Origin of the sequence: Microbacterium lushaniae (genome assembly GCF_008727775.1) — a bacterium.
GTDB lineage: Bacteria > Actinomycetota > Actinomycetes > Actinomycetales > Microbacteriaceae > Microbacterium > Microbacterium lushaniae.
In genome coordinates this window covers 2489685-2716431 of record NZ_CP044232.1, presented here as the reverse complement: position 1 = coordinate 2716431, position 226747 = coordinate 2489685, and the positions used below count along the sequence as shown (strand labels likewise).

The window sequence follows — 226747 nt, the reverse complement described above, 5'->3', positions numbered from 1 at the left end:
ATCCACCGCCTGCGCGCGTACGCGGGTGCCTACCTCGCCCAGCTCGGCGGAGTCGACGTCATCGCCTTCACCGCGGGCGTGGGGGAGCACACCCCGGAGGTGCGCGCGGAGTCGCTCGCGACGTTCGGATTCGCCGGGATCGAGATCGACCCGGCGCGCAACACCGCACCCGAGCGGGGGACGCGGATCATCTCCACGGACGACTCGGCGGTGACGGTGCTCGTCGTGCCCACGAACGAGGAGCTCGAGATCGCGCGGCAGACGCTGCAGGTCGTCGGCGGCTGAGCATCCCGTGCCGGTGTCCTATGAGCTGCGCAAGCCTTCGCATCGTCACCGCATCGGCTGACTACGCTGATGCGGTGACCGACGGAAACCCCGACCGCCTGCCCGATCTCACCGCCTACGACGCCGTCCTGTTCGATCTGGACGGCGTGCTCACCCCAACCGCGGAGGTGCACATGCACGCGTGGCGGACGATGTTCGAGGAACTGTTCGCGCAGTGGGACATCCAGCCGCCCTACACCGACCGCGACTACTTCGAATACCTCGACGGCAAGAAGCGCTACGACGGTGTGGCCAGCCTCCTGCGCAGTCGCGACGTCGAGGTGCCGTGGGGAGACCCTGCCGACCCGCCCACCGCCGACACCGTCTGCGGCATCGGCAACCGGAAGAACCTGGTGTTCGCCGCCGTGCTGCGCTCGGAAGGCATCGCCGCGTACCCGGGCTCGATGCGCCTGGTCGACAAGCTCCAGGCCGCGGGCGTGCCGATCGCCGTGGTGTCCAGCTCCAAGAACGCCCAGGAGGTGCTCGAGGCCGCGGGCATCCGCGACCGGTTCGACGTCGTCATGGACGGTGTGGTCGCCGAGCGCGATCACCTCCGCTCCAAGCCCGCTCCCGACGTGTTCGTCGAGGCGGCGCGGATGCTGGGGGTCGATCCGGCGCGCTCGGTGGCGGTCGAAGACGCCCTCAGTGGCGTGCAGTCGGCCGCTGCCGGCGGCTTCGCGGTCGTGGTCGGGGTGGACCGCGGCGTCGGCGGCGAGGATCTGGCCCGAGCCGGCGCCACGGTCGTCGTCGATGACCTCGCCGCCTTCGTAGACTGACCATCCGAAGCATCCCGAACTTCGCCAGGAAGGCAGCCCATGATCGATCGCGGTCGATTCCCCGTCGACGAGTGGCGGCTCATCGAGACCGAGGGCTCACTCGACGACGCCGGCGTGACCGAGACGCTCTTCTCGGTCGGGAACGGCTACCTGGGGCTGCGCGGCAACTACCCCGAGGGGCGGTTCGCACAGGAGCAGGGGACCTTCATCAACGGCTTCCACGAGATCTTCCCGATCCGCCACGCCGAGCAGGCGTACGGGTTCGCCGAGGTGGGGCAGACGATCATCAACGCACCGGACGCCAAGGTGATGCGCGTCTACGTCGACGATGAGCCGCTGTCCTTCGACGTGGCCGACGTCCGCGAGTACGAGCGCGTGCTCGACATGCGCGAGGGAGTGCTCCGCCGCCGCCTGCTGTGGGTGACCCCCTCGGGCAAGCACGTCGAGATCGAGGACGAGCGCCTGGTGTCCTTCGAGGAGAAGCACCTCGCCGTGATGCGGCTGACGGTGACCGTCCTCGACGATGACGCGGCGGTGACGATCAGCTCGCAGCTGATCAATCGCCAGGACGGCGAGGGGATCTACGGGGGCTCGCCGATGGGCGCGCGCAAGAGCCGGGCGGGATTCGACCCGCGCAAGACGGAGAAGCTGCAGGAACGGGTCCTGCAGCCGCAGGACTACTGGCAGGACGGGGAGCGCTCCGCGCTGAGCTACCGCGTGTCGGAGTCGGGCATGACGCTCGCCGTGATCGCCGACCATCTCGTCGACACCGCGAACGAGTACTCGGCACGCCGCCTCATCGAACCCGACATCGCCAAGAACGTCTTCCGCGTGCAGGCGAAGGCGGGCGTCCCGACCACCCTGACGAAGATCGTCAGCTACCACACCTCCCGCGGCGTTCCCGCGGGCGAGCTCATCGACCGGTGCCGCCGCGGCCTCGACCGCGCGGAGGCACTGGGCGTGGACGAGCTGTTCGCACGCCAGCGCGCGTGGCTGGACGGATTCTGGGAGCGCTCCGACGTTCGCATCGAGGGTCACCCCGACCTGCAGCAGGCGACCCGCTGGTGCCTCTTCCAGCTCGCGCAGGCCGCAGCCCGCGCCGACGGGCAGGGCGTTCCCGCCAAGGGCGTGACCGGCTCGGGGTATTCCGGTCACTACTTCTGGGACACCGAGATCTACGTCCTGCCGTTCCTGGCGTACACGACGCCGCTGTGGGCGCGCAACGCGCTGCGGATGCGGTACCTGATGCTGCCGGCCGCCCGCAAGCGCGCGCACCAGCTCAACGAGGCCGGCGCCCTGTTCCCGTGGCGCACGATCAACGGCGAGGAGGCGTCGGCCTACTATGCCGCCGGCACGGCGCAGTACCACATCAACGCCGACGTCAGCTATGCCGTGGCCAAGTACGTGCGCGCCACCGGCGACGTCGATTTCCTCGATTCCGAGGGCGTCGACATCGCCGTGGACACCGCACGGCTGTGGGCGACCCTAGGATTCTGGCGTTCGAGCGACGGGGTGATCGACGGGGAGAACGAGACCTTCCACATCCACGGTGTCACCGGCCCCGACGAGTACACCACGGTGGTCAACGACAACCTGTTCACCAACGTCATGGCCCGCTTCAACCTCCGATTCGCCGCGCAGACCGTGCGCGAGATGGAGGAGGCCGATCACGACGCCTACCTGCGCATGGTCGACCGGATGAACCTCGACCCCTCGGAGCCGGAGATGTGGGAGCGGGCCGCCGAGGCGATGCACATCCCCTACAGCGAAGCCCTCGGCATCCACCCGCAGGATGCGGTGTTCCTCGAGCGCGAGATCTGGGACCTCGAGCACACGCCGGCCGATCAGCGTCCGCTGCTGCTGCACTTCCACCCGTTGGTGATCTACCGGTACCAGGTGCTCAAGCAGGCCGACGTCGTGCTGGCGCTGTTCCTGCAGGGCGACAACTTCACCGCCGACGAGAAGCTCGCCGACTTCGAGTACTACGACCCGCTGACCACGGGGGATTCGACGCTGTCGGCCGTCGTGCAGTCGATTCTGGCGGCGGAGGTGGGCTACCAGAACCTCGCCCTGGAGTACTTCCGCGACGCGCTGTTCGTCGACCTCGGCGACCTGCATCACAACGCCGCCGACGGCGTGCACGTCGCCTCCGCGGGCGGGGTGTGGACGGCACTGGTGGCCGGCTTCGGGGGCATGCGCGACCACTTCGGCGAACTCACCTTCGACCCGCGGCTGCCGGCCGAATGGCCGTCGCTCTCCTACGTCCTGCACTGGCACGGCACGCGTCTGGATGTGACCCTGACGCGCGATCTGCTCACGATCGAGGCGGGTGAGGGCGACCCGGTGCAGTTCGCGGTGCGCGGGGTCGGATACACCGTCCACGGCGGCAGCCGTGCGGAGGTGCCGCTGCGCGGGCAGGGCCCGGTCATCCCTGGGAAGCCTTCGCTGCGTCAGTTCGCCGATGCCCGCAGGGAGGACGGGACTCTGCTGTCGGCCTCCGTGCCCACGGTCACGACCTCCATCCCGGTGATCGAAGACCAGGAGGCCCAGGCAGGCGCGACGTTCAGCGCCGTCGACGACTGAGCTGCAGCGGCGTCACTCGCCTCGGATCGCCGCGAGGGCGCTCTCGGCGAGTGCGTGATCGGTGACGAGGCTGGTCATCAGGCCGGCCTTGGCGATGGCCCGGATCGCCTGCGCCTTCTCGGCGCCCCCGGCGACGGCCATGACGCGCGGGACGGCGTGCAGCTCTTCGTGCGAGATCGACACCGTGCGCCGCTGGAACTCCGGATCGACGAGGGAGCCGTCCTCGCGGACGAGGATGCCGGCGACGTCGGCGACGCACCCGAGCGCGGTGGCGTGGGCGACGTCGTCGGGTGCCAGCACCTCGCGCACCTGCGTGACGGGCGGGTTCCAGCTGCCCACGGAGACCACAGCGGTGGTGACCTGGGGGAACAGGCGCAGGGCCTGCTGGATGTCGGGGTGCTGTTTCAGGCTGTCGGCGGTCTCGGCATCCTTGACGAACAGGGGCGAGAAGATCGGATACACCGCGCCACCCGCGCGCTGGGATGCCTCCCGGACGAGTTCGACGGGCGAAGCCCCCATCTCGCCGCTGACGAACCCGGTCAGCTGCACCACGGTGACCCGCGGCAGGGACGTCAGCTGCGAGGTCGTCGCGGTGAGGGAGCGGCCCCACGTCAGCCCCAGCACCTCGTCATCCGAGAGCGTCGTGCTGAGCACCTCCGCCGCCGCGGCGCCCAGCTGCTGCCGCACGTTGTCGCGCGTGCCGTGCGAACGCACGACATGGCACTCCTGCAGGCCCAGGGCGATCCGCAGTTCCTCGCTGAGCAGGGGGTCGGGCAGGCCGTGGTCGTGCACGGCGATGGTGACCACCCCCTCCTCGCGCGCGCGCGTGAGGAGGCGGGCGACCTTGAACCGCGAGATGCCGAGGCGCTCGGCGATGTCGACCCGGGGGAGGTCTTCGAGGTAGTAGAGCCGCGCGACCATGCCGAGAAGCGCGCGATCGGCGACGGCACTCTCGCCGATGCTCGTTTGAGCGCGCAAGGGGCGCTGTTCTTGCATATGTGACCTCGGTGGGTATGATCGCTGAAGACCGCTGCTCAACTTTCAACCAGCACTGCTCATATGAGCATGGATGGATGGGCACGTCAAGCCCCGTACCAAAGGAGGACCGCCCGTGAGCGACGACGACGTCACCCTCTCCTCCTCCACCCCCCGGGTGCCCCGCCCCCGCCTGAGCGCCCCCGGCGCTCCGCGCGAGCGCTCGCCGGCATCGGCCGCCCTCGTGCTGCGCACATGATCGCGCGGCCGCGCCCGGCCCCCGACGCCCCTACGACAGTCCCCAATGAAATCGGAGCGAACATGACCGAGATCCCCCGAACCATGAACGCCAGCGTCCTCACCGAGGTCCAGTCCATCACGATCGAGCAGCGTCCCGTTCCCGAGGTCGCACCCGACGAGGTCCTCGTCCAGGTCGCCGCCGTCGGCGTGTGCGGTTCGGACGTGCACTACTACGAGCACGGCCGGATCGGCGATTTCGTCGTGGATGCGCCGATCATCCTCGGGCACGAGCTGAGCGGGCGCATCGTCGCGGTCGGCGCCGACGTCGACCCGGCTCGGGTCGGCCGACGCGTGGCGGTCGAGCCCCAGCGGCCCTGCCGCGTGTGCGACTTCTGCAAGTCCGGCGCCTACAACCTGTGCCCCAAGATGGAGTTCTTCGCCACGCCCCCCATCGACGGCGCCTTCTGCGAGTACGTGACCATCCAGGCCGACTTCGCCTTCGACATCCCCGACTCGATCAGCGACAACGCCGCAGCGCTCATGGAGCCGCTGTCGGTCGGCATCGCCGCCGCTCAGAAGGGCGGCGTCAAGGTCGGCGACCGCGTCCTCGTCGCCGGTGGCGGACCGATCGGGATCATCGCCGCGCAGGTGGCGCGCGCCTTCGGGGCGAGCGAGGTCATCGTCTCCGACATCAACCCCGCGCGTCGCGAGCTCGCGCTGCGCTACGGAGTGACGCGGGTCGTGGACCCCACCGCCGAGTCGCTGGACGGCCTGAACGCCCACGTGTTCATCGACGCCTCCGGTGCGGCGCCGGCGATCCGGGCCGGAATCCGCGCCACGCGCCCCGGGGGCACCGTCGTCCTCGTCGGCAGCGCGGATGAGATCCCGTTCTCGGTGCCCGATGTCGCGATGCGCGAGATCAACGTCACGGGCATCTTCCGCTACACCGGCACGTGGCCGATCGCCCGCACGCTCGTCGAGTCCGGTCAGGTCGACCTGGACTCGCTCGTGACCCACGTCTTCGGCCTCGAGCAGGTCGAGGAGGCCCTCACCGGAGACGGCGCGCTGGACAGCCTCAAGCGCATCGTGCGCCCCGGTGTGGCGCAGGTGGCGGACCCGGTGGCTGCGGCGCGGGGTGAGGCATGAGCGACACGCTGCTCTCGGTCCGGGGTGTCTCCAAGTCGTTCCCCGGCGTCAAAGCTCTCGATGACGTCTCCTTCGAGGTGCGTCCGGGCACCGTCCACGCGCTGTGCGGGGAGAACGGTGCCGGCAAGTCGACCCTGATGAAGATCATCAACGGCATCTACCAGCCCGACACCGGCGAGATCCGCGTGCGCGGCGAAGCGGTGCGTATCCGCAACCCCATCGAGGCGCGCGCGCAGGGCATCGCGATGATCGCACAGGAGCTCAACTACGTCCCGGAGATGACGATCGCGGAGAGCTTCTTCCTCGGACGCCTGCCGATGAAGTTCGGCAAGATCGACTGGCGGCACATCCGCCGCGAGGCCCGTCGCATCCTGAAGGAGGAAGGCCTCGACTTCTCCATCAACCGGCGACTGAGCACGCTCACGGTGTCGGAGATCCAGACGCTGGAGATCGTGCGGGCCGTCTACCACAGCGCCGACGTGCTGATCATGGACGAGCCGACATCGGCGATCGCCCACAAAGAGGTCGAGTCGCTCTTCGCCAAGATCCGCGCGCTGCGCGCCGAAGGCAAATCGATCATCTACATCTCGCACAAGATGGACGAGGTCTTCGAGCTGGCCGACGACATCAGCGTGCTGCGGGACGGCGCCGTCGTCAGCTCTCAGCGCGCCGACGCCATCACCTCGGCGCAGGTCATCGCGCAGATGGTCGGCCGCGACCTGGACCACCAGTCCTACCCGAAGGAGCGCATCGAGATCGGTTCCACGGTCTTCCGCGCCTCCGGCCTGTCCAGCCGTCACCTGTTCGAGAACATCGACCTGGAGATCAAGGCCGGGGAGATCGTGGGCCTCGCCGGCCTCATCGGCGCCGGACGCAGCGAAGTGGTCAGGGCCGTCTTCGGACTGGACTCGCTGGATGCCGGGACGATCGAGATCGACGGCAAGCAGGCCGACATGTCCACCCCGCGCAAGGCGATCGCCAACGGCGTCGCGATGCTGTCGGAGGACCGGCGCCTGGTCGGCATCATCCCGAAGCTGAGCATCAAGAAGAACGCCACGCTCGCGAGCCTGCGCAAGGTGATCTACGGCGGCTTCGCCCACCCGCGCAAGGAGGACAAGCTCGTCGAGGAGTACTTCTCCAAGATGAACGTCAAGGCGCCCAGCACCGAGACACGCATCGAGTCCCTCAGCGGTGGCAATCAGCAGAAGGTGCTGCTCGCGCGGTGGCTCATCGCCGACCCCAAGGTGCTGCTGCTGGACGAACCGACCCGCGGCATCGACGTGGGTGCGAAGTACGAGATCTACAAGATCATGACCGAGCTCGCCCGGCAGGGGCGCGGCATCCTCATGATCTCCTCCGAACTGCCTGAGCTGATCGGGATGTGCGACCGGATCTACGTCATGTCGGGCGGGCGCCTGACGGCGGAGCTGGAGCCCCCGCAGTTCTCGCAGGAGACGATTCTGAAATTCGCCATGAACGAAATCGAGGTGGCCTGACGTGCTGGAAAAGCTGAAAACCCTGGAACTCAGCCGCTACTCCATATTCATCATCCTCGTGGTGGTGCTGGTAGCGGCGAGCATGCTGAGCCCGAACTTCCTCAGCACGGACAACGTGTTCAACGTGCTGCGTCAGGTCGCGGTCATCACGATCCTCGCCTACGGCGCGATGACCCTGATCATCGGCGGCATGATCGACCTGTCCGCAGGAGCGGTCATGGCCTTCGCAGGCGTGACGTCGGTGATCGTCTACAAGTCCACCGGCAATCTCCTGTTCGGTGTGCTCGCGGGCATCGCCATCGGCATGATCTGCAACCTCATCAACGCGTTCCTCGTGGCCACGCTGCGCACGCCGGCATTCATCGTGACCCTCGGCATGATGCTGATGGCCCGTGGCGCGGTGCTGGAACTGACGCAGGGCCAGAACGTCCTGCAGCTGGGGGATTTCATCCTCATCGGCCAGGGGAACCTCGGCTGGCTGCCGATCCCCGTGCTGATCCTCATCGTCGTCACGATCGTCATCTGGTACCTCATGAACCAGACCCGCTACGGCCGCTCGGTGTACGCCGTCGGCGGTAACGAGGAGGCCGCGCGGGCGGCGGGCATCGCGGTGGAGAAGGTGAAGTACCAGGCGTTCCTGGTCAACGGCGCGCTCGTGGGCATCGCCGGTGTCATCTTCATGTCGCGCGTGAACGCGGGGCTTCCCAACGCCGGAATCGGCTACGAGCTCCAGGCGATCACCGCTCCCATCATCGGTGGCACGAGCTTCTCCGGTGGTGTCGGCACCGTCTTCGGCACCCTGGCCGGAGCCCTCATCGTCGGCGTGCTGGGCAACATCATGAACCTCATCGGGATCGGCTCCTACGTGCAGCAGATCGTGATGGGCCTCATCATCGTCGTCGCCGTCGCGTACGACGTCTTCAGCAAGCGGGGCAAGGCCCGCACGACGATCCTCAAGTCCGACGCGAAGGGCGAGACCCTGCCCACCGCGCGGGAAGGAACAGTTCCAGCTGGAGGTGGGACAGCCGGATCCTGACTCGCCTCACCCGTCACCTCATGAACCCGAACACATAAGGAGAGCACAATGACGACTCTTACCCGCAAGATCATGGCGCTGGGAGCGGCCGCGGCCGTGGCCCTGAGCCTCGGCGGCTGCGCCGTGACCACCGGCAACCCCGCCTCCGACGGCGACACCGAGCGCGAGAAGAAGGACGAGTACCGCGTCGCGTACATCGCCCGCGCGCAGGCCGACTCGTTCGCCGCATGGCTGGCCAACGAGATGAAGGCCGCAGCCGAGGACTACGACGACATCACCCTCGAGGTGTTCGACGGCCAGGCCGACGACGAGGTCGAGAACCGGATGATCGAGAACGCGATCGCCAACAAGTTCGACGCCATCATCGTCCAGCCCAACAACGGCGACGCGCAGAGCCCGTACATCCAGCAGGCCATCGACGCCGGCATCGTGACCATCACGACCAACCCGCGCGTGGAGGGTCTCAACGGTGGCGACTCCGTCGACGCGAACCCCTACGACCAGGGCGCCGTCGTCGCGCAGCTGGCGCTGGAGCAGGTGCCCGAGAACGCGAAGGTCGTCGTCCTCACCGGCCCGGCCGGCAACTTCCACAGCACCGCGCGTCGCGACGCGTGGCAGAAGGAGTTCTTCGACCAGCGCCCCGACGTGACGATCGTCGCCGAGGACACCGCGAACTGGAACAAGGATGAAGCGCTGACCCTCATGGAGGACTGGTCGCTGGCCAACTCCGAGATCGACGCCATCATCTCGATGAACGACAACATGGCCGCCGGTGCGTTGGAAGCGCTCAAGGGCAAGTCGAACTTCGAGGGCATCCTCGCCTACGGCGTGGACGGGACCCCCGAGGCGACCCTGCTGATCCAGGAGGGTCTGCTGACCGCCTCGACGCTGCAGAACGCGCGCGAGCTGGCCGAACTCAACATCAAGTCGGTGCACGAGCTGCTCACCGGCGAGAAGGATGAGATCAACGTCGACATCGGCAACCCGCTGATCACGTCCGACAACGTGCAGGAGTACATCGACCTCTACCTCGAGGCCGGCCTCCTCTGATCCACCTACCCGAGCGGGGGAGCGGCGTAAGCCGTCCCCCGCTCGGTGCTTTCTCCCCACCCCCGTCGAAAGGAATGACGTGTCCGTCATCGACAAGTTCTCCCTCCAGGGCCGCACCGCCCTGGTCACCGGCGCCACGCGCGGCCTCGGCCATGCGTTCGCCACGGCTCTGGCCGAAGCCGGCGCCGACGTCGTCGTCCACGGGCGCGATCAGGCTGCCGCCGAAACCGTCCGCGACGAGATCGAGGCGCTCGGGCGCAAGGCCTACGTCGTGCTCGGCGACTTGACCGAGGCCGGCGGCGCCCAGCAGGTCGTCGACGAGTCCATCGCGGCGGCGGGCGCCATCGACGTCCTCGTGAACAACGCGGGTGCCTGCATCCACCGCCCCGCACTCGAGGTGACCGACGACGAGTGGTCGTACGTCATGGACACCAACGTCACGGCCCTGTGGCGCATGTCGCAGGCCGTGGGGCGACACATGGTGGAGCGCCGCTCGGGCTCGATCGTCAACGTCGGGTCGATCTCGGGCATGATCGTCAACCGGCCGCAGATGCAGCCGGCCTACAACGCCTCCAAGGCCGCCGTGCACCAGCTCACCAAGTCGCTCGCGGCGGAGTGGGCGCCCCTGGGCGTGCGCGTGAACGCTCTGGCCCCCGGCTACATCAAGACCGACATGTCGCCCGTGGACGAGCCTCAGTTCCGCCGCATGTGGATCGAGGATGCCCCGCAGCAGCGGTATGCGACCCCCGACGAGCTCGGCCCCGCGATGGTGTTCCTCGCCTCCGACGCGGCGAGCTTCATGTCGGGCACCGTGCTGGTCGTGGACGGCGGATACACGCTGTTCTGATCCGCCTCGCCCTCCGTCACAGGAGACCCGCCGGCTGTCCCCGCTTCGCGCGGGGGCAGCCGGTTCGTCGTCTGCGGAGAAGGCGGGCGGGATGTCAGCGGCACACCGTAGGCTGGAGGCGTGACGACCGCTCTGTACCGCCGCTACCGCCCCGAGGCGTTCGGCGAGATGATCGGGCAGTCCCAGGTGACCGATCCGCTCATGACGGCGCTGCGCAGCGACCGCGTCGGGCACGCGTATCTGTTCTCCGGGCCGCGCGGATGCGGCAAGACCACATCCGCCCGCATCCTGGCCCGCTGCCTCAACTGCGCCGCCGGGCCCACCGACACCCCCTGCGGCACGTGCGACAGCTGCGTCGAGCTCGGCCGAGGCGGCGGTGGCTCGCTCGATGTGGTCGAGATCGACGCGGCCAGCCACAACGGCGTCGACGACGCCCGCGACCTCCGCGAACGCGCGATCTTCGCACCGGCCCGCGACCGCTTCAAGATCTTCATCCTCGACGAGGCGCACATGGTCACGCAGCAGGGGTTCAACGCCCTGCTCAAGCTCGTCGAGGAACCTCCCGAGCACGTCAAGTTCATCTTCGCCACGACCGAGCCCGAGAAGGTGCTCGGCACGATCCGCTCGCGCACGCACCACTATCCGTTCCGCCTCGTGCCGCCGGCCGCGATGCTCGAGTACGTGCAGGAGCTGTGCCAGACCGAGGGGGTCGCGGTGGAGCCGGGCGTGCTGCCGCTGGTCGTGCGCGCGGGCGGCGGATCGCCGCGAGACACCCTGTCGCTGCTCGACCAGCTCATCGCCGGCTCCGACCCTTCGACGGGCTCGGGGGCCGGGGAGGCGGGCGTCGTCACGGTGCGCTACGAGCGGGCCGTCGCGCTGCTGGGCTACACGCACGCCGAACTGCTGGACGAGGTCGTGGAGGCCTTCGGGCAGAGCGATCCGGCCGGCGCCTTCGCCGCGGTCGACCGCGTCGTCCAGACCGGCCAGGATCCCCGCCGTTTCGTGGACGATCTGCTCGAGCGCCTGCGCGACCTGATCGTCATCGCCGCGACCGGGCCGGGTGCATCGGCGGTGCTGCGCGGCGTTCCCGCCGAGGAGCTGGAACGGATGGGCCGCCAGGCCGCGCTCTTCGGCGCCGACCGCCTCTCGCGCACGGCCGACCTCGTCGTCGCCGCACTGGATGACATGACCGGTGCCACCTCCCCGCGTCTTCAGCTCGAACTGCTCGTCGCGCGCGTGCTCGCCCGCACCGCCGTCCCCGCCGCGCCCGCCGCCCCGCGCCGCCTGCGCCCGCCGCATCCGCGCCGCCTGCGAATGTGCACCAAGTGGGCGAGAGTGCACCGGATTCCGTGCCGGTTCGCCGAGACGATGCACTTTCGACGCCCATCAACGAGCCCGCCCCGCCGGAAGTCGAGCCCGAGCCCGAGCCCGAGTTCGCGCCGCCTGCCCCCTCCGGGCCGTTCACGGCGCAGCGGATGCGCGACGCGTGGCCCGAGGTCCTCGCGCGGCTGGAAGAGCTCAGCCGCTCGTCGTGGCTGCTCGCCTCCGGCGCCCGGGTCCTCGCGCTGGACGACGACGTGCTGACCCTGTCGTTCGCGAGCCAGAGCGACCTGGCCGCCTTCAAGAAACGCGGTGCCGGCACCGGTCCGAGCGAGGATCTCCGCCAGGCGATCCTGGGTGTCCTCGGCATCCGCGTGAAGTTCATCGCCAAGCACGACGGCGATGGGCCTGGGGGCACCGGACCCGGGGCGCCCGAGGCCACCCCGCCCGCGCCGGAGAGCGCTCCGCCCGCTCCCGACGCGCCGTCGCCGTCACCGCCGGCACCCGAGCGGCGGCCTGCCGCTGCCGCCGCGGCCCCCGTGACCGAGTGGGCCGTCGCCCCGATCCCGTCGACCCCGCCCGCCGACGCTCCGGCGCCGCCGAGCGCCCTGTCCGCCGCCGTCACCGCGCAGTTCGCCGTCGACGACGAGCCCGAGGATGCGGCACCTGCCGGACGCCCCGTGGCGACGCTCGCACGCGTGCGCGAAGGCGACGTGCTCCCCGACGGCGAAAGCGCGGCCGTCGCGTCGGACGACGCGGAAGACCTCCCCGCGCCCGAGGCGCCCCGCGACATCCCCGTGCCGCCGGTCGTGGCACCGCGGATCGCCCCCGCGCGCGGCGGCGTACAGCGCTACGGCGAGGCGGTCGTGCGGCAGGTGCTCGGGGCGACGTTCGTGCGTGAAGAGCCGCATCAGGCCCCGACGAGGTTCACCTGATGTACGACGGCATCGTGCAAGACCTCATCGACGAATTCGGCCGGCTGCCGGGCATCGGCCCGAAGTCGGCGCAGCGGATCACGTTCCACATCCTCCAGTCGCCGTCCTTCGACGTGTCGCACCTGGCCCGTCTGCTCGCCGAAGTGCGCGAGAAGGTGCGGTTCTGCGAAGTGTGCGGCAACGTGTCCGAGCAGGATCGCTGCTCGATCTGCCGCGATCCGCGCCGCAACGAGACCCTCATCTGCGTCGTCGAAGACGCCAAGGACGTCGCAGCCATCGAGCGCACGCGCGAGTTCCGCGGGCTGTACCACGTGCTGGGCGGGGCGATCAGCCCCATCGCCGGCGTCGGTCCCGACGACCTGCGCATCACCCAGCTCATGCAGCGCCTGGCCGACGGGAAGGTGCAGGAGGTCATCCTCGCCACCAACCCCAACCTCGAGGGCGAGGCGACTGCGACCTACCTCAGCCGCCTGCTGCACACCCTCGAGATCCGCGTCACCCGTCTGGCATCAGGCCTGCCCGTCGGTGGTGACCTCGAATACGCGGATGAGGTGACCCTCGGCCGCGCGTTCGAGGGCCGTCGCACCCTGTGAACGCAGCCGCGCGGTTCACCCCGCGCGGCTGGCTGCTGTTCGCCACGATGGCGGTGCTGTGGGGGATGCCCTACCTGTTCATCAAGCAGGCGGTCGATTCCTTCTCGCCACCGGCGGTCGTGTGCATCCGCACACTCGGCGCGGCCATCATCCTCCTCCCGTTCGCGCTGCGCCGCGGTGCGCTGCGCGAGGCGTGGCGCGCATGGCCGTGGGTCCTCCTCTTCGGGCTCCTCGAGATGGCGGGACCCTTCCTTCTGCTCAGTCATGCCGAACTCACGCTGTCGTCGGGGTTGACCGGCCTGCTCGTGGCGACGGTCCCGCTGTTCGCCGCCCTCATCGCGTTCGCCGGGGGCGACCGCAGCGCGCTGCGACCCGCGCGGGTGGTCGGGCTCGCCGTCGGATTCGCCGGGGTGGCGGTGATCGTGGCCGGCCCGGGCCTGGATCAGTCCGCCGGCGTCGGCGGCCTGATCGCGGCGGGGGAGGTGCTCCTCGTTGCTGTGTGCTACTCGATCGCGCCGTTCGTGGTGACCACGCGTCTGCGTCACGTACCGCCGCTGGGCACCGTCACGCTGTCGCTGCTGCTGGTGGGCGTCGGCTACCTGCCGGCGGCCCTGCTCACCCAGCGCACCGTGCCCACTCCCACCAGCGTCGCGTCGATCGTCGCGCTGACGGTGCTGTGCACCGCGGTCGCGTTGCTGGCGTTCTTCGCGCTCATCAAAGAGGTCGGTCCGGCGCGCGCGCCGCTGTTCACGTACGTCAACCCGGTGATCGCGATCGCGCTGGGTGTCCTCATCCTCGGTGAGCCGCTGACCTGGGGGTGATGGCCGGGTTCCCGCTCGTGATCCTGGGATGCTGGCTCGCCGCAACCGGCGGGACGACCCGGGTGCGCCGGCGCTCCGGTGGGCCTCCCGCTGTGGCGCCGGGCTGACCCGGCACCGCCGCATGTCGGTCCCGGTATCCGCACCTCCGTAAGATGGTGCGTCGGGCGCGCAACGCGCCGTCACTCGCCGGAGGCACGCCGGCGACGCATCCCGGGAGTTCCAACGTGGCGCTGATCGTCCAGAAATACGGCGGTTCGTCGGTCGCCGACGCCGAGAGCATCAAGCGCGTCGCCAAACGCATCGTCGACACCCGCCGAGCCGGCCATGAGGTCGTCGTGGCCGTGAGCGCCATGGGCGACACGACCGACGAGCTGCTCGAGCTGGCGGGGAAGGTGGCACCGATCCCCGCGCCGCGGGAGCTGGACATGCTGCTCTCCAGCGGAGAGCGCATCGCCATGGCCCTCCTGGCCATGGCGATCCACTCGATGGGGTTCGAAGCGCGCTCGTTCACGGGCAGCCAGGCGGGCATGATCACGGATGCCACCCACGGGGCCGCCCGCATCGTCGACGTCACTCCGGTGCGGCTGCGCGAAGCCCTCGACGACGGCGCGATCGTCATCGTCGCCGGCTTCCAGGGATTCAACCGCGACACGCGCGACATCACCACGCTCGGCCGTGGCGGATCGGACACGACCGCCGTCGCCCTCGCGGCGGCGCTGAACGCCGACGTGTGCGAGATCTACAGCGACGTCGACGGCATCTTCACCGCAGACCCGCGCGTGGTACCGCGGGCACGGAAGCTCGACCGCATCTCCAGCGAGGAGATGCTGGAGCTCGCCGCGAACGGCGCGAAGGTCCTCTACATCCGCGCCGTCGAGTATGCACGCCGCCATGGCGTGCTGATCCACGCCCGGTCCACATTCAGCTCGAGCGAGGGCACGTGGGTGCTCGACCGCTCCCGCACGTCCAGCATGATCCCCGAGGGAGTCCAGATGGAAGAGCCCATCGTCGCCGGCGTCGCCACCGACCTCAGCCAGGCGAAGATCACCGTGATCGGCGTACCCGATGTCCCCGGCAAGGCCGCGGAGATCTTCAAGATCATCGCCAAATCCGGCGCGAACGTCGACATGATCGTGCAGAACGTCTCGGCAGCGGCGACCGGCCGCACCGACATCTCCTTCACCCTGCCCAAGACGGATGCGGCGACCGCGCTGCGCGCCCTCGCCGCGGACCAGCCCGAGGTCGGATTCGAAAGCCTCGTGCACGACGACCAGATCGGCAAGCTCTCCGTCGTGGGCGCGGGCATGCGCACGCACTCGGGCGTCTCGGCGACCCTGTTCGAGGCGCTGAGCGTGGCCGGCATCAACATCGAGATGATCTCCACGTCCGAGATCCGCATCTCCGTCGTGCTCCGCGGCGATGACCTGGCCGAGGCCGCGCGCGCCGTGCACACCGCGTACGGCCTGGACGGCGACGTCGAGGCGACGGTCTACGCCGGCACCGGCCGCTGACGTCCGCCGCCATCCACGCCCGCGCCGCCTCGGTCGTTCAGAATTCAGGAGACACGCCGAGCGACGGGTGCCGGCGGGGCCCGGATGTGCCGGATCTCCTGAGTTCTGAACGCCCAGCGGCGACACCGGCGGATGCGGCGGCGAAGCCGTCCTGCCGACTGCCGCAGCCTCCGTGCCGTGCCCAGGAACGGCGGAACGCGCGCCGCGCGGCACCGATAGAATCGGGCCACCGCGACTCCGCGGCATCCACTCGCAGCACCCAGCCCCGCAGCATCGAGGTACCGTCATGACCCGCATCTCCGATTCAGGACTCTCCGTCGCCGTCGTGGGCGCCACCGGCCAGGTCGGCGGTGCGATGCTCGACATCCTCGAGGAGCGCGGATTCCCCGTCCGCGAGCTGCGCGCCTTCGCCACCGCGCGCTCGGCCGGTTCCGACGTCATCTTCCAGGGCAAGGCCGTCATCGTCGAAGACGTCGCCACCGCCGAGCTGGGCGGCATCGACATCGCGCTCTTCTCCGCCGGCGCGACCGGATCGCGCGCGCACGCCCCCCGGTTCGCGGAGGCAGGGGCGCTCGTGATCGACAACTCCAGCGCGTGGCGCATGGACCCCGACGTGCCGCTCGTGGTGAGCGAGGTCAACCCGCACGCCATCTCCGAGGCGCGCAAGGGCATCATCGCCAACCCCAACTGCACGACGATGGCGGCGATGCCCGTGCTCAAGGTGCTCGACGGCGAAGCGGGCCTGGAGCGGCTGATCGTCAGCACGTACCAGGCGGTGAGCGGATCGGGCCAGGCCGGCGTGCAGGAGCTGCTGGGCCAGGTCGAGGGCGTGCTCGCGCAGGGCGACGTCGAGCGCCTGGCACGGGACGGCTCCGCGCTGGATTTCCCGCAGCCCGAGAAGTACATCGCCCCGATCGCCTTCGACGTCATCCCGTTCGCGGGCAACCTCGTCGACGACGGCTCGAACGAGACCGATGAGGAGAAGAAGCTCCGCAACGAAAGCCGGAAGATCCTCGAGCTCCCCGAGCTGCGCGTCTCCGGCACGTGCGTGCGCGTCCCCGTTTTCACGGGTCACTCCCTCAGCATCAACGCCGAGTTCGCGCGCGAGATCACACCTGAGCACGCCCGCGCCGTGCTCTCCTCGGCCCCCGGCGTGAAGCTGGAGGAAGTACCCACGCCGCTGCAGGCCGCGGGCACCGATCCCAGCTATGTCGGCCGCATCCGCGCCGATCAGTCCGCCCCCGAGGGCAAGGGGCTCGCGCTGTTCATCAGCAACGACAACCTGCGCAAGGGCGCGGCCCTCAACGCGGTGCAGATCGCCGAGATCGTCGCGGCCCGCATGGGCGCCGGAGCCTGACACGGGGGAGCGTTCTCTCGACGTCGAGCGGTCCGGATATCTCGATGTCGAGAGAGCAGGACGTGCCCGCCTAGAATTGTCGGGTGACTGAAGACGTCGACGTGCTGCTCATCGGCGGCGGGATCATGAGCGCGACCCTCGGGACGCTGCTGAAGGATCTGCAGCCCGATTGGAAGATCGTGGTGTGCGAGCGCCTGAGCGACGTGGCCATGGAGAGCTCCAACGCGTGGAACAACGCCGGCACCGGCCACGCCGCGCTGTGCGAGCTGAACTACATGCCGCAGGGCCCAGACGGCACGCTCGACCCCGCTAAGGCGATCGCGATCAACGAGCAGTTCCAGCAGAGCCGGCAGCTGTGGTCCACGCTCGTCGAGGAGGGCGTGCTGGACGCGCCGTCCACCTTCATCAACGCCACGCCGCACATGAACTTCGTCCGCGGCGAGAAGGACGTCGAGTACCTCCGCAAGCGGTATGAGGTGCTCAAGAAGGAGCCGCTGTTCGCCGGCATCGAGTACAGCGAGGATTCGCGCGTCATCCACCAGTGGGCGCCCCTGCTCATGAAGCAGCGCCTCAAGAGCGACCAGCCCTTCGCCGCCACCCGTGTGCCCTCCGGCACCGACGTGGACTTCGGCGCGCTCACCCGTCAGCTCTTCGCTCACCTCAAGGACTCCGGCGTCGAGGTGGCGACCAACTGCGAGGTGCGCAAGCTCAAGCGCCAGAAGGATGGCGCGTGGCTGGCCACCTACCGCGGGACGGTCGGCCGCACGCCCGGCACCATCCGCGCGAAGTTCGTGTTCGTCGGTGCGGGCGGGTGGGCGCTCAAGCTCCTGCAGCGCTCGGGCATCCCCGAGATCAAGGGCTACGGCGTCTTCCCGATCGGCGGGCAGTGGCTGAAGACCTCCAACCCCGCCATCGTCGCGCAGCACCGCGCGAAGGTGTACTCGCAGGCATCGGTGGGCGCACCGCCCATGTCGGTGCCGCACCTGGACACGCGCGTCGTGGATGGCGAGACCTCACTGCTGTTCGGTCCGTTCGCGACCTTCAGCCCGAAGTTCCTCAAGAACGGCTCGGTGCTCGACATCGTGACGCAGGTGCGCGCGCACAACCTCTGGCCCATGCTGAAGGTCGCGATCGACAACCCGAGCCTCCTGCGTTACCTCGTCGGCGAGTTGCTGAAGAACCACTCCAAGAAGGTCGACAGCCTCCGCACCTTCATGCCCACCGCCAAGGACGAGGACTGGGAGCTGCTGAACGCCGGACAGCGCGCGCAGGTGATGAAGCGCGACCCCAAGAAGGGCGGCGTCCTGCAGTTCGGCACCGAGGTGGTGACGGCCGAGGATGGCTCGATCGCCGGGCTCCTCGGCGCATCCCCCGGCGCGTCCACAGCCGTGTCGATCATGCTCGGACTGCTCAAGACCTGCTTCCCCGAGCGCATGCCGGAATGGGAGGGGCGGCTCAAGGAGCTCATCCCGAGCTACGGTGAGACGCTCAACCCGCGGCCCGAGGTGGCGCGCGAGATCACCGGCGAGACCGCCCAGGTCCTGGCGCTCACGGCCTAGAGCCGCGCATGGCGAAGCTGTACTTCCGCTACGGCGCGATGAACTCCGGCAAGTCGACGGGGCTTCTGCAGGCGGCGTACAACTACGAGGAGCGCGGTCAGCAGGTGCTGCTGGCCAAGCCCGTGATCGACACCAAGGGCGCCGAGCGGATCGAGAGCCGGCTCGGTGTGTCGCGCGGGGTAGATTTCCTGATCGGGCCGCACGACGACGCCCGCGCAGCGTTCGCTGCGGCAGCCGGTGACCGCGCGATCGCGTGCCTGCTCGTGGACGAGGCGCAGTTCCTCACCCCCGGGCAGATCGACGATCTGCTGCGCGTGGCGGTGCTGGATGACATCCCCGTGATCGCATACGGGATCCGCACCGACTTCCGCACCGAAGCCTTCCCCGGTTCGCGCCGGCTCCTGGAGGTCGCGCACAGCCTGGAAGAGCTCAAGACGATCTGCCGATGCGGGCGGAAGGCGATCTTCAACGCGCGGCTCGTGGACGGCCGGTTCGTGTTCCACGGCGACCAGGTCGCCATCGACGAAGGCGCCACGACCGGAGTCGTGACGTACGAGTCGATGTGCGGGGTGTGCTATCTGCGCGAATCGGGCGGTCGCCTCGACGGGCGCTGAGCACGCCTGACCTGCTGCCCTCGGGCGGATACGCTGGCTTCATGCGAGTACTTCTGGCCGGTGGTGCCGGCTACATCGGCGCGCACACCGCCGTATCCCTGCTGGATGCCGGTCACGAGGTGGTGCTGCTGGACGACCTGTCGGGCACGAGTGCGGTCGCCGCTGACCGGGTCGCCCAGATCACCGGCAAGCCCGCGCCCCTGGTGGTGGGGGATGCTGCCGACCGCGAGGTCGTCGAGGGCGTCTTCGCCGCGCACGGCCCGATCGACGCGATCATCCATCTGGCCGCCTTCAAGGCCGTGGGGGAGTCCACGCAGATCCCACTGGAGTACTACCGCAACAACCTCGACACGACGTTCGCCCTGGCAGAGGTCGGGGTCCGCCACGGCATCCGCTCGCTCGTCTTCTCCAGCACCGGCACGGTGTACTCCGACCCCGCCGACCTCCCCTTCACGGAGGAGGCGTCCACGAGCGTGGACCTCTCCAACGCCTACAGCAAGTCCAAGCGCATGAACGAGGTCGTCCTCGCCGACCTTGCCCGCGTGAACCCCGAGCTGAACGTCACGGTGCTGCGGTACTTCAACCCCGTGGGCGCGCACCCGAGCGGGCTCATCGGCGAAGATCCGGCAGGCATCCCGAACAACCTCATGCCCTACGTCTCGCGCGTGGCCATCGGGGCGCTGGATGAGATCGGGATCTTCGGCGACGACTACGACACCCCCGACGGCACCGGTCTGCGCGACTACATCCACGTCGTCGACCTGGCCGAGGGTCACGTGGTCGCGCTGGAGCAGGCGAAGCCCGGGTACGCCGTGTACAACCTCGGCACCGGCACGCCGGTGAGCGTGCGGGAGCTCATCGCCTCGTTCGAGAAGGCCGTCGGCCGCGAACTGCCGGCCCGCGTGCTGCCGCGCAGACCGGGGGACGTGGCCGCGACGTACTGCGACCCGTCGAAGGCCGCGCGGGAGCTGGGCTGGCGCACACGGCTGTCGATCGACGACGCCTGCCGCGACTACTGGAACTGGCAGAGTCGCAATCCCGCCGGCTACGCCACTACCCGCTGACGCTCAGCTGCGCTGCGTCACCGCAGGTCGCCGCGGCGGGAGCGGGATGAGCATCGACGTGCGGCGCTGATAGTCGGCGTACGCCGGATACTTCGACGCGCTGATCGACTCCGTGAAGATCGTCGACCCGATGAACAGCACCGTGAGCAGTGCCGGTCCGAGGATCGTCCAGTTCAGCAGACCGCCCCAGACGCCCAGGCCCGCGGCGGCGGCGACCGCGCCGATCGCGTAGAACACCCACCACTGCGCCTGCTCGAAGAAGAAGTTGGGGTGCCGGCTGTAGCGGAAGAGGCCCGTGGTGACGAACCCCGGCTCCAGCGTGCCGCCCGCCCGCTTCTTCGCCTGGTGGAAGTCCCACTGCTGCTGGTCGGCGACGAACTCGCCGACGAGGAAGGCGAGGAACAGCACGCCCAGCGACGTATCCCACGCGGTCAATCGCGCCGGATGCTGCCACGCCATGAACGCGGGAAGCGAGATGAGCACGAGCAGCGCGTTCTGGTACAGCACGATGAACAGCAGATTGAACGCCTGGAACTGCGCGGGGCTCATGCGGGAGCGCAGGATCGCCCAGCGGTAATCCTCCATGCCGGTGTATCCGCCCTTGCGGGCGAAGTTGAACGTCAGACGCGCGCCCCACGCCGTCACCAGGAGCGCCATCAGGATCAGGCGCGACGCGTCGCGGCCGTCCACGATCGCGGCGACGGCGAAGATCCACACGTACGCGACCGGAACGATCGACCAGATGCGGTCGACCCAGGAGGTGTCCTTGGTGATCAGGGACAGGATCCAGCACGCCGCGCACGTGGCGGCGGCCAGCAGCAGCACGATCAGAAGCGGGTCCACGCGCTCAGGCTAGTCCGCTTGTGGGCGCCGTCCCAGGCCGGTACTGTGGTCTGACCACAGGAGGTCCCATGGCAGACCGCTCAGCCCCTCGCGCGTGGCAGGTGGTGCTCGAGCACATCGAGACCGAGCTGCGGGCGGGACGCGTGGTGCCAGGAGACCGGCTGGCACCCGAGCGCGAACTGGCGACGCAGCTGGGCGTCGGCCGATCGAGCGTGCGGGAAGCGCTCCGCGTGCTCGAGGTGCTGGGCCTGCTGCGCACCGCCACCGGTTCCGGCCCGAGCGCCGGCGCGATGATCGTGGCCGCCCCCCGCGGTGGCCTATCCGCGATCCTGCGGCTGCAGGTGGCCGCCAATGGTTTCCCCGTCGACGATGTCGTGCGCACGCGCGTCGTCCTGGAGGCCGCGGCGCTGGAGGACCTGGCCGGCGATCCGCACAGGGACACCGCATCCGCTGCCGCCGTGCTGGACGCGATGGATGCGCCGGGCCTCGCGCCGGCGGAGTTCCTCACCCTGGACGCCCGGTTCCACCTCGCCCTCGTCGAGGCCTCCGGCAACGTCGTGGCCTCGGCGATGATGGAGGGCCTCCGCACCGCGATCGAGTCGTACGTGCTCGCCGGCGCGGCGGCGATGAGCGACTGGGACGGCACCGCCGAGCGACTCCGGGCGGAGCATCGCGCGATCGTCTCGGCCATCGACGACGCCGACGGCGAGGCGGCGCGCCGCCTCATCTGCGGCCACATCACCCGGTACTACGACGAGGCGGGCCTCGCCCACCCGTTCTGAGGAGACAACCATGGTCACCCGCCAGCTGCCCAAGCCCGTCGAGATCTTCGAGCTGATGAAGTTCAAGGCGCCCGAGCTCAACGGGAAGAAGCGCCGCCTCGACGGCGCGCTCACGATCGCCGACCTCCGCCGCATCGCGCAGCGGCGCACCCCCAAGGCGGCGTTCGACTACACCGACGGCGCCGCGGAGGGCGAACTGTCGCTGGCCCGCGCCCGGCAGGCGTTCGAAGACATCGAGTTCCACCCGAGCGTGCTGCGCCCGGCCGAACACGTCGACACCTCCACCACGATCCTGGGCGGGCCCAGTGCTCTGCCGTTCGGCATCGCGCCCACCGGGTTCACGCGCCTCATGCAGACCGAGGGGGAGACGGCGGGAGCCTCGGCGGCGGCGGCCGCGGGCATCCCGTTCACCCTCTCGACCCTGGGGACGACCTCGATCGAGGGCGTGCGGCAGGCCAACCCCCACGGGCGCAACTGGTTCCAGCTGTACGTCATGCGCCAGCGCGACATCTCCTACGACCTCGTCCGCCGCGCGGGCGAGGCGGGGTTCGACACCCTCATGTTCACCGTCGACACCCCCATCGCCGGCGCGCGCCTGCGCGACAAGCGCAACGGCTTCTCCATCCCGCCGCAGCTGACCCTCGGGACGATCGTCAACGCGATCCCGCGGCCGTGGTGGTGGATCGATTTCCTCACCACGCCCAAGCTCGAATTCGCCTCGCTCACCGACACCGGCGGCACCGTCGGCGACCTGCTCAACGCCGCGATGGACCCCACCATCAGCTTCGACGACCTCGAAGTGATCCGGGGGATGTGGCCCGGGAAGATCGTGATCAAGGGCGTGCAGAACGTCGAAGACAGTGTGCGCCTGATCGACGCCGGGGTGGACGGGATCATCCTGTCCAACCACGGGGGCCGGCAGCTGGACCGCGCGCCCATCCCGTTCCACCTCCTGCCCCACGTCGTGCGCGAAGTGGGCAAGGACGCCACGGTCATGATCGACACCGGCATCATGAACGGCGCCGACATCGTCGCATCCATCGCCCTGGGCGCGAAGTTCACCCTCATCGGCCGTGCGTACCTGTACGGGCTCATGGCCGGCGGACGCGCGGGCGTGGACCGCACCATCCAGATCCTGCGCAGTGAGATCGAGCGCACGATGGCGCTGCTGGGCGTCGCCTCACTCGCCGAGCTGGAGCCGAAGCACGTCACGCAGCTCGCGCGCCTCGTCCCGCTCGGCCAGTCCGCGCCCTCCCCGGCCGAGGTCTGAGGCAACCGAGACACCACATCCCGGCTGAGGCATCACGCGGCGCGCGTTGTCTCGGGCGGAATGTGGTGTTTCGCGGGTCAGCGCGCGGGGAGCGTGGGGATGAGAGCGTCGAGGTACGCGGCGGTGTCGGGCCACCCGTGCACCGCGTGGCAGGGGACGCCCAGCGCCAGGACCGGGTAGTCGTTGCCGTCGGGATCGAGCCGGTCGCCGACGAACAGCATGTCGTCGAGGGGGATGCCGGTGACCTCGGCGAGCTGCTTCATGCCGTAGGCCTTGTCGATGCCGCGGTGGGTGATGTCCACCGACGTCGAGCCCCCCGAGCGCACCTCGAGGTCGGGGATGCGGGCGGCCACCGCTTCGCGCAGGGCGTTCTTCCTGGATCCCGTCGGGTCCCACGCCGTCTTGGCCTCCAGCGGAGCCCTCTGCCCGAGCGCGGAGAAGGTGATCTGCGAGCCGCGGTCCTCGAGGATGTCGCCCCACGTCTCCGATTCCCACAGCCCGAGGCGCCGGGCCTCCTCCTCCACCGCTGCCAGCGCGCGCGACTTCTCGTCGTCGGTGAGCGAGTGGGCGTAGACGGTCTCGATGGCTCCGCCGGTGAGCCGGTAGTACTGCGTGCCGCACGTGGGCATCAGGTGCACGCGGCTGAGCGTCTCGGCAGAGGCCGCCGGCAGGCGGTCGACGACCTGGCTGCGGAACTGAGCGAGCTGACCGCCGGAGATGATCGCGACCTCGACGCGTTCGGCCAGCGCGATGAGCAGCTCGCCGATTCGTGGATCGATCGGGCTCTTCGAGGGGGCCAGCGTGTCGTCGAGATCGAAGGCGACGAGGCGGGGCGTGGATGCGGGCACAGTGCTCCTGTCCGAGACGTCCGAGGCAAGAAGAAGGCCCCGTCAGGCGACGGGGCCTTCTTCTCGATGCTACGTGGTCGGGGTGACAGGATTTGAACCTGCGGCCTCTTCGTCCCGAACGAAGCGCGCTACCAAGCTGCGCCACACCCCGTTGCAACCCCCCGAGTCTACCCTGAAAGCGGGCATGCTCCGAACCGGCCGCATCCGTCAGCGTGCCCCGAGTCGGCGTCGCTGGGAGAGGTGCGCCAGGAGTGCGACGCCGGCCAGCAGTGCCGCCAACCCTCCGGCCCCCACCCGGGTGCCGGCGTCGTCCCACAGGCCGGTAGCGGCGAGGGCGCGCGGAGCCTCCTCCGGTGGGGGCTGCGCCGCGGGCGGGGCGGGCACGTGCACGACCTGGCTGGGTACGCCGAAGTCTTCGCTCCAGCGGTAGTCGCGCTCGAGATGACGCGCGACCTCGGGCTCCTGAGCGGATGCCGCGATCTCCCACACCGCCGTGTAGTACCCCGGGCCTGGCAGCTGCCACGGCGAGGTCACGCGATACGTGCCGCTGCCCTGCTCGGGGTCGGTCAGGAGCTCCAGTTCGCCGACCGGCACGGCGTCGGCCGGGACGTCGGGTCCGGCCGGTGCCGCTTCTGTCCGGTATACGACCGCCGTGGCGCGCAGCGGGACGAGCCCACCGTCGGCCGAGCGCGGCCAGACGCCCTCGACCGGGGTCAGGGTGACGTCGTCGACGAAGTACCCGGTCGCCGACTCCGGGGGTAGAACCTGCGTCGTGATGCCGGGGGAGAACACGACGGGACGGGGCGCGGCATCCTGTGCCGTCACCGTGTATTGCACCGATCCGCCGGGCCCCGCCGTGTGCTGCTGGCCCTCGGTCGTGAAGTACCGCACTGCGGGCGCGATCGTCGCCGACACCGCCGCGCTCGCGCGCACCGCGACCGGCGCACCGCTGTCGTCGGGCGCGACCGCGCGAATCTCATACGAGGTCCCCGGCACCGCGCGGGCGAGCTCGGCCGTGCCGGTGTCGGCGAAGACGGCGTTCTCCAGTGTCAGGACGACCGCCGTCCCCGCCGCGCCGTCCAGGCGGAGCGCGCCGCGGCGCGGATCGGCGTCGTCGGTGCTGAGGGTGAGGGCGGCATCCGCGCCCGGAACGGTGACGGCCATGCCCTCGGCGTAGTACGCCTCGGCCTTCTGCTGGATCGCGGCGGAATGCTCCGGGGCCAGGCGCGAGAAGATGTGATCGACCGCTTCGGCGAGGGAGTCGCCCTGGTAGCCCCACGAGTGCAGGGTGGTGTCGAGGTCGGCGATGGCCTTGACGGCCCACCCGACGCTCGCCGCCTGCACGGGATCGGCGGTCTGGCCGTAGGTGGTCACGAGGTGGTTGATCCCGGCCAGCTGCTTCGGGGAGAGTCCGGCGGCGTCGCCGCGAATGCCGTGGTCGGTGCTCGGGCCGGTCGGAGCCGGCAGCCCCGGCACGATGCAGTACGTGTGGATGCCGTCGATGAGCATAGACCCGTGCCATCCGTGCGCCGACAGGGGAGCCCAGGTGCCGAACCCGGAGCCTTGGGACGCGGCGGCGGCGGGTGGTGCGGTCGTCAGCACGGCACCGGCGACGGCGAGGCCGAAGACGAGGGCGAGGACGAGGCGGCGCGCCAGCGAGGCGTGGCGGGTGGGCACAGCAGGCATGGACGGCTCCCCTTCGGCGGATCGGATTCACCGATCGTGCACGCAGCGCGACGCCGAGGACGCCGTGCGGACGCCGTCTGTGGACGGCGGCCGCTGCCGCGGGCCTGGGGAGGAGAGGTGGCCGGGCTCAGCGGGCGAGGAGAGGTGGCGGGGCTCAACGCGGGAGGAGCGTGAGGAGCGTGACCTCAGGGCGGCACGCGAAGCGCACCGGCGCGTAGATCGAGTGGCCGATCCCCGCGCTGACGTTCAGCGGCACGGTGCGGCCGTCGTGCGTCCAGTCGCTCAGGCCACGGGCCTGGTCGAGCGGGATGTCGCAGTTCGCCACGAGAGCGTTCCGGCTCCCCGGGATGCGCACCTGCCCGCCGTGCGTGTGGCCGGCCAGCAGCACGTCGGCGCCGAGGTCGGTGAACTGGTCCAGAACGCGGCGGTACGGCGCGTGGGTGACGCCGAGCGACAGATCGCCCTGCTCCAGACCCGCCAGTGCGGCGGCGGTGGCGCCGAGGTCGTCCCAGTCGCGGTGGGCGTCATCCACCCCGAACGCGCGGATGCGCAGCTCGCCCACCGTGAGCGCCGCCGCGGTGTTGTCCAGGTCGCGCCAGCCGAGGTCGTCCTCGAGGTAGCGGTCGAGGGCGTCCACGTCGAGGTTCTGCACCGCGGGCTTCCTTTTGGACGGGCCGGAGAAGTACAGCAGCGGATTGCGCGGCGAGGGGGCCTGCATGTCGTTGGAGCCGTGCACGAAGACGCCGGGAATCCCGGCGAAGGGCGCGAAGGCCGCTTGGATGCCGGCGAGGCCGTCGGCATGGCCGAGGTTGTCGCCCGTGTTGACGATGAAGTCCGGCCGCAGGTCGGCCAGGCCGGCGATCCACTGCTGCTTGCGTCTCTGCCACGGAGCCATGTGGGCGTCGGAGAGATGCAGCACGCGCAGGGGCGACGCGCCGGCGGGCAGGACTCGCAGGGCGGCGTGCCGGACCGTGAACAGGTACCGCTCGATCCCGATCCCCCAGACGGCGGCGGATGCGCCGACCACCCCCACGGCACCGAGGGCCGTGAGGGTGGTCTTGGCGATGGAGCCGGGCGCCACCTAGTCGCAGTCTTCGCTGGTGTAGTCGATCGTGATCGCGGCGCTGCGCGGCACGACGCTCCCGGCGGCGGGATCGGTCCCGGTCACGCGGCCCTGGGGGCCGCCCTCCGGATCTTCGGTGCACGTGCCGAGCGTCGCTTCGGGGAACGTCTGACGAAGTGTGGCGAGCGCCTTGACCGGAGCCTGACCGGTCACATCGGGCACCGCGCCGGCCTGGCCATTGCTCGGGTTGATCGTGATCGGGGTGCCTCCCGGCGCAGACCCGGCCGGATTCTGCGCGGCGACGATGTCGGTCGGCTGGTCGCTGTCCACCGGCTCGCCGACGACGACCTCCCAGCCCGCATCCGTCAGCGTTGCTGTCGCCTGGTCGACCGTCTGGCCGACGACGTTGGGCACCTCGCGGGTGACGCGCCGCGTGAGGTTGTTATCGGGTGCGGGGAAAGGGTCACCGCCGTAGAACTGGTTCGCCACGCCCTGGACCACACGCGCGATCGGGTAGCGGATGTCCATGAGCCGGCGTCCGTTGTACCAGTTGCGCGCGATGTCGCCCTGACCCTCGACCGTTCCGGCCCAAACGGCGGTCGTGACGTTCGTGGAGGACTCGATCATCCACGACTGCAGCGACTCGTGCGTACCGGTCTTCCCGATGAGGGGGGTGCCGTCGTATGGGTTGCCTTGGGCGCCGGTGCCGCCGTTCATGACGCCGGCGAGGGCCGAAGCCGCCGTCGCGGCGACCTCCGGCGACAGCACGGGCGTGCACGAGCGGACAGGGACCAGCTCGGGGCGTTCCGTGCCGTCGCTGTCGGTCACACGGTCGATGACCTTCGGCTCGCAGTACACGCCGCCGTTCGCGACCGTCGCGTACGCGCCGGCCATCGCCAGCGGCGACACCGCGTCGCTGCCGATGACGTTGTTTCCATAGCGCATCTCGATGTCGTTGCCGTTGGCGAGGGTGACGCCCATCTTCTTGGCGACCTTCGCGATGTCGCACAGGTCGAGTTCGGCGGCCATGCCGAGGAATCCGGTGTTCAGCGACTGCCGCGTGAACTGCATCGGAGTGCCGTTGTACCCGCCCTGGTTGTTGAAGTTGCGGATGCGTGCTTTGTCCGTGTTGACGTAGTTCCCGAAGCACGAGTTGGTCATGTTCGGGACGGGACGATCGCGGCCGTTGACCACCTCGTTGACCGATCGGCCCTGCTCGAGCCAGTCGACGAGGGTGAACAGCTTGAACGTCGACCCGGCGTTGAACCCGTCGGAAGCACCGAACCTCCGATCGCCCGCGTAGACGATTGAGGTGTAGGCGGGGTCGGATGCGGCGACGTCCGCGTCTTCGGTGAATCGGGTGTTCTGCGCCATCGCCAGGACACGACCCGTCTTCGCTTCGATGCTCACGGAAGCGGAACCGAACCGCATCCCCTCCACCGACGCGGGCGCGTAGTCGTTCATGGCCTGCTGGGCGGCGTTCTGGACGTCCACGGCCAGCGTGGTGTGGATGTTGAGGCCATCCTGACGCAGCGAGCGCAACCGCTCCTCGCCCGTCTCGCCGAACGCGGGATCGTTTCGGATCACGGAGACGACGTACTGGCAGTAGTAGGGGGCGGCGGATGCGGCGCATCCCTGCGACGCGGGCGTGATCTGGGGCGTGATCGGTTCGACCGCTGCGGCGACGTACTGGTCGCGCGTGATCTTGCCGTCGTCCAGCAGGCGGCTCAGCACGTACAGCTGGCGCCCTTTCGTCGCGCTGTAGCCGTCGGCGGCGGCGAGGTACTGCTCGGGGGTGATCGTGCCCTCGTCGCGGAGCGTGTTGAGAGCCTGGATCGTGCCGGGGTTGACGTCGTCGATCGAGCCGTCGGGCGCCTTGTTGTACGCGACACCGTCGGCGTCGAAGATCGTGCCCCGGTCTCCACGGTCGATGCGGTACGTGTTCGGGTTCTGCACGATGCCCGCGAGCGTGGCGGCCTGGCCGAGGCTGAGTTCGGCGGCCGGGACGTTGAAGTAGTACCGGGCGGCGGCTTCGATGCCGTAGTTCGTGCCGCCGAAGTTCGCGATGTTCAGGTACCCGAGAAGGATGTCGTTCTTGGAATACTCCTTCTCGAGCTGGATGGCGTAGCGCATCTCCTGCAGCTTGCGCTCGTAGCCCTCGACGCCGGAGGCCGTCGTCGCTTCCGTCCAGCAGCTCTGCAGCACCTCGTCACGCGAGCGGATCTCGTTGCCGGCGTCATCGCGCTCGGCGGTCGCGTCGCGCTCGCACTTCTGGATGAGGACGTTCTTGACGTACTGCTGACTGATCGAGGATCCGCCCTGCGTCTGCCCGCCCTGCGCGTTGCTGAGGAGCGCACGGGTGGTGCCGATGAGGTCGACGCCGCCGTGCTGGTAGTAGCGCGGGTCTTCGGACGACAGGATCGCGTCGTACATGACCGGTGCGACCTCGTCGAACTCGACCGGCTGGCGGTTCTGATCGTAGAACTGCGCGAGCACCTGGTCGCCCGTCCAGATGGTCGTCGGCTGCATGAGCTTGTCGATCTTCAGGATGCTGGGCATGTTGTCGAAGATCGAGATGGCGCTGGATGCGGCTGCCCCGGTGACGGCGATGGCCGGAGTGACGGTGGCGGCCACGAGAAGACCCGCGACGGCGCTGAGACCGACGAGGCCGACGAGACCGCCGAGCACACCCGTGGCCGTCCGTTTGTGTTCAGGCATAGGCTTGATGCTAAGCCAGATACCTGGGCGAAGTCTCGACAGGCATGCGTCTCGGACGCAGCCGTGCGCCCTCTCCTACGACGACCGGAGTTGCGATGACCACGTGGGAATACCTCACGGCACCCCTCCTCATCCACAATACCGCCGCCATCCTCAACAACTGGGGCAAGCAGGGCTGGGAGCTCGTTCAGGTGGTGACCGGGCCCGAAGGCGGGCTCGTCGGCTACTTCAAACGCCCCAGCGGCGGGGGTGGCGAGAACGCCGGCCTCGGCGCCGCGGCGCAGGCCGCGCAGCAGTTCGGAGAGGGCGCGTGAGCGTCGCGGAGCGGCTCGCGGCACTCGGCCTGGAGCTGCCCCCGGTCGCGACCCCGGCGGGGGCCTACGTGCCGGCGAAGGTGCACGGCGACCTCGTCTTCACCGCGGGGCAGCTGCCGCTCGTGTCGGGCGCCCTGCCGGCCACCGGCAAGGTCGGCGACGGCCACGGCCTGGTGCCGGCATCGGACGCCTACGAGTACGCGCGACTGTGCGCGCTGAACGCGATCGCCGCGGCAGCGGATGCGGCGGGAGGCCTGGAGCGCCTCACCGGCGTGCTGAAGGTCACCGGCTTCGTTTCCTCCGTCCCCGAGTTCACCGGGCAGCCGGGCGTCATCAACGGCGCGAGCGAACTCCTCGGAGAGGTCTTCGGCGACGCCGGACGCCACGCCCGCTCGGCGGTCGGCGTGCCCGTGCTGCCGCTGGACAGCCCCGTCGAGGTCGAGGTCGTCTTCACCCTCTCCTGACGCCGCCTCCGCCCGCCCGCCCCGCGTCGCGTCGCGTCCCAGCATCCTCGCGGCCGCCTGCTGCGCACAACGGCGGGGATGGCGCCCGACGCGCGGGGCGAGCCCCCGCGTGAGCGGCGGGTCGCGGAACATCCCCGCCGTTGTGCGCGGGCGGAGGTACGTCTCTACTTCAGCTGCGCGCTGATGACGCTCATCACTGCCGTGTCGGCCAGCGTCGTGGTGTCGCCGACCTCGCGGCCCTCGGCGACATCGCGCAGCAGCCGGCGCATGATCTTGCCCGAGCGCGTCTTGGGCAGCTCGCCCACGATGTAGATGTCTCGGGGGCGCGCGATCGGCCCGATCTGCTCGCCCACCCACGTGCGCAGCGTCCCGGCGAGGCCCTCCGGTGCGTGCGCCTTGAGGAAGCTCTGCTTGATGATCACGAAGGCCACCACCGCCTGGCCGGTGGTCTCGTCGGATGCCCCGACCACGGCCGCCTCGGCGACCGCCTCGTTGGCCACCAGGGCCGATTCGATCTCGGCGGTGGACAGGCGGTGTCCCGAGATGTTCATGACGTCGTCGACGCGGCCGAGCAGCCACACGTCGCCGTCCTCGTCCAGGCGCGCCCCGTCGCCGGCGAAGTAGTAGCCCTTGTCGGCGAACTTGTCCCAGTACGTCTCCTTGTACCGTTCCGGGTCGCCCCAGATGCCGCGCAGCATGCTCGGCCACGGCCCGGTGATGACCAGCAGCCCGCCGTTGCCGTTGCCGACGTGCTCGCCGGAGTCGTCGACGACATCGATCGTGATGCCGGGGATGGGCACCTGGGCGGATCCGGGCTTGGTCTCGGTGATCCCGGGGAGGGCGGAGATCATGATGGCGCCGGTCTCGGTCTGCCACCACGTGTCCACGACGGGGGCGGACTCGCCGCCGATGATGTTGCGGTACCAGACCCACGCCTCGGGGTTGATCGGCTCGCCCACCGATCCGAGCAGGCGCAGCGACGACAGGTCGAAGCGCTGCGGCACCTCGCGCCCGATCTTCATGAAGGAGCGGATGGCGGTGGGGGCGGTGTAGAAGATCGTGACGCCGTACTTCTGGATGACCTCCCACCAGCGACCGGGATGCGGGGTGTCGGGGGTGCCCTCGTACAGCACCTGCGTCGCGCCGTTGGCCAGCGGTCCGTATGTCACGTACGTGTGCCCCGTGATCCAGCCGATGTCGGCGGTGCACCAGTACACGTCGGATTCGGGGTGCACGTCGTGCACGACGCGATTCGTGAACGCGGCCTGTGCGAGATATCCGCCCGAGGTGTGCAGGATGCCCTTCGGCTTTCCCGTCGTTCCGGAGGTGTAGAGGATGAACAGCGGGTTCTCGGCGGGGAAGGGCCGTGCCTGGTGGTCGGCGGATGCGGCGGGCACGGCCTCGTGCCACCACAGATCGCGCTCGGGGTTCCACTCCACGTCGTTGCCGCCGCGGCGGACGACCAGCACGTGCTCGACGGTCTCCTGCTCGCCGGAGCCGCGGTCGGCCAGCGCCATGTCGACGGCGGGCTTGAGCGGAGACACCTTCCCCTTGCGGTAGCCGCCGTCGGCGGTGATCACGAGCTTCGCGCCGGCGTCGTCGATGCGTGCGCGCAGGCTGTCGGCGGAGAAGCCGCCGAACACGACCGAGTGGATCGCGCCGATGCGCGCGACGGCGAGCATCGCCGCGACGGCCTCCGGGATCATCGGCAGGTAAATGGCGACGCGGTCGCCGTGGCCGACCCCGAGTCCTTCCAGCACGTTCGCGACGCGCTTGACCTCCTCGGTGAGCTCGGCGTAGGTGATCCGCCGCTCCTCGCCGGGCTCTCCCTCCCACAGCAGCGCGACCCGCTCGCCGTTGCCGGCCTCCACGTGGCGGTCGAGGCAGTTGTACGCCACGTTGAGCTCACCGTCGGCGAACCACTCGGCGAAGGGCGGGTTGCTCCAGTCGAGCACCTGCGTGAACGGCGTGTGCCAGTGCAGGAGCTCGCGTGCCTGATCGGCCCAGAAGCCCTCCCGGTCGGCGGCTGCGCGTTCGTACAGCTCGGTCGTTCCCACGGCCTCTGCCGCGAACTGCGCCGGAGGCGCGAAGCGTCGGCTTTCGGAGAGGAGGTGGTCGATCTGGCTGCTCATGCGCGCTCCTTTGCGGGAAGTGGTCGCACGGCGTTCTTCCTGCCGTCGCGACAGGGTCAATCTAGTTCGCCGCCGCGACGGCCGACTACCTCCGATAGTTGGCAGGCCGAGCACTCGGCGCGTCGGTCAGCCCCCTGCCCGGATGGCGTAAACTGGACTCGCCCGAACATCGATTCGGCATGCGTGGCGGGCGGACCCCCCTATATCGCCTGTCACGTGGCGGCATCCCGTTTCCCCCCAGATGGGATGCCGCCTTCTTGTTCTTCTCCGAAGCGGTGGCCATCGAGGGCCTCGCCGGTTCTCCCCAGCCGGGCACGAGCCGAGGTTGTCCACCGATCGCGCATCAGCGTCGCCCGCGCGTGACCCGGGTCTCTAGCGTCGGTGCATGCCCGAGGCCTTCGTCGTCGCACCGCGGCGGACGCCGGCGGAGCCGCCGGCGCTTCGCGATCCTTCCCCTGCACCCACTGCCTCCCGCGACGCCGCGCTGGCCCCGTTCGCCCGCTTCCTCGACGAGCCCGGCGTCACCGACCTCTTCGTCAACGGAGCCGACGGTCTGTTCATCGACCGCGGCGACGGCCCGCGCCGCGTCCGCGAATGGCGCGCGGCGGAGTCGGATGTGCGCGACCTGGCCGTCGCTCTCATCGGGGCCGGTGGCCGCCACATCGACGATGCGACGCCGTGCGTGGACGTGCGCCTGGCCGGCGGGGTCCGCGTGCACGCGGTCCTGCCCCCGATCGCCCACGCCGGCACGACGATCTCCGTCCGCATCCCCCGGGCGCTCGCGCCGGGGCTCGACGACCTGGTCGGCCTGGGGCTCACCGACGATGCGGGCGCGGAGCGGCTGAAGCAGCTCGTGCGGGACCGCGTCAACCTCCTCATCACGGGCGCGGCGGGCTCCGGCAAGACGACGCTGCTGGCGGCCCTGCTCTCGCACGCCCCGGCGAGCGAGCGCATCGTCACGATCGAGGACGTCGCCGAACTGCGGCTGCGGCATCCGCATCACGTCGCGCTCGAGGCCCGTCAGCCCAACCTGGAGGGGGCGGGCGGGATCGGCCTCGCGCAGCTCGTGCGCGAGGCGCTGCGCATGCGTCCGGACCGGCTCGTGGTGGGGGAGTGCCGTGGCGCAGAGGTGCGCGAGCTGCTGTCAGCCCTGAACACCGGACACGACGGCGGGGCCGGCACCCTGCACGCGAGCGGGCTGCCGGATGTGCCCGCCCGGCTCGAGGCGCTCGGCGCCCTCGCAGGACTGGATGACGCCGCCCTGGCCCGGCAGGTGGTGAGCGCGGTCGGATGCGTCGTGCATCTGACCCGGGATCACCGGGGCGACCGCCGCCTGGGTGGCGTCGGGCGCCCGGTGCTCCGACGCGGTCGCCTGCATATCGAGGAGACGCCATGGGCCTGATGCGTCGGAGGGCCGCCCACCCCGACGCGGCGGCCGCGGCCGACACCGTGCTGCGCCTGGCCGTGCTGCTGCGGGCGGGCCTGGCTCCCTCGCGCGCGTGGATCGTCCTCGATGACGGCGGCGATCCGGTCGCCGCCCGGGTGCGCACCGCCGTGGCTCGTGGCGATGACGTCTCGGACGCGCTCGCCGCCGAAGGCGGCACGTGGAAGGAGATCGCAGCGGCGTGGCGGGTGGCGACGACGGTGGGGGCACCGCTGTCGGAGAGCCTGCGCGACGTGGCGGCGGCGCTGCGTGACGGGCAGCGTACGGCCGATGACGTCCGCGTCGCGCTGGCCGAGCCCGCCTCCACCGCAAGACTCCTGGGCTGGTTGCCGCTCGTCGCCGTCCTCCTCGGGCTCGCACTCGGCTTCGACACCGCGCTCGTGCTGGCCACCACGCCGTTCGGCATCGCGTGCCTGGTCGCCGGAGTCGCGCTCATGGTGCTCGCCCATCGCTGGAACGCCGCGCTCGTGCGGCGCGCCGCTGCCGCCCCCGGCATCCCGGGGATGGCGGCCGAGCTCACCGCGATCGCGCTGGCCGGCGGATCGTCCACCGATCGCGCTCGGGAGCTCGTGCGCGAGGCCACGAGCGGGGCGGCCGACCCCGACGTCGACGAGGTGCTCGCCCTCTCGCGCGCGGCGGGGGTTCCGGCGGTGGAGCTGCTGCGCTCGTCGGCGTGGCTCGCGCGCCATCGTGCCCGCACCGACGGGCGACTCCGGGCCGCGCGTCTGTCCTCCCAGCTGCTGCTCCCGCTCGGGGTGTGCACGCTGCCGTCCTTCCTCCTTCTGGGGGTCGCGCCGATGATGCTCAGCATCCTCTCCTCCGGCGTCCTGACCCTCTGACCGTTCGTGCCCGCCACACCCATCCGCCACGAAAGGAACGCCATGTCCCTGCCTCTCCTCCCCGCCGCGTCGCCGCCCGCGCGCGACCCCGCTCCCTCGTCCGGACCCGGCGCCCCACCGCCGCTGACCCGCCGGCGGGCGCGGATGCTGTTCGCCGACGAATCCGGCGCGGCCACCGCGGAGTACGCCATCGCCACGATGGCGGCGGTGGCCTTCGCCGGACTGCTCGTGGTCATCATGAGGTCCGATGAGGTGCGCGGCATCCTCACCGATCTCGTCCGCCGTGCGCTGACGGTCGAATGAGCGCTCGCCGCCCCCGTTCGCTTCTGGGCGAGCGGGGGTCGGCCACGGCCGAATTCGCCGTCGCACTGCCCGCCGTCCTCCTCGTGGTGGTCTTCGGGGTGGCAGCGCTGGGAGCGGGGGCGCGGCAGGTGCGCCTCCAAGACGCCGCCGCCGATGCCGCTCGCCTGGTCGCGCGTGGAGAGAGCCCCGACCGCGCGACGGCCGTGGTCGCCGCCGCCGGAGGCACAGCCGACATCGAGCCGCGGGGTGAGCTGGTGTGCGTCACCGCGCGCGCCCCGTCCGGGTTGCCGGGCCTGCCGCCGGCCGCCGCGACGGCGTGCGCACTGGCCGGCGGCCTCTGATGCCCGGCACGGCGACGGCCGTGGGGCTGGTGGCGGCGGCGACGACGCTGACGGTGGCGCTGTGCGCGGTCTCCGCTGCCGCCGTCCACGGGCAGAAGGTGGCTTCGGCGGCGGATGCGGCGGCCCTGGCGGCGGCGGACGCCGCCAGCGGCGCGGTCGCAGGAGTCCCGTGCGAGCGCGCAGGGGAGGTCGCCGCCGCTGCCGGGGCAGCCGTGGTCGCGTGCGATCTGGACGGGCTCGTGGCCACGGTCACCGTGTCGGCACCGCTGGGCGTCCTGCCCGCGTCGGCCACGGCCCGCGCGGGACCTCCGGCACCCTACCTCAGAGCTGCACCCAGGAACTCGTGTGTATGGTGTGCTTCGGAGAAAGGACCCCAGTGGCACACGGAAAAAAGCTCGTCATCGTCGAGTCGCCGACGAAGATGAGGTCGATCCAGGGATACCTCGGAGACGACTATGAGGTGCTCAGCTCGGTCGGCCACATCCGCGATCTTGCGAGCAAGAAGGACATCCCTGCGGACAAGAAAGAGGCGTACGGGAAGTACTCGATCGACATCGACAACGACTTCGATCCGTACTACGTCGTCAACGACCGCAAGAGCAAGACGGTCGCCGAACTCAAGCGCGCCCTGAAGAACGCCGACGAGGTCCTGCTCGCCACCGATGGTGACCGCGAGGGCGAGGCCATCGCGTGGCACCTGCTGGAGGTGCTCAAGCCGAAGGTCCCCGTCAAGCGCATGGTCTTCCACGAGATCACCAAGGACGCCATCCGCGACGCCGTCCAGCACACGCGCGAGCTGGACACCTCGCTCGTCGACGCGCAGGAGACCCGCCGCGTGCTCGACCGCCTGTACGGCTGGGATGTCTCCCCCGTGCTGTGGCGCAAGGTCGGCTCGGGCCGCGAGGGCACGGCGCTCAGCGCCGGCCGCGTGCAGTCCGCCGCCACCCGCCTCGTCGTCGACCGCGAGCGCGAGCGCATGGCGTTCGTCTCGGCGTCGTACTGGGATGTCGAGGCATCCGCCGTCCGTGACGCCTCCGCCTTCACGACCCGCCTGGCGCGCGTCGATGGCGCGCCGCTGGCGCGGGGCACCGACTTCGATGACCGGGGCGCGCTGAAGAAGGCCGTCGTCGCCCTCGACGAGACGCAGGCGCGTGAACTCGCCGCCGCGATCGAGGCCGCGGGTGAGGCATCCGTGACCGGCATCGAAGCCAAGCCCGGCACCCGCAGCCCGAAGCCCGCGTTCACGACCTCCACGCTGCAGCAGGAGGCCGGACGCAAGCTCTCGATGAGCGCCAAGCACGCCATGAGCGTCGCGCAGCGGCTCTACGAAAAGGGCTACATCACCTATATGCGCACCGACTCGACCGCACTGTCGTCGCAGGCCGTGAAGGCTGCCCGCCAGCAGGCGGTCTCCCTGTACGGCGACCGGGCGGTGCCGCCGAACCCGCGCACCTACCGCAACAACTCCAAGAACGCCCAGGAAGCCCACGAAGCCATCCGGCCCTCCGGTGAGGTGTTCCGCACGCCCGCGTCGGTGGCCGGCGAGCTGGACCGCGACGAGCAGCGCATGTACGACCTGGTGTGGAAGCGCACCGTCGCCAGCCAGATGTCCGACGCGAAGTACGAGACGACGACCGTCACGCTGCGCGTGGACGCGGGCGAGCGGGTGGCCGAGTTCACCGCATCCGGCACCGTGTACACCTTCAAGGGGTTCCTCGAGGCCTATGAGGAGGGACGGGACGAGAAGCGCGGCGACGCCGACAAGGCGGAGGACCAGTCCCTGCCCGCTCTCGCCGTCGGCGACACCCTGCGCATGCGCGACGTCGAGCCCAAGGGCCACGCCACCTCGCCGAAGCCCCGCTACACGGAGGCGAGCCTGGTCAAGGCGCTGGAGGAGAAGGGCATCGGACGCCCCTCCACGTTCGCGAGCATCATCGACGTGATCCTCGATCGCGGGTACGTCACCAAGCGCGGTCAGGCGCTCGTGCCGAGCTGGCTGGCCTTCAGCGTCGTGCGCCTGCTCGAGGAGCACTTCGCCGACCTCGTCGACTACGACTTCACCGCCGCGTTGGAGGACGACCTCGACGCGATCGCGCGTGGCGAGCAGAAGCGCACCGAATGGCTGCGCTCGTTCTACTTCGGCTCGGACGAGCAGGTGGGTCTGCGGAACGTCGTGGACAACCTCGGCGAGATCGATGCGCGCGAACTCAACTCCACGCGCATCACCGACACGGCGACGCTGCGCTTCGGCAAGTACGGCCCGTACCTCGAGGTGACCGACCCCGCCGAACCGGATTCGCGCCGGATCGTCAACATCCCCGACGATCTCGCCCCCGACGAACTGACGCCCGAGAAGGTGCAGGAACTCATCGATGCGCCCGTCGCCGGCGACCGCGTGCTGGGGGCGAACCCGGAGAACGGCAAGTTGATCGTGGTCAAGGACGGCCGGTACGGACCGTACGTCCAGGAGGTCGAACCCGAAGACCCCGATAACGTCGACGAAGCCACCGGCGAAGTCGCCGAGGCGCCCAAGAAGAAGACCACGAAGAAGGATGCGGCGCCCAAGCCCCGTACCGCGTCGCTGTTCCGCTCGATGTCGGTCGAGACCATCGACCTCGACACGGCCTTGCGGCTGCTCACCCTGCCGCGCATCGTGGGTGCCGACCCGGAATCGGGGGAGGAGATCACCGCGCAGAACGGGCGGTTCGGTCCGTACCTGAAGAAGGGCACCGACTCGCGGTCGCTCGACAACGAGCAGCAGATCTTCGACATCACGCTCGAGGAAGCCCTGGCCAAGTACGCCGAGCCGAAGTACGGCGCGCGCCGCGCATCGAGCGCCCTCAAGGAGTTCGACAACGACCCGACCAGCGGCAAGCCCATTCGCCTCCGCGACGGACGCTTCGGTCCGTACGTGACCGACGGCGAGACCAACGCGACCATCCCCAAGGGCGAGAACGCGATGGACGTCACCTTCGAGCGTGCCGTCGAGCTGATCGCCGACAAGCGTGCGAAGGGTCCCGCGCCCAAGCGCACGGCGGCCAAGCGCGCCCCCGCGAAGAAGAAGGCGCCGGCGAAGAAGTCGTGACCCAGCCCGCAGCATCCGGTCTGTTCCTCACCTTCGAGGGGGGCGACGGGGCCGGCAAGACCACGCAGGCCCGCCTCCTCGAGCAGTGGCTGACCGAACGCGGTCGTGCCGTCGTGCGCACGCGCGAACCCGGGGGCACCGACGTGGGCGTGCTCATCCGCGACATCGTGCTGCACCACCGCGGCGACATCGCGCCGCGGGCCGAGGCGCTGCTGTACGCCGCTGACCGGTCGCACCACGTCGCGACCGTCGTCCGTCCCGCGCTCGAGCGCGGCGACGTGGTCATCCAGGACCGGTACCTCGACTCCTCGGTCGCCTACCAGGGTGCAGGGCGCGTGCTGGACGCGGGGGAGATCCGCGACCTGTCGATGTGGGCGGCGGGCGGCCTGCTGCCCGACCTCACGGTGCTGCTCGACCTCGACCCGGCGGTGGCGCGGGCGCGGCTGGACCGCGACGCCAAGCCGTTCGACCGCCTCGAGGCCGAACGCGACGACTTCCACGCCCGCGTCCGCGCCGGGTTCCTGGGCCTCGCCGCAGCCGAGCCCGACCGCTTCCTGGTGATCGACGCGGCCCTGGCGCCGGAGTCGATCGCCGCCGCGATCCGCGACCGAGTCGCCGCCCTCCTGCCCTGACCCTCGTTCCGCCGAGAGCGGGCGGGGACCGGGGGCAGCGCGAGAGCGGGGTCGGTGGGCGCGGATAGGCTGGAGCGCATGTCCGCCCTCGCCGCCCCCGTGGATGCTCCGTGGGATGCGGTGTGGGGCCAGGAAGAGGCCGTGCGGTCGCTGCGCGCCGCCGCCGAAGATCCCGCCATGCTCGCTCATGCGTGGCTGATCGTCGGCCCGCCCGGCTCGGGGCGCTCGACGCTCGCGCGCGCCTTCGCCGCCGCGCTCATCGCCGAGCCCGGTGACGACGCCGCCATGCACCAGGTGCTCGCCGGCACGCACCCCGATCTCACGGCCCTGCGCACCGAGCAGGTCGTCATCCGCATCGACGAGGCCCGGCGCCTGGTCGAACGCGCCTACTTCGCCCCGTCGCTAAGCCGTCACCGGGTGATCGTCGTCGAAGACGCCGACCGGATGACCGAGCGGACCTCCAACGTGCTGCTCAAGGCCCTGGAGGAACCCCCGGAGCACACCGTGTGGGTGCTGTGCGCACCCAGTGACGCCGACCTTCTGCCGACGATCCGCTCCCGCGTGCGCGTGCTGCGCCTGCGCGAACCCGACGTCGACGACGTCGCCGCCCTGATCGCCCAGCGCACGGGCGTGCCCCTCGACGTCGCCGAGCAGTCCGCGCGCCACGCCCAGCGTCACATCGGGATGGCGCAGCGTCTGGCCACCGACGCCGACGCGCGGGCCCGCCGTGCCGAGACCGTCGAGGCGGTCCTGCGGGTGCGGGGCATCAGCGACGCGGTGGAGGTCGCCGGCAGTGTCGTGCGCGTCGCCACCGACGATGCGAAGGCGCTCACGGCCCAGCGCGACGAGGAGGAGCGCGCCGCGCTGCTGCGCACCCTGGGCGTCGTGCCGGGTGCCGCCGTCCCGCCGGCCGTGCGCGGCCAGCTGAGCGCGCTCGAGGACGACCAGAAGCGGCGCGCCACGCGGAGCCTCCGCGACGGCATCGACCGGGTGCTCACCGACCTGCAGTCGCTGTACCGCGACGTCGTGGTGATCCAGTTCGGGCGCGACGCCGACCTCATCAACCGGGAGTACGAACAAGACCTGCGCGCGATCGCTTCCGACTGGACCCCCGAGCGCACGCTCGTCGTCCTGGACCGCATCGCCGAGACCCGCCGCAACCTCGAGCAGAACGTCGCGCCGCTGCTGGCGCTGGAGAGCATGCTCATCACGGTCGCCACCGGGACCACGCCGTGAGGCGCGCGCGGATGCTGGCGCTGGTCGCCACGCTCGCCGTCGCCGCCGTGCTCTCGGGCTGCTTCCTCGCCCCCGACCCCATGCCCTCCCGCACCCCTGACACCAGCGGCGTGTCGGCCGACCTCCTGCCGTACTACGGACAGGAGCTGGAGTGGAGTCGGTGCGAGGGCGATGCCTTCGACTGCACGACCGTGCGCGCTCCGCTGGACTGGGACGACCCGTCGGGGGGCGACCTCGAACTCGCGGTCATCCGCCAGCGCGCGACCGGCGACGAGGCGGTGGGCTCCCTCCTCACCAATCCGGGTGGACCCGGCGTCAGCGGGTACGACTACGTGCGCGACGGCGCATCCGCCCTGGCCAGCCCCGAGGTGGCCGCCGCGTACGACCTCGTGGGATTCGACCCGCGCGGGGTGGGACGCTCCACACCCGTGACGTGCCTGGACGACGCCGGCATGGATGAATTCCTCTACGGCATCCCCGACGGCCGGCGCGGCACGCCCGAGTGGGACGAGAGCCTCACGGAGTCGGCGGAGGCCTTCGCCCTCGCCTGCGAGGAGAACAGCGGCGACCTCCTGCCCTACATCTCCACCGTGAGCGCGGCGCGCGACCTCGACCTCCTGCGTGCCGTCCTGGGCGATGACTCGCTGAACTACCTCGGATACTCGTGGGGCACGGCGCTCGGCGCGCAGTACGCACAGCTGTATCCCGAGCGGGTCGGGCGCATGGTGCTGGATGGGGCGATGGACCCGTCGCTCCCTGGCTCGGCGATCGGAGCCGCACAGGCGGTCGGGTTCGAAGCGAGCCTGCGGGCGTTCTTCGACGACTGCGCCGGGCGCGAGGACTGCCCGTACGGCGGCACAGTGGACGACATGCTGGCCGATCTGGCCGCCCTGCTGGCGCGGGTGGACCGCACTCCGGTGCCGGCAGCCGACGGCCGGCGGGTGGGCGCCGACACGCTGATGACCGGCATCATCCAGACCCTGTACATCCCCGGCACGTGGCCGTGGCTGCGCGTGGCGCTGTCGGATTTGGAGGACGGGGATCCGACGACGATCCTCACGGCGGCCGATTCGTACAACCGTCGCGTCGACGGGGAGTACCTCGACAACTCCACCGAGGCGTTCACCGCGTACAACTGCATGGATTACCCGGTCGAGCCCTCCGGATCCGAGCAGGCCGCTGAAGAGCGCATCCGCGCGGGAGCGCCCACGACGGCCGACTACTGGTTCGGCGCCGACGTGTGCGCGTTCTGGCCGGCCGAGCCGACGGGCACGCGCGAGCCGGTCAGCGCGGAAGGGGCTGATCCGATCCTCGTGATCGGCACGACCGGTGACCCGGCCACCCCGTACGCCTGGGCGGAGTCGCTCGCCGGTCAGCTGGCATCCGGCATCCTGGTCACGCGGGTGGGGGAGGGGCACACGGGGTACTTGAAGGGCAACGCGTGTGTCGACGAGACCGTCGACGCGTATCTGGTGGAGGGCATCGCGCCGGAGGGGGATGTGGTCTGCCGGTGACGTCCGGCGTGTTCGCGGGGGCCTCTGCGAGCAGGTAAGATCGATGATCGTGCATCGCGCAAGCGGCGCGCGCCACCTTAGCTCAGTCGGCAGAGCGATTCACTCGTAATGAATAGGTCAAGGGTTCGATTCCCTTAGGTGGCTCCACTTCCCCCCGACCGGAGGGCACATGACGAACGCGATCGAGGCGATCGTCGAGATCCTCAGCTGGATCGGCCTCGGTCTGGGCGCACTGGTCGCCCTCCTGGCGCTGGTGGTGTATCTCGTGGACGGCACGTGGGTGCCGGTGCGCGCCTTCGTCGAGCACGAGGGCGATGAGATCGTCCTACGCTGGTTCGACGAGGAGGATGCGGTGAACTCGGCGCCCATCTCCGCGGCGCAGTGGCGCGAACTGGGCGGTCGTGACACGGCGGAGGTTTTCGCGCGGCGCGGGTCACGAAACCGGATGCGGGCGGCCCGGCATTCGGCCGCGGTGCGGGGGCTCGTGCTCCTGGCCACGGTGCTGCTGGCGGTCGGCGCGGTGTGTCTCGTCATCTCGGGAGTGATGCTGTTCGTCCGCTGAGACCCGGGCCGAATGGCGCACAGGCATTTTGCTAGATAAGCTAGCGATATGTCTGCGTCGCCTCGCACCTCTCTCCGCCCTCCCCGCTGGCTCCGTGTCTTCCTCCCCGCGGTGCTCATCCTGCTGTGGCTCGCCGGAGCGGCGATCGGTGGACCGTACTTCGGCAAGGTGGAAGAGGTCGCCACCAACGACCAGTCGTCGTTCCTGCCCGAGTCCGCCGACGCGACGCAGGTCAACGAGCGCCTCGCCGACTTCCTCGGTGAGGGGAGCATCCCCGCCGTGGTCGTCGTGGAGGGCGACGGAGAGCTGACCGAAGACCAGCTGGCCGACCTGCAGACCCTCGCCGACGACCTGGCGGCCGTCGAGGGCGTACAGGATGAGATCTCCCCGCCGATCGTGAGCGAAGACGGCGTGGCGGCGCAGGTCTTCGTGCCGATCGACAGCGAAGGCGAGGTGCGCGAGACCGTCGTCGAGCTGCGTGAGGTGGTCTCCGCCGACCTCCCTGAGGGGCTCGACGGGTGGGTGACCGGTCCGGCGGGGTTCACCGCCGACCTCGCCGAGGGCTTCCTCGGCATCGACGGACTGCTCTTGATCGTCGCCCTCGCCGCGGTCTTCGTCATCCTGGTCATCGTCTACCGGTCGCCGCTGCTGCCGATCCTCGTGCTCATGACCTCGGTGTTCGCACTGTGCGTGGCCCTGCTGCTGGTGTGGTGGCTCGCCAAGGCCGAGATCTTCGTGCTCAACGGGCAAGTGCAGGGGATCCTCTTCATCCTCGTGATCGGAGCCGCGACCGACTACGCCCTGTTGTACGTCGCCCGGTTCCGCGAAGCGGTCGCGGACGGGCAGGGGCGGTGGGATGCCGTGGTGCGCGCGTGGCGCGGCGCGTGGGAGCCGATCCTGGCCTCCGGCGGAACGGTCATCGCGGGACTGCTCTGCCTGCTGCTGTCAGACCTCGCCAGCAACCGCGCGCTCGGCCCGATCGCCTCCATCGGCATCGCCTTCGCGATGCTGTCGGCGCTGACGTTCCTGCCCGCGCTCCTGGCCGTTGTCGGCCGGGCCGCATTCTGGCCCTTCATCCCGAAGGAGCCGGCCGCACAGGTCTCCGACGATCTGTCCCAGCCCGTCCGGGGCCTCTGGGCGCGGCTGGCGCGCTTCGTCAGCCGCCACGCCCGTCCGGTGTGGATCATCAGCACCGTCGTGCTCCTCGCCGGCTGCGTCGGCGTGACCCAGCTGAAGGCCGAGGGTGTGCCGGCCAGCGACTTCGTGCTGGGGTACTCGGAGTCCCGCGACGGCCAGACCGTGCTCGCCGACCACTTCGCTGCGGGGACGGGCAGCCCGACCTACGTCCTCGTCAGCGAGGACGACGCGCCCGACGCCCTCGCGGAGCTGGAAGACGCCGACGGCGTGGACAGTGTCTCGCTCATCGTCGAGGACTCCCCCACCGGTCAGGCCCCCGTCGTGCTGGAGGATGGCGAGCTCGCGGTGACGGCCTTCGGCCCTCCGGGCACCCCCGCTCCCGAGCCGACGGTGTCCGATGGCGAGCTGCTGTTCGCCGTGACGCTGTCGGATGCGGCGGATTCGGATGCCGCCGAGCAGACCATCCGCGACCTGCGCGCCGGGTTCGACGGGGAGTTCGGTGAGGGCGTCGTGCTCGTCGGCGGAGAGACGGCGATCGACGTCGACACCAACGACACGTCGATCCGCGACCGGACCGTGATCATCCCCGTGATCCTCGTGGTCGTCCTGATCATCCTGATGCTGCTGCTGCGCTCGATCCTGGCGCCGGTGCTGCTGATCCTGAGCACCGTGCTGTCGTTCGGCACCGCCCTGGGTGTCAGTGCGCTGGTGTTCAACTACGTGTTCGGCTTCCCGGGCGCCGACCCGGCGGTTCCGCTTTACGGATTCGTCTTCCTCGTGGCGCTGGGCATCGACTACAACATCTTCCTGATGTCCCGCGTGCGGGAGGAGTCGCTGCAGCACGGAACACGCTCGGGCATCCGCCGGGGACTGGTGTCCACGGGCGGGGTGATCACCTCCGCCGGCCTGGTGCTGGCGGCCACCTTCGCCGCCCTGGGAGTCATCCCGATCCTGTTCCTGGCGCAGATCGCGTTCATCGTCGCGTTCGGCGTGCTGCTGGACACGTTCGTCGTGCGCTCGCTGCTCGTGCCGGCTCTCGGCATCGACATCGGCCGCGCTATCTGGTGGCCGTCCAAGCGCCTGTGGCGCGAGGGCCCCGAGACGCGCGAGCCGGCCGCTGTGGGCGCCTCGGCGACCCCCTCCGAGCGCAGCGTCGAAGCGGAACCCGGCTCGGCGGGAGCGAAGCCGGCCACGCGCCGCTCCCTGCGCCGTCGGTGATGCCGACTGTGAGTACGGCTGGACGGGCGCGAGCCCGTCCAGCGTCGGTACGCTTCTGACATGAGCAAGGCGCTGTTCCTCGTCGACGTCCAGAACGATTTCACCGAAGGCGGCGCTCTCGGCGTCGACGGCGGGGATGCGGTGGCCGAGCGCCTGTCGCGATTCCTGGCCGCGCACGCCGGCGACTACGACATCGTGGTGGCCTCGCGTGACTGGCACGACGGGGACAACGACAACGGCGGGCACTTCTCCGACCACCCCGACTTCGTCGACTCCTGGCCGGTGCACTGCGTCGCCGGCACGGCAGGGGCGGAGTACGACGATCTGCTGGACACCTCCGCGGTGACCCACCATGTGCGCAAGGGGCAGGGGGAGCCCGCGTACTCACTGTTCGAAGGCGTGGATTCCGACGGCCGCACCGCCGGCGAACTGCTCGACGAACACGGCATCCGCGACATCGACGTGGCCGGCATCGCGACCGACTACTGCGTGCGCGCCTCGGCCCTCGACGCGCTCGCCGCAGGACGTCACGTCCGGGTGTTCACCGACCTGGTCGCCGGCGTGCACCCCGATTCCAGTGCTGCGGCGCTCGCGGAGATCGCCGGCGCCGGCGGGGAACTGGCGGAGGCAGGCGTCTGAGCCCGTCGCCTGGTCGGGCAGCCGGTCAGGTGACCCGGCCGTCGCCGGGCCGAGACACCCGCAGCCAGCGGTAGCCGTACGCGGATACCTCCAGCTCGACCTCGCCGCGGGCTCCGAGCGGCAGGCGGTCGGCCGCCAACAGGTCGACGAGCACCGTGCCTTCCGGCTCATCCTGCAGGGCGAACGCCAGCGTGGCGGGAGTGGCGGCGAAGTTGTGGATCGCGACCATGCGGCCGACGTCGGCTCGCAGGGAGTGCACGAGGATGCCGGGAACGTCGTGCTCCAGCACCTCGAACTCGCCCCACCCCAGCTCAGGGGAGATGCGGTAGCGGCTCGTCAGGTTGCGGAAGAAGTGCAGCAGGGAATCGGGGTCCTCCAGCTGGTCGGCGACGTTGACGTGGGCCGGGGCGTATCCGTCGCCCGGCGGAGCGGCGACCAGGCGGGATGGCGGGGCGCTGGAGAACCCGCCGTTGCGGTCGGGTGACCACTGCATCGGCGTGCGCACGGCGTGGCGCTTGTCGAGTTCGGCGTTCTCGCCCATGCCGATCTCCTCGCCGTAGAACAGCACCGGGGTGCCGCGGAGGGTGAACAGCAGGCTGTACGCCATGCGGATTCGCCGCGGATCGCCGCCGAGCATCGTGGGCAGGCGCTTGGTGATCCCGCGCCCGTAGACCCGCTGGCTTTCGTCGGGCGCGAGTGCCTCGAACACCTCCTGGCGCTCGTCGTCGCTCAGCTGGTCGAGGGTGAGCTCGTCGTGGTTGCGCAGGAAGTTCGCCCACTGCGCCTCCACGGGCAGCGCCGGCCGCGACGACAGCGCCGCCGCCAGCGGCGCCGGGTCGCCGCGCACGAGCGAGAGGTAGAACGCCTGCATGCCGGCGAAGTCGAACTGCATCGTCAGCTCTTGCCCGTCGCCGGTTCCGAAGTAGGCGACCTGCTGGTCGTAGGGCAGGTTCACCTCCCCGAGCAGCACGGCCTCGCTGGAGCGTCGCTGCAGGAAGCGGCGGATGTCGCGGAGCATGTCATGCGGATCGCCCATCTCCTCGCCCTCGGGAACCTCGAGGAAGAACGGCACCGCGTCGACGCGGAAGCCCGTGATGCCCAGCTGCAGCCAGAACCCGATCGCCTTGGCGATCTCGTCGCGCACGGCGGGGTTCGCGATGTTCAAGTCGGGCTGGTGCGGGTAGAAGCTGTGCAGGTACCACTCGCCCGACTTCTCGTCCTTCTCCCACAGCCCGTCGGCCTCGCCCGGGAACACGGGGTTCTTCTCTCCCTCGGGGGGCGGGTCGGAGCGCCACACGTAGTAGTCGCGGTAGGGGGAGGACGTGCTGCGCTTGGCGGCCTGGAACCACGGGTGGCGGTCGGAGGTGTGGTTCACGACGAGGTCGACGATCACGCGCATCCCGCGGTCGCGAGCGGTGCGGATGACTTCGACCAGATCGCCGTGCGTCCCCAGTCGTGAGTCGACGCCGTAGAAGTCGCTGACGTCGTAACCGTCGTCGCGGTCGGGCGTCGGGTAGAAGGGCATGAGCCACACGCACGTCACTCCGAGCTGCGAGAGGTAGTCGATACGGGAGGCGAGCCCCTGCAGGTCGCCCACCCCGTCGCCGTCGGAATCGCGGAAGGTCTCCACATCCAGGCAGTAGATGACGGCGGACTTCCACCACAGGTCGCTCGTGTCGGTGATCCTCACAGCAGCTCCCGCACTCGCGGGAGCAGGCGCTCGCGCGCCGCCGCGAGGAACGGCGCCTGATCTTGGCCGACGTGATGGAGGTACACGCGGTCGAAGCCGATCCGCGTGACCTCGGCGATCCGCTCGGCCAGCTCGTCGAGGTCGGGGGAGATGAACAGCGCCTCCCGCAACTCGTGATCCTCCGGCTCGCCCGCCGCGGCGTCGAACTGCTCGGGCTGCTCGATGTTCCACGTCGCCGGGGGTGTCACGACGCCGTTGCTCCACTGGTCGCGCGCGATGGCGAGGGCCTCGGCATCCGTCTCGGCCCAGCTCAGATGCAGCTGCAGGATGCGCGGGCCCTTCCCGCCCGCCGAGCCGTAGGCGGAGACGACCTCGCGGAGGGCGTCGGGGGTCTGCAGGACCGTTGCGAGGCCCTCGGCCCAGGATGCCGCCCATCCGGCGGTCTCGGGGCTCACGGCGGTGGCGTACAGCGGCGGCGGTTCGGCCGGCAGCGTCCACAGGCGGGCCTCGTGGACGCGGACGAGCCCATCGTGGTCGACCTCTTCCCCGCGCAGCAGCCGGTGGATGACCGACACGCTCTCGGCGAGGCGCTCGTTTCGCTCGTGCTTGGGCGGCCACGGCTGCCCCGTGACGTGCTCGTTCATCGCCTCGCCGCTGCCGAGGGCGGCCCAGAACCGGCCGGGGAACATCTCCTCCAGCGTCGCGTACGCCTGCGCGACCACGACCGGGTGGTAGCGCTGGCCGGGGGCGTTGACGAAGCCGATGGAGAAGTCGGTGCGGGCGAGTGCTGCCCCGAGCCAGCTCAGCGCGAAGCCCGACTCGCCCTGGCGGACGCCCCACGGCGCAATGTGATCGGAGCACATCGCGCCGTCGAACCCGGCGGCTTCGGCCGCCACGACGTCGTCGAGGAGCCGGCTGGGCGGAATCTGTTCATGCGAGGCGTGGAATCCGAGGAACACCATGCCCCGAGTCTGGCGGTACGGGCGGCGGGGTGGAAACATATTGCCTCGGAGGCTTGTGTGCGATATCCGGCATATAGGGCCGGTTCTCTGTGATACTGGGGCCCATGAAGCCACCCCACCTGATCACCGCGGGGGTCATCGCCGTCGCCGCGCTTGCCCTTCCGACATCGGCGATGGCCGCCCCCGCCCCGCCGCCGGTGGAGTTCCTCACGACGGGGGAGGTGGAGCTGCACACCGCGGACGAGACCGACGAGCAGTTCGATCCGGGCACCGTGTATTGGGAGGCGCAGCTCCAGTGGAGCGACGGGACCTATCCGTATGTCGCCACATGGGAGCGTTCTGAGGGGACGTGGGCGTCGGAGGACGAGGCGAAAGCGCATTTCGCCGACGCCGGCATCGTCGACGCGATCACAGCGGGTCGTCAGTGCGAGGCATCCCGCATTCAGGAGATCGCCGCGGGAACGCCCTCATACGACGAGTTCCATGCATTATCGGGCGTCACGGGCGAGGAATGGACAATCGCCCCTGACACCTGGGAGGAGATCGAAGAGGCGTGCGCCTACGAGCACCCGGAAGAGTGGGAATGGGCGTGGGAGCATACTCCGTCGATGGGCGACGAGGAGACCGGGATCGTGACCGTACGGATCCCGATCGACGTGATGGGGCCCGGCGAGCACGAGCTGTTCGTCACGCCCTACGGGTTCTCATACGAGCCCTCCGCCGAACTCGATGAGCTCTGCCGCATACACACGTGGCCGGACGGCCACTGGGCGAGCCGGACCTGCCGGTTTGCATGGCTGGAGACGGCGACGACCACGGTGACCGTGCCCGAGCCCCCGAGCGCTGCCCCCACGGAGGCCCCGGCGGCGGACGCGCAGGAGTCGTCGGCCGCTCTGTCCGCGATGCCCGTGCTGGTGGGAGCTGCAATCGGTCTCGTGGTTGTGGCCGGCGTGGTCGTCCTCATCGTCGTCATGCGGCGCCGCACCCGGTCATAGCCGCCGAGCCGGTGCTGGTCACCGGCTCGGCGTCCCCGGCCACCCTCCGCCGGCTCACCGTGTGCTGTCGAAGGTGATCGCATCACCGACGCGGACAGCACCGCCGCCGTCGAGGGGGAGCAGCAGGATCCCGAGGGTGGGCTCCGCCTGGTCGAAGTCGGTGGTGAGGATGCGGAGGAGGCGCGCGTCGCGCTCGCCGGTGTCGGGGTTGGCCATGATGGCCGCGCAGCGTCCGATGGGCCGCTGCACCTCGAACCCCACCTCGCCGATCCGCACGTGCCCGGCCCAGTCGAGCTCCTCCCACGGGGCCGTCCCGTCGATCACGATGTTGGAGCGGAACCGGCGGTCATCGACGGGCGCGGGCACCGCCGCATCCACTGCCGCCACGGACGCCGTGCCGTGCAGCGACACCAATCCGCGGGGGCGATCCTGGAACCGCGAGATCATCCCGTCGCCGACGAGCCGGAGGGGCAGGATGCCGTCGCCGGCGAGGCGTCGCGCGTCCGGCGTTTCGGCGAGGAAGGACGTGACCGCCTCCTCGAGTTCGCGGCGCCCCGCCGCATCGAGACCCGCGTCGGCCACCACGCGTTCACCGGCCGACAGTCGCACGCGCAACTCGACGTGGTCGTACTCCAGCCGCAGGCGGGCCAGGGAGGGGAACTCCATGAGCGAGAGCCCGCGGTCCTTCGGCCAGTACTCCCGCCCGTCGCGCATCTCGGGTTCGGATGCGGCGGCGAAGCGGAAGGCGAGCACCCGGTCACCGGCGACGCGTCCGTCGGCCTGCACGATGAGCTCGTCCCGTCGCTCGGGCGTGAAGCCTTTCACCGGGTAGCGGTAGAGGGCGGTGACGGCGGGCACGCCTCATCCTTTCACCCGCCCGCAGCCGTCAGAACGCGACCTCGATCGTGGCGTTGGACTCGATCACCTCGCGGACGGAGTCGCTGGTGAACGCCTTCGTCAGCGCCGCGGTCGCCTCCGAGCCTTCGTCCTCTTCGCGGACGACCAGGTTGAGCGCGAAGGTGTCGTCGAGCTCGGTGAGGAGGCCGTCATCCTGTGGGGTGAGACCGAGGGCTGCGATGTGCGAGGGCCACTGGAAGACGAGGTCGGCTTCGTCGTAGGCGGCGTTGAGCGAGCTGATCGGCACCTGCAGGAACTCCAGGTCCTTCGGGTTGTCGGCGATGTCGGCCACGGTCGCCTCGTACGGGTCGACCGCAGCGTCCAGCGTGATGATCCCCTCGGCGTCCAGGAGCTTGAGCGCGCGTCCGGTGTTGGACGGATCGTCCGGGATCGCCACCGTGGCGCCGGCGGGGAGCTCGGCGATGTCGGTGAGCGTCTTGGAGTAGAACGCGATGACGAAGTTGTACACCGGCTGCACGCCCACGAGCGTTCCGTCGTTGCCGGCGTTGAACGATTCCATGTAGGGCACGTGCTGCGAGAAGTTCGCGTACACGTCTCCGTCGTTGAGGATCGTGTTGGCGGTGACGTAGTCGGAGACCTCGACGAGCTCGATCTCGTACCCGTCGTCGATGGCATCCGCCGCCGCCTCCACGACATCCGTCATCGGCGAGGTGACCGCCGCGACCTGGAGCGTGACCGGGGCGGTGTCATCGCCCGCCGCATCCCCTCCGCCGGAGGCGCAGCCGGCGAGGACCAGCACCGCTCCCAGCGCGGATGCGACGATGCTGACTCGAGACGATCTCATGTGTTCCTTCTTTCCTGGGTGGCTCGGTGGCGTGGCCGGGATCAGCGATGATCCAGCCGCACGGAGGTGCGATGACCGACCGCCTGGATGGCGAGGACGCACGCGATGATGATGACGATCGTGATGTACATGAGGACGTCGTTGTACTCCTGGTAGCCGTACCGCATCGCGAAGTCGCCGATCCCGCCGCCGCCGACCACGCCGAGGACGGTGGAGTAGGACAGCAGGCTGATCGCGGCGGAGGTCAGGGCGTAGACGAGGCCCGACCGCGCCTCCGGCAGCAGGACGCGGAACACCGCCCGCGGCACCGTGGCGCCCATCGCCACCGCGACGCGCGAGATGCCCGGCGGGATCTCGCGGAGGATCTGCTCGACCAGGCGCGCGTAGATGGCCACCGCCACGAAGCACAGCGGCAGGGTCGCGGCCTGCGTGCCGAAGCTCGTCCCGATCACGAAGCGGGTGAAGGGGATGAGGAAGACCACCAGCAGGAGGAAGGGGAAGGAGCGGACGATGTTGATGTACATGTTCGCCACCGACCACACCGCCCGGTTCTCCGCGATTCCGCCGCGCTGGGTGAGGAAGACGACCATCCCCAGCGGCAGCCCGATCAGTACGGCGGACAGCAGAGAGACCAGCAGCATGTAGCCGGTCTCGCCGAGGGCCTCCAGCATGTCGCCGCCGTACTCGGAGAGGAGTTCGGACACCGCGTTCACGGCATCAGCTCCCGCTTGACCTGCTCGTAGTAGGTCGGCAGGCTGCGGTAGTCGCTCTTGATGACCGGGATCAGCTCGCGCAGGCGCCCCCGCTCGAGAAGAGCCGCACGGTCGCAGATCGCCTTGACGACATCCAGGTCGTGCGTGATGACCACCACGGTGGTGCCGAGCTTGTCTCGGGCATCGGAGAGCACCCGCAGGATCTCGGCGGTGGTCGAGGCATCCAGCGACGAGGTCGGCTCATCGCACAGCAGGAGCGCGGGCCGGGAGACCAGCGCCCGGGCCAGTCCCACGCGCTGCCGCTCGCCGCCGCTGAGCTGTGCGGGGAAGTGGTCGGCGCGGTGCGACAGCCCCACGAACGCGAGGATCTCGTCGACGGCGCCGCGCTCCTCGGCGCGCGTGAGGGCCGCGCCGTCGCCTCGGTGTGCGAGCTGCAGGGGGAGGGCGACGTTGGCCCGCACCGTGCGATTGCTCAGGAGGTGGATTCCCTGGAACACGACACCGATGCCCTGCCGCAGCCGGCGCAGTCCGCGGCGGCGCAGCCGGGTGACATCCACGCCCTGCACGGTGAGGGAGCCGGACGTCGGCGTCGTCAGCCCGTTGATGAGTTCGAGGAGCGTGGTCTTGCCCGCGCCGCTCTCGCCGATGACCCCGAAGATCTCGCCCTGCCGGATGCTGAGGCTGATGCCGTCCAGCGCCGGGCGCGCATCGGAGCCTGCGTCGTGGTGCTTGGTGACGTCCTGGAACTCCACGATCGCGGTGCCGGTGGAGACCATCGCGTCGTGTTGTCCTTTCAGGTCCGGGGTGCGCCGGAGAAGTTTATGTATCGCGTCCAACTATACTTCCCCTGTGAGTGCGAGGTACCGGACGGCCGCCGTCAACCGCGATGGCGGGGACGGTGTCAGCAGTGTGATCGGTGGACTCGAGGTGGCGGTGTCGTCTCCACTGGCGCCGGACTTCGATCCCGCTGCATCCAATCCGGAGCAGCTGCTCGCGCTGGCGTGGGTCACGTGCCTGAACGCCACGGCGCAAGCGGTGGTCGCGGGGGAGCGGCGCACCGCGGTGCGCGTGGAGGTGGAGCTGCATCCGTCCCCCGCGGGCTCGGGGTACGAATTCCTTGTGGACGCCTACCTCTCGGCGGAAGGCGCGTCGATGGATGAGACCGCGGACATCCTCGCCGCCGCGCACGCGCGGTGCCCGGTGTCGAAGCTGGTGGCGGCAGCATCCACCGCCCACGTGCATCCGGAGGCGTACGGCGCGGGCTGAGCGGCGTTGGCGGCGCCTCTAGCCCTGGAGCTGACCGAGGAGCTCGTGAAGGTCGGTCAAGCCGGAGAACTCGGTGATGCGCCCCTTCGCCACGCGATACATAGCGAACTCGGCGACGTTCGCGTGCCGACGGGTCGGTGCGATGCCGCGGAAGGCTCCGAGGTGCGTGCCGCTTCCGCGGAGGTGTGCCGCCACGCGGTCGTCTTCGACGATGAGTTGGATGCGGCGCCAGCGCCAGTCGGGAAACGCGGAGAAGAGGTCGGCCATGTCATCCACCCACGCGTCAGCGCCGCCGGGAAGGTGCGCACGCCGCACCGCCGGATCCACGAAGGAGCGGATGGCCTCGAGGTCGTGCCGGTTGCAGGCATCGAGGTAGTCGCCGAACCACTCGCGCATCTGCCACGGCTCCACCGTTTCATTATCGGTGGGATTGCCGTGCGGGTCGGTGGTGGCGGGCACCTGCCCTGACTCCGAGTCGGTCTCACGACCGCGAAGAGTCCGCTGCTGGGGCGGCTCGCTGTACCGCTGCGCACGGAAGCGGGTACGGCGGAAGTCGAAGTGCGGTGGGCCCCGTGGGGCTCGAACCCACGCACGGCACTTCTCACAGTGATTCGGAACTGCGGAAAACCGCGGAAATACGCGGATATAGAGCATGTTCGGTCGGGTTCAATTTGGTTGGTTCTGGTTCAGATGTTGTCAGATTGTTGTCACGTGGACCGTCCGGAGCCGAGCACGACACCCATGACCCCTCGGCGGTGGTCCTCAACCAGGAGTGTGAGATCAGACGCATTTCCCCGCAGCCGGCGAACACGTCCTCGGTGCGGACGAGTTCGGATCCTCAACGGCAGACGAGCCTCACCGCCACCGATCGCCCAGACCGTCCCGACCGCATCGGATGGATCCGCCAGCGTGGCAGGCGCGCGATTCGGATCCTTCTACGGCTCAGTGGGGGCTGTTGTTCAACGGCAGAGGTCCAACCGGCGAGCGGTCCGACATTGGAATGACGACAGGTTCTGTCGGTGGAAGTTCGATGTCGCCTGGACGGGGCTCATACATGACGCTCTCCGATCTGAGCTGTGCTTTCCTCGACAGCCGCGCGTAGCGCTGTCTTGAGCCTCGTTAGCCGGGACCGCGCCGTGGAGGGGTTGATCCCGAGGATTGCCGCCGCCTCGTGCGATGGGAGCCCGTCCCAGTAGGTGAGGCGGATGAGTTCGGCATCTTCTTCATCGAGAGCGGCGATCGCATCTCTCAGGTCTGCGTGTTCACCGTCTGGCACTGCGGAGATGTCAAGGGAGGCTTGGGCGCGCAGCTGCTTGACGGCGTCAGAGTGACGGGCGAGAGTCCGTTGCTCGCTTCGGACGATGTTCCTCGCGACGCCGTATAGCCACATCCGTGCGTGGAGCGGATCCTTCGGCATGCGCCGACGGATACGCCAGGCGGTCAGGAGAAGTTCGCCGTACGCCTCTGCAGCATCCTCCGAGTTAGGAATGCGACGTTGGAAGTAGCCGAGCAAGGCACCTTGGTTCTCGCGGAGCACCGCTTCCATGACCACGGAGGTTTGATCGACGCTCACTGGCGGCACTGATCTCTCTGGCCATGCAAAGAGATCGGCCACGCGTCGTCCGTCGAGTAACCGCGTTCGACGAGCTCAGCCGCCAGCTGATCCCACACCAGATCGAACACTGCCTCTTGCTTCCAGTCCGCGTCACTCATCTCCTGAGCGACCAGCTTTTCCCTAAGCTCGGCTTCCTTCGCGCTGGTGTTTGCAGCGAGGGCCTCGACATCGATCGACTCGAGGATTTCTCGGGCATCACGAGCCATCGGCGAGTCTTTCGAGTACCCCGTGGCGTACTCGATTCGCATACCTTGATAACAGCGCGAACCGTTGTCCAGAGGAACCTCGAACACGTTCTCCGCCATCCAGCCCCAAGGTGTCTGGAACCCGTTTCCCGCAAGCGCGGCAGATCCACCACCAATCAAGAGAACCGATAGACCTGCTGCGGCAAGGAGCCGCTTCCCCCGTCGCGGCCGCCGAGTTTGAGCCTCGCGAAGAATTCGTTCCTGATGCGCATCCATGCCCATCGGGGTTGTCACCGGTGGTGACGACTCGCGGAGCATCTGTTCAAAGTCGATGTCGTTCATGCGGATCTCCTCAGCCCGAAACGGCTTTCACCTACTACATGACGAAACCGACTCATTCTGTCCAAACGGGCCCCCAGATCTACCTCAAGAGGTTACGGACACCCTCGCGCTGATCACAGAAGCCGTCATGAGCCGTCAAGGATCGGTTCCTTCACCGCCCGGAAACCGATCGGCTTACGTGCACGTCGAGCCGGTGTCGAGACCGGGGTGCGATCAGCCCGAGATGTGCCGCGACGTGATCTTGAACTCCGCGTTGCGACCGCCGTCGATGTCGCGCCACAAGAAGCCGAGCCCGCGGAGCCATTCGTCGAACAGGTCCGCCAACGCCTTCATGAGTGGACGCTGCGCTTCGGGTGTGAACTGCTCGGCCGGCGTCGGCGTCATTCCGAGGAGCTCCTCGAGCCGATCCCAGTACGGCGCGGCGAGTTCGTCCCAATCAGTGCCGCTCGCGCTGAGAGGTTCAGTGACCGCGCCGACTCGTCGCGCGGCGGCGACGTTAGCGAGAGCTTTCCACGCATGCTGCGCCTGCGCGAGCACCGCGTCCATCAGAGTCTCGACGTTCCGGTGGCGCTGGTTCTCGCGCACCGCCCGCTTCAGCCCCTCACGGAATGCAGGGAGCGTCTCGGCGGCTACCTCGTACTCGAAGGCCTCTCGGAAGTCCGCAGCGACGCCGAGCTCGGCCCTGTACTCGTCCAGAACGTCGTGGGCGAGGAAGAGGAAGTCGCGTCGAGCACGATCCGTGCCACTGAGGTCGACACCGGCCTCGCCTTTCTGCGTCATGCGCACATGCTGGGCCTCGGGGACAATGATTCGCCGTGCGAGCGCGACCCGTCCCTCGGTGTTGGCGGAGAACTCGTCCGCCTCCTCCCCGGGCTGCATGCTCGCTGCGGCGTCGGCGTCAACATAGAACCAGAACGGCATAAGCACATGAACTTCATCGCCCACGTTCATGGTCTTCCCGCCCAACGTGCCGGCGCCGCGCTCGTCACTGAACGCATCCCGCAGGTGCGGCTCAAGCCGCTCACGGGTGGACGCGACCATGTCACCGGTGACGACCAGCACGACCTTCGTCATGTCGACGGCCGTCAAAGCGAGGATCGCCCGGGCGAGGTTCACCTGCTGCGTGGGAATCCACGTCTCTTCATCCATTCCGAGCAGGACCGGGTTGACTGCCTCGAAGGCGTAGGCGACCAGCGGGGGCGCGACGAGCTCGGCTGACGGTTCGGTATCGGGCACGACTCGATAGTGGCAGACCACCCACGGCGCGGGAGTCGGAGACACGACGTGCGATTCTGGCAGGCCGCAGAAGGGCACCGATCTATCTATCCGCACCATCCAGGTGGCGACTCGCACGCACCTCGTGCCCGACGATGTCCTCAGCCCGCGGTTCCTTCTTCACCGCGACGCGCCGGGGGTCAGCCGCATGACCTGCGAAACCCTGCTCATGTTGCGAACGGATGGTCACGCGCTCGAACTGCAGCACCGATATCCGGTGGCGTGGTTCGAAACGTTCGTGGAGGCGGTTGTTTGGTGCCACAAGGAGATCGAGGCGCCTGACCCTCGGTACCGATTCGGGATGGGTACGGTTCCGCCGTGCCCGCTGACGAACAACGCCGGCGAATCGTGTCCTGCGCGAGGCCCCACGAATGTCTACGCTCGTCTTTGCTGCCGGTACGCTCGACGGACCTCGTGTCGAGGTTGCGTGCAGGGGGACTGATGCCGGGGGCGTTCGCTGACAGAGAGTGGCGCGTAGTCAGCCGCACGCGCAACCCGTGGGGCAGGGTTCCACTTACGGATGGTGGACGGCATCTCGAAGGTGACGCGCAGCAGTACATGCTTCGCCTCGCGGCGCAGCGGGAGCTTCCAGATACTCCTAGCCGGCGCCACCACTTCGTTCCGCGCTCCTACCTGCGCGAGTGGTCCTCGGACGGTAAACGTGTATGGATGCTCGACACTGCTGACCATGCTGTCCGCCTCGTCGGGATTGCCGACGCGTGCGTGCAAGAGAACTTTCACCGTGTCGTCGGTCCGGGCGGAGTACCGCACAACCGCGTAGAGCTCATGTTTGGCGTGGTCGATGCAGAGCTACGTCGGGTACAGCGACTCTTCAACACGCTTGACGATCCCGAAGAGCTTCGGTTCGACGATCTGCTCGGACTCGGCGTCTCGATGGCTATGCAGCGCATGCGCACGCCCCAGACGCGTCGCCTACAGCGGCAGTACAATCGATGGCTGGTCGCACAGGACCCAGAGCACTTCGCCTCCATCGACAACGATCCGGATGCTCCTCACCGAGAAGCCGGATTTCACACGCGTTCGCTGTTCGAAGCGATGTGGGGTGCCGCCGATGTCTTCATTACGCGCCAGATCGAAGTGTGGACGGATCCCGCGGGACGTTTCTGGACGTGCGATGCACCCGTTCTGGTTCCCTTCGAGCGTTCCGAGCGTCCGGACCTGCAGCTCGCGCCGTACATCCTGTGGCCCATCAGCCCCTATCGTGTTGTGGCACTTACGCACGATCTGGTCGGGGAAAAGGCTGTGATCAAGGTTGCCGACGGAAAGATGCTGGGATTGGTGCGCGACGCTGTCGAGGAAGGACGCGAACGCATGATTTTCGCCAGCGATACGCAAAGGTCTCGCCTGCCAGTTGCCAAACTTTTTCGCCGTCGAGCGCAGTCCGTCCTGACGTGCGCAGATCACACACCGGAGGGAGATCCGGTGCCGCCCCCGGGATGCTGTGTGAAGTGGGCGGTGGGGCTGCGTGCGGAGCCGGGGGTGCATCTCTGCGAACAGGGATTACACCGTGACGCCCCTCGATGCGCGAACTGGTCTGAGACGGGTTGAGTCTTCGCGAGCACACGTCGATAGCGTGGACTGGCTAACCTAACGCGCCACGGCCCACGCGAGTCCGGCCTGTTCTTTCACGGCAGCTTCATCCCGATGGACGTTGACTACGACAGCGAGATCGAAGGCGTGGTCGTGGACGGACAGCCACCAATCCGTGTTCAGCCCGCGTTCTCCGTTCGCCTAAAGCGTGGGCTGCACGATTACCGGTCGATATCCGGGCGGTGCGCGTAGACGGGGCGTCGCGGGCGGCGCTTTGGCTGCGCGCCCATCTCCAGGTCCTTCTCGAGCGCGAGGGCTCCACCATAGCGAGAGGGACCGACATCGCAATCGCTCGTTGACGCCAAAACAAATGTCCCGAGCCTTCGCGAGGTCAGCGCCTAAGGGGTCGCATATCTGACGGCACTGTCGTCATCGAAGCTCGCCGTGATGCGGCCTGCGCACCAGCAGGCTCTCGAAAGTTCAACGGCGTGTCGCCCACAAACCCGACGGTCCGCTCACGCCCCTCTGCCCGGGAGCGCGGGCGAGATCGGCGAAGTGTCGCCCGATGCCCGCGCGCCGGCAAGTCCATTCATTGCTCGCGCGGCCGGCGCCGCAGGCTAACGTAAGCGGATCTGCCAATTGATCGTGACCGACACGTGCCCCGTGCCCCCGTAGTCCTCGGTCGGCTCGATCGCAGTGACCTTGCAGAGCACGTGCCCGTGCTCGTTTCGCATCACTCCAATGGATCCGACGGCAATCTTTGGCGAGTGGTGACCGTAGTCGAGCGCGTCAGGATCGTCGATCTCGTCGAACTGCTCTGCGTACCGCGCAAGAGCCACAATTCCAGACTGCCCTCCGTATAGGTAGATCGCGCGAGCTCCGCAGTTGCTCCACTCCGTCCCCCAGGCCGGCGAGCCCTCATCCTCGTCCACAGCGATTGTGAAGCGTCCGCCGTTCTGCGTGAAGTCGAACTTCGCGCCCGCGCTCATCCCGTACCCGCGGGTAAAGAGCTTCGTGAAGTTGTGTCCGGCCTGGTGGGCGCTTTCACGGAGATCGGCTGGGAAGTCTCGCAGCGCGACACCGTGATCGCGGAGTTGCTTCCAACCGCGGCGGTATATCTGAGGGTTCGGGTCGTACTCACCGATGTGGACTTCGCCAATGCCAGCGGAGGCAATTAGCTCCGCACAAGGGACTCGCCTGGTACGAGAGTTTGCGCACGGTTCCAGCGTGGTGAAGAGCGTCGCGCCTCTCACATTGAGGCCCCGGTCCTCAGCCTTGACCAGTGCAACCTGCTCGGCATGAAGACCGTCCAATTCTCCTCTGAAGCCAGTCGCGAGGATGGTGTCACCGCGCGCGATGACCGCTCCAACTCGCGCATTACCCGGGCACTTCAACGCCTCCGCGATTGCCCGGGAGGCATGGGATCGATTGACTTCAAGAGCGGGCGAGTCGGCAAGGGATTCCACTCGCACATCATGTCAGCGGCCCGGAGGCTTCGCGGCGAGATCGCCCGCAAGCCGGTGGCCGAGCGGGCGCTCAGCGAGTGCGTCAGGATGTATTCGTGAGCGGCGGGGATCGAACCTGGAAGTCGATCTATGCAGCTGTGCTCGAACTACTGAACGATCTCGATCCCTACGGCCTTGAACCCGGGCGCGCGGACGGCGCACCGGCAGACGAGTACAGCTCTGAGGCTGGGCCGCTCGCTAGCCACCTGATCAACGACGGCCGCATCGAAGCAGCGGACGTAGACGCGATCTGGACTCGCTGGTTTGGTGAGCCTCTCAGCATCATTGATAGCGCGCGATTCGCTGCATTCGTCGTCGACCTGAACGCCTTGCTTACTACGCGCCCTTGAGACGGTCGCTATTCGAGACGTTCAGCAGGCGCGGCAACCCTGACTTCCATCGCCGCCGATACATCGGGATCCTCATCGCTGTTCAGCAGCGACACGACGTCACTTGGAAGTTCACGCTCCGCGGCGAGGTACCACCGTTGCAGCGGCGACCCCGCCCGAGCTATCCGACGCGCCAGCTCCGGATCCGGCGCCAAGCCTTCCGAAGGAGCATCGCTCCGCTCGATCGCCAGCTGCATAACCGCCGACACCATGACGTCGCCGCGACGACGAGCCGTCGTGGCGTTGAGTGAGACGACGACGCTGCCCCCTGACCACATAGTCCAGTCCGGGTCCACAGCGGAACGCTCAAGGGTGCGCGCGGCTCCAGCATCGAGCTCATCGCGTACCCGCTCTGCAGTGCCCAACACCGCCTCGTCTGAACCGTTCACGAAAATCGACACGTTCGGTGCGTGGCCGGAGGAGACAACAACCCACTCGGGATGAGCTTTGAGTCGCCACAAACCAGCCTCCGTCGAGCGAACCCAGCCCGCGGTCTCTAAACCCGCAGCCAGCGAGTCGACATTCGACAGCAGATCACGAGCGATAGCTTCACGAACGACCCCGATCACTCCGTCTGGCGCATCAGCCGCACCGGCAACATCGAGCATCTGCACTCCCAACGACGCATCCACCGTACGTCGTTGCCTCAGTGATCGGCAGGCGTCCGTCGCGCGCTGATCCTTACTGTCACCGTTTGAGGGTCCTCTTGCGTACGGCTTTCAGCGTCAAGCGGTCAGGGGCTGACCTGCTTCTGCGCCCGGCATGCTGGACTCTTCGGCGAGTGAGTCGAGTGAGAGGTCGAGCGCGGATGCGACTGCGGTGACAGTGGCGAAGGAAGGGGTGACCAAGCGGCCGGTCTCGATCTTCCGCAGTGTCTCGGGCGAGATCCTTGCCATGGACGCAACTTCGAGGATCGAGCGGCTCCCTCGCGCCTGCCGCAGAAGAGCGCCTAGGCGCCGGCCACGCTCGATATCCTCCGGGGTGTGTGGCAAGCGAACCATCATGAGGTCGAGCGTATCGGTATAGTTTGACCGGTACTTTAATACCGAACTGGTTGGAGCGCTTGATGATCGAGATCTTCCGTTCATCGGAGGTCGACCGTGCCCGGTCCGCTGGCGCAGTGGTCGCGAACATACTGCACGAATTGCGCGAGCGGTCCACTGTAGGGGTGAACCTCCTGGATATCGATGAGTGGGCGCGCAAGCTCATCGTGGCGGCTGGCGCGCAGTCCTGCTACGTCGATTACGCGCCGTCGTTCGGCAACGGGCCCTTCGGGCACTACATCTGTATGGCCGTGAACGACGCGGTTCTTCACGGGTTGCCGCATGACTACGCGCTCCGGGATGGGGACCTTGTCACCCTGGATCTCGCGGTCCTCAAGAATGGGATGGCCGCGGATGCCGCAGTCAGCTTCATCGTCGGGCCGACCAAACCCGCAAGCAGTATCCGACTCATCGAGGCCACCGAGAACGCTCTTGCGGCCGCCATCGACGCAGCTCGTCCGGGGAACCGTATCGGCGACATCTCGTACGCCATCGGCTCCGTGCTCGAGGAAGCCGGGTACTCGATCAACACGGAGTTCGGCGGACATGGGATCGGTTCCGTCATGCACGGCGACCCGCACATACCGAATACTGGACGCCCTGGCCGTGGGTACAAGCTGCGCCCCGGTCTGCTTCTCGCCCTCGAACCCTGGGTGATGGAAGACACGGACGCTCTGATCACTGACCCGGACGGATGGACCCTTCGCAGCGCTACAGGCTGTCGCACAGCGCACAGCGAGCACACCATCGCGATCACCACGGGCGCCGCCGAGATTCTCACCGCGCCGCGCTAATCGGAAGGCATGCCCGCTACAGCCCTATGCGAACGTAGGTCGGTCCTGCTACGCGCACCCGGAGCCGTCACGCGGCGGTCCCTGCGGAGGTAGTGACGTAGGGACGAAGCGATGCTCGCAAGACCCGCCCCGGTCGATGCCCGATGCGGCCGCCTCTCACGCACGGCCGAAGACAGCGCGGATTGAGTGTCGGCACAGAACGGCGGTCGCGGATAGGAACCACAACCCAGCGTGCGGGGGAATTGACGAAACAACGATGCACGCAGGCACTTCCTGTGGGTGCTACAGATCTTGCGCGTTGGCTGGCCTCGTGTGTAAACCATGTTGCATGGCCAAATCGAAGCGGCGGAGCGAGGACGGCAGGGCCAAGGCGCACGCTCGTCAGCGCGAGCGGAATGAGAGGGCTGCCGCCGAGCGGGCCGTTCTCGCTGCCCGACAGGCCGCCTCGAAACGTCTCGACGGCAGCACGACCTCAGGTCTGCAGCGACTGGGCGAACTGTCGACCAGGCTCGAACGGCTTCATTCCGAGGAGAGCGACATCCTCCGTGAACGCGATCAGCTGATCGACGACCTGCGCCTTCTCGACACGTCTTGGAACCTCATCGCTCTTCGCAGCGGCGTCAGTCGCCAAGCACTGAGCAAACGCGCCCGGTGAAGTTCCCAGGACACCGCATTGGCACGTCGAGGCGGGACCAGGGGCTGTAGCGGGCGATGCCGCACGGCCTCGACGAGCCGAGCCTCGACAATGCTCCGAGCGGCGATGACGTCAGCGACGGTTGTGCGACTCGCTCCCGTTAGACGGATACCTGCCGTGGTCGCCGTCGGTCCTCGGTCGTACACTCGGTGCATGGCGCTGGACCTCAACGAATACATCGAAGCGGGCTACGCACTGACGCCCGCCGAACGCCTTGAGGCTGCCCGCGCCTTGCAACTCAGCGTCGACCAAGACACGGATGAGCGCCAGCCCGAGATCGACGCCGCGTGGGAAGACGAGATCGATCGTCGACTGGACGAGTTCAAGCGAGGAGAAGCCGTTCTCGTCGATGGTCGCGAAGGTCTGGCTGCGATCCGGGACGAACTGGCAGCGCGCGTTCGGTGACCTACCGGTGGCGTGAGCACGAAGCTGCCCACGCGGAACTCCGCGAAGCAATCCTCTTCCTCGAGGACCAGCGCGAAGGGTGGGGTGAGCGCTTCGCCGATGCCGTCGAGGCAGCGATCAACAGCATCCTCGAATCGCCCGACAGCTGGGGGCTTCATCGTGGGCGCCCTCGCGTGCCGCCGGTGCGGTCGCGAAGCGTTGCAGGCTTCCGGTACGACATCAAATACGTCGTCATCGAGGACGAGGTGATCGTCCTGGCGTACGCGCACGAGCGACGCAAACCCAACTATTGGTCCGAGCGGCTCTGACTCATGAGCGACAGGCAGACCATCCACGGCGTGCCCATCACCGACGCGCAGATCGCGACGTGGGCGATCGAGGCTGCAGCTGGATACGACGTCGAGGAACTGAAGCGACGCATGCGCGCGCGACCGGGGCCGAACTCCTCCGCAGAGGCGGATCAATAGAGCCGGAGCCGTCGCTCCTATCCACAGGCCCGAAGCAGCCCGCCACGGTTGCCGGAGTTCGGCGCAGGATGCATCATGCGCAACACGGCGTACCGCCGCGCACCGATGCAGAGACCACGGGAGCCAGTATGGGCAGCATCCACTCCTACACGGCAGCATCCGGGAAGCGGGTCTACCGGATCAGCTATCGCAAGCCTGACGGGAGCCAGGCCACGCTGCGCGGGTTCCGCACGAAGTTCGACGCCGAGATCCGACTCGCCGAGGTCGAGATCTCGAAGAACCGCGGGACGTTCGTCGATCCGTCCGACGCCCGCATCCTCGTCGGCGACCTGGGTGAGGATTGGGTGGCATCACGTCGGGCGGATCTCAAGCCGTCGACCTTCCGTACGGTCGAATCTGCGTGGCGCATTCACGTCCGTCCCAAGTGGGGCGCCCGGGCGGTGGGCGGGATCCGCCACTCCGAGATCCAGATGTGGATCGCCGGGCTCTCGACCACCCACAGCGCAACCTCGGTGCGTCGCGTCCACGAGATCCTCTCCGGCATCCTCGAGGTGGCTGTAAGAGACCGCCGGATCTCCGCCAACCCCGCTCGCGGAGTCAAGCTCCCGCGCAAGAAGTCGAAGCCCCGCGCCTACCTCAGCCATGAACAGGTCGCCCAACTCGCCGCCGGGGCCGCTCGCCCCGAACTCATCGTCTTCCTCGCCTATACCGGTCTGCGCTGGGGTGAGGCGACCGGGCTGCGGGTGAAGCACATCGACCTCAAGCGTCGCCGCGTGAGTGTCGAGGAGAACGCGGTCGAGGTCGGTAGCTTCATCGAGATCGGCACGCCGAAGACCCATGAGAAGCGTCAGGTCCCGTACCCCGCTTTCTTCGCCGAGACCATGCAGCGCCTGGTCGCCGGCAAGGGGCGGGAGGCCCTCGTCTTCGGTGAAGGACGGATCCACGTACGCCGGCCGAAGGCGACCACGGGATGGTTCAACAGCGCGGTCTGCCGCGCGCAGGAGAAGTCGGCCGCCGCCATCGAGGCTGCTGTGGATGCGGGGGAGGAGTCGCCGCGTCCGTTCCCGCGGGTGACGCCGCACGATTTGCGTCATACGGCCGCGTCCCTCGCGATCTCGGCGGGCGCCAACGTGAAGGCCGTGCAGCGGATGCTGGGCCATGCCTCCGCCGCCATGACCCTCGATACCTACGCCGACCTGTTCGACGACGACCTCGACGCTGTCTCGGCGGCCTGGGATGAAGCAGCGGGCGCCTCAGGTGTCGTCGATCTCCTGCGAGGCGACGCTTAGAGAGTCGCGCGAGGAGATTGCTCCGGGGTCCTCGCTCGCGAAGACGGTCTTGGGTCCTGCATCGTCTCTCGAGTTAGTCGTCCGCCAACGACCCGTCGCGAAACCGTGCGCAGCGGGGGTCGGCACAGTGAGTTTCGGACCGATGTTTCGGCACGGTGCGTCGCCCCGCCGACGCAGCCAGCCGTGGCTGTTCCAGAACCCATCGTTATTGGCTGGGCGCGCGAGGGTTGCTCTGGCGATGGTTTGCTGAGACCGCAAATTAGTTGCGAGTCTGACCAATATTCACGTGACGCTTGCCACGATGAAGCCGGAACGTATTGGACGAAGTCGCGATCAGCACGGGGGTGTCCCTCTTGACTCTGTCCCCACCACATGGTTTCCACTAGCTGAGCTAGCTTCTCGCTCGGCATTACGACCTGCGGCACCGCAGAGAATGGAATCTTGTGATTCACGCTCAGTCCCTGACCAAACGCTACGGATCGAAGACCGCCGTCGACGGCATCGACTTCTTGGTCGCTCCGGGACGAGTAACCGGTTTCCTCGGCCCGAACGGGGCGGGCAAGTCGACGACGATGCGCATGATCGTCGGGCTCGATCGCCCCACCTCCGGCACGGTAACGATCAACGGGCGGCCCTACGAAGACCACCGGTCGCCGCTGCACGAGGTGGGAGTGCTCCTCGACGCGCGGGCCGTGCACCCAGGGCGCACCGCCCGCGACCATCTGCTCGCCATGGCGGCGACGCACCGCATCGGAACGAAGCGCGTCGACGAGGTCATCCGCCTCGCCGGTCTCGACTCGGTGGCGCGGAAGCGCGTACGCGGCTTCTCGCTCGGAATGGGACAGCGCCTCGGGCTCGCCACCGCACTGCTCGGCGACCCCGCCACGCTTATCCTCGACGAACCGGTCAACGGGCTCGACCCCGAGGGCGTCATTTGGGTGCGCCGACTCGCCCGCACCCTCGCCACGGAAGGGAGGACGGTCTTGCTCTCGTCGCACCTGATGAGCGAGATGGCGCAGACCGCGGAGCATCTGATCGTGCTCGGGCGCGGAAGGGTGCTCGCTGATGCACCCGTCAGCGAGATCCTCGCGAAGGCGTCGAGCGACTCCGTGCTGGTGCGTGCGAGCGATGCCGACCGTCTCGGCGCGCTGCTCGCCGCGCAGGGCGCCGGCGTCACCAGCGCCGAGACGGACCTCCTCTCGGTCACCCGGGTCGCCGCGGCGCGCATCGCGGAGATCGCGGCCGGAGCGGGCGTCATCGTCTACGAGCTCACGCCCGTGACGAGGTCTCTCGAAGAGGCGTACATGGAACTCACTCGCGATGAGGTCGAGTACACGACCCCCCAGACCCCTTCGGAGGGCACCCGATGAGCGCGACCACCACTCCGGTCTTCGCGGCCACAGGGCAGAACCTCAGCATCGGAGGGATCATCCACTCCGAGTGGATCAAGCTCCGCAGCATCCGATCGACCTGGTGGATTTACGCCGCCATCGTCGCGATCACCGTCGGTGTGGGAGCTCAGATGTCCTCCTCGACGAGTTTCGCCTGGTTCGACGGAGAGGTCGCACAGACAGGCCAGCAGTACGCCGGCGTGAATGTCATCAATCTCAGCACCGATATCAACGTTCTTATCGTGGGCGTGTTGGGCGTGCTGGTGATTGCCGGCGAATACAGCAGCGGGATGATCAGGTCCACCCTCACGGCTGTACCGCGTCGGGTTCCCGCGTTGCTTGCCAAAGCGTTGGTGTTCGCCGTCGTCACCTTCCTTATCGGTGCAATGGCGGTGGCCGTCACGATCCCGATCTCCATCCCGCTGCTCGCCGGGAACGGCATCGACATCCGCCTCGACGACCCGCACTACTGGCGTGCCATGATCGGCAGCGTCGGCTACCTCGTGATGGTCGGGCTCATGGCCTTCGCGATCGGCGCGTTCCTGCGCAACATCGCGAGCGGCATCGCCACGGCACTCGGACTCGTGTTCGTCGTACCGCTCGGGCTCGGCCTTGTGGCCGGTGGTGCCGCGTCGCAGGTCTGGTTGCACAACCTCGTAGCGCTGCTCCCGTTCAACCTGGGCCGAGCCCTCACCAGCCACCCGGGTTACGCCGAGTTCGTTGCACCGGGCTCACCGCTCAACCGAGCCGAGGGTCTCTGGGTCCTCGAACCGTGGCAGGGGGCTCTCGGCCTCGTGGTCTGGGTCGTCGTGCTGTTCAGCGTGGCGATCGTGACGCTCAAGCGTCGCGATGCGTGAGCGATTGCATGACGAGTCCGAGGATGAGGACCGTTGCTGAATCAGCGCACGTACCCGCTCTGCCGGTCATGCGCAGCCTACCTGTGCAGAACTAGAGCAGAGCCAGCCGTAGGTCCCGACCGAAAGGGCATTCCAGCTCCGTCTGCGGCGGCCCCAGGTCGATGAGCGGTCAGTCGCCAGAACCCATCAGTTTCGAGCGATTGCGGAAATCTACAACGCTGCGCCCGTCGATACCCTCGATAAATGACGACCACGACCGCCGCCTACTCGGGGCGCGCTGACGAATACACCGACCTGCTCGGCTCAAATGTCAGCAGTGCATCCGTCAGACCGGCAGATCATCGATACTTGGGCTGAGCGCGTGACCGGGGGTGTCCTCGACGCCGGGTGCGGTCCCGGACACTGGACACACTACTTGACGCAACTCGGGCTCGACGCGCGCGGCATCGACCTCGTGCCTTCCTTCATCGATCACGCCCGGTCGTCATACCCCGGCATCCCGTTCGACCTACAAAGCATCGACGCCATCGACGAAGCCGATGGGTCGCTCGGCGGCGTCCTCTCCTGGTTCTCCACGATCCATCACGAGCCCGACGCGATTGCGATACCGATCGCTGAGTTCGCGCGGGTGCTCCGTCCTGGCGGCCAACTCGTGCTCGGCTTTTTCAGCGGTCACTCCATCGAACCCTTTGATCACGCGGTCGCGCGCGCGTATCGATGGCCGACTCAGGAGTTGCAGCGAATGCTGACGGCAGAAGGATTCGACGTCCTAGAGACGCACGTGCGGGAGGCACGCGACCAGCGGACTGTGGGCGCGATCATCGGCGAACGGCGTACGTCAACGGCCTGATGGTCCGAAACTCTGACCCGAAACCGAACGTCGCTTCCCCTCGAACCCGTGGCGAGCCGATGCGTTTCACCGGGGCCGAGTTCTTTCGCGGGGCGATAGCGGCGTGGGTGTGGTTCCTGGTCCTGCACCAGTTGGCTTTGCTTCTTCCGCTGGCGTTCACGGGATGGATCGGGCTTTGGGTGACCGTCCCGTGGTCGCTCGGAGCGCTGGTCGTCGGTGCGCCGGTTGCTTACGCGATCGGGATGCTCATGCGTCGACAGAGTCGGATCATCTGGCATCTTGTGGCGTTCTCCGCCTTTGGTCTCGGCGTCGGGGCTGTCACGACCTGTCTGGCCGTGTGGTTGCAGCCTCAGTGGCTCGGCGCTACTGGGTTTATCTCGCCCAGTACGGTTCTTGTCGCGTTGTCAGCGGCGCCGGCGGTCGCGCTCGGGTGGTGGCACACCGCCCGCCGCGCGCTGGCCGTCGACCGCGGCCCGGAGCGGGGAGGGCGAATCGATGTGGACGCTGAGACGGAGGATGCGTTGATCGACAACTCCCCGCCGTGAGCCCAGCCTTGTCAGCGCTTCATCCCGGCGCCACGCCTTCTTTGTGCGCTCCGTAGTGTGGAAAGGGTGACCCGCCGCATGTCGCTCGCACGTCGCTTGCTTGGGTCGATAGCGGTATGCGCCCTTCTGGCGGTGTTCGCATCGGCTTGTTCGAGCACGGTCAGTCTGGAACCCGCTGAAGACGCCAACAACCCTGAGTGTGCCCGGGTTATCGCCCAGTTGAAGCTACAACCGAACGTCGCCGGCGAGTCGCGGAGATGGACGGACGCGCAGGCTACTGGCGCCTGGGGGTCGCCGGTATCGATCATTCTCAGGTGTGGCGTTCCTGTTCCTGGGCCTTCCGAGCTGCCCTGCTTCTATCTCGGGGGAACGGACTGGCTCGCGTTCCCCGAGGAGGACGGCCTTCAGCGAGTGGTCACGTTCGGGCGGGACCCCGCATTCGAGGTGGCGATAGCAAGAACGGGTGCTCTCGACTTCGCCACGGTCTTGGAGGAACTCGGTCAACTGATCGACACCCACCAGAACCCCGCCGTTGCTGCCTGCTCGGAACGCACAAGCATCCGCGGATAGTGGCGGAGGACGATGCTTCCCGAGTGGTGGAAAACGTTCACAACGACCCGCGGGGACGCGGAGAGATGGTTTCGGGACGGCTCTCATCCGACGTCGAGCACGGCTCCCATCGCCGCGCCCGCGAGCGGTCGAGGGGCTGAAGTCCCCGATACGTCGGCAACTTCAGACATGACGCGAGCCTTGTAGACAGTCAACTGCGCCCCATGGCCGGCGGAGAAAGCTCCGCGGGTGTTGTCAAATTGTTGTCACGCGGCCATTTTGGCTAGGTTCCCGAATCCGCGATCCCAGTCGGGACAAGGGATCGCGGCGACACAAAGACGGTGGGCCCCGTGGGGCTCGAACCCACGACCCGCGGATTAAAAGTCCGATGCTCTACCGACTGAGCTAGAGGCCCTCGACATCCAGCCTACTGGCCCCGACGCCCCCGCACGGCGGGCTACCTCCGCGGAGGCGCGGGTAGCCTGGATCGATGACTGATTCGCCCCGGGACTTCCACAAGCCGGTGCGCCGCCCCGCCGAGCTGTTCGACCGGCTCTTCGCCGCAGACGACCCCGCCGAGGTGTCGCGGGTGGCGCACAGCACCGCGCAGGCCCTGGTCTCACGGGTGCGCGACGATCCCTCGGCCGACGTGGTCGAGAGGCTGGTCTCGTTCACGGATGAGAACGGCATCGACGACATCGCCGAGCTGTGGTCGCGCTCGCCGGCCCGCACACTGCCGGGCGCCCTGTGGCGGCTGTACCTGTTGCAGCTGATGATCCACGACGATGCGCAGACCGCCGCCCTCCTGTACGAACGCGGCCGTGCCGAGATCGCGTCGGCAGACCCCGTCGTGGCGGGTGCGCCGACACCGGCCAGCCCGGAGGAGCTCGTCGCGCTCATCGACGCGATCCTGCGCGGAGTGTTCGACGGCGACTTCGCCGTCGCGCTGGACCGGGCGGCTGCGTTCTGCCGCGTGCAGGCATCGGGCGCGACGCATCTCGCCGACGACTACGAGCAGACCGAGTCCGACCGGGCGTCGGCGCTGACCACGCGCGCGCTGCGGCTCTCCACGTACGCCGGCGACCTGTCGACGTGCGCGGCGCTGTGGCGGAGCGAATCGCTGGCCTGACGCATCCGCCGCCGGCCCCCCGCCTGCCCACCCGCCTGCCCACCGCGAAACAGGGGATTCGGGGCGAGACCTGGGGCAGCGCCCTCGGTGTCGGCGTGGATACCTTGGCTCGGCGATCAGCGCCGGGCAAAAAAAGTGCCGGGCCGCAGAACGCCTCTCGGCGCGAGGCCGCTCTCGGCGGCAAAAGATGGAGCCCGGGGTTACTGCGGCCCGGCTATGAGAGTCTAACGCGTCAGCGCGAGGGATAGTCCCGCGCCGTAGGCTCAGGTCATGGCATGGCGCTACGCACTCGTGATCGACCCGGCCGCGGCGGATGATGCGCGCACCGACTTCGCCGACACCTTGACCGAGATCGATCCGGCCGCCCCCGCGCTGAGCGTCGGCGAGCTGTCGACCCAGCGCGGTGACGGCATCTTCGAGTCCATCGGCGTCGTGGACGGCCACCCGCAGGAGATGAACGCCCACCTCGAACGGCTCGCGCACTCCGCCCGACTGTGCGACCTCCCGGCCCCGCACCTCGAGCAGTGGCGGCAGGCCATCGCGCAGGTGGCGGATGCGGCGGAGCCTGGGGAGAGCGTCATCAAGCTCATCCTCAGCCGCGGCGTGGAGCACGGACCGACCCCGACCGCGTGGGTGACCCTCGCGCCGGCGCCCGACAATACGCGCGCGCGGGAGCGCGGCATCCGCGTCGTGACCCTGGACCGTGGCATGGACAGCGGTGCCCCGGCCCGCGCGCCGTGGCTCCTGCTGGGTGCGAAGACGCTGTCGTACGCGGTGAACATGGCGGCGATCCGCGAGGCCAAGCGCCGTGGCGCGGACGACGCCGTGTTCGTCACGAGCGATGGATTCGTGCTTGAGGGCCCCACATCCTCCGTGCTGCTGCGATTCGGCGATCGTTTCGTCACGCCCGAGCCCGGCTCGGGCATCCTCCACGGCACGACGCAGGTGAGCCTGTTCGACCACCTCGCTGAGCGCGGCTTCGCCACGGCCTACGAGGAGCTCCCGGTCGCGGCCTTGACCGAGGCGGATGCCGCGTGGCTGGTCTCCAGCGTGCGCCTGGCCGCTCCGATCTCGGCGATCGATGACCGCGGCCTTCCGATCGACGCCGAGTTCACCGCATCCCTCAACCGCTACCTGCTGTCTCCGCGCGACTGACCCCGCCGCTCCCGCCCCCGGTCCCGTCCTCCCGCGTGCACAACGGCGGGGAATCTGTGCGACACCCCGGCGCGCCGCACTCAGGCCCGGCGTGGCCGGGACGATCTCCGCCGTTGTGCGCGGCGTGAGGCATGCGCACGCGGATGCCGCGGGTCGCAAATGCCGCGGATCAGAGATGCCTGCCGGCTCCGACGTGGGCGAGGATGGCGCGCTCCACGAGGTCCCAGTCGTGCACCACGAGCGCGTAGTCGAACCGCAGCGTGACGTAGCCCCACATCGCCGCGTGCGCGTCACGCACCAGATCTTTGTGGCGCAGGTCGGCCCCGGCGTGGTTGACCCTCCCATCCGTCTCGAGGATGAGGCGGTCGCCGATGAGGAGATCGACCCGACCCACCCCGGGAATCCCCACCTGCGTGCGCACCGTGAGCCGGTGCTTCCGGAGCCGCCAGCGCACGAGCGACTCGAGTCCGCTGTCAGCGTCCGCCCGGGCGAGGTCGATGGCCTCGCGCGCGGCGTCGTTGGTATGGCGACGCAGCCAGGCCACGCCGCTCGCATCGATCAGCCCCATCCGGAGCGCCGATTCCAGAACGACGAAGAACTCCTCCACACCGCGACAGGTCAGCACCTGGCGGAGGATGCGGGGCACCGACGGCAGCCCGAACGCGTCGGTGCGCGCGCCGTCGTCCCAGTGCTCGATGCAGGTGCAGCCGTCGTGCTGGTAGCGGTGGCCGTCGCCGGTGAGCCACACGTGGACCGCGCTGTCGGGCTCGAGCACCCATAACCCCAGGTGCTCGGCCGCCGTCACGCACGCAGGGACGCCGCCGTGGGCGACGGATGCGCGCGCCGCACTGCACACGTACGACGTGGCCGCATAGACGCCGCGTCGGACGCGCTCGAGCACCCCGGCACGCAGCTGCGCATCCAGCTGCGTCCGGGAGAGACCCCCGTCTCGCAGCATCCGATACGAAGCGAAGGCGTCGGCAGGTTCACACACCCCTCGATGGTCCGGGCTCTGGCCCGCGGGCAGTCGGCGCCGGCTTCCATTGTGCAGAAACCGGCGGTTCTCGCCCCTGGGGAGGAGCCTCCGCGCGGCACAACCGCGGGGCTGTGCGCCGACACGCCGGGCGCGAGTCTGGTCGGACGGGGTGTCGCGGATGATTTCCGCCGTTGTGCGCGCGGCGCGGCTCGAGTGCGACGCGAAGCGGCCGCCACATCCCTTGCTCGCGACATGCGCGCTCGGTGGCGGCCCGAGCGGACGGCAGGGGCGTGCGTGGCACAACGGCGGGGCTGAGCGCGGACACGCCGGGCGCGAGCCGGGTCGGGCGGGGAGTCGCGGATGATCTCCGCCGTTGTGCGGGCGGCGGGCGGCGGGCGGCCGGGAGGGCGCGGGCGGGCGGCGGAAGGAGGCGGCGGGCGGCGCGGGCCCCGCGAAGCGCGACCCGCGCGCTCAGCCGAAGCGGCCGGAGACGTAGTCCTCCGTCGCCTGCACGGACGGGGTCGTGAAGATGGTGGCGGTGTCGTCGTACTCGATGAGCTTGCCCGGCTTGCCGGTGCCGGCGATGTTGAAGAACGCCGTCTTGTCCGACACCCGGGAGGCCTGCTGCATGTTGTGCGTGACGATGACGACCGTGTAGTCGCTCTTCAGTTCGGCGATGAGCTCCTCGATGGCGTACGTGGAGATCGGGTCCAGCGCCGAGCACGGCTCGTCCATGAGGATGACCTGCGGCGACACGGCGATGGCCCGCGCGATGCACAGACGCTGCTGCTGGCCGCCCGACAGGCTCGAGCCCGGCTTGTCGAGGCGGTCCTTGACCTCGTTCCAGAGGTTCGCCCCTCGCAGCGACTTCTCCACGAGGTCATCGGCGTCGGACTTGGAGATCCGGCGGTTGTTGAGCTTGACCCCGGCCAGCACGTTCTCGCGGATCGACATCGTGGGGAAGGGGTTGGGCCGCTGGAACACCATCCCGACCTGGCGGCGCACGAGCACGGGGTCGACGCCAGGGCCGTACAGGTCGTCGCCGTCCAGGAGCACCTCGCCCTCGACGCGGGCACCCGGGATGACTTCGTGCATGCGGTTGAGCGTGCGCAGGAACGTGGACTTGCCGCAGCCGGACGGGCCGATGAAGGCCGTGACGCTGCGCGGCTCGATCTGGAGGGTCACGCCCTCCACAGCGAGGAAGTCGCCGTAGTAGACGTTGAGGTCGTGGACGTCGATGCTCTTGGACACGGGTCTTCTTTCGGGTGTGAGCGGCCGGGTCAGCGGCCGGTCTTGGGGGCGAACACTCGCGCGATCGTGCGTGCGACGAGGTTCAGCACCATGACGATGACGATGAGGGTGAGGGCCGCCGCCCAGGCGCGGCCGATGTATGCCTCTGCGGGTATGCCCTGGTTCATGTACTGCGTGTACGTGAACACGGGCAGGGTCTGCATGCGGCCGTCGAAGAGGTCGTAGTTCACCGAGGACGTGAAACCGGCGGTGATCAGCAGCGGCGCGGTCTCGCCGATGACGCGGGAGATCGACAGCATGATGCCGGTGGTGATGCCCGCGATCGCCGTCGGCAGCACGACCTTGGCGATCGTGAGCCACTTCGGCACGCCCAGGGCGTAGGCAGCCTCGCGCAGCTCGTTGGGAACGAGGCGCAGCATCTCCTCCGTCGAACGCACGACCACCGGGATCATGAGCACGGCCAGCGCCACCGAGCCGATGATGCCCAGGCGCACCCCGGGGCCGAGGAAGAGGGCGAACAGCGCGTACGCGAACAGCCCGGCGACGATCGAGGGGATGCCGGTCATGACGTCGACGAGGAACGTGATGCCGCGGGCGAGCCGATTGTCCTGCCCGTACTCGATGAGGTAGATCGCGGTGAACAGGCCGATCGGGATGGAGATGACCGCCGCCGCGAGGGTGATCAGCACGGTTCCGACGATGGCGTGCACCGCGCCACCGCCCTCGCCCACGACGTTGCGCATCGACCACGTGAAGAACTCGCCGTTCCAGTGCGGGGCACCCTGGCTGATGACGGTGAACGCCACGGAGACCAGCGGCACCATCGCGATCACGAACGCCACCGTGACCACCCCGGTGACGAGCCGGTCGACGGCCTTCCTCGTGCCCTCGACGATGGCGGAGATCGTGAAGATCAGCGCCAGGTAGACGATGGCGCCGAGCACGGCCCATCCGCCGATGTTGAAGGCGCTTTCCGACGAGATCGCGGTCACGCCGAAGACGGCGGCGGATGCGGCGAGCGATCCGGCCAGCAGCGCCCACGGCCCCCAACGCGGCAGGTGGCCGCTGGTCAGGCGTGGGCTCGCGGTGACGGCGGCGGCGGTCGGGGGAGTCAGTGTCGCGGTCATGTCAGTTCGCCCCCGAGAATTCTTTGCGCCGGCTCACGATGTAGCGCGCGAGCGCGTTCACCCCGAACGTCACCACGAACAGGATGAGCCCGGTCGCGATGAGCACGTTGATGTTGAGGCCGTACGCCTCGGGGAAGCTGAGCGCGATGTTGGCGGCGATGGTGTTGGGGTTGTCGGGCGTGAAGAGCTTGAAGCTGATGCCTCCGGAGACCGACAGCACCATCGCCACGGCCATCGTCTCGCCCAGGGCGCGACCCAGCCCGAGCATGGCCGCCGAGACGATGCCGCTGCGGGCGAAGGGGAACACCGCCATCCGGATCATCTCCCAGCGGGTCGAGCCCAGCGCCAGGGCCGCCTCCTCGTGGAGCTTGGGTGTCTGCAGGAAGATCTCCCGGCAGATCGCGGTGATGATCGGGGTGACCATGACCGCCAGCACGACGGCGGCGGTGAAGACCGTGCGCCCCGTGCTGGAGACCGGCCCCGCGAACAGCGGGAACCAGCCGGCGTTGTCGACCAGCCACGTGTAGATGGGCTGCACGGTAGGGGCCAGTACGCCGATGCCCCACAGCCCGAACACCACGGAGGGGACGGCGGCGAGCAGATCCACGACGTATCCGAGCGCCTGCGCGAGGCGGCGCGGGGCATAGTGCGAGATGAAGAGAGCGACACCGAGCGAGAGCGGGACGGCCATGATGAGGGCCAGCGTGGCGGCCCACACCGTGCCGAACACCAGCGGGCCGACGTAGGCCCAGAAGTTGGACGGCAGGATCGACGCGTCCGCGTCGGTGGCGAACAACGCGGGCAGCGACTGGACGATGAGGAAGATGGCGACGGCGGCGAGGGTGACCAGGATCATCGAGCCGGCGAACAGCGCCGTGCCCGAGAACCAGCGATCGCCACGGCGCACGGTTCCCTTCGGGGCCCCGGTGCGGGTGACCTCGGGTGTGGTGGTCATGAAGTCGATTCTGTGGGAAGGAGTCGGGATCCGCACGAAGGCCCGGTCCGGCCGCAGCCGGGCCGGGCCCGTCGGCGGTCTACTGGATGGCGTCGATGGCGCTGCTCACCTGCTCGCGCAGGGCGTCGGAGATCGGCGCGCTGCCGGCCGCCTCAGCCGCCGCATCCTGCCCCTCCGGGCTGGCGACGTACTCGAACAGCGCCTTCACGAGCGCGGCGGTGGCGTCGTCCTGGTAGTCGGCGCAGCCGATCATGTAGCTCACCAGAACGATGGGGTACACGCCGGCAGCGGTGGTCGTGCGATCCAGGGCGATCGCGATGTCGGTGGGCGCGCGGCCCTCCTCCTCCGGGGAGGCGTCGACGACGGCGGCGGCGGCTTCGGGGGAGTAGGGGACGAACTCCTCGCCCACCTGGATCGCGACGGTGCCGAGATCTCCTGCGCGCGACGCGTCGGCATAGCCGATCGTGCCCTGTCCGCCCTCGACCGCCGAGATGACGCCCGACGTGCCCTGAGCGGCCTCGCCTCCGGACAGCGGCCAGACTCCGTCGGGCTCGCTGGTCCACACATCCGGGGCGGCCTGGAAGAGGTAATCCGTGAAGTTCTCAGTGGTCCCGGAGTCGTCGGAGCGGTGCACCGGGGTGATGGCGGCGGCCGGCAGCGTGACCCCTTCGTTCAGAGCCGCGATGGCCGGGTCGTTCCACGTCGTGATGGTGCCGGCGAACATGCCCGCCAGCGTCGGCGCGTCGAGGTTGAGTGTCTCGATGCCCTCGAGGTTGAACACGACCGCGATGGGGGAGATGTAGGTGGGCAGCTCGACGATGTCCGAACCCTCCACGCACGCGTCGAATGGGCCCGCCTCGATCTCCTCGACGGTGAACGGACGGTCGGAGCCGGCGAACTGGAATGCGCCGGCCTGGAACGACTCACGGCCGGTGCCCGAGCCGGCGGGGTCGTAGTCGATCGTGAGGTCGGGGTTGTCGCCCTGCAGGCCGGACGTCCAGGTCTGGACCGCGACCTCCTGCGACGACGCGCCGCCACCGACCAGGGTGCCCGACAGTCCGTCGTCGCCGGCAGGAGCGGTGCTCCCGCCCCCTTCGTTGACGGCGCACCCGGTGAGGGCGAGAGCCGCTGCGGCGGCGACGGCGCCCAGCCGGGCGAAACGAGTGATCTTCACTATGCGGATCCTTCGGCTTCAGAAACGAGACCCGGGCTCGGGCTCGCCTCGACGGTAGACACGCTGCCTTACCAGACTCCGCAGTGCAGGTGAACGGCAGGTGAACGGGCCACGGCCGGCGCACGCGCCGTCGCCGGGTGCGACATTGTCCTCCGGCGCCTTTTACAGTGGTGCCATGGTGAAGCGACCCCCCGCCGAGGCGCGTGCGCTCGCCGCCCTCGAGGATGTCGCGGAGGCGGTGCGCGCTGCACGCAAGACCGCCAAGCGGATCGATGACAAGCCCGCCCGCGCCCTGCGCAAGCGGGCGGCCCAGGCGGCCGCGCTGGCACAGACCGCCGGCGACGCCGTGGAGCACCCAAATCGGATGCGGCGGGCCGCCGAGAAGGCCGCCGCCGAGCTGCGCGAGGCCACGCATGACGCGCTGCGGGCGCAGGTCGCGCGGGAGCTCGCGCGCGCCGAGGGCACTCAGCAGCGCGTGCGCGCGGCGATGACGGAGTCGGGGCCTGTCGTGTCCACGGTTCCGGCTGCGCGTGACACCGGTGTCCCGCCGCTGGTGCGCCCGGAGGATGCGCGGCGGCGTCAGACGCTCGGCTCGTGAGTCTCGATCGCCACGATCCCGGAGCCGGGATGGTCGGCGGAGAGATGCGCGACCGAGAAACCCCCCGTCTCCAGTGACGATGCGCTGCCCAGGTACGATCCGGCCAGCGTGCCGGTGGCCAGCGCCAGTTCGCTGAGGATGTCGGGCAGCAGTGGACGGTGACTGCACAGCACCGCGGGACGGCGGGAGCGCACGCGCTCTCCGACGACGCGGCGGACGTCGGCGGTGCCCTCCTCCCATGCGTCCTGGCTGATCAGCGGCGTCTGCTCGATGCGGCGGTCGAGGGCCGCCGCCAGGGGGGCGACGGTCTGCACGCAGCGCTCGGCGGGACTGGAGATGATCTTGCGCACGCCGAAGGCCCGCAGCGGTCCGACGAGGGCGTCGGCCTGGCGCCGTCCCCGGCCCGTCAGGGGGCGTGCGGCGTCGGGGCCGGTCCACGAGCTTCTGGGCTTCGCCTTCCCGTGGCGCAGCGCGACGAGCGGGAAGGTGTGCGTGACGCCCTGGTCCACGAGTGCCTGGAAGCCGTCCACGATCTCCACGTCGACGGGATAGCTGAGGCGCGTGCGGGCCTTCTTCACGCTCACCCACTCGAGGGCGGCGATCTCCTTGTTCGGCACGAAGGTCGATGTGCGCACGGCGGCGTCGGTGGCCTCCGCGGCCCAGTAGTGCACGATCTTCTCCCGCGAGTTCGGCAGGCGATAGTGCGAGACGCCGATCGGCACGCCCAGGCTCACGCGGATGCCCGTTTCCTCATGCACTTCGCGCACGGCGGCTTCAGCGAGCATCTCGCCGGGGTCGACCTTCCCCTTGGGCAGCGTGATGTCGCGGTATTTGGTGCGGTGGACCAGCAGGACATGGGGCTTTCCCTCGACCAGCCGCCACACCACGCCGCCGGCGGCGTAGACGGCGGGTTCGGTCATCGCACCGCTCGGGCGCGGCGGCGCCGCTGCACCGTGGCCATCGTCTTCTCCTGCAGATCCACGAGCGCTTTGCCGCTGTCGGTGGTGCTGTGGCGGGTCCACTCGCCGTCGGGGCCGAGATGCCACGAAGTCGTGCCGGGGCTCATCGCGAGGTCGAACAGCGTCGTCAGTTCGGCGATCTGTCCCGCCGCGCTCACGCGCACGAGCGCTTCCACCCGGCGGTCGAGGTTGCGGTGCATCATGTCGGCGCTGCCGATGTAGACCTGCGGGTCGCCGCCGTTGTCGAAGGCGAAGATGCGGGAGTGCTCGAGGTAGCGGCCCAGGATCGAGCGCACCGTGATGTTCTCGCTGAGACCGGGGACCCCGGGCTTGAGCGAGCAGATCCCGCGCACCCACACCTCGACGGGAACGCCGGCCTGGCTCGCTCGGTACAGCGCGTCGATGATCTGCTCGTCGACCATCGAGTTGACCTTGATGCGGATGCCGGCGCGCTTGCCTGCGAGCGCGTGGCGCCGTTCTTTGTCGATGAGGCGGATGAGGCCTTTGCGCAGGTGGAGGGGTGCGACCAGGAGCCGCTTGAACTTCTTCTCGATCGCGTAGCCGCTCAGTTCGTTGAACAGGCGGGTGAGGTCGCGCCCCACCTCGTTGTCGACCGTGAACAGCCCGAGGTCTTCGTAGATGCGGCTGGTCTTGGGGTTGTAGTTTCCGGTGCCGACGTGGCTGTAGTGGCGCAGCACGCCGTCTTCCTCGCGGATGACCAGGGCGAGCTTGCAGTGGGTCTTCAGCCCCACCAGGCCGTACACCACGTGCACGCCGGCCTTCTCCAGCTTGCGTGCCCAGACGATGTTGGCGGCCTCGTCGAAGCGGGCCTTGACCTCGACCAGCGCGAGCACCTGCTTGCCGGATTCGGCGGCGTCGATGAGCGCCTGCACGATGGGGCTGTCGCCGGAGGTGCGATACAGCGTCTGCTTGATGGCGAGGACGTGCGGGTCTTTCGCGGCCTGCTCGAGGAAGGCCTGCACGCTCGTGGCGAAGGACTCGTACGGGTGGTGCACGAGCACGTCGGCCCTGCGGATGGCCGCGAAGACGTCGGCGCGGCGGTTGTGCTCGGGCGGCTGGAAGGCCACCGCCGTCTTGGGCACGTGCGGGGGGTACCGCAGGTCGGGTCGGTCGATGCGGGACAGGTCGAACAGGCCCCGCAGATCCAGCGGCCCGGGGAGGCGGTAGACCTCCTGCTCGGTGATGTCGAGCTCGCTCAGGAGCAGATCGAGCGTGACGTCGTCCATGTCGTCGGTGATCTCGAGCCGGATGGGCGGACCGAAACGGCGGCGCAGGAGCTCGGCCTCCAGCGCCTGGATGAGGTTCTCGGTCTCGTCCTCTTCGATCGTCACGTCTTCGTTGCGGGTGAGGCGGAACGCGTGGTGGTCGAGCACCTCCATCCCGGGGAAGAGGTCGCCCAGGTGGTTCGCGATGAGCCCCTCCAGCGGCAGGTACCGTGCGGTGCCGCGGGCGCTGGGGATCTGCACGAGCCGGGGGAGCATGGGCGGCACCTTCAGGCGTGCGAACTCCTGACGCCCAGAGCGGGCGTTGCGCACGCGGATGGCGAGGTTCAGCGACAGGCCGGAGATGTACGGGAAGGGGTGGGCCGGGTCCACGGCGAGGGGCATGAGCACAGGGAAGACCTGGGCCTGGAAGTACTCGGAGAGGCGCTCGCGCTCGGCGTCGTCGAGTTCCTCCCACGAGACGACCTCGATGCCCGATTCGGCCAGGGCCGGACGCACCTGCTCGGTCCACGCGGCCGCGTGGCGCAGCTGCAGGCGGTGCGCCTCGGCGGAGATGTCTGCGAGCACATCCAGCGGTGCGCGGCCGACGTTGGTGGGCAGGGCCAGGCCCGTGACGATGCGCCGCTGGAGACCGGCCACGCGCACCATGAAGAACTCGTCGAGGTTGCTGGCGAAGATGGCCAGGAAGTTGGCCCGCTCCAGCGTCGGCTGCGCCGGGTCTTCGGCGAGTTCCAGCACGCGGCGATTGAACGCGAGCCAGCTCAGCTCGCGATCGAGATAGCGGTTCTCGGGCAGCTGGGCGTCGACGGCTTCGACCGCCTCATCGAAGTCGTCGTCGTCCGCATCGCCCAGACCGGCGTCGAGCACATCGTGTTCGATCATCCCTTCATCATTGCAGGCGGGGGATGCTGCGGCGCGAGGCGTTTCGAACGTGCTGCTCGCGCGAGCGGGTCAGGCCGAGGGGGCCGGGGCCGGCAGCTGATCGTCCTCGTAGACGTTGAAGCGGTACCCCACGTTGCGCACCGTGCCGATGAGCTGCTCGAGATCGCCGAGCTTTGCCCGCAGGCGCCGGACATGCACGTCGACGGTGCGCGTGCCGCCGAAGTAGTCGTAGCCCCACACTTCGCTGAGGAGCTGCTCGCGGGTGAAGACGCGCGAGGGGTGCGTGGCGAAGAAGTGCAGGAGCTGGAACTCCTTGTACGTCAGATCCAGCGGCTTGCCGTGCACCTTGGCGGAGTAGGAGGACTCGTCGATCGTGATGCCGGAGGTCTGGATGCGGGTGGACACCTGCTCCTTGGACATCCGCCCGATCGCCAGGCGTACGCGGGCATCCACCTCGGCGGGTCCGGCGCCGACGAGGATGACATCATCCACGCCCCAGTCGGGGGACACCGCAGTGAGTCCGCCCTCGGTGACGACCAGCACGAGAGGCGCGTCGATGCCGGTGGTGTTGAGGATCTTGCACAGCGACTTCGCTCCCACCAGATCGGCGCGTGCATCGACGAAGATGACGTCGGCACTGGGGGCGTTGACCAGTTGTGCGGGCTCGGCCGGGATCTGGCGGACGCGATGGCTGAGCAGTTCGAGGGAGGGCAGGACAGGGCCGCCGCCATGCGCGGAACTGAGAACGAGAAGCTGTGCCAACCGGGACCTCCCCCAATGCGGCGGGCCGCATCCACCCATATCTTAGGGGCGAGACGGGACCGCTCCCGCGCCGCGGTGTGCGGATGCGCCTCTCCTGCGCGAGAATGACCAATATGACCGTTCCCGAGTTGGCGCCGCGACGCACGGTGTGGGGTGTGCTGGCGGTGTGGGTGGTGGCCGCGCTCCTGGGCATCGGCATCGGCGTCTTCGTCCCCGAGGAGTGGCGTGCCGCGTGGCTCACGATCGGGCTGGGGAGCTGCCTCGTCCTGTCTTTCGTGGTGCAGCTGTGGTACGGACGATCGCAGGAGTTCCTCGTCCGCGTCGCGGCGAGCGTGCTCGGGGCGATGGTCGTGATGGCCGTCATCAGCGCCGGCTTCGGGCTCGCCGCGATCGTTCCGGGATAGACTGCCGCCATGGATCTTGTCGCGCTCGAACTCTTCTTCGTGGGTTTGCTCGGCCTCGCGTCTCTCGCGATCGTGTTCGTGTCCGGCGTCGTCATCAAGAACCTGTACCGCGGCCAGCGCTGACGGTGGCCTCGTGTTCGAGCTGCCGACAGACCTCCCCGCCGACCTCGCACCGTTGTCGTGGCTCGTGGGCGTGTGGGAAGGCACCGGTGTGCTGGACTACGCCGCCTCTGACCGGCACTTCACGGGTGAGTTCCGCCACCGCGTGAGCTTCAGCCACGACGGTGGTGCGTACCTGAACTACTCCGGCAGCGCGTGGCTGCTCGGTGAGGGCGAGCCGACGCCGCTGGTCGCCGAGATGGGGTACTGGCGCCTGAGCCGCCCCGCCGCCGAGGGTGACGCCGGGCCCGGTCTGCTGCCCGCCCTGACGACCAGTCCCGCACGCACGGTCGACGACGTCGAGCGCCTCCGCAACGAGGCCGGCGGGTTCGACATCGAAGTCTCCCTCGTGCACGCGGACGGCATCAGCGAGCTGTACCTGGGGCAGGTGCGGGGGCCCCGCATCGACATCGCCACCGACGCGGTGGTGCGCACCGCCGGAGCCAAGGTGTACACCGCCGCGACGCGGATGTACGGCCTGGTCGATGGCCACCTGCTGTGGGCGTGGGACATCGCCGCCCTCGGGTCGGAGCTGGCCTCGCACGCGTCGGCTCGATTGGCCAGGGCCGACTGATGACCGATTACACCGCCGTCGCGGGCGCCGTGTCCGACACGAGCGGCCTCCGCCACCTCGGCAACCCGTTCGCCGAACAGCGGGCTCTGGCCTCCGGGAGCGCGCTCGCCCCCCTCGGTGACCGGCGCGTGCTCACCGTCTCGGGTGAGGACCGCCTCAGCTGGCTGGATTCGCTGTCGTCGCAGGCACTCACGCATCTTCCGCCGGCCACGCCCACCGAGCTGCTCATCCTGGATCCTCAGGGCCGGGTCGAGCACGCCGCCGCGGTCCTCGACGACGGCGCGACGACGTGGCTCCTCGTGGACGCGCCCGACGCCGAACCGCTCCTGGCCTGGTTGCAGCGCATGCGGTTCCGCCTCCGCGTGGTCGTCGCAGACCGCTCCGACCTCGCTGTCGTGGGCGGCACCGCCGCGGCGCTCGAGCGGGTTTCCGCCGTCGCCGAGACCGGCGTCCCCGTCATCTGGCGCGATCCGTGGCCGCAGGTCGCTCCCGGCGGTCACGCGTACGCGCAGCCGCTGGAGCATCCCGGTGCTGACCGCGACTGGGCGGAGGCGGTGGTGGAGCAGGCCGAGCTGGAGCGCCTGATCCAGTCTTCCGCGCCCGGCGCCCTGGCCGGGCTGGACGCCGTCGAGGCGCTGCGGATCGCGGCATGGCGCCCGCGCATCGCGGCCGACGCCGACGAACGCGTTCTGCCGCACGAGCTGGACTGGCTGCGCACGGCGGTGCACCTGTCCAAGGGCTGCTACCGCGGTCAGGAGACCGTCGCGAAGGTCCACAACCTCGGCCACCCGCCCCGGCGCGTCGTGGCGCTGCAGCTGGACGGCAGCGACAGCATCCTGCCCGAGCGCGGGGATGCGGTCAGGGCCGGTGACACCGTCATCGGTGCCATCACCTCCGCGGCGTGGCACTACGAGGAGGGGCCGATCGCGCTCGCCCTCGTCAAGCGCACTGCGCCCGTGGACGCCGACCTCGTCGTGGACACGGCGCAAGGACCCGTGTCGGCCGCCCAGCAGGTCGTGGTCCCCGCCGACGCCGGGGCGACGGCATCCGTCCCCCGCCTGCCGCGCCTGGGGCGACGCACCTCCGCCGGCTGACGCGTCCCTCTGCTCAGGCCGGAGCCACAGCATCCCACGCGACGCCGACCTCGCCCAGCCGCCAGCGCGAACGCCCCAGCAGTGGCCAGCCCGCGTCGGACAGGGCGCCGAGCGCCGTGCGCCAGCGATGCACGGGCCCGAACGGCGCCACCGCCGCGGCGCGGTTCCACTCGGTCTCCAAGCCGGTGAGGAACGCATGGATGCGTTCGCCCGGGACGTTGCGGTGGATGAGCGCCTTGGGAAGGCGCTCGGCCGCGATCGCGGGGGAGGCGAGGCCGGTCAGGCGCAGGGAGATCGTGAGGCTCCGCGGCACGGCATCCGCTCCCACCTCGGCCCACGTCGCGACGCGGCCGATCTCGTCGCACGTGCCCTCCACGAGCACGCCGCCGGGGGTCAGCCGGTCGCACATGCGGGCCCATGCGGGGGCGACGTCGCGCTCGTCGTACTGGCGGAGCACGTTCATCGCGCGGATGATCGCGGGCCGGCGTCCGGCCGGCGTCGGCACTTCGAACCCGCCCAGCGCGAAGGAGACGTGCTCACGCGCGGCGGCCGGCGCGCGGTGCAGCTGCTCGTGAGCACGGGCCACACGATCGGGATCGATCTCCAGTCCGCGCACCACGACGTCCGGCCGCGTCCGCGCGAGCCGCGCGTACAGCTCGAGCGTGGTCACCGCGCTCGCCCCGAACCCGAGGTCGATCACGAGCGGATCCTCCGCCCCCCGCAGCGCCGGGTGACGGGCGATCCACCGGTCCACGCGACGAAGCCGGTTGGTGCCGGTGGTGCCGCGCGTGATCTGACCCACCACCGACGCACGCACTCACCCCATGATGCCAGCACTGCACGGGAGGCCCCTGATGGCGGCGGAACCGGTCGGTAGGATGGCGGCATGAGCGCGCCCTACACCTTGATCCTGCTCCGCCACGGCCAGAGCGAGTGGAACAAGACCAACCAGTTCACGGGATGGGTGGACGTGCGTCTCACCGACCAGGGTAAGGCGGAGGCCGCGCGCGGCGGCGAGCTGCTCGCCGAGGCGGGGTTGCTGCCCGACATCCTGCACACCTCGGTGCTCAGCCGTGCCATCCAGACGGCGAACATCGCGCTGGATACCGCCGACCGCCTGTGGATCCCGGTCAAGCGCTCGTGGCGGCTCAACGAGCGGCACTACGGCGCGCTGCAGGGCAAGGACAAGGCGCAGACGCTCGAGGAGTTCGGCAATGAGCAGTTCATGCTGTGGCGCCGCTCGTTCGACGTGCCGCCGCCGCCCCTGCCCGCCGACGACCCCTACAGCCAGGTCGGCGACCCCCGTTACGCGGGCATCGACGGCCAGGTTCCCGACACCGAGTCGCTCAAGCTCGTGATCGAGCGCATGCTGCCCTACTGGGAAGCGGAGATCGTGCCCGATCTGCGTGAAGGCAAGACCGTGCTGGTGACCGCGCACGGCAACTCGCTCCGCGGCCTGGTGAAGCATCTCGACGGGATCAGCGACGAGGACATCGCCGCGCTGAACATTCCCACCGGCATCCCGCTGGTCTACCGGCTGGGGGCGGATCTCCTGCCGCTGGGTCCCGGCGAGTACCTGGACCCCGAAGCCGCAGCCGCCGGCGCCGCCGCCGTCGCCGCGCAGGGCAAGGGCTGAGAGCCCCGGCCGGGGATTACTCGGCGAAGGCCTCGAGCGTCTGCGGGTCGGCGCTCCAGTCGCCGGTGGCGAGGTAGACGACCTTCTTCGCGACCGACTCGGCGTGGTCGGCGAAGCGCTCGTGGTAGCGGCTGGCGAGCGTCGCGTCCACGGTCGCCATCGCCTCGCCCTTCCAGTTGTCGCCGAGGACCTTCTCGAAAACGCTGACGTGCAGCTCGTCGATGGCGTCGTCGTCGTTGCGGATCTCCTCGGCCAGGCGCAGGTCCTCCGTGCGCAGCAGCTCGGTCAGCTTGCGCGCCACGGAGACGTCGAGCTCGCCCATCCGCTTGAAGGTGCCCTTCAGGCCCTTGGGGATGGCCCGCTCAGGGAAGCGCGAGCGGGCGAGCTGGGCGATGTGCTCGGCCATGTCGCCCATCCGCTCCAGTGATGCGCTGACCCGCAGCGCCGTGACCACGATGCGCAGGTCGCGGGCAACGGGCTGCTGGCGCGCGAGGATCTCGATGGCCAGCTCGTCGAGGGCGACGGCCTTCTCGTCGATGATGCGGTCGGCCTCGATGACCTCTTCGGCCAGTGTGACGTCGCTCGTGGAGAACGCGCGCGTGGCGCCGTCGATGGCCACCGTCACCAGCTCGGCGATCTCGACCAGACGATTCTGCACGTCCTCGAGCGACTGATGGAACACTTCGCGCATCGCAGTACCCTTCCTGATTCGCGGCACGGCACGCGCGTGCTGCCACCTCGCCGATCCTTCCGGGCGAAGGTGAACGGACGGTGCCGTGCGAGTGAATAGTATCCCGCGCCGCGGTCAGGCCGCGGGGACGGCCTGACGCAACGGGTGCGCGCCCGTACGCTGGTGGCATGGATCGAACGCAGCTCGTGCTGCTGGCTCTCATCCTGGGAGTCATCGTCGGCGGCTCCGTCGTCCTCCTCATCGCCTACGCGTTCCGCGTGCGGGATCGCCAGCGCGCCGAGACGTCGTCGCACGTCCCCGACGGGGTGACGCTGGTGCTGCGGGCGATGGATGATCCGGCGTTCGTGTCTGACGCCTCCTCGACCGTGCTCGCGGCCTCCGCGCCCGTCGAGGTCTTCGGCGTCCGCGTCGGGGAGGTGATCCCCGGTGAGGAGCTGCGCCATGTGGCGCGTGCCGCGCGGGACACCGGTGCCCCGGTGGTGCGGAACCTCCGGCTGCGGCGCGGCCCGGCGCCGGCCGAGCCGCGGCTGGTGTCGGCGCGCGCGACGAGCATCTCCCCGCGCCTGACGCTCGTGGTGCTCCGCGACATCACCGAGCAGGAGCGTGTCGAGGAGATGCGCCGCGATTTCGTGGCCAACACCAGTCACGAACTGAAGACACCCGTCGGGGCGGTGAGCCTGCTGTCGGAGGCGATCGAGATGGCCGCCGACGACCCGGCGCAGGTGCGCATCTTCGCCGCCCGGCTGACGGCGGAGGCTGCCCGGTTGGCCGCCCTCACCGCGCGGATCATGAGCCTGTCGCGCCTGCAGGCCTCCGATGAGCTGCGGGAGGTGCGCGACGTGTCCGTCGACGAGGTGGTCACCAGCGCCGTGGAGTCCCACGCGCTGCAGGCCGACTCGGCCTCCGTGACGATCGTCCGCGGGGGAACGCGCGGCCTGCACGTGCGCGGCGACGCCCAGGTGCTCTCCGAGGCGGTGGGCAACCTCATCGCCAACGCCATCGCCTATTCGCCGGCCGGGTCGAGCGTGGGCGTGGGTGTGAAGGAGATCGAGGGCGTCGTGGAGATCGCCGTCACCGACCGCGGCATCGGCATCCCCGAGGCCGAGCAGCAGCGTATCTTCGAGCGCTTCTACCGCGCCGACCAGGCACGCTCGCGCAGCACCGGCGGCACGGGGCTGGGCCTGTCGATCGTCAAGCACGCCGTGCAGCGCCACGGCGGGGAGGTGCGACTGTGGTCGGCGCCCGGCCGCGGATCCACCTTCACCGTCCGCCTCCCGGCTGCGACGCCCGAGAGTGACCCGCCGCCGCCGAGCCCCGCGCGCAAGGATCGCCGCCGGAGTGTCCTCACCCGCCCCACGCCCATCGAGAGGGGTTCCGCATGAGCCGTGTGCTGATCGTCGAGGACGAGCCGGATCTGGCCGACCCCCTGGCTTACCTGCTGCGCCGCGAGGGGTACGAGGTGGAGATCGCCGGCGACGGGAGCCATGCCCTCACCGCCTTCCGCGAGCGCGGGGCCGACATCGTGCTGCTGGATCTCATGCTGCCCGGGATGCCGGGCACCGAGGTGTGCCGGCAGCTGCGCGCCACCTCGAGCGTGCCCATCATCATGCTGACGGCGAAGGATTCCGAGGTCGACATCGTCGTGGGGCTCGAACTCGGTGCCGACGACTACGTCACCAAGCCTTACTCGGCCCGTGAGCTGCTCGCGCGCATGCGGGCCGTGCTGCGCCGCTACGCCCAGAACGACGCCGCCCTGGATGACCGCATCCTCACCGGCGGGCGGGTGACCCTCGACATCGACCGCCACTCGGTCGCCGTCGACGGCACCGAGATCAACATGCCCCTCAAGGAGTTCGAGCTCCTGGAGGTGCTCATGCGCAACGCGGGACGGGTCCTGACCCGGGGGCAGCTGATCGACCGGGTGTGGGGGGCGGACTATTTCGGCGACACCAAGACGCTGGACGTGCACGTCAAGCGGATCCGCTCGCGGATCGAGTCCGATCCCAGCGACCCGCGCATGCTCGTCACCGTGCGCGGACTGGGTTACCGCTTCGAGGGCTGAGCGCTCCGGTCACACATGGCCGGCCTGTGGTCAGGGGAGGAGTTCGTTGTAGTAGTCCAGGGCGCCGTCCAGGACGGGCACCTCGTACAGCACGCCCTCCGAATCGCCCGACTGGAAGTAGACCGGAACGGTTGAGCCGGCCGGACCCTCGATGTTCTCCAGCTCCAGCGGGGGAGTGTCGTCGGAGGGGTTGCCCAGGCTCAGGGTCGAGTTGGCCGGCACGCGCACGGTCGCCTTCTCCACCGCCGCGCCTTCGCCCAGCTCGATGTTGAGCGTGTGGGCGTCGTCGGTCTCGTTGACGATCGCGGCGATCATGTTGCCCGCCTCGCCGTCGCCCTCGCTCACGATGAGGACGTTGCGGACCTTGAGCGGACCGGAGTCGGGGATGTTGACGCCATCAGCGGGTGAATACGCGATGGTCGTGGCCTGCGGGGTGATGAACGCACAGCCGGTTGCTCCGAGGAGAACGGCGACGCCCAGTGCGGCAGACGCGATGAGGCGCGGTTTCACAGTTCCTCCCGGTGGAGCAGACGAGCTTCCTCAGCATTCTATGGGGTCCGCCGCCGCGTTCCACGCCGGTCCCGTGCCGAGCGGCCCGGAGGGCGGAGAACCTTACAGCATCGCGCGCTGTGGTATCCTAGACGTTGCCGAAAGGACCTAACTGCATGCTTTTTGAGGTTGGCGAGACCGTTGTGTACCCCCATCACGGGGCGGCCACGATCATCGAAGTCAAAGACCGCATCATCCGCGGCGAGACGAAGAAGTACTTGAAGCTCAACGTCACGCAGGGTGATCTCATCATCGAGGTTCCCGCTGAGAACGTCGACCTGGTCGGCGTTCGCGACGTGATCGGCAAAGAAGGTCTCGACAAGGTCTTCGAAGTGCTGCGCGCACCGTTCACGGAAGAGCCCACGAACTGGTCGCGCCGGTACAAGGCGAACCTCGAGAAGCTCGCCTCCGGTGACGTCATCAAGGTGAGCGAGGTCGTGCGCGACCTGTGGCGCCGTGACCAGGACCGCGGCCTGTCGGCCGGTGAGAAGCGCATGCTCGCCAAGGCCCGCCAGATCCTCGTGTCCGAGCTGGCTCTCGCCGAGAAGACCGACGAGGAGCGCGCCGGCGTCGTCCTCGACGAAGTGCTCGCTTCCTGACACTGCCGCGCTAGCGTGGGGGCCGTGAGCATCACGCCGGTTCCCCGTATCGCCATCCTCGTCGTCGCCGCCGGCTCCGGAACGCGGCTGGGTGCGAACTCGCCGAAGGCGTTCGTCGGCATCGATCGTCACACCGTCCTGCGCCACGCGCTGGACGGTGTGTTCGCAGCTCCTTCGGCCCAGGTGATCGTGGTGGCTCCCGCCGGGCGTGAGGGAGACGCGCTGACCGAGGTGCTCGCGGCGTCCGGAGATCGACGCGACCTCGCATCCGTCGTCGTCGGCGGTGCGACGCGACAGGAGTCGGTCGCGGCGGGCTTGGCGGCGGTGTGGCCGGACGTGGAGTTCGTCCTCGTGCACGATGCCGCTCGCGCCCTCACGCCTCCGGACGTGTTCGTACGGGTGCTGGACGCGCTCGCCGACGGCGTGCCCGCGGTTGTCCCCGCCCTCCCCGTCGTCGACACGCTGAAGCAGGTGCAGGGCTCCGACGTCGTGGCCGCCGTGGACCGCTCCCAGCTCGCCGCGGCGCAGACCCCGCAAGGATTCGCGCGCGTCGTGATCGACAGCGCCTACGCCGTCGCCGACCGCGAATACACCGACGACGCCGCACTGGTGGCCGCGGCGGGAACATCCGTCGCGATCGTTCCCGGCGACACGCGCGCGTTCAAGATCACCACGCCCGACGACCTCGAACGCGCCCGCGCTCTGGTCGCCCCCTCCGGGCTCACCCGCGCGGCTCTGGAGCACCACGACGCGGTCCCGCGCGTGGGCATCGGCACCGACGTGCACGCGTTCTCCTCGGCGGGCACACTGTGGCTGGCGGGCCTCGAGTGGCCGGGAGAGCCCGCGCTGTCGGGACATTCCGACGGCGACGTCATCGCCCATGCGATCGTCGACGCTGTGCTCTCGGCGGCGGGTCTGGGTGACATCGGCACGCACTTCGGCACCGACCGGCCGGAGTACTCCGGTGCGCACGCCGAGGCCTTCCTCGCGCGCACGGTGGCCCTCGCGGGTGAGGCGGGGTGGCGCATCGGCAACGTGGCGGTGCAGGTCCAGGCGGCCCGTCCGCGATTCTCCGGGCGTCGTGCGGAGGCCGAAGCCGTGCTGTCGGCGGCCCTCGGCGGCGCGCCGGTCTCCGTGAGCGCCACCACGACGGACGGCCTGGGGTTCACGGGGCGCGGGGAGGGCGTCGCGGCGTTCGCGACCGCCCTGGTCGTCCCCGCCTGATCCCGGGCGGTCAGAGCGGCCGGGTGAAGAAGACCGAGAAGGGATCGGCCCGGTAATCCCCGAACGGGCCGCACGGGGTGAAGCCCTCACTCTCGTACAGGCGCCGTGCCGCGTCGAACTCGGCGGTGGAGCCGGTCTCCAGCCACAGGCCGGTCATGCCGCGCTCGCGCGCGGCGCCCATGACGTGACGCAGGAGCGCCCGCCCGAAGCCGCGGCCGAGGAACGCATCATCCACGCGCATCGACTTGACCTCACCGCTGGTGTCGTCCAGCCGGGAGAGTGCCGCGATGCCGGCGATCCGGCCCTCGACCTCCGCCGACCACAGCGTCACATCGGGATGCTGCAGACCGCCCACCTCGAGGGCGTGGACGCTGTCCGGAGGGGACGCAGCCCGCATGCCGGACAGATGCGCCGACACCAGCGCGAGGGTGCGCGGATCGCCGAGGTCGGCGATGGTGATCGCGATCATGCGCGCACCTCCTCCGGGTGGGACGCCCGGTCACGGGCCGAGCGGGCCCCCCACGCCAGCAGCACGAGGCCGGAGCCGAGCACGACCAGGCCGCCCACGGCCGCCAGTGACAGCTTCTCTCCCAGCACCGCGATGCCCAGGACCGCCGCGGTGAGCGGCTCGCCCAGCGTGAGGGTGGCCGCCGTGGCGGCGGTGAGGCGCTGCAGCCCCCACGTGAAGAGGGTGTACGCCAGCGTGATCGTGACCAGGCCCAGCCACAGGGACATCACCAGCCCGCTGCCGGTCGTCGCCCACCGCAGGTCGACGAACGGCACGCACAGCACCGCGACCAGCGCCGCGGTCGCGCCCATGCCGCCGGCGACGCTGAACGGATTCCACCCGGAGTCGAACAGGCGTCGCTGGGCGACGGCGATGATCGCGAAGGTGGCGCCGGCGGCCACCGACGCGGCGAATCCGACCGGGTCCGCTCCCGTCTGCCCGCTGCCGCCCAGCGCCAGCAGGGCGACCCCGGCCAGGGCCAGCGCGGTGGCACCCGCCCACGTGAGCGTGGGGACGCGGCGCGTGAGCGCCCACTCGAACAGCCCGGCCAGCACGGGTGCCGACCCGAGCGCGACGACGGTGCCCACGGCCACGCCGTTGCGCTCGGTACCGAGGAAGAACAGCGGCTGGTAGGCCGCGAGGCTCACTCCCGTCAGCGCCAGAAGGGCCACCGCCCGCGGCGTCACCGGCGGCGGATGCGGCGCCCGGCGCCGCGCGCGGGCGCCGACGGCCAGTCCGACTACGGCCAGTACCGTGCCCCCGACCAGCAGGCGGGCGACGCCCACCGCGAGGGGAGTGCTGTCGTCGGGGCCCAGCGCCTGCGACGTGCCGGTCGTCCCGAACAGGACCGCCGCGGCGAGGACGGCGAAGACGGCGGACATGCGTTCCTTTCTACCGCCTGCCCCCGTGTGCCGACCACGCCCAGCCGGAGTGCGGCAGGCCCGCCGGTAGGCTGGGACCGTGACGGTCCGGATCTATGACACGAAGGCGCAGGCGCTGCGCGACTTCGTTCCCGGCGACCCCGGCCACGTCACCATCTACGTCTGCGGGCCGACGGTGCAGTCCGGCCCGCACATCGGGCATGTGCGCGCAGCGCTGGCTTTCGACATCCTCCGCCGCTGGCTCGCTCACCGGTTCGGCCGGGTCACCTTCGTCCGCAACGTCACCGACATCGACGACAAGGTGCTCGCCAACGCCACCGACTCCGAGGCGTGGTGGGCGCTGGCCTACCGCATGGAGCAGGAGTTCACCCGTGCGTACACCGCCGTGGGCATCCTGCCGCCCACGTACGAGCCGCGTGCGACCGCGTCGATCCCGCAGATGCAGGAGCTCATCGCGCGCCTGATCGAGGCAGGTCACGCCTACGCCACAGGTGGCGACTCGGATGCGGCCGGCGACGTGTACTTCGACGTCCGCTCCTGGCCCGCCTACGGCGCGCTCACCCGCCAGTCTGTCGACGCGATGGAGCCGGCCGGTGACGCCGACCCGCGCGGCAAGCGCGACCCGCACGATTTCGCACTGTGGAAGGGCGCCAAACCGGGGGAGCCCGAGAGCGCCTCGTGGGAGTCGCCGTGGGGCAAGGGTCGTCCGGGCTGGCACATCGAGTGCTCCGCCATGTCGCGGCGCTACCTCGGGCCCGAGTTCGACATCCACGGCGGCGGCCTCGATCTGCGCTTCCCGCACCACGAGAACGAGCTGGCGCAGTCCGCTGCCGCCGGTGACGCGTTCGCCCGCTACTGGGTGCACAACGGCCTGGTCACTGTCGGCGGGCAGAAGATGTCCAAGTCGCTCGGCAACTTCGTCCTCGCCCAGGACGTGCTCGCCGAACACGAGCCCCTTGTCGTCCGGTACGCGTTGGCCGCGGCTCACTACCGCTCGACGCTGGATCTCACGCCGGAGTCGTACACCGAGGCTCGGGCGGCGCTCGATCGCATCACCACCTTCCGTCAGCGCGTGCTGCACGTGACGGCGGGCGACCCTGTCGCGGCGGCGCCCGCCGGCGTCCCGGAGGCGTTCGCCGCGGCGATGGACGACGACCTGGGCGTGCCGCAGGCCCTGGCCGTCGTGCACGACACCGTGCGCTCGGGCAATGTCGCCGTCGACGACGGCGACCGGGAAGGCGCGATCGCCGCGTCGCGCGCTGTGGCGGCGATGCTCGACGTCCTCGGTCTCCTCGAGGCGGACAACGCCGTCGCGTCAGCCCCGGATGCCGCGGCCGCGGCCCTGGACGGGCTGCTGCGCGCACTCATCGACCAGCGCGCGGAAGCCCGCGCGAACAAGAACTGGGCAGCAGCCGACCGCATCCGCGACGCGATCGCGGCGGCCGGTGTCGCCCTCGAAGACGGTCCCACCGGGACCCATTGGAGTCTGAACGATGGCTAAGCCAGGAAACCCGTCCGCCGGGCGCGGCAAGAAGGGCCCCACCAAGGGCACGGGCGGCAAGAACAAGCGGTCCCTCGAGGGCCGTGGGCCGACCCCGAAGGCGGAGGACCGCGCCTGGCACCCCGCCGGCAAGCGCAAGGCCGCGAGCGAGCGCTATGCCGCGGCGGGCGGATCGCGCAAGCCCGGTGGCTCCGCCGCCCGCGGCGGCAACCCCAACCGCTCGACCAAGGCGAAGAAGGACGACGACACCGAGACGGTCACCGGCCGCAACTCGGTGCTGGAGGCGCTGCGGGCAAAGATCCCCGCGACCGCGTTCTACATCGCCCAGCGCGTGGAGATGGACGACCGCGTCAAGGAGATGCTGTCGATCGCGAACCATCGCGAGATCCCCGTCCTGGAGGTCACGCGCCCCGAGCTCGACCGCATGGCCGGCTTCGACGGCGTGCACCAGGGTGTGGCGCTGAAGGTCCCGCCGTACGAGTACGCACACCCGCAGGACCTGCTCGAACAGGTCATCGACCGGGGGCAGACGCCGCTGTTCGTCGCGCTGGACGGCGTGACCGACCCGCGCAACCTCGGCGCGATCATCCGCTCCACGGCCGCGTTCGGCGGGCACGGCATCATCATCCCGCAGCGGCGCTCGGCGAGCGTGAACTCGGCGGCGTGGAAGACCAGCGCCGGCGCGGCCGCGCGCATCCCCGTCGCGATCGCCGCGAACCTCACCAGCACGCTGAAGGAGTTCAAGAAGCAGGGCGTGTTCGTCCTGGGACTCGACGGCGGCGGCGATGTGTCGCTGCCGGCACTGGAGCTGGCCGACCGGCCCGTCGTGATCGTCGTGGGCTCGGAGGGCAAGGGACTGTCGCGCCTGGTCACCGAGACGTGCGACCAGGTCGTCTCCATCCCGATCTCGGCGACCACCGAGTCGCTCAACGCCGGCATCGCCGCATCCGTCGCGCTGTACCAGGTGGCGACCCTCCGCGCCGTCCGCGAGTAGGAGCGGGTCGGGTAGGGGAATCGCCGGACGCGGTGCAGGATGGTCGGAGTGTCCGCGACGGAAGGAAGACTGTGACCCGTATCGCTGTCATCGGAGGAACCGGCTACGCCGGACGCCATATCGTGGCCGAGGCGGTGAGCCGCGGGCACACGGTCGTCTCGATCGCCCGCTCGGTGCCGTCCGAGCGCGTGGAGGGCGCGAGCTACATCGAGGGCAACATCCTGGACGTTCCCGATCTCGTCCACCAGCTCGAGGGCGTGGAGGTCGTGGTCGCGGCGGTGCCGGCGCGCGGTGACATGCTCGGCAAGGTGCGCCCCGCCCTGGAGGAGCTGTTCGCGGCGCTCCCGGAGGACGTGCGCGTGGGCGTCATCGGCGGAGCCGGCGGGAGCCTCGTGGCCCCGGGAGGCCCGCGCCTGGTCGACACCGAGGGCTTCACCGAGGACTACAAGCCCGAGGCGCTCGAGGCCATCGGCGTGCTGGAGGACCTGCAGTCGGGAACGAGTGGCCGGGACTGGTTCTACATCCACCCCGCAGGGGGCTTCGGCATGTGGGCCCCGGGGGAGCGGACCGGTTCCTATCGTGACGGCGGCGACGTGCTCGTGACGGATGCGGACGGCGAATCGTTCATCTCGGGCCCAGACCTGGCCGTCGCCGTCCTCGACGAGATCGAGTCGCCCCAGCACTCCCGCGAACGGTTCACCGTCGGGTACTGACTTCGGTCTCCGCGGTCGCGTTATACCAGGTCGCGCCAGTCGACGCCCTGCTCGTCGTCGTCGGCGACGGGCATGGCACCGGTGATGACCGGCAGCGAGACGGTGTCGGTGGGCGGTCCCATCACGGTCGCCTCGTCGCGGCGGTGGCGCAGGACGTCGTCGATGTAGGACGTGAGCACCTCGGCGAGCGGAACGGATCGCCCGCGGGTCTGCGACATATACCACCGGTGCTCGAGCACCTGATGGAACACTTCGGCCGGTTCCAGCTTGGCCCGCAGGTCGAACGGGATCGCCATCACCACCGGCTCGAACACGCGTGTGAGCCATTCGTGGGCGACCATCTCCTCGTCCGCGCCCAACCGGCTCACGCGGGCGCGGAACTCGTCCAGGTCGTTGAGCAGCCGCCGCGCCTGGTTCTCCTCGACATCGAGCCCCGTCAGCCGCAGGAGCCTCCGCTGGTGGTGCCCGGCGTCGACGACCTTGGGCTGGATCGAGACGCGCGTTCCGTCGGTCGTGGTCAGGATCGACATCTCGCCGATGTCGAAGCCGAGGGCGTTCAGGCGCTGGACGCGCTCGGTGAGCCGCCACGACTCGTCGACGGCGAAGCTCTCCTTGTCGGTGAGCGCCGCCCACAGTGAGTGGTACGACGAGACGAGCCCGTCGGCGACCTGGACGGCGTCGATGCCGCCCTCCAGGCGGCCACCGGCTTCGAGGTCCATGATCTCGCCGGCGATGTTCGTGCGCGCCACGTCCAGGTCGTGCGCGCGCTGCCCGGGCGTGAGCCCGCCTTCGTGCAGCTCACCGGTCTCGGCATCCACGAGGTAGGCGGCGAAGGCGCCCGCGTCGCGGCGGAACAGCGTGTTCGACAGCGACACGTCGCCCCAGAAGAACCCCACGTTGTGCAGCCGCACCAGCAGCACCGCGAGGGCGTCGACCAGGCGAGTGGCCGTGTGCGGGCGCAGCACCTGCGTGAACAGGGCGCGGTAGGGGAGGGAGAAGCGCAGGTGCGCCGTGACCAGCGCCGCGGGCAGCTGCTCGCCCGCGGCATCCGTCCTGCCGGCGATCACCGCGACGCGCTCGACGCACGGGGCGGCGAGGCGATGCAGGTTGCCCAGCATGTCGTATTCGCGTCGGGCCATCTCCTCCGTGGTCTCCTTGATGGCGACCACCCGGCCCGAGAGGTTGGCGAAGCGCACGAGGTGGCGCGAAATGCCCTTCGGCAGGTACACGATCGTGCTGCTCGGCCACTCCGCCAGGGGCGTCGCCCACGGGAGCGACAGCAGGCCCGGGTCGACGGAGCTCGCGGTGATGCTGAGGGCTGAGGGGGACACGGGCACTCCTGGCGGAAACGACGCGGCGCGGGCAGCCCCAAGGCTACCCGCGCCGCGGTGTGAGAGTCGTGTCAGGCGGAGACGACCGGCTTGTCGTTCAGGCGCTCGCCGGACTCGACGTCGAACGCGTGCACGTGACCGGCGCTGGCGGCCAGCGTGACGGTCTCACCCGCGTTGGGGTGGTTGCGACCGTCGACGCGAGCGACCAGGTCGGCGCGCTTGCCGTTGATCTCGGTGTGACCGTAGAGGTAGCCGTCGGCGCCGAGCTCCTCGACGAGGTCGACCATGACCGAGAGGCCCTTGCCGTCGGCGGGGCCGACCACGATGTCCTCGGGGCGGACGCCCACGGTGACCTGGCTGCCGTTGGCGCGGCCCACGGTGTCGCGGTCCAGCGGCACGACCTCGTCACCGAAGCGCACGCCGCCCTCGGCCAGGTCGGCGGAGAAGAGGTTCATCGCGGGGGAGCCGATGAATCCGGCGACGAAGACGTTGTTCGGCTTCTCGTACAGGTCGCGCGGCGTGCCGACCTGCTGCAGGATGCCGTCCTTGAGCACCGCGATGCGGTCACCCATGGTGAGTGCCTCGGTCTGGTCGTGCGTGACGTAGACCGTCGTGACGCCCAGGCGCCGCTGGAGCGACGCGATCTGGGTGCGCGTCTGCACGCGGAGCTTGGCGTCCAGGTTCGACAGCGGCTCGTCCATGAGGAACACCTGCGGCTGGCGGACGATCGCACGGCCCATCGCGACGCGCTGACGCTGACCACCCGAGAGGGCCTTCGGCTTACGGGTGAGGTACTCCTCCAGGTCGAGGAGCTTCGCGGCCTCCAGGACTCGGGCGGCGCGCTCTTCCTTGCCGACACCGGCGATCTTCAGGGCGAAGCCCATGTTCTCGGCGACGGTCATGTGCGGGTACAGCGCGTAGTTCTGGAACACCATCGCGATGTCGCGATCCTTGGGCGGCACGTCGGTGACGTCGCGGTCGCCGATGAGGATGCGGCCGGAGTTGACCTCTTCGAGGCCGGCCAGCATGCGCAGCGACGTGGACTTGCCGCAGCCGGAGGGGCCGACGAGGACCAGGAACTCGCCGTCGGCGACCTCGAGGTTCAGCTTGTCCACGGCGGGACGAGTGCCCCCGGGATACAGGCGGGTTGCATTCTCGAACGTGACAGACGCCATGTTCTCTTCTCCTTCACCGGCAGGTACGTGCCGGACGATCCGTAGTGATGGATGAGCGGGGGCTGACCCGCACGCCCGCCATCGGGCGCGATCCTCAGTATGCCACGCACGCGCTACCGTCTGGGTTTTTCCCAGACAGCCTGACTAGCATCATTCCTGGCCGCGTCACCCCCGTGCGGCCCGCCGGTAACCCGGCCCCACCATCTGTTCAAGAGGATCCATGCCGAGCGATCAGACACCGCAGGTGCCTGCCACGCGTGACCGCCGGGAGGCGGTGCGCGAGAAGGCCCAGCAGGTGCACGCCAAGCAGTCGCGCGTGCGTCTGCTGCGCGGGGTGATCCTCGGCGCCGTCGGGCTGGCCGTCATCGGCGCCGCCGCAGCCGCGGTCATCTGGGCTTTCGCCGAGATGGGGCCGCGACCGCAGGTGCAGCCGGCCAATGCGCACGGCGACGGCTTCACGGTGTCCTCGATCCCCGAGGTGACCGAGCCGCTGCAGACAGGTGTGGACGGGTCCACCCCGACCGTCGAGACGACGCCCGAGGAAGAGGCGACGCCCGAGGAAGAGGCCACTCCCACTCCCGGTGCCACCGACACCCGGGCCGTCGACATCCGCGTGTACGTGGACTACCTCTCCACCGGTGCGCGCGAGTTCCAGATGTCCAACGCCGAGCAGCTGAAGAAGTGGGTCGGTCAGGATGCGGCGACGCTGACGTACTACCCCGTGGCCATGCTGACGTCCAAGTCCAACGGCACGAAGTACTCCCTGCGTGCGGCGGGGGCCGCCGCGTGCGTGGCGACGTACTCGCCCGACACCTTCTTCACCTTCAACGACCAGATGCTGCGCAAGCAGCCTGAGATCGACTCCGACGGCATGAGCGACGAGGAGATCGCCGAGCTCGCCCAGGCCGCCGGTGCGTCAGCCCCCAAGGTCGTGCGCAACTGCATCGAAGAGGGTTCGTTCCTCTCCTGGGCACGCGCCGCCACCGACCGGGCACTGGAGAGCATCCCCGACAGCGACGGTGTCGCCCTCACCGGAACCCCCATGGTGCTGGTGAACGGCACGCCCTACGTCGGAGCGATGGACGACCCGACCGAGTTCGCGCAGTTCGTGCTCACCGTGGCCAGCGACGCGTACTACCGCACCCCTTCCCCCACGCCCTCGCCTTCCGACTCCGGGACGCCGACCCCCACGCCATAAGGCGGTCAGGCGTCCGGAGCGGCATCCGCGGGCGCACGGAGCTCCTCTTCCGGTGACTCAGACGAGGTTCTATCCTCTCGGCAGATCCCCGTCGACGAGGAGGCCGCATGCCCGCCACGCCCCTGCCGCACGGCGGCGCACTCCCCGCAGGGCCCAAGACGTGTGATGCGAGCGGCATGATCGACATCCACCGCATGTTCCGACGGGGCTTCGCGGAGGCGCCCGACCTCATCCGGGGCGTCACGGAGGGCGACACCGCGCACGCCGCCGCCGTCACGACGCAGCTTGAGACGCTGTCGCTGGGGCTGCACGCGCATCATGAGGGCGAGGACGAGCGGCTCTGGGACGCTCTCGGCGAGCGTGCGCCGTCATGCGCCGTGCACATCGAACGCATGAAGGCGCAGCACGCCGAGATGCTCGTGCAGCTCACGATCATGGATGCCGCACTGCCGGCCTGGCGGTCGTCGGCGAGCTCCGCGGATGCCGCGCCGGTGCTCGACGCGCTCGAGGGCATCAATGCCGCCATCGCCGTGCACCTGCCCGACGAAGAGACCAACATCGTGCCCGTGATGGAGTACACGATCACCAAGGCCGAGGTCGACTGGTTCTCGCAGCACGGGCGCCGCTCGATCCCGAAGGGGCAGACCTGGCCGCAGCTGGGCGAGATCCTCGCATCGCAGCCCGACGGCGGCGACCAGTGGCTGCACAAGAACATGCCCGCACCGGCGCGTTGGGCCTGGCGCTGGGTGGGCCAGCGGCGCTATCTCGCCCATCGCGCCGCACTCGAAGGACGCTGATCCGCCGCTCGCACCCACGCGTGCCGCAAGACCGTCGGGGGCTCTGCGCGGCGGACGCTCTACACTCGGTAATGGGAACCTGAAGGTGCGGGTGGCCTGCCACTCAGCTCCCGCAGCGACTCGAAGACCCGTGGAATCCCGCGGCCAGCCGGCTTGGCGCAATTGGTAGCGCACCTAACTTGTAATTAGGGGGTTGCAGGTTCAAGTCCTGTAGCCGGCACCGAATCCTCGGTAAAGCGCAGAAATCTGCCGATACCGGCTCGGCTCCCGCACTCGTAACCGTTGTCCGGACGGGGTCCACGCGGATATACCTCGGGCTCCTCCGATCGGAAGAGCCAATCCGAGGGCTTCGCTTCCGAGTAACGAGTATTTCCGCCAGGATATGGCTGCGCTCGTCGACTGCGACGGTGCAGCTCGGGGGATTCGAATGAGGCGGATAGCACGTCGACGCGTCGCGGCTTTGATCCTTGCGTCGACGTTGCTCACGGGTTGCGCAGCGCAGGACCTCGCTTTCGGTGTGTCGTCAGGTGAACTGGTGGGAAGCTGGGTGGAGGCCGACGGGCTCGGGACAGACCTCACGTTGTCCGGGGATGGGACGCTCTACGCGAGTGAGTGGCCGGCGAGTTTGCACTGTGTCTCGGACGGCGCGCGGGACCTGGCCGCCTTAGAGGACGACGAGGCACTCGCATTCGACGGGACGTGGAGACCGGGCTCGGGGTCTCTGGGGTATGTCGTCATGATGGTTTTCGACGACACCGTCTGTGCGCGAGGGGGGACGCAGGCAACTGTGTGGCGGAATGGTGATGGGGCGCTAAGCCTGCGGATTACGATTCCGGTAGGCGTGGACCCGGATGTTCTCGAGCGGGACCAAGTGCTCCTCTTACATCCAGCCGAGCTCGACTGACGCCGAAGATGCGGCAGCAAGCGCGCTCGCCGCTCGTGGAGTCCGAACGATGACGCGCGAGTCCGGTCGCGAATGGCCTCTCCTTGGTGGCATGGTCGCCGCTGCTTTTGTGACCGCTCTGATAGTCGGCGTCGGGCGGTCTCTCATCGTCGAGGCAGCGTCCACCGCTCTCGAGCCACCTTCGCAGGAAGCGCGGACTCTTCTGGGCGCCGTCGCACTCTTCACGGCGGGGGGACTCCCAGCGGCAACCGCCACGTGGATCGTTGCGAGACGCCGCGTGACCTCGCGCACGAGCAAGCTCTTCGGAATGGCAGTGGCGGGCAGCGGGTTCTCGATCCTGCCCGGGGCGCTCGTTCTTCGACTCATGATCGGGGACACCGCCGACTGGGCGTTGACCAGCCTCGCCTTGGCGGGAACGGGCGTGCTGACCTTCCTGGTGGTGCTTGTGAGCGCTCGAGCGATCCGCACCGGAGGCGTGGCACACATTGAGTAGGGGAATGGAGCACGAGGTAGGAGTACGCAGTAGGCGTCTCTGGACGGCCGCAGAATCCGACGTCAGGAGGAGACGGATGCGCCGTGCCGTGGATGAGGAGGCTGCAGACCAAGTCCTTCACCGGCAGGGGCCATTCCCGTTCGCCAGGCGATCACTCGCGGCGATCCCCGCGCGCGCCCACCCAGATCGAGATGAGCAGCCAGACGGCGAGCCCCGCCACGAGCCACAGCACGCGGTCCGTGACGAGGAACAGGACGAGGCCTGCGAGAAGACACAACGCGAGGCCGACGCCCAGTTTCCTCAGCATGGAACGAACAGTACCGCTCGAGCTGCGATGTCAAGCGCGGGTGACCGGCCAGCGGAAACGGCGGGCGACGGGGACGATGAGTGCAGCCGCAACGCGCTGATCGAGCGTGGAGGAGATCGCGGGGCTCGGCGGGAAGGCAGTCGCCGCATGTGAGAACAGGACGGTCATGGCGGTGCCGGTCATCGTCGAGGGCACGTCCAGCCCATCGAGGTCTGGCCACGTCTGGTGGATCTCCCGGGCCCATGCCCTGCAGGTGGATCGGGGAGCGGCGTGCAAGCTGGCAGAAGCGCCGTTTCGGATCGCCCATTCGCCTGACACCCGCAGCAGCCGCAGGAGACGAGTCGGTGTCCACCCGACAAGCGCGCGCTCGCGGCTCAGCGTGACGACGCGCTGTTGCTGGAAACCTTCCGCAACGACGGTGAAGACGTCTGCACTTGCGTACGAGACCCCGATGCCAGGGTGGTCGCCTCGCGGGGTCGGGTGAGGGTCCCATCGCATCGAGGTGATCGGTCCGTGCTCACGCAACTCATCCCAGGTCGACGGGTGCGCGCCGGACACCCGGTGGATCCGCCACAGCGGCTGCTGCACGTAGGTGAGGTCGCCCTCCTCCATCGTCAGGGGAGTAGGAGGGGTGCGCGGGTTCTTCGCGGTCACAGGTAGGCCAGGTCTCCGACCATCTGGACGACGGTGGCCACGGTGCCTCCCGTTGCCAGCCACTCCTGCGGTGTGCGGCCGCGCAGCTCCTCAGAAGGTGAGGTCATCACCTTCTGGATGTCTAGCGGGTGGAAGTCGCTGGGGAACGCAGCCAGAACGTCCCGGAGACCGGGCAGCACCTCTCCGTCCACGAACTGCCAGGCGGGGTAGGTGGTCTGTCCGCCGACCTGCCCGGCGCTCATCAGGCGCCCCTCGGACAACAACCGGCGCACGTGAGCCACGTCCTTGCCCATCATCTGCGCGACTGCCCTGGTCGGCAGCAGCGACTCTTTCAGGTCCCGCTTGAGGACGAGAGCGGACGCGGCTTCGTATACCGCGTTGAACCTCTCGGCCTCGGTACTGAAGACCTGGTCGGGGACGCCGGAGTCCCGCATGAATGCGAGCTCCGATGTCGTCAGTGCCGTCGTCATCGGGCCTGAGACGAGCTCCAGCATCGTGTCCACCACACCGCGGGCATACTGATGCGGCACGCCGTGCTTCTCCAGTTGCGCGCCCAGATCCTCCTCGTCGAGCGTTTGGCGTGGCTCGTCGTATGCGGTGCTCATCCTCCAAGTGTACGGACTGTTACGCCGTAACGGTACGTTCTGCAGCCGCACCGTCGCTGCCCCTGTCGTCAGCCGGTCAGTCTCCGGTAACTGGCGGCGCTCCGGCTTCGAGAGGCCGTAGCCGTCGGCGAGGATCCTGAGTCGTCTGGCGACGTCCGTGGCCGCGGACGGAGACCCCGTCCCCCGATAGTGCATGGGGACCCAGTAGCGGGCGGCCATGGCGAGATCCCACACGGGGCGGCCGGGAGCGGCCATGTCGAAGTCGATGAGTGCGACCGCACGCCCGCCACGGAACACCACGTTTCCGGGACACACGTCGTTGTGGCAGAGGATCGCCCCGCCCTCCGGGTCGGAGAGCAGATGCGGCCACCGCGCGCTCGCGTCGAACGAAACGGCCGCGCTCACCTCGTGCAAGCGCCGCAGCAGACTCCCCACCGACGCCAGCGCGGATTCCGTCATCGCGTCGTCCGTGTGCGGCGACAGCGGAATGTCGCCGGGGAGGAACGTCAGCTGCTCGCGACCGGTGCCGGTGAGGGCGAGGGGGACGGGAGCGCCGTCGAAGCCGTGTGCTCTGAGGGCGAGGAGGTGGGCGTGGAGGGCCTGCGCGGTGGAGGGCGCGGGGCGCTCGACCACCGCGCCGCGCCGGATGACGGCGCCGGCGTTCGCCATGCCGCCCGTGAGCATCTCGCGTTCGGTCGCGTCGCGTTCGGTGTCCACGGCGCTCAGGCTGCCGCCGGGCTCGTCCCTCCACCCGGCGCGGGATTCGCGAAGGTTTTTCCATCCGCCTGCATCCAAGATCGATCCCCCAGCGGAATAAGAGGGGGAAGGGCGGCCACAGGGTCGCCCCCGAGCAAGGAGAACACAGTGCGTAAGACTCTTTCCCTCGGCGTCGTCGCCGGTGCGGTGCTCGCCCTGGGCTTCGTGGCCCCCGCGTCCGCCGCCACCGGCAACGCGCAGCTGTCGGTGCTGCACGGCATCCCCGACACCCCCGTCGACGTGTACGTCAACGGCGACCTCACGCTGGACGACTTCCAGCCCGGCGACCTGGCCGGACCCCTCGAGCTTCCCGCCGGCGACTACGAGGTGGCGTTGACGGCACCGGATGCTGCCGACGCGAGCTCTCCGGTGCTCGGACCGGCCACCGTGACGCTGGCCGCCGGCGGCAACTACACCGCGGTCGCGCACCTCAGCGCCACGGGTGACCCGACCCTGACCCCCTACCAGAACGACGTCGCACCCCTCGGCGCCGGTGAGGGACGCCTGACGGTGCGTCACGACGCTGCGGCCCCCGCGGTGGATGTGCTGGCCGGAGGCGCGCCGGTGATCGAAGGCCTCACCAACCCGGGGGAGTCCACGCTGACCCTGCCGGCCGGTGTGATCTCGGCCTCCGTGGCCGCCGCGGGCACCACCGACCCGGTGATCGGCCCGGCCGACGTGGACGTGCGCGAAGGCGCCCTCACGATCGTGTACGCGTGGGGCAGCCTGGAAGACGGCAACCTCGCACTGGCCACGCAGACGATCGAAGGCCTGCACTCCAACCCCTCGGGCGTGCCCTCGGGTTCGGGTGGACAGCTCGCCGCGCGTGACGCCGGTGCCCAGTCGCTCGTCCTGGCCGGTGGTATCGCGCTGGCGGCAGTGGCCGCGTTCGCCACGACTCGCGTGGTGCGCTCCTCCCGCTCGACGCGGTGATGTCACTTCCCCTCCGGGCGATCGCGGCGGCTGGTGCCGCCGTCGCGATCGCCCTCGGCCTGGCGGCGTGCGGTGCTTCGGCACCGCCCGCCGCCGGTCCGTCCCCCACGGCGTCACCGGCCCTCCCCTCGCCGACCCCCACGGCAGTGGTTGAGGTGCCGGTGACGCCGGCCACCCCCGCCCCGGCCCGGGCGACCGCCGTACCCGTGGCGGTATCGGTACCCGCGGTCGGGGTGGAGGTGCCGGTCGTTCCGGTGGGCGTCGATGGGAACGGTGCGATGGAGCTCCCGGTCGATCCGGCGGTGGCGGGCTGGTACGAATACGGCGCCGACCCCGCGAGTCCTCAGGGACGCACCGTCATCTCCGCGCACGTGGACGCGCCGGACTATCCGATCGGCCCCTTCAGCAGGCTGCGCGACCTGGCCCCCGGCGCGACGGTGCAGGTGCGGGATGCCGCGGGACAGGCGTTCGACTACGCCGTGACCGAGGTGACCTACTACCGCAAGACCGACCTTCCCGTCGCCGAGCTGTTCGCCCGCGACGGTGCACCCGCGCTGGTCCTGATCACGTGCGGCGGCGCATTCGACGCCTCAGTGGGGCGGTACGAAGATAACGTAGTCGTCATCGCTTCCCCCACGGGGTGAGTGGACATGCTCCAGGCGCAGACGAAAGAGGCACGGGTGCCCGACGAGGACGAACTCGACGTGGCCGGTCGTTTCCAGGCGGGCGATGAGCGCGCCCTGGAAGCGATCTACCGGCGGTGGTCGCCCCTGGTGTTCACTCTCGCCCTGCGCGCGCTGGGCGACCGCGGCGACGCCGAGGACGCGACGCAGCGCACGTTCGTCTCGGCCTGGAACTCCCGCGCGTCCTTCGACCCCGAGCGCGCCCGCCTCTCCACCTGGCTGGTCGCCATCGCCAAGCACCGCATCGCCGACGTGCGCGAGGCGCGCGCGCGTGTCGCCGCCGCGCAGGAGGAGCTGCAGCGCCTCACCGATCCCGAGGCGCTCGTGGTGCCCGAGATCGACCTGGGCGACCGCCTGCTCCTCGCCGACGAGATCGAGCGCCTGGAACCGGATGCGCGCGCCGTCATCCGATTGGCGTTCTACGACGATCTGACCCACGATCAGATCGCACACCGACTTCGCCTGCCGCTGGGCACCGTGAAGAGTCATATCCGCCGAAGTCTCACCCGCCTACGACGCCGATTGGAGGTCAGTCATGTCGCACCTTGACCCGGAACGGCTGGCGCTGCTGGCGATCGGCGAAAGCGCCGCGGACGGCGAGCGGTCGCACCTCGAGGACTGCCCCGTGTGCGCAACGGAGCTCGAGGAGCTGGCGTTCGCCGTGTCGGTCGGGCGCGCCACCGTCGATGTCGGCGAGTGGGAGACGCCTCCGGAGCGGGTGTGGGAGGGAATCCTCGCCGACATCTCGCACCCCGAGCCGGACCCGCCCGCGGAGCCTTCCGCGCGTGCCGCCGCCCCCTCCGCGTCGCCGGCCGCACCCTCCCCACCACCGACAGACCCGCCGGCAGCCGGACCGTCGTCCCGCGCCGCAGGCACCGGGTCGCCCCCCGCTGCCCCGCGGGGGCGCACGCGGATGCTGTTCACCCTCGCCGCGAGCGTTGCCCTGCTGCTGGTCATCGTCGGCATCGGGGTGGCGGTGCGCCCGGCCCAGCCGGTCGAGGTGGCGGCAGCGTCGCTGGACGCGTTCCCGGCGCACCCCGGCGCCCGCGGCTCGGCGACGGTGATCGAGACGGATGACCGCGAACGGGTCGTGCGCGTGACGCTGGACGCCGACGCCGACACGGGCGACGGGGCTCGGGAGGTGTGGCTCATCACGGCCGATGCCACCGCGCTGGTCAGCCTCGGCACGCTCGAAGGCAGCGAGGGCACCTTCCCGATCCCGCCCGACATCGACATCGACGAGTACGTGCTCGTGGACGTGTCGCTGGAGCCTGCGGACGGCGATCCGCAGCACTCCGGCGACTCGATCGTCCGCGGCGAGCTGCGTGCGGCCTGACGCAGCCGCGCACCGATCGGGGAGGGCGGCGGCAGACCCGTAGCATCGTGCGGGTGAGCGAGCACGCGCGACCAGACCGACCCCGCTCGATCCCGCTCTGGGTGGCCGTGGCTGCGGCCGTGGTCGTGGGTGTGCTGACCGCCGTGCAGGCCCGCGTCAACGGATCGCTGGGCGAGGCGATCGACGACGGCTACACCGCCGCGGTGATCTCCTTCGGTTCCGGTCTGGTCGTGCTGCTCGCCGTCACGGTGGCCCTGCCTTCCGGGCGGGCCGGCCTCTCACGCCTGGTCCGCGGCATCCGCGGAGGCGTCGTGCCGCTGTGGATGCTGCTGGGCGGGCTCGCGGGGGCCCTCACCGTCGCGACCCAGGGGCTCACGGTCGCCACGATCGGCGTAGCTCTGTTCACCGTCGGCGTGGTGGCCGGGCAGACTCTCAACGGGCTGCTCCTCGACCGGATCGGGTACGGGCCCGGGGGAGTGGTGGCCGTGACCGTGCCGCGCGTGGTGGGCGGCGCGCTCGCGGTGACGGGTGTCATCGTCTGCGTCGTGGGGGTCTCCGTCGCTCCGCCGCCGTGGATGCTGGTGCTGCCGGTGCTCGCGGGGGCGGGAATCGCGTGGCAGCAGGGGACGAACGGGCGACTGGGGCAGCGCGTGGGCAGCCCCCTCACGGCCACGCTCGTGAACTTCGCCGGCGGCACGGTGGTGCTCGGCCTCGCCGCGGCGGTGCACATCTCGTCCACCGGAGCGCCGCGCACGCTGCTGGTGGATCCGTGGCTCTACCTCGGCGGCGTGATCGGGGTGATCTACATCTTCCTGTCGGCGGCGATCGTGCGCGTCACGGGCGTGCTGCTGCTCGGCCTCGGCTCCGTCGTGGGGCTCCTGGGCATGTCCGTCGCCCTCGACGCGATGTGGCCCGCGCCCTCGGGGCCCCCGCTGCCGGTCGCGCTCGCCGCCGTCGCGATCGCCCTCGCCGGTGTCGCGATCGTCGTCGTCCGACGCCGCCGGCGACCTTCGGGCGGTTAGAGCGCGGTCGAACCGTCCGTCGCGCCGTCGCCGCCACCCTTCTTCGAGCCCCGGCCGCGCTTGTCGGGCATGCGGCTCAGGTGCGCCGCCGCATCCACGCCCTTGCGCGCTCCGCCGCGTTCGGTCTCCGGCTTGCCGCCGACGTAGAGCCAGCCCAGCAGCGCCTCGTCCTTGCCCAGCCCGTGCGCCTTGGCGACCGCCTTGCTGCGGGTGTAGTGCCCCGTGCGCCAGATGACCCCCCAGCCGGCTTCGTCCAGCAGCAGACTCAGCGTGTGCGCGACACCGGCCGCAACCGCCTCCTGCTCCCAGTGCGGCACCTTGTCGCTCTTGCGGTAGCTGACCACGATCGCCAGGAGCAGCGGCGCGCGCAGCGGCTTGGTCGAGCTGCCGTCCTGGCCGAGCGCCTTGTGGATGGCGCGGCCCAGCCGCTCGCGATCCGCGCCGCGCAACTCGATGAGCCGCCACGGGCGCAGCGACGAATGGTCCGCCACCCGCCCTGCGGCCGACACCAGCGTTTCGAGCTCGGATCGCGCGGGCGCCTCGTCGGTGACACGCGACCACGACCGGCGCGCCCTGACCGCCTCGAGCGCGGGGCGCCCGCGCTCGGGCGATCCGGCGGCCGCGTCGGCGGTGGGTGAAGACGGCTCGGGGACGGTCACGCCTCGGACTCGGGGGAGAACTCCAGCGCAAGGGAGTTCATGCAGTAGCGGTCGCCGGTGGGCGTGCCGAAGCCGTCGGGGAAGACGTGGCCGAGGTGGGAGCCGCAGTTCGCGCAGCGCACTTCGGTGCGGACCATGCCGTGGCTGCGGTCTTCGATGAGCTCGACGGCCTCGGGGCGCACCGACTCGTAGAAGCTCGGCCAGCCGCAGTGCGAATCGAACTTCGTGCCGCTCTGGAACAGTTCGGCGCCGCACGCGGCGCACGTGTACAGGCCGGCGCGCTCCTCGGACAGGAGTTGGCCGCTCCACGCCGGCTCCGTGCCGGCCTGGCGCAGCACGGCGTACTGCTGGGGGTCCAGCTCAGCACGCCACTGCTCGTCGGTCTTGTCAACGGAATAGCTCATGGGGGTCTTCCTCTCCTCCTCCATTCAACCCGAACCGGCGGCACGCCCGGCCCGTGGCGACGGATAATGCCGGAGTGGGCACGCCTGAATCCGACGCCGTCATCGCCCGCTACGCCCGCTTCGCGCGCGACGAGGCGCCGGGCCGCTCGACGCTGTACGCCGAATGGGCCGCGGGGGTCGCGGCGGACCCCGCGACGGCTCGGATCCTCACCCGGATCCCGGAGACCCATCGGCAACCGCCGCTCGTCTTCGCCGTCACGCGGATGCTGGGTGCCCCCGAAGCCGGATTCCCGCGGTGGGCGGCCTGGCTGAGGGCGCACGCCGACGAGGTCGTCGCCGAGTGCGCTGCCCGCCTCATCCAGACGAACGAGCCGTTGCGCTGCGCGGCCCTCCTGCCCGCCCTGAGCCTCATCGAGGGTCCGATCGCGCTGCTGGAGCTGGGCGCCAGCGCCGGGCTGTGCCTGTACCCCGACCGCTATTCCTACCGGTACGACACCGGCGCAGACCTGCGCCGGATCGACCCGGCCACGGGTCGGGCGCCGGTGGTGCTGCGCAGCAGGCTGACGGGCGACCCTGCGCTGCGGATGCCGGATGTGGTGTGGCGGGCGGGGATCGACCTCGAACCGCTCGATGCCCGCGATCCCCGGGATCGCGCGTGGCTGACCGGTCTCGTGTGGCCGGGTGAGGAGGGGCGGCGTGAGCGCGTGGAGGCCGCCCTGGCGGTGGCGGCAGCCGATCCGCCGCTGCTGATCGCCGGCGACGCCGCCGACGCGCTCGCCGCGGTCGCCGCTCGTGCGCCGCGGGAGGCCACCCTCGTGGTCACCACCCCGGGGGTGCTCGCGCACATCCCGCGCGCCCGGCGAAGTGCCGTGATCGAGGCCGCGAGGGCCGCGGGCCGGTGGATCACGATCGATGAGCCGGGATTGCACGAGGGATGGTCGGCTGTTCCGAGCACGTGGCCGGGGGGATTCGCCCTCGCGCTGGACGGCGACATCCTGGCGGCGGTGGATCCACTCGGCGCGTCCGTGGAGTGGCTCCCGGGCGGAGGGCGTGACCGGCCTTAGCGTGAGGGAGTGCCCCTCTCCGACCGCGACCGCGCGCTGCTCGCCTTCGAAGCGGAGTGGCGCCGCCACGGTGGTGCGAAGGAGGAGGCGATCCGTGCCGAATTCGCGATGCCCCCCGCGCGGTACTACCAGCTGCTGGGCCGCCTGATCGACACCGCCGAAGCGCTCGAGCACGATCCGCTGCTCGTGCGGCGCCTGCGGCGGCTCCGCGACGAGCGCGCCGCCACCCGGGCCGCCCGCGCCGGCGTTCGCTGATCGTCCGGAACCGCCCGGTAACATCGGGGGGTGGCTCGAACGACGTATCCGCGCGACCGTTTCGACGACCTCGCCCCCAGCACGGGCCGCGTCGGCGCCCATCGTGCCGAGAACCCGCGCATGCGCGGGGGGATGGTGTTCCTGTGGGCGGCCGTGGCCACCGTCGTGCTCGTGGCGGCCGGCATCTTCGGCTCCCTCGTGATGTCGGGGCGCATCTCGCTGGCACCGGAACCCGTGCCCACCACTGAGCCGGTCCCTGTCGTCGAGCCCGTCGTCGACACCACCTTTCCCGTGCTAGTGCTCAACGCGACACCGCAGGAAGGGTTGGCCACGCAGGTTCGCGAAGACGTGATCGCCGCCGGCTGGTCGGCGGATGCGGTCACCGCGGGCGCGGCCGGAGCCACCGACTTCCCCACCACCACCGTCTACTACGCCATCGAAGACGACGAGGCGGCCGCGCTGGGCCTGGCCGAGACCATCGGCGGTGCCGAGATCGCGCTGAGCGACCAGTATCTGCCGCCGGACGACCCCGAGACCGAAGACGATGACGCGAGGCGTCAGCTCACCGTGGTGATCGGACTGGACCGGGCAGAAACCCCCGCTGCGTGAGCTGCCGGCCCCGTGTTTCCGGGCGGTAAACACTTCGATGCGGGCGTGTCAATACTCGGCCCACCGGGGCCTGTGCCCTTGTGCGCCGTGGAACGATGACGTCGTCCCACAGCATCAGGAGAAGAGCAATGGCCCAGGGCACCGTCAAATGGTTCAACGCCGAGAAGGGTTTCGGCTTCATCACTTCCGGCGACGGAGAGGACGTCTTCGTCCACTACTCCAATATCGACATGACCGGCTTCCGGGTCCTGGAGGAGGGGCAGGCGGTCGAGTTCACCGTCGGCACCGGCCAGAAGGGCCCCCAGGCCGAGGCGGTCCGCGTCCTCTGACGCCACCCGCGCACGCCTCACACGAAGGCGGCATCCCGCGGTGACTCGCACGGGCGAAGACGCCCCGAGTCACGGCGGGATGCCGCCTTCCGTGCATTCCGGCAGGGCCGGGCGACGCGACGCGCGGCACGGACCGCAGCTTGCACTCGCATGGGTCGAGTGCCAGAATGGCTTAGCACTCGTCTTTGTGGAGTGCTAACAGACTGACAGCCCCCATCCGGGAGGGACATCACACATATGGCAAAGATCATCGCTTTCGACGAGGAGGCCCGCCGTGGCCTCGAGCGCGGTCTCAACATCCTGGCCGACGCCGTCAAGGTGACCCTGGGCCCCCGCGGTCGCAACGTCGTGCTCGAGAAGAAGTGGGGCGCCCCCACGATCACGAACGACGGCGTTTCGATCGCCAAGGAGATCGAGCTCGACGACCCCTACGAGAAGATCGGCGCTGAGCTGGTCAAGGAGGTCGCCAAGAAGACCGACGACGTCGCCGGTGACGGAACCACCACCGCGACCGTTCTCGCCCAGGCGCTCGTGCGCGAAGGTCTGCGCAACGTCGCAGCCGGCGCGGACCCCATTTCGCTGAAGAAGGGCATCGAGAAGGCCGTCAAGGCCATCACCGACCAGCTCCTCGCCGGCGCCAAGGAGGTCGAGTCGAAGGAGCAGATCGCTGCCACGGCATCGATCTCCGCCGCGGACCCCGCGATCGGCGAGCTCATCGCCGAGGCGATCGACAAGGTCGGCAAGGAGGGTGTGGTCACCGTCGAGGAGTCCAACACCTTCGGCACCGAGCTCGAGCTCACCGAGGGCATGCGTTTCGACAAGGGCTACATCAACCCTTACTTCGTGACCGACCCGGAGCGTCAGGAAGCGGTCTTCGAAGACCCCTACATCCTGATCGCGAACCAGAAGATCTCGAACATCAAGGACCTGCTGCCGATCGTCGACAAGGTGATCCAGGAGGGCAAGGAGCTCCTCATCATCGCTGAGGACGTCGAGGGCGAGGCTCTCGCAACTCTCGTGCTCAACAAGATCCGCGGCATCTTCAAGTCGGTCGCCGTCAAGGCTCCCGGCTTCGGCGACCGTCGCAAGGCGCAGCTGCAGGACATCGCGATCCTCACCGGCGGCCAGGTCATCACCGAAGAGGTCGGCCTCAAGCTCGAGAACGCCACGGTCGACCTGCTCGGTCGTGCGCGCAAGGTCATCATCACCAAGGACGAGACCACCATCGTCGAAGGTGCCGGTGACACGGCTCAGATCGAGGGTCGCGTGACCCAGATCCGCCGCGAGATCGAGAACACCGACAGCGACTACGACCGCGAGAAGCTCCAGGAGCGTCTCGCCAAGCTCGCCGGCGGCGTCGCCGTCATCAAGGCGGGTGCGGCCACCGAGGTGGAGCTCAAGGAGCGCAAGCACCGCATCGAGGACGCCGTTCGCAACGCGAAGGCGGCCGTCGAGGAGGGCATCGTCCCCGGTGGTGGCGTCGCGCTCATCCAGGCCGGCAAGATCGCGTTCGCGACCCTGTCGCTGGAAGGCGACGAGGCGACCGGCGCGAACATCGTCCGCGTCGCGATCGAGGCTCCGCTGAAGCAGATCGCTCTCAACGCGGGCATGGAGCCCGGTGTCGTCGCGAACAAGGTTGCTGAGCTCGAAGCCGGATGGGGTCTCAACGCCGCCACCGGTGAGTACGGTGACCTGTTCGCACAGGGCATCATCGACCCGGCCAAGGTCACCCGCTCGGCGCTGCAGAACGCGGCGTCCATCGCCGGCCTGTTCCTCACCACCGAGGCGGTCGTCGCCGAGAAGCCCGAGAAGGCTTCGGCGGCTCCGGCCGACCCGACCGGCGGCATGGACTTCTGAGTCCGATCCGCGTCTGACGCACAGAAGGGCCCCCTCTGCGGAGGGGGCCCTTCTGCCGTTCGCGGACGCTTCGACAGGCTGAGCGGTGGTCAGCGGAAGAGGCTCGTGCTGGCCTGTTCCACCTCGGCGTACTGGCGCCCGGCGACGGTCAGCGCGCCGTCGATCTCGGCCAGCGCCGCGGCGACCTCGCGCTGCGTCGCCCGCCATCTCTCCACGACGCCGGAGAACGCCGCTGACGCAGCGCCCGTCCACGACCCCTGAAGCTGCGTGAGCTGCGACAGCAGCGCGGCGGATTCGCTCTCCAAGCGGTCGACGGTCGCGCGGATCGCGCCCGAGGCGGTGAAGACGGCATCACTGTCGACGGAGAAGACGGCCATGGGAGGCTCCTTTCGATTACGTGCCGCCACACTAGGGCGATGCCGTGCGCGGGCGAGGACGGTGCGCCGTCGTGGTGCACACGCCGACGAAAGGGCGCCCTGTGGAGGAGACTCAGCGCTGGCGGGGCAGCGGGCGGGTGTCGGCGACCTCGTCGGCGGAGGGCGGCGCGAGGGGCAGCGCGACGCGGAAGGTGGCCCCGCCGCCGGGTGTGTCGCGCACCGACACGGTGCCGTGCAGGGCCTGGACGATCGATGCGACGATCGACAGGCCCAGCCCCGAGCCGCCGGTCTCCCGCGCCCGTGAGGTGTCGGCGCGCCAGAACCGCTGGAAGATCTGATCGCGGATCTGCTCCGGGATGCCCTCGCCGTGATCGATGACCTCGATCCATCCGGTCTCGTCGTCGGCGGAGACTCCGACGCGCAGGCCGATGGGGGAGTCCTCCCGGTGAAGCGGCGCGCGTTGCCCAGCAGATTGGCCACGACCTGCCGGATGCGGTTCTCGTCCCCCAGCACGATGGGCTCGAGCGGCGCCGTGCGCACTGCCGCGGTCGCCGGGGCAGTGGGCGCCTCGGCGGTGTCATCGGCCTCGCCGGCGCGGGGGCGTCGTCGCAGGCGGGAGAGCGTCGCTCCGGCCAGGGCGATGGCGGAGGTGGCGGAGGTCGTGCGGCGACGCGGCTCGTCCGTCCCGCCGGAGCCGCCCTCCTCGAGCGGTTCGACGGGCGGGTCGACGGTGATCGACATGGTCACGCGCGGCCCTCCGTACGCCGACGTGTCCTCGACGGTCACTTCGCGCTGCGGCGACGCCGCCCGCAGGTCGAGGGCGGCGTCGCGGGCGATCGGGCGCAGATCCACCGGCTGGATCACCACGCCCCGCTGCTCGTCGAGCCGCGCCAGCGCCAGGAGGTCCTCCACGAGCACCCCCATGCGGATCGCCTCCTTCTCGATGCGCTCCATCGACTGCGCGACCTCCTCGTCGCCGCGGATGGCGCCCATGCGGTACAGCTCGGCGTAGCCCCGGACGGTCACCAGCGGCGTGCGCAGCTCATGGCTGGCGTCGCCGATGAACCGCCGCATCTGCCCGACGGTCGCGTCGCGCTGGCGGATGGCGGCATCCACCCGATCGAGCATCGTGTTGATGGCGGTCTTGAGCCGCCCGACCTCGGTGCCGGGGACCACATCCGACATCCGCTGGCTGAAGTCTCCTCCCGCGATCGCCATCGCGGTGGCCTCGACCTGACCGAGGCCACGGAAGGTCAACGTCACGAGCCAGCGCGTGAGCAGAGCGCTGGCGATGAGGATGAGGAGGGCCAGGATGCTGTAGATGCCGACGTAGGCGGCCACGACCCGCTCGGTGGGGCCGAGCGACACGGCGACCATCTGCGTGTACAGCGCGCTGACGCCGTCGACGGCCAGCACGTCGACGGCGGCATGGAACGGCGGCCCGGTGCCGCTGCTCTGCAGCTCGAAGGGCGTGAGGCCGCGCAGCTGAGTGTCCTGCAGCGTGTAGGTCGAAGGGAACTCCGGCGGGGCGGTCGTACCGTCGCCGCCCGCCGCGATGAGGAACTGGCCGGTCGGGTCGTAGATGGCCACGAAGATGTCGGTCGGGGCCGCCTCCTCGTCCTCGCTGAAGCGCAGCGTGCCGCCGGTGTTCTGAACGTCGAGCACCGAGAGCGCGGCATCCGACGACGCCAGCTGCCGCAGTGAGTCGTCCACCGAGGCTGTCAGCGTGGTGCGCAGGAACGCCATGGTGCCGAATCCGGCGGCGACCAGGCCGATGGCGAGCAGGCCCACGGTCACGCCGGTCACCTTGGCGCGCAGGCTGAGCCCGCGCCACCATCCGGTGACGGCGTCGTTGTGGTGGGACAGGAGGTCTTCTTCCGTCGGGTCGCTCAGGCGGTCTTGCCGGCCTTGAGCATGTAGCCGAAGCCGCGCTTGGTCTGGATGAGGGGCTCGGAGGAATGCGGATCGATCTTGCGGCGCAGATAGGAGATGTAGCTCTCCACGATGCCGGCGTCGCCGTTGAAGTCGTACTCCCACACGTGGTCGAGGATCTGCGCCTTGGACAGCACCCGGTTCGGGTTGAGCATGAGGTAGCGCAGCAGCTTGAACTCCGTCGGGCTGAGGTCGATCGAGACGTCCCCGACGGTGACGTCGTGGGTGTCCTGATCCATCGTGAGCTCACCGGCGCGGATCACCGACTCCTCGTCGGTCTGCATCGTGCGGCGCAGGATCGCCTGGATGCGTGCGACGATCTCGTCGAGGCTGAACGGCTTGGTGACGTAGTCGTCGCCGCCGGCGTTGAGGCCGGTGATCTTGTCCTCGGTCTCGTCCTTGGCCGTGAGGAAGAGGATCGGCGCCGTGTACCCGGCGCCGCGCAGGCGCTTGGTGACGCTGAACCCGTTCATGTCCGGCAGCATCACATCCAGCACGATGAGGTCGGGCTCCTCCTCGAGGACGGCGGAGATGGTCTGCGCGCCGTTGGAGACGGCGCGGACCTGGAATCCGGCGAATCGGAGGCTCGTGACGAGCAGATCGCGGATGTTCGGTTCGTCGTCCACGACGAGGATGCGCGGTGCGGTCATGCCCTCATTATGGTCACGGAATCGCTGCGCTGTCTGGACGTGCGTCGGAGCGGCCGCCATACGGTATCGGCGCTGAGGGGTCTACGGGGCGAGTGCGGCGTCCACGGCGCGTGCGATGACCGCCTCCACCGGGGCCTCGGGGTCGACCGTCATGCGGTGCAGCAGCAACCCCTCCGCCATGGCCATGACGAACCGTGTCTGCTGCTCGGCCGGCGGGCCGCCCAGCTGCCGCAGGATCCCGCGGATCCACGCCTCGAAAGTGGCCCGCTGGTCGAGGAGCGGACGGGAGGTCTCGACGTCCGCCTCGATGAACAGGGCGTAGCGGGCCCGCGTGCGCAACGCCTGCGGGCCGGACTGCACCTCGATCATGCGGGCCAGTCCGCGGACGAGGTCGTCGCGTGTACTGATGCTCGGAAGGCCGGCGTCGCTGCGCTCCTCCGTGGCGATCCACTCGATCACGCCGGCTAAGAGCGCCGCCCGTGTGCGGAAGTGGTTCGACGTCGAGCCGGGCGGCAGCCCCGCCGCGGCATCCACCCGTCCGTGGGTGAGGGCGCGGATGCCCTCGCCTCCGACCAGCTCCACGGCGGCGTGCAGGGCTCGACGTCGGGTGCTGCTCACCCTCCGAGCGTACAACTATTTCTGTAGTGACAGATTACTAGAGATGTAGTAGTGTGCAGCGCACGTCGGGTTCCGCCGATCGGGGAGGGACCGTCGCGAGAGGAGTCGTGTCATGGATGCATCGCGCGTCGGTGAACAGTTCGCCGAGACCGCGTACTGGACTCCGCCCCTGCCGGAGGCGCGGGGGTTCGAGCACGCCGTCATCGAGACGCCGGGGCTGCGCAGCCACGTCGCCAGCATCGGGAAGGGGCCGCCCGTCCTCCTGCTGCACGGATTCCCTCAGCACTGGTGGCAGTGGCGGGAGATCGCGCCGGCGCTCGCGCAACGCGGCTACCGGGTCATCTGTCCCGACCTGCGCGGAGCCGGGTGGACATCGGCCGAGGATCCGCGCATCCGGCACGAGGCGCGGATGCATGACCTCACCGCCCTGCTCGATGTACTCGGAGTCGATCGGGCGCACCTCATGACCCACGACCTCGGCGCGATCACCGGGATGCACCTCGCGTACTCGTACCCCGAGCGCGTCCGGAGCCTCGTGCAACTGTCGGTTCCGCCGGGGTTCCTCCGGTTCACGCCGAAGATGATGCCCGCGTTCTCGCACTATCCGCCGCTGATCCTGCGCAGCCCCACGCGGTCGCTGCGGTGGCTGTTCGCGCCGCCGTACATCACCCGCCCGATGAGCGAGACGACTCTCGACGGGTACCTTCGCGTCGAGCAGCGTCCGGAGATCGGCCGCGCCACGCGCGCGGTGATGTTCGGCATGATCACCCCGGAGATCCCTCGCCTGGTCGGGACGCACTACAAGAAGAGAAGGCTGCAGCCCCCGACGCTCGTCGCCTTCGGGCGCCACGATCACCCGTTCGCCGAGCCGATGGTGCGCCGCATGTGCCGCGACCACGCACGGCATGCCGACCGGTTCCAACTGGCGTTCATCGACGGTGCCGCGCACTTCGTCACCGACGACGCGCCGGATGCCGTCATCGCGCTGGCCCTGGATTGGTTCGAGCGGGAGGGGGCGGAAGGGTAGGGCGCGAAGCGGGGGATGGCGCGGACACCAGTGGATCGGTCCCTCACCGGGCGTGCGGTCGAGTCAGCTGCTCAGCGCCGCGTTGACCGCGGCGGCGGAGTACTCCCGCTCCACCACGAGGGTGGCCAATCCGACGATCCCGGCATGCTCACCGAGCGTGGACTGGCTCACCGTGAGGTGGCGCGTCGCGCGCGGAAGTGAGCGCGGGTACAGCGTCTCGCGGACACCCGCCAGGAGAGGGGCGGATGCCAGCATCCCGCCCAGCACGACCTCTCCCGGGTTCAGCAGCGAGACCACCGTGGCCACGACTCCGCCGATCACGCGGCCGGCCGCCCTGGTGAGGGCCGCCGCATCCGGGTCTCCCGCGGCGAGGTAGGCCCCGACGTCGGAGCCCGACTCGGCGTTCTTGCCGAGAGCGGAGAGGGCCCGTGCCACGGCCCGTCCGGAGGCGACGGCGGCGAGGCAGCCGTGCGCGCCGCACTGGCACACCTCGTCGTCGTGGCCGGCGAGCTTGACGTGACCGATGTCTCCGGCGCCCCCATCGGTGCCCTGGTAGACCTGCCCGCCGATGACGATTCCGGCGCCGATACCGGAGGAGACCTTGATGAAGCACAGCGCGCGCGAGTCGGCGTGCGCGGCGCGCTGCTCGCCGAGTGCGGCGGCGTCGGCGTCGTTGGCCACGAGCACCGGTACGCCCAGCGCATCGCGCAGGTGGTCGGGGATCGGGTACGCGTCCCAGCCGGGCATGATGGGCGGCTGACTGGGGCGCCCGGTGTCGGGGTCGACGGGTCCGGGGATGCTGATCCCGATCGCGGCGACGCGTTCCAGTGGCGTCCGGGCGCCGGCGAGGACCCGCCGGGCCGTGGCGGCGATCTCGTCGAGCGTGCGGTCGGGGCCGTCGGCGATGGCGACCTCGATGCGCTCCTCGGCGATGAGGCGCCCGGCCAGATCGGTCAGAGCGACCATGGTGTGCGTCGTGTCCACCGCGGCGGTGAGCACAGTGGCCCGCGCGGAGTTGAACTCCAGCAGGCGCGAGGGGCGGCCGGAGGCGGGGCGCTCGGTCCCGTTCTCGACGATGAGGCCCGCCTCCAGCAGCGCGTCGATGCGAGTGGACACGGTCATCCGGGACAGGCCCGTGATCTCCAGCACGTCGCCCCGCGTGATCGCGCGGCCCGTACGGATGAGCTCCAGGACTTCGCCCGGTCCCGACATGGTGATCCCCTCGTTCGCCGTCTCGATCATATGCTTGACAGCTGATCGGATAATGCCTAGCTTCTATGCATATCTCGGGAGCGCTGGCATCCCGTCCGATGGCGCGAGGAGGCGCATCATGGCTCGACGTGCGACGGCAGTGGCCTGGGCGACGGTGGGAGCGGCGGCACTCGTGCTCTCCGGCTGCACCAGTTCCGGCGATGACGGCGGCGGAGGCGGCGGGGACGGGTTGACCTTCTGGCTGCAGGAGGATCTGCCAGACCGGGTGGCTGCCACGCAGGCGATCGTCGACGCCTTCACCGACGAGACCGGCGTCGAGGTCGAACTCGTCTCGGTCGCCGAAGACCAGTTCAGCCAGTTGATCACCTCCGCCGCGGCCGCCGGCGACCTGCCGGATGTCATCGGCGGGATCTCCCTCCCGCAGGTGCGCACGCTCTCCTCGAACGAGCTCGTCGACCCCGAGGCGGTCGGAGCCGTCATCGACGAACTGGACTCCGCCACCTTCTCCGAGCGTGCGCTGGAGCTCGTCTCCGACGGCGATGACCTGCTGGCCGTTCCGAGCGAGTCCTGGACGCAGATGCTGTTCTACCGCACGGATCTGTTCGAGGCCGCGGGTCTGGATGCGCCGGACTCGTACGACGCCATCCTCGAGGCCGCGCGCACCCTGGACACCCCCGACCTGGCCGGCTTCGTGGGAGCCACCGCCCCCGGTGATGCCTTCACCGAGCAGACGTTCGAGCAGATCGGGCTCGGCAACGGGTGCGAGCTGGTTTCAGAGGACGGCGAGGTCGAGCTGGATTCCGGACCGTGCGTGGATGCCTTCGCCTTCTACGGGGAGCTGACCAGCGACTACTCCGTTCCGGGCGCGCAGGACGTCGACACCACCCGCGCCACCTACTTCGCCGGCGACGCCGCCATGTTCATCTGGTCCAGCTTCGTGCTGGACGAGCTCGCGGGACTGCGGGAGGACGCCAAGCCCTCGTGCCCGGAGTGCGCGGCCGATCCGGCGTTCCTCGCCGCCAACACGGGCGTCGTGACCTCCATCGCCGGCCCCGACTCCGACACACCGGCGCAGTTCGGCGAGATCACATCGTGGACCGTGACGGCGGGAGCCAACACCGAGGATGCCCAGTCGTTCATCCAGTACATGATGAGCGACGGCTACGAGGACTGGATCGCCATCGCTCCGGAGGGCAAGGTGCCGGTGCGCACCGGGACCCCGGAGGAGCCCACCGTGTTCTCGGACGCATGGGCGACCCTGCCCGCCGGCGTGGACACCAAGGCTCCGCTGTCCGACTTCTACACGCCGGACGTGCTCGAGGCCGTCGCCGCGGGCCCCGAAGACCTGGCGCGGTGGGGGATCACGCAGGGCCAGGGCGACCTCCTCGGTGCGCTGCAGGGGGAGCTCCCCGTCGCGACGGCCGTCAGCGAGGTCTCGCAGGGCGCCGACCCAGCTACCGCCGCCGAGCAGGCCGCGGAGGCGGTGCGGTCCATCGCGGAGTCACTCCAGTGACGCAGCTCGCCGGCGGGACGGGTCTGACCGGCCCGGCCCCCGCCTCGGGGCCGGCCGCATCGCGCGGGCCGGTGCGAGCGGGCCGGACGCGTCGGAGTCGCGAGGAGAACCGGGCGGGGCTCCTGCTGATCTCACCGACGGTCATCATCGTCGGCGTCGCGGTCATCCTTCCCATCCTGTGGGCCGTCGCCCTCGCCTTCCAGCGCGTGCGGCTCATCAACATCCGCGGTACCGGCTTCTTCGGCCAGTACACCCTCGACAACTTCGTCAACGTCCTCACCTCGCCCGGATTCCTGGGGGCGCTGTGGACGACGCTGGTGTACGCGGTGGGCGGCACGGTGCTGGCGATCGGCATCGGCCTCGTCGCCGCCCTCGCCCTGCGCAAGCCCTTCCGCGGCCGGGGGCTCATCCGTGCCGCACTCCTGCTTCCCTACGTGGCGCCCGTGGTCGCCGCCACATTCGTGTGGTCGACGCTGCTGAACCCCCAGTTCGGCCTGGTGAACTGGTTCGGCCGCACGGTGCTGGGGTGGGACGACCCGGTGGCGTTCCTGTCGCAGCGATCGCTGCCGGTGCCCTTCTTCGGCCTCCAGATCGACCTGCCGATCGCGCTGATCACCGTCATCTTCTTCGAGGCGTGGCGGTCGTTCCCCTTCGCCTTCCTCTTCCTCACCGCACGCCTGCAGGCCGTTCCGGGAGTACTGGATGAGGCAGCCCTCATCGACGGCGCCACCCCGACGCAGCGGTTCCGGCACATCCTGCTGCCACAGCTGCTCCCCACCATCGCCGTGCTGACCGTGCTGCGGTTCATCTGGACGTTCAACAACTTCGACGACATCTATCTCCTCACCGGCGGCGGCGCCGGCACGCAGGTGGTGTCGGTGCGGGTGTTCGACTACCTCACCGCCCGCGGTGACATCGGCTCCGCCGCGGCCCAGGCGCTGATCCTCGCACTCATCCTGGCGGTACTGGTGACGGTGTACCTGAAGCTGTTCGGCCGGCGGGAGGAGCAGGCATGACCACGTCGCTACTGGAGACGGCACCGCGCTCGGGCAACGCGCGTCGCGGTGTGGGCCGCGACCGGATCGAGAACGCGATCCTTCGGATCGTCCGGCCGATCGTCATCGTGCTGCTGCTGATCGTGGCGGTCTTCCCCTTCTACTACATGGTGCTGCTGAGCTTCCGGACCCTCGATTCGCTGCTGCAGGAACCGGGTGCCCTGTGGATCTCGCTCGACGAGTTCGACCTCTCCACGTACCTCGACATCCTGGCGCCGGTCTCCGCCGGCGGTCAGGGGTTCATCGAGTTCATGCGCAATTCGCTCCTGGTCGCCCTGGGGACGGTGGTGCTGTCGCTGCTGGTGGCGATCCCCGGCTCCTACGCCGTCAGCCGCCTCCGCTTCTTCGGCCACCGGCAGGTGTCGGCGCTGTTCCTGGCGGTGTACTTCTTCCCCAGCATCCTGCTCGCCGTGCCGCTGTTCGTGGTGTTCACCCAGATCGGGCTCCGCGGGTCTCTCCTCGGCCTGCTGATCGTGTACGTCTCGCAGGTCGTCGCCGTATCGATCTACACGCTGCGCAACTACTTCGCCACGATCCCCGTCTCCCTCGAGGAGGCCGCGGCGATCGACGGCTGCACGCGGCTGCAGACGATGCGGAAGATCAGCATCCCGCTGGCGATGCCGGCGATCGTCTCCAACGGGCTGTTCATCTTCATGATCGCGTGGAACGAGTTCCTTTTCGCGCTGCTGTTCCTCGTCGAACGGCGGGAGTCGTGGACGGTCTCGCTCGGGCTGTCCCAGCTGTCGGGGAGCATCGAGGTGCCCACCACCGTGCTCATGGCCGGTTCGGTCATCCTCACCCTGCCGATCGTGATCCTCTTCTTCGCCTCCGAGCGTCTCCTGGTGGGCGGCCTCACGGCGGGCGCCGAAAAGGGCTGACGGCCCCGATCGGAAGGAAGGCGCAGCTCGGTGCCCCACATCGTCCAATTCGCCGGCCCTGGGCGGGTCGAGCTCGTCGATACCGCTCCCGCGCCGCTCGTGCCCGGCGGCGCGCGCGTGGCGACGTGGTACTCGGGCATCTCCGCCGGCACCGAGCTCACCGCCTACCGCGGCACCAACCCGTACCTCACCTCGACGTGGGACCCGGTGCGGCGCATCTTCGTGCCGGGGGAGCCGAGCTTCGCGTACCCCGTGCAGGGGTGGGGGTACTCCGAGGTGGGGCAGGTCGTGGAGATCGCCGACGACGTCACCGACGTGGCCGTCGGCGATGTGGTCCACGGCATGTGGGGGCACCGCAGCGACGCCGTCGTGCCCGCCCGCGCCCTCGCGGGGCGGATGCTGCCGCCGGGCGCCGACGCGATCCTGGGCACGTTCGCCCGGGTGGGCGCGATCGCGCTGAACGCGGTGCTGGCCGCCGACGTGCGGCTGGGGGAGAGCGTCGCGATCTTCGGGCAGGGGGTGATCGGGCTGCTCGCGACGCGCCTGGCGACCGCGGCCGGCGGGCATGTCCTCGCCGTCGACACCCAACCGGCCCGCCTGGCGATGGCCGAGCGCTTCGGTGCCGCCGAGGTGGTCGACGCACGCGACCCCCGGGGCGGCGGCGCGGTCGTGCGCGAGCGCACGAACGGCGGCGCGGACAGCGCCATCGAGCTGTCCGGCTCGGACCGCGCCCTGCACGAGGCGGTGCGTTCGGTGATCGCCGAGGGCGTGGTGGCGGCATCCGGCTTCTATCAGGGCGGCGCGGAGCACCTGCGGCTGGGGGAGGAGTTCCACCACAACCGCGTCCGCCTCGTCGCGAGCCAGATCTCGGGCGTGCCGGTCGGGCTCGGCGGACGATGGAACCAGGACCGCCTCGTGCGCACCGTCATGGACCTGATCCTGTCCGGACGCGTGGATGCGGCGGCCCTCGTGACCGACGTCGTCGACGCGGCAGAGGTCGCGACGGTGTTCGCGCGCCTGGACCGGGGCGACTCGGGCATCCTGCAGGCGATCCTGCGGTTCGAGGCGGCCCCGGAGCGGACGGCATGATCCCCGACCACCGCCCGCACGTGCCCCCCGGCCCGCCCGGGGTGGGTCTCATCGGTGCGGGCGCCATCGCCCGCAGCGCGCACCTGCCCGCCTACGCCCGCTGGGGCATCCCGGTGGTGGCCATCGCGTCGCGCACCGCCTCATCGGCGCGGGCGCTGGCGGCGGAGTTCGGCGTCGCCACGGTGCACGATCGTGTCGAAGACCTGCTGGCCGACCCCGCCGTCGCCGTGGTGGACATCGCCACCGGCCCGCGCGGACGCGTCGACCTCATCGCCGCCGCCGTGGCGGCCGGAAAGCACGTGCTCGCCCAGAAGCCCCTCGTCCTGGAGCCGGACGAGGCCGACCGGCTCGAGGGGGTGCTCGCGCTGGCCTCGGCCCGCGGCATCCGGGTGGCCGGGAACATGAACGCCCGCTGGGCGCCGCCGTGGCGCGTGGCGACACTGCTGGTGCGTGCCGGCGAGATCGGGGAGATCGTCGGGGTGACGCACCTGCACGACAAGCCGCTGCCCCCGCTGGCGGGGACGCCGTTCGACGACGTGCCGCACATGCTGGTGAGCGATTACCTCGCGCACTGGATCGACATCTCGCGCTGCTGGCTGGAGGGATCGCGCGTCGTGTCGGTGTCCGCTCACGATTCGCGCGTGCCCGGCCAGCCGGCGGATGCGAGGAACCCGTGGCAGGCCGGCATCCACATCGCCGTCTCCTCCGGCGCCACCGCCGCCGTGCGGGTCGTCGGCGACGCCCGCACGCGCTCGGGCGGGTGCCCGTTCTGGATCCACGGCACAGAGGGCACCATCCGCGGCAGCGTGCTGCGCGGCAGCGACCACGTCGAACTCGAGCGCGGGGACGAGCGGGTGCGCATCGATGCCGAGGGCGAGTGGTTCACCGACGGGTTCGCCGGAGCGATGGGCGAACTGCTGACCGCGGTGGCCGAGGACCGGGAACCGGAGAACGCCGCCGCCCACGTGCTCGTGTCGGCGCGGCTGGGGATGGCCGCGTCGGCGTCGGCGGAGAACGGCGGCGTGCCCGAGCGGCCGGCCGGTCTGGAGCTGACGCGTTCGGCCGTGCCAGAGGAGACGAGCCGGTGATCGAGGTCGACGAGGTCGCCGTCGGGCCCCGTGCGCGCGTGTACGGGGAGGGGTGGCAGAGCTGGAGCCCGACCACGTGGTACGGCGCCGCCGATGAGATCCACCGCCCGGCCGAGCGCTGGCAGCACCTCATGCGGTTCCGGCCCGGTGCCGCCGTCCCCGACGACGCGGTCCAGGGCGAGGGACTGCTCGTGGTGGACCCCGGCGACGGCGCCGCCGTGCGCACGTACGGCGTGACGGATGCCTCGGCGGAGGTGCCCTCCATCCGGGCGCGATGGCGGGACGGGCGCGTGGCGGTCTCGGCCACCGGGCCGGTCGCATCATGGACGACCCCCGCGGGCGGCGCCGACGCGGGTATCGACGCCCTCCGTGCCTTCGGCGACCGCATCGGCCGGGCCGCAGGCGCGCGGGCGGCGGCAGCGGTCCCGCGCGTGTGGTGCAGCTGGTACCGGTACTTCGAGGACGTGACCGCCGCCGACGTGCGCGAGAACCTCCACGACCTGCGCGCGCACGCACTTCCCGTCGACGTCGTGCAGATCGACGACGGCTGGAGCCGGGGCACGGGGGAGTGGACGGCGGAGGACGAGAGGTTCGGGTCCGTCGCCGACGCCGCGGCCGAGATCCGCGACGCCGGGCGACGGCCCGGCCTGTGGCTGGCCCCGTTCGTCGTCGGCGCCGGGTCGGACGTGGCGCGGTGGCATCCGGAGTGGCTCACCGGCGCCGCCGGCCACAACTGGGGCGACGACCTCGTGGGGCTCGACCTCACCCACCCCGGGGTGCGCGGGTATCTCACGGACGTGTTCGCGCGCGTGCGCGAGTGGGGCATCGGGTACGTCAAGCTCGACTTCCTCTACGCCGGGGCGGTGCCGGGCACGCGGCACGACACCGAGGCGACCCCCATCACGGCCTACCGATCGGGTCTGGAACTGGTGCGCGAGGTGCTCGGCGAGGAGGCATACGTGCTGGGATGCGGTGCGCCGCTGCTGTCGAGCGTCGGCCTCGTCGACGCGATGCGCATCGCATCCGACACCTTCCACGAGGGCGGCGAAGACGGATCGCACGGGCTGCGCGGCCGGATGTCGCTCCAGGCGCGCGCGTGGCAGGACGGGCGCCTGTGGACGACCGACCCCGACTGCCTCGTGGCACGTCCCGGCTTCGCGCTGCGCGAGGAGTGGGCCGCCGTCGTCCGGGCCGCCCCGGGAGTGCGCGGCTTCTCCGACCGCATCGCGGAACTCGACGAGCGGGGCCTGCAGCTCGTGCGGGATCTGCTGGAAGGACCCGCGCATGCCTGACCTCGACCGCCTCCGCGAGCGCATCGCGCCGCTGGTCGCGACGCTGTATCCCGAGCAGGCGGCGGCGGTGCTGGACGATCTCGTCCGCCTCGCCGCGCGGTGGGCGGAGCCCCTCGCCGCGGCCGGGCCCGCGCGGTGGGACGAGGGCACGGCCTACCTCATCACCTACGGCGGCTCCTTCCACCGCGACGGCGAGGTGCCGCTGCGGACGCTCTCCGGCGTGCTCCACGCGCACGTGGGCGATGTCGTGACCGACGTGCACCTGCTGCCGATCTACCCCTGGACCTCAGACGACGGGTTCGGCGTGACCGATCACCGCCAGGTCGATCCGGCGCTGGGGACGTGGGACGACATCGCCGCGCTGCACGAGGAGTACGCCCTCGCCCTGGATTTCGTCGCCAACCACGTGTCCAGTTCCAGCCCGTGGTTCCGCGGCTGGCTCGCGCGCGATCCGCGCTACGCCGGGTACTTCCTCGAACCCGGGCCCGACTTCGACGTGTCGCACGTGGTGCGCCCGCGCACGACGCCGCTGCTGCACACCTACCCGCGCCCCGACGGCACCGTGGCGCGGGCGTGGACGACGTTCGGCGACGACCAGGTCGACGTCGATCCGCGCACGCCCGCCGTGCTGCTCGATCTCACCGACGTGCTGCTGGGGTATGTCGCGCACGGTGCGACGACGGTGCGTCTGGACGCCATCGGGTACCTGTGGAAGGAGTCGGGGACCTCGTGCCTGCACCTCCCGCAGACGCACGCCGTCATCCGCATATGGCGCGCGGTTCTGGATGCGGTCGCCCCCGGGACGCGGCTGCTCACCGAGACGAACGTGCCGCACGCCGACAACATCACGTACTTCGGCGACGGGTCGGATGAGGCGCACATGGTGTACCAGTTCGCCCTTCCGCCCCTCGTCCTGCACGCGTTCGTCACCGGGCGTGCCACCGCCCTGGCGCGGTGGGCGGACGGCATCGGGCCGGTCGGGCCGGCTGCGACGTGGTTCAACTTCCTCGCCAGTCATGACGGGATCGGGCTGCGCCCCACGGTGGGCCTCCTCTCCGACGCCGACCGCGACCTCCTCGTCGAGCGCACCCGCGCGCGGGGCGGGCGGGTGTCGATGGCGCGACGCCCCGACGGCACGGAGGGCGTGTACGAGCTCAACACCAACTTCCTCGACGCGCTCGTGGATCCCGCCGACCCCGACCCCGACGCATCCGCGGTCGTGCGTGGCCTGGCAGCCCACGCCATCCTGCTGTCGGTGGTGGGCGTGCCGGCGGTGTACTACCACTCCCTCTTCGGCTCCGGTCAGGACGAAGAGGGGATGCAGCACAGCGGCATCGCCCGCCGCATCAACCGGGAGGTCCTCGATGCCGACCGGCTCGCGGCCGAACTGGCCGGGGTCCCGCGCCGCGCGCGCATGCTCGCGGGCCTGCGGCACCTGCTGTCGGTGCGGCGCACGCAGCCGGGCTTCTCGCCGTTCGCGGATCAGAGCGTCGAGGTGCTCGATGAGCGGGCGTTCGTCGTGCGTCGCGCCGCGGGGACGCCGCACGAGATCGTGGCGGCCGTCAACGTGAGCGACGAGGTCGTGGACCTGCCCTCGCTCAGCGGCACCGACGTGCTCACGGGCGAGACGGTAGCGGCGCTGCGCCTGCCGCCGCACGGATACGCGTGGCTGGTCGCGGCGCCGGACGCCTAGCGCCGGCCGCGCGGGTCACGCCGCCGCGGTCAGCAGGTCGTCGGCATCCAGGATCGTGTACGCGTACCCCTGCTCGGCGAGGAACCGCTGCCGGTTCTGCGCGAAGTCCTGATCGACGGTGTCGCGGGAGATGAGCGTGTAGAAGCTCGCGGTGTTGCCCGACTTCTTGGGGCGCAGGAGTCGTCCCAGCCGCTGGGCCTCCTCCTGCCGCGAGCCGAACGACCCCGACACCTGGATGGCGACCGAGGCCTCGGGCAGGTCGACGGAGAAGTTGGCCACCTTCGACACGACCAGGAGCGATATCTCGCCCTCCCGGAACGCCTGGAAGAGCTCTTCGCGCTCGGGGATCGGGGTCGCGCCGGTGATCTGCGGGGCATCCAGTGCCTGCGCCAGCACCTCGATCTGGTCGAGGTACTGCCCGATCACGAGGATGCGCTCGCCGGCGTGGCGGCGCACCAGTCCGCGCACGACCTCGACCTTGGCCGGGGCGGTGGCAGCCAGGCGGTAGCGCTCCTCGTCGGCGGCGGCGGCGTACTCGAGGCGGTCGCCGGCGGGCAGGTCGACGCGCACCTCGTAGCAGACGGCGGGGGAGATGAAGCCCTGGGCCTCGATCTCCTTCCACGGCGCGTCGAACCGCTTGGGGCCGATGAGGCTGAACACGTCGCCCTCACGGCCGTCCTCGCGCACGAGCGTGGCGGTGAGCCCCAGCCGGCGGCGTGCCTGCAGGTCGGCGGTGAGCTTGAACACGGGGGCGGGGAGGAGGTGCACCTCGTCGTAGACGACGAGGCCCCAGTCCAGCGCATCCAGCAGCGCCAGGTGCGCGTACTGCCCGCCGCGCTTGGCGGTGAGGATCTGGTACGTCGCGATCGTGATCGGCTTGATCTCCTTGACCTGCCCCGAGTACTCCCCGATCTCCTCGGGGGTCAGCGACGTGCGGCGCAGCAGCTCGTCGCGCCACTGACGCGCGCTGACGGTGTTGGTCACGAGGATGAGTGTCGTGGTCTTGGTGTCGGCCATCGCGCCCGCACCCACGAGCGTCTTGCCGGCGCCGCAGGGGAGCACGACCACGCCCGAGCCGCCCTCGGAGAAGGCGTCGACGGCCTGGCGCTGGTACGGACGCAGGTGCCAGCTGGACTCGTCCAGATCGATCGGATGGGGCGTGCCCGGCGTGTAGCCGGCGAGGTCTTCGGCGGGCCATCCGATCTTCAGCAGCTCCTGCTTGATGTGGCCGCGCGCCCACGCGTCGATGACGTAGGCATCGGGGGCGGGGTGGCCGATCAGCAGCGGCGAGATGCGCTTGTTGCGCGCGACCTCGGTGAGCACGGCCGGGTCGGTCGAGCGCAGCACGAGCGCGCCCTCCTCGTCGCGCTCGATCACGAGGCGACCGTAGCGGCCGACGGTCTCGCGGATGTCCAGCGACACCGACGCGGGCACGGGGAAGCGCGACCAGCGATCGAGCGTCGTGAGCATGTCTTCGGCGTCGTGCCCGGCCGCGCGGGCGTTCCACAGCCCCAGCCGGGTGATGCGGTACGTGTGGATGTGCTCGGGGGCGCGCTCCAGCTCCGCGAACACCGCGAGCTCGTGGCGCGCGCTCTCCGCATCGGGATGCGCCACTTCCAGGAGCACCGTGCGGTCGCTCTGCACGATCAAGGGGCCGTCAACCATAACCGTCCATCCTACCGTCGCGGTGCGCCCGGGCGGTCGCGGCCGCCGTCGCCGAGAGTGCATCGACCCGGCGAATCCGCACCGAATGTGGTGCACTCTCGCCGAGGTGATGCACGTTCGCCGGTGCGGGGGCGGTCATATGACGGGGTGCACGCTCGCGATGCTGGACAGCGGCAGGGTGCGCTCCACGTCGGCGCCGCGGTCGCGTCCGCGCAGGCGCCCGCCGCCCAGGCCGGTCGCCTCCAGACGGAACGTGCGCGTGGAGCCGTCGGGGAGCCGCACGACGACGTCGACGACCGATCGTGCCCGCACGGCGGAGTCCAGTTCGCGCTCCAGCCACGCCGCGTCGGCGTCGTCCGACTCGCTGCCGGCGCGCACGCGGACCAGGAGATCCGCGTACCGCTGCAGGGCTGCGGGAGCCGGGAGCTGGGGCGCCAGGCGCGCGCGATCCAGTCGCCGCGGCATCCCGGTCTCATCGACGGCCACGACGGGATAGCGTGCGTCGGCGAGCGCCCAGAACACCGTTTCCTCGCCCACGCGGGAGACCAGGGCGCCGCCGTGGCGGATGAGTCCCAGGGCGCGCAGCGCCTGGTCGACGGCCACCGTCTCCAGCGCGCCGGGGTCGTCGCTGGTCACCCGCGTGCGCCCTGCGACGGGGTCTCGCCCGACCCGCAGCAGGCCGTGCCGGTCGGCGGTGCGGGTCAGGACGTACTCCAGCGGCTGCGGGACGCCGGTCAGCGACAGCTCGCTCAGGAACGACCTCAGCGAATCCGCCGTCTCGCCGGCGGTGATCGCGGCAGCGATCGTGTCGGCGCTGAACCGGTAGCTGGAGGCCTGCGCGTGCGACTCGCGCACGGCCATGCTGCGCAGGCGCACGTCCAGGTGCGGCGCGAGCGGACCCGGCGCGATCGCGGTCAGGTCGTTCTGCAGGTAGACGCGGTCGACCTCGGGCGGCAGGAAGGCGCCCAGCGCCGGCCCGTCGGCCGCGGCTCCGGCCGCCAGTGGCGCCGCCCACGGCGGCTCCCCGCCGGCAGGGGTCAGCAGCCCCCACGTCACGGCGCGTGCACGCCACACGCCGGCGTGGCTGGGCCAGGCCGTGTCGAACGGATAGGCGTCCACCCACAGGGCGGCGGGGATCCATCCCCCGTCGGGAGTGCGCAGCCCGCCCGGCAGAGCCTCGCGCAACCGGTCGGCGGCGGTCATCCACCGCTCCAGCGTCGGGCTGCCCACCCACGAGCGGCCGGCCGGGGTGACCAGCCATGCCTTCTCCTCCGGATGCAGCAGGCCCGTCGTGGCCGCGAAGCCCACGAGCAGATCGGCCGTGTCGCCGTCGGGGACGGCACCGGATTCGACGAGTTCGCGGCGGTCGCCCGCGCCCAGGGCGCCGTTGCCGATGCGCGTGAGCGGCTCGGTGAGCGCGCGCAGCAGGATGTCGGCGAGGGAGGCGGCGGAGGTGAACGCTCGTTCGGCAGCCGCGGCATCCTCTTCCGCCGTCGTGGAGCGGTCGGTGCGCGCAGTGCGCTCGACCGGCGCTTCGCGGTCGCGCACCGAGACGGCGACCGCCGCGTACGGTCGTCCCTCGGCGTCCACGAGGGCCGAGGCGACCAGCTCGGCCCGGTCGCCGGCGAGCACCATCGTCCCCTCCGCGACGGCGCGCGTCAGCGCCCGGGCGGGGAAATACGGCAGGGCGGTGAGCCCTCGTGCGATCGAGGTGGGCTCCAGCAGCGCGGCGGCCACGTCGTACAGATCACGCCATGGCGCGGCGGGCGGGGCGTGCCGCACGGCCAGCAGTTCCGACAGTGCCGCATCGTCCATCGCGGCCAGAGCGGTGGCCAGCGCGCGTTGGTCGGAGGTCGGCGGCACGGTCAGTGATCCCGGTTGGCGCGGGCCCTTCGCACGAAACTCATGACGAGGACCGTCATGAGCATCAGGAACGCGAGGATCGGGGCGATGTACACCGTCACGCCGATCGTCGGCCATATTCCGGTGGCGAAGTCGGAGCCTGAGGCGGAGCCGATCATGATCGCCACGAAGCACGCGATCGACAGCACAAGCAGCCCCAGCGACATGAACGCCAGGATGCGGTCGATGCGACGGACGGGAAGGTCGTCGCTGTGCGGTCGCGTGCTCATCCGCACCAGCCTAGCGGTTCGCGCCGGTGCCGTAGTCTGGAAGGTGGCGACGCACCGGTCGCGATCCACTCACGTCCGCGCCCGCGCGGACCCCCGTCTCAGCGAGGTTCTCGATGCCCACCGGCAAGGTCAGGTTCTACGACGAAGAGAAGGGCTTCGGCTTCATCACGGGCGATGACGGCCAGGACGTCTTCCTGCACGCCACTGCCCTGCCCGCCGGCACCCCCGCACCCAAGGCCGGAACGCGGCTGGAGTTCGGCGTGGCCGAGGGCAAGCGCGGCCTGCAGGCGCTGTCGGTGCGCGTCCTTCAGGCGCCTCCGAGCGTCGCCAAGCGCAGCCGCAAGCCCGCCGACGACATGGCGGTGATCGTGGAGGATCTCGTCAAGCTCCTCGACGACATCGGCACCGACCTCCGTCGCGGCCGCTACCCCAGCGGCTCGCACGGCAAGAAGGTCGCCGCCGTGCTGCGCAAGGTCGCCGATGACCTCGATGCCTGAGCCGGTGGACGAGCGTCTCCTCGGCGCATCCGACCTCGCCCGCGCCGCATTGCGGGAAGTGACCTCCGAGGCGTCGATCGGGGATCCGGTGGGCTACCTGGACGAGGGCGACGGCGTGATCTCGCTGCGCTTCGCCAACCGCTTGGCCGGGTACCCGGGCTGGTTCTGGACCGTGAGCGTCGCCCGTGTCGAAGACGCCGAGCCGACCGTGCTCGAGGTGGAGCTGCTCCCCGGCGACGACGCGCTGGTCGCGCCGGAGTGGGTGCCGTGGGCGGTGCGCCTGGCGGAGTACCAGGCCACGGCGCGCGCATCCTCGGCAGGGTCGAGCGGATCCGACCTCGAGGACGGGGACGACTCCGGCGAGCTCGACGAGGACGAGATCGACGAGGTGCTCGGTGACGATCTCGACGACGACGAGCTCGATGACGACGGGTCGCCGATCCTGCACGCGGGCGACCTGGACGGTGTCGACATCGACGAGCTGGACCCCGCCGCATCCGATGACGACGAGGACGACGAGGACGATTCGGACGAGGACGACTCCGACGACGAGGACGACTCCGACGACGACGAGGACGACGAGGACGATTCGGACGAGGACGATTCCGACGAGGATGACTCGGACGACGACGACTCGGACGACGACGAGGACGACTCCGACGACGATTCGGACGAGGACGACTCGGACGAGGACTGACTCGCGCTGCAGTTCGCCCGTCGCGCTGACGGGCGAACGGGCGTCAGAGGCGTTCGATCGTGTAGTCGATGCAGCGGATCAGCTGGCGGATGTCGTCGGGCTCGATCGAGACGAACGTGGCGACGCGCAGCTGATTGCGGCCGAGCTTGCGGTACGGCTCGGTGTCGACGATGCCGTTGGAGCGCAGGCTCGCGGCCACGGCCGCCGCATCCACGCGCTCGTCGAAGTCCACCGTCACCACGACGGGTGAACGATCGGCGGGGTCGGCGACGAACGGGGTCGCCACCGCGGACGCGTCGGCCCAGTCGTACAGCAGCTGCGACGACTCGCGCGTGCGGGCCCCGGCCCACGCCAGGCCGCCGTTGTCGAGGATCCATCCGAGCTGGTCGTCCAGGAGAAGGAGCGTCGTGAGGGCCGGGGTGTTCAGCGTCTGCTGCAGGCGGGAGTTGTCCAGCGCGTTCTTCAGGCTGAGGAACTCGGGGATGTACCGGCCGGATGCGGCGATCCGCTCGATGCGCTCGATCGCCGCGGGGGAGACCACGGCGAACCACAGGCCGCCGTCCGAGCCGAGGTTCTTCTGCGGGGCGAAGTAGTAGACGTCGGCCTCGCCGATCTCCAGGTCGATGCCGCCGGCGGCGCTCGTGCCGTCGATGACGGTGAGCGCGCCGGCGTCGCCCGTCACGCGCACGATGGGGGCCGTGACGCCGGTGGAGGTCTCATTGTGCGGCCACGCGTAGACGTCGACGCCTTCGACCGGCTCCGCGGCTGTCCGCGTGCCCGGCTCCGCCGTGCGCACGTCGGGAGCCTGCAGCCACGGGGCCTTCGCAGCCGCGGCGAACTTTCCGCCGAACTCGCCGAAGACGAGGTTCTGAGCGCGCTGCTCGATGAGTCCGAAGGCGGCGGCGTCCCAGAACGCCGTGGATCCGCCGTTTCCGGCGATGACCTCATAGCCGTCGGGAAGGCGGAACAACTCTGCCAGGCGCGCGCGCACGCTGCCGACCAGGCCCTTCACGGGCGCCTGGCGGTGCGAGGTGCCCAGCAGGGTGGCGCCCCGCGTCACCAGCGCCTCCAGTTGTGCTCCGCGGATCTTGGACGGCCCGCATCCGAAGCGTCCGTCGGCGGGCAGCAGGTCGCGAGGCAGATCCACGTGCGGCATGGCTCGATTGTAGAGCGGTCGCCGGAGCCGCCCCGTCCGCCCGGGGCCGTCGTCCCCGGCGTTGGATAGGCTGGATGCTCCACCCGAGCGCCGAGGACACCCCCATGACCGATCTCATCGACACGACGGAGATGTACCTGCGCACGATCCTCGAACTCGAGGAGGAGAACATCGTGCCGCTGCGCGCGCGGATCTCCGAGCGCCTGGGCCACTCCGGCCCGACGGTGTCGCAGACGGTGGGGCGCATGGAGCGCGACGGCCTGGTCGTCGTCTCGGATGACCGCCGGCTCGAGCTCACCGACGCCGGGCGCCAGAAGGCCGTCGATGTCATGCGCAAGCACCGCCTGGCCGAGCGGCTCCTCAGCGACGTGATCGGCCTCGACTGGGCATACGTCCATGAAGAGGCATGCCGCTGGGAGCATGTCATGAGCGAGCAGGTGGAGCGCCGTCTGGTCGAACTGCTCGGCCACCCCACCGAATCGCCGTACGGCAATCCCATCCCCGGTCTCGATCAGCTCGGCGACGTCCCCGCGAACACCTTCGAACAGGGCGTCGTCGGTCTGGTGCGCCGGCTCACCGAGGCGGGCGGGCCCATCGAGGGCACCGTGCGCCGGCTCGCCGAGCCCGCGCAGGTCGATCCCGAGCTGCTGCAGCAGCTCAAGGCGGCCGGCGTCATGCCCGGCGCGCGCGGCGACTACCGCTTCAGCGAGGGGTACGTCCTGGTGCAGATGGAGGGCAGCGACGAGGGGCTCGAACTGCCCGTCGAAGTGGCGTCCCACATCTTCCTCGTCGACGACCGGCGCTGACTCTCCACATCCGTATCCGCCGTGAGGTTTTCCACAGCGTTCGTCTGAACGTGACTTATTCGTTACCTTCCGGTAGCCTCAGTCCCGTCCACAGGTGAGAAGCCCACCGTCGGACCCCGCGCAGGCTGCCTCATCGGTTCGTCGTCTGCGGAGGGCAAAACCCGCATCGTGCCCAGACATCGAGTGCCGACGAACCAGTGCCTGACGGCGCGGAGGCGCCGGAGGAACTATTGGCTGAAGAGACCGAGCCGGTGGGTTCTGCACCCGAGCAGAACATCACCGACATGACGCGCCGAACCCGAGCGCGCACATCCCCCCAAGCGAAGACGCGCCCCATGGCGCGCACGCCGCGCGCCGTCGAGCGACCTGCCGCACCGCGGCGGGTGCGATCGGGCAAGACTCCGCTGCGCAGCGCCGCGATCCTGACGATGGTCGCCGGCCTCATCGCCACCGTCGCCCTCCCCGCCTACGCGGCATGGCAGCCGGAAGAGGAGGCCCAGACCCTCCAGCAGATGTCGGCCGACGACGCCCAGACGCTCGTGGTCGCATCCGACGTGTCGGGAATGCAGCTCGAGCGCAGCTCGTATGCCGCCACCACGGCCGAGGAGATCGAGAAGAAGAAGGCCGCCGAGGCCGCGGCCGAACGTGCACGCGCACGTGCCGCCGCGACTCCGGTGACGACTCTGTCCTCGGTCGACCTGTCGATGACCGCGCCCGGTTCGGGCGAGGTGCGCTGGCCGCTGTCGGGTTACCGGCTCGGCCGCGGGCTGGGCGACTCGGGCTACCACCAGGGCGTCGACCTGCTCGCCGGATGCGGCACGCCGTTGTTCGCCGCCGCCGGCGGCGTGGTGCGCGTGTCGCAGGAGAGCTTCGGCGGGTATGGCGTGGCGGTCACGATCGACCACGTCATCAACGGCCAGCGCGTGAGCACCCTGTACGGCCACATGACCTACGGCAGCCGTGTCGTGCAGTCGGGCCAGACGGTCGCACCCGGTCAGCTCATCGGCGTGGTCGGCTCGACCGGCAGCTCCACGGCGTGCCACCTGCACTTCGAGGTCCACGTGAACGGCTCCGTCGTCGATCCGTACGGCTGGCTGCAGGCCAACGCCAGCTGACGCTCCGCCCACTCGCGCCGCGTTCCTCCTGAATCCCGGAGGTTCGGCGACCGCGCACGCCGCGCACGCCGGTCTCCGTCGACGCCACCCACCGTCGGAGCGGGCCGGGGGCGCTGCCCGACACGCCGCAGTGCGTTTGGCTCCAGCCGATCCCGCCCTGTGCCCGGTGGGTTAGCCTGTCACCGACGCTGAGAGAAAGCGGAGGTCGCCGATGGGCAGCACACCTCGCATCCGCACCACGGATGCGCTCGGCCTGCTCGTCCTTCGGCATCATGGAATCGGATGCCGCGGCCCCGCCGTGACATCGTGGCGCTGTCTGTGAAGACAGCGCCTTTTTCATACCCTCGCACCCCTTGATCCGTCGCACGTCGAATATCCGAGAATCCGTCCCGGCCATTCGAGAGGAAGCGGAATGCGCACACTGGTGCTCAATGCGGGCTACGAGCCGCTCGCGGTCGTGTCGTTCAAGCGGGCGCTGGTGCTCGTGATGAACGAGAAGGCCACCGTCATCGAACGGGTCGAGGGAGATCCGGTGTGGGGGGCGATGGACAGCTACGACCGTCCCGCCGTCATCCTCCTCACGCGGTACGTACGCGTGCCGGGTGCGCGTCGGGTGCCGGTGACGCGCCGGGGCGTCCTGCGTCGCGACGGGCACCGATGCGCGTACTGCGGCAAGGCCGCCTCCACGATCGACCACGTCCTGCCCCGCTCGCGCGGCGGGGCGGACTCGTGGGAGAACCTCGTGGCCTGCTGTCTGCGCTGCAACAACCTCAAGGGCGATCGCACGCCGCAGGAGATGTCGTGGGAGCTGCGCGTGATCCCCGGGCCGCCGCGGGGGATGCAGTGGACGGTGCGCGGCACCGATCGCGCGGATCCGCGCTGGGAGCCCTACCTGGCCCTCGCCGCCTGAGTCTCGGCCGCCTCCCGGATGTCGGAGGCCGTTCGTATCTTCGAACCACGGGATTGAGACCCTAGAACAGATGTTCTAGCCTGTGGGAGTGAGGGCGATCGTGCGGACCGAGGCGGAGGCGCTGCGTGACGTGAGCGAGCTGCGGGCGCAGCTCGAGCGGATGCAGGGCCGTCGCCTCGACGCTCCTGTGCTGCCGACGCATCCGGCGTTCGCCGGCCTTCTCCCCGGCGGCGGACTGCGTCCGGGTTCCGCCTACGCCCTCGCGTCCTCCACCGCCCTGCTGCTGGCGCTGATGGCGCGGCCGTCGCAGGACGGCGCGTGGTGCGCGGCGGTGGGCATGCCCGATCTGGGCGCCGAAGCCGCCGAACGGTACGGGCTCGACCTCGACCGGCTCGTCTTCGTGCCCGAGCCCGGTCCGCGGTGGCTGGCGATCACCGCGACGATCGCCGAAGTGATGCCCGTGGTCGCCGTGCGCCCGCCGGCGCGGGTGACCGAGAGCGCCGTCTCGCGTCTGGCCGCCCGGCTGCGTGACCGCGGGACGGTGCTGCTCGTGCAGGGGCCGTGGCCCCAGGCGGAGGCGGCGATCGATGTCGCCGATCCGCGCTGGGAGGGACTGGGCGCCGGGCACGGGTATCTCGCCGGACGCGAATTGACCGTGTCGGTGACGAGCCGCCGGTCACCGACGGCGCGCCGGGCACGGATGCTGCTGCCCGCCGCCGACGGCACCGTGTCGCTCCTCGGCCCGGCCGCCGCCGCACGTCCCCGCCTGGAGGCGGTGCCGGAGCTGTCCGAGGTGAGGGCGGTGGGCTGAGTGCTCTCACCCGTGCGCAGTCTCGTGCTGTGGTTCCCCGACTGGCCGGTGACCGCACTCGTCCTGGACGGTGCCGAGGCCGATCCCGGCGCCGCCGTCGCGGTGTTCGAGCACAACGTCGTGGTGGCGTGCTCGGATGCGGCGCGGGCCGCCGGTGTGCGGCGCGGCCAGCGCCGACGAGACGCGCAAGCGGCCTGTCCGGGGCTGAGTGTCGTCCCGGCCGATCCGGTGCGTGATGCGCGCGCCTTCGCGCCCCTGGTCGCCCGCATCGAAGAGCTCGCCCCGGGCGTGCAGATCGTGCGCCCTGGGCTGTGCGCCCTGCGGGCACGCGGGCCTGCCCGCTACTACGGGGGAGAGGCGGAGGCGGCGCGCACCCTCGTGACCGCGCTTCGAGCAGGCGGGGTGGCGGCGGTGCGGGCGGGAATCGCCGACGGGCTGTTCACCGCCCAGCTGGCCGCCCGGGCCGCCGGCCCCGACGATCCCGTGCGGGTCGTGCCACCCGGGGATGCGGCGGAGTTCCTCGCGCCGCTGTCGGTGGCCGTGCTCGATACCTCTTCGGGGTTCACAGCGGGGTCGCCGGGACGCTCGGGCTCCCGGGAGGCCGGCCTCCCCGAGCTGCTCGCTCGACTGGGCGTGCACACTCTCGGGGCCTTCGCGGCGATGGGCGTCGACCGCGTGCGCGAGCGGTTCGGCGAGCAGGGGGTGCGGCTGCACGCGCTCGCCGGCGGGCGCGACTCGCGGCCGATCGAACCCCGTACCCCGCCGCCCGAGCTGCATCGTGAGGTGGTCTTCGAGCCGCCTCTGGAGCTGGCCGAGCAGATCGCCTTCGGCGTGCGCATCGCCGCCGACGAGTTCGTCGTCGCCCTCGCAGAGCGGCGCCTGGTGTGCACGGAGCTGCGCGTCGAACTCACCGGAGACCGGGGGGAGCGCAGCGAACGGGTGTGGCTGCATCCGGGGTCCTTCGACGCGGCCGCCGTCGTCGACCGGGTGCGATGGCAGCTCGCCGAAGACGCCCAGAGCATCCTGGGCAGCGGCGTCGCGCGCGTGCGGATCTCGCCGGAGGCCGTGGACGAGGCCTCCCACCACGTGATCGGGCTGTTCGGCTCGGGCCCGGAGGAGCGGGTGCACCACGCCCTCTCGCGCGTGCAGGCGATTCTCGGTCATCGCGGCGTGCTCACCCCGGCGATCGGCGGCGGCCGCTGGCTGGTCGAGCGGCAGGTGCTCGTGCCGTGGGGCGACCGGGCGGTGGTGGCGAAGGAACGTGCGCGCCCGTGGCCGGGAAGCCTGCCCGATCCGCTGCCGACCACCGTCTACCCCGAGCCGCGACCGGTGGAGGTCACCGACGTCGCGGGGGCGACGGTGGCCGTGGGGAGCGTGAGGTCATGAGCGCCCCGCCGGCCTTCCTCGCCGCGGGGGCTCGGCGCAGCCGCATCCGGTCGTGGGCGGGGCCGTGGCCGATCCGCGAGCGGGGATGGGATGCGGCGCGCCGTCGCCGAGCGCACCGCTTCCAGGTGGTCGACGACGACGGAACGGCGTGGCTGCTGGTGGAGGAGGGCGGCACCTGGACCGCGGAGGGGCGCTATGACTGACCCCCGCCCCCTCCCCGCGTCGCAATCCACCTTTACGGCCCACCCCGCCTCCGCGTCGCGGGGGGAGGAGATGTGGTGGCGGGAGGAGCAGACCCGCGCATTTCCTCCTCCGCTCGCGACATCTCCTCCGCTCGCAGCACCTCTGCGTCCTGCGCCGGCGGGGCCGGGCGGAGGGGGCGACTGATGGGCTTCCACAACCCGCCCGTGCCGTGGTCGGAGATCGAACGCACGCTCAGTGATCGACGTCGCCCCGGCACGGTTCCCGCCGGAGCGGACGGTGGTGACAGCCCGGCGTGGTCGCACAAGCGCGGACCGTACGTGCCCCCGGCCATCGAGCGTCCGGCCGACGCCGTGCCCTACGCGGAACTGCACGCCCACTCGTCGTACTCGTTCCTGGACGGCGCATCCTCGCCCGAAGAACTCGCCGAGGAGGCCGAGCGGCTGGGGCTGCACGCCCTGGCGGTCACCGACCACGACGGCTTCTACGGGATCGTCCGATTAGCCGAGGCCGCCGAGACGCTGCAGCTGGGCACCGTGTTCGGCGCGGAGCTGTCGCTGAACCTGCCCGGGCCGCAGAACGGCGAACCCGATCCGGTCGGCTCGCACCTGCTCGTGCTGGCCCGCGGGGAGGAGGGGTACCACCGGCTCGCGGCGGCGATCACGGCCGCACAGCTGCGCGGCGCCGAGAAGGGCCGGCCGGTGTACGACCTCGACGAGCTCGCCGAGCGCTCCGGCGGCCCCCGCGACCCGCACTGGGCGGTGCTCACCGGATGTCGCAAGGGAACCGTCCGTCGCGCGCTCGCCGAGCAAGGTCCGGATGCGGCGGCCGCCGCGCTCGACCGGCTCGTCGAGCGCTTCGGACCCGACGCGGTGCACGTCGAACTGATGGATCACGGCAATCCGCTGGACTCGCGCCACAACGACCTCCTCGCCGCGCTCGCCGCCGAGCGGAAGCTGCCGTTGCTCGCCACGAACAACGTGCACTACGCCGTCCCCGAGCGTGAACTCCTGGCAGCGGCCGTGGCCGCGGTGCGGGCGAACCGGGGCCTGGACGAACTCGACGGATGGCTGCCCGCCCACGCCGGTGCGCACCTGCGCTCGGGTGCGGAGATGGCCCGCCGGTTCGCGCGGTACCCCGGCGCGGTGGCGCGCACCGTGACCCTCGCTGACGAGCTGGCCTTCCCCCTGCGGCGCGCCAAGCCCGCGCTGCCGAAGCAGGAGGTGCCCGACGGGCACACGCCGATGTCGTGGCTGCGGCATCTCGTCTGGGAGGCGGTGCCGCGCAAGTACCCCGACCTGAAGCCGAAGGATCGCGACCGCATCGAGCGCGAGCTGGGGGTGATCGAGATGAAGGACTTCCCCGGCTACTTCCTCATCGTCTACGGCATCGTGCAGGAGGCCCGCCGCCGCGGCATCCTGTGCCAGGGTCGCGGTTCGGCAGCGAACAGCGCCGTGTGCTTCCTGCTCGACATCACCGCGGTCGACTCGATCGCCTACGACCTGCCGTTCGAGCGGTTCCTCTCGAGCCTCCGCGACGAGGAGCCCGACATCGACGTCGACTTCGACTCCGACCGCCGCGAGGAGATCATCCAGTGGGTGTACCGCCAGTACGGCCGTGACCGGGCCGCGCAGGTGGCCAACGTCATCCAGTACCGGCCGAAGAACGCCGTCCGCGACATGGCCAAGGCGCTCGGGCACTCGCCGGGGCAGCAGGACGCATGGTCGAAGCAGGTCGAGCGGTGGGGGGCGGCGCTCGACACCGGCGCCGACCACGACATCCCCGACCAGGTGCTCGCGTACGCGACCGAACTGCTGAAGGCGCCGCGGCACCTGGGGATCCACTCCGGCGGCATGGTGCTCACCGACCGCCCGGTGGGGGAGGTCGTGCCGATCGAGCACGCACGGATGGAGGATCGCACCGTCATCCAGTGGGACAAGGACGATGCCGCCTGGATGGGGCTGGTGAAGTTCGATCTGCTGGGCCTGGGGATGCTGGCGGCGCTGCAGTACTGCTTCGACCTCATCCGTGACGCCACGGGGGAGGCGTGGGAGCTCGCGACGATCCCGAAGGAGGAGAAGGCGGTCTACGACATGCTGTGCCGCGCCGATTCGATCGGGGTGTTCCAGGTCGAGTCGCGCGCGCAGATGGGGCTCCTCCCGCGCCTGCAGCCGCGCCGGTTCTACGACCTCGTGGTGCAGATCGCGCTCGTGCGCCCCGGTCCGATCCAGGGCGGGGCGGTGCATCCGTTCGTCCGCCGCAAGCTGGGCCAGGAGGAGGTGACCTACGCGCACCCGAAGCTGAAGCCCGTGCTCGAGCGCACGATGGGCGTGCCGGTGTTCCAGGAGCAGCTCATGCAGATGGCCGTCGCGGTGGGGGACTGCACCGCGGAGGATGCCGACCTCCTCCGCCGGGCGATGGGATCCAAGCGCGGCGTGGAGCGGATCGAGAAGCTCCGCGAGAAGCTGTACGCCGGAATGGCCCGCAACAACCTCACCGGCGAGGTCGCCGACGGGATCTACGCGAAGATCCAGGCGTTCGCGAACTTCGGGTTCGCCGAATCCCACTCCCTCTCGTTCGCCCTGCTGGTCTACGCCAGCTCATGGATCAAGCTGCACTATCCGGCCGCGTTCCTGGCCGGGCTCCTGCGCGCGCAGCCGATGGGGTTCTACTCGCCGGCGACGCTGAGCGCCGACGCTCGCCGGCACGGCGTCGAGGTGCGCCGCCCCGACCTGCTGCGCTCGGGGGTGCAGGCCCTCCTCGAACCGCACGCGGAATCCGAGGAGATCCCGGGAATCGGGGATGCTGCGGACGGATCCGCTCCTCGATCCGCGCGATCCCCTCGATTTCCGCCGACCGGGCGGGAGGCGTGCGCCGAGCGCGTGCAGCCGCCGGTGGGCGAATTCGACCCCTCCGAACCGGACGAGTCGGAGGCGCACCGCCGGGACGGGCGGTTCGCCGTGCGCCTCGGGCTGGCCGCCGTCACCGGGATCGGCGCGAAGGTGGCCGAGCGCATCGTGGCCGAGCGCGAAGCGTCGGGTCCGTACCGCGATCTGCGCGACCTCGTGCGCCGCACCGGGCTCACCGCCGTGCAGTTGGAGGCCCTCGCCACCGCGGGCGCCTTCGAGTGTCTCGGCGTCACCCGCCGGGAGGCGATCTGGAGCGCCGGTTCGGCCGCGCAGGATCGGGCCGAGTACCTGCCCGAATCGATGGTGTCGGTGCAGCCGCCCCTCTTCCCCGATCCCACCAGCTACGAGGTGCTCGCCGCCGACCTGTGGGCGACCGGGATCTCGCCGGGCGATCATCCGCTCGCGCATTACCGCTCCCAGCTCGACGCGCGCGGCGTGCTCACCTCGCGGGAGCTGCGCACGCACGAGAACGGCCGGCGGGTCGAGGTCGCCGGGCTCGTGACCCACCGGCAGCGACCGGCCACAGCATCCGGCATCACATTCCTCAATCTCGAGGACGAGCACGGGCTGGTCAACGTGATCTGCTCGGTCGGGGTGTGGAACCGTCATCGGCGCATCGTGCGGGAGTCGCCGGCCCTCATCGTCCGGGGGATGCTGGAGCGTTCGGTGGAGGGGGTGACGAACCTCGTCGCCGATCGTTTCGACGATCTGAGGGTGGGGGTGGCGCACTCGTCACGTGATTTCCGCTGAGTCCGGTGACCTCTAGACTCGACCCGAATACGGCACTTCGGAAGGATCGACATGACCGACGCACAGCAGTTCCCTCCGGGGTGGTACGCCGACCCTGACAACCCCTCCGTCCACCGCTGGTGGAACGGCACGGCGTGGACCGAAGCCCGTCAGCCCGCGAACCCCGCACCCGCCGCCCCGGCCAACGCGGCGCCCGCAGCCCCGGCCAGCGCCGCGCCCGCGGCCCCCGCCGCGTACCCGCCCTACCAGCAGGCGCCTGCCGCGTACTCGTCGGCACCCTCCGCCTATCCGTCCTATCCGTCGGCGGCCCCCGCTCCGGTGCGACGCGACATTCCGACCGACACGCCGTGGATCTGGCTGGTCGTCTTCGTGCCGCTGCTGAGCATCGTGCCGCTGTTCTTCCTCGATTGGAACGGCTTCCTCGAAGCCGCCGTCCTCGACCCCAACGGCTCCGCGTCGGCGGAGTGGGTGGGATCGTTCACCGGAGCGACGCTTCTGCTGACCCTCCTGGGTTACCTCGTCATCGCCGCGCAGATCGTCTTCGCCTACCTCGACTGGCGCGCGCTGCGTGCGCGCGGGATCGACAAGCCGTTCCACTGGGCGTGGATCTTCTTCACCCTGGTGATCAGCAACGGCGTGTACGTCATCGGCCGGGGCGTGGTGCTGCGCCGGCAGACCGGCAAGGGCCTGGGCCCGGTGTGGGCCTGGATCGCCGTATCGGTGGGAACGCTGATCATCGGTGTGGTGTTCGCCTCCTACCTCCTGAACCAGCTGTTCGCCCTGGCCGCCATCTACGACAGCCCGATGGCCCCGTAACGACCTGCAGCCATGACTCCGGCTCAGATCGACCCCACCGCCCCGCCCTCGTCGACGGGATGCATCGACTGCGACGCCGACGGGGGCTGGTGGGTGCATCTGCGCCGCTGTGCGGCGTGCGGGCATGTCGGATGCTGCGACGATTCGCTGTCGCGGCATGCCACCGCGCATTGGCACAGCACAGGGCACCGGTTCATCCAGAGCTTCGAGCCCGGCGAGGACTGGTGGTGGGACTACCAGGAGCAGGCCATGGTGGAGGGGCCGGCCCTGGCTGAGCCGACCAGCCGGCCGGAGTCCCAGCCCTCACCCGGGCCGGAAGGGCGGGTCCCGTCCGACTGGCGGCGGCAGCTCGCCGCCCGCGCGGCTGGTCGCTGACCCGTCAGCGAGCGCGCCAAGCCGCGCCGCATCGAAGTGGCCACCGACGCCGGCGACGCCACCATCCGCGCGCACGAGTCGGATGCACCGCATCCGATCGAGCAGTAGCGGCGATCACGCGCGGGGGCGGGCCTTCGGGCTCGCCCCTTTCGCGTGTCAGGCCCGGTGTCGCGGGGCATAGCCTGAGGGGGTGACCGGTGCCGTCGCCCTCGACGATCTCACGATCGTCTCGTGGATGCTGCTGGCGCTGGGCGCTGTGGTGGTCGGGCTGTCCAAGACCGCGCTTCCCGGGGCCGGCACGCTCGCCGTCGCGCTCTTCGCGGCCGTCCTCCCAGCCCGTGAATCGACGGCGACGCTGCTGCTGCTTCTCATCGTCGGAGACATGTTCGCGCTGTGGACGTATCGGCGGCACGCCCGCTGGCGCATGCTGGTGCGGCTCATCCCGGCCGTGCTGGCGGGGATCCTCCTCGGCGTGCTGTTCCTCGCCGTCGCCGACGACGTCGGGGTGCGGCGCGTCATCGGCGTGCTGCTCCTGCTGGTGGTGGCCGTGACGCTGTGGCGGCGGTACGCCGCCGCCCGTGGCGGCCGCGAGCCGAGCGGCGGATGGCCCGCGGCGGCGGTGTACGGCACCCTCGGGGGATTCACGACCATGGTCGCCAACGCCGCCGGACCGGTCATGTCGATGTACTTCCTTGCCGCCCGCTTCCCGGTGAAGACGTTCCTGGGCACCGCCGCGTGGTTCTTCGCCGTCGTCAACATCGGCAAGGTGCCCTTCGCCGCCGCCCTCGGGCTGTTCTCGGTCGACAGCCTGTGGATCGACCTGTGGCTGCTTCCCGCGGTGATCGTGGGTGCGCTGGCCGGCCGCGTGCTGGCAAGGCGCCTGCGTCAGGAGGTGTTCGAGCGGCTCGTCATCGTGCTCACCGTCATCGGAGCGCTCTACCTGTTGTGGTGACCGCTGTCTAGCGCGGGCCTGCGACGGGGTCAAGGGCTAGGTCTGTGCCGGCATCTTGATGAACATGGATCGATCGTGTACGCGCACCCGAGCGCACTCAATGTACGAGGGAGAGCAGATGTTCGACATCTTCGTCACGGGCGCCCGCCTGGCCACCAGTGACGACGTCGCCGAGGCGTTGTTGGAGTATTTCCGAGTGCTCGCCGACCAGGGACGCACCGAACTCGTTTCGATCCCGGCGCTGCTGGACGGTCAGCCCGCCCAGGCGTGGCTGACCCTGGGTGCCGGCACGCCACTGGTGGCCGTGCGATCCGAACCTCAGTTGCCGCTTTCACTGGAGGGCGAGGACCTCGCCGCGTGGAGCATCCGCCGTCGTGCTGCCGTGCTCGCCGGCACCACGGCCGGATTCGACTGGGACGAGCAGAACTGACGATATCCACGCGAAGAGGACTTTTCGGCCGCACTGCTGTAGGGTGGGAGAACGGCGCGCAGACGAGCACGCCGGCTGTCCGGTTGGTATGTCCAAAGACGGGCAACGCCCGACCGGGCACAGAAACCGAAGTCCGTGACGATCATTGCCGAACCGGACTGCACGAACTGAATCGACTTCTTCACATCTCTTCTTCACTTCTCTCCACCGCCGTACCCCCCGCTCTGCTGACGTGGCTCAAGGCCGATCTCGACGTGTATGTCGCGCACTCGCGCGGCGAGTACGCCGGGCACGTCACGGTCGATGACGCTGGATTCTCCGCGCACGACGCAGTCGGGGTACGTCTGGGAGTGTTCACGGGCCTCGCTGCAGCGCAGGACGCGCTCGAGACCCCCACCGGCTACGACTGTGGCCACCCTCATCTCGGGCGACGTCGCCCCATATCTCCGCGATGTGTTCGTCGCGGTCATCGGGGTCGCCGTCGCGGCCCCTCTTCAAGAAAGAGAGATCCGATGGCATTCGGAACTGTTAAGTGGTTCAACTCCGAAAAGGGCTACGGCTTCATCGCACCCGAGGACGGCTCGCCCGACGTGTTCGCGCACTACAGCGCGATCGAGGGTGGCGGCTTCCGCTCGCTCGAAGAGGCGCAGCGCGTCGAGTTCGACGTCGAGCGTGGCCCGAAGGGCCCGCAGGCCTCGAGCATTCGCCTCGTGTGATGCAAGGATGTGGCGGGCGAAAGCCCGCCGCATCCTTTTTCTATACCCTGCCCCTGCTGTGGACTAGCTGTGTATCGCGTGGTTCACACATGGGCACCAGCCGTCCCCCGTAGGGTCGGCGATAGCGGGTTGTGATCGCCTCCCGCACCGTCTCAGCAGGGACTCTGGTCTTGCTGTACACCCAAGGAGCCTCTTGACCACTGTTTCGTCCCCTGTAGCCACGTTGGGTCCGGTCCGGCAGACGTATGCCACCCGCGAGTCCTTCCCGCCTGTCGCTAAGGCCTATACCCAGGTCTCGCAGGTGGTGAAAGAAATGGGTCTGCTTCGCCGCGCCCAGTGGTTCTACGCTCTGGTCGCCGGCGCCCTCGCGGTCGCGCTGGCTGGTCTCATCACCGGCTTCATCCTGCTGGGCGACAGCTGGTTCCAGCTCCTGATCGCTGCCGGACTCGGCATCGTCTTCACGCAGATCGCGTTCCTCGCACACGAGGCCGCGCACCGCGTCATCCTCTCCTCGGGTCCGGCGAACGACCGCCTCTCCCGCATCATCGGCCCTGCCCTCGTCGGCATGAGCTACTCGTGGTGGGACTCCAAGCACAGCCGCCACCACGCCAACCCCAACCGGGTGAGCAAAGACCCCGACATCGAGATCGACACGATCTCCTTCGTCGAGGACGACGCCCGCAAGGCGCGCGGCGTGGTCCGCTTCATCACCCAGCGTCAGGGGTGGCTGTTCTTCCCGCTGCTGACCATGGAGGGCTTTAACCTCCACTTCCTCGGCATCAAGTACCTCGTCACCACGCGTGAGCCCGTCAAGGGCCGCTGGATCGAGCTCTCCCTGATCCTGCTGCGCCTGGCCGCGGTCATCGTGCCGGTCTTCATCTTCCTGCCGCTCGGCCTGGCCTTCGCCTTCATCTTCGTGCAGATGGCCGTCTTCGGTGTCTACATGGGCGCGTCCTTCGCTCCGAACCACAAGGGCATGCCGATCATCGCACCGGACGCCCGCCTCGACTTCTTCACCAAGCAGGTGCGCACCTCCCGCAACGTGCGCGGCGGCTGGTGGGCGACCACCCTCATGGGCGGCCTGAACTACCAGATCGAGCACCACCTGTTCCCGAGCATGGCCCGGCCGTACCTCTCGCGGGCCCGCGTGGTCGTGCGCGAGGCGTGCGAGAACCTGAATGTGCCGTACACCGAGACGAGCCTCATCGAGTCGTACGCCATCGTGATCCGTTACCTCAACGAGGTGGGACTGGCCGCGCGCGACCCGTTCGACTGCCCCACCCGTCACGAACTGCGCGGCGTCTGACACCGCCTTCCGATGCCCCCGTCCGCTCTGCGCGGACGGGGGCATCGTCGTTTCGGTCACGATCGGAGAAGCGCGCTGCGCCGACGACCCCTACCGTGAGACCCGAGAGATGACCGCGACCGGAAAGGATGGCTGCCATGGCCAAGACCGACACCTCCGATGGGCTGAGCGCACAGGAGCGCGAGGCGGTCAAGCAGCGCGCCAAAGAGCTGCGCGCGCAGGAGAAGGCCGGCAAGAACCGCGCCGCCGGTGAGAAGGCCGTCCTCGAGGCGATCTCCGCGCTCGAGCCTGAGGACAAGAGCCTGGCGGAGGGGCTGCACGCCGTGGTGAGCGAGGTCGCCCCCGAGCTCGTCCCGAAGACCTACTACGGCATGCCCGGATACGCCAACGACGAGGGCAAGATCGTCGTCTTCATCCAACCGGCGCGGAAGTTCGGCACGCGGTACGCCACGATCGGATTCGAGGATCGCGCGCACCTGGATGACGGCGACCTGTGGCCCGTCGGATTCGCCGTGCGCACGTGGACTCCGACGGTGCAGGCGAAGGTCACCGAGTTGGTGAGCGCCGCGGTGCGCTGACCCCTGTTCTGGTCGAGGCCAGGTCGAGATTTCTCCTGATGGTCCCCTCCAAATGCAAGGGGGGATACAAAACCCGTGCGCACTGGTCTCCTCGACGAGGCCGCCAACGCGTGCCGCACCCGATACCTACCAGGAAAGACGCAAACGTCATGAGCAATACCTCTCTCGCCGCCCGCACCCCCCGCATCTCGACCGAGACCAAAGCCGCGTTCAAGACCACGGAGTTCATCGTGTACGTGGTGATCCTCGCCGGGATGTTCATCGCGTCGCTCGTTGTGGACAACGGTGACGACGGCGAGGGGTTCGGAACCGAGCAGGTCTGGCTGTACGCCACGCTGCTCACCATCGGCTACATGATCAGCCGCGGACTGGCCAAGTCCGGCAGCCGCGAGTACTACGACCGCGAAGGCCGTGAGGCCGGCAACGGCCGCTGAGCCCAGCCGGGGCGGAGATCGCCCCAACGGATTGAACGAAGGTCCCCTGCATTCGCAGGGGACCTTCGTCGTCCCTCAGATGGGAACCACCTCCCGCGCGCCGTGAGGATGCGGACGACGCGGCGCGCAGGCGGATCAGCGTTCCGGTCCGGTGTTCTCGCCTGTAGCGCCGCGATCCGAACGGGTCGTCGCGTCCGTGGCTGCGCGATCGCGGCCGTCGCCGTCGACGAAGGGGTCGACCTTGTCGGCCTTCCGCAGTGTTTCGGCCTGCTCGTCTCGGCGTTTGGCGGCCTCAGCGGCGTGCTGGTCGATGTCGGCGGCGCGCCGCTGCGCGTCGATGTCGGCCTGGGCCGCGCGGGCCTTCGCCCGCTCGGACTCCGCCTGTGCCGCCGCGGTGTCGGCGCGGGCCTGCGCCAGCTCGGCCTCGTGCTGGCGTGCGCCGAGGTCTGCCTCTCTCGCCTCGGCGCGCAGCTTCTCAGCCTTCTCGTGCTGAGCGCGCTGGCGGCGTTCCCGCCGTCCCTTTGCGGTGACGACCAGGACCACGGCGATGATCGCGATCACGACGACGATGGCGACGATGATCCAGATGAGGGCTGTCGTGTCCACAACTCCTCCTTCTCGGTATGGCGCTGACGGAAGAGTCGGCGCGTCGAGAACCAGGGAACCCGACGGAGCACATCCGCGAGAACCGCCTTGCCGTGGGCGGTCAGGTGCGCTATCCGCCCGCGTGGCTCCTCGCGCTCACGGCGTGACGGCGGATGGGGATGAGCCGGCGGCGCGTTTGGCGGCGCGGTACGCGCGGGTGCGGGCGCGGTTCTGACACGTCAGCGAGCAGTACTGCCGGCGCCGGGCGGGCGAGTGGTCGATGTAGACGTCGACGCACGCCTCGCCCAGGCACGTTCCCAGCCGGCTGGCGTCGGGATCGCCGCGCAGGTGATCGAGGAGCGCGAGCGTGGCGGCGGCCAGCAGCGTGCGCCCAGGGCGGGAGGTGCGCCACTGCTCGCGCACGTCCCACTCCCGTGCCGCCATTGCCGGGGTCAGTCCCGCCTCGGCGATCAATGTGTTGAGTCGATCGGCGCACTCGCCGCCGGATGCTGCGGCGAAGACCGGGTGGAGGAGATTGGCCGTCTCCACCAAGGCCTTCTCCGGCGGCGCTGCGCGCTGCGCCCACAAGGCGGTGGCCTCCTCGCCGAGCGCGTCGGCAGGGGGATAGGGGGCCCCGGATTCGCCTGCTGCCGCGCGCGGTGCGTCGCCGTACTCATTCACGATGCGTGTCAGGAGTCGGAGGGGAAGTGCGTCGACCGCGGAGCCCTGGTGAGTCATCGCTTCCCCCTCTGTCACGGCTGGTCGGAGGCTAACACGTGACGAGAGCGCCACGGACGGGAGGCGTCACCGTCCGGCCGCCCCCGAGACGACATCCACGACGACGGTCACGAGCACCAGGGCGGCCAGCCCGAGGTAGACGCATCCGCTGATCACGGACAGCGCCCGCGCCTTCGTGCCCCGTCCGGCGAGGAAGCGCCCGAGCAGCCCGCCGAGCGAGGCGTACACGGTGTCGACCACGAAGCCGATGACGACGAACGACAGGCCGAGGACCAGCAGCTGCAGGGCGGGGTTGCCCGCGTCGCCGTCGACGAACTGGGGGAGGAAGGCGAGGAAGAAGATGACGATCTTGGGATTGGTGAGGTTGACCACCATCGCGCGCATGAAGTTCCGGCCGGTGGATGCGGCGGCCGGGGCGTCGGTGGCGGTGCGGGCGCGCAGCGCCCCGATCCCGAGGTGGATGAGGTATGCCGCCCCGAGCAGGCGGATGAGCACGAGCGCGGCGGGGAGGGCCGTGAGGAGGGCGCCCAGGCCCGTCACCGCCACGAGCGTGTGCACGGTCATCGACACCGCCATGCCCGATGCCGCCACCGTGCCCGCGCGTCGCCCGTCCCGCAGGGCCACCGCACCGAGGTACACGTGGTCGGGCCCGGGGACGACGGCGATGAGCAGCGTCGCGGCCAGGAACGCGAGGTACACCGCCAGCGGGATGTCCAGGATCATGCCCGCAGTATGTCACGCACTGGCGACATTCCATACGTGACAGCAAATCGGGTCCGCGGGCAGCCTGCTTGGCCCCGTGCCGATGATGAGGGCCGAGATCGTCGCCCAGCTCGCGGCGTAGGCGCGTCAGCGGTCGGGCGTGCCTGGATTATCGCGGTCGAGCAGGGCGATGATGCGGGCGCTGAGGTCGGCGAGGGCGGCCGTGCCCTCACTGCCCAGGCCGTCCAGGATGGGGTCGCGGATCTCCCGCCGCTGCCCGCGCAGGACGGTGCCCACGAGCAGTCGTCCCCTCCGCGTCAGGGTGGCCTCGAAAGCGCGCCGCCCACTCGTGACGGGGCGGCGCGTGACGAGCCCCTGGCCCTCGAGCGCGGTGATCGCGTGGCTGATGCGGCTGGGGGAGAAGCGGAGCGACTCCGCGAGGCTTTTCAGGCCGAGCGTCTGGTCGTGCGCGGCGCTCAGCAGGACGAGGATCTTGAAGTGACCGTGCGAGATGCCGCCGTCGCGCTGGGCCTGCCGTTCGAGTGCGGCGTCGAGGAGGTGCGTCGCGAGCATGAGATCGCGCCATGCATCGGAGGCGCCGGTCACGAGGTCGCCGAGGGAGTCACGGTGAGGCTGACGGCGTTGGCCCAGGGGTCTTCGAAGTGGACCCTCCCGCCGTCGTCACGCACGGGGACGCGGTAGTGCTGGAGGCGTTCGACCAGGGCGCCGGCCTCATCGGAGGACGGCAGCTCGAGGTCCACGCGACCGAGCCCCAGGGTGCGCTGCCGGCGACCCGCGCCGCGGCTGTTCCACACGTTCATCGCCATGTGATGGTGGTACCCGCCGGCGCTGACGAACACGGCCTGGTCGCCCAGCGCGAGCGTCACGTCAAACCCGAGGGTGGTCGCGTAGAAGTCGCGCGCCGTCGCCACCTCCCCGACCGACAGATGGATGTGCCCGACGCGGGCCTCTCCGATCGCCTCCCCGGCGAGTCCGCGCTCGTCCAGGTGCTCCCGCAGATAGGCGTTCGGGTCCAAGAACAGCGTGGACATCTCGACCTGCCCGTGGACCCAGCTCCACGTCGTGCGGTCGCGGTCCCAGTACAGCTCGACGCCGTTGCCCTCGGGGTCGTCGAAGTAGAAGGCCTTGCTGACCAGGTGGTCGCTGGAGCCGGTGAGCGAGCCGGGGCGCAGTCGAGCGACGGAGTAGACCGCGGCGGCCAGCGCCGCCTCGGTGGCGAAGACGATCGCCGTGTGGAACAGGCCGGCCTCGCGCGGCCCCGCGTGCCGCAGTTCGGGGGTGTGCGCGAGCACGACGACCGGCCGTCCCGCGCGCCCGAGGGTGACACGCGGGCCCGTCTGCTCCATCACCGCCAGCCCGACGCCGTCCCGGTAGTACGACGTCATCGCGTCGAGATCCGCCACGTTCAGGGTGACCGCCCCCATCGCCGTATCGGCGGCAAGGCGTGTGCTGGTGCTCATGCGATCCCCAACTGAGTTGAACGCTCAACTATTCCGCGGCGCGCGTCTCGCCTCCTCGTCCGCCGCCGTGGCGCAGGTCTCCCGGGGGCGCAGCAGGGTACGAGCCGCGGTCGCACGAGAGGGGACCTGATAAAATCTTCGGAGCCACTGCTTGTACCACGCAGTGAATGATTCCGCAAGAGTCCGCTCGTCGACCCGCCGAGGGGCGCGGAACGGATACCACCACGTCGGTGCGCCTCGCGGCACCCGCCGCGGATCCTGCCGCCGACGTCGCTCAATGGCCCCGGCCAGGATAGGAACGGTTTGACTTCTCGCGTTGCAATCATCGGAGCCGGACCCAGCGGGATGGCACAGCTTCGGGCTTTCGAGTCCGTTCGGAACACCGGCCGGGAGATGCCCGAGATCGTGTGCTTCGAGAAGCAGGCCGATTGGGGCGGGCAGTGGAACTTCACGTGGCGCACGGGCCTGGACGCGCACGGGGAGCCGGTGCACTCCAGCATGTACCGCAACCTGTGGTCCAACGGGCCGAAGGAGGCGCTCGAGTTCGCCGAGTACACCTTCGACGAGCACTTCGGCCGGCCGATCTCGTCGTATCCGCCGCGCGCGGTGCTGTGGGACTACATCAACGGCCGGGTCGAGAAGAGCGACGTCAAGCAGTACGTGCGTTTCAACACCGTGGTGCGGTGGGTCCAGTACAACGAGGACACCCAGACCTTCAGCGTGACGGTCCACGACGCGGTCGAGAACCGCACCGAGACCAGTGAGTTCGATTACGTCGTGGTCGGCAGCGGCCACTTCAGCTACCCCAACGTGCCCGAGTTCGCCGGTATCGAGACCTTCCCCGGCAGCCTGCGCCACGCCCACGACTTCCGCGGCGCGGAGGCCCTCGCCGACAAGGACGTCCTCCTGATCGGCGCGAGCTACTCCGCCGAAGACATCGGTGTGCAGGCGTACAAGATGGGCGCGCGCTCGGTCACCTTCAGCTACCGCACCAAGCCCATGGGATTCGACTGGCCCAAGGGCATGCGAGAGGTACCGCTCGTCGAGCGTTTCGAGGGATCGACCGTGCATTTCAGCGACGGCACCAGCGGCGACTTCGATGCCGTCGTGCTGTGCACGGGGTACCTGCACCACTACCCGTTCCTGCCGTCCGACCTGGCGCTGGATTCGCCCAACTGCCTCTACCCCGACGGCCTGTACCGCGGCGTGGTCTCGGAGGCCAACGAGAAGCTGTTCTACCTGGGCGCGCAGGACCAGTGGTTCACGTTCAACATGTTCGACGCGCAGGCATGGTTCGTCCGCGACGTCATCCTGGGTGACTTCGAGCTTCCCGGTCCTGAGGCTCGTCGGCAGGACATGGATGCGTGGCTCCAGCGGTTCCGCGGATTGAACGGGCCGGCCGATGAGATCAGGTTCCAGGCCGACTACATCCGCGACCTGATCGATCTGACCGACTATCCGATGTTCGACCTCGACGAGGTCGTGCGGATCTTCCTGGCCTGGAAGCACGACAAGCAGGTCAACATCCTGGGTTACCGCGACGCCGTGTACCCGTCGGTGATGACGGGGACGATGGCCTCGGTGCACCACACCCCCTGGCTGTCCGAACTGGACGACAGCCTCGAGCGCTACCTGTCCGAGCCCGAGCCGGACGACGTGGGGAACCTCGTCGATTCGGCCGGTTCTGCCGGTTCGGCGTAGCGCGATGCGGCCGGAAGGGTGGCGAGGATCTCCTGCGCCACCCTTCCCGCCGCGCGCTCGGGGAGCCAATGTCCCTCGTCCACCTCGACGAAGCGATACGGCGCCCGCACCCACTGCCGCGTGAGCTGGGCAGCGCGTCGCCCGAGCGCCTGGTCTGCGTTGCCCCACACGTACGTGGTCGGCACGTGCACGCGAGACCGTGCCGGACGCCCCCGGCGCCGGTCGGGCAGCCCCATTCCGCGGTACCAGTGCAGTGCGGCACGCAGGGCTCCCGGCTGCGCCAGGAACCGCTGGTATTCCCGGGCGATGGGAGCGGGGAGCCCCGAAGACTCCAGCAGCCGGGCCAGGCGAGGCCGCAGTACGGTCTCGGGCAGCAGCGGCAGCTGGAAGAAGGCGATGTAGAGCGATCGCAGGCCCTGTGCCGAGGAGACAAGCGAACGAAGCATCGCGCTCGGATGCGGCGTGGACAGCACGGTCATGCCGGTGAGGCGCTGCGGGGCGGCCGCCGCCATCCGCCACGCGACGAATCCGCCCCAGTCATGCCCGACCAGGTGCACGCGGTCGACGTCGAGCCGATCCAGGAGGGCGACCACGTCGCCGGTGACGTCGGCGGTCCGGTAGTCGCGTCGCCGGCGCGGGCGCGCCCGCGGCGAGTAGCCGCGCTGGTCGAACGCGATGACCCGGGCGCCACCGGCGGCCAGCAGCGGCGCCACGGCGTCCCACGTACGCCGCGATCCCGGGAAGCCGTGCAGGAGGACGACGACCGGGCCGCCGATCGGCCCCGTGTCGGACACGTCGAAGACCAGGTCGGCGTGGCGGAATGTCTGGACGCGTGAAGGGGCCATGCCCCATCCTGATCGGCGGCGGTCGGGGCGCCGGAGGGGGTTGCGCTCATCGGGCACCCGCGCCGCGTTGCGGCGGCGGGCGTGAGCGGCCGGTCAGGCCGCGGGGGGATGCGGCGGTTTCGGGGGCGCCGATCCCGGGCGCCGTGCCGCGGCCTCTGCCGCAGCGAGAATGCGGATGCCGTCGCGGATGCGGGCTTCGTCGACGTTGCCGAAGCCGATCACCAGAGCCGGGGGGAGGGGGTCGGCCTGCGTGGCCTCCGCCGAGAACCGGTACTGGCCGAGTGTGTTGACGAGCACGCCCATGGTCGCCGCGGTCGCGGCCACCTCCCGCTCGCTCGACCCGGCGGGAAGCTGCAGGACGGCGTGGCATCCCGCGGCGAGACCGGTGAGCCGGCCCGGCCCGAAGGCGCGATCGACCTCCGCAGCCAGGATGTCGCGGCGCGCCCGATAGGTCTCCCGCACTCGCCGCAGATGGCGATCGAACCGGCCCGTCTCCATCAGCAGCGCCAGCGCTTCCTGATCCAGGCCCGGCGCGCCCCGGCTGCTGAGTCGCTTCTCCTCGATGATGCCGTCGCGCAACCGTGGCGGCGCGAGCACCCAGCCGAGCCGGATCGCCGGCGCCAGGGTCTTGCTGACGGAGCCCAGCGCGATGACCCTGCGCGGGTTCAGGCCGTGCAGCGACCCGACGGGCTGCCGGTCGTATCGGAACTCGGCGTCATAGTCGTCTTCCAGGATGATTCCGTCGACCTCCTCCGCCCAGCCGAGGAGCTCTCGCCGTCGCGATGGCCCGAGCGCCACACCGGTCGGGCACTGGTGGGCCGGTGTCAGCAGCACCGCCCGTGCGCCGGTCCTGCGCAGACGGTCCACATCCAGCCCGTCGGCGTCGACGAGGACCGGCACGGCCTCCAGGCCCGCCCGCCGCGCGATCACGTCGTGGTCGCGCGGTCCGGGATCCTCCAGTGCGATCCGGTGGATGCCGTGCTGAGCCAGCGCCGCGAGAGCGAAGGTCAGTCCCTGCCGGAAGCCCGCGACGATGACGGCGTCCTCGGTGCTGGCGCTTCCCGCCCGGACGCGCCGGTGGTAGGCGGAGGCGACGTCGCGGAGGTGCCGCGAACCGGCCGGGTCGTCGTCGCCGAGTGCAGCCGTCGTCAGCGTCTGCGTCGCCTTCGAAACCGCCCAGCTCCAATCCGACAGCGGCACCGTCCGCAGGTCGGGGATGCCGTATTCGAAGTCGATCGGTCGAGGTGACCCGGCCGGGATGGCGGGCGTGGCGCGCCCGGCCGGTTCCTCGGGAGCCGGTATCGCGGCCACCCGTGTGCCCGAACCCACCGTCGCGAGCACGTAGCCCTCGGCGAGGAGCTGCTCGTAGACCTCGACGATCGTGCCGCGGGCGACTCCGAGCAGAGCCGCCAGGCGCCGAGTCGACGGCAGGCGCTCCCCGGATACGAGTCGCCGCTCACGGATGGCGGCGCGAAGCTGGTCCTGGATCTGGATGCCGATGGCCCCGGCATCGCGGTCGAGCGACACGAGCAGATCCGGACCCCCGTGCGACCAGTCCACCGTCATCGCCCCATTACATCGAATGGTCCAGTCCACGACCAGGGAAGCGGACCTTCACCCCGGACCGCCCGGGCGGCAGAGTCGATGCATGAACCTCGGCATCCTCCTCGGCCTCGCCTCCGCCGTGGCGTACGGTGCATCGGATTTCGTCGGTGGGCTGGGTTCCCGTCGGTACACCACATGGCAAGTGGTCCTGGTGGGGCAGAGCGCCGGCGCACTGGTCATGGTCGTGGCGGGGCTGATGCTGCCCGGCAGCCCGCTCGCGTCGGATTTCGCCTGGGCGGTGGTCGCCGGGCTCGGGTCGGCGTCGGGCAGCATCTTCCTGTACCGCGGGCTGGCGCGGGGGCGCATGGGCCTGGTGGCTCCCATTTCGGCGATCGGCGCCGCGGTCCTGCCCGTGCTGGCGGGTGCGGCCTTCGGAGAACGGCCGGGATGGCTCGTCTGGGTGGGGATGGCCGTGGCACTGCCGGGAATCTGGCTGGTCGCGCGCGACACCTCCACGCAGCGCTCCGCCATGCGCGGAGCGCTCGTCGACGGCACGCTCGCGGGCGTGGGCTTCGGCGTGCTCTTCATCGCGCTGGCGCAGATCTCCGACGGCGCGGGCCTCGTGCCGCTCGCCGTCAATCAGCTGACCGGTGCGATCCTCACGGTCGCGACGGCGGCCGCCCTCGGACAGGTGTGGCGCCCCGCGACCGGCGTGCTGGGCTGGGGGAGCGGCGCCGGTGTGCTGGGCGCGGCCGGCACCCTCGCGTTCTTCGCCGCCAGTGGCACGACCGGACTGGGGATCGCCGGAGTGCTCGCCTCCCTCTATCCCGCCGTCACGGTGCTGCTGGCAGCCGGCTTCCTCCGGGAGCGGGTCGCGCCCGGTCAGCGGGCGGGCATCGCCGTCTGCATCGTCGCCGTCGCCGCCATGGCGTTCGGCTGATCCGCCCCATCCGCCACGAACTGGAGACGACCGATGAATCACCCGCGGCCCGCACGCCGGCACACGCACACCCGGAGGGCGGCTCATGCTCACGCAGATCGCTGACGGCGTCTTCGTTCACGAGAGCGACTTCATCCAGAGCAACTCCGTGGTCGTCCGAGGACGCGACGGTGTGCTCGTGATCGACCCCGGTCTCACGCACGACGAGATGACGGGGCTTGCCGACGACATCCGCGGGATGAGTCAACGGGTCGTCGCGGGTTTCGCCACGCATCCGGATTGGGATCACGTTCTCTGGCACGCGGCGCTCGGCGAAGCGCCCCGTTACGGAACGGCGCTGTGCGCCGCGACCATGGCGGAACTGCTCGCGCAGCCCGACTGGCCGGAGCAGGTGGCTGTGGGCCTCCCGCCCGAGTACGCGGATGAGATCCCGCTCGACCTGTTCGGGGAGATCACCGCGCTGCCCCGGGGCGCCGTCCGCATCCCGTGGGACGGTCCGACGGTGCGGATCATCGAGCATCGCGCCCACGCCGCGGGGCATGCGGCGCTGCTGGTCGAGGAGCGCGGCATCCTCGTCGCGGGCGACATGCTCTCCGACATCCTGATGCCCTTCCTCGACGTTGATGCCGCCCAGCCGCTGGAGGATTACCTGACCGCACTGCAGCTGTTCCAGGACGTCGCGGACGACGTCCGTGCCGTCGTCCCCGGCCATGGTTCGGTCGGAACGGCAGGCCAGGTGCGGGAGCGCATCGAACAGGACCGCGCCTACGTGCAGGCTCTGCGCGACGGCGCGCTCCCCGAAGACGAGCGGGTCGGTCCGTCCGCGCCGCTGTACTGGCTCGCCGACGTGCATCGGTGGCAACTGCAGCGCCTCGCCGAGAAGCCCACGCCGCCGTCCGGGGAGCACGGCGGGCGGTGACGGGCTGCAGCGGACACTATCCCGCGGTTTCGGAGGTGGCGACGTCGAGGATCCAGGTGACGCCGAAGCCGTCGGTGAGCATGCCGAAGCCCGGGCTCCACGCCGACGCCGCGAGCGGCTCGATGATCGAGGCGTCGTCGGACAGCGCGTCCCAATAGGCCGTCACCTCATCGAGGGAGTCGCCGCGGACGGAGACGAAGAACGGCTGGTCGGTGATGGTGACCCCGTTCTCGCGGCGCGTCGTCCCGCCCGCGCCGCCGGCAGGCTGCCCGGGGATGTCGTAGGCCATGATCCGGAACCCGTCGGCGCTTCGCACCTCGCCGAACACGATGTTCTCGGCGCCCGGGGCGTCGGCGGGCATGCCGAAATCCGCGTAGGTGGCGGTCGTGAGGTGCCCGCCGAAGACCGAGTGGTAGAACTCCAGAGCCTTGCGGGCGCGGCCATGGAAATTGAGGTGGGTGGTCGTGGTGATGGTCATATCTGCTCCTCGAGCGTTGCGCCGGGGCTTTCCCGGCGGCACCCACTGTGGCAGGGGTATAGGACGGGATCGGTCCTGCACTGCACATACCCTCGAGAAATGACGACGACCACTTCACGCCTGCTGAATCTGCTGTCGCTGCTGCAGACCAGGCGCGACTGGCCGGGCGCGCTGCTGGCCGATCGGCTCGGGGTGAGCCATCGCACGGTGCGCCGCGATGTCGACCGGCTGCGGCAGATGGGATACCGCATCCACGCCGCGATGGGGCCGGACGGCGGATACCGCCTGGATGCGGGGAGCGAACTGCCGCCGCTGCTGTTCGACGACGAGCAGATCATCGCGCTCACGATCGCGCTGCAGTCGGCGACGGCCACGGGGGCCGGCATCGAGGAGGGCGCGCTGAGAGCGCTGACCACGGTGCGACAGGTGATGCCCTCGCGACTTCGCCATCGCCTGGACGCCGTCGGCTTCACGACGGTCGCGCCCCCGGGTGAGGGGCTCGGGGCTGCGGTGTCGCCGGATGTGCTGGTCGCCCTCTCCACCGCCGTTCGCGCCCGCGAGACGCTGCGATTCGATTACGCCGGTTCGAATCCGGATGCGGTCGAACACGAGTCCACGCCGCCGCGACGGGTGCAGCCGCACCACCTCGTCGCCGCCTCACGCCGGTGGTACCTCGTCGCGTGGGACCTGGATGTCGACGACTGGCGCATCTTCCGCGCCGACCGCATCACGCCGCGCACGCCCACGGGGCCCAGGTTCACCCCGCGTGAGGTCCCCGGCGGCGATGCCCAGGCCTACGTGTCGGCGCGGTTCAAGGGCTCGGCGGGGGTGAACGCCTGGCCGTGCACGGGGACGGTCGTTCTGCATCTGCCGGCCGCCCAGGTGCTCCCGTTCGCCGGCGACGGCCACGTCGAGCCGCGAGGCACCGACCGATGCCTCTACACGGCCGGCTCCTGGTCATGGGCCGCGTTGGCAGCATCCCTGGGCAGGTTCGACGCCGAGGTCGACGTGGTCGGCCCGCCGGAGCTGGGCCGTGCGTTCGCGACGCTTGCGACCCGCTACGCGGCGGCGGCCCGGTGAGCCGCGAAGGCCGCGACACGCCCGGGCCGCGCCCGACTTGCCGGGTGCGGCAGGGCCGTCGTAGGCTATTGATCGTTCGCCCCACAGGGAAGCGGAGAGGCCGAGAGCCTCACCCCCCTCAAGCGGAGAACACCCTCCCTTCTCCTGAGCTCTCGTTGAGAGCTCGTGCCCTCGGGCGTAGAATGGAGGTACCCGCTCCAGAAGCCGTCATGGAGCGCCGTTCGGTGACGTCTGATCGTCACGGAGGCGCCGATTTGACAGCTCGACGGAGTCGGGTAAGATAGAGAAGTTGCCCTGCGGGCGAGGCTGAGAGGCTGAGTAGCAGGAGCATCCGATCCTTGAGAACTCAACAGCGTGCACTTGTCAAATGCCAAAAAACCTCGCGGTCAGCTTTGCTGGCCGGTGAGATTCTTTTGAGATTAAACGGATAAATGTCAGTAATGACATCCGATCGTCAGATCAAGCTCGCTCGGGTGGACCTATTCCGGTCTGTTCGCAGCAAAATTCTTTTACGGAGAGTTTGATCCTGGCTCAGGATGAACGCTGGCGGCGTGCTTAACACATGCAAGTCGAACGGTGAAGGGGAGCTTGCTCCCTGGATCAGTGGCGAACGGGTGAGTAACACGTGAGCAACCTGCCCCGGACTCTGGGATAACAGTTGGAAACAGCTGCTAATACCGGATACGAGCTGCGACCGCATGGTCAGCAGCTGGAAAGATTTTTCGGTCTGGGATGGGCTCGCGGCCTATCAGCTAGTTGGTGAGGTAATGGCTCACCAAGGCGTCGACGGGTAGCCGGCCTGAGAGGGTGACCGGCCACACTGGGACTGAGACACGGCCCAGACTCCTACGGGAGGCAGCAGTGGGGAATATTGCACAATGGGCGGAAGCCTGATGCAGCAACGCCGCGTGAGGGATGACGGCCTTCGGGTTGTAAACCTCTTTTAGCAGGGAAGAAGCGAAAGTGACGGTACCTGCAGAAAAAGCGCCGGCTAACTACGTGCCAGCAGCCGCGGTAATACGTAGGGCGCAAGCGTTATCCGGAATTATTGGGCGTAAAGAGCTCGTAGGCGGTTTGTCGCGTCTGCTGTGAAAACCCGAGGCTCAACCTCGGGCCTGCAGTGGGTACGGGCAGACTAGAGTGCGGTAGGGGAGATTGGAATTCCTGGTGTAGCGGTGGAATGCGCAGATATCAGGAGGAACACCGATGGCGAAGGCAGATCTCTGGGCCGTAACTGACGCTGAGGAGCGAAAGGGTGGGGAGCAAACAGGCTTAGATACCCTGGTAGTCCACCCCGTAAACGTTGGGAACTAGTTGTGGGGGCCATTCCACGGTCTCCGTGACGCAGCTAACGCATTAAGTTCCCCGCCTGGGGAGTACGGCCGCAAGGCTAAAACTCAAAGGAATTGACGGGGACCCGCACAAGCGGCGGAGCATGCGGATTAATTCGATGCAACGCGAAGAACCTTACCAAGGCTTGACATATAGAGGAAACGGCTGGAAACAGTCGCCCCGCAAGGTCTCTATACAGGTGGTGCATGGTTGTCGTCAGCTCGTGTCGTGAGATGTTGGGTTAAGTCCCGCAACGAGCGCAACCCTCGTTCTATGTTGCCAGCACGTAATGGTGGGAACTCATGGGATACTGCCGGGGTCAACTCGGAGGAAGGTGGGGATGACGTCAAATCATCATGCCCCTTATGTCTTGGGCTTCACGCATGCTACAATGGCCGGTACAAAGGGCTGCAATACCGTAAGGTGGAGCGAATCCCAAAAAGCCGGTCCCAGTTCGGATTGAGGTCTGCAACTCGACCTCATGAAGTCGGAGTCGCTAGTAATCGCAGATCAGCAACGCTGCGGTGAATACGTTCCCGGGTCTTGTACACACCGCCCGTCAAGTCATGAAAGTCGGTAACACCTGAAGCCGGTGGCCCAACCCTTGTGGAGGGAGCTGTCGAAGGTGGGATCGGTAATTAGGACTAAGTCGTAACAAGGTAGCCGTACCGGAAGGTGCGGCTGGATCACCTCCTTTCTAAGGAGCATCTGGCACCCTTTGGGGTGTCCAGGCGCCAGATCGAGACGAATGTTCTCGCTGGTAGCTCATGGGTGGAACATTTGATGGGGTGCCGATCGGGTCGCCTGGTTTTGAGTACGCTGCTTGCAGCTGGAAAAGTACTGGGTGGGTTGGCCGGCACATGCACGCTGTTGGGTCCTGAGGGACCGGGTGCGGTTTTATACCGCAGCTGAACCTCTGGGCCTTTTTCTGTTGCCGTGTTTGCGGTGGCGGGGGAGGGTACCGCCCGTACTTTGAGAACTACACAGTGGACGCGAGCATCTTTGAACTGACTTCGGTCAGTTCTCATAGATGATCTTAAAGATCATTAGTCAATTTCGAGCCGGACTTTGTCCGGACCGATTCTTTGATAAAACTCATGTGATTTCAAGTCTTTAAGAGCAAACGGTGGATGCCTTGGCATCTGGAGCCGAAGAAGGACGTAGCAATCTGCGATAAGCCTCGGGGAGTGGATAAGCACACTTCGATCCGAGGATTTCCGAATGGGGAAACCCCGCTGGGCGGCGTGCCGACCCAGTGACTCCCGCCTGAATATATAGGGCGGGTAGAGGGAACGTGGGGAAGTGAAACATCTCAGTACCCACAGGAAGAGAAAGCAACCGCGATTCCGTTAGTAGTGGCGAGCGAAACCGGAACAGGCTAAACCGAGTACGTGTGATATCCGGCAGGAGTTGCGTATTCGGGGTTGTGGGACTTTTCAGACAGTTCTGCCGATCTGTCGGCGTTACAAGAAGGTATAGACGAACGGTCTTGAAAGGCCGGTCATAGAGGGTGCGAACCCCGTAGTCGAAATGCCTCTCTTGACGCGAAGAGTATCCCAAGTAGCACGGGGCCCGAGAAATCCCGTGTGAATCTGTCAGGACCACCTGATAAGCCTAAATACTCCCAGATGACCGATAGCGGACAAGTACCGTGAGGGAAAGGTGAAAAGTACCCCGGGAGGGGAGTGAAATAGTACCTGAAACCGTTTGCTTACAAACCGTTGGAGCAGCCATAGCAGCTGTGACAGCGTGCCTTTTGAAGAATGAGCCTGCGAGTTAGCGATACGTGGCGAGGTTAACCCGAGTGGGGTAGCCGTAGCGAAAGCGAGTCTGAATAGGGCGATTCAGTCGCGTGTCCTAGACCCGAAGCGAAGTGATCTATCCATGGCCAGGTTGAAGCGACGGTAAGACGTCGTGGAGGACCGAACCCACTTAGGTTGAAAACTGAGGGGATGAGCTGTGGATAGGGGTGAAAGGCCAATCAAACTTCGTGATAGCTGGTTCTCTCCGAAATGCATTTAGGTGCAGCGTTGCGTGTTTCTTGCCGGAGGTAGAGCTACTGGATGGCCGATGGGCCCCAAAAGGTTACTGACGTCAGCCAAACTCCGAATGCCGGTAAGTGAGAGCGCAGCAGTGAGACTGTGGGGGATAAGCTTCATAGTCGAGAGGGAAACAACCCAGACCACCAACTAAGGTCCCTAAGCGCGTGCTAAGTGGGAAAGGATGTGGAGTTGCTTAGACAACCAGGAGGTTGGCTTAGAAGCAGCCACCCTTGAAAGAGTGCGTAATAGCTCACTGGTCAAGTGATTCCGCGCCGACAATGTAACGGGGCTCAAGCACGCCACCGAAGTTGTGGCATTGACATTATTGGTAGGCCTTCGTGGTCCAGCCGTGTTGATGGGTAGGAGAGCGTCGTGTGGCCAGCGAAGCGGCGGTGTGAACCAGCCGTGGAGGCCACACGAGTGAGAATGCAGGCATGAGTAGCGAAAGACATGTGAGAAACATGTCCTCCGAAAGACCAAGGGTTCCAGGGTCAAGCTAATCTTCCCTGGGTAAGTCGGGACCTAAGGCGAGGCCGACAGGCGTAGTCGATGGACAACGGGTTGATATTCCCGTACCGGCGAAGAACCGCCCAAGCTAATCCAGTGGTGCTAAGAGTCCTAACCAGGAATGGATGGATCCCTTCGGGGTGAAGCCGTCTTGGCGAACGCTCGACCCCATGCTGGTGCGGTTAGCGTATTAACAGGTGTGACGCAGGAAGGTAGCCCAAGCCAGGCGATGGTTGTCCTGGTGCAAGTGCGTAGGCCGAGTGATAGGCAAATCCGTCACTCATTAAGGCTGAGACACGATGCGGATGAAAAGTGGGTGATCCTATGCTGCCAAGAAAAGCATCGACGCGAGGTTCAAGCCGCCCGTACCCCAAACCGACTCAGGTGGTCAGGTAGAGAATACCAAGGAGATCGAGAGAATCGTGGTTAAGGAACTCGGCAAAATGCCCCCGTAACTTCGGGAGAAGGGGGGCCTTCGGCGTATTAGGACTTGCTCCGAAAGCGTTTGGAGGCCGCAGAGACTAGTGGGTAGCGACTGTTTACTAAAAACACAGGTCCGTGCCAAGTCGCAAGACGATGTATACGGACTGACGCCTGCCCGGTGCTGGAAGGTTAAGAGGACCGGTTAGCCGCAAGGCGAAGCTGAGAATTTAAGCCCCAGTAAACGGCGGTGGTAACTATAACCATCCTAAGGTAGCGAAATTCCTTGTCGGGTAAGTTCCGACCTGCACGAATGGCGTAACGACTTCCCAACTGTCTCAACCGCGAACTCGGCGAAATTGCATTACGAGTAAAGATGCTCGTTACGCGCAGCAGGACGGAAAGACCCCGTGACCTTTACTACAGCTTGGTATTGGTGTTCGGTGTGGCTTGTGTAGGATAGGTGGGAGACTGTGAAGCATGGACGCCAGTTCATGTGGAGTCATTGTTGAAATACCACTCTGGTCACTCTGGATATCTAACTTAGAACCGTAATCCGGTTCAGGGACAGTGCCTGGTGGGTAGTTTAACTGGGGCGGTTGCCTCCCAAAAAGTAACGGAGGCGCCCAAAGGTTCCCTCAACCTGGTTGGCAATCAGGTGGCGAGTGTAAGTGCACAAGGGAGCTTGACTGTGAGACTGACAGGTCGAGCAGGGACGAAAGTCGGGACTAGTGATCCGGCAGTGGCTTGTGGAAGCGCTGTCGCTCAACGGATAAAAGGTACCTCGGGGATAACAGGCTGATCTTGCCCAAGAGTCCATATCGACGGCATGGTTTGGCACCTCGATGTCGGCTCGTCGCATCCTGGGGCTGGAGTAGGTCCCAAGGGTTGGGCTGTTCGCCCATTAAAGCGGTACGCGAGCTGGGTTTAGAACGTCGTGAGACAGTTCGGTCCCTATCCGCTGCGCGCGTAGGAAGTTTGAGAGGATCTGACCCTAGTACGAGAGGACCGGGTTGGACGAACCTCTGGTGTGTCAGTTGTTCCGCCAGGAGCACCGCTGATTAGCTACGTTCGGGATGGATAACCGCTGAAAGCATCTAAGCGGGAAGCCGGCCTCAAGATGAGACTTCCATGCCTTCGGGCGAGAGGCTCCCAGCCAGACTACTGGGTTGATAGGCCGGATGTGGAAGCGTGGCAACACGTGAAGCTGACCGGTACTAATAAGCCGATGACTTGATAACACACCGTTTTTGGTGCTTGCGTCCACTGAGTGGTTCCCGATGTACGGTCGGGAACAACAACACAACATAGAACTACGTTTGTGTACGACTGAAACATCAATAGTGTTTCGGCGGCCATAGCGTGAGGGAAACGCCCGGTTACATTCCGAACCCGGAAGCTAAGCCTCACAGCGCCGATGGTACTGCAGGGGGGACCCTGTGGGAGAGTAGGACACCGCCGGACTTCTTCCGAGAAATGGCCACCCAACGCGGGGTGGCCATTTCGCGTTTACAGACCTGTTTTCGCGCGCATCCGACCGGAGGCCGCGCCCTTGCAACGGGGTGCCCGCTCCGGTGAGATGGTGCGGAGGTCGCGATCCCGCAGAACGCGGGCGCCCGGCCTCGACAGGAGGCTGCGGTGAAGCTCTTGCTCACGTCGGGCGGCGTGACGAACGGCTCCATCCGTTCGGCGCTGACGGAAATGCTCGGCAGAGACGTCGCGGATTGCGATGCCCTCTTCGTCCCCACCGCTCAGTGGGGACACCCGGCGTGCTCACCCCAGTCGGTGTGGCGGTCGACGGCCGGCCGCTGGTCTTCTCCGGGCGGCCTGTGTGAGCTGGGCTGGAAGTCGGTCGGGGTCCTCGAGCTCACCGCACTGCCGAGCATCGGCCCGGATCGTTGGGTGCCCTGGGTGCGTGACGCCGACGTGCTCCTCGTCGACGGCGGCGAGGCGATCTACCTGGCGCATTGGCTGCGGGAGTCGGGGCTGGCGCAGCTCCTGCCCGATCACCCCGACACCGTGTGGGTCGGGGTGAGCGCCGGCAGCATGGTGATGACACCCCGGATCGGCGCGGAGTTCGTGGACTGGAAGCCGGGCGGCGCCGACGAGGCCCTCGGCGTGGTGGACTTCTCGATCTTCCCCCACCTCGATTACCGGGGTTGGGCCGCCAACACTCTCGCGAGTGCGCGGCGATGGGCGCTCTCGATCCCCGGACCGGCGTACGCGATCGACGACCAGACGGCGATCGCCGTCGTGGATGGGGCTGTGACCGTGGTCTCAGAGGGCCACTGGGAGGCACTGAACCCCTGACCCCGTTGGTTCCTACGCGCGCCCGTTGAGGGCGAACTGTCGGTGGGCGCTGATCCCGATCGCCACGTAGGCCAGCCCCGTGACCGTGTGCATGGCGGAGAGTACCGCCGCGGTCGGCAGGTCGTGCGCGCCCGTGGCGACCAGGGGGATGCTGACTCCCGCCACGAGGCTTCCTGCGACGATCGTGATCGTCGTCCAGCGCCGCGACCGCGGGGCGATCAGGCCGAGCACGATCGCTCCGAGGACGAGGGGGACGAGGGTCTTCCACACCACGTCGCCGATGATGACGAGGTGGTCAGGGTCGCCCCAGCGAGGGTCGACGCGGAGGGATGCTCCGGTCACCCTCCCGATCGTGAAGAGAGTCACGTTGAGCGCGACGGCGATCCCACAGCAGATGACGACTACGACGATGAAGGTCCTGGTGCCTCGGTCGCGCCGCAGCATCGTGCGTTCGCGGGGGAGTGAACCGACCATGGGATGCTCCTTCTGTCGTCCGCGGAAAGCGGGGGCTTACCACCCAGGACAGGACAGCCCGGGGGATTGTGACATCCGTCGGCCCTCGGCCCGGAGGAGAGTGTCGCCCCTACCGTCTGCCCGCCCTTGCGCGGAGATAGGCCGCGCGAACCGCCCACGAGTCCGACACGGGACCCAGATGGGCGAGCTTGTGGGGGTTGATCACCGTGCGGATGAACTGGACCCGGGCGTCGAGGACATCGAGCACCATGACGCTCAAGACTCTGCCCGCCTGGTCGCGGACGAGTGCGCCGGGCTGGCCGTTGAGTTCACGGGTCTCCACAGTGAGACCGATCTGCGAGAGTCCGGCACGCGCCGACGACAGCACGCGAGCCACGTTGTCCGCACCGACGACGGTCCTCGGCAGGCTGGGGGCGTTGCCGCCGCTGTCGGAAGCGAGCTGGACGTCGGCGGCCAGGAGCGCCCGCAACCCGTCGACATCTCCCGTCACCACCGCGGCGAAGAAGCGCTCAGCCAGCTGCTCACGTGCCCGTCGATCGGCGTCGAAGCGGGGGAGGCCGGCCTCCATATGGCGCCGCGCCCGCACCGCCACCTGCCGGCAGGCGGCTTCCGAGCGTTCGACGATGGGGGAGATCTCGCCGAAGCCGAACCCGAACACGTCGCGGAGGACGAAAACCGCGCGTTCCACAGGAGTGAGCCGCTCCAGAAGCACAAGTGCAGCCATCGATACCGATTCGGCCAGTTCTGCGGCACGCTGAGGATCCTGATACGGGTCTTCCAGCAGAGGCTCCGGAAACCACTCACCGACATACTGCTCGCGGCGGGCTCGGGCTGAGCGCAGTTCGTTGATCGCGATCCTCGTGACCACTGACGATAGGAACGCCTTCGGTGACACCGGACGCGTCGCGCTGGTCTGGTAGCGCAGCCACGTCTCCTGGACGGCATCTTCGGCCTCGCCCACGCTGCCCAGCATGCGGTAGGCGATGGAGAACAGCAGGGGCCGCAGCTCCTCGAACTCCTTCAGTCGCGACGCATCAACGGGATCCGGCATCTCGCGTGCCACCTCCCCACCGACGTCGGTACAGCTGTCACGGGGCATCCGCCCGAACCCCCTGCGCGTCGTGAAGCGCCGGCCCGGCCCGCCCTTGGTCCGAGGGTACTCACTCACCGCACTGCCGAGCATCGGCCGGGATCGCTGAGCGTGGGGTTCTCCGGAAATCTTCTCCGGCTGACCGGCGCGCGCTCCAGGCCGAGACCGCGAAGACTGTCAGGCAACTCAACTGAAGCGACCGGAACGGTAGGGCGCCTTCGGAGTGACCCATACTCCACGGCGCACTGACGGTCTGCACTGCCATGGAGGAGACGGCGACATGAGCATCACCCCGGAATCCACTTCCCACCCGACGGTCGTGCTCGTGCACGGCGCGTTCGCCGAGTCGTCGAGTTGGAGCGGGGTGATCTCATTGCTGCTGGATGACGGGTACCCCGCGATCGCGGTCGCGAACCCGCTTCGTGGCGTGGCGTTCGACTCCGACTACCTGCGGGCCACGTTGGAGGGCATCAGCGGCGACATCATCCTCGTGGGGCACTCTTACGGCGGCACGGTGATCAGCGGCGGCGGCGCGGGCAATTCACGGGTGAAGGCGCTGGTGTACATCGGGGCCTTCGCGCCGGAGGCCGGTGAGACGCCGGGAGACCTGGCCGGGAAGCTGCCTGGCTCGACGCTCGCGGAGACTCTCAGGTCAGTCGCGCTGCCCGGCGGCGGAGTCGACCTGTACATCGAGCAGGACAGATACCGTGCGCAGTTCGCGGCGGATTCGCCCGCCGAGATCGCTGCGGTGATGGCGGTCACGCAGCGCCCCATTCAGGAGTCCGCTTTCGGAGAGGCCTCGGGTGAGCCAGCCTGGAAGTCCATCCCGTCGTGGTTCCTCTTCGGCGAGCTCGACAAGAACATCCCCGCCGCCGTGCACCACTTCATGGCAGACCGTGCCGGCGCCAAGAAGACCATCGAGGTCAAGGGAGGATCGCATACCGTCGGCATCCCCGAAGCCGCCCAGGTGTTCGACCTCATCCGCGAAGCCGCGGATGCGACCACCGGCACTTAGCCGCGTCACCCCGGCAGCCACGGCCCTCGCGAACCCAGTCGAAGGAAGACATCATGAACGATTCAGCCCCCACTCCCGATGTCGCCGGCGGACAGGCAGCAGACGAGCTGCGAGGACGGCTCACGCGGACGGAGATCCAGCACGCCCCCTCATCGATCCCCGGACGAGACATCGTTCAGGTGCTCACCGAGATCCCCGTTGACGTGTCCTCCGGATGGCACCACCACCCCGGAGAGGAGGTCGGTTACATCGTCGCCGGGAAGGTGCGCATGGAACGCGAAGACGCCACGACCCAGATCCTGAACGCCGGCGACGGCTTCCTCATCCCGCCAGGAGTCCCCCATAACGCGACCGACCTCGGTCCCGACACCGGGAGGATGCTGTCGACCTACATCGTGGAGACCGGCGAGCCCGTTGCCACTTTGGAGCGGTGACGGCGGCGCGACCGGTGGGGGAGCTTTCCGCCCTCCTTGAGGACCTCTCCGTCTCCATCAGTCGCTGAGCGGCACGTACCTGCGCGGTGCGTCGCCGGATCCCGGTTCATCACAGGGATCGCCAGAGCAGGGTGGACGCGAATGGGATGACTCCGGCCTTCGTCGTCGTCACGGCACATGCCCCATTGAGGCGAGGTGTAGAAGCTCCTGCGCGACCTGCTCGGGCTGATCCTCAACCAGGAAGTGCCCGGCGTCCAGGCCGCGCCCCCGCAGATCCTTCGCCCATGGGCGCCAGAGGGCCAGCACGTCCCCGTAGAACTTGGGCAGCGCACCCTGCGCGCTCCACAGCACCAGCAGCGGGCAGCGGATCTGACGGCCGTCCGCTTTGTCGTCGTCGTCGTGCTCCCGGTCCACTCCCGCGCCGGCGCGATAGTCCTCACAGATGCCGTGAACGACGCTCGGGTCATCCAGGAGTGCGCGGTATTGCGCCATGAGCTCTTCGGGGTAGCGGCCAGGGGCGCGCCCGAGGCCGAGCGCGCGGACGTGGTGGTCGAAGAACGCGGAGGGGTTCGCGTTGATCAGATCCTCCGGGAGAGGTGCCGGCTGTGCGAGAAACGCCCAATGCCAGTACGTCAAGGCCATCTGAGCGTTGGCACGGGACCACACTTCTCCGGTCGGCACGACGTCGAATACGCCGGCGGCGGAGATCACGTCCGGGTGATCCACCGCCATCCGGTAGGCGATCCGGCCGCCACGGTCGTGCCCGGCGACCGCGAAGGCGGAAAAGCCCAGGACGTGCATCAGTTCGACCAGGTCATCCCCGATGGCTCGCTTGGAGTACGTGCCGTGATCGGCGGCGGTCTCGGGCCGGAAGGATCCACCGTAACCGGGCAGGTCGACCACGACGACCGTGTGGTCGCCCGTGAGCTGATCGACCACTGCGTGCCACATCAGATGCGTCTGCGGGTACCCGTGCAGCAGCAGGATCGGAGGGCCTTCGCCAGCAGTCAGCGTGAAGATGGGTCCGCGTGCGACCTTGATCGGTCGGGCGGTGAAGGTGTCGAACATGATGTCAGCGGTGTCGTGACGGGTTCCGTCAGGACGGGGCGGCGAGAAACCGCAGGAGTTCGCGGTTGACGTCCGCCGTGTGGGTGACGGGATTGATGTGCGGACCGCCCTCGATCTCGACGTAACGTGCCGCCGGCAGGGCTTCGTGAGCGCGGCGACCTTGCCCGTCGATCGAGAGGATGCGGTCGGCAGTGCCGTGGATGATCAATGCGGGCACGTCGAACCGTTCCAGGTCGGCGTGGAAATCCTCCAGCCAGGTCTGCGGACATGCCCAGGTCGCGTAGGGAGACGCAGCAGCGCCGGCGGACCACATCGCACGGACGGTGTCCTCGCTGACGAGCGTGCCCTGGTACTCGTCGAGGTTCAGGAAGTTGGCCATCATCCCGGTCAGCCACGCGAACCGATCTGCCAGGATCGCCTGCTGCACGCCGGACACCCCTGCCGCATCGACTCCTTTCGGATTCTCGTCGGTGAGCGTGAAGGTCGGTGTCAGGCTCTCGATGAGAACCGCGCTGGCCAGCCGTTCGGTGCCGAACCGGCCGATGTAGCGCGCCACTTCGCCGGTCCCCAGAGAAAAGCCGACGATGGTGGCCTCGCGAAGATCCAGGGTGCGCAGCACGACGTCCAGGTCGGCGCTGAGGGTGTCGAAGTCGTACCCCGTGATGGGTGCACTCGATCGACCGAAGCCACGGCGGTCATAGGCGATCACTCGGTATCCGGCATCGAGCAGCGGGTGCAGTTGTGGCTCCCACGAGCGAGCGTCGAAGGGCCACCCCGCAAGGAGGACGACCGGCCGGCCGCTGCCCTGATCTTCGTAGTACAGGTCGATCGGCGCGGAGTTCTCTTCGCCGACGGTGATGGTGCTCACAGTGTGCTCCTCGGGCTCGAAGTAGGTGACGCAGTCAGCGTGCCCCGCGGGCAGGCGCCCCCGCATCACGGTGAACCCGAGAAGATTTCCGGCAAACCCCACGGTCAGTTGCTCGCGCGGGTCGCACGATGGGACCATGGCCGTGACAGTCCTGATCGTCGATGACGACGAGCGTTTTCGCGTCTTGGCGAGGAGAATGCTCACCACCTGGGGTTATCAGCCCGAAAGTGAGGCAGGCAGTGTGACGGAAGCGTTGCGACGAGTGGCAGAGTCGCGACCCGACGTCGCGTTCGTCGATGTCGGTCTGCCCGACGGAACCGGCCTGGAACTGAGCAGGATCCTCGCAGAGGCACCATGGCGGATACGTGTGATCCTCGTCTCCTCCGACAGCGACGCGGCGACGCCGGCAGAGGCGGCCGCTGCCGGCGCCGCGGCGTTCGTCCCCAAGACCGAACTGTCCCGTGCGCTTGTCCGCTCCCTCCTCGAGCACGAATAAGGCCATGAGCATCGACATCCAGAACCAGCCGGTACGGGTGTCCGTTGGAGAGGATGATCTTCTTTTCCGGCAGGGTGTCGTTCGCGTCCTCACCGACGGTGGACTGAGCGTGGTCGCGGAGGCGGGCAACGCCGTGGAGTTCCTGGCCAGAACACTCGTCCACAGGCCAGACGTCGCGGTCGTCGACATCCGGATGCCGCCACGACGAGATGACGATGGGTTGCGGGCGGCGGTCGAGCTGCGTGACCGCGTACCGACGATGGGCGTCGTGCTCCTCACTCAGCACTGCGACCCGGAGTTCGCGATCGAGCTGATCGGCGACCGGCCTGAGGGTGTCGGCTACCTGCTGAAGGAGCGAGTCGGTGACATCCGCGATTTCGTCGAAGCTGTGACGCGCGTCGCCCGGGGTGGGAGCGCTCTGGATCCGGAGGTCGTCGCGCGCATGCTCCGGCCGCGTTCCGTCCCACAAGAGCTCGCACCGCTCACCCCTCGGGAACGGGCGGTCCTCGCCGCGATGGCGGAGGGCTTGTCCAATCAAGGAATCGCACGTGCCCTGCTCATCAGCAACGCCGCAGTGGAGAAACACGTCACCGCGGTGTTCCGCAAGCTGTCGATCACGTCCGAAGGCACCGAGCACCGACGCGTCCGCGCTGTGCTCCGATACCTGACCGCCCAACGAGCCTGAAAACCCTCTCGAATGGGCGACGTTCCAGATCGCACTGAGCCCGGCATCGACAGCGCGGAACAGAAGACGAGCCTGTTCGGGACTCGAACGGAGCGCGAAGAGATCCGGAGCCTCGTCGAGAAGGAACGCGCTCTGCGTGACGTCGCGAACCTGATCGCTCGGGCGGGTGCCGACGTCGACGTCATCGCCGTGATCGTTCGCGAGGCCTCGCGGCAGGTGCGCGGCCTACCTGTGACCCTGGCCCAGTTCGTCGGCCCCAGACAGTTGCTCGTGCTGGCCTCTCCAGACGGCCCGGCCGCTGCCGGCACGCGCATCGTCTTCGAAGCCGACACGCTTCCCGATCGCGTGATCCGCACTGGCCGGCCGTTCCGCGTCGATGACTACCGAACCCAGCCGGATGCCGAAATGGCGGCGCGCTTCGGGATCGTGGCAGGAGTTGCGGCGCCGATCGTCGTGGAGGGCCGGACGTGGGGGATGTTCTTCGTCAGCTCGGCAGCCGGGCCGCTGCCGCCGGAGACGGAGAACCTGCTCGCCGCGTTCGCGCAGCTGGTCACCGCATCCTTCGACAGCATCGAGGCACGAAGTCAGCTTCGGGCTGTGGCGGAACACGACGCGGCCATGCGCTCGATCCAGCACGACGCCGACGGTGGCGCACTCACGGACGTCGCCACGCGCCTCGTGGAGTACGCGGCCAAACTGGGCGGGATAGAGCACGCCACGTTGACCGCCATCGGCGGGGTGGAGGTAGCCGCTGCCAACCCGGTTCTGTCGATGACAGACTCGTCCATCCGTCCGACGCAGACCGTGACATTTCCTGTCACCGCGCAGCAGGAGCGCGTCGGCGCGTTCACCGTCGAGACGACCCTGCCCGCGCTGCCGAGCCAGACGACGCAGCATCTGACCGATCTGAGTGACGTCGCCGGGCGCATCATCCTCGCGATCACGAACCGGCAGCATCTGAGTGAACTCATCGACGAACACGCGTCCCTGCGCCGTATCGCTGAACTGGCAGCCCACAGGGCGCCGAGGGCGCGACCGCTGGACGACATCCTCGCCGTGATCTGCAGGGCGGCATCTGAGCAGCTGGGCGGGCAAGAGGTCACCCTCCTTCAATTCGAAAGCGCCGACACCATCGTGGCCGTCGCGACGCACGGCGGTCCTGTGCCGACCGGGGTCCGGGTCGTCCACCCTCCGGGGTCACTATCCGACCGGGTGGCACGGACGAAGAAGGCCGTTCGCGTCGACGATTTCGACGCCTTGCCGAGCGCTGAGATCGTCCGGCGGTACGGCATCCGCGCCGGGGTCGGGGTTCCGGTGTTCATCGACGACCGCCTGTGGGGAGCCTTCGTCTCGACATCCCAGATCGCACCACTACCGGCCGACACCGAACAGCGTCTGGAGGGCTTCGCCCAATTGACGTGGGCGGCCATCGCGAACGCCGAAGCCCGAGAGATCCTGCGCCGCCTCGCGGATGAACAGGCAGCCCTGCGCCATGTCGCCGAGCTCGTGGCACGCGAATCGCCGCTGCCCACGGTGTTCCGCGCGGTCGTGAAAGAGGCAGCCCGAGTGCTCGACGCCTCATCGGCGGAGGTCGTTCGCGGCCACGTCGGCGGATCCGGGGGAGCGCGCGTGGTGGCCGAGGTCAGGCTGCAGCCGGCTGCCGGGGTTCACCACGCCGAAGCGCCGATCCTCGTCAACGGCGAAAGCTGGGGGACTCTCGCGGTCGACTCGGATTCTCCGAGCCGGATCGATGGCAGGGACCGCCTGAAGCCATTCGCCGATCTGATGGCCGCGGCCATCGCCAACGCGGAGCATCGGGCGGGCCTCACCCAATCCCGCGTGCGCGTGATCGCCGCGGCAGACGAGGCTCGACGGCGACTGCAACGCGACGTTCACGACGGCGCGCAACAGCGCCTCGTGCACACCATCCTCCTCCTCAAGCTGGCGAGGGACTCCGCTGCCGCCGGGGGTGATGTCAGCGAGCTGCTCGCCGATGCGCTGGCGCACGCGGAAGAAGCGAATCGCCAACTGCGGGACATCGTTCGCGGGATCCTGCCCGCAGCACTCAGCCGCAACGGGCTCGCTGCCGGCATCGAGTCGCTGGCTGCCGAAACCCCGATCCCTGTGCATCTCACGCTGGTCATTCCCCGACTGCCGCCGGCCCTCGAAACAACCGCGTACTTCACGGTCGCCGAAGCGATAACGAACGCGGTCAAACACGCGCAGGCAACACAAGTCAGTGTGTCGTGCGCGCTGTCCGGCAATGCCGAGGAGTTGGTCCTCACCATCGAAGACGACGGAAAGGGCGGCGCCGACCCATCCCGCGGCACAGGCTTGACCGGGCTCAGAGACCGCATCGAAGCGAGTTGCGGAACGATCGAAGTGGTGAGTCCCGCGCAACGCGGCACCCGGATCGTTGCCCGCATTCCCCTGGATGCGTCGGACCGGCGATAGATGGGACCGAACCAGCGAGAGGCAGTCGGCGTCGCAGAGGAACGCACAGGATGGGAAAGAAGAGATGCCCCTGGAGGGACTCGAACACGACTGAGCATAATGCTCAATCCGACCTCAAACCGCGGGAACCGCGGAATTACGCGGATCTTTGAGGGGGTGGGCGACATCGCGCAACCCTACGAAACGTGCTGCGGCAAATGGTTTGCGGGCAGAATGCGGGCAAGAATCGTTGAAGAATCAGCGTTCTAGAGCGTCCGGGACGCGGGCCGTCTAGCGCCCAAACTCGCTCTTGCGGCAACGAGACGCAAATGAGCACATTGCTAAGCAGGGAGCGCTGTAGTGAGCTTGCGCTCTGCAATGTGCTCAAGTGAGGCATCCCTGGCCTCGCCACCGGAATGGACCCACGACGGCTCGCATCCTCCCCGGGCGACCCTGCGCCTGAGCTGCTGGTCAGTCCAAGGGGAAGGTGTGCTTGTCGAGCCACAATTCGACGTCGTGCAGAGGCGGCGGATTCGCGCCGGCGATGAGCCGGATATAGCGGTCGGCGTCCTGGGCGCCGGCGCGCAGGTCGTAGCCGTTGATGTCGTAGAAGGCCACCGTGACGAACCAGCTCAACCGCTTGTTTCCATCCAACAGTGGATGGTTGTGGTTGATCGCGCTGATCAGCACGGCCGCCTTCTGATGAATCCCTGGGTAGACTTCCTCGCCGAACACAGGCATGGGGGACGCCAGTGCGGAGAGCACGCCGTTGCGGTCCCGGTAGTGAAATCCCTCGTCCTCAACGAGTTCGTCGACGTCCTCCGGTTCGATGTACTCCGTCACTGGGACAGCCGGTCGAGCAGCTCAGCGTCGCGGTCGCGGACCCGGTCGAACGCGCGGCGTACCCGCTCGCGCCGGATCGTGCGAGCGTCCAGCTCGAGCACGGCCTTCTCGATCACGCTGTTCTTGCTCTGTCCCATCAGGGAGGCGAGCTCGGTGAGCTTCGATTCCGCCTCTGGCGAGAGGCGCACAGTCCGGGCCATGGCGGTTCCTTCCCTTGTGGTGTCACTATGATACCGCTGAGGGACGGGAGTCGGCGGGCGGCGAAGGGCTTGATTCGTAGCAGGCGCTACTTGAGCGCGAGGCGCGCGATCAGGCGAACGGCGTCCGTAGGTGGGACATTTACGTGCACATGTCACGAAAGTGAACAACCGACTGAGCATGCACCAGCGCCGCTTCGACGCCCGCAGAAGCGTTGACGAAGCGGGGAGCCTTGATGCTCAGCGGTCGATCGATGGACCGGATGGCCCCGGGCCGGCGACGGGTCCCGTCGTTCGCCCGCGACGCTGCTGTACGCGAGCCTGAACGTAGAGCTCGCGACCGGTCGCCTCGTCGACGAGCCCGGCGACGCGGGCACGATTCATCATTCGGGTTGCCGTGCTGATACTGACATTGAGCTCCTCTGAGACGAGCTTGAGCGGGCCGCCGTTGATGACCGACCCAAGTCGGTACAGCCTGACCGCCTCACGCAGGTTCTGGTCGTCAGAGCGCCCCTCGTCCGTGCGCAGGCCCGCGATGTACTCGCCGTAGGACTCGGGCTCTCCACCATCGCGGTCGATGCGAACGACGCGAGCAGCAGCCCATTGCACGATTGCCTGCACGCGGATATCGCGCAGCAGAGTCGTGGTCACCTCATCCCCGGCCCCGCTGCGGTCGACGCGCACCGACTCCGCCACCGCGCGCCGCAATGTCGGGTCGTAGACGATCCGCGCATGGACCTCGCCCGGGATCTCGGGAAGGCCCGTTACGACCGCCCCCCACGAGCGCGGAATGAAGACCCCGTTCCCCGTGTCGATGATCTCCGCGTCGACCTGTTCGATGACGAGTTCGGGCATGGTGCGAGTGTGCCAGTTCGTCAGAGCCTGAGCAAGCGATGACATGAGGCATTCAGGGGTGTACAGTGCGTGAGCAAGGGATGTCATTAGTTGCCCACCGAAGGAGAATGTCATGAGCACGTCATCCACCTCACTCGCACTGACCATGAAGGACGCGGCGAAACTCGTCGGCGTCGACTACCGCACGATCAAGCTCGGCATCGAGAGCGGGACCATCCCCACGGTCCAACTCGGCCCGCGCCGGATGATCCCCCGCGTCCCGTTGCTGCGCGCCTTCGGCGTCGACGCCTGAACAGCCGGGGGTCGCCGCGAGTAATGGAATCCGGCTGCCCGTTCAGGATCCCTATCCGTGCGCTGCGCGCTGGTGGCTCCGCGCGGGCAGTACCTGGCTGCCCATCGGAGGAGTAGCTGCGTCGACGAAGTCTTTCGAGAGGCGTGGCGTATCGTCGTGCGCGTGTCCGAAAGAGATGCTTCGCGACGGGTGATTCGCCTGTCCCGTGACTACGCGCGCGACTGACCGCTCTGGGAGAACTCGACCCCCGCCTGGGACGGCGGATACACGACCAACCCCGAGATGTGGGGGCTCTCAGACGAGCTGACACGGGACATCGCGTCATGGAACGCCTTGTGGGAGTCGCACTTCGACCCGTTCGACGGCTGGGATGACGAGAGCAATCGCGAGACGTCGCGGTTGCAAGGTCGAGCGATCGCAGCGCGCCTTGAACGGGAAGTCTCCTCGTTCGCAGACGTGCAATATGAGCCGTGGCCGCTCGGCGAATCCACGGAGTAGCGCCCGGCGAAGAGGTCATCCCAGTCCAGATGCTCCCCTCCGCGGTCGGCGTCGACCCATCCCGAAGCGCGATGCCCGCTGATGGTGCCTGGCTGTGCGCTACCGACTACTTGCGCTCGCGCTCAGGCTGAGTTGGGCTGAAGGTGCCTCGCAACCTTCGAGTCACACTCGCCCGCGTGCGCGCGTCGCGAAGCTCCATTCGTGCTCTAAGCAATCTCGCGCGAACTCGACCGACGTACCGATTTCGACGTACGTCGCGGACCCAGCTGTTGCCACGCGAGTCTGAGAAGAACAGGAAGAGCCGGTCATCGACGCGAGGGCTAGAGCTGTTGGCCCGAGGAAGCATCGGTGGTGACGCGCCGTAAAGGAGCGTGATCGAATCGCGGGCGCCTGGTCGCAGTCCGAAGTCGTTAGTGTTGTCGAGCACTCCCCTCGATTGCATCCGCGCATGCGGGTGCGACCGAATGTAGATGTCGGGAATCGTTCGATCGCTCACATTCTCGAGATGGAGGACGACTCGCCAGCCCGTCTCACGGCTTAGAGCAGATTCTGTCCAAGCGTTGAGATCGTCTGCCAGCGCTCTGCGGGCGCGGCGTCTATCCCGTGCATAGATGACCGCTGTTGCAGCGAGTGCCCCCACGGTTCCTAATGCCGCGAACCAATCCGCCCAACTCCCCGGCCCTATTTCTCGAACGAAATCGGCGACCGAGTTGATCGCTTCGGTCGCCCATTCCATCACCTTGAAACCCTAGCGGCGCCGTGCGTCATTCGTGGGAACCGATCGCTATGCGGACAATGCCCGATTGAAGGTGGGCGTGAGCTCGCACCCGTGCGGTAGCGATCAGTTAGATGATGGGTATGGCGCACACGCGCGTTCGAGCGGGAATCGCATTGACCCGGGTGACTGAGCTTGTCAGAGCTCCAGTGGCCACTCGTAGTTGTGTCGCTTCGCTACCGCTAGAAGACGCAAGAACTCTGGTCGGTCCTGCCAGTCCTCGGGCAACGGGTAGGGCGGGAGCGAAATCGAAGTGATCCTCAGGGGATCTGTCGAGTCAAGAAGGCCGAGCTGACGCACCACCAGAGCCTGGTACGCAGTCATCAAGCTCCGACTGTCGTCCTTCTGATTCTCTGCTTCGTCTGCAGCACGCCGGTAGTGCTTCATACCCGTATCGATGTCGCCTGTCGCAAGATAGGCAAGCCCTAGCGTGGCACGCAGAATAAAGCTCTCCGACGCGACAGGCTCGAGCAGGTCGATGGCATCGGCCGCCTGTCCCGCCATGGCAAGCACATAGGCGGCGTTATTGAGAACATCATGATCGAGCTTCGTGGCAGGTGGCAGCGCTCGCGCCAGCTCAGCCGCGTCATGCCAGCGTTCCTCTCCGATGCCCAGCGCAACCATGGTGGCGGCCTGTGCGCGTGGATTGTTCGGTTCCAGGTCCAGCCATCTAGATGCAAACCGGGCAGCGCCGAGGTTGTCGCCTTCGAGAGTGGCAACCTGGTACTCGAGGAATGCGACTTGGCTGTCCGCAGCGTTGCTACGCACCGTCTCGACCGCTTCGCGAAGCGCTGCGGCGTGGGTTCGCGTATTCATAACCTGCGCGAGATTCACGACGATCACAGCTTGATCGGGCCTCTCGCTATGGAGCTTGAGGAGCTGGGTCAAGGCAGCTGCTCTTGTGGTCCTGCCGCGGAGCGCCTTGATTCGGACGAGATTGCTTTGAACCTCGGCAAAGACCTCGCTTTCGTTGGCTTCATCCGCGAGCACGCTCGCCCGTTCCAAGAGCCGGATAGCAGGATCAAATTCCTTAAGCTGCAGCTTCGCGCGAGCTTGGAGAACCACCAGACGTGCGGACGGAACAACTCCCTCAGCGATGAGTGCGCGTATTTCGCGGTCAACCTGATCCGCGCCACCGGTTTGCAAGAGCAACTCAAAGAGGTGGAGCCCGATATCCTCGCGGGCGGGCGCCGCGGCCCGTGCCTGTGTCGCTGCCGTGATTGCCTTTCGCGTAGCCCCAAGATTCCAAAGGGCAATCGACAAGTTCAATGCAGTGTCGGCATCGTGCGGAACCGCGCGTAGAGCCGCGCGCAGGGGCGGAGTGGCGCGCCTAAAGTCACCCGCGAGGGCATAAAGATAACCAGCTATCGCGTCGAAGCCAGGAGAACCCTCGCCTCGCTTCACAAACCGCCAAGCATCGGGAATATTGCCGAGCGACCCTAGGGCTGCCCCAACCTCAAGACTTAGACGACCATCGAGCGGCAGTGTGTCCGCCAATCGAACAATTTCGCTTGTCTCGCCGGCGCGACAAAGGATCTGTATTGCGATTCGGGTGGCAGCAGGATCCGTGAGTGTCTGCGTCGGCGAAACACTTTCGGCTAGGACGCTCAGCGCTACTTCGAGTGCCTCGTTTCGTTCGCCAACAATCTCCAACGCCTGAGCAAGGGCCGCGCGAGTGGTCGTTGATGCGAACTCTTCTGCCTGGACCCGCGCCTTGTGCAACGTGAAAGCGATGTTCGCATCGACCAACTCCGAGATCGACTCAGTCGTTGCGCGCCTCGGCGTGCTCCCAGGGAGCGACCCAACTCGCCCACGCCCCATCCCTGGAACGGATGGGCTTGCCCCTTCAGACATGAAAGAGGTGTTCGCGCCGATTACCTCGACGACTCCGAGTGCACTCATTACGCTGACCTCCTTTGTTTCGCGGCCTGTAGTCGCTCCGTCTTTCGCTCGATCAGGAGCCGTCGGATCATGATGTCTGTTCGCCGCAGTACCCAATCAAGACCGTCCCGCGACTGGCGATCTCGGCTGTACGGCGGCTTTGCCAACCGGTCGGCTGGGACGGGTCGACACAAATGTGTTAGCACTACCGATGCGTCGGCGCGGATTGACCTAGGCATCTGTTCAACGACGAAGGCAACTGCGGTGCGGAAGTTCGCCTCGAACGCGCTAAGGTCGCTCCACCTGCCAGCCGCTTGATCCGCCATCGCGGAGGCAAGCACTGCGCGAACGTCTCCGACGGCGAGTGCTGACATCGGCTGTCCTGTTGCTAGTTCGACCAGAAGGGAGCCGACGCCATAATAGTCGGCGGCAATGAAGTCTCGAGCGGCCGATCCTCCTTGAAGCAGAAGAAACTCTGGCGGCGCAAACCTGAGGTCCCCTCGGCCGTGTAGGTAATCCTCAGGCAGTCGGGTCGGAGTGAGCGAGAAGTCCTTACCCCGTCCAAGATCAGCAAGCTTCACCGAACTAAGGTTCCGGCTGACCAGCATCAGACAGTTGTCGGCTTTTAGGTCCCGATGTGCAATGGAGCGGGCGTGCATCTGCTTTACGGCGAGAATTACGTCACGCCAGAAGCCGAGGAGCTCCACCCAGTCGAGGCGAGAGCGTGTATTCGGGTCCCGAATGAGCTCGTCGACTGAACCGGAGGCTCGAGCGAGCACGAGAAACTGAATGGGAAGAGGCACGGTGTGCACGCCATTCGAGAGATCGACGTTGCCGCTCCCTCCATCCACAACGTTGATCACACCAGTGCAGGACAGCAGCTGGCGCAGCAATACGCCCTCGTTCTCAAAGTCGATAACTGCTTCGCTGAGAGCGCCGGGCTTCAGGATCTTTATCGCGAAGATCCCTCCGGTCGTCACGTGGGTCCCTTCGAATACGTAGCCGAAGTTGCCGGATCCCAGATAGTCGCCGACGAGATACTCGCCGAGAGCTTTGCCAGTGAGAAGTTGAACCCACGGATCGACAGTCGCAGCTGGCGCGCTCAACTGCCGTACTTCTCCCGTAGACGATCCATCTCTTCCGGATGCTCTTGGAGGATGGCGACGACATCGGCAGGAGCAACACCACGTGCGAGATCAACGACCTCGGCCGGCACGCTGTAATAGGAGGAGAGACGCCTCGCGGTATCGTCTCCAACGGAGCGCTGACCGCGTTCCATCCGGGACAACTGTGAAGCCGCGATGCCCAGTTCCGCTGCCGCGGAACGGAGCGTGTGGCCCTGGCTTTGCCTCAAATTCCTCAAGAGCGAGGCAGCGCTCTCCGTCTTCCCCATGGGGCCATCGTAGATTGATTTGCCATATTTGGCAACGGTGCGAAGCTGTGCGGCTAGGGCAGACGCCGCCGGAGCATTTCACTGTAAGTGAACCGGTGGGGCGAGGCGACCCATCCGCTCATGATCGAGGCGACGCATTCGCTGGTTGCGCAGTTCGTGGGCTGGCGGTCGTTCGGTGTGCTGCACGGACTCTAGGCAGCGCGGCCGGCTCCATCGTCCGCAAGCCGGTCCTCAATGGTGCGCGGCTGCGGCGTCTCCATTGTGCGCCCGACTGTGGAGCAGCCCCCCTCGCACGCCCCGCGCGCAGATATGCCCGATTGAGCTCCGCCAACTGCAACGCTGCCGAAGCCCGCGACCGTTGATGCCGAGACCTCGTGTCTGCCGTCGTCACACCCGTCAGAGATCGAGGAAGTCGCCCAGCCAGGTACGGGCTGCTGCGAGACAGTCGTTCGACACTTCGCCGGCCACCCCCGTGAGTCTGTCGCGTGACAACGTTGGGGGTTGCTCCGTCATGACCCACGATGGCCGGTCCACCCCGCTCGGCCCCTCCACGCGAACGTGGTTCGGCCATCCGCGGTCGGTGGTTGTAATCGGCAACACAATGACGAGCGTCGTCACAGCATCCAAGTAGCCGGCGGACGCAACAATCAGCACCGGGCGGTGACCACCTTGCTCTCTGCCGCGGACAGCCTCGAGAGCCGCCCAGGCCAGGACGACCGGAGCACGCCGGCAGTCGTCACGAAGCGTCGGTCAGTTCGGTGCGCTGCCAGTCTCCGGACTCCGCGGCGTGCGACTCTGCGTCGGCGCTGCTCGACGCGTCGATGGCGGACTTCAGCAGGTGGAGACGCCATCGTCTGTCCTCGGCATCTGCGAGACGCGCGAGGTGCGCACCGAGTGTGAGCCCGTCACGGGCGGCTTGCTCCTTGAGCCGGTCGCGGAGCTCCTCGCTGACCCTGATGGTCGTGGCCATACCCGGAATATACCTCCGAGCGAGCAAGCTCTGCGTGGGCGATCACAGCGAGAGCCCGCTATGCGAAGGAGACCAGCTCGGCGTGGTCCAGGGCGCGGAAGCCCGGCGCCCCCGCTCCCGCGCAGCCCGCCGCAGCTCGGCGTGCGCAGCGCGCATCGCGTCCTGGATCGTGAGCTCGGTCGTCCCGCGCATCATCGTGGCGCCCACCTGCGCGATCGCCTCCTCGTCGGTCCGTGCGACAGTGATCGCGATGTTGTGGTGGCGGCCTCGCGTCAGCCCGACATACAGCCCGGCTGCGTCGACATCCGGTCCCACCACGGCAGCATCCGTCGTCTCGCCCTGAATGCCGTGCACCGTGGACGCGTACGCCAGTTGCAGGTGGTCGAGCGCGTAGTCACGACTCACGCCACGGATGTCGCCGCTGTCGCTCGCCGACGCGAGCGTGATGACGTCATCCCGAATGCCGCGCACCACCCACTGCGCACGGTTCTCGACTCCGGTGCGGGGGTCGTTGCGACGCGTCTGCACGGTGTCGCCGACGAGGATGCGCTGCTCGCCCATCCCTAGCGCAAGCACGGTGGTATCGAGTTCGCCGTCGTCGATGCGGCGCTGCTGAATCGCATGGTTGATCGCATCGGCCTCGCTGTTCGTGCCCGACACCAGCGCGACCCGCTTCCCGCGCGCGTGCCACTCGAAGTAGGCCGCGACCATCGCGCCGCGCGCTTCCTCCGCGCTCCGCGCCCGATGCACGTGCCCGCGCTCGAACAACTCCGCGGCAACAACGAGCGCTTCATCCCGGTCGCGCGGGTCACGCAGCCGCAGCGTGAGAGCGGCGTACTCGGGGTCGCTGAACCGGTGCACGGTGTCGAGTTCGACGGATGCTGTCGCGAAGCGCGCTGCGGATGCCATTGCTCCGGCGTGCCCGACCGGAAGCGCCTGATACGGATCACCCACCATCGCCACACCCACCTGCTGTCGGAGCGCGAGATCGACGAGCGCGGCCGCGGTCTGCAGGTCGACCATGCCGGCCTCGTCCACGACGATCCGATCGCCGCGTCGGAGCACGAACCGCGACGCCCCCTTGTAGACGAGCCCGGTATCCGGGTCCGCTTCGCCGATCGACAGCCGCGTCCATACCTGGGCTCCGGCGGCGTCGGTGTTACAGCGGTAGCCGTGGTCGGCGAGCAGCGCGTGCAGGCTCGACGCCTCGGCACCCACCTCGCGTGACGCGACCGACGCCGCCTTGCGGGTCGGCGCGACCACCAGCATCCGTCGTTGCTGTGCTCTCAGCCCCTCGTACGCAATGCGCAGCATCGTGGTCTTACCCGCGCCGGCCGGCCCGGTGATCGCGACAAGTCCGGCTGTCCCCGCGATCGCGCCCGCCGCGGCAAATTGCGAGGTGTCGAGCCGCTCGACGTCTTCCGGGGAGGCCGCGCACTGACGCAACTCGTGCGGCAAGAGTGAGCGGCCGGGGGAGGCGAGTGCGTCGAGGTAGCCAGCGAGGCGCGTCTTCAGGCGCAGGGTCTCGGTCGCCATTAGCGCCTTCACGTGGCCCGGGATCTCGGCATCCTTCACCAGTCGCACGCACTTGCGATGCGCGTAGTCGGTGATCGCGTCGATCGTCTCGGTCAGCTCATCACGGCGCGCGATCACCCCACTGCCTGCGAGAGCTCGCGTGGCGCCGGCGCGGAGGTCGAACGAACTGAACCGACCGCCGGAGCGGGTGGACCGCTCATCCGCGTCAACGACCGCGGCGTCCGCAAGAAGGTCCAGGTCCAGCGCGTCGATTGGATTCGAGACCAGCGGTACTGGTGAATGGTCGAAGACGGGCCGGGGGAGGAGCCCCGCAATCTCGTCGCGGACAGTGGTTTCCCACGACTGCTCGTTGAGGTTGGCGGGCTTGTTGGGTCGCGACATCGCCCACGCGCGACGGTCGATCTGCGTGAGGACTTGGATGCTGGGGCTCGCGCCGCCGTGCTCGGCGCTCCACTGCGCGATGAGCTTGGCGCGATTCGCCTCGATTTGCGCCGACCGACGGGAGAAGGGCCGGACCGCCGCCACCAGTTCCGCAATCTCGCCGACGTCATCGAGCGTGAATCCATGGCGGGCAAGAGCTGTGACCCACTGCGGGTCGGTGCGCGCGGCAAGATCGCCTTCGGCGTTGATCAGCGTGTGCAGCTTCATCGCGACCCTGGAGTCGACGTTGGACCACTTGCCGTCGGCGCCGAGTACTTTCACGTTCAGCCAGAGGTGGCGGTGCGCGTGCGGGTCGAGCGCGCGCGAGCGACGGTGGTCGAGCTCGACGACCTCGATGCGGGTGATCTCTTCCCGGATGAGGCCTCCATGGCCGCGACGTGCATTGAGCTCGCTTATCCAGGTGGTCAGAATCCGGTCGCGCAGGCGGTCCTGGAGCGCCTCGAACTCGGTCGCCAGTTCCGGGTGCAGCAGCGCGGCGATACTGTACGACTTGGGGTGGTTGAGTGTCGCATCGAGCAAGAGGTCGGCGTCTGGGCTGAGTCGTTGGGTTCCGCGCTCCTCTCCTGTGACCGGGTCATGGCCGGTCAGCCACACCCGGAGAGCATCCGCCGACAGCTCATCGGCTGTGATGGCGCCATCCGTCACCACGAATCGGGTGACGCTCGCGTCGACGGCGTTGCTGTACACCTCGAGTGCGTCGGATCCCGTCGAGAGGTGGAGATGCGCATCGCAGCTTCCCTTGACGGCGTAGTCGATGGCGCGGCCGATCCCACCGGATCCGGCGCCTCTCTTCCATCGCTGTAGGCCCCCACGCATGGCGCCAGAGTACGACCGCTTTTAACCGCTGGCCAGCACTTTTTGCGGTGCGCAGGCGAGTGTAGCCGGATGCTTCAGAATGGCGCCCGGATCACCGCCCCACTGAACGGTGCCTGCGTGCATCGTCTCATTCTCTCATTGGGTCGTCGTTAATCCTCCCGGCCGTAGTCTTCGCCGCTCGGCGGCCCTCCGAGCGGCGATACTCACGTTGTCGGGCATGCGCGGCATGATGTACTGACCGGGAAGATGATGGGCTCGACCGATGAGTCACACAGTTGGGGGAGCCTCTTGACCGCATTTGTCCTTCAGGAGCGCATTGTGAGGTCGCGGGATCGTGTAAGGGCGTACGGGGAGGTATTCACCCCGCGCTACATGGTCGACCGGATGCTGGACCTGGTCAGTGAAGATCTCGAGACCAGCGCAGAGTTCCTGGACAAAACGTTTCTCGAGCCGGCTGCGGGAGACGGCAACTTCCTCGTCGCGATCCTGCAGCGCAAACTTCGCGCGGTTGAACTTCGGTACCCTCGCGACGATTGGGCTGAGACGTCGCTGTTCGCGCTCGCCTCGATCTATGGCATCGAGCTTCTCGAGGACAACCACCACGCTGCGAAAACCGCCATGCTCGACAAGTTCCAGGGCTTTCACCTTGAGCACGGCATTTCGTGCTCTGAGGACACGGACCTGTATCGGGCAGCCGCGTTTCTCATCGACGTGAACATCGTGCGCGGAGACACGCTGACCGGCATGGACTGGCAAGGTGACGAGATCCAGTTCTCCTGGTGGGATCGCGTTCCTGGCGCTCAGGGTGTTGTGCAGCGGAAGCCGTTCACTCTCGCGTCGATGCGGAGCCAGGGCTTTGACTTCACCATCTACGCGAGCTACGCCGCTTGCCGTATCGAGAAGGTCTACGAGGGGAACACTGCCGGTGCATAGTACGAAGATCACGACGTTCGGCGAGATCATCCCGCTGATCTACTCGTGGACTACCCCCGACATCCCCAAGTACGCAGGCTGGGAGAAGATCGGGTACACCGAGCAGGGGAGCGCCGACGCGCGCATCGATCAGCAGGCATCACAGCTGTCGGTTGAGAAGCAGAAGCTGTGGGCGATGCGGGCGCTGTTCCTCACCGAGGAAGGTGGCCGGTTCACGGACGCAGACTTCCATCGCTACCTCCGTCAGCAGGGGATCGAACGGGAGACGACGCCGAAACGTACCGAGTGGCACAAGTTCGACGGGGCGCCCAAGACGTCCCTGGACTTCTTCAAGGAGTTCGCCAGCCAGGACTTATCCAGCCTGTCCTCGGCCGGCACGCACGAGGACTATGAGCTCCGTGAGGAACAGCAGGATGCCGTCACGCAGGCGATCGAGGCCTTCGATGCGGGCCATACGGAGGTGCTCTGGAACGCGAAACCCCGGTTCGGCAAGACGCTGACGACGTACGACCTCGTGCGCCAGCTGGATATCTCGCGGGTGCTCATCGTCACCAACCGACCTGCGATCGGCAATTCGTGGTTCGACGACTTCGCCCGCTTCATCGGCCATCAGACGGCGTTCCAGTTCGTCTCCGAATCGGAATCGATTACAGGGCAAAGAGCGATGACGCGCAAGCAGTGGCGCGACTACACGCGGGAGCCTAGAGAAGTCACTCCTCGACTCATCGAGTTCGTCTCGTTGCAGGATCTCAAGGGCTCGAAGTACTTCGGCGGTTCGCTGAACAAGCTCGAGCACATCGCCAGCACCACATGGGATCTGCTCGTCGTCGATGAGTCCCATGAAGGCGTGGACACGCGAAAGACCGAAGATGCGTTCCGCTTCATCAAGCGGGCAAGAACGCTGTATCTTTCTGGCACCCCGTTTAAGGCGCTAGCCGGGGGGCGTTTCGCGAGTGCCGAGCAAGTCTTCAACTGGACCTACGAGGACGAGCAGAGTGCGCGTGAGCGGTGGTCCGACGCCAGCAGGGAGAACCCATACGCCGCCCTGCCGAGACTCAACCTGTTCACGTACCAGATCTCCCGGATGATCAGCGATCGGCTTGCGGAAGGCGTCGCGGTCGAGGAGGACGCGGAGAACATCGATTTCGCGTTCAGCCTCAATGAGTTCTTCGCGACTAAGGACAACGGCTACTTCGAGCACGAGGACGAGGTGAAGAAGTTCCTCGACCGGCTCGCGCAGAACGAGAAGTACCCGTTCTCGACTCCGGAGCTTCGCGACGAGATCCGTCACTCGTTCTGGCTGCTCAATCGCGTGGCTTCCGCCAAGGCGTTGCAGCGGCTGCTGAAAGAACACGAGGTGTTCAAGGACTATGACGTCATCCTAGCCGCGGGGGACGGGCGCTCCTACGAGGACGAAGCCGGTGATTCAGATGCGGTGAATTCCTCGCTCGGCAAGGTGCGTGCCGCGATCGATAGAGCCGAGAAGTCCAACGGCAAGACGATCACGCTGTCTGTAGGGCAGCTGACGACGGGTGTCACCGTCCCGCAGTGGACGGCTGTGATCATGCTGTCGGACATCGCTTCGCCGGCGCGATACATTCAGGCCGCCTTCCGCGCGCAGAACCCCTGCACCTTTGAGCGAGCGGGCCATGTGTACCGGAAGCAGAACGCGTACATCTTCGACTTCGCCCCCGAGCGGACGCTGGTCATCTACGACGAATTCGCGAACGATCTGCGCGCTTCGCCGACGGGTGATCATCAGAGCCGGCAGGAGAGCATCCGCACGCTGCTGAACTTCCTCCCCGTGATCGGTGAGGACTCTGACGGCGAGATGATGAAGCTCGACGCGGCAGACGTGCTGACGTTCCCCAAGGTGTTCAAGGCGCGCGAGGTCGTGCGGCGCGGATTCCTCTCGAACCTGCTCTTCGCCAATGTCGGCGGTATCTTCCGCTATTCCGAGCACGTCGCGAAGATCTTGGAGAAGCTGCCGACGGCGGAGCAGGGCAAGCTCAAGCACGGCCAGCCGCTCGAAATGCCCGACCCTGCACCCAGCGTCGACGATGACGGTGTCGCGAAGGTCGACCTGGAGACGGTGATCAACCCCAAGGTCGCCGAGCTCGGCAAACCGGTATGGCGGATCGAGGACATCCCGGTGCTCGACGCAGACCTTCCGATCGGCACCGCCGCAGAGAGGATCGCGAAAGCGGTGTCGACGCAGCTGCGCGAGAAGCGCGAAGCACTGAAGGCCGAGTACAAGCTCACCGCCAGACAGATCGACCTCGACGAGAAGCGCACAGAGCAGGCGGTGAAGCATAAGGTCGAGCGCGCCTACGTCGAGCGAACTGTCGCACGCCACCGTCTCGATGACGAGAAGGAGGACGCCGCCGAGGAGAAGGACTTCCTCGAGCTGGAAGCGAAGCAGGAAGAGCTGGACAAGGCGTTCGAAGAGTCCATCATCTCGATCTACCGCGAGACGATGGAGTCTTTCATTCCCGAGGTCGTGGGCCGCGAGGAGCAGAAGAAGGAGCAGAAGCGCGCCAACAAGACGATGGACGATGCACGAGCGCACCTTCGCGGCTTCGCTCGCACGATCCCGATGTTCTTGATGGCCTACGGCGACCAGGAGATGCGGCTGGCGAACTTCGACAGCTACACGCCCGATCACGTCTTCGCCAAGGTCACGGGCATCACTGAAGAAGAGTTCCGTCTGCTGCGCGACGGACAGCGGGTCAAAGAGCCCGACGGCACGATCGTCGAGATCCCCGGCCTGTTCGACGAGGACGTGTTCGATCAGTCGATCCAGGAGTTCCTCGAGAAGAAGCGCATTCTGGCCGACTACTTCGACGACAGCCAGACCGAGAACATCTTCGCCTACATCCCTAAACAGAAGACCTCGCTGGTCTTCCCGCCGCAGACGGTTGTACAGCTCATGGTCGACATCATCGACGACCAGAACCCGGGGATCTTCAGCGACCCGGAGAAGACGTTCGCGGACGTCTTCTCGACAGCCGGCATCTTCCTCCTCGAACTCGTGCGACGCCTGAACACAGGGCTCGTTGCGGCGATCCCCGACGACGAAGAACGCCTGCGTCACATTCTCACCACGCAGATCTTCGAGCTAAGCAACAACGAGATACTGCACGACATCACGATTGAGGCAGTCTCCGGGGGCATCCCGGAACGACGCGAATGGCTCGTAGCGTCAGGGCACTACGACTACGGCAACCTGGCTGCGATGTCTGCCGAGGAACGACGAGCGAAGATTAACAGCATGCTGAACGGAGAGCGCTGACCATGGACAGGAAGTTCGATGTCGTCATCGGCAATCCGCCCTACCAAGACGACCTGATCGGCGACAACAGCGCCAAGGCGCCCCCGATCTATGACAGGTTCATGGATGCGGCTTTCGAGATCTCCGAACGCACGGTCCTCGTGACGCCGGCACGGTTCCTCTCCAATGCTGGGCAGACACCGAAGGCATGGAATCAGAAGATCCTGTCCGACGAGCACCTGATGGTCGCAGCGTACGAGTCGGATTCGTCGGCGATCTTCCCAGGGACATCCATCGACGGTGGAATCGTGGTGACCTATCGCGACGCGTCCCGCGTAATCGGCCCCATCGGAAGTCATTCGCACATCTCGGACACGGCCAAGTCGCTCGTCGACCAGGTCGCCTCCCACCCGACGGCATCGCTGTCGTCGACCATCACCGAGCACCCTTGTTCCTGGAATAAGCATGTGTTCGCCGACCACCCAGAGCTGCGAGGACGCATCCCGGAATCGAGCGGTCTTCGGCTGAAGACGAACACCTTCGAGCGGATGAGCGAAGTGTGCCTGACGGCGGACCCGCAAGACGGGCACGCGTACGTGCAGATTCTGGGGCTGAACAACCGCAAGCGAGAGCGTCGATGGGTACGACGCGACTATCTGGTGACCCCGGAGGTCGTCGACAAGTACAAGGTGATTCTCGCCAGCGCCGATGGTGCTGCTGCCAAGGCGGGCCGCGTCATCGGTCTACCGACGGTGGCCGCTCCAGGCACCGGCTACACACAGACTTTCATGTCTATCGGGCTGTTCGATACCGAGGCCGAGGCCGAGGCCTGTGCGGTGTACTTGAGAACCAAGTTCGCACGCGCGATGCTCCGGATCTTGAAGACGACACAGCACAACTCGGCGATCAAGTGGAAGTACGTTCCGCTGCAGGATTTCGCCGATAGCTCAGAGATCGACTGGTCCGCCACGGTGCCGGAGATCGATCAGCAGCTGTACGTCAAGTACCGCCTCGACCCCGAGCAGATCGCGTTCATCGAAAGGCAGATCAAGCCGATCGAGTGACCGTCGGCGCTGACCTACTACGGAGCGGCTAGCGCCATAAGCGTGCTTCCGATGGGCCGGTGAACCGCCTGAAATGCTCAACCTGTGCCCAGGGAATTGCACTCGAGCAGGTCGTCCCGCGCTTCGGGCATCGCCCGCTTGGGGATCCCGCCAAGCCCGGCTGACGTCGCGTGGCTGCCCTCAGATCAGCTGGCGTGGCCCGTGGTAAGGAGAGCAGTCGAACGACGAGCGACCCTCTAGGACGCAGGCGGCAGACGCCCCCCAACGACTGCGATTCGTGAAAAGCTCGCCCCAAGTTGCAAAGCACGCGCCGCGGAGACATACCCGACGACTCTTCTTCCTTCGATACAGCTGCCCTCGTAGCGCTCGGGCGCGGCGCAGTGCTCGCCGTCGAGCGGCTGCTAAGCGGAGCGCGCCAGCGCGGAGTCTGCAAGGAGTGAGCGGCGAGAACGGAGGCGCGACCGATCGCTACACTCTCGCCGTCGGAGGGAGGCGCCCCTCCAACCCAACGCCAGTTGAGGGCGTCTTACGACATCTATCCACATCTGTCATCGGCCGCGTTGACGGCGTCCGACAAGTGTCCGACACTGGCCCGATACTGACCGTCGAGCCGACACGAACGGAGGTCGAGATGGGCGGCATCACCCCGTACGAATCGGCCAAGGGCCGCCGCTATCGCGTGCGCTATCGCAAGCCCGATCGCACGGAGACGGAGAAGCGCGGCTTCACGACGATGCGCGAAGCGAAGCTGTACCTCTCCATCGTCACCGTGTCGAAGTCGAAGGGCGAGTACATCGACCCGTCATCGTCGAGGGTTCCCGTCAGCATGTTCGCCGACAGCTGGCTGCGATCCAAGCAGCCGCCGATGTCGAAGCCCTCGTACTACATGACGCTCGAGCAGGCGTGGAAGAACCACGTCGCCCCGGTCTGGGCCGACAGGGAGATCTCTTCGATCCGGCGCTCTGAAGTTCAGGATTGGGTGTCAGACCTCGCGACGCGCAAGTCGCGCACGGTCGTGATTCGCTCACTCGGAATCCTGGCCGGCATCCTCGACGTCGCCATCGACGATCGTCGTCTCGCGAGCAATCCGGCCCGTCGCGTGCGCAATCTTCCTCGGAACGGGCCGGGCAAGCGTCGCGTGTACCTCACTCACGACCAGGTGGCGACGCTGGCGGCGTGCTCGGCGTATCCGACGCTCGTCCTGACGCTGGCGTACTGCGGCTTACGATGGGGCGAGGCCACGGGCCTGCGCGTGCGCAGCGTGAACCGGCTGCGCCGACGTTTCGTCATCGAGGAGAACGCGGTGATGATCGCCTACGAGATCCATGTCGGTACGCCCAAGACGCACGAGAGGCGCTCCGTCCCGTATCCCGAGCGGCTTGCTCCGATGATCGAGCAAGCGTGCGCCGGGAAGGGTCCCGAAGGGCTGCTGTTCGGTGACGGCATCAATCACATGCGCAACTCGGGGGAGAAGGGATGGTTCGCGAACGCGGTTCGGCGTGCGCAGGAGTTCGACCCGTCGATCCCGCGGGTCACACCTCACGACCTCCGCCACACGGCAGCCTCGCTCGCGATCAGCTCTGGCGCGAACGTGAAGGCCGTGCAGCGGATGCTCGGCCACGCGTCGGCAGCGATGACGCTGGACACCTACGCCGACCTCTTCGACGACGATCTGGATGCCGTCGCGACGCGGCTGAACGACCAGATGCCGCTGGTGGCGCTGCCATCGGGCCCGCAGACCCGCTACGCCCGACCGCAGTGACCGCGAGAAAAGCGGACTGCTCAGTCTGAGCCATCGCGGAAGTCGGCGTCTCGCCCCAAGACGTCACCCGGAGTCGGGACAGCCGCACGGACAGGCGGCATCTGCTCTGGCTTGCCTGCCAGGGCCGCTCGAAGGATCCGCAACAAGAGTCAGGCGCCGAATGGCGTCCAGACGTATTGGCCTGTGCGCGTAGTCAAGATGCTGCCTTCTCCAGCGAACGAGAGACCAACTCACTTAGGGGCGTGTCAGGGTCAGCGTCGAGCACCCAGAAGTCGAGCCCAGCGATGTTATCGAATCCGAGGTGGCGAGCCGCGGCATCGAGAGAGTCGAACTCCTCGGTGCGCCCCTCACCATCGATCAGAAGCAGAGTCGCGTCGTCAGTGACGGCGGCATCAACGGGCGCGCCGTCGACCGGATCCAGATTGTCGCCCGCACGCAATACACCCGCGTCGATGAGCGCCGCGACTGTCCATTCGTCAAGCAGCGCGCTCTCGCCGACTTCGACTTCGACTTCGACTTCGACTCTCCCATCAGGGATCGGCACGCGTGCGACGGCTCCCGCCCCGATTTTGTTGAACCCGTCCCTGACGACGCCAGCGATGAGCTTCCGACGCTCCGCAAGAAACTCTTCGTAGGGCAGTTGTTCCCATCGGTCCGGGAGCGCGTGCCAGTAACGCTGCTTGTCGAGCCACTCGTGGTCGCCTTGCGCACGCTGTTTCACAAGCGCATCCCAATACTCGGCTGGTGGCCGGTCGGAGATGAAAATATTCGTATCCCAGTCAGTAGGTGCAAAGTTCGCGGCCTGGTTGACCCGCTTCAGGTCCGTGGTCCCCAGCACGGTTTCCTGGTACTTGCGAGGGAAGAGGTGATGGGCCTCCATGCCCTTGATCGCAGGCATCGCGGGATTCATCCACTGCGAGACCTTCATCCGGATCATGAACAGCTCGGCGTCCAGGATATTCAGCGCCGCGAGGTAGCACTGGTAAGACGGCGACAGCGCCTGGCTCGATGTGACCAGCGAGTCCGGGATGCGGTATGTCCAGAAGTCGGCGGTCAGCTCGGTGGCGATCACCTCGTCGAGGGCACGCACGAACCCGCCGGCGTCCTTCACGCCGACGCCAGCAAGCCGGTCGAGGTCCTTCTGCAGTTGCGTCTCGCCGCTGCCTGTGTAGCGGGAGGAGAGCTGGGACATGAACAACCAGCGAGCGATGAGCGGGCGCAGCTTGTCCAGCTTCACGTCGAACCGAGTACGGCCAAGCAAGAAGAGGATGTAGGTGGAGATCAGGTTCGTCGTCGACGTGATTCCGCGCCTATCAGTGAACCCGGCGATCTTGATCGAGTGGATGAACTCCTGCCAGTGCAGCGGGTTCGTGACGGTTGGCAGGGCCGACTTCAGCTTGTCCAATTCGGCGGACTGCTTTGCCGGGTCGACGGACCCGGTCGCGCGATCCTTCGCTTGAAGGGCCGCATATGCGTCGGTCAGCTTGGCGCGGTTCTGCCCGACGGCGACGATCGCCCGCACAAGATGGCCGGTTTGCACGCTCACGAAAGGGTTGTGCGCCGTCCAAGTTATCTTGCGCCCGGCGATGTGTGAGGCGGTTTCCGGTGACACGCGCGAGTTACGCGCGAATTCCTCTATCTCATCCCGCCCCTCGGGCCAGAAGACGCTCAGCCAGGTGAGGATGTAGTCGTAGGCTTTGAGGCTGACTCCCTCAGAGTTGATCCGAACGAAGATGTCGGCGACAGTGGCCTTCGTGACCTCTTTCTGAATGTGCACGATCTCGAACTGGTAGTTGCGGAGGTTGTCGAGCCGGATGAATACCTCCTCGATTCGCTCTTCCTCGTCATCTGTCAGTTCGACGCCACTTTCGCTGTATCGCCTCATGAACGCCTTTCGAGCCTTGAGAGGGGAGGCGTACACGGTCGCAATGTCATCGACCCACTGAGGCGATCGCTCGATTGCCCTGTTGAAGACCTCGAACTTCTCAGTGAACGGGTTGAAGCCGATCTTGATCGGGCGATCCCGGTAGTTCTCGTCCCGCACCGACTGACCCTTGATCGCTGCGTACAAGCTCGTCAACCGCTGCTGCCCGTCGACGATCTGGTGGGACGCGCCAAGCTGGGTGTTCTTGCCGATCGCGCGAGTTTCGCCCTCCGCGGGCACATCCCAGAACATCAGCTCGCCGACGGGGTAGCCGCGGTACATCGAATCGAAAAGGTCACGCACCTTCGCAGCCGGCCACACGAACGGCCGCTGCAGGTCAGGTAGCTGGATCGTGCCGTCCTCCACTCCGCCGATCAGCGAGTTCACAGTCCACTCGATGGTCTTGAAGATGTCCGTCATTGGTGCGCCTCCCTGTGCCGAGATTACCGAAGCAATCGGTGCACCGTCCTCGTCGCCCAGTCCCCGTGGCCGCACGCGTCGGCCGCGATGACGCTGGACACGTACGCCGACCTCTTCGACGACGATTTGGATGCCGTCGCGACGAGACTGAACGATCAGATGCCGCTGGTGGCGCTGCCGTCGGGGCCGCGGACCCGCTACGCCCGGCCGCAGTGAACCTCGAGAGCAGAATGCTCAGTTTTTCGACGAGGCGCAGGCCGCCCGAAAGGCTCGATTTCGATGCTCTGGGACGCCCCATGAAGGTCGTTGGAGCCGGTCGTCGCTGCACGCAGGTCCGAAAAATGCGGGCAAAAAGCGGGCAAAAAGGGAAATATAGTTAGCCTCTCGGTGAGAAAGGCCAGGTCACGAGCGAATAAAGATTGTGCCCCTGGAGGGACTCGAACCCCCAACCCTCTCCTTAGGACGGAGCTGCTCTTCCATTGAGCTACAGAGGCCGGTCGCCCCAGTCTACCGAGGCCGGGGGAGTGCTCTCGAGGAAACGACGACGCCCCCGGGGATCCCGGGGGCGTCGTCGGAAAGCCGTGGTCAGGCCTGTGAGGTGACGGCGAACTGCACGCCGCCCTCGCCGTCGGGCTGCGCGTCCAGGACGCGATCATCCAGCACCAGCGCGGCGTCGCTGTCGAGGAAGACGCGGGCGCCCTCGTTCTCGACGACCGCGTCGGCGGGCTCGGGACCCGGCACGACGGTCAGCTGGAACTGGGAGTCCGGCGTACCGGCCCCCTCGATGCGAACCCCGCCGTCGGCGACGTCGGGGAACTGCGAGGTGATGGTCTTGACGGCCGTGGTCGCCTGCTCGGTGAGCGTGAGCATGGATGCTCCTTCCGTTGCGGACTCGAAGTCAGCCACGATGCCGAGAATGCGTGCGCACCTCAAGCCGAGGAAGCCATTGCCAGGGGATTCCCAAGCTGGCCGCGTCCGTCGCGTCAGTGGGCCGCTTCGTACGCCTCGAGCACGGATGCGGGGATGCGGCCGCGCTCGGAGACCGTGTGGCCGTTCTGCTTGGCCCACGTGCGAATGGCGGTGTAATCCTGCTGCCCGGCGCGCCGCCGCGTCCGTCCGCTGCCGCCGCCGGTTCCCGATCGCGAGGCGCCCGACCGCGACGACACCGACCGAGCGGCCGCGACGTACGGCGCCAGGACATCGCGCAGCGCTGCGGCGTTCTCCTCGGTCAGGTCGATCTCATACGCGACGCCGTCGAGGGAGAACAGGACGGTCTCACCCTCCCCGACCTCCAGGACGCTGCCGTCCAGGTCGTCGACGAGCTGATGCACAATTCTGCGGGCCATGGTGACACCTTAGTGATGGAGGGGCGCGAGGGTTAGGGCAGTATCCCGATACGGCGTGCACGTGCTACGGCGGCGTGGCGCGTGGATGCATCGAGCTTGCTCATGGCCGCCGCAAGGTAGGACTTGACGGTGGTCTCCTTCAGATCGAGCTGCTGGGCGATCTCGGAGTTGGTGGCGCCCAGGGCCGCACACGCGAGGACATCCAGCTCGCGCGGCGACAGGCGCACCTCCGGGCTGCCCTCGGCCGTGCCGCGGGCACCGGTCAGTGCCGCAAGTCGCCGCTCGATCTGCTCGAGACGCACCCGCAGGCTCTCGTCCTCGATGGCGGCGGCGACGCTGCGCAGTTCGGCGTAGCTCTCGCGGACCTCCTCCTGCGCCGCCGGCGACAGGGCTCGGTCGGGGCTGCCGGTCGGCATCATCGCGATGCGGCGATCGACCTCGTCGCGCACGCGCAGCTCGGTGGCCAGGTCGCGCGCCACGCGGAAGGCAGGCTCCGCGACCACGTCGCCGACGGGCGCCTGCGTCCACGACCCGCAGTACAGGACCCCGCGCGTCGTGCCCGTCACGATGACGGGAACGGCGAACAGGGTCGAGATCCCCTCGCCGAGGATGGCGCGGTCGTAGTCATGCGTGATCGTCCGCGACGTGCGGTAGTCCAGGGCCAGACGCGGCCGCTTCTCGGCGAAGGCCCGTCCGCCCAGCCCGCGGTTCTCCTGGACGACGAGGCCTTCGATGCTGCGGGTGCGCGCGCCGTGGATGGCAGTCACATGGATGGCGCCGTCGCGTTCGAGGCCGCCGAATGCGACGGGGAAACGTGTGCGGCGGGCCAGCTCACCGATGGCGTGCGAGACCAGATCAGCCTGCTCGATCGGCACCGTTGCAGCTCCCACGAACTACCTACTTCTGGGGGTGACGGCGTCGTCGCCGCCTTCGTAGCGTCGACCCTATCACCGGGTGCCCGTGCGGCGCCCTTGTTCTACCCCACCCGGAGCGTGGTGCTCCGGGCCCATGAGGCAAGGAGGCCACATGTCGGATCCGCGTACCGATGCCGCCCCGGGCGGCATCGACTACATCGCGGTCGAGGAGTCACCGCCCTTCCGGGAGTTGAAGCGACGCCACCGCAGCTTCGTCTTCCCGCTGGCGATCGCGTTCCTCGTCTGGTACTTCGCGTACGTCCTGCTGTCCTCCTTCGCGAGGGAGTTCATGGCCGAACGCGTGTGGGGGGACGTGACCGTCGGCCTGCTGTTCGGGCTCGGGCAGTTCGTGACGACGTTCGCCATCACGATGACCTACGTGTGGTACGCCAACCGCAAGCTCGACCCGTTGACCGAAGACCTGCGCGAAGAGCTCGAGCGCGCTGAGGGAGGACAGTCGTGAATGAAGTCTTCGGTGCCGTGCACGCCGCCGTGCAGACGGCGGAGAACGATCCCATCCTGAACATCTCGATCTTCGGTGCTTTCGTCGCCGTGACGCTGTTCATCGTCATCCGGGCCAGCCGCAACAACAAGACCGCCGCCGACTACTACGCCGCCGGCCGCTCGTTCACCGGCCCGCAGAACGGGTTCGCCATCTCGGGCGACTACCTCTCCGCGGCCTCCTTCCTCGGCATCTGCGGCGCCATCGCCGTCAACGGCTACGACGGGTTCCTGTACTCCATCGGGTTCCTCGTCGCGTGGCTGGTCGCGCTGCTGCTGGTCGCCGAGCTCATGCGCAACACCGGCAAGTTCACGATGGCCGACGTGCTGTCGTTCCGGCTGAAGCAGCGCCCGGTGCGGATGGCCGCGGCCATCACGACGCTCGCCGTGTGCTTCTTCTACCTGCTGGCACAGATGGCCGGCGCGGGTGGTCTGGTCTCGCTGCTCCTGGGAATCGATGAGGCCTTGGGGCAGTCGATCGTCGTCGCGGTGGTGGGTCTGCTCATGATCGTCTACGTGCTCGTGGGCGGCATGAAGGGCACGACGTGGGTGCAGATCGTCAAGGCGTTCCTCCTCATCGGCGGCGCCCTGGTGATGACCATCTGGGTGCTCGCGATCAACGGGTTCAACCTCAACACCCTGCTGGAAAGCGCCGTGGCGGCGTCGCCGAACGGGGAGGCGATCCTCGGCCCGGGGCTGCAGTACGGCGCGAACCCGTGGGACTTCGTCTCCCTCGCCCTCGCGCTCGTCCTCGGCACGGCGGGCCTGCCGCACGTGCTGATGCGCTTCTACACCGTGCCCACCGCCAAGGAGGCCCGCCGCTCGGTCGTGTGGGCGATCTGGCTGATCGGCCTGTTCTACCTGCTGACCCTCGTCCTCGGATACGGGGCGGGCGCGCTGGTCACGCCCGAGGTCATCGCCGATGCCCCCGGCGGAGTGAACTCGGCCGCACCGCTGCTGGCCTTGGAGCTGGGCGGGCCGATCCTGCTCGGATTCATCTCCGCCGTGGCCTTCGCCACGATCCTCGCGGTGGTCGCCGGGCTCACGATCACGGCGGCGGCGTCGTTCGCGCACGACATCTACGCCAACGTCGTGAAGAAGGGCGACGTCCCCCCGGACGGCGAGGTGAAGGTGGCCCGTCGCACGGTGGTCGTCATCGGCGTGCTCGCCATCCTCGGCGGCATCGGTGTGCAGGGACAGAACGTCGCGTTCCTCGTGGCGCTCGCGTTCGCGGTGGCCGCTTCGGCGAACCTCCCGACGATCCTGTACTCGCTGTTCTGGCGCCGCTTCACCACGCGCGGCGCGGTCTGGAGCATGTACGGGGGACTGGCGGCGGCGGTCATCCTGATCGTGCTGTCGCCGGTGTTCTGGGGCACGTCCACGAGCGTCTTCAAGGACACGGGGGTCGCGATCTGGCCGTTCAACAACCCGGGCATCGTGTCGATCCCGGTCGGGTTCTTCCTCGGCTGGCTCGGCACGATCACCTCGCGCAAGGGCAGCGAGGATCCGCGCAAGGCCGCGGAGATGGAGGTGCGCTCCCTCACCGGCTTCGGAGCCGAGAAGGCGACCTCGCACTAGCCCGGTTCTGCAGCACCGAGGCCCCGGGACGCCGTCCTGGGGCCTCGGTCGGTGTCGGGCGGCCTACGCGCCCGACTCCTGCTCCTTCCGGAGGAGGTACTGCTTCACCTCGGGATGTCCGCCGTACTGCCCGGGCGAGCCGTCCGAGCGCACAACCCTGTGCACCGGGACGACGATGGAGAACGGGCTGGTGGCGCACGCCGTGCCCACCGCCCGAGCGGCCCGCGGACGCCCCGCCATGACGGCGACCTCGCCGTACGCGGCGGTCTCGCCGTACGGGATCTCGCACACCGCCTGCAGCGCGGCACGGGAGAACCCCCGCGTGAGGCTCCAGTCCAGCGGCAGGTCGAAGTTCCGGCGCGTTCCGTCGAAGTATTCGTCGAGCTGACCCGCCGCCTCGGCGCCGGCAAAAGGATCGTCCTCGGGCACGGCGCCCAGGATGCGGACGAGGTCCTCCCGCGCCGCGTGCTGATCCCCGTGGAGCACGCGCAGGGAGAGGAGCCGGTCATCGGCGACGGTGAGGAGCACGTCGCCGACGGGGGTGGCGTGCACGGCGCTGGCGTATCGGGTCATGGCTCCATCCTGACCCGGCGTGCACGCCGGACGCCGCCTCGGTCGGACGTCTGTGGAGGAACGGTCCGCGAAGGGGCCTGGGGAGGAAACCCCCAATGGCGCGGCGTGTCCGCGAATCCCGCGAAACCCGCGCGGGATGACAGCCGAAACGCCCGCCCGCGCATACTGTGGCTCGTGTGTGGCGAGGAGAAGGCAGCGCCGTGGTCGGCGAGCAGGACATGGCCGCCGCATCCGTGAACCCGGGAGACCTGGGGGTCGCGGAGCCGGGGGTCAACGTCCGCCACGTCGCCGACCCCGAACGCGACCGGTTGCGTGCCGAAGCGGCGACCCTGGGTGGCCGCTCCACACTGCTGCGCTTCGATGACGCGACCGACGCCGGCATCGACATCACGAAGGCGCATCCGGGCAGCCTGCCGCAGTTCATCACCGGTCGCTCGACGCTCCTGTCGAATCTGTTCCGGGATGAGGTGGCCCTGCGCTCGGCGCGGCTGGCCGCCGAGCGGATCACCGCCAAGAACGTCGAACTGCGCACGGCACGGGGCATCGAACCGGTGCACCTGGCCGTCGGCCTGGCCGAGTGGAAGATCGGGGGAGTGACGTGGTCGGCGCCCGTGCTCCTGCGCCCGCTCGCGATCCGTCGCCACCACGGCGATTTCGAGCTCAAGCTCCACGGCACCTTCTTCGTCAACCCGGAACTCGCGCGCGCGTTCCGCGGGCACTTCGGGATCCCGCTGGACAGCACCGCTCTCGCCGGGCTGGCGTACGACCAGGGGGTGTTCAAGCCGCAGCCGGTGATCGACCACCTGCGCGCGCTGACGCGGCACATCCCGACGTTCGTCGTGCACCCGCGCCTGGTCATCTCCTCCTTCGCCGACGTGGGCTCGGGCATGGCCCGCGACGCCGCCGACCTCGACCACCCCGTGCTCAACGCACTCGCCGGCCACCCCGACGACCGCGCACGCGTGTCGGTGCGCCGCTCCGACCCCGTGGTGACCAGCCCCGACGAGCGCACTCCCGCGTCGGACACCCTTCTGCTGGACGCCGACGCGGAACAGGAAGCGGTGCTCGCGCGCATCGCCGCCGGCCACTCCCTCGCCGTGCACACGCTGCCGGGCACCGGTGGCACCCAGACCGTCATCAACGCGGTGGGCCAGCTGGTCCAATCCGGCAAGCGCGTGCTGGTCGTGAGCGCTCGCCGCTCGACCCTCGAGGGGATCCGCCACCGCCTGTCGGGCATCGGACTGCCAGGCCTCGCCGTCTCGCCCACGCATCTGCGTCGCGACCTCATCCGCGCGATCGGGCGCAACGAGAAGGCCGAGCAGCCCAAGGTCGCCGAGATCGACGACGCGCTCGTGCGCCTGCGCACCGTGCTGCGCGACTACCGCTCGGCCGTCACGGCGGAGCATCCCTCGCTCGGCATCTCGGTGCTGGAGGCGCTGCGCGCCCTCACCAAGCTCGCGGCCCTCGCCCCCGCGCCGTCCACGAGCGCGCGGTTCGACCTGGCGACGCTGGAGCGGCTCGCCAACCGCCGCGCCGAGGCATCCGCGGCCCTGGCAGCCGCCGCGCGCCTGGGCGAATTCCGCTTCGGACCCGACGACTCGCCCTGGTACGGCGTGTCGTTCACCCGCACGGAGGACGCCCGCGCGGCGCACGCTCTGGCCGGCAAGCTGCACCGCCGCGAGGTGTCGGGACTGCTCGAGCGCGGCTACGAGCTCATCGCGCAGACGCGCATGCGCCCCTTCCACACCATCGCCGAACTCGGTGAGTACCTGCGGCTGCTGCAGGGCATCCGCGACTCGCTCGACCGGTTCAGCCCCACGGTGTTCGAGCGTCCCCTGCTGGAGCTCATCCAGGCGCACGCCCCGCGCCGGGATGCGCCGAACATGAGTGGACCGAACCGCCGCCGCCTCAAGCGTCTCTCCCGCGAGTACGTGCGCCCCGGCGTGCACGTGCCCGACATGTACGAGGCGCTCGTGCGCATCCAGCAGCAGCGCACCGAATGGCAGCGCGTGGTGGAGGCCGGCGTCACGCCGGAAGTGCCCCTCGGCCTGGCCGACGTGCACGTGGCGTGGCAGCGTGTGGACGCCGAACTCGCCGAGCTCGACGGGATCCTGGGTCGCGAAGGATCCGAGCGTCTCGCCTCGATCCCCGTGCAGCGCCTCGTGCGGATCCTCGCCGGGCTTGCCGCCGAATCGGAGTTCTTCGACAACCTCGTCGAGCGGGCGAAGCTGCGCTCGCAGCTCGCCGCGCTGGGACTCGAGCAGCTGCTCGTCGAGCTGTCGGTGCGGCACGTCCCCGAGGAGCGAGTCGGCCAGGAGCTCGAGTTCGCGTGGTGGCAGTCGGCGCTGGAGCACTTCCTGCGCACCGACCGTGCGCTGCTGGGAGCCAACACGACCGTCGTCGACCGCCTCGAGCGCGACTTCCGGCTCGTGGACGAGGCCCACGCCGCGGCATCCGGCCCACTGCTGGCCGCGCATCTCGCCCAGCAGTGGCGCATCGGCATCGTGGACCACGCCGCCGAAGCGGCCGCGCTGAAAGACGCGCTCAAACGCGGTCTCACCACGCCTCGCGAGCTGTCGGTGGCCGCGCCCACGCTGTTGAACACCCTCGCGCCGGTGTGGCTGGCCTCGCCGTACGAGGTGCCGGACATCCCCGACGAGCAGCCCTTCGACGTCGTCATCATCGCGGATGCGGCGGCCCTGTGCCTGGCCGAGGCCGTGCCCGCCATCCGCCGGTCACGCCAGATCGTCGTGTTCGGCGACCCGGTCACGCAGAAGCCCACCGCTTTCCGCGTCGGTGCCACTCTCTCCGTCGCCGACGACGAGGAGCCCGTCGCCTTCGACGATGTCTCGGTCTTCGAGCGCCTCGCCGAACTGCTCCCCGTGGCCACCCTCACCCGCAGCTACCGCGCGGGCGGCGAAGACCTCGCCGAGCTCGTCAACGACGCCTTCTACGGCGGCGAGATCGTGTCGCTGCCGTGGGCGGGGTCGTATTTGGGCCGTGGCAGCCTCAGCGTCGACTACGTCGAAGGCGGGACCGGTGCGCCCGACCCGATCACCGGTGCGGTCGAGAGCCCCGACGCCGAGGTCGCGCGCGTGGTGACCCTCGTCGTCGAGCACGCCGTCAATCGCGGCGCCGAGTCGCTCATGGTCGTCACCGCGAGTGCGCGGCACGCCGAGCGCGTGCGCGCCGCCGTCGAGTCGGCGTTTGCGGGCCGGTCGGATGTGGCCGACTTCGTCTCCCGCGACACCGCGGAGCCGTTCGCGGTGCTGACGCTGGAGGAGTCGGTGGCCGAGAGCCGCGACCGGGTGATCTTCTCGCTCGGGTTCGGCCTGACCAAGCACGGCCGGGTGCTCAGCGACTTCGGCGACCTGTCCACCCCCGACGGTGAGCGACTGCTCACGGTGGGGATGACGCGCGCACGCCGCTCGATGGTCATCGTGTCCTCCATCCGTCCGTCCGCCTTCGACGACGGCCGGCTCGAGCACGGGGCCGCCACGCTCATGAGCATCCTCGGCGGGCTCGCCGCGCGCAGGCGCGAGGCGCGACTGGAAGACCTCGCCGATCCGCTCACCCTCGCCCTGGCCCGGGAGCTCCGCCGGCTCGGGCTGGCCGTGGACGTGGACTACCGGGGCCTGCTGCCGCTGGTCGCCCAGCACGGCGGGAAGGCCGTCGTCGCCGAGAGTGATCCGGAGACGGCAGCCGACTCGCTGCGCGAGACGCTGCGCCTGCGTCCGCAGACGCTGCGGCGCCTGGGATGGCACTACGTACGCGTGCACGCGTTCGACCTGTACAGCGACCCCGCCTCCGTCGCGGCGCGCATCGCGGCGTTGCTGGGGGTGCAGCCCGACGGCCCGACCGCCGACACGGTGACCCAGCCTCTCGATGTCGTCGACTGACCGCCAGCGCATCGAACGCGTCCCCGGTGCCCGCCGGGCCAAGCTCACGCCCGCCCCGGGAACGACCGCCGAACCGGCGCCCGCCGACGAGTCGCGCGAGGACGACCCCGCCGCATCCGCCACCGACGCGCCGGGTCCCAACGACGAGCGCCTGCGCCGCGACGTCCCGCCGCACTACTGAGCGCCGTCAGGCGCGCGCTGCGGGACCGGACTTCTCCAGGAGGTCGCGGATCTGCACGAGCAGCTCCTGCTCGGTGGGCAGCTGCGGCTCGTCGTCGGGGCCCGATGCGCCCGCACGGGCCGCGGCCCGCTCCTTGACGCGGTTCATCGGATAGACGAAGACGAAGTACACGACCGCAGCGACGCCGAGGAAGTTGATGAGGGCCCCGACGATCGCGCCCCACCCGAAGAACACCTCGTTGCCGGTGAGGCCCGTCACGAAGAAGCCGACGTCACCGAGGCTGTCGGCCTGGAAGATCAGCGCGATGAGCGGATTGATGAGGTTGTCGACCAGGGCGTTGACGATCGCGGTGAACGCGGCGCCGATGACGACCGCGACGGCCAGGTCGATGACGTTCCCGCGGAGGATGAACTCCTTGAAGCCCTTGATCATGTGCTGGTCCTCGGTTTCCTTTGGGGGATCACGAGCCCGACGGCGCCGGAGCGGACGGGCTGCTCGAGGTCGATGATGCCGAAGCAGCAGGTGAGGCGCTACCGGTCCCGGTTCCCGAACCACCCGAGGACGCCGCATCCGCCCCCTTCTTGCCCGCGGTCTTCGCCTCGCCCGCGCGCGAGTCGGTGCGGTAGAAGCCCGAGCCGTTGAAGGTCACGCCGATGGAGCCGTACTCCTTGCGCAGCGTGCCGCCGCACTCCGGGCACACGCTCAGAGTCGGTTCGGCGAAGGACTGCACGGCGTCGAAACGGTGGGCGCACTGCTTGCAGGCATAGGCGTAGGTGGGCATGGAGGCTCCTCGGGTGGATCAGCGGGGCGCTGAGGCGGAAAACGTGATGGTGCGCGTCGGGGTGACGATGCCGGTGACGGGCTGATCGTGGACGTCGCGGGGGACCTCGTCGACGAACTCGGAGTCGAAGACGACCGCGTACACGGGCGGGCACTTCTCCATCGATCCGAGGGTCTTGTCGAAGTAGCCGCGGCCCCAGCCCAGGCGCATGCCGGTGCGGTCAACGGCCGCCGCGGGAATCAGCAGCAGGTCGACGTCGTTCACCGCGATCGGGCCGAGAACCTCGCCCACGGGCTCGGGCGTTCCCGTCAGGCCCGCCGTCACGTCGCCGCCGGTGACGGCCACGGCCCAGTCGAGCAGTCCGTCGGCGCGGGTGATGGGCAGCAGCACGCGGATGCCGCGCCCCACGGCCGCGTCGATGAACTCCCGCGTGCCCGGCTCGCTGGGCGTGGACAGGAAGCAGGAGACCGAGCGCGCACCCAGGCGCTCGAGGAGCTCGTCCAGCTGCCCGCGCAGGCCGTGGGCCGCCTGCTCGCGAGCCGATTCGGACTGCATCTGCCGCCGTTCGCGCAGGTCGGCGCGCAGCGCACGTTTGGCATGATCGATGCGGTCCGACATGGATCCGATTCTAGGCCGGTCAGGCGCGGCATCCGCTGTAGCCATCACGTCACACGGGGTTCACACGGCTCGGGCTAACCTGTGTTCATGTCGCATAAGCCCTTCAAGGCCGTCATCCCGGCCGCTGGACTCGGTACCCGCTTCCTTCCCGCCACCAAGGCGATGCCCAAGGAGATGCTCCCGGTCGTGGACAAGCCGGCCATCCAGTACGTCGTCGAAGAGGCGGTGGAGGCCGGCATCGAAGACGTCCTCATCATCGTCGGTCGCAACAAGAACAACATCGCCAACCACTTCGACTCGGTGCCCGAGCTCGAAGACAAGCTGCGCGCCAAGGGCGACGACGAGAAGCTGAAGAAGGTCGAGTACTCCTCCGACCTCGCCAACGTGCACATGGTGCGTCAGGGCGAGCCCAAGGGCCTGGGTCACGCCGTGCTGCGCGCGCAGGCGCACGTCGGCGACCACCCGTTCGCGGTGCTCCTGGGCGATGACCTCATCGACGAGCGCGACGAGCTGCTCACGAAGATGCTGGCCGAATACGACCTGCGTGGGGCCACCATCATCGCGCTGATGGAGGTCGACCCCGCGCAGATCCACATGTACGGCGTCGCCGCCGTGGAAGCCACGGACGAGGACGACGTCGTCAAGGTGACGCAGCTGGTCGAGAAGCCCAAGGCCGAGGACGCGCCCTCCAACCTCGCCATCATCGGCCGGTACGTCCTCGGACCGGACGTGTTCGAGATCCTCGAGCGCACCGAACCCGGCAAGGGCGGCGAGATCCAGCTGACCGACGCGCTGCAGGAACTGGCCTCCGGTGCCGGCGACGGCGGCGGCGTGTACGGGGTGATCTTCCGCGGCCGCCGGTACGACACCGGAGATAGGGTGGACTACATCAAGGCCATCGTGCAGCTCGCCGCCGACCGCGAGGACCTGGGGCCGGCCCTGCGCCCGTGGTTCAAGGAGTTCGCAGCGACGCTCTGACGTCGTTTCGAGGGGGTGGCATGGACCTGTCTGTCCCGCGTCGCCACGGGCCGGTCTCGATCCGCCTCGTGCGTGCCCGCGATGCGCGCGTACTGCAGAACGAACTGCTCTCCAATCGACCCTGGTTGAGGCAGTGGGAGGCGACCAGCCCCGACGGGCCGGTGTCGTTCGACATGCGCCTGGGCGTGCGCCGGCTCCTGCAGCAGCACCGTGACGGTGTGGGCGTGCCCTTCGTCATGGAGTACGACGGCGAGATCGCCGGCCAGCTCAACGTGTGGGGCATCTCCCGCGGCTCCCTCGCTTCGGCGACGATCGGCTACTGGGTGAGCGAGCGGTTCGCCGGGCGCGGGATCACGCCCGCGTCGGTGGCGATGGCCACCGACGTGTGCTTCGACGAACTGCGTCTTCACCGCATGGAGATCTGCATCCGTCCGGAGAACGCGGCAAGCCTGCGGGTCGTGCAGAAGCTCGGGTTCCGCTACGAGGGGATCCGGCGCCGCTACATCCACATCAACGGCGACTGGCGCGACCACTACGCGTTCGCCCTGGTACGCGAGGAAGTGCCCGAGGGGGTGCTCGCGCGCTGGGTCGAGGGTCGGGTCCCGCCGGATGCGGCGACGGTGCCGCCATCCGACCGCTTACCGGCCTGATCGGACTTTTGGCTGCGCGACACGCGCACAGCCTGGTATGCGTCGGGTCGCGCGTCGCATACCGTTAGCGGCATGGGTGGGCAGGTACTGGGAGGCGGCGTGATCGTCGCCGTCGCCGTCGTGCTCTGGCTCGTCTACCTGCTGCCCTCGTGGGCCAGTCGATACCAATACACCTCGGCCGAGCGGAACGCCGTGCGCCTGAACCAGGCCCTGCGCGTGCTCGCCGAGACCAGCGAGACGCCCCAGGAGGTGCGGCTCGAGCTGAACGCCCGGACGGCGCTCGCCCAGCAGCGGCTCGCCCGCCGCGCGCAGGCCGAGCAGGAGGAGACGGAGCTCGTCGTCGCGCGCGCCCGCCTCGAGGCCGCGAAGCACGAAAGCGCCGCCGAGCGCGAGCTCGCCCGCGCCCGCCGTGCCGAGGCGATCGAGGCCGCGCGTGCCGAGCGGGCAGCCGCCCGCAACCGCCCGGCCCTCCGGCGCGCCCGCGCTCGCCGCCGCATGCGGCTCGCCGCCACCGTCGTGGGGGTCGCGGGCCTGGCCGCCACGGGCGCCGGCGTGTGGCTCTTCCTGTCCGCCGCATCCTCGGTGCTGCTGTGGGTGGGAGGCGCGACCACGCTGCTGGCCACCGTCGCGCTGCACCGGATGTCGCGTGTGGCCGCTCGTGCCGCCGTGCGCGAGGTGCCCGTCGTCGCCGCCGAACGCGTGGCGACCCCCATGCCCGACCTCGCCGTGGGCCGCCCGCGCGCGGCCGCGTGGACGCCGCGCGAGCTGCCCCGCCCGCTCGTGTCGTCCGCCGGTTCGCGGGCTGCCGCCGTGCTGGACGAGCAGGAGGCGCGTGCCGCTCTCCGCGCCGCAGCCCGCCAGGAGGCGCTGCGCGACCTCGCGGCGCAGAACCAGCCGCCTTCGATCGACGAGGCCCGCACCGCGCGCGCCTCGGAGTTCAGCCGCATGGGGTACGTGGACGACGCCGAGATCGAAGATCACGTGCGCCGGCTGCTCGCGCGCCGCGCCGTCGGCGCCTGACCCGCGCCATCCCCGCCGGTCATCTCGTCTCGATCCCACGTTTGCGCCATAAAGGTGCGTTCGCGGCGTTTTGATGTGGCGCGGTTGCACGGAAGTGGCGCGGATGCGGTGCGGATGAGTTGGGCACGAGTCTCCGGCCGCAAGCTCATTCGCGCCGATGCGCGACCCGCGAGAACGCCAACTCAGCCGACCGCCGCGCGTCTCGATCCCGCGTTCGCGCCACAACGGTGCATCCGCTGCGTTTAGATGTGGCGCGGTTACGCCGAAGTGGCGCGGATGTGGCGCGGGTGCCGCTGACCGTCGGCCCGCCCCCGGGACCCGGGGCGCCCCCGTCCCGATCCGGCGTCCACCGCAGGACCCTCTCCGGGACCCCGGCCCGCGGTCTCCGAACTGCGGTCCCGCGTTCGCGCCCTAAACGTGCATCCGCTGCGTTCTGATGTGGCGCGGTTGCGCGGAAGTGGCGCGGAAGTGGTGCGGATGAGTCGGGCACGAGCCTCCGGCCACAACCTCATTCGCGCCGATGCGCTGCCCGCTGGGCCCGCCACTCAGCCGACCGCCCGCGACCGACCCCACGTTCGCGCCGATGCGCTGCTCGCTGGGCCCGCCACTCAGCCGACCGCCCGCGACCGATCCCACGTTCGCGCCACAACGGTGCATCCGCTGCGTTCTGATGTGGCGCGGTTGCGCCGAAGTGCCGCGAAAGTGGGGCCGCGGAGGGCGCGCGAGGGGGAGGTGGCGGCGCGGGAGCACCCCCGTGGCGTGGTAATGTAGCGGAGGTTCAGGGGCCTGTGGCGCAGTTGGTAGCGCGCTTCGTTCGCAATGAAGAGGTCAGGGGTTCGAATCCCCTCAGGTCCACCGAATGAAAGAGCGCCCGGCGATCCGCCGGGCGCTCTTTCGGTCTTCTGTCGACCGGTGAGGTCGGGTCAGAGGGCGGCGCCGATGCGGGCGGAGAACTCGACGAGGCGGTTGGAGAACGCCCACTCGTTGTCGTACCAGCCGAAGACCTTCACCTGCGAGCCGATCGCCTGCGTCAGCGGCGCATCGAAGATCGTCGAGAACGGGTTCCCGACGATGTCGGCCGACACCAGCGGCGCCTCGGAGTACTGCAGGTAGCGCTGCAGCGGTTCGGATGAGGCGGCCGCGCGGAAGGCGGCGTTGACCTCGTCCACCCCTGCGCTGGTGCGCAGGACGGCGGTGAGGTCGGTGATCGAGCCGACCGGGACGGGCACGCGCAGGGCGGCACCGGTGAGCCGGCCGTCCAGCTCGGGAATGATCTTGCCGATCGTCTTGGCCGCTCCCGACGAGGTCGGAATCGTCGACACCGCGGCCGCGCGTGCCCGGCGCAGGTCGGAGTGCGGCGCATCCTGCAGCCGCTGGTCGCCGGTGTAGGCGTGCACCGTCGTCATCAGCCCCGACTCGATGCCGAACGCGTCGTTCAGCACCTTCGCCAACGGCGCCACCGAGTTCGTCGTGCACGATCCGTTGGAGAAGACGTCGTGGGCGTCGGGATCGAGCGCGTCGTCGTTGACCCCCAGGACATACGTGGGCACGTCACCCTTCGCCGGTGCGGAGATGATCACCTTCCTGGCGCCGCCGGCGAGATGGGCGGATGCGGCGCTGCCGTCGGTGTACCGCCCGGTGGATTCGATCACGATGTCGGCGCCCACATCGCCCCAGCGGATCGCGGACGGGTCAGGCTGGGCGGACACGGTGATGCGCTTTCCTCCCAGGGTGATCGCGTCGCCGTCGACCCCGACGCCCTCGAGGTGCCCGGAGAGGGAATCCCATTCGAGCAGGCTCGCCAGCGTGCGAGCGTCGGTGAGGTCGTTGACGGCCACGACCTCCACGTCCGCGTCGCTTGCCAGGGCGGCGCGCAGATAGGTGCGTCCGATGCGCCCGAATCCGTTGATGCCGATACGTACTGTCATGATCGTCACTTCCTTCCTGTCGAGGTGGAGCTGCCAGGACGCAGGCGCCCTGCGTCACAGAGTGCGGGCGAACGGGTCCCAGTCCGCTTCGAGCGGGGGAGGGGCGGCCACGGTGGTGTGCACCCCGAGCGCGGTTCCCGTGGTGGCAGCCTCGATCGTCGTCTGCATCACGTCGACCACGTGCAGGGCCAGCCGCCCGGATGCGCGCTCGGGGCGGCCTGCTCGGATGGCGCGGGCGAGCTCGACCACGCCCATGCCGCGCCCGGCGGTGGCGCCCTCCGCCGGGACGGTGTCGGTGGCGTCCTCGCGCACGATCGTGAGGTCGCCCTCGAACATGTTCGGGTCGGGGATCGCGAGGGTCGCATCCGACGACGACAGCTCGAACAGCGTGCGGCCCTGCCGCGTGTCGAAGCTGAAGATGCTCGACGCCGTCGCGCCGCCGGCGAACTCGTACAGCGCCGAGACGTGGGTGGGCACGGTGACGGCGAAACGCTCGCCCGCGCGCGGGCCGGATCCGATGACGCGCTCCTGACGCGCCGTCGTCGCGACCGCCTGCACGCGCACGATCGGCCCGAAGAACTGTACGAGCGCGGTGAGGTAGTAGGGCCCGATGTCGAACAGCGGGCCCGCTCCCGCCTGGAACAGGAAGTCGGGGTTCGGATGCCACGACTCCGGGCCCGGCGACTGCATGAGCGTGAGCGCGCTGTGCACATCGCCCAGCTCACCGGCCCGCATGCGGCGCAGGGCCGACTGGATGCCCGCGCCCAGGAAGGTGTCGGGTGCGCTGGCCACACGCAGGCCGGCCGCTTCGCCGGCGGTGACGACCCCTGCGGCAGCGGTGCGGTCGAGGGCCAGCGGCTTCTCCGTCCACACGTGGCGCCCGGCGGCCAGCACGCGCTCGGCGACTTCGACGTGGGCGGCGGGGATCGTGAGGTTCACCACGATCTCGATCCCATCGTCGGCCAGCAGCTCGTCCACTGTCCCCGCGTTCGCGACGCCGTACTGCTGCGCCTTCGCTGCGGCGCGCGCGACGTCCAGGTCGGCGACGGCGCGCACCTCGACGTCGGGGAAGCGGGTCAGGTTGCCCAGGTACTGGTCGCTGATGACGCCCGCGCCGATCACCCCGACTCCCACGCGCCCCGTCCGGGCGGTCATCGGCCCGACTCCCCGTCGGATTCCAGCGTGCGCAGGAACCGCAGGCTCTCGGCCAGTGCCTCCATCGGCGGAATGCGCGATTCGTCCAGTTCCAGGACGCGGAGGGCGTCGGGCGCGGCGGCGAGGACCTCCCGGATCGGCACCGCGCCCTGCCCGAGCGGGGTCTGATCCGCCACATCCCCCGGCACGGGGCCGTCTTTGACGTGGATCGCGACGACGCGCTCGCCGAGCCGCTGCAGGAGCGCCACCGGGTCGACCCCGCCCACGAGCGCCCAGTACGTGTCGACTTCCAGGACCACTCGCTCGTCCAGGATGCCGGCGAAGAACTCCAGCGCCGGCATGCCGTCGATCGTGGCCGCGAGCTCGTGGTCGTGGTTGTGGTAACCCACGCGCAGCCCGCGCCCGGCGGCCTCACCGGCGGCGGTGGCCAGGCGCTCGGCGACCATGCGGATGTCGTCCGCCGTCTGCCAGCGTTCGGGTGCGATGAACGGGTCGATCACCGTGCGCACGCCGATCCGCTCGGCCGCATCGAACACGCGCGCCCGTCCGGCGGCGTCGGCGTCGACGAAGCCGGCGTGCGTCGTGGGGGCCGACAGCCCGAGGCGTTCCAGTTCGGGGGCGAGCCGGTCGATCATGTCGGGGAGGCCGAATGGCTCCACCTGCGTGAATCCCAGAGCGGCGAGGGAATCGAGCGTGCCGGGCAGATCGGAGGCGAGGGCCTCGCGAACGGTGTACAGCTGAACCGAGGGGGCGTACGTCGACATCGGAACTCCTTCGTCGTCGGATCGCGGGCGCATGCGCCGGTGCTCAGCCTGACCACACTTCCGTTGCCCGTCAAGCAGAAGTTTCGTCCGTCTGATGCAGAAGAGGGCTGTGCTTTACTCAAAACGTGACGCAGGATCCGATGAGGCGCACCCGCGCGGCCGGGCCGGGCCCGGGCGACGTGCTGGAGGTGCTGCTGGACGGCCTCCCGCGCACCCGGGCCGAGGTCGGTGCGCTCACGGGCCTGTCGCGCTCGACGGTCGCAGCACGCGTGGACGCACTCGTCGCCGCCGGTCTGGTCGTGCCCGCCGCGTCCGCCGGGTCGTCGGGCGGGCGACCCGCCACGCGCGTCGCATTCAACCCGCGAGCCCGCGTGGTGCTGGGGGTGGATCTCGGTGCCACTCACGCCACGGTGGCCGTCTGCGATCTCGCAGAGGAGATCCTCGCGGCCCGCACCGTGCCGATGGAGATCGCCCGCGGCCCGGCCGCGGTCCTCGGCGCCGTGGCCGAGATGGCGGAGACCCTTCTCGCCGGCCTGTCGTTGACGGTGCGGGATGTCGCGGCCGTGGGCGTGGGGCTTCCCGGCCCCGTCGACCACGCGCTGGGTCGCCCGCAGCATCCGCCCATCATGCCCGGGTGGCACGACGCCGACGTCCCCGCGCTGATCGCGGAGCGCATCCCGGGCGTCGTGCTGGTGGACAACGACGTCAACGTGCTCGCTCTCGGCGAGCATGCCGCGTCTTGGCCCGATGTCGACGACCTCGTCTACGTCAAGGTGTCCACCGGAGTGGGGGCGGGGATCATCGCCGGCGGGCTGCTCCAGCACGGTGCCCGCGGATCGGCGGGAGACCTCGGCCACGTCGTCGTGCCGTGGTCGCCGGGCGACGTGCGTCCCGCCGGCGAGCGCCGCGAGCTCGAGGACGTCGCCAGCGGCGCGGCGCTGGCCACGGCGCTGCGCGCGGCGGGCACCCCCGCGCACTCGGCGCGCGATGTCGTCGCCCTCGTGCTCGCGGGCGACCGTACCGCCATCGACGCCGTACGCCAGGCCGGCCGGGAACTGGGCGCGGTGCTCGCCACGGTCGTGACGCTGCTCGGCCCCTCCGTCATCGTGATCGGGGGGACCATCGCGCGCGCCGGCGAGCACCTTATCGCCGGCGTGCGGGAGGTCGTCTACGGCAGTTCCACGCCCCTCGCCTCGCGCAACCTGCAGATCGTTCCCGCGCGTGCCGATGAGAACGCCGGCGCCCGCGGGGCGGCGATCCTCGCGTCCCGCGCCGTGCTCGCCCCCGACAGCATCCATCGCCTCATCCATCCGAGCGTCCCCCCAGGAGAATCCGCATGACACCCACATCCTCTGCCTCCGCTCCGCTGCGCGTCGCCGTCGTCGGCCTCGGCTGGGCCGGCCAGCAGCACATCGCGGCGTACGCGGCGAATCCCGACGTCGATCTGGTGGCGATCGCCGGGCTCGAGGACGCACCGCGCGCCGAACTCGCCGAGAAGTTCGGCATCCCGGTGGCCGTCGCCGACTGGCAGGAGCTGTTCTCGAGCACGCCGCTGGATGCGGTGAGCGTGGCGGTGCCGACGTTCCTGCACGCCCCCATCGCGATCGCGGCGCTGCAGCGCGGCATCCATGTGCTCTCGGAGAAGCCCATCGCCCGCTCGGCGGCGGAGGCGGCGGAGATGGTCTCGGCGGCGCGGACGGCCGGCCGCGTGCTGCAGGTCGCGTTCAACCACCGTCAGCGCGGCGACGTGCGCGCGCTCGCCGCGGAGGTGGCCTCGGGCGCCCTCGGCCGCATCTACCATGTGCGCGCCTCGTGGCTGCGCCGCTCGGGCATCCCGGCGCTGGGGAGCTGGTTCACCAGCCGAGAGCTGGCCGGCGGCGGTCCGCTCGTGGACATCGGTGTGCACATGATCGACGCCGTTCTCGACCTCATGGGGGAGCCGCGGGTGCTGTCGGCGTCGGCGGTGACGCATGCCGAGTTCGGCCCGCGCGGCCTCGGCGGCCCGGATGCCGCCACCGGCGGCAAGCAGTTCACCGGTTCCGCGTTCGACGTGGAGGATTTCGCCACCGTCCTGCTGCGGCTGGAGGGCGGTGCATCCGTCGCCCTCGACACCAGCTGGGCCTCCTACCGGCCCGAGGGCGACGAGTTCGGCTTCGTCGTGTACGGCACGGAAGGCGGTGCCGAACTGCGGGTCGTCGACTACGCGCCCGCGACCGACGTCCCCCTGTACGCCGGGACGACCGAAGCGGTCGCCGATCGCGTGCTGCCGGGAGGTGTGCCGGCGGGACACCAGGGCGTCGTGGACGAGTTCGTCCGCACCATCCGGACCCCGGCGCTGTGGGCGGCCAGCGATGGGAGCATCGCGGCGCGGCGAGCCGCGATCATCGACGCGTGCTATCGCTCCGCCGCGGAGGGCCGCGAAGTCGCGGTCGAAGACGTCGAGGCGGAGGTGGCGCGATGATCCGGGTGCTCGTGTGGAACGAGGGCGAGCACGAGCGCATGGACGCGTCGGTGCAGGCGATCTACCCCGACGGCATGCACGCCGTCATCGCCGACGGGCTCCGCGAGCACCTCGGCGACGAGGTCGAGGTGCGCACGGCCACGCTGCGCGATCCCGAGCACGGCTTGTCTGAGGAGGTGCTGGCGGCGACGGACGTGCTGCTGTGGTGGGGGCACATGGCCCACGACGGGGTGGACGACGCCGTCGTCGAGCGCGTCCACCGCCACGTGCTCTCGGGCATGGGGATCCTCGTGCTCCACTCTGCGCACTTCTCGAAGATCTTCATCCGGCTCATGGGAACCACGTGCTCCCTGGCGTGGCGCAACGACGGCGAGCAGGAACTGGTCTGGACGGTCGCGCCCGGCCACCCGATCGCGGCGGGGATTGAACAGCCCTTGCGGATCGACCGGCAGGAGATGTACGGCGAATTCTTCGACGTGCCCGCACCCGACGAGCTGGTGTTCGTGTCGTCGTTCGCCGGCGGCGAGGTCTTCCGCTCCGGTATGACCTACCGGCGCGGCCGCGGACGCGTCTTCTACTTCTCTCCGGGCGACCAGGAGTACCCCGTCTACCATCACCCGCAGATCCGGCGCGTGCTCGCCAACGGCGTCCGGTGGGCGCATCCCGGCGAGTCCGCGCGCGAGCTCCCGACAGTGACGAACCCGCCGCGCACGCACGCGTGAGCCCGGACGTCACCCCACGAGCGCCGGCGCCTCCCCAGCGCACCGGCACCGGGCCTCCTGCCCCGTGACGAGCCCCAGGGGTAGCCTCGGTCGCATGAGCTCCGATACCCCGATGTCCTCCGACGCGATCATCCAGTACGCCGTGCTGGATGCGCTCCTGGCCGCGGCGTACACCACCGGACTCCCCGCCCCGCAGGCACGAGAGCTGGGTGACTTCGGCATCGGATGCTGCGACGGACTGGGTGGCGAGGTGGTCCTCCTCGACGGCGACCTCGTCGAGTGCACGGACGAGGCGCCCCCACGCGCCATGGACGACTCCGAGACGCTCCCGTTCTTCGAGGTGTGCCGCTTCCCGGAGGTGGCGCCCGTCGACGTGAGCGGAACCGACCTGGCGGCTCTCACCGCGGCGATCGAAGAGCACCTCGTCAGCCGCAATCTGTTCCACGCCGTGCGCATCGACGGCGTCTTCGCCGCTGTCCGCGTCCGCGTGCCGCGGCGCGGTAGGAGCCCGTTCCCGTCGCTGGCGGAGGCGACCCGCGACCAGGTCGAGACGGTGCTCGAAGAATGCGCCGGCACCCTCCTGGGGTTCTGGGCACCGGCCATCTACCAGGGCATCGCCGTCGCCGGCCTGCACCTGCATTTCCTCTCCGACGACCGTCTCGCCGGCGGCCACGTCCTCGAGTCGACCCTGGCCAAGGGAAGCCTCCGGGTGGCGGCCTATCGACGATTCGACCTGCGACTGCCCACGGACGACGTGTTCCTTCGCACGCCACTCAGCCACGACCAGGACCACCGCATCGTGGCAATGGAGGGCGGCGCCGCGCGCAAAGCGTGACGCGGCCCCACGCGGCGGGCCCGGTCTCGCCCGCCCGGGCCGGCCGCCCGGGCCGGCCGCCCGGGACCGTCAGCCGACGAGCGCGCTGCGGGACGCTCCGGCGCTCAGCCGTTCCGCCGCAAGGGCTTCCGCGGCGGCGAGCGGGGTGACCTCTCGCGCAGCTGCCTCGTCGAACACGCGGCGCACGGTGTCGCCGATCGCCGCGACCCGGGCCATGGTCCCGGCACGATCGCCCACGTGCTTGTCGGTCGCGTCGAGGTAGATCACCCCGCCGGCGTTGGCGACGAAGTCGGGGGCGTACAGGATGCCGCGGGCGGCGAGCCGGTCGGCACCCGAACGGTCGGCCAGCGGATTGTTCGCCGGACCGCACACCGCCCGCGCGTGCAGCGCGTCGATGACCTCGTCGGTGAGCACCCCGCCGATGCCGGCGGGGACGAACGCGTCGGCGGCGACGAGATGCTCTTCGCCGGGGGACACCCACGTCGCGCCCAGCTCTGCCGCGAGCTGACGCTTGGCCGGGTTGACGTCGGTGACGTGCAGCACCGCGCCCTCCGCCGACAGGCGCACGGCGAGGCGCCCGCCCACCTGGCCGAGCCCGGAGATCGTGATCCGCCGGCCGGCCACCTCCGGCGAACCGGTCACGCGCTCGAGAGTGGCCCGCAGTGCCTCGTAGACGCCGACGCTGGTCGGACCGGCCGGTTCGCCAGAGCCGCCGGCAGCATCCGGGAGCCCCACCACCGACGTCGTGCGCTCGCGCACGACGAGCATGTCCTCGGCCGTGGAGCCGACGTCTTCGGCGGTGCGGTACAGACCGCCGAGCGACTCCACGGCGTCGCCGAGATCGAGGAACGCCGCGCGCCGACGTTCGGCGTCGAGCACGGTTCCTTCGGGAAGACCGATGACCGCCTTGCCGCCACCGGCGTCCAGGCCCGCCGCGGCGTTCTTGAGGGTCATGGCGGCGGACAGGCGCAGCACGTCGCCCAGCGCATCGCTCCAATGCGGATACGTCCACACGCGTGCGCCGCCGAGGGCGGGTCCGAGCGCCGAGGAGTGTAAGGCGACGGCGAGGAACAGTCCGCTGCGCTCGCCGGTCCTCACCTCCACGCGCTCGTGGGTGAAATCGGGCAGGGGCAGAACGGGAGTCATCGTCGATCCTCTTCCGGCGGGCCTCGTGGGCCGTGGGCGATCGGATGCTGCGGGTGTGCGGCATCCGCATCCATTGTGCCCGGGCGTCGCCGCGAAGGGGAGGGGGCGGTGCGCGCGCGCATCGACACTCTGCGTGGGCGCGCGTGCACGGTCATCACCCCATGCGCCGGGGTGGGTGGCTTCCGATGGCGCACAGCGAGACCCCCGCCTCCCGCATCACCACGTCTGCAGGCGCTCCGGCGTGAAGACGATGGCCGTCGAGAACGTCGCGGCGATGCCCTCCAGCGGCACTCCGTAGTCGGCGATGGCCGCGGCGTACTTCTTCTCGTAGCCTTCGCCGAACTCCGCCAGCCACGAGGCGGCGTCGCGCTCGGAGATCGTGGCGGTGCCGCGCAGGATCACCACCTCGGTTCCGAACCGGCCGGTGTCCAGGTGCACCAGCACGGGCGAGCCTCGGCGCACGTGCTTCACCTTGACGGTGTCGGCCTCGCTGAAGACGACGACGCGACCGTCGTGCCATAAGAACCACACCGGCACCGCGTGCGGTCGCCCCGCAGCATCCACCGTCGTGAACCATGCGATGAGACGCTCCTGCAGGAGCTGCAGGGCTTTGGCGTGGGCGGGTTCGCGGGGGTCGATGACTCCGGACACGAGCTCCTCCTTCCGCGGGGTCCTCGGCGACTCCCGCGGCACGACGGTAGCGCGAGCCTCCGACACCGCCCGTAATCTGGACGGATGACCGTGGATCTTCCCGCCCGCAGCCGCCTGGTCGCCGAGCGCCTCCGGGAGGAGGGCATCGAGGGTGAGATCGTGGTCCTGCCGGATGCGGCGTCCACTGCCGCGCTGGCTGCGGCGGCGCTGGGAGTGGATGTCGGGGCGATCGCCAACAGCCTCGTCTTCGTCAGCGATGGCGAGCCGCTGCTGGTGATGACCAGTGGGGCGCACCGCGTCGACACCGCAGCGCTCGCCGCGCGACTGGGACGCGGATCGATCGGCCGCGCCACCCCCGAGCGGGTCAGGCAGGCGACCGGTCAGGCCATCGGCGGCGTCGCGCCCACCGGCCATCCCCAGCCCCTCACCACCATCGTCGACGAGGCGCTCGCCGCCTTCCCGCAGCTGTGGGCAGCGGGCGGCACCCCGCACACGATCTTCCCGCTGACCTTCGAGGAGCTCGTGCGCCTGACCGCGGGGACCGTGGCGAAGGTCGACTAACCGCCGGTCGGGGAGGGCACGGGGAAACGGAGGATCGCCGCGACCGGCGAGCCGTCGGTGAGCTCCTCGCGTGGGACGGCGATGACGGTTCCGCCGGTGCGCAACACATCCGCGGCGAGGTCGAGCAGGAGGAACCGTCCGTCGCCGCCGGCGTGCACGCGGCCGAACTCGTCCACGGTGCCCGAGCGCTCGGCATCCTGATCCAGCCGCAGCTCCTCGATCGCCGCGGCGGCTGCGGCCGCGGCGACCTGTGAGACGCGCGAGGTCGCGAGCCCCTGGGCCCGGAGTGAGCCGAACCGCTCCTTCCACTCCGCCACCTTGCGCTCGCGCCGGAGGCGGAGCACCTCCAGGGCGCGGTCGGCGAGCTCCTGGTCGGCGAGCGACTCCGGATGCGCCGGGATCTCGTCCTCGAGCAGCAGGGCGTGGGTGTTCTCGGCGCGGTAGGCGGGCCGGAAGTCATCGGTCACCGCGAGGATCAGGGGCGCGCCGCGGGGGATGACGGCGACCACGGCCTCATTCACGGCACGGCAGAAGCGTTCGCGCTCCGGCCGATCGCCGTCCGACCCCTGCGCGGATGCGCGGTCGGCGCGACCGTCGTTGGAGGCGTGCTCGAGCATCAGGTCGTGGTCGTCGGGGAGGTGCAACGGATGGTCGACCACGTCGGTTCCCGACGCGATCTCGGTGAGGCGGACCAGGCCCCGCGAGAGCTGCAGGACGAACGCGGATGAGGCGTCCGAGCGCGCACGCAGCAGCATCCGCAGGTCGAAGCGATCGCCGACGGACACGTCGTCGCTCACCTCGAACGGCAGCCGGTACCACTGCATCTCGTCGGCGGTGGCGAGGATGAGCATGCCGCGGGACTGGTTCGCCCACAGTTCGTCGTCCTGCAGTGCCTCGCGCAGCCGTTCCACGGTGGCGGCTCGTGCGCCGCGGGGAAGCTCGAGCACCTCGAGCCGTCGGGCGGCTTCGTCGATCGCGTCGCGCAGGGCGATCCGGGCCCGGTCGTGGTCGGCGGGCAGCGGTGAGGAGCCGATCACCAGGCTGACGCTGCCCGGAGTGCGTGCCTCGATGAGGTTCAGGAGCTGTGCGTTGTCGGGGAAGTCTCGGGCGAGCATGCCCCGAGGATAGGCGCGGGGCGGGGACCGGGCCAGACCCTTGCGACCCGCGAGGGAGCGTCCTCATACCTTGCTCCGGCGCGGCCCGGCGCGGCCCGGCCCGGCCCGACCCCGCTGCTCCCGCCGACGCGTTCAAAACTCAGGAGATATCCGCCTTCGGGTCCTGTCTACGCCCGCCGCGTCGGCGTGTCTCCTGAATTTTGAACACGACCGGGTGCGCGACTTCTCCTCCCCAGGGGCCGACCGCCACCATCTGTGCACACCGGCGCCGAATGCCCGCCGGCGGCCACCTCGGCCGACCAGGGTGGCGGCATGCCTTGGGATGGTCGACCTCACGCGTTCGCCCCCGCACCGGTCCCGTTCGCTCGCTCCCGTGCGGATCTCCTTGCCGAGGGGTGGACCGGACGTGCCATCACCGCGGCGGTCCGCCGCGACGAGCTGGTCCGATCCCGCAACGGCGTCTACCTCCTGCCCACCGACGACGCCGACCTGCGAACGGCCGCGCGCGTCGGAGGGCGCCTCACCTGCGTGTCGGAGCTGCGCCGCCGGGGTGTCTTCGTCCTCAGCGTGTCGAAGGTGCACGTCCATCTTCCCGCCAATACGGGGCGGATGCGGGCCGTGGGCACCGAGGTGTTCCGTCATTGGGACGCCCCGGTGCGGCAACCGCATCCCCGGGCCTGCGCCGCCGAGCCCTTCGACGCGGTCCTTCACGCGGTGAGGTGTCAGGAGCCGCGGGCGGCTGTCGCGACACTGGACTCCGCGCTTCGCCTGGGTGTCATCCGCGATGACGAGCTCGGCGAGCTGTTCGCCTCTCTTCCTCGCCGATACCGGGTCCTGCGACGGATGCTGGATCCCCGGGCGGGGAGCGGACCGGAGTCGTTGATGCGCCTCCTCCTCCGCCGGCTCGGATGCTCATTCGACGTTCAGGTGGAGATCCGAGGTGTCGGGCGGGTGGACTTCGTCGTCGATGGATGGCTCATCATCGAGTGCGACAGCGAGGAGCACCACTCCAGCTGGGAAGCGCGCCGCGCCGACCTCCGCCGCGATCAGGCGGCCGCCGCGCTGGGCTACTGCACCTATCGGCCGATCGCCGAGGACATCATGTGGCACGCCGACCGGGTGCTCGCGGCTCTCCGCGGCCTGCTGGCGCGCGGGCCGGTAGGCCGTCGCCGCTGAAGCCTGGGCGGTTCGCCGCATCCATTTCGGTTCAAAACTCAGGAGACACGCCGTCGGCGGGGTCGCCGAGGGCGCCGAAGTGCGCGGATCTCCTGAGTTTTGAACGGGGCCAGGTGCGGCCGGTCGGCGGAGCTGGGTGGCGCGCCGGGTGGCGCGCCGGGCGGCGCGGCATGGCAGTTCACCGGCAGCCGCCGGCAGCGGGGGATGGAGGCCGCCGGGCGGTGGGGCGCAAGGTGGTTCAAAACTCAGGAGACACGCCGTCGGCGGGGTCGCCGAGGGCGCCGAAGTGCGCGGATCTCCTGAGTTTTGAACGGCGCTGCGCGCCCGTGCCGCCCGGAGGTGGGTGCCGCCGTCGAGGCGACGGCGGCTCAGCCGACGGCCGTGAGCACCTGGAGGCACGTCACGGCCGCGGCGGCCGACCACGCCTGCGGGCGGCACGCCGCCGGGTAGGGCACGGGGACGGGCGTCTCGGATGCGGCGTCGCCGGCGTGCAGCTCGGGCACCCGGTACGCGAACCCCTCGGCGGCCGCGAGCAGCCCGTCCACGGCCTGCGCGGCTGCGTCGAGCAGCCCGGCGCGCAGCAGCCCGTGGATCGCGATCGCGGTGTCGTGCACCCAGACGCTCCCGCCGTGGTACGACAGCGGCCAGAACCCGGCCGCCTGCGTCGACATCGTGCGGATGCCGTAACCGCTGGACATCGTCGGGGCCAGCAGCAGCCCGGCCAGGTGCGCCTCCTCGTCCGGCTCGAGGATTCCCGTACCCAGGAGGTGCCCGATGTTGCTCGTGAGCGTGTCGACCGGCTTCTTGTCACGGTCCAGCGCGACGGCGGGGTAGCGGCCTTCGGGGGTCTGCACCCAGTACGCCTCCGCGAAGCGCGCCTTCAGGTCGGCGGCCCATGTGCGCAGCCCGGCCGGGTCGTCGCCGTCGTCTCCAAACGCCGCCAGCAGGTCGGCCCCGCCCCGCGCCGCCTCGTATGCGTACCCCTGCACCTCGCACAGGGCGATCGGACCGGTGGCCAGAGTGCCGTCACGCCACTGGATGGAGTCGCCGGAGTCCTTCCAGCCCTGGTTGGCCAGCCCCGTCCCCATGCGGTCGATGTAGTCGAGGAACCCGTCGCCGTCGCTGTCGCCGTGCTCCCGCATCCATGCCAGCGCGCCGCGCAGCGCCGGCATGAGCTCACGCACCTCGGCGTCGGGCATGCCGGCCCGCCACGCGTCGGCGAGGAGGCAGATCCACAGCGGCGTGGCATCAACGCTGCCGTAGTACTGCGGCGGCAGCACGACGCCCTCACCGGGCAGCTCGATCGCGGAGGACCGCAGTTCGTGCAGGATCTTCCCCTGCTCCTGCGCGGTGGCAGGGTCGTCGCGGGTGCCCTGCAGGCGGGCCAGCACTCGCAGAGTGGATGCGGCCATCCCGGCGCCCAGCGGAAGGGTCAGGCGCGCCGCCCACAGGGAATCGCGTCCGAACAGCGTGAAGAACCACGGCGCTCCCGCCGCGAAGAACTCGTCGCCGGGTGCGTCGGGCAGTGCCAGGCGCAGGGCGTCGAGGTCACCCAGGGCCACCTCGAGCCAGCGGGCCAGCCGAGGGCCACCCGCCGCCGCCGCAGCGCCCACGCCCGCACCCGCGCCGCCGCCCGCCGCCCCCACGTCGCCCGCTGCAGCACCCACGCCGGCCGCAGCGACGGCCGCGCCGCGGGCCCACGCCCCGGGTGCGGCGGCCGCCTGCACGACGAGCGTGTCGTCACGAAGCTCGATCGCCCACTCCCGCACGGCTTCCCCGCGCGGCGGGATGTCCACCGCCCAGGTGACCACGACCGCCCCACCGTCGACTGCGACGTCGGCGCCCGGTGCTGCGGCCTCGAACCATGCGCTCGCCGCCCGAGCGGTCGCGGTCGCACCGCTCACCGCGATCTCGGCGTCACGCGGGGCGTGCGCGCCGGATTTCACGTCGTACAGGAGCGCGAAGTCGGGCACGAGCCGCAGCGTGAGCGTCGTGGACACGGCGTGCGGCGCGTGCGAGCGCACGGTGAAGGTCTCGCGCACGCGCCCGGCCTCGACGCGGCGATCCCGCGTGAGGCGCACTTTCGGGTCGGGGGTGGCGTCGTCCAGGGCCCGCAGCAGGCCGTTGAAGACGATGCGGGCGGGACCGTCCGGGGCGACCGAGATCCACTCGATGCGCGAGCCCGCGCACGACAGCTCGACGTCGCGGACGTGCCGCACGTCGCCGTGATAGATCCCGTCGATCGCCGCCGCGCTGTCGCCTCCGGCGCGCGACCACACCTGCGTGGGCGCGCGCAGCGCGATGACGGCATCGGAAAGCAGGGGCTGCAGCGGATGCGGCAGGCCCTCGTTCTCGCGGGTCATTCCTTGACCGCTCCTTCGCTGGCGTTCATGATGCGGCGCTGGAAGATGAAGAACACCACGGCGACGGGGATCGTCATGATGGCCGCGGCCGCGAGCTTGATGGGGTATTGGCTGCCCTGGCTGAGCTGTCCGCTCGCGAGCGAGGCGACGCCCTTGGTGAGGGTGGTCAGCTCGGGTGACTGGGTGGAGATGACGAAGTGGCTGAGTTCGTTCCACGAGCCCTGGAACGACAGGATGACGATCGTGATGAGGGCGGGGCGTGCCATCGGCAGCACCACCGACCAGAAGATCCGGAACGTGCCGGCGCCGTCGATCCGGGCCTGCTCCTCGACGGAGGCGGGGATGGATTCGAAGAAGTTCTTCATGATGAACACGCCCGCCGCATCCACCAGCAGCGGCAGCACCATGCCCGCATAGGAGTCGTACATGCCCAGCTGGTTGATGACGAGGAACTTCGGGATGAGGAGCACCACCGTGGGCACGGCCATGACGGCCACCAGCGCCGCGAACACGATGCCGCGGCCGCGGAAGCGGAGCCGGGCCAGCGCGTAACCGGCGAGGGAGTTGAAGAAGACCCGTCCGATCGTGACCAGGACGGTCACGATCGCGGAGTTGGCGAACCACGTGGGGAAATCCGACCGCAGGAACAGCTGCTCGTAGGCCGCCCACGTGAAGGGGGAGGGGATGAGGGAGACCGGGTCGACGGCGGCGCCGTCATTGGTCTTGAACGACGTGGCGACCTGGACGAGGAACGGGTAGATGTAGACGGCGGCCAGCGCGGCGAGCACCACGTAGAGGACGATCTGCCACATCAGCGTCTTGCGGGGGAGCCGGCGCCGGCGGGCGGGGCGACCGCGGTCGCCGCCGGTCTGCTCCTGCTCGATGAGCACGTCGGCCTGGAGGCCGGTGACTGCGGCGGTCATCGTGCCGTTCCCTTCCGCGCGGCCGGGCGCACCTCGTACTGCCGGGCACGACGGCGTGAGACCGGCCGGTCGCGGAGGAGGAAGCGCTGCAGGATCGTGAAGACGACGATGATGACGAACAGCACGAACGCGATCGCTGCGCCCTGACCCCACTCCTGCGAGATGAAGGCGGAGTTGTAGCTGAGGTACGCAGGGGTGAGGGTCGTCTTGCCGGGCCCGCCCTGCGTGCCCGTGTAGATCTGGTCGAACACCTGCCAGCATCCGATCAGCCCGAGCGTCAGCACCGTGAACAGCGTCGGCTTGAGCTGGGGGAGCGTGACCCGCCAGAAGCGCTGCCATCCGTTCGCGCCGTCCACCATGGCCGCCTCGTCCACGTCGCCGGAGAGGTTCTGCAGGGCGGCGATGAACAACAGCATGAAGGTGCCCGACGTGGTGAACACGGCCATCAGGACGAACGCCGACATCGCCACCGACGGGCCGGCGAGCCAGTCCCACCACGACACTCCGAGGAAGGTGCCCTGCGTGAGCGCCTCGGGGCCCGAGGTCACCCCGAAGACGCCGAGGAGATTGTGCACGACGCCACTCGGTTCGTTGAACCAGTTCGGCCCGTTGATGCCGATCCACGACAGCACCTGGTTGATCGCGCCCGACGTGGAGAAGAGGAACAGCCACAGCACCGTGATGGCCACGGTGCTCGTGACCGAGGGGAAGTAGAACGCCGTGCGGAAGAAGCCCCGGCCCCGCAGCACCGCGCGGTTGACCAGGACCGCCAGGAACAGCGACAGCGCCGTCTGCAGGGGGACCACCAGCAGCACGTACCACGCGTTGTTGCGCAGGGCGATGCCGAAGTCGCGTTCTGCGAGCCCGCCGCCGGTGGTGATGGCGGCATAGTTCTCCCCGCCCACGAAGCCGACGTCGCCGGCGAACGGACTGCCGCGGCCGTTCCAGTCCGAGAAGCTCACCCACAGCGCCATGAGCACCGGGATGAGGAGGAAGACGCCGAGGATGATCAGCACGGGAAGCGTGAAGATCCACCCGGCGGCCGCCTCGCCGCGCCGGAGCCCGGAGGACCCGGCGCGGCGCGACGGCGTCGATACAGCGGTCATGGCATCACTCCGACCCGATCAGCGGATGCCGGTCACTCGACGATCGCTTCGAGGTTGGACTGCACCGAATCCAGGATCGTCTGCGGGTCGCCGGTGGCCAGGGACTCCAGCTGAGCGTTGAAGTCGGAGATGACGTCGGCGGCCCCGGCGATGGTCGGCGGGAACTGCGCGTACTCGGCTCCGGCGAGGAAGGCCGCCAGCTCGGGGTTCTCGTCCGTCCAGGTGCCCGCGGCCGACTCGATCGAGGGCATCGGGCCGAAGGCCTCCGAGAAGGTCAGCTGCTGGTCGGTGCCGGTGAGGTATTCGACGAGGGCGAGTGCGGACTCCTGGTCGGCGCTGTCGGCGGCCATGCCCCAGCAGTTCGTGAACTGCAGCGTGCCCTTCCCGGCGGGACCTTGGGGAAGCTCGGCCACGGTGTAGTTGACGTCGGGGTAGTCGTTGGCCAGGGTGCCCGTGATCCAGTTGCCCTCGATGACCATGGCGGCAGCGCCCGTGCCGAAGGCCTCGCCGCCCCATCCCGCGCCGATGTCGGCCGCGAATGCGAAGCTGCCGTCGTTCAGGTGTGTCTGGACGTAGCTGAGCGCCTCGACGTTCTCCGGGCTGTTCGCCGCGGCCTGCCCGTCGACGAGCAGCCCTCCGCCGGCCTGTGCCATGAAGGCACCCAGCCGCTGGTATTCCGCGCCGAACGCCAGGCCGACCTGGCCGTCGCCGGTGAGGCGCTGGGCGGCGGTGGCGAGGGAGTCCCAGTCGGTGGGGATGTCGGCGTCGGTGAGGCCGGCCTCCGCCCACAGGTCGGTGTTGATGATGAGCGCGAGGGTGGAGAAGTCCTTCGGCGCGCAGTAGAACTCGCCGTCGAGGGTGAAGTTCTCCACGAGCGAGGGGTAGAAGTCGTCCTTGTTGGCCAGCTCGTCGCCGTACGCCTGGATCGAGCCGTTCTCCGCATAACCGGCCAGCGCCTCGGGGGCGAGGTAGAACAGGTCGGGCGGCGATCCGGCCGCGAAGCCCTGCGACAGCTGCTGCGGCAGATCGTTGGCCACCTGCACCTGGGCGTCGACGCCGGAGTCCTCCGACCACGCGGCGACGGCCTCCTCCACCGCGGTGGTCTCCGCCTCGCCGGAGGAACCGATCAGGACCGTGAGCGCGCCGTCGGCCGATTCCTCCGAGCCGCCCCCGGAGTCGTCGAATCCCGAACCGCACGCGGTGAGTGCGAGGGAACCGGTCACGAGGAGCGTCCCGGCTCCGAGCCAGACGCGCGTGGTGTGCCGTGTCATGTGTCTCTCTCCTTCGATGAGCCATGGCCGCGGATTTGAACGATCAAACCCAGTGGTCCCTTACCGTACGTACGCGGCATCCGCCCTGTCAAGGCGCGCGAGGAAGCGTCCTAGGATGGCGCACAGGACACGATCGGCGGGAGGTTCGATGGTCAAGGCCCCCACGGTCGACGACGTCGCGCGTGCGGCGGGCGTGTCGCGCCAGACCGTGTCCAACGTCGTCAACGCGCCGCACATCGTCCGGCCCGAGACCCGGGAGCGGGTGGAGGGCGCGATCGCGCAGCTCGGGTATCGCCCCCATGCGGCGGCGCGGATGCTGCGCACGCGGCGCAGCTCGACCATCGGCATCCACCTCGACCCGTATGCCGGCGGCATCTCCGGCGTCGTCCTCGACCGGTTCGTGCACGCCCTCACCGAGCGGGCGGGCGACCGCGACATGCGGGTGCTGGTGTATGCCGCGCGCTCACCGGAGGAGGAGGTGGCGCGTCTGACGGATCTTCGGGAGGGCGGCGAAGTGGATGCCGTGATCGTCACGGGCACGTTCCGCGGCGATCCGCGCACCGGCTGGCTGGCCGAGCACGCCCTCCCGTTCGTCTCGTTCGGCCGTCCGTGGGGCGAGGACGACGTGGATGTGCCCGCACACCTGTGGGTCGACGTGGACGGCGCCGCGGGCACCGCCGCCGCCACGCGGCACATCCAGCGCACCGCCGGTGGGCGCGTGGCCTTCCTGGGCTGGCCGGAGGGATCGGGCACCGGCGACGATCGCGAGCGCGGCTGGCGTGCTGCCGGCGGAGGGGGGCCGCGCTGGGCCGTGCAGGAGAGCGTCGGGGGGGCGCGGTCGGCGGTGACCACCGCGCTGGCATCGGGGGAGCCGGTGGACGGGATCGTCTGCGCGAGCGACTCCCTCGCCGTGGGCGCGCATCTGGCCGCCGTGGCGGCCGGAAGGGCAGAGCTTCCCATCGTCGGATTCGACAACACCCCCGCAGCCGAAGCGCTGGGCCTCTCCAGCGTCGAACAGCTGCCGGAGAAGGTCGCCGCCGGCGCGCTGGAGCTGCTCATGGGCGCCACCGGCAGCATCGTCGTGCCGCGGCCGGCGTCCTCCGGCTCGGCGCACGTGCTCGTCGAGCCGCGTCTCGTGGTGCGCTGAACGCTGAGCGGTGCGCTGAGCTGAACTCCTTACGGTTCAAAACTCAGGAGACACGCCGACGGCGGTGGCCCCGGTGCAGCCGAAGTGCGCGGATCTCCTGAGTTTTGAACGGCGCGGCGGTGAGCCAAGGGCGCTGTGCTGACCTAGGGCGTGGTCAGCGTGAGGTCGTCGGGCGGCGTCGTGCCCACCGCATCCCAGCCGCCGCTGTCCCACGTGAACACCGCGACGGCGGAGGTCGGCATGCTCACCTCGCGCCCGGCCAGCTCGCTGACCAGTTCGCTCATGCCGGGATCGTGGGCCACGACGAGCACTTCGTCGGCGCCGCTGTCACGGGCCGCCTGCAGGAGGGCCTCCGCCCCCGCGAGGTACAGGTCGTCCAGCTCACGCACCTCGGCGTCGAAGGCCGCCGCGAAATGCTCGGCGGTCGTGCGGGCTCGCAGCGCGGTGGAGGTGAGGATCACCTCGGGGCGCACTCCGGTGCGCAGCACGCGGCGGGCGACCTCGGGCGCATCGCGCTGACCGCGCGCGTTGAGCGGGCGGTCGTGATCGTCGATCGACGCGTCGGCCCAATCCGACTTCGCGTGCCGTGCCAGGGCCAGTTGGATCATGTCGTCACCACGGACTCAGGGTAGCGCTCAGCCCAGGGCGAGCGTTGCCACGGTGAAGATGACCGTCCCGGCCAGGGCCCCCACGATCGTGCCGTTGAGCCGGATGTACTGCAGGTCGCGCCCCACCATGAGCTCGATCTTCTCGGTCGTCTCGGCGGGGTCCCACCGCTCGACGGTCTCGGTGATGATCGAGGCGATGTCGTGTCGATAGCGGTCCACGACGAACACCGCCGCGTCGGTCACCCAGCCGTCCACACGGCGCTGCAGCGCCGCATCCGTCGTCAGGCGCTCGCCGATCTCGGCGACGGCCTGCTCGGCCCGTCGTCGCAGCCCGCTGTCGGGGTCCTGCAGCGCCGTCAGCAGGCCGCTCTTGGCGGTCTGCCACGCCTCGGCGGCCAGGGAGCGCACGCGCGGGCTGTCGAACAGCGTCGCCTTGGCGTCTTCGAGCTTGCCGATCGTGGCCGGATCGTGCTGGAGGTTGTCGGCCAGCCGGGCGAGGTAGCGGTCGATCGCGGCGCGGGCGGGATGCTGCGGATCGTCGCGCACGGCATCGACGAACGAGAGCGCCTGCCGGTACACGGTGTCGTCGACGAGGCGCTGCGCGACGCCCGGCACCCACGACGGCAGGCGACGCGAGACGAGGCCCGTGAACGCGTCCTGGTTGGCTGCGAGCCACGTGGCGACGGAGTCGGCGGCGAGGTCGACGGCGCCGGTGTGCGCGCCCGAGTCCACCACGCGGTCCAGCCAGCTGCCGATCGACGGGCCCCAGTCGGGGGCGATGAGGTGCTCGCGGGCGAGGTCTTCGATCACGTCGCGCACATCGTCGTCGCTCAGCGCGTTCAGCACCGCGGTGGCGGCGGTGGCAGCCTCCGCCGACACGCGCTCTGCGTGCGCGGGCTGGGCCAGCCACGCGCCCAGCCGCGCGGCCATCGGCGTCGTCTCGAGCTTGCCGCGGACGACCGGGGCGGAGAGGAAGTTCGTCTCCACGAACTCGCCGAGGCTGCGGCCGATCTCGTCCTTGCGGCGCGGGATGATCGCGGTGTGCGGGATGGGAAGACCGAGCGGGTGGCGGAAGAGCGCCGTCACGG

The 226747-nt window shown here is 69.1% G+C and carries 218 protein-coding genes, 6 tRNA genes, 3 rRNA genes and 4 pseudogenes (2 of these 231 only partly in view); 136 read left to right on the top strand and 95 right to left on the bottom strand.

Annotated elements, in window-relative coordinates; all coding sequences use genetic code 11:
- The 3 genes from F6J85_RS13035 to F6J85_RS13025 all read left to right on the top strand — a co-directional run.
- A protein-coding gene (locus F6J85_RS13035) for an acetate/propionate family kinase (protein ID WP_150925583.1) crosses the window boundary here: on the top strand, positions 1 to 285 show its end. The gene continues 954 nt to the left of window position 1, outside the view; 285 of the gene's 1239 nt are visible here — the last part of the coding sequence; its start codon lies beyond the left edge, outside the window; the stop codon is at positions 283 to 285.
- Between the two features lie 74 nt (positions 286 to 359).
- A complete protein-coding gene (locus tag F6J85_RS13030) occupies positions 360 to 1100 on the top strand; it encodes an HAD family hydrolase (RefSeq protein WP_224793529.1) in 741 nt (246 codons plus the stop codon).
- A gap of 39 nt (positions 1101 to 1139) precedes the next feature.
- A complete protein-coding gene (locus F6J85_RS13025; protein ID WP_150925579.1) occupies positions 1140 to 3683 on the top strand; it encodes a glycoside hydrolase family 65 protein in 2544 nt (847 codons plus the stop codon).
- 12 nt (positions 3684 to 3695) lie between these two features.
- On the opposite strand, the gene F6J85_RS13020 is transcribed toward F6J85_RS13025, so the two are convergent.
- A complete protein-coding gene (locus F6J85_RS13020; protein WP_191906605.1) occupies positions 3696 to 4661 on the bottom strand; it encodes a sugar-binding transcriptional regulator in 966 nt (321 codons plus the stop codon).
- Positions 4662 to 4794: 133 nt separating this feature from the next.
- On the opposite strand from F6J85_RS13020, the gene F6J85_RS18175 reads away from it, so the two are divergent.
- From F6J85_RS18175 to galE, 14 genes and pseudogenes are all read left to right on the top strand, one after another.
- Positions 4795 to 4917, top strand: coding sequence for a hypothetical protein (locus F6J85_RS18175; RefSeq protein ID WP_275094044.1), 123 nt, complete (start codon positions 4795 to 4797; stop codon positions 4915 to 4917).
- Between the two features lie 62 nt (positions 4918 to 4979).
- Positions 4980 to 6044, top strand: coding sequence for an NAD(P)-dependent alcohol dehydrogenase (locus F6J85_RS13015; protein WP_150925575.1), 1065 nt, complete (start codon positions 4980 to 4982; stop codon positions 6042 to 6044).
- Complete coding sequence (locus tag F6J85_RS13010) at positions 6041 to 7540, top strand: sugar ABC transporter ATP-binding protein (RefSeq protein ID WP_150925573.1); 1500 nt, start codon at positions 6041 to 6043, stop codon at positions 7538 to 7540. Before F6J85_RS13015 ends, F6J85_RS13010 begins: the two co-directional genes overlap by 4 nt.
- 1 nt (position 7541) lies before the next feature.
- Entirely contained in the window at positions 7542 to 8576 is a 1035-nt protein-coding gene (locus F6J85_RS13005; RefSeq protein ID WP_191906604.1) for an ABC transporter permease, read from the top strand.
- Positions 8577 to 8624: 48 nt separating this feature from the next.
- Complete coding sequence (locus F6J85_RS13000) at positions 8625 to 9626, top strand: sugar ABC transporter substrate-binding protein (protein WP_191906603.1); 1002 nt, start codon at positions 8625 to 8627, stop codon at positions 9624 to 9626.
- Between the two features lie 79 nt (positions 9627 to 9705).
- The gene (locus F6J85_RS12995; RefSeq protein ID WP_150925570.1) at positions 9706 to 10473 is read left to right on the top strand and encodes an SDR family NAD(P)-dependent oxidoreductase; all 768 of its coding nucleotides are present in this window, start codon (positions 9706 to 9708) and stop codon (positions 10471 to 10473) included.
- A 120-nt stretch (positions 10474 to 10593) separates the two neighbouring features.
- Positions 10594 to 12728 (top strand): annotated as a pseudogene (locus tag F6J85_RS12990) (DNA polymerase III subunit gamma and tau).
- Positions 12728 to 13321, top strand: coding sequence for a recombination mediator RecR (recR, locus tag F6J85_RS12985; protein ID WP_150925568.1), 594 nt, complete (start codon positions 12728 to 12730; stop codon positions 13319 to 13321). The pseudogene F6J85_RS12990 and the gene recR overlap by 1 nt, the downstream one beginning before the upstream one ends.
- Complete coding sequence (locus tag F6J85_RS12980) at positions 13318 to 14142, top strand: DMT family transporter (RefSeq protein ID WP_238706959.1); 825 nt, start codon at positions 13318 to 13320, stop codon at positions 14140 to 14142. The genes recR and F6J85_RS12980 overlap by 4 nt, the downstream gene beginning before the upstream one ends.
- Positions 14143 to 14366: 224 nt before the next feature.
- On the top strand, positions 14367 to 15653 hold the full coding sequence (locus F6J85_RS12975; protein ID WP_150925566.1) for an aspartate kinase: 1287 nt from the start codon (positions 14367 to 14369) through the stop codon (positions 15651 to 15653).
- A gap of 286 nt (positions 15654 to 15939) precedes the next feature.
- A complete protein-coding gene (locus tag F6J85_RS12970) occupies positions 15940 to 17010 on the top strand; it encodes an aspartate-semialdehyde dehydrogenase (protein ID WP_150925563.1) in 1071 nt (356 codons plus the stop codon).
- A gap of 83 nt (positions 17011 to 17093) precedes the next feature.
- A complete protein-coding gene (locus F6J85_RS12965) occupies positions 17094 to 18569 on the top strand; it encodes a malate:quinone oxidoreductase (protein WP_150925561.1) in 1476 nt (491 codons plus the stop codon).
- Positions 18570 to 18577: 8 nt separating this feature from the next.
- The gene (locus tag F6J85_RS12960) at positions 18578 to 19183 is read left to right on the top strand and encodes a thymidine kinase (RefSeq protein ID WP_150925559.1); all 606 of its coding nucleotides are present in this window, start codon (positions 18578 to 18580) and stop codon (positions 19181 to 19183) included.
- 41 nt (positions 19184 to 19224) lie between these two features.
- Entirely contained in the window at positions 19225 to 20247 is a 1023-nt protein-coding gene (gene galE / locus F6J85_RS12955; protein ID WP_150925557.1) for a UDP-glucose 4-epimerase GalE, read from the top strand.
- 3 nt (positions 20248 to 20250) lie between these two features.
- Here galE and F6J85_RS12950 read toward each other — a convergent pair whose 3' ends face one another.
- Positions 20251 to 21090 carry a DUF1295 domain-containing protein gene (locus F6J85_RS12950; protein ID WP_150925555.1) on the bottom strand — a complete coding sequence of 280 codons (840 nt, stop codon included), beginning with the start codon at positions 21088 to 21090 and terminating at the stop codon, positions 20251 to 20253.
- 68 nt (positions 21091 to 21158) lie between these two features.
- Between F6J85_RS12950 and F6J85_RS12945 the strand changes: the two genes are divergently transcribed.
- Entirely contained in the window at positions 21159 to 21872 is a 714-nt protein-coding gene (locus F6J85_RS12945) for a FadR/GntR family transcriptional regulator (protein WP_150925553.1), read from the top strand.
- Positions 21873 to 21882: 10 nt separating this feature from the next.
- Positions 21883 to 23142 carry an alpha-hydroxy acid oxidase gene (locus tag F6J85_RS12940; protein ID WP_150917787.1) on the top strand — a complete coding sequence of 420 codons (1260 nt, stop codon included), beginning with the start codon at positions 21883 to 21885 and terminating at the stop codon, positions 23140 to 23142.
- A 77-nt stretch (positions 23143 to 23219) separates the two neighbouring features.
- On the opposite strand, the gene F6J85_RS12935 is transcribed toward F6J85_RS12940, so the two are convergent.
- From F6J85_RS12935 to F6J85_RS12915, 5 genes are all read right to left on the bottom strand, one after another.
- Complete coding sequence (locus F6J85_RS12935; RefSeq protein ID WP_150925551.1) at positions 23220 to 23990, bottom strand: HAD-IIB family hydrolase; 771 nt, start codon at positions 23988 to 23990, stop codon at positions 23220 to 23222.
- A gap of 74 nt (positions 23991 to 24064) precedes the next feature.
- Positions 24065 to 24141, bottom strand: a tRNA-Pro gene (locus F6J85_RS12930).
- Between the two features lie 56 nt (positions 24142 to 24197).
- Positions 24198 to 25676: a hypothetical protein gene (locus F6J85_RS12925; protein WP_150925548.1), complete on the bottom strand. Its 1479-nt coding sequence runs from the start codon at positions 25674 to 25676 to the stop codon at positions 24198 to 24200.
- 154 nt (positions 25677 to 25830) lie between these two features.
- Positions 25831 to 26757: a metallophosphoesterase gene (locus tag F6J85_RS12920; RefSeq protein WP_150925546.1), complete on the bottom strand. Its 927-nt coding sequence runs from the start codon at positions 26755 to 26757 to the stop codon at positions 25831 to 25833.
- Positions 26758 to 29457 (bottom strand): transglycosylase domain-containing protein, encoded by a 2700-nt coding sequence (locus F6J85_RS12915; protein ID WP_150925544.1) that lies wholly within the window; start codon positions 29455 to 29457, stop codon positions 26758 to 26760. It abuts the gene before it with no gap.
- Between the two features lie 95 nt (positions 29458 to 29552).
- On the opposite strand from F6J85_RS12915, the gene F6J85_RS12910 reads away from it, so the two are divergent.
- Entirely contained in the window at positions 29553 to 29771 is a 219-nt protein-coding gene (locus F6J85_RS12910; protein ID WP_135068254.1) for a Sp36 family protein, read from the top strand.
- Entirely contained in the window at positions 29768 to 30235 is a 468-nt protein-coding gene (locus tag F6J85_RS12905) for a RidA family protein (RefSeq protein ID WP_150917772.1), read from the top strand. Before F6J85_RS12910 ends, F6J85_RS12905 begins: the two co-directional genes overlap by 4 nt.
- A 164-nt stretch (positions 30236 to 30399) precedes the next feature.
- Here the strand turns inward: F6J85_RS12905 and acs are convergent, their stop codons facing one another.
- Positions 30400 to 32367: an acetate--CoA ligase gene (gene acs, locus F6J85_RS12900; protein ID WP_150925542.1), complete on the bottom strand. Its 1968-nt coding sequence runs from the start codon at positions 32365 to 32367 to the stop codon at positions 30400 to 30402.
- 385 nt (positions 32368 to 32752) lie between these two features.
- Between acs and F6J85_RS12895 the strand changes: the two genes are divergently transcribed.
- From F6J85_RS12895 to F6J85_RS12835, 13 genes are all read left to right on the top strand, one after another.
- Positions 32753 to 33769: a TadA family conjugal transfer-associated ATPase gene (locus F6J85_RS12895; RefSeq protein WP_150925540.1), complete on the top strand. Its 1017-nt coding sequence runs from the start codon at positions 32753 to 32755 to the stop codon at positions 33767 to 33769.
- Positions 33760 to 34650, top strand: coding sequence for a type II secretion system F family protein (locus F6J85_RS12890; protein ID WP_150925538.1), 891 nt, complete (start codon positions 33760 to 33762; stop codon positions 34648 to 34650). The genes F6J85_RS12895 and F6J85_RS12890 overlap by 10 nt, the downstream gene beginning before the upstream one ends.
- A gap of 144 nt (positions 34651 to 34794) precedes the next feature.
- Complete coding sequence (locus tag F6J85_RS18220; RefSeq protein WP_135071375.1) at positions 34795 to 34953, top strand: DUF4244 domain-containing protein; 159 nt, start codon at positions 34795 to 34797, stop codon at positions 34951 to 34953.
- Positions 34950 to 35294, top strand: a complete 345-nt coding sequence (locus tag F6J85_RS12880; RefSeq protein ID WP_150925536.1) for a TadE family type IV pilus minor pilin — start codon at positions 34950 to 34952, stop codon at positions 35292 to 35294. Before F6J85_RS18220 ends, F6J85_RS12880 begins: the two co-directional genes overlap by 4 nt.
- The gene (locus tag F6J85_RS12875) at positions 35294 to 35719 is read left to right on the top strand and encodes an Rv3654c family TadE-like protein (RefSeq protein ID WP_150925534.1); all 426 of its coding nucleotides are present in this window, start codon (positions 35294 to 35296) and stop codon (positions 35717 to 35719) included. Before F6J85_RS12880 ends, F6J85_RS12875 begins: the two co-directional genes overlap by 1 nt.
- Positions 35671 to 38379 (top strand): type I DNA topoisomerase, encoded by a 2709-nt coding sequence (gene topA, locus F6J85_RS12870; protein WP_150925532.1) that lies wholly within the window; start codon positions 35671 to 35673, stop codon positions 38377 to 38379. Before F6J85_RS12875 ends, topA begins: the two co-directional genes overlap by 49 nt.
- A complete protein-coding gene (gene tmk, locus F6J85_RS12865; RefSeq protein ID WP_150925531.1) occupies positions 38376 to 39011 on the top strand; it encodes a dTMP kinase in 636 nt (211 codons plus the stop codon). The genes topA and tmk overlap by 4 nt, the downstream gene beginning before the upstream one ends.
- Before the next feature lie 78 nt (positions 39012 to 39089).
- A complete protein-coding gene (locus tag F6J85_RS12860) occupies positions 39090 to 40247 on the top strand; it encodes a DNA polymerase III subunit delta' (RefSeq protein WP_150925529.1) in 1158 nt (385 codons plus the stop codon).
- A gap of 11 nt (positions 40248 to 40258) precedes the next feature.
- Positions 40259 to 41761 carry an alpha/beta hydrolase gene (locus F6J85_RS12855; protein WP_150925527.1) on the top strand — a complete coding sequence of 501 codons (1503 nt, stop codon included), beginning with the start codon at positions 40259 to 40261 and terminating at the stop codon, positions 41759 to 41761.
- A 71-nt stretch (positions 41762 to 41832) separates the two neighbouring features.
- A tRNA-Thr gene (locus F6J85_RS12850) sits at positions 41833 to 41908 on the top strand.
- 22 nt (positions 41909 to 41930) lie between these two features.
- Positions 41931 to 42323, top strand: a complete 393-nt coding sequence (locus tag F6J85_RS12845; protein WP_150925525.1) for a hypothetical protein — start codon at positions 41931 to 41933, stop codon at positions 42321 to 42323.
- Positions 42324 to 42371: 48 nt separating this feature from the next.
- Positions 42372 to 44678: an MMPL family transporter gene (locus F6J85_RS12840; protein WP_150925523.1), complete on the top strand. Its 2307-nt coding sequence runs from the start codon at positions 42372 to 42374 to the stop codon at positions 44676 to 44678.
- A 60-nt stretch (positions 44679 to 44738) separates the two neighbouring features.
- Positions 44739 to 45317, top strand: a complete 579-nt coding sequence (locus F6J85_RS12835; RefSeq protein ID WP_150925520.1) for an isochorismatase family protein — start codon at positions 44739 to 44741, stop codon at positions 45315 to 45317.
- 25 nt (positions 45318 to 45342) lie between these two features.
- Here the strand turns inward: F6J85_RS12835 and F6J85_RS12830 are convergent, their stop codons facing one another.
- Together F6J85_RS12830 and F6J85_RS12825 are read right to left on the bottom strand one after the other, a co-directional pair.
- Positions 45343 to 47007: an alpha-amylase family protein gene (locus F6J85_RS12830; protein ID WP_150925517.1), complete on the bottom strand. Its 1665-nt coding sequence runs from the start codon at positions 47005 to 47007 to the stop codon at positions 45343 to 45345.
- Positions 47004 to 47969 carry a TIGR03885 family FMN-dependent LLM class oxidoreductase gene (locus F6J85_RS12825; protein WP_150925515.1) on the bottom strand — a complete coding sequence of 322 codons (966 nt, stop codon included), beginning with the start codon at positions 47967 to 47969 and terminating at the stop codon, positions 47004 to 47006. Before F6J85_RS12825 ends, F6J85_RS12830 begins: the two co-directional genes overlap by 4 nt.
- A 104-nt stretch (positions 47970 to 48073) precedes the next feature.
- Between F6J85_RS12825 and F6J85_RS12820 the strand changes: the two genes are divergently transcribed.
- Complete coding sequence (locus F6J85_RS12820; protein WP_150925513.1) at positions 48074 to 48964, top strand: hypothetical protein; 891 nt, start codon at positions 48074 to 48076, stop codon at positions 48962 to 48964.
- A 54-nt stretch (positions 48965 to 49018) separates the two neighbouring features.
- On the opposite strand, the gene F6J85_RS12815 is transcribed toward F6J85_RS12820, so the two are convergent.
- Genes F6J85_RS12815 through F6J85_RS12800 form a run of 4 tightly spaced genes read right to left on the bottom strand, consistent with a single transcriptional unit; the run spans position 49019 to position 52155 of the window.
- Positions 49019 to 49822, bottom strand: a complete 804-nt coding sequence (locus tag F6J85_RS12815; protein ID WP_150925511.1) for an MOSC domain-containing protein — start codon at positions 49820 to 49822, stop codon at positions 49019 to 49021.
- Between the two features lie 28 nt (positions 49823 to 49850).
- Entirely contained in the window at positions 49851 to 50666 is an 816-nt protein-coding gene (locus tag F6J85_RS12810; protein WP_150925509.1) for a MetQ/NlpA family ABC transporter substrate-binding protein, read from the bottom strand.
- 41 nt (positions 50667 to 50707) lie between these two features.
- Positions 50708 to 51379, bottom strand: coding sequence for a methionine ABC transporter permease (locus tag F6J85_RS12805; protein WP_238706957.1), 672 nt, complete (start codon positions 51377 to 51379; stop codon positions 50708 to 50710).
- The gene (locus tag F6J85_RS12800; RefSeq protein WP_150925506.1) at positions 51376 to 52155 is read right to left on the bottom strand and encodes a methionine ABC transporter ATP-binding protein; all 780 of its coding nucleotides are present in this window, start codon (positions 52153 to 52155) and stop codon (positions 51376 to 51378) included. Before F6J85_RS12800 ends, F6J85_RS12805 begins: the two co-directional genes overlap by 4 nt.
- Positions 52156 to 52228: 73 nt before the next feature.
- Between F6J85_RS12800 and F6J85_RS12795 the strand changes: the two genes are divergently transcribed.
- Positions 52229 to 52645, top strand: a complete 417-nt coding sequence (locus F6J85_RS12795; protein ID WP_150925504.1) for an OsmC family protein — start codon at positions 52229 to 52231, stop codon at positions 52643 to 52645.
- An 18-nt stretch (positions 52646 to 52663) separates the two neighbouring features.
- Here the strand turns inward: F6J85_RS12795 and F6J85_RS12790 are convergent, their stop codons facing one another.
- From F6J85_RS12790 to F6J85_RS12775, 4 genes are all read right to left on the bottom strand, one after another.
- The gene (locus F6J85_RS12790) at positions 52664 to 53104 is read right to left on the bottom strand and encodes an ester cyclase (protein WP_238706956.1); all 441 of its coding nucleotides are present in this window, start codon (positions 53102 to 53104) and stop codon (positions 52664 to 52666) included.
- A 589-nt stretch (positions 53105 to 53693) separates the two neighbouring features.
- On the bottom strand, positions 53694 to 54191 hold the full coding sequence (locus F6J85_RS12785; RefSeq protein WP_150925502.1) for an RNA polymerase sigma factor: 498 nt from the start codon (positions 54189 to 54191) through the stop codon (positions 53694 to 53696).
- 23 nt (positions 54192 to 54214) lie between these two features.
- Positions 54215 to 54787, bottom strand: coding sequence for a hypothetical protein (locus F6J85_RS12780; protein WP_150925500.1), 573 nt, complete (start codon positions 54785 to 54787; stop codon positions 54215 to 54217).
- A gap of 213 nt (positions 54788 to 55000) precedes the next feature.
- The gene (locus F6J85_RS12775; protein WP_150925497.1) at positions 55001 to 56023 is read right to left on the bottom strand and encodes a hypothetical protein; all 1023 of its coding nucleotides are present in this window, start codon (positions 56021 to 56023) and stop codon (positions 55001 to 55003) included.
- A gap of 480 nt (positions 56024 to 56503) precedes the next feature.
- On the opposite strand from F6J85_RS12775, the gene F6J85_RS12770 reads away from it, so the two are divergent.
- The gene (locus F6J85_RS12770; protein WP_338037107.1) at positions 56504 to 57631 is read left to right on the top strand and encodes a DUF4238 domain-containing protein; all 1128 of its coding nucleotides are present in this window, start codon (positions 56504 to 56506) and stop codon (positions 57629 to 57631) included.
- Positions 57632 to 58230: 599 nt separating this feature from the next.
- On the opposite strand, the gene F6J85_RS12765 is transcribed toward F6J85_RS12770, so the two are convergent.
- Positions 58231 to 59079, bottom strand: coding sequence for a deaminase (locus F6J85_RS12765; protein ID WP_191906601.1), 849 nt, complete (start codon positions 59077 to 59079; stop codon positions 58231 to 58233).
- 95 nt (positions 59080 to 59174) lie between these two features.
- Here F6J85_RS12765 and F6J85_RS12760 point away from each other — a divergent pair, with 95 nt between their 5' ends.
- Entirely contained in the window at positions 59175 to 59468 is a 294-nt protein-coding gene (locus F6J85_RS12760) for a hypothetical protein (protein WP_150925491.1), read from the top strand.
- An 8-nt stretch (positions 59469 to 59476) separates the two neighbouring features.
- On the opposite strand, the gene F6J85_RS12755 is transcribed toward F6J85_RS12760, so the two are convergent.
- Together F6J85_RS12755 and F6J85_RS12750 are read right to left on the bottom strand one after the other, a co-directional pair.
- Entirely contained in the window at positions 59477 to 60115 is a 639-nt protein-coding gene (locus F6J85_RS12755; RefSeq protein WP_150925490.1) for a hypothetical protein, read from the bottom strand.
- Between the two features lie 117 nt (positions 60116 to 60232).
- Entirely contained in the window at positions 60233 to 60508 is a 276-nt protein-coding gene (locus F6J85_RS12750; RefSeq protein ID WP_150927428.1) for a helix-turn-helix domain-containing protein, read from the bottom strand.
- A gap of 65 nt (positions 60509 to 60573) precedes the next feature.
- Between F6J85_RS12750 and map the strand changes: the two genes are divergently transcribed.
- The 11 genes from map (at position 60574) to F6J85_RS18305 (ending at position 68412) form a co-directional block, all read left to right on the top strand.
- Positions 60574 to 61344 carry a type I methionyl aminopeptidase gene (gene map, locus F6J85_RS12745; RefSeq protein ID WP_135067376.1) on the top strand — a complete coding sequence of 257 codons (771 nt, stop codon included), beginning with the start codon at positions 60574 to 60576 and terminating at the stop codon, positions 61342 to 61344.
- 328 nt (positions 61345 to 61672) lie between these two features.
- Entirely contained in the window at positions 61673 to 61999 is a 327-nt protein-coding gene (locus F6J85_RS12740; RefSeq protein WP_150925488.1) for a hypothetical protein, read from the top strand.
- A 192-nt stretch (positions 62000 to 62191) separates the two neighbouring features.
- Complete coding sequence (locus tag F6J85_RS12735; RefSeq protein WP_191906600.1) at positions 62192 to 62443, top strand: addiction module protein; 252 nt, start codon at positions 62192 to 62194, stop codon at positions 62441 to 62443.
- Positions 62440 to 62751, top strand: a complete 312-nt coding sequence (locus F6J85_RS12730; RefSeq protein WP_150925484.1) for a type II toxin-antitoxin system RelE/ParE family toxin — start codon at positions 62440 to 62442, stop codon at positions 62749 to 62751. The genes F6J85_RS12735 and F6J85_RS12730 overlap by 4 nt, the downstream gene beginning before the upstream one ends.
- A 3-nt stretch (positions 62752 to 62754) precedes the next feature.
- Positions 62755 to 62910, top strand: a complete 156-nt coding sequence (locus F6J85_RS17725) for a hypothetical protein (protein ID WP_191906599.1) — start codon at positions 62755 to 62757, stop codon at positions 62908 to 62910.
- Between the two features lie 128 nt (positions 62911 to 63038).
- Positions 63039 to 64199 carry a tyrosine-type recombinase/integrase gene (locus F6J85_RS12725; RefSeq protein WP_150925482.1) on the top strand — a complete coding sequence of 387 codons (1161 nt, stop codon included), beginning with the start codon at positions 63039 to 63041 and terminating at the stop codon, positions 64197 to 64199.
- Between the two features lie 443 nt (positions 64200 to 64642).
- Positions 64643 to 65569, top strand: a complete 927-nt coding sequence (locus tag F6J85_RS12720; protein WP_150925480.1) for an ABC transporter ATP-binding protein — start codon at positions 64643 to 64645, stop codon at positions 65567 to 65569.
- Positions 65566 to 66447 (top strand): ABC transporter permease subunit, encoded by an 882-nt coding sequence (locus tag F6J85_RS12715; protein WP_150925478.1) that lies wholly within the window; start codon positions 65566 to 65568, stop codon positions 66445 to 66447. The genes F6J85_RS12720 and F6J85_RS12715 overlap by 4 nt, the downstream gene beginning before the upstream one ends.
- A gap of 415 nt (positions 66448 to 66862) precedes the next feature.
- Complete coding sequence (locus F6J85_RS12710; protein ID WP_238706955.1) at positions 66863 to 67297, top strand: class I SAM-dependent methyltransferase; 435 nt, start codon at positions 66863 to 66865, stop codon at positions 67295 to 67297.
- Between the two features lie 59 nt (positions 67298 to 67356).
- Complete coding sequence (locus tag F6J85_RS12705) at positions 67357 to 67842, top strand: hypothetical protein (RefSeq protein ID WP_150925476.1); 486 nt, start codon at positions 67357 to 67359, stop codon at positions 67840 to 67842.
- A 78-nt stretch (positions 67843 to 67920) separates the two neighbouring features.
- Positions 67921 to 68412 (top strand): DUF3515 family protein, encoded by a 492-nt coding sequence (locus F6J85_RS18305; RefSeq protein WP_420846147.1) that lies wholly within the window; start codon positions 67921 to 67923, stop codon positions 68410 to 68412.
- A 321-nt stretch (positions 68413 to 68733) separates the two neighbouring features.
- Here the strand turns inward: F6J85_RS18305 and F6J85_RS12695 are convergent.
- Positions 68734 to 68806, bottom strand: a tRNA-Lys gene (locus tag F6J85_RS12695).
- Between the two features lie 75 nt (positions 68807 to 68881).
- On the opposite strand from F6J85_RS12695, the gene F6J85_RS12690 reads away from it, so the two are divergent.
- Together F6J85_RS12690 and F6J85_RS12685 are read left to right on the top strand one after the other, a co-directional pair.
- Positions 68882 to 69520, top strand: a complete 639-nt coding sequence (locus F6J85_RS12690; RefSeq protein ID WP_150925472.1) for a DNA-directed RNA polymerase subunit beta — start codon at positions 68882 to 68884, stop codon at positions 69518 to 69520.
- A gap of 270 nt (positions 69521 to 69790) precedes the next feature.
- Positions 69791 to 70675 carry an aminodeoxychorismate lyase gene (locus F6J85_RS12685; protein ID WP_150925470.1) on the top strand — a complete coding sequence of 295 codons (885 nt, stop codon included), beginning with the start codon at positions 69791 to 69793 and terminating at the stop codon, positions 70673 to 70675.
- Positions 70676 to 70844: 169 nt separating this feature from the next.
- Here F6J85_RS12685 and F6J85_RS12680 read toward each other — a convergent pair whose 3' ends face one another.
- From F6J85_RS12680 to F6J85_RS12660, 5 genes are all read right to left on the bottom strand, one after another.
- A complete protein-coding gene (locus tag F6J85_RS12680) occupies positions 70845 to 71669 on the bottom strand; it encodes a type IV toxin-antitoxin system AbiEi family antitoxin domain-containing protein (RefSeq protein ID WP_238706954.1) in 825 nt (274 codons plus the stop codon).
- A 453-nt stretch (positions 71670 to 72122) separates the two neighbouring features.
- On the bottom strand, positions 72123 to 72902 hold the full coding sequence (gene pstB / locus F6J85_RS12675; protein ID WP_150917697.1) for a phosphate ABC transporter ATP-binding protein PstB: 780 nt from the start codon (positions 72900 to 72902) through the stop codon (positions 72123 to 72125).
- A gap of 29 nt (positions 72903 to 72931) precedes the next feature.
- Entirely contained in the window at positions 72932 to 74029 is a 1098-nt protein-coding gene (pstA, locus tag F6J85_RS12670; protein WP_150925468.1) for a phosphate ABC transporter permease PstA, read from the bottom strand.
- A 1-nt stretch (position 74030) separates the two neighbouring features.
- The gene (pstC, locus tag F6J85_RS12665; protein ID WP_150925466.1) at positions 74031 to 74984 is read right to left on the bottom strand and encodes a phosphate ABC transporter permease subunit PstC; all 954 of its coding nucleotides are present in this window, start codon (positions 74982 to 74984) and stop codon (positions 74031 to 74033) included.
- Between the two features lie 79 nt (positions 74985 to 75063).
- Positions 75064 to 76158, bottom strand: coding sequence for a phosphate ABC transporter substrate-binding protein PstS (locus F6J85_RS12660; protein WP_150925464.1), 1095 nt, complete (start codon positions 76156 to 76158; stop codon positions 75064 to 75066).
- 175 nt (positions 76159 to 76333) lie between these two features.
- On the opposite strand from F6J85_RS12660, the gene F6J85_RS12655 reads away from it, so the two are divergent.
- Entirely contained in the window at positions 76334 to 76756 is a 423-nt protein-coding gene (locus tag F6J85_RS12655) for a hypothetical protein (protein WP_150925462.1), read from the top strand.
- Here the strand turns inward: F6J85_RS12655 and F6J85_RS12650 are convergent.
- The 3 genes from F6J85_RS12650 to F6J85_RS12640 all read right to left on the bottom strand — a co-directional run bounded on the left by F6J85_RS12650 (position 76738) and on the right by F6J85_RS12640 (position 80603).
- Positions 76738 to 77676 (bottom strand): NUDIX hydrolase, encoded by a 939-nt coding sequence (locus tag F6J85_RS12650; protein WP_150925460.1) that lies wholly within the window; start codon positions 77674 to 77676, stop codon positions 76738 to 76740. The genes F6J85_RS12655 and F6J85_RS12650 overlap by 19 nt on opposite strands.
- On the bottom strand, positions 77673 to 79841 hold the full coding sequence (locus F6J85_RS12645; protein ID WP_150925458.1) for an RNA degradosome polyphosphate kinase: 2169 nt from the start codon (positions 79839 to 79841) through the stop codon (positions 77673 to 77675). The genes F6J85_RS12650 and F6J85_RS12645 overlap by 4 nt, the downstream gene beginning before the upstream one ends.
- 69 nt (positions 79842 to 79910) lie before the next feature.
- The gene (locus F6J85_RS12640; RefSeq protein WP_150917677.1) at positions 79911 to 80603 is read right to left on the bottom strand and encodes a winged helix-turn-helix transcriptional regulator; all 693 of its coding nucleotides are present in this window, start codon (positions 80601 to 80603) and stop codon (positions 79911 to 79913) included.
- A 113-nt stretch (positions 80604 to 80716) separates the two neighbouring features.
- Between F6J85_RS12640 and F6J85_RS12635 the strand changes: the two genes are divergently transcribed.
- The 3 genes from F6J85_RS12635 (at position 80717) to ygfZ (ending at position 82834) form a co-directional block, all read left to right on the top strand.
- The gene (locus F6J85_RS12635) at positions 80717 to 81007 is read left to right on the top strand and encodes a hypothetical protein (RefSeq protein WP_150917673.1); all 291 of its coding nucleotides are present in this window, start codon (positions 80717 to 80719) and stop codon (positions 81005 to 81007) included.
- A 133-nt stretch (positions 81008 to 81140) separates the two neighbouring features.
- The gene (locus F6J85_RS12630) at positions 81141 to 81740 is read left to right on the top strand and encodes a heme-binding beta-barrel domain-containing protein (RefSeq protein WP_150917670.1); all 600 of its coding nucleotides are present in this window, start codon (positions 81141 to 81143) and stop codon (positions 81738 to 81740) included.
- On the top strand, positions 81740 to 82834 hold the full coding sequence (gene ygfZ, locus F6J85_RS12625; protein WP_150925456.1) for a CAF17-like 4Fe-4S cluster assembly/insertion protein YgfZ: 1095 nt from the start codon (positions 81740 to 81742) through the stop codon (positions 82832 to 82834). The genes F6J85_RS12630 and ygfZ overlap by 1 nt, the downstream gene beginning before the upstream one ends.
- A 13-nt stretch (positions 82835 to 82847) precedes the next feature.
- Here ygfZ and F6J85_RS12620 read toward each other — a convergent pair whose 3' ends face one another.
- Positions 82848 to 83651, bottom strand: a complete 804-nt coding sequence (locus F6J85_RS12620; RefSeq protein ID WP_150925454.1) for a class I SAM-dependent methyltransferase — start codon at positions 83649 to 83651, stop codon at positions 82848 to 82850.
- A 69-nt stretch (positions 83652 to 83720) separates the two neighbouring features.
- On the opposite strand from F6J85_RS12620, the gene F6J85_RS12615 reads away from it, so the two are divergent.
- Positions 83721 to 84470, top strand: coding sequence for a phosphoglyceromutase (locus F6J85_RS12615; RefSeq protein ID WP_150925452.1), 750 nt, complete (start codon positions 83721 to 83723; stop codon positions 84468 to 84470).
- A gap of 16 nt (positions 84471 to 84486) precedes the next feature.
- On the opposite strand, the gene phoU is transcribed toward F6J85_RS12615, so the two are convergent.
- Positions 84487 to 85161, bottom strand: coding sequence for a phosphate signaling complex protein PhoU (gene phoU / locus F6J85_RS12610; protein WP_150925450.1), 675 nt, complete (start codon positions 85159 to 85161; stop codon positions 84487 to 84489).
- Between the two features lie 167 nt (positions 85162 to 85328).
- Between phoU and F6J85_RS12605 the strand changes: the two genes are divergently transcribed.
- Both F6J85_RS12605 and F6J85_RS12600 read left to right on the top strand, forming a co-directional pair.
- Positions 85329 to 86543 (top strand): sensor histidine kinase, encoded by a 1215-nt coding sequence (locus F6J85_RS12605; protein ID WP_150925449.1) that lies wholly within the window; start codon positions 85329 to 85331, stop codon positions 86541 to 86543.
- Positions 86540 to 87223, top strand: a complete 684-nt coding sequence (locus tag F6J85_RS12600) for a response regulator transcription factor (RefSeq protein ID WP_150925447.1) — start codon at positions 86540 to 86542, stop codon at positions 87221 to 87223. The genes F6J85_RS12605 and F6J85_RS12600 overlap by 4 nt, the downstream gene beginning before the upstream one ends.
- A gap of 30 nt (positions 87224 to 87253) precedes the next feature.
- Here the strand turns inward: F6J85_RS12600 and F6J85_RS12595 are convergent, their stop codons facing one another.
- Complete coding sequence (locus tag F6J85_RS12595) at positions 87254 to 87733, bottom strand: DNA modification methylase (protein WP_150917642.1); 480 nt, start codon at positions 87731 to 87733, stop codon at positions 87254 to 87256.
- 155 nt (positions 87734 to 87888) lie between these two features.
- Between F6J85_RS12595 and F6J85_RS12590 the strand changes: the two genes are divergently transcribed.
- Together F6J85_RS12590 and ispD are read left to right on the top strand one after the other, a co-directional pair.
- Positions 87889 to 88371 (top strand): CarD family transcriptional regulator, encoded by a 483-nt coding sequence (locus F6J85_RS12590; protein WP_135068171.1) that lies wholly within the window; start codon positions 87889 to 87891, stop codon positions 88369 to 88371.
- A 24-nt stretch (positions 88372 to 88395) separates the two neighbouring features.
- On the top strand, positions 88396 to 89595 hold the full coding sequence (ispD, locus tag F6J85_RS12585; protein WP_150925444.1) for a 2-C-methyl-D-erythritol 4-phosphate cytidylyltransferase: 1200 nt from the start codon (positions 88396 to 88398) through the stop codon (positions 89593 to 89595).
- A 10-nt stretch (positions 89596 to 89605) separates the two neighbouring features.
- Here the strand turns inward: ispD and F6J85_RS12580 are convergent, their stop codons facing one another.
- Together F6J85_RS12580 and F6J85_RS12575 are read right to left on the bottom strand one after the other, a co-directional pair.
- Positions 89606 to 90064, bottom strand: coding sequence for a GNAT family N-acetyltransferase (locus F6J85_RS12580; RefSeq protein WP_150925442.1), 459 nt, complete (start codon positions 90062 to 90064; stop codon positions 89606 to 89608).
- Positions 90061 to 90984 (bottom strand): DMT family transporter, encoded by a 924-nt coding sequence (locus F6J85_RS12575; RefSeq protein ID WP_150925440.1) that lies wholly within the window; start codon positions 90982 to 90984, stop codon positions 90061 to 90063. Before F6J85_RS12575 ends, F6J85_RS12580 begins: the two co-directional genes overlap by 4 nt.
- Positions 90985 to 91063: 79 nt before the next feature.
- Here F6J85_RS12575 and cysS point away from each other — a divergent pair, with 79 nt between their 5' ends.
- The 3 genes from cysS to F6J85_RS12560 all read left to right on the top strand — a co-directional run bounded on the left by cysS (position 91064) and on the right by F6J85_RS12560 (position 94192).
- Entirely contained in the window at positions 91064 to 92485 is a 1422-nt protein-coding gene (gene cysS, locus F6J85_RS12570) for a cysteine--tRNA ligase (protein WP_150925438.1), read from the top strand.
- Positions 92478 to 93479: a 23S rRNA (guanosine(2251)-2'-O)-methyltransferase RlmB gene (rlmB, locus tag F6J85_RS12565; RefSeq protein ID WP_150925436.1), complete on the top strand. Its 1002-nt coding sequence runs from the start codon at positions 92478 to 92480 to the stop codon at positions 93477 to 93479. The genes cysS and rlmB overlap by 8 nt, the downstream gene beginning before the upstream one ends.
- A 71-nt stretch (positions 93480 to 93550) precedes the next feature.
- Positions 93551 to 94192 (top strand): NAD(P)-dependent oxidoreductase, encoded by a 642-nt coding sequence (locus F6J85_RS12560; RefSeq protein ID WP_150925435.1) that lies wholly within the window; start codon positions 93551 to 93553, stop codon positions 94190 to 94192.
- 20 nt (positions 94193 to 94212) lie between these two features.
- Here the strand turns inward: F6J85_RS12560 and F6J85_RS12555 are convergent, their stop codons facing one another.
- Together F6J85_RS12555 and F6J85_RS12550 are read right to left on the bottom strand one after the other, a co-directional pair.
- The gene (locus F6J85_RS12555) at positions 94213 to 95523 is read right to left on the bottom strand and encodes a DUF4032 domain-containing protein (RefSeq protein ID WP_150925433.1); all 1311 of its coding nucleotides are present in this window, start codon (positions 95521 to 95523) and stop codon (positions 94213 to 94215) included.
- A 71-nt stretch (positions 95524 to 95594) separates the two neighbouring features.
- The gene (locus tag F6J85_RS12550; RefSeq protein WP_150917619.1) at positions 95595 to 96698 is read right to left on the bottom strand and encodes an ABC transporter ATP-binding protein; all 1104 of its coding nucleotides are present in this window, start codon (positions 96696 to 96698) and stop codon (positions 95595 to 95597) included.
- A 220-nt stretch (positions 96699 to 96918) separates the two neighbouring features.
- Here F6J85_RS12550 and F6J85_RS12545 point away from each other — a divergent pair, with 220 nt between their 5' ends.
- The 5 genes from F6J85_RS12545 (at position 96919) to F6J85_RS12525 (ending at position 100090) form a co-directional block, all read left to right on the top strand.
- Positions 96919 to 97896, top strand: a complete 978-nt coding sequence (locus F6J85_RS12545; RefSeq protein WP_150925432.1) for a DsbA family protein — start codon at positions 96919 to 96921, stop codon at positions 97894 to 97896.
- Positions 97897 to 98003: 107 nt separating this feature from the next.
- A complete protein-coding gene (locus F6J85_RS12540) occupies positions 98004 to 98693 on the top strand; it encodes a hemerythrin domain-containing protein (protein WP_150925431.1) in 690 nt (229 codons plus the stop codon).
- 147 nt (positions 98694 to 98840) lie between these two features.
- A tRNA-Thr gene (locus tag F6J85_RS12535) sits at positions 98841 to 98913 on the top strand.
- Between the two features lie 162 nt (positions 98914 to 99075).
- Positions 99076 to 99597, top strand: coding sequence for a hypothetical protein (locus F6J85_RS12530; RefSeq protein WP_135068144.1), 522 nt, complete (start codon positions 99076 to 99078; stop codon positions 99595 to 99597).
- A gap of 277 nt (positions 99598 to 99874) precedes the next feature.
- Positions 99875 to 100090, top strand: a complete 216-nt coding sequence (locus F6J85_RS12525) for a hypothetical protein (RefSeq protein ID WP_150925429.1) — start codon at positions 99875 to 99877, stop codon at positions 100088 to 100090.
- A gap of 151 nt (positions 100091 to 100241) precedes the next feature.
- Here the strand turns inward: F6J85_RS12525 and F6J85_RS17720 are convergent, their stop codons facing one another.
- Genes F6J85_RS17720 through F6J85_RS12515 form a run of 3 tightly spaced genes read right to left on the bottom strand, consistent with a single transcriptional unit; the run spans position 100242 to position 102373 of the window.
- Positions 100242 to 100397: a hypothetical protein gene (locus F6J85_RS17720; protein ID WP_191906598.1), complete on the bottom strand. Its 156-nt coding sequence runs from the start codon at positions 100395 to 100397 to the stop codon at positions 100242 to 100244.
- A gap of 30 nt (positions 100398 to 100427) precedes the next feature.
- Complete coding sequence (locus tag F6J85_RS12520; RefSeq protein ID WP_150925427.1) at positions 100428 to 101009, bottom strand: RES family NAD+ phosphorylase; 582 nt, start codon at positions 101007 to 101009, stop codon at positions 100428 to 100430.
- 38 nt (positions 101010 to 101047) lie between these two features.
- Positions 101048 to 102373: a phosphotransferase enzyme family protein gene (locus F6J85_RS12515; protein ID WP_238706953.1), complete on the bottom strand. Its 1326-nt coding sequence runs from the start codon at positions 102371 to 102373 to the stop codon at positions 101048 to 101050.
- A gap of 147 nt (positions 102374 to 102520) precedes the next feature.
- Between F6J85_RS12515 and F6J85_RS18020 the strand changes: the two genes are divergently transcribed.
- Genes F6J85_RS18020 through F6J85_RS12490 form a run of 5 tightly spaced genes read left to right on the top strand, consistent with a single transcriptional unit; the run spans position 102521 to position 106386 of the window.
- Positions 102521 to 103345: a DUF4397 domain-containing protein gene (locus F6J85_RS18020; protein ID WP_150922130.1), complete on the top strand. Its 825-nt coding sequence runs from the start codon at positions 102521 to 102523 to the stop codon at positions 103343 to 103345.
- Positions 103345 to 103989 (top strand): class F sortase, encoded by a 645-nt coding sequence (locus F6J85_RS12505; protein ID WP_150925425.1) that lies wholly within the window; start codon positions 103345 to 103347, stop codon positions 103987 to 103989. The genes F6J85_RS18020 and F6J85_RS12505 overlap by 1 nt, the downstream gene beginning before the upstream one ends.
- Positions 103990 to 104025: 36 nt before the next feature.
- The gene (locus F6J85_RS12500; protein WP_224793456.1) at positions 104026 to 104577 is read left to right on the top strand and encodes an RNA polymerase sigma factor; all 552 of its coding nucleotides are present in this window, start codon (positions 104026 to 104028) and stop codon (positions 104575 to 104577) included.
- The gene (locus F6J85_RS12495) at positions 104564 to 105364 is read left to right on the top strand and encodes an anti-sigma factor (protein ID WP_150919858.1); all 801 of its coding nucleotides are present in this window, start codon (positions 104564 to 104566) and stop codon (positions 105362 to 105364) included. The genes F6J85_RS12500 and F6J85_RS12495 overlap by 14 nt, the downstream gene beginning before the upstream one ends.
- 53 nt (positions 105365 to 105417) lie before the next feature.
- Positions 105418 to 106386 carry a DMT family transporter gene (locus tag F6J85_RS12490; protein WP_238706952.1) on the top strand — a complete coding sequence of 323 codons (969 nt, stop codon included), beginning with the start codon at positions 105418 to 105420 and terminating at the stop codon, positions 106384 to 106386.
- Here F6J85_RS12490 and F6J85_RS12485 read toward each other — a convergent pair.
- Complete coding sequence (locus tag F6J85_RS12485; RefSeq protein WP_150925424.1) at positions 106383 to 107045, bottom strand: nitroreductase family protein; 663 nt, start codon at positions 107043 to 107045, stop codon at positions 106383 to 106385. The two genes, F6J85_RS12490 and F6J85_RS12485, sit on opposite strands and share 4 nt — an antisense overlap.
- Complete coding sequence (msrB, locus tag F6J85_RS12480) at positions 107042 to 107449, bottom strand: peptide-methionine (R)-S-oxide reductase MsrB (RefSeq protein ID WP_150925423.1); 408 nt, start codon at positions 107447 to 107449, stop codon at positions 107042 to 107044. Before msrB ends, F6J85_RS12485 begins: the two co-directional genes overlap by 4 nt.
- A 74-nt stretch (positions 107450 to 107523) precedes the next feature.
- Here msrB and F6J85_RS12475 point away from each other — a divergent pair, with 74 nt between their 5' ends.
- From F6J85_RS12475 to groL, 5 genes are all read left to right on the top strand, one after another.
- Positions 107524 to 108513, top strand: a complete 990-nt coding sequence (locus F6J85_RS12475) for a DUF2332 domain-containing protein (protein ID WP_150925420.1) — start codon at positions 107524 to 107526, stop codon at positions 108511 to 108513.
- Between the two features lie 9 nt (positions 108514 to 108522).
- Positions 108523 to 108768 (top strand): DUF3263 domain-containing protein, encoded by a 246-nt coding sequence (locus F6J85_RS12470; RefSeq protein WP_135068122.1) that lies wholly within the window; start codon positions 108523 to 108525, stop codon positions 108766 to 108768.
- A 30-nt stretch (positions 108769 to 108798) separates the two neighbouring features.
- Positions 108799 to 109377 carry a LytR C-terminal domain-containing protein gene (locus tag F6J85_RS12465; protein ID WP_150925418.1) on the top strand — a complete coding sequence of 193 codons (579 nt, stop codon included), beginning with the start codon at positions 108799 to 108801 and terminating at the stop codon, positions 109375 to 109377.
- Between the two features lie 128 nt (positions 109378 to 109505).
- Entirely contained in the window at positions 109506 to 109706 is a 201-nt protein-coding gene (locus F6J85_RS12460; protein ID WP_150925416.1) for a cold-shock protein, read from the top strand.
- A gap of 237 nt (positions 109707 to 109943) precedes the next feature.
- Complete coding sequence (groL, locus tag F6J85_RS12455) at positions 109944 to 111563, top strand: chaperonin GroEL (RefSeq protein ID WP_150925414.1); 1620 nt, start codon at positions 109944 to 109946, stop codon at positions 111561 to 111563.
- A gap of 89 nt (positions 111564 to 111652) precedes the next feature.
- On the opposite strand, the pseudogene F6J85_RS12450 reads toward groL, so the two are convergent.
- From F6J85_RS12450 to F6J85_RS12435, 5 genes and pseudogenes are all read right to left on the bottom strand, one after another.
- Positions 111653 to 111919: pseudogene (locus F6J85_RS12450) on the bottom strand (WXG100 family type VII secretion target); the annotation flags it as partial.
- A 133-nt stretch (positions 111920 to 112052) separates the two neighbouring features.
- On the bottom strand, positions 112053 to 112316 hold the full coding sequence (locus tag F6J85_RS18300; RefSeq protein WP_420846146.1) for an ATP-binding protein: 264 nt from the start codon (positions 112314 to 112316) through the stop codon (positions 112053 to 112055).
- 560 nt (positions 112317 to 112876) lie between these two features.
- A pseudogene (locus F6J85_RS18295) lies at positions 112877 to 113158 on the bottom strand (histidine kinase dimerization/phospho-acceptor domain-containing protein); the annotation flags it as partial.
- A 671-nt stretch (positions 113159 to 113829) separates the two neighbouring features.
- On the bottom strand, positions 113830 to 114522 hold the full coding sequence (locus tag F6J85_RS12440) for a response regulator transcription factor (protein ID WP_150921975.1): 693 nt from the start codon (positions 114520 to 114522) through the stop codon (positions 113830 to 113832).
- Positions 114523 to 114603: 81 nt separating this feature from the next.
- Positions 114604 to 115140, bottom strand: coding sequence for a TetR/AcrR family transcriptional regulator (locus tag F6J85_RS12435; RefSeq protein WP_150925412.1), 537 nt, complete (start codon positions 115138 to 115140; stop codon positions 114604 to 114606).
- A gap of 112 nt (positions 115141 to 115252) precedes the next feature.
- Between F6J85_RS12435 and F6J85_RS12430 the strand changes: the two genes are divergently transcribed.
- Positions 115253 to 116167 (top strand): alpha/beta fold hydrolase, encoded by a 915-nt coding sequence (locus F6J85_RS12430; protein ID WP_150925410.1) that lies wholly within the window; start codon positions 115253 to 115255, stop codon positions 116165 to 116167.
- Positions 116168 to 116230: 63 nt separating this feature from the next.
- Here the strand turns inward: F6J85_RS12430 and F6J85_RS12425 are convergent, their stop codons facing one another.
- A complete protein-coding gene (locus F6J85_RS12425) occupies positions 116231 to 117379 on the bottom strand; it encodes an ROK family transcriptional regulator (RefSeq protein WP_150925409.1) in 1149 nt (382 codons plus the stop codon).
- A 118-nt stretch (positions 117380 to 117497) separates the two neighbouring features.
- Between F6J85_RS12425 and F6J85_RS12420 the strand changes: the two genes are divergently transcribed.
- The 7 genes from F6J85_RS12420 to F6J85_RS12390 are packed head-to-tail and all read left to right on the top strand — an operon-like array spanning position 117498 to position 125987.
- Positions 117498 to 118892 (top strand): ABC transporter substrate-binding protein, encoded by a 1395-nt coding sequence (locus F6J85_RS12420; protein ID WP_150925407.1) that lies wholly within the window; start codon positions 117498 to 117500, stop codon positions 118890 to 118892.
- Positions 118889 to 119908, top strand: coding sequence for a carbohydrate ABC transporter permease (locus F6J85_RS12415; protein WP_238706951.1), 1020 nt, complete (start codon positions 118889 to 118891; stop codon positions 119906 to 119908). The genes F6J85_RS12420 and F6J85_RS12415 overlap by 4 nt, the downstream gene beginning before the upstream one ends.
- Positions 119905 to 120825: a carbohydrate ABC transporter permease gene (locus tag F6J85_RS12410; protein WP_150925404.1), complete on the top strand. Its 921-nt coding sequence runs from the start codon at positions 119905 to 119907 to the stop codon at positions 120823 to 120825. The genes F6J85_RS12415 and F6J85_RS12410 overlap by 4 nt, the downstream gene beginning before the upstream one ends.
- Positions 120826 to 120855: 30 nt before the next feature.
- The gene (locus tag F6J85_RS12405) at positions 120856 to 121914 is read left to right on the top strand and encodes a zinc-dependent alcohol dehydrogenase (protein WP_150925402.1); all 1059 of its coding nucleotides are present in this window, start codon (positions 120856 to 120858) and stop codon (positions 121912 to 121914) included.
- Positions 121911 to 123002, top strand: coding sequence for a Gfo/Idh/MocA family protein (locus tag F6J85_RS12400; RefSeq protein ID WP_150925400.1), 1092 nt, complete (start codon positions 121911 to 121913; stop codon positions 123000 to 123002). Before F6J85_RS12405 ends, F6J85_RS12400 begins: the two co-directional genes overlap by 4 nt.
- Positions 122999 to 124294 (top strand): glycoside hydrolase family 36 protein, encoded by a 1296-nt coding sequence (locus F6J85_RS12395; protein ID WP_150925397.1) that lies wholly within the window; start codon positions 122999 to 123001, stop codon positions 124292 to 124294. Before F6J85_RS12400 ends, F6J85_RS12395 begins: the two co-directional genes overlap by 4 nt.
- Complete coding sequence (locus tag F6J85_RS12390; RefSeq protein ID WP_150925395.1) at positions 124287 to 125987, top strand: alpha-amylase family glycosyl hydrolase; 1701 nt, start codon at positions 124287 to 124289, stop codon at positions 125985 to 125987. Before F6J85_RS12395 ends, F6J85_RS12390 begins: the two co-directional genes overlap by 8 nt.
- A 15-nt stretch (positions 125988 to 126002) precedes the next feature.
- Here F6J85_RS12390 and F6J85_RS12385 read toward each other — a convergent pair whose 3' ends face one another.
- The 3 genes from F6J85_RS12385 to F6J85_RS12375 form a co-directional block, all read right to left on the bottom strand.
- The gene (locus F6J85_RS12385; RefSeq protein WP_150920862.1) at positions 126003 to 127652 is read right to left on the bottom strand and encodes a DNA repair helicase XPB; all 1650 of its coding nucleotides are present in this window, start codon (positions 127650 to 127652) and stop codon (positions 126003 to 126005) included.
- 135 nt (positions 127653 to 127787) lie between these two features.
- Entirely contained in the window at positions 127788 to 129515 is a 1728-nt protein-coding gene (locus F6J85_RS12380; protein WP_238706950.1) for a helicase-associated domain-containing protein, read from the bottom strand.
- A gap of 2 nt (positions 129516 to 129517) precedes the next feature.
- On the bottom strand, positions 129518 to 129784 hold the full coding sequence (locus tag F6J85_RS12375; RefSeq protein WP_150925392.1) for a multidrug ABC transporter ATPase: 267 nt from the start codon (positions 129782 to 129784) through the stop codon (positions 129518 to 129520).
- 113 nt (positions 129785 to 129897) lie between these two features.
- Here F6J85_RS12375 and F6J85_RS12370 point away from each other — a divergent pair, with 113 nt between their 5' ends.
- Both F6J85_RS12370 and F6J85_RS12365 read left to right on the top strand, forming a co-directional pair.
- A complete protein-coding gene (locus tag F6J85_RS12370; protein ID WP_150920859.1) occupies positions 129898 to 130281 on the top strand; it encodes a cold-shock protein in 384 nt (127 codons plus the stop codon).
- On the top strand, positions 130265 to 130978 hold the full coding sequence (locus tag F6J85_RS12365) for a DUF3027 domain-containing protein (protein ID WP_150925390.1): 714 nt from the start codon (positions 130265 to 130267) through the stop codon (positions 130976 to 130978). Before F6J85_RS12370 ends, F6J85_RS12365 begins: the two co-directional genes overlap by 17 nt.
- 43 nt (positions 130979 to 131021) lie before the next feature.
- On the opposite strand, the gene serC is transcribed toward F6J85_RS12365, so the two are convergent.
- The gene (gene serC, locus F6J85_RS12360) at positions 131022 to 132134 is read right to left on the bottom strand and encodes a phosphoserine transaminase (protein ID WP_150925388.1); all 1113 of its coding nucleotides are present in this window, start codon (positions 132132 to 132134) and stop codon (positions 131022 to 131024) included.
- A 104-nt stretch (positions 132135 to 132238) separates the two neighbouring features.
- Between serC and F6J85_RS12355 the strand changes: the two genes are divergently transcribed.
- The 10 genes and pseudogenes from F6J85_RS12355 (at position 132239) to F6J85_RS12310 (ending at position 143595) form a co-directional block, all read left to right on the top strand.
- Positions 132239 to 132940, top strand: coding sequence for an iron-dependent transcriptional repressor DtxR (locus F6J85_RS12355; RefSeq protein WP_150925386.1), 702 nt, complete (start codon positions 132239 to 132241; stop codon positions 132938 to 132940).
- Positions 132941 to 133275: 335 nt separating this feature from the next.
- Positions 133276 to 134055 carry a M23 family metallopeptidase gene (locus F6J85_RS12350; RefSeq protein ID WP_238706949.1) on the top strand — a complete coding sequence of 260 codons (780 nt, stop codon included), beginning with the start codon at positions 133276 to 133278 and terminating at the stop codon, positions 134053 to 134055.
- Positions 134056 to 134467: 412 nt separating this feature from the next.
- The gene (locus F6J85_RS12345; RefSeq protein WP_150920691.1) at positions 134468 to 134965 is read left to right on the top strand and encodes an HNH endonuclease; all 498 of its coding nucleotides are present in this window, start codon (positions 134468 to 134470) and stop codon (positions 134963 to 134965) included.
- Positions 134966 to 135053: 88 nt separating this feature from the next.
- A complete protein-coding gene (locus F6J85_RS12340) occupies positions 135054 to 135776 on the top strand; it encodes a hypothetical protein (RefSeq protein ID WP_420846083.1) in 723 nt (240 codons plus the stop codon).
- Positions 135777 to 137365: pseudogene (locus F6J85_RS12335) on the top strand (DNA polymerase Y family protein).
- Positions 137366 to 137548: 183 nt separating this feature from the next.
- Complete coding sequence (locus F6J85_RS12330; RefSeq protein ID WP_150925382.1) at positions 137549 to 141022, top strand: error-prone DNA polymerase; 3474 nt, start codon at positions 137549 to 137551, stop codon at positions 141020 to 141022.
- 51 nt (positions 141023 to 141073) lie between these two features.
- A complete protein-coding gene (locus F6J85_RS12325; protein WP_150925380.1) occupies positions 141074 to 141838 on the top strand; it encodes a DUF2510 domain-containing protein in 765 nt (254 codons plus the stop codon).
- A gap of 12 nt (positions 141839 to 141850) precedes the next feature.
- Entirely contained in the window at positions 141851 to 142213 is a 363-nt protein-coding gene (locus F6J85_RS12320) for a UBP-type zinc finger domain-containing protein (RefSeq protein WP_150920687.1), read from the top strand.
- 235 nt (positions 142214 to 142448) lie between these two features.
- Positions 142449 to 143165 carry a sulfite exporter TauE/SafE family protein gene (locus tag F6J85_RS12315; protein WP_150927417.1) on the top strand — a complete coding sequence of 239 codons (717 nt, stop codon included), beginning with the start codon at positions 142449 to 142451 and terminating at the stop codon, positions 143163 to 143165.
- Positions 143166 to 143283: 118 nt separating this feature from the next.
- Entirely contained in the window at positions 143284 to 143595 is a 312-nt protein-coding gene (locus F6J85_RS12310; protein WP_150920685.1) for a hypothetical protein, read from the top strand.
- Between the two features lie 194 nt (positions 143596 to 143789).
- On the opposite strand, the gene F6J85_RS12305 is transcribed toward F6J85_RS12310, so the two are convergent.
- Positions 143790 to 144011, bottom strand: coding sequence for a hypothetical protein (locus F6J85_RS12305; protein WP_150925377.1), 222 nt, complete (start codon positions 144009 to 144011; stop codon positions 143790 to 143792).
- A gap of 96 nt (positions 144012 to 144107) precedes the next feature.
- Between F6J85_RS12305 and F6J85_RS12300 the strand changes: the two genes are divergently transcribed.
- From F6J85_RS12300 to F6J85_RS12285, 4 genes are all read left to right on the top strand, one after another.
- Complete coding sequence (locus F6J85_RS12300) at positions 144108 to 144311, top strand: cold-shock protein (protein WP_135068062.1); 204 nt, start codon at positions 144108 to 144110, stop codon at positions 144309 to 144311.
- Between the two features lie 223 nt (positions 144312 to 144534).
- Complete coding sequence (locus tag F6J85_RS12295) at positions 144535 to 145617, top strand: fatty acid desaturase family protein (RefSeq protein ID WP_238707120.1); 1083 nt, start codon at positions 144535 to 144537, stop codon at positions 145615 to 145617.
- Positions 145618 to 145754: 137 nt separating this feature from the next.
- Positions 145755 to 146195 (top strand): iron chaperone, encoded by a 441-nt coding sequence (locus F6J85_RS12290; protein WP_191906596.1) that lies wholly within the window; start codon positions 145755 to 145757, stop codon positions 146193 to 146195.
- Between the two features lie 149 nt (positions 146196 to 146344).
- A complete protein-coding gene (locus tag F6J85_RS12285) occupies positions 146345 to 146629 on the top strand; it encodes a hypothetical protein (RefSeq protein ID WP_150920681.1) in 285 nt (94 codons plus the stop codon).
- 135 nt (positions 146630 to 146764) lie between these two features.
- Here F6J85_RS12285 and F6J85_RS12280 read toward each other — a convergent pair whose 3' ends face one another.
- The 5 genes from F6J85_RS12280 to F6J85_RS12260 form a co-directional block, all read right to left on the bottom strand.
- On the bottom strand, positions 146765 to 147235 hold the full coding sequence (locus F6J85_RS12280) for a hypothetical protein (protein WP_150925371.1): 471 nt from the start codon (positions 147233 to 147235) through the stop codon (positions 146765 to 146767).
- Positions 147236 to 147370: 135 nt separating this feature from the next.
- Entirely contained in the window at positions 147371 to 147952 is a 582-nt protein-coding gene (locus F6J85_RS12275) for a CGNR zinc finger domain-containing protein (protein WP_150925369.1), read from the bottom strand.
- 66 nt (positions 147953 to 148018) lie between these two features.
- Positions 148019 to 148675 carry a LysE family translocator gene (locus tag F6J85_RS12270; RefSeq protein WP_150925367.1) on the bottom strand — a complete coding sequence of 219 codons (657 nt, stop codon included), beginning with the start codon at positions 148673 to 148675 and terminating at the stop codon, positions 148019 to 148021.
- Positions 148676 to 148801: 126 nt separating this feature from the next.
- Positions 148802 to 149260 carry a MarR family winged helix-turn-helix transcriptional regulator gene (locus F6J85_RS12265; protein ID WP_150925365.1) on the bottom strand — a complete coding sequence of 153 codons (459 nt, stop codon included), beginning with the start codon at positions 149258 to 149260 and terminating at the stop codon, positions 148802 to 148804.
- Positions 149257 to 150135 (bottom strand): VOC family protein, encoded by an 879-nt coding sequence (locus F6J85_RS12260; protein WP_150925363.1) that lies wholly within the window; start codon positions 150133 to 150135, stop codon positions 149257 to 149259. Before F6J85_RS12260 ends, F6J85_RS12265 begins: the two co-directional genes overlap by 4 nt.
- Positions 150136 to 150480: 345 nt before the next feature.
- Between F6J85_RS12260 and F6J85_RS12255 the strand changes: the two genes are divergently transcribed.
- On the top strand, positions 150481 to 151836 hold the full coding sequence (locus tag F6J85_RS12255) for an NAD(P)-binding domain-containing protein (protein ID WP_238706948.1): 1356 nt from the start codon (positions 150481 to 150483) through the stop codon (positions 151834 to 151836).
- Here the strand turns inward: F6J85_RS12255 and F6J85_RS12250 are convergent.
- Together F6J85_RS12250 and pdxR are read right to left on the bottom strand one after the other, a co-directional pair.
- Positions 151764 to 152681 (bottom strand): alpha/beta fold hydrolase, encoded by a 918-nt coding sequence (locus tag F6J85_RS12250; protein WP_150925359.1) that lies wholly within the window; start codon positions 152679 to 152681, stop codon positions 151764 to 151766. The genes F6J85_RS12255 and F6J85_RS12250 overlap by 73 nt on opposite strands.
- Before the next feature lie 93 nt (positions 152682 to 152774).
- Positions 152775 to 154247, bottom strand: coding sequence for a MocR-like pyridoxine biosynthesis transcription factor PdxR (pdxR, locus tag F6J85_RS12245; protein WP_150925357.1), 1473 nt, complete (start codon positions 154245 to 154247; stop codon positions 152775 to 152777).
- An 82-nt stretch (positions 154248 to 154329) separates the two neighbouring features.
- On the opposite strand from pdxR, the gene F6J85_RS12240 reads away from it, so the two are divergent.
- Positions 154330 to 155166: an EamA family transporter gene (locus F6J85_RS12240; RefSeq protein WP_150925355.1), complete on the top strand. Its 837-nt coding sequence runs from the start codon at positions 154330 to 154332 to the stop codon at positions 155164 to 155166.
- 85 nt (positions 155167 to 155251) lie between these two features.
- Positions 155252 to 156085 carry an MBL fold metallo-hydrolase gene (locus F6J85_RS12235; RefSeq protein WP_150925353.1) on the top strand — a complete coding sequence of 278 codons (834 nt, stop codon included), beginning with the start codon at positions 155252 to 155254 and terminating at the stop codon, positions 156083 to 156085.
- A 16-nt stretch (positions 156086 to 156101) separates the two neighbouring features.
- Here the strand turns inward: F6J85_RS12235 and F6J85_RS12230 are convergent, their stop codons facing one another.
- Positions 156102 to 156563: a VOC family protein gene (locus tag F6J85_RS12230; RefSeq protein ID WP_150925351.1), complete on the bottom strand. Its 462-nt coding sequence runs from the start codon at positions 156561 to 156563 to the stop codon at positions 156102 to 156104.
- A 99-nt stretch (positions 156564 to 156662) separates the two neighbouring features.
- On the opposite strand from F6J85_RS12230, the gene F6J85_RS12225 reads away from it, so the two are divergent.
- The 5 genes from F6J85_RS12225 (at position 156663) to F6J85_RS12205 (ending at position 164254) form a co-directional block, all read left to right on the top strand.
- Positions 156663 to 157643 carry a helix-turn-helix transcriptional regulator gene (locus tag F6J85_RS12225; RefSeq protein ID WP_150925349.1) on the top strand — a complete coding sequence of 327 codons (981 nt, stop codon included), beginning with the start codon at positions 156663 to 156665 and terminating at the stop codon, positions 157641 to 157643.
- Between the two features lie 508 nt (positions 157644 to 158151).
- Positions 158152 to 159672 (top strand): 16S ribosomal RNA (locus tag F6J85_RS12220).
- 406 nt (positions 159673 to 160078) lie between these two features.
- Positions 160079 to 163185: ribosomal RNA gene (locus F6J85_RS12215) — 23S ribosomal RNA — on the top strand.
- Positions 163186 to 163291: 106 nt separating this feature from the next.
- Positions 163292 to 163408: ribosomal RNA gene (gene rrf / locus F6J85_RS12210) — 5S ribosomal RNA — on the top strand.
- The 16S, 23S and 5S rRNA genes sit together here, the layout of an rRNA operon.
- A 174-nt stretch (positions 163409 to 163582) precedes the next feature.
- Entirely contained in the window at positions 163583 to 164254 is a 672-nt protein-coding gene (locus F6J85_RS12205) for a Type 1 glutamine amidotransferase-like domain-containing protein (protein WP_150925347.1), read from the top strand.
- A gap of 12 nt (positions 164255 to 164266) precedes the next feature.
- Here F6J85_RS12205 and F6J85_RS12200 read toward each other — a convergent pair whose 3' ends face one another.
- Both F6J85_RS12200 and F6J85_RS12195 read right to left on the bottom strand, forming a co-directional pair.
- Positions 164267 to 164728 carry a DUF6069 family protein gene (locus tag F6J85_RS12200; RefSeq protein WP_150925345.1) on the bottom strand — a complete coding sequence of 154 codons (462 nt, stop codon included), beginning with the start codon at positions 164726 to 164728 and terminating at the stop codon, positions 164267 to 164269.
- A gap of 109 nt (positions 164729 to 164837) precedes the next feature.
- A complete protein-coding gene (locus F6J85_RS12195; protein WP_150925343.1) occupies positions 164838 to 165779 on the bottom strand; it encodes an RNA polymerase sigma-70 factor in 942 nt (313 codons plus the stop codon).
- A 319-nt stretch (positions 165780 to 166098) separates the two neighbouring features.
- Here F6J85_RS12195 and F6J85_RS12190 point away from each other — a divergent pair, with 319 nt between their 5' ends.
- Entirely contained in the window at positions 166099 to 166833 is a 735-nt protein-coding gene (locus F6J85_RS12190) for an alpha/beta fold hydrolase (RefSeq protein ID WP_150925341.1), read from the top strand.
- Positions 166834 to 166886: 53 nt separating this feature from the next.
- Positions 166887 to 167267 carry a cupin domain-containing protein gene (locus tag F6J85_RS12185; RefSeq protein WP_150925339.1) on the top strand — a complete coding sequence of 127 codons (381 nt, stop codon included), beginning with the start codon at positions 166887 to 166889 and terminating at the stop codon, positions 167265 to 167267.
- Positions 167268 to 167435: 168 nt separating this feature from the next.
- Here F6J85_RS12185 and F6J85_RS12180 read toward each other — a convergent pair whose 3' ends face one another.
- Both F6J85_RS12180 and F6J85_RS12175 read right to left on the bottom strand, forming a co-directional pair.
- Positions 167436 to 168335, bottom strand: coding sequence for an alpha/beta fold hydrolase (locus F6J85_RS12180; RefSeq protein ID WP_150925337.1), 900 nt, complete (start codon positions 168333 to 168335; stop codon positions 167436 to 167438).
- A gap of 28 nt (positions 168336 to 168363) precedes the next feature.
- Positions 168364 to 169203, bottom strand: coding sequence for an alpha/beta fold hydrolase (locus F6J85_RS12175; protein WP_150925335.1), 840 nt, complete (start codon positions 169201 to 169203; stop codon positions 168364 to 168366).
- Between the two features lie 136 nt (positions 169204 to 169339).
- Between F6J85_RS12175 and F6J85_RS12170 the strand changes: the two genes are divergently transcribed.
- From F6J85_RS12170 to F6J85_RS12160, 3 genes are read left to right on the top strand one after another with little or no spacing between them, the layout of a single operon-like run.
- Positions 169340 to 169699 (top strand): response regulator, encoded by a 360-nt coding sequence (locus tag F6J85_RS12170; protein ID WP_150925333.1) that lies wholly within the window; start codon positions 169340 to 169342, stop codon positions 169697 to 169699.
- A 4-nt stretch (positions 169700 to 169703) separates the two neighbouring features.
- Entirely contained in the window at positions 169704 to 170384 is a 681-nt protein-coding gene (locus F6J85_RS12165; protein WP_150925331.1) for a response regulator transcription factor, read from the top strand.
- 12 nt (positions 170385 to 170396) lie between these two features.
- A complete protein-coding gene (locus F6J85_RS12160; RefSeq protein ID WP_150925328.1) occupies positions 170397 to 172838 on the top strand; it encodes a GAF domain-containing protein in 2442 nt (813 codons plus the stop codon).
- 450 nt (positions 172839 to 173288) lie between these two features.
- On the opposite strand, the gene F6J85_RS12155 is transcribed toward F6J85_RS12160, so the two are convergent.
- The 3 genes from F6J85_RS12155 to F6J85_RS12145 all read right to left on the bottom strand — a co-directional run bounded on the left by F6J85_RS12155 (position 173289) and on the right by F6J85_RS12145 (position 174712).
- A complete protein-coding gene (locus F6J85_RS12155; RefSeq protein ID WP_150925327.1) occupies positions 173289 to 173660 on the bottom strand; it encodes a type II toxin-antitoxin system death-on-curing family toxin in 372 nt (123 codons plus the stop codon).
- Complete coding sequence (locus F6J85_RS12150; protein WP_135068004.1) at positions 173657 to 173860, bottom strand: hypothetical protein; 204 nt, start codon at positions 173858 to 173860, stop codon at positions 173657 to 173659. Before F6J85_RS12150 ends, F6J85_RS12155 begins: the two co-directional genes overlap by 4 nt.
- Positions 173861 to 174097: 237 nt before the next feature.
- Positions 174098 to 174712 (bottom strand): hypothetical protein, encoded by a 615-nt coding sequence (locus F6J85_RS12145; RefSeq protein ID WP_150925325.1) that lies wholly within the window; start codon positions 174710 to 174712, stop codon positions 174098 to 174100.
- Between the two features lie 112 nt (positions 174713 to 174824).
- Here F6J85_RS12145 and F6J85_RS12140 point away from each other — a divergent pair, with 112 nt between their 5' ends.
- Entirely contained in the window at positions 174825 to 175004 is a 180-nt protein-coding gene (locus F6J85_RS12140) for a helix-turn-helix domain-containing protein (protein ID WP_238706947.1), read from the top strand.
- 1411 nt (positions 175005 to 176415) lie between these two features.
- On the opposite strand, the gene F6J85_RS12135 is transcribed toward F6J85_RS12140, so the two are convergent.
- The 6 genes from F6J85_RS12135 to F6J85_RS12110 all read right to left on the bottom strand — a co-directional run bounded on the left by F6J85_RS12135 (position 176416) and on the right by F6J85_RS12110 (position 183314).
- A complete protein-coding gene (locus F6J85_RS12135) occupies positions 176416 to 178026 on the bottom strand; it encodes a tetratricopeptide repeat protein (RefSeq protein WP_150925323.1) in 1611 nt (536 codons plus the stop codon).
- A 152-nt stretch (positions 178027 to 178178) separates the two neighbouring features.
- Entirely contained in the window at positions 178179 to 179264 is a 1086-nt protein-coding gene (locus tag F6J85_RS12130; protein WP_150925321.1) for a protein kinase family protein, read from the bottom strand.
- A complete protein-coding gene (locus F6J85_RS12125; protein WP_150925319.1) occupies positions 179261 to 179551 on the bottom strand; it encodes a helix-turn-helix domain-containing protein in 291 nt (96 codons plus the stop codon). Before F6J85_RS12125 ends, F6J85_RS12130 begins: the two co-directional genes overlap by 4 nt.
- 396 nt (positions 179552 to 179947) lie before the next feature.
- Positions 179948 to 180262 carry a type II toxin-antitoxin system PemK/MazF family toxin gene (locus F6J85_RS18290; protein ID WP_150927414.1) on the bottom strand — a complete coding sequence of 105 codons (315 nt, stop codon included), beginning with the start codon at positions 180260 to 180262 and terminating at the stop codon, positions 179948 to 179950.
- A gap of 25 nt (positions 180263 to 180287) precedes the next feature.
- Positions 180288 to 180521, bottom strand: a complete 234-nt coding sequence (locus F6J85_RS12115) for a hypothetical protein (RefSeq protein WP_150925316.1) — start codon at positions 180519 to 180521, stop codon at positions 180288 to 180290.
- A 42-nt stretch (positions 180522 to 180563) separates the two neighbouring features.
- Positions 180564 to 183314, bottom strand: a complete 2751-nt coding sequence (locus F6J85_RS12110) for an AAA family ATPase (protein ID WP_150925315.1) — start codon at positions 183312 to 183314, stop codon at positions 180564 to 180566.
- Between the two features lie 384 nt (positions 183315 to 183698).
- On the opposite strand from F6J85_RS12110, the gene F6J85_RS12105 reads away from it, so the two are divergent.
- The 4 genes from F6J85_RS12105 to F6J85_RS12090 all read left to right on the top strand — a co-directional run bounded on the left by F6J85_RS12105 (position 183699) and on the right by F6J85_RS12090 (position 190344).
- Entirely contained in the window at positions 183699 to 184247 is a 549-nt protein-coding gene (locus tag F6J85_RS12105; protein WP_150925313.1) for a DNA methyltransferase, read from the top strand.
- Complete coding sequence (locus tag F6J85_RS12100; RefSeq protein ID WP_150925311.1) at positions 184240 to 187539, top strand: DEAD/DEAH box helicase; 3300 nt, start codon at positions 184240 to 184242, stop codon at positions 187537 to 187539. Before F6J85_RS12105 ends, F6J85_RS12100 begins: the two co-directional genes overlap by 8 nt.
- Before the next feature lie 2 nt (positions 187540 to 187541).
- Positions 187542 to 188582 (top strand): Eco57I restriction-modification methylase domain-containing protein, encoded by a 1041-nt coding sequence (locus F6J85_RS12095; RefSeq protein ID WP_150925309.1) that lies wholly within the window; start codon positions 187542 to 187544, stop codon positions 188580 to 188582.
- Between the two features lie 631 nt (positions 188583 to 189213).
- On the top strand, positions 189214 to 190344 hold the full coding sequence (locus F6J85_RS12090; protein ID WP_150925307.1) for a tyrosine-type recombinase/integrase: 1131 nt from the start codon (positions 189214 to 189216) through the stop codon (positions 190342 to 190344).
- Positions 190345 to 190537: 193 nt separating this feature from the next.
- Here F6J85_RS12090 and F6J85_RS12085 read toward each other — a convergent pair whose 3' ends face one another.
- Positions 190538 to 192688 carry a GmrSD restriction endonuclease domain-containing protein gene (locus F6J85_RS12085; protein WP_150925305.1) on the bottom strand — a complete coding sequence of 717 codons (2151 nt, stop codon included), beginning with the start codon at positions 192686 to 192688 and terminating at the stop codon, positions 190538 to 190540.
- Positions 192689 to 192775: 87 nt separating this feature from the next.
- On the opposite strand from F6J85_RS12085, the gene F6J85_RS12080 reads away from it, so the two are divergent.
- Complete coding sequence (locus F6J85_RS12080; protein WP_019180284.1) at positions 192776 to 192904, top strand: hypothetical protein; 129 nt, start codon at positions 192776 to 192778, stop codon at positions 192902 to 192904.
- A 206-nt stretch (positions 192905 to 193110) separates the two neighbouring features.
- Here the strand turns inward: F6J85_RS12080 and F6J85_RS12075 are convergent.
- From F6J85_RS12075 to F6J85_RS12060, 4 genes are all read right to left on the bottom strand, one after another.
- Positions 193111 to 193182 (bottom strand) — tRNA-Arg (locus F6J85_RS12075).
- Between the two features lie 91 nt (positions 193183 to 193273).
- On the bottom strand, positions 193274 to 193594 hold the full coding sequence (locus F6J85_RS12070; RefSeq protein WP_338037088.1) for an iron-sulfur cluster biosynthesis family protein: 321 nt from the start codon (positions 193592 to 193594) through the stop codon (positions 193274 to 193276).
- Positions 193595 to 193671: 77 nt separating this feature from the next.
- Positions 193672 to 194034 (bottom strand): histone-like nucleoid-structuring protein Lsr2, encoded by a 363-nt coding sequence (locus tag F6J85_RS12065; protein WP_150925303.1) that lies wholly within the window; start codon positions 194032 to 194034, stop codon positions 193672 to 193674.
- A gap of 32 nt (positions 194035 to 194066) precedes the next feature.
- The gene (locus tag F6J85_RS12060; protein ID WP_150925301.1) at positions 194067 to 194924 is read right to left on the bottom strand and encodes a helix-turn-helix transcriptional regulator; all 858 of its coding nucleotides are present in this window, start codon (positions 194922 to 194924) and stop codon (positions 194067 to 194069) included.
- Between the two features lie 136 nt (positions 194925 to 195060).
- Here F6J85_RS12060 and F6J85_RS12055 point away from each other — a divergent pair, with 136 nt between their 5' ends.
- A complete protein-coding gene (locus F6J85_RS12055) occupies positions 195061 to 195411 on the top strand; it encodes a DUF485 domain-containing protein (RefSeq protein WP_150925299.1) in 351 nt (116 codons plus the stop codon).
- Entirely contained in the window at positions 195408 to 197027 is a 1620-nt protein-coding gene (locus F6J85_RS12050; RefSeq protein ID WP_191906595.1) for a solute symporter family protein, read from the top strand. The genes F6J85_RS12055 and F6J85_RS12050 overlap by 4 nt, the downstream gene beginning before the upstream one ends.
- A 63-nt stretch (positions 197028 to 197090) precedes the next feature.
- Here F6J85_RS12050 and F6J85_RS12045 read toward each other — a convergent pair whose 3' ends face one another.
- Entirely contained in the window at positions 197091 to 197600 is a 510-nt protein-coding gene (locus F6J85_RS12045) for a methylated-DNA--[protein]-cysteine S-methyltransferase (RefSeq protein WP_150925297.1), read from the bottom strand.
- Positions 197601 to 197818: 218 nt separating this feature from the next.
- Here F6J85_RS12045 and F6J85_RS12040 point away from each other — a divergent pair, with 218 nt between their 5' ends.
- The gene (locus tag F6J85_RS12040; protein ID WP_150927410.1) at positions 197819 to 201499 is read left to right on the top strand and encodes an AAA family ATPase; all 3681 of its coding nucleotides are present in this window, start codon (positions 197819 to 197821) and stop codon (positions 201497 to 201499) included.
- Entirely contained in the window at positions 201486 to 201680 is a 195-nt protein-coding gene (locus tag F6J85_RS12035) for a hypothetical protein (protein WP_150919400.1), read from the top strand. The genes F6J85_RS12040 and F6J85_RS12035 overlap by 14 nt, the downstream gene beginning before the upstream one ends.
- A gap of 6 nt (positions 201681 to 201686) precedes the next feature.
- Here F6J85_RS12035 and mscL read toward each other — a convergent pair whose 3' ends face one another.
- The 3 genes from mscL to F6J85_RS12020 are packed head-to-tail and all read right to left on the bottom strand — an operon-like array spanning position 201687 to position 203079.
- Positions 201687 to 202112: a large conductance mechanosensitive channel protein MscL gene (gene mscL / locus F6J85_RS12030; protein WP_150919398.1), complete on the bottom strand. Its 426-nt coding sequence runs from the start codon at positions 202110 to 202112 to the stop codon at positions 201687 to 201689.
- Between the two features lie 28 nt (positions 202113 to 202140).
- Positions 202141 to 202461, bottom strand: a complete 321-nt coding sequence (locus tag F6J85_RS12025) for an FmdB family zinc ribbon protein (protein WP_150925295.1) — start codon at positions 202459 to 202461, stop codon at positions 202141 to 202143.
- An 18-nt stretch (positions 202462 to 202479) separates the two neighbouring features.
- Positions 202480 to 203079 carry a 5-formyltetrahydrofolate cyclo-ligase gene (locus F6J85_RS12020; protein WP_150925293.1) on the bottom strand — a complete coding sequence of 200 codons (600 nt, stop codon included), beginning with the start codon at positions 203077 to 203079 and terminating at the stop codon, positions 202480 to 202482.
- Between the two features lie 87 nt (positions 203080 to 203166).
- On the opposite strand from F6J85_RS12020, the gene galU reads away from it, so the two are divergent.
- From galU to F6J85_RS12000, 4 genes are all read left to right on the top strand, one after another.
- On the top strand, positions 203167 to 204057 hold the full coding sequence (gene galU, locus F6J85_RS12015) for a UTP--glucose-1-phosphate uridylyltransferase GalU (protein WP_150925291.1): 891 nt from the start codon (positions 203167 to 203169) through the stop codon (positions 204055 to 204057).
- Between the two features lie 20 nt (positions 204058 to 204077).
- Positions 204078 to 204707, top strand: a complete 630-nt coding sequence (locus F6J85_RS12010; protein WP_150925289.1) for a GNAT family N-acetyltransferase — start codon at positions 204078 to 204080, stop codon at positions 204705 to 204707.
- 72 nt (positions 204708 to 204779) lie between these two features.
- Positions 204780 to 205727, top strand: a complete 948-nt coding sequence (locus F6J85_RS12005; protein WP_150925287.1) for a large exoprotein — start codon at positions 204780 to 204782, stop codon at positions 205725 to 205727.
- Between the two features lie 782 nt (positions 205728 to 206509).
- Positions 206510 to 206582: transfer RNA gene (locus F6J85_RS12000), tRNA-Ala, on the top strand.
- Between the two features lie 68 nt (positions 206583 to 206650).
- Here F6J85_RS12000 and gap read toward each other — a convergent pair.
- Genes gap through F6J85_RS11985 form a run of 3 tightly spaced genes read right to left on the bottom strand, consistent with a single transcriptional unit; the run spans position 206651 to position 209574 of the window.
- A complete protein-coding gene (gap, locus tag F6J85_RS11995; protein WP_150925284.1) occupies positions 206651 to 207655 on the bottom strand; it encodes a type I glyceraldehyde-3-phosphate dehydrogenase in 1005 nt (334 codons plus the stop codon).
- Between the two features lie 54 nt (positions 207656 to 207709).
- Complete coding sequence (locus F6J85_RS11990) at positions 207710 to 208810, bottom strand: Gfo/Idh/MocA family protein (protein ID WP_150925282.1); 1101 nt, start codon at positions 208808 to 208810, stop codon at positions 207710 to 207712.
- Complete coding sequence (locus F6J85_RS11985) at positions 208807 to 209574, bottom strand: sugar phosphate isomerase/epimerase family protein (protein ID WP_150925280.1); 768 nt, start codon at positions 209572 to 209574, stop codon at positions 208807 to 208809. The genes F6J85_RS11990 and F6J85_RS11985 overlap by 4 nt, the downstream gene beginning before the upstream one ends.
- Positions 209575 to 209714: 140 nt before the next feature.
- On the opposite strand from F6J85_RS11985, the gene F6J85_RS11980 reads away from it, so the two are divergent.
- The 4 genes from F6J85_RS11980 to F6J85_RS11965 all read left to right on the top strand — a co-directional run bounded on the left by F6J85_RS11980 (position 209715) and on the right by F6J85_RS11965 (position 213592).
- Positions 209715 to 210914 carry an ROK family transcriptional regulator gene (locus tag F6J85_RS11980; protein ID WP_150925279.1) on the top strand — a complete coding sequence of 400 codons (1200 nt, stop codon included), beginning with the start codon at positions 209715 to 209717 and terminating at the stop codon, positions 210912 to 210914.
- Complete coding sequence (locus F6J85_RS11975; protein WP_150925277.1) at positions 210911 to 212035, top strand: Gfo/Idh/MocA family protein; 1125 nt, start codon at positions 210911 to 210913, stop codon at positions 212033 to 212035. Before F6J85_RS11980 ends, F6J85_RS11975 begins: the two co-directional genes overlap by 4 nt.
- Entirely contained in the window at positions 212032 to 212757 is a 726-nt protein-coding gene (locus F6J85_RS11970; RefSeq protein WP_150925274.1) for a ThuA domain-containing protein, read from the top strand. The genes F6J85_RS11975 and F6J85_RS11970 overlap by 4 nt, the downstream gene beginning before the upstream one ends.
- A 94-nt stretch (positions 212758 to 212851) precedes the next feature.
- A complete protein-coding gene (locus F6J85_RS11965; RefSeq protein ID WP_150925272.1) occupies positions 212852 to 213592 on the top strand; it encodes an acetolactate decarboxylase in 741 nt (246 codons plus the stop codon).
- Between the two features lie 69 nt (positions 213593 to 213661).
- On the opposite strand, the gene F6J85_RS11960 is transcribed toward F6J85_RS11965, so the two are convergent.
- Both F6J85_RS11960 and F6J85_RS17715 read right to left on the bottom strand, forming a co-directional pair.
- On the bottom strand, positions 213662 to 214738 hold the full coding sequence (locus F6J85_RS11960; RefSeq protein ID WP_150925270.1) for a Glu/Leu/Phe/Val dehydrogenase family protein: 1077 nt from the start codon (positions 214736 to 214738) through the stop codon (positions 213662 to 213664).
- A gap of 216 nt (positions 214739 to 214954) precedes the next feature.
- On the bottom strand, positions 214955 to 215389 hold the full coding sequence (locus F6J85_RS17715; protein WP_191906594.1) for a pyridoxamine 5'-phosphate oxidase family protein: 435 nt from the start codon (positions 215387 to 215389) through the stop codon (positions 214955 to 214957).
- An 84-nt stretch (positions 215390 to 215473) separates the two neighbouring features.
- Here F6J85_RS17715 and F6J85_RS11950 point away from each other — a divergent pair, with 84 nt between their 5' ends.
- Complete coding sequence (locus tag F6J85_RS11950; protein ID WP_150925266.1) at positions 215474 to 215950, top strand: YbaK/EbsC family protein; 477 nt, start codon at positions 215474 to 215476, stop codon at positions 215948 to 215950.
- Here the strand turns inward: F6J85_RS11950 and F6J85_RS11945 are convergent.
- Positions 215947 to 217065: a baeRF11 domain-containing protein gene (locus F6J85_RS11945; protein ID WP_150925263.1), complete on the bottom strand. Its 1119-nt coding sequence runs from the start codon at positions 217063 to 217065 to the stop codon at positions 215947 to 215949. The genes F6J85_RS11950 and F6J85_RS11945 overlap by 4 nt on opposite strands.
- Before the next feature lie 312 nt (positions 217066 to 217377).
- Here F6J85_RS11945 and F6J85_RS11940 point away from each other — a divergent pair, with 312 nt between their 5' ends.
- Complete coding sequence (locus F6J85_RS11940; protein ID WP_150925260.1) at positions 217378 to 218241, top strand: hypothetical protein; 864 nt, start codon at positions 217378 to 217380, stop codon at positions 218239 to 218241.
- A gap of 368 nt (positions 218242 to 218609) precedes the next feature.
- On the opposite strand, the gene F6J85_RS11935 is transcribed toward F6J85_RS11940, so the two are convergent.
- From F6J85_RS11935 to F6J85_RS11920, 4 genes are all read right to left on the bottom strand, one after another.
- Positions 218610 to 220604 carry a glycogen debranching N-terminal domain-containing protein gene (locus tag F6J85_RS11935; protein WP_150925258.1) on the bottom strand — a complete coding sequence of 665 codons (1995 nt, stop codon included), beginning with the start codon at positions 220602 to 220604 and terminating at the stop codon, positions 218610 to 218612.
- Positions 220601 to 221416 (bottom strand): carbohydrate ABC transporter permease, encoded by an 816-nt coding sequence (locus F6J85_RS11930; protein ID WP_238707119.1) that lies wholly within the window; start codon positions 221414 to 221416, stop codon positions 220601 to 220603. Before F6J85_RS11930 ends, F6J85_RS11935 begins: the two co-directional genes overlap by 4 nt.
- Before the next feature lie 107 nt (positions 221417 to 221523).
- Positions 221524 to 222633: a carbohydrate ABC transporter permease gene (locus F6J85_RS11925; RefSeq protein WP_150925255.1), complete on the bottom strand. Its 1110-nt coding sequence runs from the start codon at positions 222631 to 222633 to the stop codon at positions 221524 to 221526.
- A gap of 32 nt (positions 222634 to 222665) precedes the next feature.
- On the bottom strand, positions 222666 to 223904 hold the full coding sequence (locus F6J85_RS11920; protein ID WP_150925253.1) for a sugar ABC transporter substrate-binding protein: 1239 nt from the start codon (positions 223902 to 223904) through the stop codon (positions 222666 to 222668).
- Between the two features lie 148 nt (positions 223905 to 224052).
- Between F6J85_RS11920 and F6J85_RS11915 the strand changes: the two genes are divergently transcribed.
- Positions 224053 to 225051, top strand: a complete 999-nt coding sequence (locus F6J85_RS11915) for a LacI family DNA-binding transcriptional regulator (protein ID WP_150927408.1) — start codon at positions 224053 to 224055, stop codon at positions 225049 to 225051.
- 143 nt (positions 225052 to 225194) lie between these two features.
- Here the strand turns inward: F6J85_RS11915 and F6J85_RS11910 are convergent, their stop codons facing one another.
- Together F6J85_RS11910 and F6J85_RS11905 are read right to left on the bottom strand one after the other, a co-directional pair.
- The gene (locus F6J85_RS11910) at positions 225195 to 225659 is read right to left on the bottom strand and encodes a SixA phosphatase family protein (protein WP_150925251.1); all 465 of its coding nucleotides are present in this window, start codon (positions 225657 to 225659) and stop codon (positions 225195 to 225197) included.
- A gap of 27 nt (positions 225660 to 225686) precedes the next feature.
- Positions 225687 to 226747 carry the 3' portion of a DUF445 domain-containing protein gene (locus F6J85_RS11905; protein WP_150921203.1) on the bottom strand. The gene runs 211 nt beyond the window's last position, so the window shows 1061 of its 1272 coding nt (coding positions 212–1272); the start codon falls outside the window, past its right edge — the gene reads right to left on this strand; the stop codon is at positions 225687 to 225689.

Excerpts from the sequence above, each read along its gene's own strand:
- F6J85_RS13025 (WP_150925579.1), top strand. The coding sequence starts at position 1,140 with ATGATCGATCGCGGTCGATTCCCCGTCGACGAGTGGCGGCTCATCGAG.
- F6J85_RS13015 (WP_150925575.1), top strand. The coding sequence starts at position 4,980 with ATGACCGAGATCCCCCGAACCATGAACGCCAGCGTCCTCACCGAGGTC.
- F6J85_RS13010 (WP_150925573.1), top strand. The coding sequence starts at position 6,041 with ATGAGCGACACGCTGCTCTCGGTCCGGGGTGTCTCCAAGTCGTTCCCC.
- F6J85_RS13000 (WP_191906603.1), top strand. The coding sequence starts at position 8,625 with ATGACGACTCTTACCCGCAAGATCATGGCGCTGGGAGCGGCCGCGGCC.
- recR (WP_150925568.1), top strand. The coding sequence starts at position 12,728 with ATGTACGACGGCATCGTGCAAGACCTCATCGACGAATTCGGCCGGCTG.
- F6J85_RS12970 (WP_150925563.1), top strand. The coding sequence starts at position 15,940 with ATGACCCGCATCTCCGATTCAGGACTCTCCGTCGCCGTCGTGGGCGCC.
- F6J85_RS12960 (WP_150925559.1), top strand. The coding sequence starts at position 18,578 with ATGGCGAAGCTGTACTTCCGCTACGGCGCGATGAACTCCGGCAAGTCG.
- galE (WP_150925557.1), top strand. The coding sequence starts at position 19,225 with ATGCGAGTACTTCTGGCCGGTGGTGCCGGCTACATCGGCGCGCACACC.
- F6J85_RS12945 (WP_150925553.1), top strand. The coding sequence starts at position 21,159 with ATGGCAGACCGCTCAGCCCCTCGCGCGTGGCAGGTGGTGCTCGAGCAC.
- F6J85_RS12940 (WP_150917787.1), top strand. The coding sequence starts at position 21,883 with ATGGTCACCCGCCAGCTGCCCAAGCCCGTCGAGATCTTCGAGCTGATG.
- F6J85_RS12925 (WP_150925548.1), bottom strand. The coding sequence starts at position 25,676 with ATGCCTGCTGTGCCCACCCGCCACGCCTCGCTGGCGCGCCGCCTCGTC.
- F6J85_RS12915 (WP_150925544.1), bottom strand. The coding sequence starts at position 29,457 with ATGCCTGAACACAAACGGACGGCCACGGGTGTGCTCGGCGGTCTCGTC.
- F6J85_RS12910 (WP_135068254.1), top strand. The coding sequence starts at position 29,553 with ATGACCACGTGGGAATACCTCACGGCACCCCTCCTCATCCACAATACC.
- acs (WP_150925542.1), bottom strand. The coding sequence starts at position 32,367 with ATGAGCAGCCAGATCGACCACCTCCTCTCCGAAAGCCGACGCTTCGCG.
- F6J85_RS12895 (WP_150925540.1), top strand. The coding sequence starts at position 32,753 with ATGCCCGAGGCCTTCGTCGTCGCACCGCGGCGGACGCCGGCGGAGCCG.
- F6J85_RS12890 (WP_150925538.1), top strand. The coding sequence starts at position 33,760 with ATGGGCCTGATGCGTCGGAGGGCCGCCCACCCCGACGCGGCGGCCGCG.
- F6J85_RS18220 (WP_135071375.1), top strand. The coding sequence starts at position 34,795 with ATGCTGTTCGCCGACGAATCCGGCGCGGCCACCGCGGAGTACGCCATC.
- F6J85_RS12880 (WP_150925536.1), top strand. The coding sequence starts at position 34,950 with ATGAGCGCTCGCCGCCCCCGTTCGCTTCTGGGCGAGCGGGGGTCGGCC.
- F6J85_RS12875 (WP_150925534.1), top strand. The coding sequence starts at position 35,294 with ATGCCCGGCACGGCGACGGCCGTGGGGCTGGTGGCGGCGGCGACGACG.
- F6J85_RS12860 (WP_150925529.1), top strand. The coding sequence starts at position 39,090 with ATGTCCGCCCTCGCCGCCCCCGTGGATGCTCCGTGGGATGCGGTGTGG.
- F6J85_RS12855 (WP_150925527.1), top strand. The coding sequence starts at position 40,259 with ATGCTGGCGCTGGTCGCCACGCTCGCCGTCGCCGCCGTGCTCTCGGGC.
- F6J85_RS12845 (WP_150925525.1), top strand. The coding sequence starts at position 41,931 with ATGACGAACGCGATCGAGGCGATCGTCGAGATCCTCAGCTGGATCGGC.
- F6J85_RS12840 (WP_150925523.1), top strand. The coding sequence starts at position 42,372 with ATGTCTGCGTCGCCTCGCACCTCTCTCCGCCCTCCCCGCTGGCTCCGT.
- F6J85_RS12835 (WP_150925520.1), top strand. The coding sequence starts at position 44,739 with ATGAGCAAGGCGCTGTTCCTCGTCGACGTCCAGAACGATTTCACCGAA.
- F6J85_RS12825 (WP_150925515.1), bottom strand. The coding sequence starts at position 47,969 with ATGGTGTTCCTCGGATTCCACGCCTCGCATGAACAGATTCCGCCCAGC.
- F6J85_RS12820 (WP_150925513.1), top strand. The coding sequence starts at position 48,074 with ATGAAGCCACCCCACCTGATCACCGCGGGGGTCATCGCCGTCGCCGCG.
- F6J85_RS12810 (WP_150925509.1), bottom strand. The coding sequence starts at position 50,666 with ATGAGATCGTCTCGAGTCAGCATCGTCGCATCCGCGCTGGGAGCGGTG.
- F6J85_RS12800 (WP_150925506.1), bottom strand. The coding sequence starts at position 52,155 with ATGGTCTCCACCGGCACCGCGATCGTGGAGTTCCAGGACGTCACCAAG.
- F6J85_RS12785 (WP_150925502.1), bottom strand. The coding sequence starts at position 54,191 with ATGGAAGCGGTGCTCCGCGAGAACCAAGGTGCCTTGCTCGGCTACTTC.
- F6J85_RS12780 (WP_150925500.1), bottom strand. The coding sequence starts at position 54,787 with ATGAACGACATCGACTTTGAACAGATGCTCCGCGAGTCGTCACCACCG.
- F6J85_RS12770 (WP_338037107.1), top strand. The coding sequence starts at position 56,504 with ATGCCGGGGGCGTTCGCTGACAGAGAGTGGCGCGTAGTCAGCCGCACG.
- F6J85_RS12755 (WP_150925490.1), bottom strand. The coding sequence starts at position 60,115 with ATGCTCGATGTTGCCGGTGCGGCTGATGCGCCAGACGGAGTGATCGGG.
- F6J85_RS12750 (WP_150927428.1), bottom strand. The coding sequence starts at position 60,508 with ATGGTTCGCTTGCCACACACCCCGGAGGATATCGAGCGTGGCCGGCGC.
- map (WP_135067376.1), top strand. The coding sequence starts at position 60,574 with ATGATCGAGATCTTCCGTTCATCGGAGGTCGACCGTGCCCGGTCCGCT.
- F6J85_RS12740 (WP_150925488.1), top strand. The coding sequence starts at position 61,673 with ATGGCCAAATCGAAGCGGCGGAGCGAGGACGGCAGGGCCAAGGCGCAC.
- F6J85_RS12735 (WP_191906600.1), top strand. The coding sequence starts at position 62,192 with ATGGCGCTGGACCTCAACGAATACATCGAAGCGGGCTACGCACTGACG.
- F6J85_RS17725 (WP_191906599.1), top strand. The coding sequence starts at position 62,755 with ATGAGCGACAGGCAGACCATCCACGGCGTGCCCATCACCGACGCGCAG.
- F6J85_RS12725 (WP_150925482.1), top strand. The coding sequence starts at position 63,039 with ATGGGCAGCATCCACTCCTACACGGCAGCATCCGGGAAGCGGGTCTAC.
- F6J85_RS12715 (WP_150925478.1), top strand. The coding sequence starts at position 65,566 with ATGAGCGCGACCACCACTCCGGTCTTCGCGGCCACAGGGCAGAACCTC.
- F6J85_RS12705 (WP_150925476.1), top strand. The coding sequence starts at position 67,357 with ATGCGTTTCACCGGGGCCGAGTTCTTTCGCGGGGCGATAGCGGCGTGG.
- F6J85_RS18305 (WP_420846147.1), top strand. The coding sequence starts at position 67,921 with ATGTCGCTCGCACGTCGCTTGCTTGGGTCGATAGCGGTATGCGCCCTT.
- F6J85_RS12690 (WP_150925472.1), top strand. The coding sequence starts at position 68,882 with ATGACTGATTCGCCCCGGGACTTCCACAAGCCGGTGCGCCGCCCCGCC.
- F6J85_RS12685 (WP_150925470.1), top strand. The coding sequence starts at position 69,791 with ATGGCATGGCGCTACGCACTCGTGATCGACCCGGCCGCGGCGGATGAT.
- pstA (WP_150925468.1), bottom strand. The coding sequence starts at position 74,029 with ATGACCGCGACACTGACTCCCCCGACCGCCGCCGCCGTCACCGCGAGC.
- pstC (WP_150925466.1), bottom strand. The coding sequence starts at position 74,984 with ATGACCACCACACCCGAGGTCACCCGCACCGGGGCCCCGAAGGGAACC.
- F6J85_RS12655 (WP_150925462.1), top strand. The coding sequence starts at position 76,334 with ATGGTGAAGCGACCCCCCGCCGAGGCGCGTGCGCTCGCCGCCCTCGAG.
- F6J85_RS12650 (WP_150925460.1), bottom strand. The coding sequence starts at position 77,676 with ATGACCGAACCCGCCGTCTACGCCGCCGGCGGCGTGGTGTGGCGGCTG.
- F6J85_RS12645 (WP_150925458.1), bottom strand. The coding sequence starts at position 79,841 with ATGATCGAACACGATGTGCTCGACGCCGGTCTGGGCGATGCGGACGAC.
- F6J85_RS12635 (WP_150917673.1), top strand. The coding sequence starts at position 80,717 with ATGACCGTTCCCGAGTTGGCGCCGCGACGCACGGTGTGGGGTGTGCTG.
- ygfZ (WP_150925456.1), top strand. The coding sequence starts at position 81,740 with ATGACCGATTACACCGCCGTCGCGGGCGCCGTGTCCGACACGAGCGGC.
- F6J85_RS12615 (WP_150925452.1), top strand. The coding sequence starts at position 83,721 with ATGAGCGCGCCCTACACCTTGATCCTGCTCCGCCACGGCCAGAGCGAG.
- phoU (WP_150925450.1), bottom strand. The coding sequence starts at position 85,161 with ATGCGCGAAGTGTTCCATCAGTCGCTCGAGGACGTGCAGAATCGTCTG.
- F6J85_RS12605 (WP_150925449.1), top strand. The coding sequence starts at position 85,329 with ATGGATCGAACGCAGCTCGTGCTGCTGGCTCTCATCCTGGGAGTCATC.
- F6J85_RS12600 (WP_150925447.1), top strand. The coding sequence starts at position 86,540 with ATGAGCCGTGTGCTGATCGTCGAGGACGAGCCGGATCTGGCCGACCCC.
- F6J85_RS12590 (WP_135068171.1), top strand. The coding sequence starts at position 87,889 with ATGCTTTTTGAGGTTGGCGAGACCGTTGTGTACCCCCATCACGGGGCG.
- F6J85_RS12580 (WP_150925442.1), bottom strand. The coding sequence starts at position 90,064 with ATGATCGCGATCACCATCGCCGACCTCGGCGATCCGCGCACCCTCGCG.
- F6J85_RS12575 (WP_150925440.1), bottom strand. The coding sequence starts at position 90,984 with ATGTCCGCCGTCTTCGCCGTCCTCGCCGCGGCGGTCCTGTTCGGGACG.
- rlmB (WP_150925436.1), top strand. The coding sequence starts at position 92,478 with ATGGCTAAGCCAGGAAACCCGTCCGCCGGGCGCGGCAAGAAGGGCCCC.
- F6J85_RS12550 (WP_150917619.1), bottom strand. The coding sequence starts at position 96,698 with ATGGCGTCTGTCACGTTCGAGAATGCAACCCGCCTGTATCCCGGGGGC.
- F6J85_RS12545 (WP_150925432.1), top strand. The coding sequence starts at position 96,919 with ATGCCGAGCGATCAGACACCGCAGGTGCCTGCCACGCGTGACCGCCGG.
- F6J85_RS12540 (WP_150925431.1), top strand. The coding sequence starts at position 98,004 with ATGCCCGCCACGCCCCTGCCGCACGGCGGCGCACTCCCCGCAGGGCCC.
- F6J85_RS12530 (WP_135068144.1), top strand. The coding sequence starts at position 99,076 with ATGGCTGCGCTCGTCGACTGCGACGGTGCAGCTCGGGGGATTCGAATG.
- F6J85_RS17720 (WP_191906598.1), bottom strand. The coding sequence starts at position 100,397 with ATGCTGAGGAAACTGGGCGTCGGCCTCGCGTTGTGTCTTCTCGCAGGC.
- F6J85_RS12520 (WP_150925427.1), bottom strand. The coding sequence starts at position 101,009 with ATGGAGGAGGGCGACCTCACCTACGTGCAGCAGCCGCTGTGGCGGATC.
- F6J85_RS12505 (WP_150925425.1), top strand. The coding sequence starts at position 103,345 with ATGTCACTTCCCCTCCGGGCGATCGCGGCGGCTGGTGCCGCCGTCGCG.
- F6J85_RS12495 (WP_150919858.1), top strand. The coding sequence starts at position 104,564 with ATGTCGCACCTTGACCCGGAACGGCTGGCGCTGCTGGCGATCGGCGAA.
- msrB (WP_150925423.1), bottom strand. The coding sequence starts at position 107,449 with ATGAGCTATTCCGTTGACAAGACCGACGAGCAGTGGCGTGCTGAGCTG.
- F6J85_RS12460 (WP_150925416.1), top strand. The coding sequence starts at position 109,506 with ATGGCCCAGGGCACCGTCAAATGGTTCAACGCCGAGAAGGGTTTCGGC.
- groL (WP_150925414.1), top strand. The coding sequence starts at position 109,944 with ATGGCAAAGATCATCGCTTTCGACGAGGAGGCCCGCCGTGGCCTCGAG.
- F6J85_RS12440 (WP_150921975.1), bottom strand. The coding sequence starts at position 114,522 with ATGACCGCACCGCGCATCCTCGTCGTGGACGACGAACCGAACATCCGC.
- F6J85_RS12430 (WP_150925410.1), top strand. The coding sequence starts at position 115,253 with ATGGATGCATCGCGCGTCGGTGAACAGTTCGCCGAGACCGCGTACTGG.
- F6J85_RS12425 (WP_150925409.1), bottom strand. The coding sequence starts at position 117,379 with ATGTCGGGACCGGGCGAAGTCCTGGAGCTCATCCGTACGGGCCGCGCG.
- F6J85_RS12420 (WP_150925407.1), top strand. The coding sequence starts at position 117,498 with ATGGCTCGACGTGCGACGGCAGTGGCCTGGGCGACGGTGGGAGCGGCG.
- F6J85_RS12410 (WP_150925404.1), top strand. The coding sequence starts at position 119,905 with ATGACCACGTCGCTACTGGAGACGGCACCGCGCTCGGGCAACGCGCGT.
- F6J85_RS12400 (WP_150925400.1), top strand. The coding sequence starts at position 121,911 with ATGATCCCCGACCACCGCCCGCACGTGCCCCCCGGCCCGCCCGGGGTG.
- F6J85_RS12390 (WP_150925395.1), top strand. The coding sequence starts at position 124,287 with ATGCCTGACCTCGACCGCCTCCGCGAGCGCATCGCGCCGCTGGTCGCG.
- F6J85_RS12385 (WP_150920862.1), bottom strand. The coding sequence starts at position 127,652 with ATGGTTGACGGCCCCTTGATCGTGCAGAGCGACCGCACGGTGCTCCTG.
- F6J85_RS12375 (WP_150925392.1), bottom strand. The coding sequence starts at position 129,784 with ATGAGCACGCGACCGCACAGCGACGACCTTCCCGTCCGTCGCATCGAC.
- F6J85_RS12370 (WP_150920859.1), top strand. The coding sequence starts at position 129,898 with ATGCCCACCGGCAAGGTCAGGTTCTACGACGAAGAGAAGGGCTTCGGC.
- F6J85_RS12365 (WP_150925390.1), top strand. The coding sequence starts at position 130,265 with ATGACCTCGATGCCTGAGCCGGTGGACGAGCGTCTCCTCGGCGCATCC.
- serC (WP_150925388.1), bottom strand. The coding sequence starts at position 132,134 with ATGCCGCACGTGGATCTGCCTCGCGACCTGCTGCCCGCCGACGGACGC.
- F6J85_RS12355 (WP_150925386.1), top strand. The coding sequence starts at position 132,239 with ATGACCGATCTCATCGACACGACGGAGATGTACCTGCGCACGATCCTC.
- F6J85_RS12350 (WP_238706949.1), top strand. The coding sequence starts at position 133,276 with ATGGCGCGCACGCCGCGCGCCGTCGAGCGACCTGCCGCACCGCGGCGG.
- F6J85_RS12345 (WP_150920691.1), top strand. The coding sequence starts at position 134,468 with ATGCGCACACTGGTGCTCAATGCGGGCTACGAGCCGCTCGCGGTCGTG.
- F6J85_RS12330 (WP_150925382.1), top strand. The coding sequence starts at position 137,549 with ATGGGCTTCCACAACCCGCCCGTGCCGTGGTCGGAGATCGAACGCACG.
- F6J85_RS12325 (WP_150925380.1), top strand. The coding sequence starts at position 141,074 with ATGACCGACGCACAGCAGTTCCCTCCGGGGTGGTACGCCGACCCTGAC.
- F6J85_RS12320 (WP_150920687.1), top strand. The coding sequence starts at position 141,851 with ATGACTCCGGCTCAGATCGACCCCACCGCCCCGCCCTCGTCGACGGGA.
- F6J85_RS12315 (WP_150927417.1), top strand. The coding sequence starts at position 142,449 with ATGCTGCTGGCGCTGGGCGCTGTGGTGGTCGGGCTGTCCAAGACCGCG.
- F6J85_RS12310 (WP_150920685.1), top strand. The coding sequence starts at position 143,284 with ATGTTCGACATCTTCGTCACGGGCGCCCGCCTGGCCACCAGTGACGAC.
- F6J85_RS12300 (WP_135068062.1), top strand. The coding sequence starts at position 144,108 with ATGGCATTCGGAACTGTTAAGTGGTTCAACTCCGAAAAGGGCTACGGC.
- F6J85_RS12290 (WP_191906596.1), top strand. The coding sequence starts at position 145,755 with ATGGCCAAGACCGACACCTCCGATGGGCTGAGCGCACAGGAGCGCGAG.
- F6J85_RS12285 (WP_150920681.1), top strand. The coding sequence starts at position 146,345 with ATGAGCAATACCTCTCTCGCCGCCCGCACCCCCCGCATCTCGACCGAG.
- F6J85_RS12275 (WP_150925369.1), bottom strand. The coding sequence starts at position 147,952 with ATGACTCACCAGGGCTCCGCGGTCGACGCACTTCCCCTCCGACTCCTG.
- F6J85_RS12270 (WP_150925367.1), bottom strand. The coding sequence starts at position 148,675 with ATGATCCTGGACATCCCGCTGGCGGTGTACCTCGCGTTCCTGGCCGCG.
- F6J85_RS12260 (WP_150925363.1), bottom strand. The coding sequence starts at position 150,135 with ATGAGCACCAGCACACGCCTTGCCGCCGATACGGCGATGGGGGCGGTC.
- F6J85_RS12255 (WP_238706948.1), top strand. The coding sequence starts at position 150,481 with ATGGCACAGCTTCGGGCTTTCGAGTCCGTTCGGAACACCGGCCGGGAG.
- F6J85_RS12250 (WP_150925359.1), bottom strand. The coding sequence starts at position 152,681 with ATGGCCCCTTCACGCGTCCAGACATTCCGCCACGCCGACCTGGTCTTC.
- pdxR (WP_150925357.1), bottom strand. The coding sequence starts at position 154,247 with ATGACGGTGGACTGGTCGCACGGGGGTCCGGATCTGCTCGTGTCGCTC.
- F6J85_RS12240 (WP_150925355.1), top strand. The coding sequence starts at position 154,330 with ATGAACCTCGGCATCCTCCTCGGCCTCGCCTCCGCCGTGGCGTACGGT.
- F6J85_RS12235 (WP_150925353.1), top strand. The coding sequence starts at position 155,252 with ATGCTCACGCAGATCGCTGACGGCGTCTTCGTTCACGAGAGCGACTTC.
- F6J85_RS12230 (WP_150925351.1), bottom strand. The coding sequence starts at position 156,563 with ATGACCATCACCACGACCACCCACCTCAATTTCCATGGCCGCGCCCGC.
- F6J85_RS12225 (WP_150925349.1), top strand. The coding sequence starts at position 156,663 with ATGACGACGACCACTTCACGCCTGCTGAATCTGCTGTCGCTGCTGCAG.
- F6J85_RS12200 (WP_150925345.1), bottom strand. The coding sequence starts at position 164,728 with ATGGTCGGTTCACTCCCCCGCGAACGCACGATGCTGCGGCGCGACCGA.
- F6J85_RS12195 (WP_150925343.1), bottom strand. The coding sequence starts at position 165,779 with ATGCCGGATCCCGTTGATGCGTCGCGACTGAAGGAGTTCGAGGAGCTG.
- F6J85_RS12190 (WP_150925341.1), top strand. The coding sequence starts at position 166,099 with ATGAGCATCACCCCGGAATCCACTTCCCACCCGACGGTCGTGCTCGTG.
- F6J85_RS12185 (WP_150925339.1), top strand. The coding sequence starts at position 166,887 with ATGAACGATTCAGCCCCCACTCCCGATGTCGCCGGCGGACAGGCAGCA.
- F6J85_RS12180 (WP_150925337.1), bottom strand. The coding sequence starts at position 168,335 with ATGTTCGACACCTTCACCGCCCGACCGATCAAGGTCGCACGCGGACCC.
- F6J85_RS12170 (WP_150925333.1), top strand. The coding sequence starts at position 169,340 with ATGGCCGTGACAGTCCTGATCGTCGATGACGACGAGCGTTTTCGCGTC.
- F6J85_RS12165 (WP_150925331.1), top strand. The coding sequence starts at position 169,704 with ATGAGCATCGACATCCAGAACCAGCCGGTACGGGTGTCCGTTGGAGAG.
- F6J85_RS12160 (WP_150925328.1), top strand. The coding sequence starts at position 170,397 with ATGGGCGACGTTCCAGATCGCACTGAGCCCGGCATCGACAGCGCGGAA.
- F6J85_RS12150 (WP_135068004.1), bottom strand. The coding sequence starts at position 173,860 with ATGGCCCGGACTGTGCGCCTCTCGCCAGAGGCGGAATCGAAGCTCACC.
- F6J85_RS12145 (WP_150925325.1), bottom strand. The coding sequence starts at position 174,712 with ATGCCCGAACTCGTCATCGAACAGGTCGACGCGGAGATCATCGACACG.
- F6J85_RS12140 (WP_238706947.1), top strand. The coding sequence starts at position 174,825 with ATGAGCACGTCATCCACCTCACTCGCACTGACCATGAAGGACGCGGCG.
- F6J85_RS12125 (WP_150925319.1), bottom strand. The coding sequence starts at position 179,551 with ATGGGGAAGACGGAGAGCGCTGCCTCGCTCTTGAGGAATTTGAGGCAA.
- F6J85_RS12115 (WP_150925316.1), bottom strand. The coding sequence starts at position 180,521 with ATGGCCACGACCATCAGGGTCAGCGAGGAGCTCCGCGACCGGCTCAAG.
- F6J85_RS12110 (WP_150925315.1), bottom strand. The coding sequence starts at position 183,314 with ATGCGTGGGGGCCTACAGCGATGGAAGAGAGGCGCCGGATCCGGTGGG.
- F6J85_RS12105 (WP_150925313.1), top strand. The coding sequence starts at position 183,699 with ATGCTGGACCTGGTCAGTGAAGATCTCGAGACCAGCGCAGAGTTCCTG.
- F6J85_RS12095 (WP_150925309.1), top strand. The coding sequence starts at position 187,542 with ATGGACAGGAAGTTCGATGTCGTCATCGGCAATCCGCCCTACCAAGAC.
- F6J85_RS12090 (WP_150925307.1), top strand. The coding sequence starts at position 189,214 with ATGGGCGGCATCACCCCGTACGAATCGGCCAAGGGCCGCCGCTATCGC.
- F6J85_RS12085 (WP_150925305.1), bottom strand. The coding sequence starts at position 192,688 with ATGACGGACATCTTCAAGACCATCGAGTGGACTGTGAACTCGCTGATC.
- F6J85_RS12080 (WP_019180284.1), top strand. The coding sequence starts at position 192,776 with ATGACGCTGGACACGTACGCCGACCTCTTCGACGACGATTTGGATGCC.
- F6J85_RS12065 (WP_150925303.1), bottom strand. The coding sequence starts at position 194,034 with ATGGCCCGCAGAATTGTGCATCAGCTCGTCGACGACCTGGACGGCAGC.
- F6J85_RS12055 (WP_150925299.1), top strand. The coding sequence starts at position 195,061 with ATGTCGGATCCGCGTACCGATGCCGCCCCGGGCGGCATCGACTACATC.
- F6J85_RS12045 (WP_150925297.1), bottom strand. The coding sequence starts at position 197,600 with ATGACCCGATACGCCAGCGCCGTGCACGCCACCCCCGTCGGCGACGTG.
- F6J85_RS12040 (WP_150927410.1), top strand. The coding sequence starts at position 197,819 with ATGGCCGCCGCATCCGTGAACCCGGGAGACCTGGGGGTCGCGGAGCCG.
- F6J85_RS12035 (WP_150919400.1), top strand. The coding sequence starts at position 201,486 with ATGTCGTCGACTGACCGCCAGCGCATCGAACGCGTCCCCGGTGCCCGC.
- mscL (WP_150919398.1), bottom strand. The coding sequence starts at position 202,112 with ATGATCAAGGGCTTCAAGGAGTTCATCCTCCGCGGGAACGTCATCGAC.
- F6J85_RS12025 (WP_150925295.1), bottom strand. The coding sequence starts at position 202,461 with ATGCCCACCTACGCCTATGCCTGCAAGCAGTGCGCCCACCGTTTCGAC.
- F6J85_RS12020 (WP_150925293.1), bottom strand. The coding sequence starts at position 203,079 with ATGTCGGACCGCATCGATCATGCCAAACGTGCGCTGCGCGCCGACCTG.
- galU (WP_150925291.1), top strand. The coding sequence starts at position 203,167 with ATGTCGCATAAGCCCTTCAAGGCCGTCATCCCGGCCGCTGGACTCGGT.
- F6J85_RS12010 (WP_150925289.1), top strand. The coding sequence starts at position 204,078 with ATGGACCTGTCTGTCCCGCGTCGCCACGGGCCGGTCTCGATCCGCCTC.
- F6J85_RS12005 (WP_150925287.1), top strand. The coding sequence starts at position 204,780 with ATGGGTGGGCAGGTACTGGGAGGCGGCGTGATCGTCGCCGTCGCCGTC.
- gap (WP_150925284.1), bottom strand. The coding sequence starts at position 207,655 with ATGACAGTACGTATCGGCATCAACGGATTCGGGCGCATCGGACGCACC.
- F6J85_RS11990 (WP_150925282.1), bottom strand. The coding sequence starts at position 208,810 with ATGACCGCCCGGACGGGGCGCGTGGGAGTCGGGGTGATCGGCGCGGGC.
- F6J85_RS11985 (WP_150925280.1), bottom strand. The coding sequence starts at position 209,574 with ATGTCGACGTACGCCCCCTCGGTTCAGCTGTACACCGTTCGCGAGGCC.
- F6J85_RS11980 (WP_150925279.1), top strand. The coding sequence starts at position 209,715 with ATGAGGCGCACCCGCGCGGCCGGGCCGGGCCCGGGCGACGTGCTGGAG.
- F6J85_RS11975 (WP_150925277.1), top strand. The coding sequence starts at position 210,911 with ATGACACCCACATCCTCTGCCTCCGCTCCGCTGCGCGTCGCCGTCGTC.
- F6J85_RS11970 (WP_150925274.1), top strand. The coding sequence starts at position 212,032 with ATGATCCGGGTGCTCGTGTGGAACGAGGGCGAGCACGAGCGCATGGAC.
- F6J85_RS11965 (WP_150925272.1), top strand. The coding sequence starts at position 212,852 with ATGAGCTCCGATACCCCGATGTCCTCCGACGCGATCATCCAGTACGCC.
- F6J85_RS11960 (WP_150925270.1), bottom strand. The coding sequence starts at position 214,738 with ATGACTCCCGTTCTGCCCCTGCCCGATTTCACCCACGAGCGCGTGGAG.
- F6J85_RS11950 (WP_150925266.1), top strand. The coding sequence starts at position 215,474 with ATGACCGTGGATCTTCCCGCCCGCAGCCGCCTGGTCGCCGAGCGCCTC.
- F6J85_RS11945 (WP_150925263.1), bottom strand. The coding sequence starts at position 217,065 with ATGCTCGCCCGAGACTTCCCCGACAACGCACAGCTCCTGAACCTCATC.
- F6J85_RS11940 (WP_150925260.1), top strand. The coding sequence starts at position 217,378 with ATGCCTTGGGATGGTCGACCTCACGCGTTCGCCCCCGCACCGGTCCCG.
- F6J85_RS11935 (WP_150925258.1), bottom strand. The coding sequence starts at position 220,604 with ATGACCCGCGAGAACGAGGGCCTGCCGCATCCGCTGCAGCCCCTGCTT.
- F6J85_RS11930 (WP_238707119.1), bottom strand. The coding sequence starts at position 221,416 with ATGTGGCAGATCGTCCTCTACGTGGTGCTCGCCGCGCTGGCCGCCGTC.
- F6J85_RS11925 (WP_150925255.1), bottom strand. The coding sequence starts at position 222,633 with ATGACCGCTGTATCGACGCCGTCGCGCCGCGCCGGGTCCTCCGGGCTC.
- F6J85_RS11920 (WP_150925253.1), bottom strand. The coding sequence starts at position 223,904 with ATGACACGGCACACCACGCGCGTCTGGCTCGGAGCCGGGACGCTCCTC.
- F6J85_RS11915 (WP_150927408.1), top strand. The coding sequence starts at position 224,053 with ATGGTCAAGGCCCCCACGGTCGACGACGTCGCGCGTGCGGCGGGCGTG.
- F6J85_RS11910 (WP_150925251.1), bottom strand. The coding sequence starts at position 225,659 with ATGATCCAACTGGCCCTGGCACGGCACGCGAAGTCGGATTGGGCCGAC.